The sequence below is a fragment of the Sphingopyxis italica genome, assembly GCF_011926545.1.
Lineage (GTDB): Bacteria > Pseudomonadota > Alphaproteobacteria > Sphingomonadales > Sphingomonadaceae > Sphingopyxis > Sphingopyxis italica.
The window spans coordinates 226,035-451,458 of the sequence record NZ_JAATIT010000003.1 but is presented as its reverse complement, the minus strand read 5'-3'; the positions used below and the strand labels follow the sequence as shown (position 1 = coordinate 451,458).

211 protein-coding genes, 1 tRNA gene and 1 pseudogene (1 of these 213 running past the window's edge) are annotated in these 225,424 nt (G+C 65.9%); 107 read left to right on the top strand and 106 right to left on the bottom strand.

The window, feature by feature from the left end:
• The 7 genes from GGR90_RS13390 to GGR90_RS19640 form a co-directional block, all read right to left on the bottom strand.
• Nucleotides 1-582, bottom strand: the 5' portion of a protein-coding gene (locus tag GGR90_RS13390; RefSeq protein ID WP_167921947.1) for a carboxymuconolactone decarboxylase family protein. The gene continues 15 nt to the left of window position 1, outside the view; 582 of the gene's 597 nt are visible here — the first part of the coding sequence; it begins with the start codon at nt 580-582; the stop codon falls past the left edge of the window.
• A gap of 1 nt (nt 583) precedes the next feature.
• The gene (locus GGR90_RS13385; RefSeq protein ID WP_167921946.1) at nt 584-1,765 is read right to left on the bottom strand and encodes an acetyl-CoA C-acyltransferase; all 1,182 of its coding nucleotides are present in this window, start codon (nt 1,763-1,765) and stop codon (nt 584-586) included.
• Nucleotides 1,766-1,816: 51 nt separating this feature from the next.
• A complete protein-coding gene (locus GGR90_RS13380; protein ID WP_167921945.1) occupies nt 1,817-2,275 on the bottom strand; it encodes a MaoC family dehydratase in 459 nt (152 codons plus the stop codon).
• Nucleotides 2,276-2,370: 95 nt separating this feature from the next.
• A complete protein-coding gene (locus GGR90_RS13375; protein WP_167921944.1) occupies nt 2,371-3,567 on the bottom strand; it encodes a mechanosensitive ion channel family protein in 1,197 nt (398 codons plus the stop codon).
• Nucleotides 3,568-3,599: 32 nt separating this feature from the next.
• Nucleotides 3,600-4,610, bottom strand: coding sequence for a DNA topoisomerase IB (locus GGR90_RS13370; protein ID WP_167921943.1), 1,011 nt, complete (start codon nt 4,608-4,610; stop codon nt 3,600-3,602).
• 38 nt (nt 4,611-4,648) lie between these two features.
• Nucleotides 4,649-6,031: a putative O-glycosylation ligase, exosortase A system-associated gene (locus GGR90_RS13365; protein WP_167921942.1), complete on the bottom strand. Its 1,383-nt coding sequence runs from the start codon at nt 6,029-6,031 to the stop codon at nt 4,649-4,651.
• Nucleotides 6,024-6,149: a hypothetical protein gene (locus tag GGR90_RS19640; protein WP_280740859.1), complete on the bottom strand. Its 126-nt coding sequence runs from the start codon at nt 6,147-6,149 to the stop codon at nt 6,024-6,026. Before GGR90_RS19640 ends, GGR90_RS13365 begins: the two co-directional genes overlap by 8 nt.
• Nucleotides 6,150-6,254: 105 nt before the next feature.
• Here GGR90_RS19640 and GGR90_RS13360 point away from each other — a divergent pair, with 105 nt between their 5' ends.
• Entirely contained in the window at nt 6,255-7,460 is a 1,206-nt protein-coding gene (locus GGR90_RS13360) for a TIGR04063 family PEP-CTERM/XrtA system glycosyltransferase (RefSeq protein ID WP_167921941.1), read from the top strand.
• Between the two features lie 58 nt (nt 7,461-7,518).
• A complete protein-coding gene (locus GGR90_RS13355; RefSeq protein WP_167921940.1) occupies nt 7,519-8,355 on the top strand; it encodes a hypothetical protein in 837 nt (278 codons plus the stop codon).
• On the opposite strand, the gene GGR90_RS13350 is transcribed toward GGR90_RS13355, so the two are convergent.
• Both GGR90_RS13350 and GGR90_RS13345 read right to left on the bottom strand, forming a co-directional pair.
• Nucleotides 8,352-8,678: a hypothetical protein gene (locus GGR90_RS13350; protein WP_245198658.1), complete on the bottom strand. Its 327-nt coding sequence runs from the start codon at nt 8,676-8,678 to the stop codon at nt 8,352-8,354. The genes GGR90_RS13355 and GGR90_RS13350 overlap by 4 nt on opposite strands.
• Nucleotides 8,675-8,938, bottom strand: coding sequence for a hypothetical protein (locus GGR90_RS13345; protein WP_167921559.1), 264 nt, complete (start codon nt 8,936-8,938; stop codon nt 8,675-8,677). The genes GGR90_RS13350 and GGR90_RS13345 overlap by 4 nt, the downstream gene beginning before the upstream one ends.
• A gap of 142 nt (nt 8,939-9,080) precedes the next feature.
• Between GGR90_RS13345 and GGR90_RS13340 the strand changes: the two genes are divergently transcribed.
• On the top strand, nt 9,081-9,749 hold the full coding sequence (locus GGR90_RS13340) for a LexA family transcriptional regulator (protein ID WP_167921939.1): 669 nt from the start codon (nt 9,081-9,083) through the stop codon (nt 9,747-9,749).
• Between the two features lie 41 nt (nt 9,750-9,790).
• Here GGR90_RS13340 and GGR90_RS13335 read toward each other — a convergent pair whose 3' ends face one another.
• A complete protein-coding gene (locus GGR90_RS13335; RefSeq protein ID WP_167921938.1) occupies nt 9,791-10,096 on the bottom strand; it encodes a hypothetical protein in 306 nt (101 codons plus the stop codon).
• A gap of 180 nt (nt 10,097-10,276) precedes the next feature.
• Between GGR90_RS13335 and GGR90_RS13330 the strand changes: the two genes are divergently transcribed.
• Together GGR90_RS13330 and aqpZ are read left to right on the top strand one after the other, a co-directional pair.
• Nucleotides 10,277-11,563, top strand: a complete 1,287-nt coding sequence (locus GGR90_RS13330; RefSeq protein WP_245198657.1) for a methyl-accepting chemotaxis protein — start codon at nt 10,277-10,279, stop codon at nt 11,561-11,563.
• Nucleotides 11,564-11,663: 100 nt separating this feature from the next.
• Nucleotides 11,664-12,389, top strand: coding sequence for an aquaporin Z (aqpZ, locus tag GGR90_RS13325; protein ID WP_167921937.1), 726 nt, complete (start codon nt 11,664-11,666; stop codon nt 12,387-12,389).
• 36 nt (nt 12,390-12,425) lie between these two features.
• On the opposite strand, the gene galU is transcribed toward aqpZ, so the two are convergent.
• The 6 genes from galU to GGR90_RS13295 all read right to left on the bottom strand — a co-directional run bounded on the left by galU (nt 12,426) and on the right by GGR90_RS13295 (nt 17,354).
• Nucleotides 12,426-13,289 carry a UTP--glucose-1-phosphate uridylyltransferase GalU gene (gene galU / locus GGR90_RS13320; protein ID WP_167921936.1) on the bottom strand — a complete coding sequence of 288 codons (864 nt, stop codon included), beginning with the start codon at nt 13,287-13,289 and terminating at the stop codon, nt 12,426-12,428.
• 62 nt (nt 13,290-13,351) lie between these two features.
• The gene (yfiB, locus tag GGR90_RS13315; protein ID WP_342449939.1) at nt 13,352-13,852 is read right to left on the bottom strand and encodes an outer membrane lipoprotein YfiB; all 501 of its coding nucleotides are present in this window, start codon (nt 13,850-13,852) and stop codon (nt 13,352-13,354) included.
• 16 nt (nt 13,853-13,868) lie between these two features.
• Entirely contained in the window at nt 13,869-15,095 is a 1,227-nt protein-coding gene (dgcN, locus tag GGR90_RS13310) for a diguanylate cyclase DgcN/YfiN (RefSeq protein WP_167921934.1), read from the bottom strand.
• On the bottom strand, nt 15,095-15,631 hold the full coding sequence (gene yfiR / locus GGR90_RS13305; protein WP_167921933.1) for a regulatory sequestration protein YfiR: 537 nt from the start codon (nt 15,629-15,631) through the stop codon (nt 15,095-15,097). The genes dgcN and yfiR overlap by 1 nt, the downstream gene beginning before the upstream one ends.
• A gap of 139 nt (nt 15,632-15,770) precedes the next feature.
• Nucleotides 15,771-16,307 (bottom strand): peptide-methionine (S)-S-oxide reductase MsrA, encoded by a 537-nt coding sequence (gene msrA, locus GGR90_RS13300; protein WP_167921932.1) that lies wholly within the window; start codon nt 16,305-16,307, stop codon nt 15,771-15,773.
• A gap of 57 nt (nt 16,308-16,364) precedes the next feature.
• Nucleotides 16,365-17,354: a M48 family metallopeptidase gene (locus GGR90_RS13295; protein ID WP_167921931.1), complete on the bottom strand. Its 990-nt coding sequence runs from the start codon at nt 17,352-17,354 to the stop codon at nt 16,365-16,367.
• A 102-nt stretch (nt 17,355-17,456) separates the two neighbouring features.
• Here GGR90_RS13295 and GGR90_RS13290 point away from each other — a divergent pair, with 102 nt between their 5' ends.
• The 4 genes from GGR90_RS13290 to rpsI all read left to right on the top strand — a co-directional run bounded on the left by GGR90_RS13290 (nt 17,457) and on the right by rpsI (nt 20,452).
• On the top strand, nt 17,457-18,506 hold the full coding sequence (locus tag GGR90_RS13290) for a COX15/CtaA family protein (protein WP_167921930.1): 1,050 nt from the start codon (nt 17,457-17,459) through the stop codon (nt 18,504-18,506).
• Nucleotides 18,506-19,309, top strand: coding sequence for an aminoglycoside phosphotransferase/kinase family protein (locus tag GGR90_RS13285; RefSeq protein ID WP_209023745.1), 804 nt, complete (start codon nt 18,506-18,508; stop codon nt 19,307-19,309). The genes GGR90_RS13290 and GGR90_RS13285 overlap by 1 nt, the downstream gene beginning before the upstream one ends.
• A gap of 166 nt (nt 19,310-19,475) precedes the next feature.
• Entirely contained in the window at nt 19,476-19,955 is a 480-nt protein-coding gene (gene rplM / locus GGR90_RS13280; protein ID WP_167921928.1) for a 50S ribosomal protein L13, read from the top strand.
• Nucleotides 19,955-20,452, top strand: coding sequence for a 30S ribosomal protein S9 (rpsI, locus tag GGR90_RS13275; protein WP_167921927.1), 498 nt, complete (start codon nt 19,955-19,957; stop codon nt 20,450-20,452). The genes rplM and rpsI overlap by 1 nt, the downstream gene beginning before the upstream one ends.
• 112 nt (nt 20,453-20,564) lie before the next feature.
• Here rpsI and GGR90_RS13270 read toward each other — a convergent pair whose 3' ends face one another.
• The 4 genes from GGR90_RS13270 to GGR90_RS13255 are packed head-to-tail and all read right to left on the bottom strand — an operon-like array spanning nt 20,565 to nt 24,417.
• Nucleotides 20,565-21,605, bottom strand: a complete 1,041-nt coding sequence (locus tag GGR90_RS13270; RefSeq protein WP_167921926.1) for a phosphotransferase — start codon at nt 21,603-21,605, stop codon at nt 20,565-20,567.
• The gene (locus GGR90_RS13265) at nt 21,602-22,696 is read right to left on the bottom strand and encodes an Rv3169 family protein (RefSeq protein ID WP_167921925.1); all 1,095 of its coding nucleotides are present in this window, start codon (nt 22,694-22,696) and stop codon (nt 21,602-21,604) included. The genes GGR90_RS13270 and GGR90_RS13265 overlap by 4 nt, the downstream gene beginning before the upstream one ends.
• A 45-nt stretch (nt 22,697-22,741) precedes the next feature.
• Complete coding sequence (locus GGR90_RS13260) at nt 22,742-23,590, bottom strand: metallophosphoesterase family protein (protein WP_167921924.1); 849 nt, start codon at nt 23,588-23,590, stop codon at nt 22,742-22,744.
• Nucleotides 23,587-24,417 (bottom strand): diacylglycerol/lipid kinase family protein, encoded by an 831-nt coding sequence (locus tag GGR90_RS13255; protein WP_167921923.1) that lies wholly within the window; start codon nt 24,415-24,417, stop codon nt 23,587-23,589. The genes GGR90_RS13260 and GGR90_RS13255 overlap by 4 nt, the downstream gene beginning before the upstream one ends.
• A gap of 227 nt (nt 24,418-24,644) precedes the next feature.
• On the opposite strand from GGR90_RS13255, the gene GGR90_RS13250 reads away from it, so the two are divergent.
• From GGR90_RS13250 to GGR90_RS13240, 3 genes are read left to right on the top strand one after another with little or no spacing between them, the layout of a single operon-like run.
• Nucleotides 24,645-25,568 carry an alpha/beta hydrolase gene (locus tag GGR90_RS13250; RefSeq protein WP_167921922.1) on the top strand — a complete coding sequence of 308 codons (924 nt, stop codon included), beginning with the start codon at nt 24,645-24,647 and terminating at the stop codon, nt 25,566-25,568.
• A complete protein-coding gene (locus GGR90_RS13245) occupies nt 25,565-26,359 on the top strand; it encodes a nucleotidyltransferase family protein (protein ID WP_167921921.1) in 795 nt (264 codons plus the stop codon). Before GGR90_RS13250 ends, GGR90_RS13245 begins: the two co-directional genes overlap by 4 nt.
• Entirely contained in the window at nt 26,356-27,120 is a 765-nt protein-coding gene (locus GGR90_RS13240) for a phosphocholine cytidylyltransferase family protein (protein ID WP_167921920.1), read from the top strand. The genes GGR90_RS13245 and GGR90_RS13240 overlap by 4 nt, the downstream gene beginning before the upstream one ends.
• On the opposite strand, the gene GGR90_RS13235 is transcribed toward GGR90_RS13240, so the two are convergent.
• The 5 genes from GGR90_RS13235 to GGR90_RS13215 are packed head-to-tail and all read right to left on the bottom strand — an operon-like array spanning nt 27,108 to nt 32,017.
• Nucleotides 27,108-27,536: an HIT family protein gene (locus tag GGR90_RS13235; RefSeq protein WP_167921919.1), complete on the bottom strand. Its 429-nt coding sequence runs from the start codon at nt 27,534-27,536 to the stop codon at nt 27,108-27,110. The two genes, GGR90_RS13240 and GGR90_RS13235, sit on opposite strands and share 13 nt — an antisense overlap.
• Nucleotides 27,533-28,630, bottom strand: coding sequence for a CDP-alcohol phosphatidyltransferase family protein (locus tag GGR90_RS13230; RefSeq protein WP_167921918.1), 1,098 nt, complete (start codon nt 28,628-28,630; stop codon nt 27,533-27,535). Before GGR90_RS13230 ends, GGR90_RS13235 begins: the two co-directional genes overlap by 4 nt.
• Entirely contained in the window at nt 28,627-29,766 is a 1,140-nt protein-coding gene (locus GGR90_RS13225; RefSeq protein ID WP_167921917.1) for a hypothetical protein, read from the bottom strand. Before GGR90_RS13225 ends, GGR90_RS13230 begins: the two co-directional genes overlap by 4 nt.
• A complete protein-coding gene (locus GGR90_RS13220) occupies nt 29,766-30,476 on the bottom strand; it encodes an HAD-IB family phosphatase (protein ID WP_167921916.1) in 711 nt (236 codons plus the stop codon). Before GGR90_RS13220 ends, GGR90_RS13225 begins: the two co-directional genes overlap by 1 nt.
• Complete coding sequence (locus GGR90_RS13215; protein WP_167921915.1) at nt 30,473-32,017, bottom strand: lipopolysaccharide biosynthesis protein; 1,545 nt, start codon at nt 32,015-32,017, stop codon at nt 30,473-30,475. The genes GGR90_RS13220 and GGR90_RS13215 overlap by 4 nt, the downstream gene beginning before the upstream one ends.
• 117 nt (nt 32,018-32,134) lie before the next feature.
• Here GGR90_RS13215 and GGR90_RS13210 point away from each other — a divergent pair, with 117 nt between their 5' ends.
• From GGR90_RS13210 to zapE, 3 genes are all read left to right on the top strand, one after another.
• Entirely contained in the window at nt 32,135-32,917 is a 783-nt protein-coding gene (locus tag GGR90_RS13210) for a succinate dehydrogenase iron-sulfur subunit (RefSeq protein ID WP_167921914.1), read from the top strand.
• Complete coding sequence (locus GGR90_RS13205; protein WP_167921913.1) at nt 32,914-33,405, top strand: hotdog domain-containing protein; 492 nt, start codon at nt 32,914-32,916, stop codon at nt 33,403-33,405. The genes GGR90_RS13210 and GGR90_RS13205 overlap by 4 nt, the downstream gene beginning before the upstream one ends.
• A 97-nt stretch (nt 33,406-33,502) precedes the next feature.
• Nucleotides 33,503-34,639 carry a cell division protein ZapE gene (gene zapE / locus GGR90_RS13200; RefSeq protein WP_167921912.1) on the top strand — a complete coding sequence of 379 codons (1,137 nt, stop codon included), beginning with the start codon at nt 33,503-33,505 and terminating at the stop codon, nt 34,637-34,639.
• Here the strand turns inward: zapE and GGR90_RS13195 are convergent.
• Complete coding sequence (locus GGR90_RS13195) at nt 34,592-35,635, bottom strand: polysaccharide deacetylase family protein (protein WP_381449410.1); 1,044 nt, start codon at nt 35,633-35,635, stop codon at nt 34,592-34,594. The genes zapE and GGR90_RS13195 overlap by 48 nt on opposite strands.
• 335 nt (nt 35,636-35,970) lie before the next feature.
• On the opposite strand from GGR90_RS13195, the gene mdh reads away from it, so the two are divergent.
• The 10 genes from mdh to GGR90_RS13145 all read left to right on the top strand — a co-directional run bounded on the left by mdh (nt 35,971) and on the right by GGR90_RS13145 (nt 48,430).
• Nucleotides 35,971-36,933: a malate dehydrogenase gene (mdh, locus tag GGR90_RS13190; RefSeq protein ID WP_167921910.1), complete on the top strand. Its 963-nt coding sequence runs from the start codon at nt 35,971-35,973 to the stop codon at nt 36,931-36,933.
• A complete protein-coding gene (locus GGR90_RS13185) occupies nt 36,933-37,208 on the top strand; it encodes a hypothetical protein (protein WP_167921909.1) in 276 nt (91 codons plus the stop codon). Before mdh ends, GGR90_RS13185 begins: the two co-directional genes overlap by 1 nt.
• A 43-nt stretch (nt 37,209-37,251) precedes the next feature.
• Nucleotides 37,252-38,142: a succinate--CoA ligase subunit alpha gene (sucD, locus tag GGR90_RS13180; protein ID WP_167921908.1), complete on the top strand. Its 891-nt coding sequence runs from the start codon at nt 37,252-37,254 to the stop codon at nt 38,140-38,142.
• 85 nt (nt 38,143-38,227) lie between these two features.
• Nucleotides 38,228-41,047 carry a 2-oxoglutarate dehydrogenase E1 component gene (locus tag GGR90_RS13175; protein WP_167921907.1) on the top strand — a complete coding sequence of 940 codons (2,820 nt, stop codon included), beginning with the start codon at nt 38,228-38,230 and terminating at the stop codon, nt 41,045-41,047.
• Nucleotides 41,048-41,167: 120 nt separating this feature from the next.
• On the top strand, nt 41,168-42,415 hold the full coding sequence (gene odhB, locus GGR90_RS13170; protein ID WP_167921906.1) for a 2-oxoglutarate dehydrogenase complex dihydrolipoyllysine-residue succinyltransferase: 1,248 nt from the start codon (nt 41,168-41,170) through the stop codon (nt 42,413-42,415).
• Nucleotides 42,416-42,527: 112 nt separating this feature from the next.
• Nucleotides 42,528-43,955, top strand: coding sequence for a dihydrolipoyl dehydrogenase (lpdA, locus tag GGR90_RS13165; RefSeq protein ID WP_167921905.1), 1,428 nt, complete (start codon nt 42,528-42,530; stop codon nt 43,953-43,955).
• A gap of 23 nt (nt 43,956-43,978) precedes the next feature.
• Nucleotides 43,979-45,316, top strand: a complete 1,338-nt coding sequence (locus GGR90_RS13160; RefSeq protein WP_209023744.1) for an amidohydrolase — start codon at nt 43,979-43,981, stop codon at nt 45,314-45,316.
• Nucleotides 45,317-45,325: 9 nt separating this feature from the next.
• Nucleotides 45,326-45,958 carry a trimeric intracellular cation channel family protein gene (locus tag GGR90_RS13155; protein ID WP_280740856.1) on the top strand — a complete coding sequence of 211 codons (633 nt, stop codon included), beginning with the start codon at nt 45,326-45,328 and terminating at the stop codon, nt 45,956-45,958.
• A gap of 214 nt (nt 45,959-46,172) precedes the next feature.
• The gene (locus GGR90_RS13150; protein ID WP_167921903.1) at nt 46,173-47,501 is read left to right on the top strand and encodes an oxygenase MpaB family protein; all 1,329 of its coding nucleotides are present in this window, start codon (nt 46,173-46,175) and stop codon (nt 47,499-47,501) included.
• 23 nt (nt 47,502-47,524) lie between these two features.
• A complete protein-coding gene (locus GGR90_RS13145) occupies nt 47,525-48,430 on the top strand; it encodes an alpha/beta fold hydrolase (RefSeq protein WP_167921902.1) in 906 nt (301 codons plus the stop codon).
• 107 nt (nt 48,431-48,537) lie between these two features.
• Here the strand turns inward: GGR90_RS13145 and GGR90_RS13140 are convergent.
• A tRNA-Leu gene (locus GGR90_RS13140) sits at nt 48,538-48,624 on the bottom strand.
• A 305-nt stretch (nt 48,625-48,929) separates the two neighbouring features.
• Here GGR90_RS13140 and GGR90_RS13135 point away from each other — a divergent pair.
• The 15 genes from GGR90_RS13135 (at nt 48,930) to GGR90_RS13065 (ending at nt 65,420) form a co-directional block, all read left to right on the top strand.
• Entirely contained in the window at nt 48,930-50,510 is a 1,581-nt protein-coding gene (locus GGR90_RS13135) for a hypothetical protein (RefSeq protein WP_167921901.1), read from the top strand.
• 100 nt (nt 50,511-50,610) lie between these two features.
• Nucleotides 50,611-53,304, top strand: coding sequence for a TonB-dependent receptor domain-containing protein (locus GGR90_RS13130; RefSeq protein WP_167921900.1), 2,694 nt, complete (start codon nt 50,611-50,613; stop codon nt 53,302-53,304).
• A 274-nt stretch (nt 53,305-53,578) separates the two neighbouring features.
• The gene (locus GGR90_RS13125) at nt 53,579-54,454 is read left to right on the top strand and encodes a type II secretion system protein N (RefSeq protein ID WP_167921899.1); all 876 of its coding nucleotides are present in this window, start codon (nt 53,579-53,581) and stop codon (nt 54,452-54,454) included.
• A gap of 5 nt (nt 54,455-54,459) precedes the next feature.
• A complete protein-coding gene (gene gspD, locus GGR90_RS13120) occupies nt 54,460-56,664 on the top strand; it encodes a type II secretion system secretin GspD (RefSeq protein ID WP_167921898.1) in 2,205 nt (734 codons plus the stop codon).
• On the top strand, nt 56,661-58,169 hold the full coding sequence (locus GGR90_RS13115; protein ID WP_167921897.1) for an ATPase, T2SS/T4P/T4SS family: 1,509 nt from the start codon (nt 56,661-56,663) through the stop codon (nt 58,167-58,169). Before gspD ends, GGR90_RS13115 begins: the two co-directional genes overlap by 4 nt.
• The gene (gene gspF / locus GGR90_RS13110; RefSeq protein WP_167921896.1) at nt 58,162-59,376 is read left to right on the top strand and encodes a type II secretion system inner membrane protein GspF; all 1,215 of its coding nucleotides are present in this window, start codon (nt 58,162-58,164) and stop codon (nt 59,374-59,376) included. The genes GGR90_RS13115 and gspF overlap by 8 nt, the downstream gene beginning before the upstream one ends.
• Nucleotides 59,377-59,408: 32 nt before the next feature.
• A complete protein-coding gene (gene gspG / locus GGR90_RS13105; RefSeq protein WP_167922145.1) occupies nt 59,409-59,885 on the top strand; it encodes a type II secretion system major pseudopilin GspG in 477 nt (158 codons plus the stop codon).
• Nucleotides 59,860-60,342 carry a GspH/FimT family pseudopilin gene (locus GGR90_RS13100; protein WP_167921895.1) on the top strand — a complete coding sequence of 161 codons (483 nt, stop codon included), beginning with the start codon at nt 59,860-59,862 and terminating at the stop codon, nt 60,340-60,342. Before gspG ends, GGR90_RS13100 begins: the two co-directional genes overlap by 26 nt.
• Nucleotides 60,332-60,697, top strand: coding sequence for a type II secretion system minor pseudopilin GspI (gene gspI, locus GGR90_RS13095; protein ID WP_342449938.1), 366 nt, complete (start codon nt 60,332-60,334; stop codon nt 60,695-60,697). Before GGR90_RS13100 ends, gspI begins: the two co-directional genes overlap by 11 nt.
• Nucleotides 60,694-61,308 carry a type II secretion system minor pseudopilin GspJ gene (gene gspJ, locus GGR90_RS13090; RefSeq protein ID WP_167921894.1) on the top strand — a complete coding sequence of 205 codons (615 nt, stop codon included), beginning with the start codon at nt 60,694-60,696 and terminating at the stop codon, nt 61,306-61,308. Before gspI ends, gspJ begins: the two co-directional genes overlap by 4 nt.
• Entirely contained in the window at nt 61,305-62,312 is a 1,008-nt protein-coding gene (gene gspK / locus GGR90_RS13085) for a type II secretion system minor pseudopilin GspK (RefSeq protein ID WP_167921893.1), read from the top strand. The genes gspJ and gspK overlap by 4 nt, the downstream gene beginning before the upstream one ends.
• Before the next feature lies 1 nt (nt 62,313).
• Nucleotides 62,314-63,459, top strand: coding sequence for a type II secretion system protein GspL (gspL, locus tag GGR90_RS13080; RefSeq protein ID WP_167921892.1), 1,146 nt, complete (start codon nt 62,314-62,316; stop codon nt 63,457-63,459).
• A complete protein-coding gene (gene gspM / locus GGR90_RS13075) occupies nt 63,456-63,938 on the top strand; it encodes a type II secretion system protein GspM (protein ID WP_167921891.1) in 483 nt (160 codons plus the stop codon). Before gspL ends, gspM begins: the two co-directional genes overlap by 4 nt.
• The gene (gene gspN, locus GGR90_RS13070; RefSeq protein ID WP_167921890.1) at nt 63,935-64,651 is read left to right on the top strand and encodes a type II secretion system protein N; all 717 of its coding nucleotides are present in this window, start codon (nt 63,935-63,937) and stop codon (nt 64,649-64,651) included. Before gspM ends, gspN begins: the two co-directional genes overlap by 4 nt.
• Before the next feature lie 31 nt (nt 64,652-64,682).
• The gene (locus GGR90_RS13065; protein WP_167922143.1) at nt 64,683-65,420 is read left to right on the top strand and encodes a prepilin peptidase; all 738 of its coding nucleotides are present in this window, start codon (nt 64,683-64,685) and stop codon (nt 65,418-65,420) included.
• A gap of 46 nt (nt 65,421-65,466) precedes the next feature.
• Here GGR90_RS13065 and pal read toward each other — a convergent pair whose 3' ends face one another.
• From pal to GGR90_RS12985, 16 genes are all read right to left on the bottom strand, one after another.
• On the bottom strand, nt 65,467-65,985 hold the full coding sequence (pal, locus tag GGR90_RS13060; RefSeq protein ID WP_209023743.1) for a peptidoglycan-associated lipoprotein Pal: 519 nt from the start codon (nt 65,983-65,985) through the stop codon (nt 65,467-65,469).
• A 103-nt stretch (nt 65,986-66,088) separates the two neighbouring features.
• Nucleotides 66,089-67,456, bottom strand: a complete 1,368-nt coding sequence (gene tolB / locus GGR90_RS13055) for a Tol-Pal system beta propeller repeat protein TolB (protein WP_167921889.1) — start codon at nt 67,454-67,456, stop codon at nt 66,089-66,091.
• A gap of 5 nt (nt 67,457-67,461) precedes the next feature.
• Nucleotides 67,462-68,283, bottom strand: coding sequence for a hypothetical protein (locus GGR90_RS13050; protein WP_167921888.1), 822 nt, complete (start codon nt 68,281-68,283; stop codon nt 67,462-67,464).
• A 9-nt stretch (nt 68,284-68,292) separates the two neighbouring features.
• Nucleotides 68,293-68,796: a protein TolR gene (gene tolR, locus GGR90_RS13045; RefSeq protein WP_167921887.1), complete on the bottom strand. Its 504-nt coding sequence runs from the start codon at nt 68,794-68,796 to the stop codon at nt 68,293-68,295.
• Nucleotides 68,796-69,494: a protein TolQ gene (tolQ, locus tag GGR90_RS13040; RefSeq protein WP_167921886.1), complete on the bottom strand. Its 699-nt coding sequence runs from the start codon at nt 69,492-69,494 to the stop codon at nt 68,796-68,798. Before tolQ ends, tolR begins: the two co-directional genes overlap by 1 nt.
• Nucleotides 69,488-69,982, bottom strand: a complete 495-nt coding sequence (locus GGR90_RS13035; protein WP_167921885.1) for a YbgC/FadM family acyl-CoA thioesterase — start codon at nt 69,980-69,982, stop codon at nt 69,488-69,490. The genes tolQ and GGR90_RS13035 overlap by 7 nt, the downstream gene beginning before the upstream one ends.
• A gap of 101 nt (nt 69,983-70,083) precedes the next feature.
• Complete coding sequence (gene ruvB / locus GGR90_RS13030) at nt 70,084-71,106, bottom strand: Holliday junction branch migration DNA helicase RuvB (protein WP_167921884.1); 1,023 nt, start codon at nt 71,104-71,106, stop codon at nt 70,084-70,086.
• Between the two features lie 37 nt (nt 71,107-71,143).
• On the bottom strand, nt 71,144-71,485 hold the full coding sequence (locus GGR90_RS13025; protein ID WP_167921883.1) for a hypothetical protein: 342 nt from the start codon (nt 71,483-71,485) through the stop codon (nt 71,144-71,146).
• A gap of 76 nt (nt 71,486-71,561) precedes the next feature.
• Nucleotides 71,562-71,972, bottom strand: coding sequence for a GFA family protein (locus GGR90_RS13020; protein ID WP_167921882.1), 411 nt, complete (start codon nt 71,970-71,972; stop codon nt 71,562-71,564).
• Nucleotides 71,969-72,568: a Holliday junction branch migration protein RuvA gene (gene ruvA / locus GGR90_RS13015; protein WP_167921881.1), complete on the bottom strand. Its 600-nt coding sequence runs from the start codon at nt 72,566-72,568 to the stop codon at nt 71,969-71,971. The genes GGR90_RS13020 and ruvA overlap by 4 nt, the downstream gene beginning before the upstream one ends.
• Nucleotides 72,569-72,681: 113 nt before the next feature.
• The gene (gene ruvC, locus GGR90_RS13010; protein ID WP_167921880.1) at nt 72,682-73,155 is read right to left on the bottom strand and encodes a crossover junction endodeoxyribonuclease RuvC; all 474 of its coding nucleotides are present in this window, start codon (nt 73,153-73,155) and stop codon (nt 72,682-72,684) included.
• Between the two features lie 96 nt (nt 73,156-73,251).
• Nucleotides 73,252-73,998, bottom strand: a complete 747-nt coding sequence (locus GGR90_RS13005; RefSeq protein ID WP_167921879.1) for a YebC/PmpR family DNA-binding transcriptional regulator — start codon at nt 73,996-73,998, stop codon at nt 73,252-73,254.
• Nucleotides 73,999-74,055: 57 nt separating this feature from the next.
• Nucleotides 74,056-74,547: an arsinothricin resistance N-acetyltransferase ArsN1 family B gene (locus tag GGR90_RS13000; RefSeq protein WP_167921878.1), complete on the bottom strand. Its 492-nt coding sequence runs from the start codon at nt 74,545-74,547 to the stop codon at nt 74,056-74,058.
• Nucleotides 74,544-74,864 carry a heavy metal-binding domain-containing protein gene (locus GGR90_RS12995; RefSeq protein WP_167921877.1) on the bottom strand — a complete coding sequence of 107 codons (321 nt, stop codon included), beginning with the start codon at nt 74,862-74,864 and terminating at the stop codon, nt 74,544-74,546. The genes GGR90_RS13000 and GGR90_RS12995 overlap by 4 nt, the downstream gene beginning before the upstream one ends.
• 32 nt (nt 74,865-74,896) lie before the next feature.
• Nucleotides 74,897-75,139, bottom strand: a complete 243-nt coding sequence (locus tag GGR90_RS12990) for a DUF2312 domain-containing protein (RefSeq protein WP_167921876.1) — start codon at nt 75,137-75,139, stop codon at nt 74,897-74,899.
• Between the two features lie 64 nt (nt 75,140-75,203).
• Nucleotides 75,204-75,524: a DUF1244 domain-containing protein gene (locus GGR90_RS12985; protein ID WP_167921875.1), complete on the bottom strand. Its 321-nt coding sequence runs from the start codon at nt 75,522-75,524 to the stop codon at nt 75,204-75,206.
• A 105-nt stretch (nt 75,525-75,629) separates the two neighbouring features.
• Here GGR90_RS12985 and pyk point away from each other — a divergent pair, with 105 nt between their 5' ends.
• The 6 genes from pyk to GGR90_RS12955 all read left to right on the top strand — a co-directional run bounded on the left by pyk (nt 75,630) and on the right by GGR90_RS12955 (nt 84,431).
• Nucleotides 75,630-77,084: a pyruvate kinase gene (pyk, locus tag GGR90_RS12980; RefSeq protein WP_167921874.1), complete on the top strand. Its 1,455-nt coding sequence runs from the start codon at nt 75,630-75,632 to the stop codon at nt 77,082-77,084.
• Between the two features lie 185 nt (nt 77,085-77,269).
• A complete protein-coding gene (locus GGR90_RS12975) occupies nt 77,270-78,043 on the top strand; it encodes an arginyltransferase (RefSeq protein ID WP_167921873.1) in 774 nt (257 codons plus the stop codon).
• Between the two features lie 234 nt (nt 78,044-78,277).
• Nucleotides 78,278-80,713, top strand: coding sequence for a cyclic nucleotide-binding domain-containing protein (locus GGR90_RS12970; protein WP_167921872.1), 2,436 nt, complete (start codon nt 78,278-78,280; stop codon nt 80,711-80,713).
• Complete coding sequence (locus tag GGR90_RS12965) at nt 80,713-81,594, top strand: hypothetical protein (RefSeq protein ID WP_167921871.1); 882 nt, start codon at nt 80,713-80,715, stop codon at nt 81,592-81,594. Before GGR90_RS12970 ends, GGR90_RS12965 begins: the two co-directional genes overlap by 1 nt.
• 10 nt (nt 81,595-81,604) lie before the next feature.
• On the top strand, nt 81,605-83,539 hold the full coding sequence (locus GGR90_RS12960; RefSeq protein WP_167921870.1) for a cytochrome c3 family protein: 1,935 nt from the start codon (nt 81,605-81,607) through the stop codon (nt 83,537-83,539).
• Between the two features lie 43 nt (nt 83,540-83,582).
• Complete coding sequence (locus GGR90_RS12955; protein WP_167921869.1) at nt 83,583-84,431, top strand: metallophosphoesterase; 849 nt, start codon at nt 83,583-83,585, stop codon at nt 84,429-84,431.
• A gap of 138 nt (nt 84,432-84,569) precedes the next feature.
• Here GGR90_RS12955 and GGR90_RS12950 read toward each other — a convergent pair whose 3' ends face one another.
• The 7 genes from GGR90_RS12950 to GGR90_RS12920 form a co-directional block, all read right to left on the bottom strand.
• Nucleotides 84,570-85,514 carry a D-2-hydroxyacid dehydrogenase gene (locus GGR90_RS12950; protein WP_167921868.1) on the bottom strand — a complete coding sequence of 315 codons (945 nt, stop codon included), beginning with the start codon at nt 85,512-85,514 and terminating at the stop codon, nt 84,570-84,572.
• A 49-nt stretch (nt 85,515-85,563) separates the two neighbouring features.
• On the bottom strand, nt 85,564-87,066 hold the full coding sequence (gene cysS / locus GGR90_RS12945; protein ID WP_167921867.1) for a cysteine--tRNA ligase: 1,503 nt from the start codon (nt 87,064-87,066) through the stop codon (nt 85,564-85,566).
• Nucleotides 87,067-87,115: 49 nt separating this feature from the next.
• Nucleotides 87,116-95,767, bottom strand: coding sequence for a beta strand repeat-containing protein (locus GGR90_RS12940; protein WP_167921866.1), 8,652 nt, complete (start codon nt 95,765-95,767; stop codon nt 87,116-87,118).
• A gap of 29 nt (nt 95,768-95,796) precedes the next feature.
• Nucleotides 95,797-97,617, bottom strand: a complete 1,821-nt coding sequence (locus GGR90_RS12935; protein ID WP_167921865.1) for a ShlB/FhaC/HecB family hemolysin secretion/activation protein — start codon at nt 97,615-97,617, stop codon at nt 95,797-95,799.
• Between the two features lie 175 nt (nt 97,618-97,792).
• Complete coding sequence (locus GGR90_RS12930; protein ID WP_167921864.1) at nt 97,793-98,545, bottom strand: hypothetical protein; 753 nt, start codon at nt 98,543-98,545, stop codon at nt 97,793-97,795.
• Nucleotides 98,532-100,622 carry an adenylate/guanylate cyclase domain-containing protein gene (locus GGR90_RS12925; RefSeq protein WP_167921863.1) on the bottom strand — a complete coding sequence of 697 codons (2,091 nt, stop codon included), beginning with the start codon at nt 100,620-100,622 and terminating at the stop codon, nt 98,532-98,534. The genes GGR90_RS12930 and GGR90_RS12925 overlap by 14 nt, the downstream gene beginning before the upstream one ends.
• Before the next feature lie 4 nt (nt 100,623-100,626).
• Nucleotides 100,627-103,716: a CHAT domain-containing protein gene (locus GGR90_RS12920; protein ID WP_167921862.1), complete on the bottom strand. Its 3,090-nt coding sequence runs from the start codon at nt 103,714-103,716 to the stop codon at nt 100,627-100,629.
• A gap of 210 nt (nt 103,717-103,926) precedes the next feature.
• On the opposite strand from GGR90_RS12920, the gene GGR90_RS12915 reads away from it, so the two are divergent.
• From GGR90_RS12915 to grxD, 3 genes are read left to right on the top strand one after another with little or no spacing between them, the layout of a single operon-like run.
• Nucleotides 103,927-104,253: a DUF1476 domain-containing protein gene (locus GGR90_RS12915; RefSeq protein WP_167921861.1), complete on the top strand. Its 327-nt coding sequence runs from the start codon at nt 103,927-103,929 to the stop codon at nt 104,251-104,253.
• A 10-nt stretch (nt 104,254-104,263) separates the two neighbouring features.
• Nucleotides 104,264-104,497 (top strand): BolA/IbaG family iron-sulfur metabolism protein, encoded by a 234-nt coding sequence (locus tag GGR90_RS12910; protein ID WP_167921860.1) that lies wholly within the window; start codon nt 104,264-104,266, stop codon nt 104,495-104,497.
• Nucleotides 104,498-104,546: 49 nt separating this feature from the next.
• On the top strand, nt 104,547-104,879 hold the full coding sequence (gene grxD, locus GGR90_RS12905; RefSeq protein WP_167921859.1) for a Grx4 family monothiol glutaredoxin: 333 nt from the start codon (nt 104,547-104,549) through the stop codon (nt 104,877-104,879).
• A gap of 264 nt (nt 104,880-105,143) precedes the next feature.
• Here the strand turns inward: grxD and GGR90_RS12900 are convergent, their stop codons facing one another.
• Nucleotides 105,144-105,593 carry a globin domain-containing protein gene (locus GGR90_RS12900; RefSeq protein WP_167921858.1) on the bottom strand — a complete coding sequence of 150 codons (450 nt, stop codon included), beginning with the start codon at nt 105,591-105,593 and terminating at the stop codon, nt 105,144-105,146.
• 48 nt (nt 105,594-105,641) lie between these two features.
• Nucleotides 105,642-106,040, bottom strand: a complete 399-nt coding sequence (locus GGR90_RS12895) for a globin domain-containing protein (RefSeq protein ID WP_167921857.1) — start codon at nt 106,038-106,040, stop codon at nt 105,642-105,644.
• A gap of 98 nt (nt 106,041-106,138) precedes the next feature.
• On the opposite strand from GGR90_RS12895, the gene GGR90_RS12890 reads away from it, so the two are divergent.
• The 13 genes from GGR90_RS12890 (at nt 106,139) to GGR90_RS12830 (ending at nt 120,866) form a co-directional block, all read left to right on the top strand.
• Entirely contained in the window at nt 106,139-106,573 is a 435-nt protein-coding gene (locus GGR90_RS12890) for an RrF2 family transcriptional regulator (protein ID WP_167921856.1), read from the top strand.
• A gap of 355 nt (nt 106,574-106,928) precedes the next feature.
• Nucleotides 106,929-107,297, top strand: coding sequence for a BlaI/MecI/CopY family transcriptional regulator (locus tag GGR90_RS12885; RefSeq protein ID WP_037555531.1), 369 nt, complete (start codon nt 106,929-106,931; stop codon nt 107,295-107,297).
• Nucleotides 107,294-108,970 (top strand): M56 family metallopeptidase, encoded by a 1,677-nt coding sequence (locus GGR90_RS12880; RefSeq protein ID WP_167921855.1) that lies wholly within the window; start codon nt 107,294-107,296, stop codon nt 108,968-108,970. Before GGR90_RS12885 ends, GGR90_RS12880 begins: the two co-directional genes overlap by 4 nt.
• Before the next feature lie 150 nt (nt 108,971-109,120).
• Nucleotides 109,121-110,041 carry an MBL fold metallo-hydrolase gene (locus GGR90_RS12875; protein WP_167921854.1) on the top strand — a complete coding sequence of 307 codons (921 nt, stop codon included), beginning with the start codon at nt 109,121-109,123 and terminating at the stop codon, nt 110,039-110,041.
• Nucleotides 110,038-110,652: a DUF4230 domain-containing protein gene (locus tag GGR90_RS12870; protein WP_167921853.1), complete on the top strand. Its 615-nt coding sequence runs from the start codon at nt 110,038-110,040 to the stop codon at nt 110,650-110,652. Before GGR90_RS12875 ends, GGR90_RS12870 begins: the two co-directional genes overlap by 4 nt.
• A gap of 64 nt (nt 110,653-110,716) precedes the next feature.
• Nucleotides 110,717-111,430, top strand: coding sequence for an adenylate cyclase (locus GGR90_RS12865; protein WP_167921852.1), 714 nt, complete (start codon nt 110,717-110,719; stop codon nt 111,428-111,430).
• A 67-nt stretch (nt 111,431-111,497) separates the two neighbouring features.
• Nucleotides 111,498-112,487 (top strand): quinolinate synthase NadA, encoded by a 990-nt coding sequence (gene nadA, locus GGR90_RS12860; RefSeq protein WP_167921851.1) that lies wholly within the window; start codon nt 111,498-111,500, stop codon nt 112,485-112,487.
• A 2-nt stretch (nt 112,488-112,489) separates the two neighbouring features.
• Nucleotides 112,490-112,774, top strand: a complete 285-nt coding sequence (locus tag GGR90_RS12855; RefSeq protein ID WP_167921850.1) for a hypothetical protein — start codon at nt 112,490-112,492, stop codon at nt 112,772-112,774.
• A gap of 1,136 nt (nt 112,775-113,910) precedes the next feature.
• A complete protein-coding gene (locus tag GGR90_RS12850; protein ID WP_167921849.1) occupies nt 113,911-114,174 on the top strand; it encodes a GlsB/YeaQ/YmgE family stress response membrane protein in 264 nt (87 codons plus the stop codon).
• A gap of 124 nt (nt 114,175-114,298) precedes the next feature.
• Nucleotides 114,299-114,571: a GlsB/YeaQ/YmgE family stress response membrane protein gene (locus tag GGR90_RS12845; RefSeq protein ID WP_167921848.1), complete on the top strand. Its 273-nt coding sequence runs from the start codon at nt 114,299-114,301 to the stop codon at nt 114,569-114,571.
• Nucleotides 114,572-114,866: 295 nt separating this feature from the next.
• Nucleotides 114,867-116,078 carry an efflux RND transporter periplasmic adaptor subunit gene (locus tag GGR90_RS12840; protein ID WP_167921847.1) on the top strand — a complete coding sequence of 404 codons (1,212 nt, stop codon included), beginning with the start codon at nt 114,867-114,869 and terminating at the stop codon, nt 116,076-116,078.
• Between the two features lie 35 nt (nt 116,079-116,113).
• Nucleotides 116,114-119,530, top strand: a complete 3,417-nt coding sequence (locus tag GGR90_RS12835) for an efflux RND transporter permease subunit (protein WP_167921846.1) — start codon at nt 116,114-116,116, stop codon at nt 119,528-119,530.
• Nucleotides 119,531-119,600: 70 nt separating this feature from the next.
• Entirely contained in the window at nt 119,601-120,866 is a 1,266-nt protein-coding gene (locus GGR90_RS12830) for a DUF445 domain-containing protein (RefSeq protein WP_167921845.1), read from the top strand.
• On the opposite strand, the gene GGR90_RS12825 is transcribed toward GGR90_RS12830, so the two are convergent.
• Nucleotides 120,863-121,654, bottom strand: coding sequence for a Rossmann-fold NAD(P)-binding domain-containing protein (locus tag GGR90_RS12825; RefSeq protein ID WP_167921844.1), 792 nt, complete (start codon nt 121,652-121,654; stop codon nt 120,863-120,865). The genes GGR90_RS12830 and GGR90_RS12825 overlap by 4 nt on opposite strands.
• Nucleotides 121,655-121,700: 46 nt before the next feature.
• Here GGR90_RS12825 and pepN point away from each other — a divergent pair, with 46 nt between their 5' ends.
• Nucleotides 121,701-124,298 carry an aminopeptidase N gene (gene pepN, locus GGR90_RS12820; protein WP_167921843.1) on the top strand — a complete coding sequence of 866 codons (2,598 nt, stop codon included), beginning with the start codon at nt 121,701-121,703 and terminating at the stop codon, nt 124,296-124,298.
• 2 nt (nt 124,299-124,300) lie between these two features.
• On the opposite strand, the gene GGR90_RS12815 is transcribed toward pepN, so the two are convergent.
• From GGR90_RS12815 to GGR90_RS12790, 6 genes are all read right to left on the bottom strand, one after another.
• Nucleotides 124,301-124,621: a DMT family transporter gene (locus GGR90_RS12815; protein WP_167921842.1), complete on the bottom strand. Its 321-nt coding sequence runs from the start codon at nt 124,619-124,621 to the stop codon at nt 124,301-124,303.
• 125 nt (nt 124,622-124,746) lie between these two features.
• Nucleotides 124,747-125,661 (bottom strand): alpha/beta fold hydrolase, encoded by a 915-nt coding sequence (locus GGR90_RS12810; protein ID WP_245198656.1) that lies wholly within the window; start codon nt 125,659-125,661, stop codon nt 124,747-124,749.
• Between the two features lie 102 nt (nt 125,662-125,763).
• Nucleotides 125,764-126,360, bottom strand: coding sequence for an ABC-type transport auxiliary lipoprotein family protein (locus tag GGR90_RS12805; RefSeq protein ID WP_245198655.1), 597 nt, complete (start codon nt 126,358-126,360; stop codon nt 125,764-125,766).
• A gap of 11 nt (nt 126,361-126,371) precedes the next feature.
• Nucleotides 126,372-127,313 (bottom strand): MlaD family protein, encoded by a 942-nt coding sequence (locus tag GGR90_RS12800; RefSeq protein ID WP_167921840.1) that lies wholly within the window; start codon nt 127,311-127,313, stop codon nt 126,372-126,374.
• Nucleotides 127,313-128,191: an ABC transporter ATP-binding protein gene (locus tag GGR90_RS12795; protein WP_167921839.1), complete on the bottom strand. Its 879-nt coding sequence runs from the start codon at nt 128,189-128,191 to the stop codon at nt 127,313-127,315. Before GGR90_RS12795 ends, GGR90_RS12800 begins: the two co-directional genes overlap by 1 nt.
• Complete coding sequence (locus GGR90_RS12790) at nt 128,191-129,297, bottom strand: ABC transporter permease (protein WP_167921838.1); 1,107 nt, start codon at nt 129,295-129,297, stop codon at nt 128,191-128,193. Before GGR90_RS12790 ends, GGR90_RS12795 begins: the two co-directional genes overlap by 1 nt.
• Before the next feature lie 102 nt (nt 129,298-129,399).
• Between GGR90_RS12790 and GGR90_RS12785 the strand changes: the two genes are divergently transcribed.
• Nucleotides 129,400-130,119, top strand: a complete 720-nt coding sequence (locus GGR90_RS12785) for an HAD family hydrolase (RefSeq protein WP_209023739.1) — start codon at nt 129,400-129,402, stop codon at nt 130,117-130,119.
• Between the two features lie 100 nt (nt 130,120-130,219).
• On the opposite strand, the gene GGR90_RS12780 is transcribed toward GGR90_RS12785, so the two are convergent.
• The 6 genes from GGR90_RS12780 to lgt all read right to left on the bottom strand — a co-directional run bounded on the left by GGR90_RS12780 (nt 130,220) and on the right by lgt (nt 136,310).
• Nucleotides 130,220-131,512, bottom strand: a complete 1,293-nt coding sequence (locus GGR90_RS12780) for a cystathionine gamma-synthase family protein (RefSeq protein WP_167921837.1) — start codon at nt 131,510-131,512, stop codon at nt 130,220-130,222.
• A 68-nt stretch (nt 131,513-131,580) separates the two neighbouring features.
• Nucleotides 131,581-132,987 carry an SLC13 family permease gene (locus GGR90_RS12775; protein ID WP_167921836.1) on the bottom strand — a complete coding sequence of 469 codons (1,407 nt, stop codon included), beginning with the start codon at nt 132,985-132,987 and terminating at the stop codon, nt 131,581-131,583.
• A 117-nt stretch (nt 132,988-133,104) separates the two neighbouring features.
• Nucleotides 133,105-133,866: a peptidoglycan editing factor PgeF gene (gene pgeF / locus GGR90_RS12770; protein ID WP_167921835.1), complete on the bottom strand. Its 762-nt coding sequence runs from the start codon at nt 133,864-133,866 to the stop codon at nt 133,105-133,107.
• On the bottom strand, nt 133,863-134,381 hold the full coding sequence (locus GGR90_RS12765; protein ID WP_167921834.1) for a GNAT family N-acetyltransferase: 519 nt from the start codon (nt 134,379-134,381) through the stop codon (nt 133,863-133,865). Before GGR90_RS12765 ends, pgeF begins: the two co-directional genes overlap by 4 nt.
• Nucleotides 134,378-135,364, bottom strand: a complete 987-nt coding sequence (locus GGR90_RS12760) for a class I SAM-dependent methyltransferase (protein WP_167921833.1) — start codon at nt 135,362-135,364, stop codon at nt 134,378-134,380. The genes GGR90_RS12765 and GGR90_RS12760 overlap by 4 nt, the downstream gene beginning before the upstream one ends.
• Nucleotides 135,365-135,434: 70 nt before the next feature.
• The gene (gene lgt, locus GGR90_RS12755) at nt 135,435-136,310 is read right to left on the bottom strand and encodes a prolipoprotein diacylglyceryl transferase (protein WP_167921832.1); all 876 of its coding nucleotides are present in this window, start codon (nt 136,308-136,310) and stop codon (nt 135,435-135,437) included.
• A gap of 77 nt (nt 136,311-136,387) precedes the next feature.
• On the opposite strand from lgt, the gene GGR90_RS12750 reads away from it, so the two are divergent.
• From GGR90_RS12750 to GGR90_RS12720, 7 genes are all read left to right on the top strand, one after another.
• On the top strand, nt 136,388-138,100 hold the full coding sequence (locus tag GGR90_RS12750) for a class I adenylate-forming enzyme family protein (protein ID WP_167921831.1): 1,713 nt from the start codon (nt 136,388-136,390) through the stop codon (nt 138,098-138,100).
• Nucleotides 138,101-138,130: 30 nt separating this feature from the next.
• Nucleotides 138,131-138,973: a cytochrome b/b6 domain-containing protein gene (locus tag GGR90_RS12745; RefSeq protein ID WP_167921830.1), complete on the top strand. Its 843-nt coding sequence runs from the start codon at nt 138,131-138,133 to the stop codon at nt 138,971-138,973.
• A complete protein-coding gene (locus tag GGR90_RS12740) occupies nt 138,970-139,749 on the top strand; it encodes a molybdopterin-dependent oxidoreductase (protein ID WP_342449936.1) in 780 nt (259 codons plus the stop codon). Before GGR90_RS12745 ends, GGR90_RS12740 begins: the two co-directional genes overlap by 4 nt.
• 38 nt (nt 139,750-139,787) lie before the next feature.
• Nucleotides 139,788-141,029: an SAM-dependent methyltransferase gene (locus tag GGR90_RS12735; protein WP_167921829.1), complete on the top strand. Its 1,242-nt coding sequence runs from the start codon at nt 139,788-139,790 to the stop codon at nt 141,027-141,029.
• 239 nt (nt 141,030-141,268) lie between these two features.
• Complete coding sequence (locus GGR90_RS12730; protein WP_167921828.1) at nt 141,269-142,486, top strand: argininosuccinate synthase; 1,218 nt, start codon at nt 141,269-141,271, stop codon at nt 142,484-142,486.
• Nucleotides 142,487-142,560: 74 nt separating this feature from the next.
• The gene (locus GGR90_RS12725; protein ID WP_167921827.1) at nt 142,561-143,571 is read left to right on the top strand and encodes a threonine aldolase family protein; all 1,011 of its coding nucleotides are present in this window, start codon (nt 142,561-142,563) and stop codon (nt 143,569-143,571) included.
• On the top strand, nt 143,568-144,527 hold the full coding sequence (locus GGR90_RS12720) for a DMT family transporter (protein ID WP_167921826.1): 960 nt from the start codon (nt 143,568-143,570) through the stop codon (nt 144,525-144,527). Before GGR90_RS12725 ends, GGR90_RS12720 begins: the two co-directional genes overlap by 4 nt.
• Before the next feature lie 96 nt (nt 144,528-144,623).
• Here the strand turns inward: GGR90_RS12720 and murA are convergent, their stop codons facing one another.
• Nucleotides 144,624-145,910 (bottom strand): UDP-N-acetylglucosamine 1-carboxyvinyltransferase, encoded by a 1,287-nt coding sequence (gene murA, locus GGR90_RS12715; RefSeq protein WP_167921825.1) that lies wholly within the window; start codon nt 145,908-145,910, stop codon nt 144,624-144,626.
• A 216-nt stretch (nt 145,911-146,126) separates the two neighbouring features.
• Here murA and GGR90_RS12710 point away from each other — a divergent pair, with 216 nt between their 5' ends.
• Both GGR90_RS12710 and GGR90_RS12705 read left to right on the top strand, forming a co-directional pair.
• The gene (locus GGR90_RS12710; RefSeq protein ID WP_167921824.1) at nt 146,127-147,143 is read left to right on the top strand and encodes a DUF3011 domain-containing protein; all 1,017 of its coding nucleotides are present in this window, start codon (nt 146,127-146,129) and stop codon (nt 147,141-147,143) included.
• Between the two features lie 486 nt (nt 147,144-147,629).
• Entirely contained in the window at nt 147,630-148,550 is a 921-nt protein-coding gene (locus GGR90_RS12705) for a DMT family transporter (protein WP_167921823.1), read from the top strand.
• Here the strand turns inward: GGR90_RS12705 and GGR90_RS12700 are convergent.
• Together GGR90_RS12700 and GGR90_RS12695 are read right to left on the bottom strand one after the other, a co-directional pair.
• A complete protein-coding gene (locus GGR90_RS12700; RefSeq protein ID WP_167921822.1) occupies nt 148,547-149,149 on the bottom strand; it encodes a 2-hydroxychromene-2-carboxylate isomerase in 603 nt (200 codons plus the stop codon). The genes GGR90_RS12705 and GGR90_RS12700 overlap by 4 nt on opposite strands.
• The gene (locus GGR90_RS12695; protein ID WP_167921821.1) at nt 149,143-149,874 is read right to left on the bottom strand and encodes an SDR family NAD(P)-dependent oxidoreductase; all 732 of its coding nucleotides are present in this window, start codon (nt 149,872-149,874) and stop codon (nt 149,143-149,145) included. The genes GGR90_RS12700 and GGR90_RS12695 overlap by 7 nt, the downstream gene beginning before the upstream one ends.
• 78 nt (nt 149,875-149,952) lie before the next feature.
• Between GGR90_RS12695 and GGR90_RS12690 the strand changes: the two genes are divergently transcribed.
• The gene (locus tag GGR90_RS12690) at nt 149,953-150,444 is read left to right on the top strand and encodes a winged helix-turn-helix transcriptional regulator (protein WP_167921820.1); all 492 of its coding nucleotides are present in this window, start codon (nt 149,953-149,955) and stop codon (nt 150,442-150,444) included.
• On the opposite strand, the gene clpS is transcribed toward GGR90_RS12690, so the two are convergent.
• Nucleotides 150,445-150,807 carry an ATP-dependent Clp protease adapter ClpS gene (gene clpS, locus GGR90_RS12685; RefSeq protein ID WP_381449594.1) on the bottom strand — a complete coding sequence of 121 codons (363 nt, stop codon included), beginning with the start codon at nt 150,805-150,807 and terminating at the stop codon, nt 150,445-150,447. It lies immediately after the preceding gene.
• 196 nt (nt 150,808-151,003) lie between these two features.
• Nucleotides 151,004-151,450: a phasin family protein gene (locus tag GGR90_RS19505; protein WP_245198653.1), complete on the bottom strand. Its 447-nt coding sequence runs from the start codon at nt 151,448-151,450 to the stop codon at nt 151,004-151,006.
• On the opposite strand from GGR90_RS19505, the gene GGR90_RS19500 reads away from it, so the two are divergent.
• The gene (locus GGR90_RS19500; protein WP_245198652.1) at nt 151,434-151,664 is read left to right on the top strand and encodes a hypothetical protein; all 231 of its coding nucleotides are present in this window, start codon (nt 151,434-151,436) and stop codon (nt 151,662-151,664) included. The two genes, GGR90_RS19505 and GGR90_RS19500, sit on opposite strands and share 17 nt — an antisense overlap.
• 214 nt (nt 151,665-151,878) lie before the next feature.
• Here the strand turns inward: GGR90_RS19500 and GGR90_RS12675 are convergent.
• Nucleotides 151,879-153,651 (bottom strand): annotated as a pseudogene (locus tag GGR90_RS12675) (PHA/PHB synthase family protein).
• Nucleotides 153,652-153,767: 116 nt separating this feature from the next.
• Between GGR90_RS12675 and GGR90_RS12670 the strand changes: the two are divergent.
• The 3 genes from GGR90_RS12670 to GGR90_RS12660 all read left to right on the top strand — a co-directional run bounded on the left by GGR90_RS12670 (nt 153,768) and on the right by GGR90_RS12660 (nt 156,913).
• On the top strand, nt 153,768-154,982 hold the full coding sequence (locus tag GGR90_RS12670) for an LL-diaminopimelate aminotransferase (protein ID WP_167921817.1): 1,215 nt from the start codon (nt 153,768-153,770) through the stop codon (nt 154,980-154,982).
• Entirely contained in the window at nt 154,979-155,464 is a 486-nt protein-coding gene (locus tag GGR90_RS12665; RefSeq protein WP_245198651.1) for a DUF2721 domain-containing protein, read from the top strand. Before GGR90_RS12670 ends, GGR90_RS12665 begins: the two co-directional genes overlap by 4 nt.
• 132 nt (nt 155,465-155,596) lie before the next feature.
• Nucleotides 155,597-156,913, top strand: coding sequence for a spinster family MFS transporter (locus GGR90_RS12660; protein WP_167921816.1), 1,317 nt, complete (start codon nt 155,597-155,599; stop codon nt 156,911-156,913).
• Here GGR90_RS12660 and GGR90_RS12655 read toward each other — a convergent pair.
• The gene (locus GGR90_RS12655; RefSeq protein WP_167921815.1) at nt 156,910-157,500 is read right to left on the bottom strand and encodes an NADPH-dependent FMN reductase; all 591 of its coding nucleotides are present in this window, start codon (nt 157,498-157,500) and stop codon (nt 156,910-156,912) included. The genes GGR90_RS12660 and GGR90_RS12655 overlap by 4 nt on opposite strands.
• Nucleotides 157,501-157,687: 187 nt before the next feature.
• Nucleotides 157,688-158,977 (bottom strand): adenylosuccinate synthase, encoded by a 1,290-nt coding sequence (locus tag GGR90_RS12650; protein WP_167921814.1) that lies wholly within the window; start codon nt 158,975-158,977, stop codon nt 157,688-157,690.
• 133 nt (nt 158,978-159,110) lie between these two features.
• On the opposite strand from GGR90_RS12650, the gene GGR90_RS12645 reads away from it, so the two are divergent.
• Complete coding sequence (locus tag GGR90_RS12645) at nt 159,111-159,488, top strand: DOPA 4,5-dioxygenase family protein (RefSeq protein ID WP_167921813.1); 378 nt, start codon at nt 159,111-159,113, stop codon at nt 159,486-159,488.
• Here the strand turns inward: GGR90_RS12645 and GGR90_RS12640 are convergent.
• The 3 genes from GGR90_RS12640 to GGR90_RS12630 form a co-directional block, all read right to left on the bottom strand.
• Nucleotides 159,485-160,597: an ATP phosphoribosyltransferase regulatory subunit gene (locus GGR90_RS12640; RefSeq protein ID WP_167921812.1), complete on the bottom strand. Its 1,113-nt coding sequence runs from the start codon at nt 160,595-160,597 to the stop codon at nt 159,485-159,487. The two genes, GGR90_RS12645 and GGR90_RS12640, sit on opposite strands and share 4 nt — an antisense overlap.
• A gap of 145 nt (nt 160,598-160,742) precedes the next feature.
• On the bottom strand, nt 160,743-162,329 hold the full coding sequence (serA, locus tag GGR90_RS12635; protein ID WP_167921811.1) for a phosphoglycerate dehydrogenase: 1,587 nt from the start codon (nt 162,327-162,329) through the stop codon (nt 160,743-160,745).
• A 106-nt stretch (nt 162,330-162,435) separates the two neighbouring features.
• Nucleotides 162,436-163,563 (bottom strand): phosphoserine transaminase, encoded by a 1,128-nt coding sequence (locus GGR90_RS12630; RefSeq protein WP_167921810.1) that lies wholly within the window; start codon nt 163,561-163,563, stop codon nt 162,436-162,438.
• A gap of 172 nt (nt 163,564-163,735) precedes the next feature.
• Here GGR90_RS12630 and GGR90_RS12625 point away from each other — a divergent pair, with 172 nt between their 5' ends.
• Both GGR90_RS12625 and GGR90_RS12620 read left to right on the top strand, forming a co-directional pair.
• Nucleotides 163,736-164,437 (top strand): extensin family protein, encoded by a 702-nt coding sequence (locus GGR90_RS12625; RefSeq protein WP_167922137.1) that lies wholly within the window; start codon nt 163,736-163,738, stop codon nt 164,435-164,437.
• Nucleotides 164,438-164,751: 314 nt separating this feature from the next.
• Nucleotides 164,752-165,624: an LOG family protein gene (locus GGR90_RS12620; protein ID WP_167921809.1), complete on the top strand. Its 873-nt coding sequence runs from the start codon at nt 164,752-164,754 to the stop codon at nt 165,622-165,624.
• A 137-nt stretch (nt 165,625-165,761) separates the two neighbouring features.
• On the opposite strand, the gene GGR90_RS12615 is transcribed toward GGR90_RS12620, so the two are convergent.
• Together GGR90_RS12615 and GGR90_RS12610 are read right to left on the bottom strand one after the other, a co-directional pair.
• Nucleotides 165,762-166,193: a c-type cytochrome gene (locus tag GGR90_RS12615; RefSeq protein WP_167921808.1), complete on the bottom strand. Its 432-nt coding sequence runs from the start codon at nt 166,191-166,193 to the stop codon at nt 165,762-165,764.
• The gene (locus GGR90_RS12610; RefSeq protein ID WP_167921807.1) at nt 166,193-166,849 is read right to left on the bottom strand and encodes a c-type cytochrome; all 657 of its coding nucleotides are present in this window, start codon (nt 166,847-166,849) and stop codon (nt 166,193-166,195) included. The genes GGR90_RS12615 and GGR90_RS12610 overlap by 1 nt, the downstream gene beginning before the upstream one ends.
• Nucleotides 166,850-167,035: 186 nt before the next feature.
• On the opposite strand from GGR90_RS12610, the gene GGR90_RS12605 reads away from it, so the two are divergent.
• Nucleotides 167,036-167,929 (top strand): prephenate dehydratase, encoded by an 894-nt coding sequence (locus GGR90_RS12605; protein ID WP_167921806.1) that lies wholly within the window; start codon nt 167,036-167,038, stop codon nt 167,927-167,929.
• Nucleotides 167,930-167,937: 8 nt separating this feature from the next.
• Here GGR90_RS12605 and GGR90_RS12600 read toward each other — a convergent pair whose 3' ends face one another.
• The 4 genes from GGR90_RS12600 to purT form a co-directional block, all read right to left on the bottom strand.
• Nucleotides 167,938-168,612 carry a CDP-alcohol phosphatidyltransferase family protein gene (locus tag GGR90_RS12600; protein ID WP_167921805.1) on the bottom strand — a complete coding sequence of 225 codons (675 nt, stop codon included), beginning with the start codon at nt 168,610-168,612 and terminating at the stop codon, nt 167,938-167,940.
• A 119-nt stretch (nt 168,613-168,731) separates the two neighbouring features.
• Nucleotides 168,732-169,232, bottom strand: coding sequence for a hypothetical protein (locus tag GGR90_RS12595; RefSeq protein ID WP_167921804.1), 501 nt, complete (start codon nt 169,230-169,232; stop codon nt 168,732-168,734).
• The gene (gene polA / locus GGR90_RS12590) at nt 169,229-172,039 is read right to left on the bottom strand and encodes a DNA polymerase I (protein ID WP_167921803.1); all 2,811 of its coding nucleotides are present in this window, start codon (nt 172,037-172,039) and stop codon (nt 169,229-169,231) included. Before polA ends, GGR90_RS12595 begins: the two co-directional genes overlap by 4 nt.
• 236 nt (nt 172,040-172,275) lie before the next feature.
• Nucleotides 172,276-173,457: a formate-dependent phosphoribosylglycinamide formyltransferase gene (purT, locus tag GGR90_RS12585; protein WP_167921802.1), complete on the bottom strand. Its 1,182-nt coding sequence runs from the start codon at nt 173,455-173,457 to the stop codon at nt 172,276-172,278.
• 144 nt (nt 173,458-173,601) lie between these two features.
• Between purT and GGR90_RS12580 the strand changes: the two genes are divergently transcribed.
• The 3 genes from GGR90_RS12580 to ahpF all read left to right on the top strand — a co-directional run bounded on the left by GGR90_RS12580 (nt 173,602) and on the right by ahpF (nt 176,296).
• Entirely contained in the window at nt 173,602-173,895 is a 294-nt protein-coding gene (locus GGR90_RS12580; protein ID WP_167921801.1) for a hypothetical protein, read from the top strand.
• A gap of 144 nt (nt 173,896-174,039) precedes the next feature.
• On the top strand, nt 174,040-174,603 hold the full coding sequence (gene ahpC, locus GGR90_RS12575; RefSeq protein WP_167921800.1) for an alkyl hydroperoxide reductase subunit C: 564 nt from the start codon (nt 174,040-174,042) through the stop codon (nt 174,601-174,603).
• Nucleotides 174,604-174,727: 124 nt separating this feature from the next.
• Complete coding sequence (gene ahpF, locus GGR90_RS12570) at nt 174,728-176,296, top strand: alkyl hydroperoxide reductase subunit F (protein WP_209023764.1); 1,569 nt, start codon at nt 174,728-174,730, stop codon at nt 176,294-176,296.
• A 15-nt stretch (nt 176,297-176,311) separates the two neighbouring features.
• On the opposite strand, the gene GGR90_RS12565 is transcribed toward ahpF, so the two are convergent.
• Entirely contained in the window at nt 176,312-176,794 is a 483-nt protein-coding gene (locus GGR90_RS12565) for a GFA family protein (protein WP_167921798.1), read from the bottom strand.
• A gap of 221 nt (nt 176,795-177,015) precedes the next feature.
• Here GGR90_RS12565 and GGR90_RS12560 point away from each other — a divergent pair, with 221 nt between their 5' ends.
• Together GGR90_RS12560 and GGR90_RS12555 are read left to right on the top strand one after the other, a co-directional pair.
• Nucleotides 177,016-178,203: an SGNH/GDSL hydrolase family protein gene (locus GGR90_RS12560; RefSeq protein ID WP_167921797.1), complete on the top strand. Its 1,188-nt coding sequence runs from the start codon at nt 177,016-177,018 to the stop codon at nt 178,201-178,203.
• A gap of 227 nt (nt 178,204-178,430) precedes the next feature.
• The gene (locus tag GGR90_RS12555) at nt 178,431-180,422 is read left to right on the top strand and encodes a TonB-dependent receptor domain-containing protein (RefSeq protein WP_167922136.1); all 1,992 of its coding nucleotides are present in this window, start codon (nt 178,431-178,433) and stop codon (nt 180,420-180,422) included.
• Between the two features lie 72 nt (nt 180,423-180,494).
• Here the strand turns inward: GGR90_RS12555 and GGR90_RS12550 are convergent, their stop codons facing one another.
• Nucleotides 180,495-181,298: a hypothetical protein gene (locus tag GGR90_RS12550; protein WP_209023738.1), complete on the bottom strand. Its 804-nt coding sequence runs from the start codon at nt 181,296-181,298 to the stop codon at nt 180,495-180,497.
• An 83-nt stretch (nt 181,299-181,381) separates the two neighbouring features.
• Nucleotides 181,382-182,968 (bottom strand): glutamine-hydrolyzing GMP synthase, encoded by a 1,587-nt coding sequence (guaA, locus tag GGR90_RS12545; protein WP_167921796.1) that lies wholly within the window; start codon nt 182,966-182,968, stop codon nt 181,382-181,384.
• A 193-nt stretch (nt 182,969-183,161) separates the two neighbouring features.
• Between guaA and GGR90_RS12540 the strand changes: the two genes are divergently transcribed.
• Complete coding sequence (locus GGR90_RS12540) at nt 183,162-185,687, top strand: TonB-dependent receptor plug domain-containing protein (protein WP_167921795.1); 2,526 nt, start codon at nt 183,162-183,164, stop codon at nt 185,685-185,687.
• Between the two features lie 61 nt (nt 185,688-185,748).
• Here the strand turns inward: GGR90_RS12540 and GGR90_RS12535 are convergent, their stop codons facing one another.
• The 5 genes from GGR90_RS12535 to cobT all read right to left on the bottom strand — a co-directional run bounded on the left by GGR90_RS12535 (nt 185,749) and on the right by cobT (nt 193,279).
• A complete protein-coding gene (locus GGR90_RS12535) occupies nt 185,749-186,798 on the bottom strand; it encodes a glycosyltransferase family 4 protein (RefSeq protein ID WP_167921794.1) in 1,050 nt (349 codons plus the stop codon).
• Nucleotides 186,795-187,667 (bottom strand): UDP-2,3-diacylglucosamine diphosphatase, encoded by an 873-nt coding sequence (locus GGR90_RS12530; protein WP_167921793.1) that lies wholly within the window; start codon nt 187,665-187,667, stop codon nt 186,795-186,797. Before GGR90_RS12530 ends, GGR90_RS12535 begins: the two co-directional genes overlap by 4 nt.
• Nucleotides 187,668-187,817: 150 nt before the next feature.
• Nucleotides 187,818-189,251, bottom strand: a complete 1,434-nt coding sequence (locus GGR90_RS12525; RefSeq protein ID WP_167921792.1) for an aldehyde dehydrogenase family protein — start codon at nt 189,249-189,251, stop codon at nt 187,818-187,820.
• A gap of 118 nt (nt 189,252-189,369) precedes the next feature.
• Nucleotides 189,370-191,016, bottom strand: coding sequence for an acetolactate synthase large subunit (locus GGR90_RS12520; protein ID WP_167921791.1), 1,647 nt, complete (start codon nt 191,014-191,016; stop codon nt 189,370-189,372).
• A gap of 439 nt (nt 191,017-191,455) precedes the next feature.
• Nucleotides 191,456-193,279: a cobaltochelatase subunit CobT gene (gene cobT, locus GGR90_RS12515; protein WP_167921790.1), complete on the bottom strand. Its 1,824-nt coding sequence runs from the start codon at nt 193,277-193,279 to the stop codon at nt 191,456-191,458.
• A gap of 221 nt (nt 193,280-193,500) precedes the next feature.
• Between cobT and GGR90_RS12510 the strand changes: the two genes are divergently transcribed.
• On the top strand, nt 193,501-194,694 hold the full coding sequence (locus tag GGR90_RS12510; protein ID WP_209023737.1) for an MFS transporter: 1,194 nt from the start codon (nt 193,501-193,503) through the stop codon (nt 194,692-194,694).
• The gene (locus GGR90_RS19635) at nt 194,691-194,822 is read left to right on the top strand and encodes a hypothetical protein (protein ID WP_280740853.1); all 132 of its coding nucleotides are present in this window, start codon (nt 194,691-194,693) and stop codon (nt 194,820-194,822) included. The genes GGR90_RS12510 and GGR90_RS19635 overlap by 4 nt, the downstream gene beginning before the upstream one ends.
• 3 nt (nt 194,823-194,825) lie before the next feature.
• On the opposite strand, the gene GGR90_RS12505 is transcribed toward GGR90_RS19635, so the two are convergent.
• From GGR90_RS12505 to GGR90_RS12490, 4 genes are all read right to left on the bottom strand, one after another.
• Nucleotides 194,826-196,025 carry an alpha/beta hydrolase gene (locus GGR90_RS12505; protein ID WP_167921788.1) on the bottom strand — a complete coding sequence of 400 codons (1,200 nt, stop codon included), beginning with the start codon at nt 196,023-196,025 and terminating at the stop codon, nt 194,826-194,828.
• The gene (gene cobS / locus GGR90_RS12500; RefSeq protein ID WP_167921787.1) at nt 196,022-197,011 is read right to left on the bottom strand and encodes a cobaltochelatase subunit CobS; all 990 of its coding nucleotides are present in this window, start codon (nt 197,009-197,011) and stop codon (nt 196,022-196,024) included. Before cobS ends, GGR90_RS12505 begins: the two co-directional genes overlap by 4 nt.
• A 199-nt stretch (nt 197,012-197,210) precedes the next feature.
• A complete protein-coding gene (locus tag GGR90_RS12495; protein WP_167921786.1) occupies nt 197,211-197,648 on the bottom strand; it encodes an ester cyclase in 438 nt (145 codons plus the stop codon).
• An 11-nt stretch (nt 197,649-197,659) separates the two neighbouring features.
• Nucleotides 197,660-198,253, bottom strand: a complete 594-nt coding sequence (locus GGR90_RS12490) for a J domain-containing protein (RefSeq protein WP_167921785.1) — start codon at nt 198,251-198,253, stop codon at nt 197,660-197,662.
• Between the two features lie 80 nt (nt 198,254-198,333).
• On the opposite strand from GGR90_RS12490, the gene GGR90_RS12485 reads away from it, so the two are divergent.
• The 5 genes from GGR90_RS12485 to GGR90_RS12465 all read left to right on the top strand — a co-directional run bounded on the left by GGR90_RS12485 (nt 198,334) and on the right by GGR90_RS12465 (nt 202,151).
• Nucleotides 198,334-198,612, top strand: coding sequence for a BolA family protein (locus GGR90_RS12485; protein ID WP_381449472.1), 279 nt, complete (start codon nt 198,334-198,336; stop codon nt 198,610-198,612).
• A 2-nt stretch (nt 198,613-198,614) separates the two neighbouring features.
• Nucleotides 198,615-198,983 (top strand): cupin domain-containing protein, encoded by a 369-nt coding sequence (locus GGR90_RS12480; protein ID WP_245198650.1) that lies wholly within the window; start codon nt 198,615-198,617, stop codon nt 198,981-198,983.
• Complete coding sequence (locus tag GGR90_RS12475) at nt 198,983-199,867, top strand: pirin family protein (RefSeq protein WP_167921782.1); 885 nt, start codon at nt 198,983-198,985, stop codon at nt 199,865-199,867. Before GGR90_RS12480 ends, GGR90_RS12475 begins: the two co-directional genes overlap by 1 nt.
• A gap of 351 nt (nt 199,868-200,218) precedes the next feature.
• The gene (locus GGR90_RS12470) at nt 200,219-201,142 is read left to right on the top strand and encodes an alpha/beta fold hydrolase (RefSeq protein WP_167921781.1); all 924 of its coding nucleotides are present in this window, start codon (nt 200,219-200,221) and stop codon (nt 201,140-201,142) included.
• A 226-nt stretch (nt 201,143-201,368) separates the two neighbouring features.
• Nucleotides 201,369-202,151 (top strand): AraC family transcriptional regulator, encoded by a 783-nt coding sequence (locus GGR90_RS12465; RefSeq protein ID WP_167921780.1) that lies wholly within the window; start codon nt 201,369-201,371, stop codon nt 202,149-202,151.
• A 9-nt stretch (nt 202,152-202,160) separates the two neighbouring features.
• Here the strand turns inward: GGR90_RS12465 and GGR90_RS12460 are convergent, their stop codons facing one another.
• Nucleotides 202,161-202,592: a hypothetical protein gene (locus GGR90_RS12460; protein ID WP_209023736.1), complete on the bottom strand. Its 432-nt coding sequence runs from the start codon at nt 202,590-202,592 to the stop codon at nt 202,161-202,163.
• Here GGR90_RS12460 and GGR90_RS12455 point away from each other — a divergent pair.
• Nucleotides 202,591-203,748: a serine hydrolase domain-containing protein gene (locus GGR90_RS12455; RefSeq protein WP_167921779.1), complete on the top strand. Its 1,158-nt coding sequence runs from the start codon at nt 202,591-202,593 to the stop codon at nt 203,746-203,748. The two genes, GGR90_RS12460 and GGR90_RS12455, sit on opposite strands and share 2 nt — an antisense overlap.
• Here GGR90_RS12455 and GGR90_RS12450 read toward each other — a convergent pair.
• A complete protein-coding gene (locus GGR90_RS12450) occupies nt 203,743-204,561 on the bottom strand; it encodes a PhzF family phenazine biosynthesis protein (RefSeq protein ID WP_167921778.1) in 819 nt (272 codons plus the stop codon). The genes GGR90_RS12455 and GGR90_RS12450 overlap by 6 nt on opposite strands.
• Nucleotides 204,558-205,136, bottom strand: a complete 579-nt coding sequence (pdxH, locus tag GGR90_RS12445) for a pyridoxamine 5'-phosphate oxidase (RefSeq protein WP_245198649.1) — start codon at nt 205,134-205,136, stop codon at nt 204,558-204,560. Before pdxH ends, GGR90_RS12450 begins: the two co-directional genes overlap by 4 nt.
• A 135-nt stretch (nt 205,137-205,271) precedes the next feature.
• On the opposite strand from pdxH, the gene GGR90_RS12440 reads away from it, so the two are divergent.
• The 8 genes from GGR90_RS12440 (at nt 205,272) to GGR90_RS12405 (ending at nt 214,158) form a co-directional block, all read left to right on the top strand.
• Nucleotides 205,272-206,189 carry a DnaJ C-terminal domain-containing protein gene (locus GGR90_RS12440; protein ID WP_167921776.1) on the top strand — a complete coding sequence of 306 codons (918 nt, stop codon included), beginning with the start codon at nt 205,272-205,274 and terminating at the stop codon, nt 206,187-206,189.
• A gap of 3 nt (nt 206,190-206,192) precedes the next feature.
• Entirely contained in the window at nt 206,193-207,263 is a 1,071-nt protein-coding gene (locus tag GGR90_RS12435; RefSeq protein WP_167921775.1) for a YhjD/YihY/BrkB family envelope integrity protein, read from the top strand.
• Nucleotides 207,260-208,087 (top strand): enoyl-ACP reductase FabI, encoded by an 828-nt coding sequence (gene fabI, locus GGR90_RS12430; protein ID WP_167921774.1) that lies wholly within the window; start codon nt 207,260-207,262, stop codon nt 208,085-208,087. The genes GGR90_RS12435 and fabI overlap by 4 nt, the downstream gene beginning before the upstream one ends.
• Nucleotides 208,087-208,461 (top strand): VOC family protein, encoded by a 375-nt coding sequence (locus GGR90_RS12425; RefSeq protein WP_167922133.1) that lies wholly within the window; start codon nt 208,087-208,089, stop codon nt 208,459-208,461. The genes fabI and GGR90_RS12425 overlap by 1 nt, the downstream gene beginning before the upstream one ends.
• Complete coding sequence (aroC, locus tag GGR90_RS12420; RefSeq protein WP_167921773.1) at nt 208,458-209,534, top strand: chorismate synthase; 1,077 nt, start codon at nt 208,458-208,460, stop codon at nt 209,532-209,534. The genes GGR90_RS12425 and aroC overlap by 4 nt, the downstream gene beginning before the upstream one ends.
• Before the next feature lie 4 nt (nt 209,535-209,538).
• Nucleotides 209,539-211,320 (top strand): SLC13 family permease, encoded by a 1,782-nt coding sequence (locus tag GGR90_RS12415; protein WP_381449597.1) that lies wholly within the window; start codon nt 209,539-209,541, stop codon nt 211,318-211,320.
• A 114-nt stretch (nt 211,321-211,434) separates the two neighbouring features.
• Nucleotides 211,435-212,778 (top strand): dicarboxylate/amino acid:cation symporter, encoded by a 1,344-nt coding sequence (locus tag GGR90_RS12410; RefSeq protein WP_167921771.1) that lies wholly within the window; start codon nt 211,435-211,437, stop codon nt 212,776-212,778.
• Between the two features lie 48 nt (nt 212,779-212,826).
• Complete coding sequence (locus GGR90_RS12405) at nt 212,827-214,158, top strand: dicarboxylate/amino acid:cation symporter (protein WP_167921770.1); 1,332 nt, start codon at nt 212,827-212,829, stop codon at nt 214,156-214,158.
• A gap of 3 nt (nt 214,159-214,161) precedes the next feature.
• Here GGR90_RS12405 and GGR90_RS12400 read toward each other — a convergent pair whose 3' ends face one another.
• Entirely contained in the window at nt 214,162-215,013 is an 852-nt protein-coding gene (locus GGR90_RS12400) for a hypothetical protein (protein WP_167921769.1), read from the bottom strand.
• A gap of 172 nt (nt 215,014-215,185) precedes the next feature.
• Between GGR90_RS12400 and GGR90_RS12395 the strand changes: the two genes are divergently transcribed.
• Nucleotides 215,186-216,592: a cytochrome P450 gene (locus GGR90_RS12395; RefSeq protein ID WP_167921768.1), complete on the top strand. Its 1,407-nt coding sequence runs from the start codon at nt 215,186-215,188 to the stop codon at nt 216,590-216,592.
• Between the two features lie 455 nt (nt 216,593-217,047).
• Here the strand turns inward: GGR90_RS12395 and GGR90_RS12385 are convergent, their stop codons facing one another.
• Both GGR90_RS12385 and GGR90_RS12380 read right to left on the bottom strand, forming a co-directional pair.
• Nucleotides 217,048-217,542 (bottom strand): PIN domain-containing protein, encoded by a 495-nt coding sequence (locus tag GGR90_RS12385; RefSeq protein WP_167921766.1) that lies wholly within the window; start codon nt 217,540-217,542, stop codon nt 217,048-217,050.
• Complete coding sequence (locus GGR90_RS12380; RefSeq protein ID WP_167921765.1) at nt 217,542-217,781, bottom strand: type II toxin-antitoxin system prevent-host-death family antitoxin; 240 nt, start codon at nt 217,779-217,781, stop codon at nt 217,542-217,544. Before GGR90_RS12380 ends, GGR90_RS12385 begins: the two co-directional genes overlap by 1 nt.
• Nucleotides 217,782-218,029: 248 nt before the next feature.
• Here GGR90_RS12380 and GGR90_RS12375 point away from each other — a divergent pair, with 248 nt between their 5' ends.
• The gene (locus GGR90_RS12375) at nt 218,030-219,418 is read left to right on the top strand and encodes a cation:proton antiporter (protein WP_167921764.1); all 1,389 of its coding nucleotides are present in this window, start codon (nt 218,030-218,032) and stop codon (nt 219,416-219,418) included.
• A gap of 118 nt (nt 219,419-219,536) precedes the next feature.
• Here the strand turns inward: GGR90_RS12375 and GGR90_RS12370 are convergent, their stop codons facing one another.
• A complete protein-coding gene (locus GGR90_RS12370; protein ID WP_167921763.1) occupies nt 219,537-221,081 on the bottom strand; it encodes a tryptophan halogenase family protein in 1,545 nt (514 codons plus the stop codon).
• Between the two features lie 68 nt (nt 221,082-221,149).
• On the opposite strand from GGR90_RS12370, the gene GGR90_RS12365 reads away from it, so the two are divergent.
• Nucleotides 221,150-221,866, top strand: a complete 717-nt coding sequence (locus tag GGR90_RS12365; protein ID WP_167921762.1) for an extensin-like domain-containing protein — start codon at nt 221,150-221,152, stop codon at nt 221,864-221,866.
• Here the strand turns inward: GGR90_RS12365 and mddA are convergent.
• From mddA to GGR90_RS12340, 5 genes are read right to left on the bottom strand one after another with little or no spacing between them, the layout of a single operon-like run.
• On the bottom strand, nt 221,863-222,597 hold the full coding sequence (mddA, locus tag GGR90_RS12360) for a methanethiol S-methyltransferase (protein WP_167921761.1): 735 nt from the start codon (nt 222,595-222,597) through the stop codon (nt 221,863-221,865). The two genes, GGR90_RS12365 and mddA, sit on opposite strands and share 4 nt — an antisense overlap.
• A 59-nt stretch (nt 222,598-222,656) precedes the next feature.
• Entirely contained in the window at nt 222,657-223,013 is a 357-nt protein-coding gene (locus tag GGR90_RS12355; RefSeq protein WP_209023735.1) for a HesB/IscA family protein, read from the bottom strand.
• Complete coding sequence (locus tag GGR90_RS12350) at nt 223,013-223,483, bottom strand: SUF system Fe-S cluster assembly protein (RefSeq protein ID WP_167921759.1); 471 nt, start codon at nt 223,481-223,483, stop codon at nt 223,013-223,015. The genes GGR90_RS12355 and GGR90_RS12350 overlap by 1 nt, the downstream gene beginning before the upstream one ends.
• The gene (locus GGR90_RS12345) at nt 223,480-224,682 is read right to left on the bottom strand and encodes an aminotransferase class V-fold PLP-dependent enzyme (RefSeq protein ID WP_167922132.1); all 1,203 of its coding nucleotides are present in this window, start codon (nt 224,680-224,682) and stop codon (nt 223,480-223,482) included. The genes GGR90_RS12350 and GGR90_RS12345 overlap by 4 nt, the downstream gene beginning before the upstream one ends.
• Before the next feature lie 44 nt (nt 224,683-224,726).
• The gene (locus GGR90_RS12340; RefSeq protein ID WP_167922131.1) at nt 224,727-225,404 is read right to left on the bottom strand and encodes a SufD family Fe-S cluster assembly protein; all 678 of its coding nucleotides are present in this window, start codon (nt 225,402-225,404) and stop codon (nt 224,727-224,729) included.
• Nucleotides 225,405-225,424: the final 20 nt, after the last annotated feature.

Below are 225,424 nucleotides of genomic sequence, written 5' to 3'. Positions count from 1 at the left end.
GGGGTCGACGGTCCAGCCGTCTTCGACCTGGATGCCAAAGCTGTTCAAAATCATCGATACCTGCGTGTACTGGCCGACGGTCATCACCAAGTCCATGCGCCCCTTGTCGCCGAGCGGCGCGAGCGCGGCCCAGGTCGTGTCGGTCACGAAATGGTCGGCTGTGAGTTCGTCGGTGGCGCGGAGCATCGCGCGGTCGAGGCCGCTCCAGTCCGCCGCATCGGCGCCGGCCTTGATGCGGGCGATCTCGTCTTCGGAAAGGCCGCAGTCGAGTCCGATGCGCTTGTGCTGCGTCCATTCGTAACCCGAGCGGCAGTTGTAGCCGGTGCGCAGGATGACGAGTTCGCGGTCGCGGGGCGAAAGTGCGCTCCGCTTCGAGAGGATATAATTGCCCCAGCCAAGGAAGGCGGTGAGCGCCTTGGGCGCATGGGCAAGGGTGCGGAAGATGTTGAGGATCTTGCCGCCCCCGACCTTGCCGCCCTGACCATTGGGGCCGGCGGCAAGGAAGGGTTCGAGCGCGGCGCGCTGGTCGGCATCGAGCCGGTCGAGATCGACCGGCTCGATGCGCGGTTTATTCAAACGCAAATCAGAAGACCTCGAACAGGCCCGCTGCGCCTTGGCCGCCACCGATGCACATGGTGACGACGGCATATTTGACGCTGCGGCGCTTGCCTTCGATCAGCGCGTGGCCGACGCAGCGCGCGCCGGTCATGCCGAACGGGTGGCCGATCGAGATCGAGCCGCCGTTGACGTTGAGCAGTTCGTTCGGAATGCCGAGCTTGTCGCGGCAATAAAGGACCTGCACCGCGAACGCTTCGTTGAGTTCCCAAAGGCCGATATCGTCCATCTTGAGCTCGAAGCGTTCGAGCAGCTTGGGGATCGCGAAGACGGGGCCGATGCCCATTTCGTCGGGCTCGGTGCCCGCGACCGCCATGCCGACATACCGGCCAAGCGGGGTCAGGCCGCGCTTTTCCGCAACCTTGGCTTCCATCACGACGCAGGCCGACGAACCGTCGGCGAGCTGGCTGGCGTTGCCTGCGGTGATCGTGTGGCCTTCGCCCATCACCGGCTTCAGGCTCGAAAGCCCTTCGAGCGTCGTGTCTGCGCGGTTGCATTCGTCGTGGTCGGCGACGACGTCCTTGAAGGTGACTTCCTTGGTTTCCTTGTTCACGACGGCCATGGTCGCATTGCACGCGACGATCTCGTCGGCGAACTTGCCCGCGGCTTGCGCGGCGGCGGTGCGCTGCTGCGACTGGAGCGAATATTCGTCCTGCGCTTCGCGGCTGATGTTGTAACGCTTCGCGACGACCTCGGCGGTGCCGATCATCGGCATATAGGTGTCCTTGTGCATCGCGATCAGCTCGGCGTCGGTCTCGATGAAGACCTTGCCGCTGCCGCTGACTTTCGAGATGCTCTCGATGCCGCCGGCGACCGCGATGTCCTGACGATCGACGATGATCTGCTTCGCGGCGGTCGCGATCGTCATCAGGCCCGACGAGCATTGGCGGTCGATCGACATGCCGGGAACGGTGACGGGCAGACCGGCGCGCAGCGCGATCAGCCGCGCGACGTTCATCGTCTGCGATCCCTGCTGCATCGCGGCGCCGAACAGCACGTCGTCGATTTCGCCGCCCTCCAGGCCGGCGCGCTCGACCGCGGCGCGGACCGCATGGGCGCCCAGCGTCGGAGCGAGGGTGTTGTTGAACGAACCGCGCCCCGCCTTGGTCAGCGGGGTGCGGGCGGTGGAAACGATGACGGCATCACGCATGATGAAATTCCTCTTCGTGGTTTGATCAGGTCTTTGCCGGGGAGGGCGTGGTCAGACGAAAAACTGGCTGATCCATTCGGCGATCAGGGCGGGTTTTTCCTCGCCCTCGATCTCGACCGAGACTTCATTGGTCTGTTGCCACTGGCCGGGGCGCTTTTCCTCGAGCTCGAGCAGCTTCACATGGCTGCGAACGCGCTTGCCCGAGCGGACGGGCGAGAGGAAGCGGACTTTGTTGCAGCCGTAATTGACGCCCATCTTGACGCCGCCGACCTTGGGGCCGTCAGTGCTCGCGCCGAGCAGCGGCATCAGGGAGAGGGTAAGGAAGCCGTGCGCGATCGTGCCGCCGAAGGGCGTCAGCTTGGCCTTTTCCTCGTCGACATGGATGAACTGATGGTCTCCCGTCGCGTCGGCGAATTTGTTGATCATATCCTGATCGACGAGCACCCAATCCGACGTGCCCAGATGCTCACCGACCTTGGCTTGCAGTTCCTGCGGCGTGATGGTGGCCATATCTCATCCCCTCGAATTGCTGGTTCGGGGCGCGTTCTAGGCCTCTCTTGCCGCATTGCACAAGGGCCAAGCCCCGCGACCGCGTCGCCGTAGCGTCAGCCCTTGGCGGGCTTCGGCGTCTTCATCGTCACGCTCTCGGCATAGGGCAGAATCATCGTGCCGTCGGGCGCCGCGGTAAAGGTGGTCTGGGTCGGATAGGCGAATTCATAACCCGCGCCCGCCAACGTCTCGAACAGACGGATCGCAACGTCGGTGCGCGCCGCGGTGACGACGTCATAATCGTCGCTGAACACGTCGAAGAGCAGCTCGAAATCGAGGCTCGAAGGACCGAAGGTCACGAAACTCGAACGGATGAACTCCTGCCCCGCCGCCTTGACCTGCTCCTCGAGCAGTGCGGGCAGGTCGCGCAGCATCGCGGGTGTCGTCTGATAGATCACCCCGATCATAAAGGTCACGCGGCGGCGATGAAGATGCGCGAAATTGGTGATTTCCTTCGCGAGCAGATTGGTGTTCGAAATGACGAGCAACTCGCCGTTGACCGAGCGCAGCCGCGTGCTCTTGAGCCCGATGCGCTCGACGGTCGCGGTGCTCGTATCATATTTGATCGTCTCGCCGACGCGGAACGGCCGGTCGAAGATGATCGAGAGCGACGCGAAGAGGTCGGAGAAGATGCCCTGCGCGGCAAGGCCGATCGCGATGCCGCCGATGCCGAGGCCGGCGACCAGCCCGGTGACGTTGACCCCCATATTGTCGAGGATGACGATGCCCGCGATCGCGAACAGCGCGACGCTGATCAGCAGGCGGATGATGCCCATCGCGTTCGACAGCGTTTCATTATGGCCTTCGGCGGCGCGGCGCTGGATCAGCCCGAGAACGATCTCGCGCACCCAGATCGCGCCTTGCAGCACCACCGCGACGGTGAAGACGAGCTGGACGATCTGCATGATCACCGCGGGAGGCTGCGCATAGCCCGCGACCAGACGGATCGCGATGATCGCGAGCACCAGGGACTTGGTCTTATGAATTACGCGCCCGGCAATGTGGGTCAGCGACATGTCGCCTTCGGCCGACTGCGCATGTTTGAGCGCGATGCGGCGGAGCAACGACAGCAGGAAATAGATGAAGAGGCCGACACCAATCGCGATGCCGATCTGCAGCCAGTGGGTGTTCACCCACGCGACGCTCATATCCCAATAGCGTTGCAGATCTTCGATCGGGTTGGTCGCCGCCGCCCTTGCGGGCGCGGCTTTTGGGGCGGCAGTGGTCGCGGCGGCGAGCAGGGAGAAGGTCATGCAGGGGTCCTTGGGGGTCCTCTAGAATCGGATCAGGCGGATCGCAGCAGCACCGCGGCGGCGGGCGCCTGCTCCAGATAGGTCAAAAATCCGCGTTCGTAACGCGAAAGATAGCGCGTCGCGCGCGGCATCGTCCCGACCGCCGCCGCAAAGTCCTCGCGCTCCTGCGCCGCCGCGATCATCGCGGGATGGACATAGGCCTTGCGCGCGATGGCGGGCGTGTTGCCGAGGCGGTCGGCGACATGCTCAAGCATCGCCTTCAGTGTCGGCGGCTCGGGCGCGTCGTAAAGGAAGGCAAAGGCCTCGACGCTTGCCGACCAGGTGCGGAAGTGTTTGGCGCTGAACTCGTCGCCCATCGCCTCGCGGATATAGGCGTTCACATCGTCCGATCCGACCGCGCAGAGGCTGTCCGCATCCTCATATTGGAAAAGCTTCTGCCCCGGCAGATCCTGCAGCCGGCGCACCAGCGTCGAAAGGCTGCGGTCGCTGATCGTTACGTCGCGTTTCGCGCCGCCCTTGGCGACATATTGCAGGCGCAACGTCTTGCCCGATGCTTTCGCGTGGCGCTGGCGCAGCGTCGTCGCGCCGAAGCTCTTGTTCGCGGCGACATATTGCTCGTTGCCGATGCGCAGCGCGGCGAGGTCGAGCAGGCGCACGACCGCGGCGACAACGCGTTCCGAGCACAGTGTCCGGCGGGCAAGGTCGTCGGCGAGACGCGCGCGGAGCAATGGCAGCGCGTGGCCGAAGGCGGCGCAGCGGTCATATTTGTCGGCCTCGCGCGCCATCCGGAAGTCGGGATGATAGCGATATTGCTTGCGCCCGCGCGCGTCATAGCCGGTCGCGAGGATATGGCCATTGGGCGCGGGGCAGAACCAGGCGTCCTCATACGCCGGGGGCAGCGCGATCGCGTTGAGGCGGTCGATTTCGTCGCGGTCGCGGATGATCTTGCCTTTGGCGTCGCGGTAACGCCAGCCGACCCCCGACCGTTCGCGACTGATCCCGGGCAGGCTGTCGTCGACATGGACAAGGCGGATTGCGGCCATTCCGCAATAGCGCGCCGGGCGGGCGGATGGTTCCGGGGTCAGGCGGGGTCGGCCACCGGATGCCGCGCCGGAACCTGCGCCGGGCGCGCGATCAGCGGGCGCCATCCCGCCTCCTGCTCGCGGCGGCGCACGTAGGTGGAAAGCCCCATTTCGAGCGCGAGCATCATGTAGATGAATGTCTGGAAGGCGATGCCGACGAACAGCGACCCGATCATATAGACGATATGGCCGTGCTGGAGCGCGGTCGCGAGCGGCGAGATCCATTGCTCCTCGGCGCGCCGCGTCTTGAGATAACGGCGGCGAAGTTGTTCCATCCTGAGCAGACCGACCGCGTGCAGCAGCAGCCATAGCGCGAGCCCCGGATAGCCCTGTTCGCCGAGCATCTCGAAATAGCTCGAATGATAGGCGCGCGAATGTTCCTCATAAACCGTCGGTTCGGCTTCTTGCGGGGCGTCGGGGTCATAGTCGCTGGCCGCTCTTTCGACGCGGACATGGTTCTGGATATAGGCATTGAAGCCGCCGCCCAACGGGTTTTCCTTCGCATATTCCCACGTCCACGCCCACACAGCGACGCGCGTCGATGCCGACTGGTCGGACTTGTAGCCCTGGATCGTTTCCATCCGCTCGGTAAAGCTTTGCGGCAGGAAGGGGATGGCCGCGAGCGCCAGTAGTCCCGCGCCCGCCATATAGAGGAAGCGATGCTTCACCGCGCGCAGCGACAGGATCGCGAGGATGACGAGGCAGACGAGCCCGGTGCGCGCCTGCGTGCCGACGGGGAGCAATGCGCAGGCGAAGACGAGCGCGAAGCAGAAGAGCGAGACGCGCCAGTCGGGCGGAAAAATCGTGCCATGCTTGCGATACCAAAGGATCAGCGGGATGATCGAAATGCCGACCGCCGACATGATCGATCCTTCGTAAAGACCGTAATTTTCATTGAGCAGCAATTGCAGCGAGCCATAGCCGCCGCCGCCCGCCGCGGTCTTGATCCCGCCCGCGATCGCGATCGCCGCCGCCGACAGCAACATGACGAGGGCCAGCGATTCGATCCGCAGCTTGGTCCGGAGCGTGAGCGGCAAAAAAATCGCCCAGACGAGCGCCTTCCAAACCCAGCTCCATTTGTCGGCCGCCTCGACCGGGAAGTCGGCGTTGACCGTCGTCATCCAGCAATAGAGGAGCAGCGCGATCAGCAGGAACTGCCGCCCCGACCATCGCATATCCTTTTTGTCGTCGACCGCGAGCCAGCCGACGATCGCCAGCCCGAAGACGATCAGCGAGATCGGGATCGAATTGATGAGGAAATAGCTGAGGAGTTGCGGCGCGACGATGTCGATATAGCAAAAGCACAGCACGAACAGGAACGGCTTGCGAAAGCCGAGCCCGATGAAGGCGAACAGAAAGGCGACGAAGGCGATGTCACGCATCGGGGCGGGCATCCGGTTCGGCAAGCTCGGCGTCGCGGCGCTGCTGCCATAGCATGCGCGGGCTCACTTCGCGGTCGAGATCGTCGCGATAGAGCAGGCGCCAAAGCGCGATCGCCATCAGCAGATGCGTCAGGCCAATGGAAAAATTGTCGACCATATAAGGCGTTGCCTAAGCTATTGGGGTTGACGCCGCGTTAAGCCTTGTCTGTCAAAGCCCCTCACGATGACCCGAATATTACACGTCCTCGATCATAGCCTGCCCGCGCACAGCGGCTACACCTTTCGCACGCGCGCCTTGATGAAGGCGCAGGCGGCAAAGGGGTGGGAGGTCGCGGGCGTCACCGGTGTGCGCCACCCTGAGCCGGGGGAGGATGGCGAAACGGTGGACGGGCTGACCTTTTACCGCACTCCGCCAATCGCGCCGGCGCGCGCGCCGCTCCGCGAATGGCGCGAAATCGGGGCTTTGGCGAAGCGGATCGAGGCGCTGGTGCGCGAATGGAAACCCGACCTTTTCCACGCGCATTCGCCGGTGCTGGACGGGCTCGCGGCACTGCGCGTCGGGAAAAAGCTCGGCATTCCGGTCCTCTATGAAATCCGCGCTTTCTGGGAGGATGCGGCGGTCGGCAACGGCACCGGGCGCGAAGGCAGCCTGCGCTACCGGCTGACCAAAGGGCTCGAAACCCATGCGGTCAAATCGGCCGATGCCGTTGCGGTGATCTGCGAAGGGCTGCGCGGCGACCTGATCGCGCGCGGCATCGATCCCGCCAAGATCATCGTGTCGCCCAACGGCGTCGACCTCGACCTGTTCGGCGACCCCCCGCCGCGCGACAACGCGCTGGGCGAAAGCCTGGCTCTGGCGGCCGACGATGTCGTGATCGGTTATATCGGCAGCTTCTATGACTATGAGGGGATCGACGATCTGATCGCGGCGATGCCCGCGCTCGTCGCCACGCAGCCCAAAGCGCGGCTGCTGCTCGTCGGCGGCGGGCCGATGGAGGCCGCGCTCAAGGCGCAGGCGGCGGCTTCGCCCGCCGCAGGCCATATCCATTTCGTCGGCCGCGTTCCGCACGGCGAGGTCGAGCGATATTATTCGCTGATCGACATCCTCGCCTATCCGCGCAAGAAGATGCGGCTGACCGACCTCGTCACGCCGCTCAAGCCGCTCGAGGCGATGGCGCAGGGCAAGCTGGTCGCGGCGTCCGACGTCGGCGGCCACCGCGAATTGATCGAGGACGGCGCGACGGGGACGCTGTTCGCGCCCGACGATCCGGCCGCGATCGCCGATGCGCTCGCGGGCTTGCTCGAAAACCGGGCGATGTGGCCCGAACGCCGGCGAACCGCACGTATTTTTGTCGAAAGCCATCGTAACTGGTCGTCAAACATTTTACGTTACGAGCCGGTTTACCAGCGATTGCTGCGCGGCGCTTGAGCGCGCCCTGCTTGACGTGAAACAGGACGGCCCGGCGGGCCGATGGATTTGGGACGATATGGAAGAAGCCAGCGAGAACCGGATCAAGGCCGTATCGGCCGCGCTGCTGCGCGCGCTTCAGCCCGCGATCCCGGCGGTGATCGGCGCTGCGGCGCTGACCTTCCTGTTCGCCGCGCTGATGCCCTTTTCGTGGGTCGCGGCGATCAGCTGGAATCTTTATCTCGATCGCCTGTCCGACCTGTTCGTCCCGCCGATCGGCAATGGCGGACGGCTCGCGCTCGCGCTCGGCATGTCGGCGGTCGCCGCCGCGATCGCGGGGCTCGTCGCGCTGCTGATCGCCAGGCCCGACGCCGCCGGCCTGACTTCGCTGCGCCATGTTTTCCGCCGGACGTCCGAAGAGGCGGACGATGACGAACCCGTTCTGACGCGGCGCCGCGTCGACCTGCATCCCGACGATCCCCCGCGGCCGCCGATCCGCGCGGGCCGCGATCTGCCGGCGGGCGGGCTCGGCGCGGTCGGAGCAGCGAGCGTTTACGAACCCGCCGAATTCGATCCGTGGCTCGGGGCGGCGGCGGTCGAAGCCCAGGAAGACCCCGAAGAAGAGCTCATGCTCGCCGACCTGGCCTCCGAAGAGGATTTCGGCGGCGACGCGCCCTGGTTGCAACCCGCCGAGATGACCTCGTCGTCCCCCTTGCCCGATCCTGCCGACAAATCGCTCGGCGCGATGGTCGCGCGGTTCGAAGCGGGGCTGACGCGCCGGCGCCAGGACGCGATCGCAAAGGCGGCGATCCCGTCGGCGACAGGTGTCGCAGCCGAAGACGAGCCGGAGGTCGATTTCGCGCTCGAAGCCGCGCTCTCCACCTTGCAGCGAATGACGCGCCAGACGGCCGGTTAATCCTCGACCGTCAATATCTCGATCCGCAACATCTGCGGGTCGCTTCCGCATTCGACTACGACATCGGCAACGATATGCCCGGGCAGCGTCCATTCGGCCGCACCGAGCTGGTCCTGCAGCGCACGCACTGTCGCCTTTGCGTCTCCCGCTGCCAACGCGCAGGGAAAGATGTGGCGCGCCCCGACGAAGCTCGCGCTTGCCCAGGGCCGGAAGGTCGAAGCGCCGGGTGTGAGGCCTTGCGGCAATTCGCGCGTCAGCAGGTGGCGCAGCCGCCGATGCGGGCAACCGGGGCGGGGCGCAAGGGCGGGGGACCAGCGCATCATGCTTCGCTCCCCGCATCGAGGCGCCAGAAAGCACGGGTTCGGCGGTCGCCGAGGGGCGCGACATGGCCGACGCGGCGGTCGGCGCGCCATTTGCTCATAAAATGCTCCACGCGGCCTATGATTTCGCGTCCCGGCTCGCGGCCACTGCGCAGGTCGCTGACGAAGCACGGGTCGCGCAACGCCGCCCGGCCGAACACGCTGGGTGGCATCGCCGATTCTTTCAAAAAGGCCTCGATCCGTTGCAACAGGCTGCGCTCCATCATGTTCTCCCTGACCGCGCTCAAATGACCGGACGACTCGTCCAATAGGATATTTCCTATCTGTTGGCAGTCGATTTCCTACTTGTCTAGGAAAAATCCGTTTGCTAAAGACGAAATAGGAAGGACCAGCCCCGCACGACCCATGGCCGATTTTGTTCAGAACCCCCGCGCCGCGCTCGATCGCCTCTTGGCCGACAAGGGCATCGATTATGCGCGCCTGTCGCAGGTGATCGGGCGCAACCCCGCCTATATTCAGCAATATATCAAGCGCGGCTCACCGCGGCGGCTGGCCGAGCAGGACCGTGCCCGCATCGCCGCCTATCTGGGGGTATCGGAAGCGATGCTCGGCGGGCCGGTGCAGCGTGTCGCGGCCCCGGCGCGCGTGCGCGGGCCGGGGATGATTCTCGTGCCAAAGCTCGCGATCGGCGCATCGGCGGGGGCGGGGGCGAGCATCGACGGCGAACCGGTCGAGGGCGAGGTCGCCTTCGATCCCAAATGGCTGCGCGACCTCGGTGCCGATCCGCGCGCGCTCAGCATCATTCGCGTCGAAGGCGATTCGATGGCGCCGACGCTCGACGACGGCGACGATATATTGGTCGACGGCGGCGATGCTGCGGCGCGGCTGCGCGACGGCATTTACGTGCTTCGCATGGACGATGTGCTGATGGTCAAGCGTATCGCGCGCGCGCCGGGACAGGGGCGCATTTCGGTGATCAGCGACAACCCGCATTATCGCAGCTGGGACGATTTGCCGATGGCGGCGATCCAACTCGTCGGCCGCGTCGTGTGGACGGGACGGCGGGTGCGTTGATCATCTTCGCCTGACGGCGAAGATCGGACGCTGCGGTCGATTCAGCGCGGCGCGGCCATCTCGGCTTCGATCTCATGCTCGAGCACCTCGGCGCGTCGGCATTGTTCCTCATTGCCGTCGCGGCATTTCTCGGCCGCCTTGTCGCGCTGGCGCGACAGCTTGCCGACGCGCTCCTCGCGCTTGCGCAACTCGCGGCCGCGATTGCGGTCGGATTCGTCCTGGCTGGTCGTCGACCAGTCGGCGACCTGGCCGACGGCTTTCACCGGCGCCGTCACCACCGTCTTTACCGCGCTGACGCAGCCGACGAGCAGGGGGGCGGCCAAGACCGCTATGACGAAAGCGCGCATTTCATTCTCCTGCCGATCAGGCGCCCCATCGCATAATCGCCGCGATCTGAACAGAATATTGCGACAGGGCGACGACGCGGCCCGCTCATGTGTCACATCACTGAAATAAATGGTTAAATTGCTGTTCACTCTCTGCCTCTACTCGACACGCGAACCGGGTCGCAGCTTGAAGAGGATCGAATGAACGCCATCGGACATGGTTTTACGCCGACGTCGGGCCACGCGTCCGCGATCGGCGCCGGCGCGCATATGTCCGAGGTCATCGACCTGTTCCGCCGCGATCCGCAATTGCGCGCGCTCGCGGTGGTCGATGGGGATGACCGCCCGATCGGCATCATTCGCGAGCAGCGCGTGCGCGAACTGCTTTTCTGCCCCTTCTGGTTTTCGCTGATGCAGAACCCGACGATCGGCGGGTCGATCGCCTCGATGGTCGAGCCGTGCGCGACCGCCGACGTCGCGCGATCGACGGCCGACCTGCTACGGATCGTCGCGCGGTCGCCGGGGCAACAGGAGCTGATTCTGGTGAACGCGGGCCGATTCGTCGAAACGCTCGACAGCGGCCAGCTTGCCAGGCTCGCGATGCTGCGCGAGGTCGAGCTGGCGCAGGAGAGCGCGGCGCGCGCGACGCATATCGACGACGCCGGACGACAGTTCCAGCACGACATCGCGGCGCTCACCGCGACGCTTTCCGAAACGGCGAAAAAGGTCGAGGCGGTCGCCGGCGCGCTGTCCGAACGCGCGCAGCAGACGGGCCGCGACGCGGTGACCGTTGCCGGGGCGACGGCGCAGACGCTGGCCGGGCTCCAGGACCTTGGCGACCGCGGCCATGCGCTGGCCGCGACCATGACCAGGATCGTCGACGACGGGTCGCGCGCCCGCGCCGTTCGCGGCGAGGCGCACGGCAAGATCAGGCAGGCCAGCGAACGCGCCACGGCGCTGAAGGCGGCGAGCCAGTCGATCGAGCAGATGCTCGCGCTGATCATCGATATGGCGAGCCGCACCAATATGCTCGCGCTCAACGCCGGGATCGAAGCGGCGCGCGCGGGCGATGCCGGTCGCGGTTTCGCCGTGGTCGCCTCCGAAGTGAAGACGCTGGCCAGCCAGACGCGCGGCGCCGCGAGTGACATCACCCAATACATCGACCGGATCCGCGACATTGTCGGGCAGGTTGCCGCGGGGTTCGACGAGGTCGAGCGGGCGATTGACGCCAACAACGGCTTTTCCGACGCGATCGACCGCGCGGTCGACGGCCAGAGCGCGACGACGCTGACGATCGCGAGCTATGTCGAGCAGGCCGTGTTCGCGGGGCGCGAGATCGACGTGCGCGTTCGCGAGATCGGCCATGGCGCGACGGCGGTGGGCGATGGCGCGCAGACGCTCGGCCGGCTGTCGGCGGGGCTCAGCGAGGCCGCGCAATCGCTGCACCAGCGCGCGCGGCACTTCGTCGAAGCGGTCGCCGCCGCTTGATTCCGCATGTTCGAACAAGTGCTTGCCCGATTCGGCAACGCTGATAGGATGACACTTGCGCCGGGGGCGTCTGAGGCCGCCGGCGGGGAGGAGGGTCAACATGACGAATATCCAAAAGGGTTTGGCCGAGTTCATCGGCACGTTCTGGCTCGTTTTCGGCGGCTGCGGCAGCGCGGTTCTCGCCGCCGCCTTTCCCGATGTCGGCATCGGATTGCTCGGCGTCGCGCTCGCTTTCGGTCTGACGGTCGTCACCATGGCTTATGCGATCGGTCATATTTCGGGCTGCCATCTCAACCCCGCGGTCACCGTCGGCCTGTGGGCGGGCGGACGTTTCGACGCGCGCGAGATTCCGCTCTACGTAATCGCGCAGGTGCTCGGCGCGATCGTCGCGGCGTTCCTGCTCTTCTATATCGCGAGCGGCAGTCCCGTTTATGACCTGGCCACCAATGGCCTTGCCGCGAACGGCTTCGGCGAGGGGTCGCCGGGCGGTTACGACATCTGGTCAGGCGTGCTGATCGAGGTTGTGCTGACCGCCTTCTTCGTCTGGATCATCATGGGATCGACCGACGGCCGCGCGCCCGCGGGGTTTGCGCCATTGGCGATCGGCCTTGCCTTGACGTTGATCCACCTCATCTCGATCCCGGTAACCAACACGTCGGTCAACCCGGCGCGCAGCACCGGCCCCGCGCTCGTCGTCGGCGGACTGGCGCTCCAGCAATTATGGCTGTTCTGGGTCGCGCCGCTGATCGGCGGCGTCGTCGGCGGCCTTCTCTACAAGACGCTTGGAGCCGATACCTTCCCGAAGCCGAATATCGAGGGCGAATAGTCGCCTCTCCGGCGGGGGCGTGCCGCCTCCGCCGGTCTATTTCAGCAGGTCGACCGCAAAGGCGCGGACCTCATCCGCCATATCGGGGCGTTCGAGCGCGACCGCCAGATTGGCCTGGATATAGCCCGCCTTCGACCCGCAATCGTAACGCGCGCCATCGAAGGTGACGGCGTGGAAGGGCTGGTTGCCGATCATCGTCGCCATCGCGTCGGTGAGCTGGATTTCGCCGCCGGCGCCCTTCTCCTGCCCTTCGAGCACGCGCATCACTTCGGGCTGGAGGATGTAGCGGCCGGAGATGATCAGGTTCGACGGCGCGGCGTCGACCGCCGGCTTTTCGACGAGCCCCGTCACCTCGGTCAATGCCCCGTCGCGCGCGCCGGGCGCGATCACGCCATAGGAGGACACCTGTTCGCGCGCCACTTCGAGAACGGAGATCAGATTGCCGCCGACCCGGGCATAGGCATCGACCATCTGCTTCATGCAGCCGGGCGAGCCGTGCATGAATTCATCGGGCAGGAAGATCGCGAAAGGCTCGTCGCCGACAATGTCGCGCGCGCACCAGATCGCGTGACCCAGCCCGAGCGGCTCCTGCTGGCGGACATAAGCGCAGGCGCCGGGACCCAGCCGCGTCGGTTCGAGCACTGATAAATCCTTGCCGCGCTCGGACATCGTTTTTTCGAGTTCGAAGGCGACGTCGAAATGATCCTCGATCGCGCTCTTGCCGCGCCCGGTGACGAAAATCATCTGCTCGATCCCCGCCTCGCGTGCCTCGTCGACCGCATATTGGATCAGCGGCCGGTCGACGACGGGCAGCATTTCCTTGGGGATCGCCTTGGTCGCGGGCAGGAAGCGCGTGCCGAGGCCGGCGACGGGAAAGACGGCTTTACGGATCGGTTTCATGGACGAAGGCCTAGCGGCGAACGCCCGCCAAGGAAAGGGCGGGGCACCGGTACGTGTGCGCCCTATTGCGGGGTGACGATCACGACCACGCGCCGGTTGTCCTGCCGGCCTTCGGGCGTCGTATTGCTCGACAGGGGCAGAGTTTCGCCGCGGCCGACGATCTGATCCGCGGTGAAGCGCATTCCGCCCGCCTGCATCGGGGTTGCGACCGCCTCCGCGCGCGCCTGCGACAGCCAAAGATTATAGGCCGATGTTCCGGTCGAATCACTATGTCCTTCGACCCGCGCGGTCGCAATCCCGACCGAAACGAGCTTGGCCGCGATATCGATGATCCGCTTTTGCTGATCGGCCGGGATGCTGCTCTGATCGGAGGGAAAGAGCAGCCGTTCGGGCATATTCAGTTCCCAGCCGGGCCCGGTATCGACGAACCCCTCCGACTGGAGCGTCGCGATCTGCGCCGCGCTGAAACCGCTGGCGGGCGGCGTGCTCTGGCACGCGGCGAGCAACACTGCCAAAACGGTGAGCGCGAAGAGGCGGATGGGGTGGGGGAAGGCGTAAGTCACGGCGTCTCTCCGTCGGTCATCGTGAACGGTTGGCCAATTTGTCGGCATACATTGCGGCGTCGGCGGCGGTGAGCAGCGCGGTCGGGTTGCTGCCGCTGTCGGGAAAGACCGCGACCCCGACGCTGACCGACGCGCGATAGGTTTGGCCGTCGGGCAAGGTGATGGGTTGCGACACGCAGGTCCTGATCCGGCTGGCAAGCTCCTCAGCGACCGCATCGGCGTCGAAGGGGTCGATGATGACGACGAATTCGTCGCCGCCGATGCGGGCGGCGAAATCATCCTTGCGCAGCGTTTCCTTGATGCACGCCGACAGCGCGACGAGCACGGCGTCGCCCGCGGCGTGGCCGAAATTGTCGTTGGCCGCCTTGAAATTATCGGCGTCGATGAACAGCAGCGCAAAGCGGCTGCCGCGCGCGGCAGCGGCGTCGATGCGCCGCGCGAGTTGATCGTCGAAGGCGGCGCGGTTCGGCATCGCGGTCAGCGGGTCGTGCGACGCGCGGTGGGCGAGCATCGCGCGTTCGCTTTCCATATGGCCCTGCCAGCCCTGCAATTCGTCGAGCAAGGCGTTGATGTCGCCGCCCAGCCGGTCGAGTTCGGCGATGCCGAGCGGTTGGACCCGCTTGTCGAAGCGGCGGTGCAGTCGCACGTCATGCGCGACCGTCGCGATTTCGTTCAAAGGTTTGACGAGCTCATATTCGAACCGCCGCGCGAGGAAAATCGTGCCGAACGCGGTGATGAGCAAGCAGGTCAGTCCGGCGAGCAGGCCGAGCCGGACATAGTCGATCAGCGTCGAACTGTCGCCCCATACCTCGATCGTCCCGATCATCGATCCGTTGCGCTCGACCGTCACCGCGAAGGGGCGGGGAAAAAAGATGCGGCTGAGCATCGGTGCCGGATCGGCGGTGGGCGAGGTCCACTCGGTCACCGGCCGGCCGACATCGTTGAGCACGCGCAGCCGCGCGATGCCGGGAATGCGCGTGAGCGGCTCGAGCCCTTCGCGCGCGGCGACCGGATCGTTGAATACCAGCGCCGGCTCGACGCCATAGGCGCCCAATTGGGCCGCCAGTTCCATATTGCGGTCGGCATAGCCGCGCAGCGCCGTCACCCCGGAGAGTAGGATCGTCAGCCCCGACAAGGCGACGGCGAACAGCGTGATCCCGAAATGGAAGCGCGACAGCAGCTTTTGCAGCGTCGTGCGCGCGCCGATGCGCGGGGCGGGGCGAGGCAGATCGGGTCCGCTCATCATGTCCCTCCCTGACCCGAACCGATGCGCAGCACGCGCGGATCGACCCGCAGTGGCCCGCGGCCGATCGCGTCGAGATTGACCGAGAAGCTGAGGCTCGCGGAACGACTGCTGAGGCAGAACATCGCGCCATAGATGCACGCCGCATCATCGTCGGTGATCGTCAGAACGGGCCGGCCGCGCACCCATGCGATCAATTGCCGCCGGTCGCCGACCGGCATCCGGCCGAGGAACAAGATGTCGCAGTCGGAGGTGACGCCGGCCGCGGTCATCGGGCGGACCGATATCGAACCCCGGCCCGGCGTGTCCGGCGCCATGCGGGGCGCGAGGCGCGGTGTCCCGACGACGCACATCTGCCTATTGGCGGCGGGCGACCCTTCGGGCCAGCGGGCATAGCTCGCGATGCCGCCGATCATCCGGTTGACCGCCCGCGTCATCCCGCCGGCGCTTTCCTCGACAGCCGACTGGCTTGCCGCCTGAACCGACATCTGCGGCGTCGTCACCAACGCGCCGATCAGAAACAGTGATGCCAGCACCGAGCCGTGACCCCCAACCGCGCTTCGGGGTCACCCTGCCCCAATGAAGAGGCGTCCGCTAGTCAAAACAATTGGAAAGTCAATGAAAAGTGACGTCATGCGGCCACATGTCAACGTGGCCGCATGCCTCGCGGCGCGTCTATGCGGTGCGCAGACGATCGCTGAAACCCTTGCGCAATTTGGCCAGCTTCGGGGGAATAACCGCCATGCAATAGGGGTTGCGCTGTCCTTCGCCGTCCCAATAGGCCTGGTGATAATCCTCGGCCGGATACCATTCGGACGCGCTTTCGATGGTCGTGACGATCGGCGCGGGCCAGTCGGCCGCGGCGCGCTGGATTCCGTCGCGCGCCGCGTCGGCCTGCGCGGCGTCGAGCGGGAAGATCGCGCTGCGATATTGGGTGCCGATGTCATTGCCCTGGCGATTGAGCTGCGTCGGATCGTGCGTCGCGAAAAAGACGTCGAGCAGATCGGCATAGGAAATGACCGAGGGGTCGAAGCTGATGCGGATCGCTTCGGCATGACCGGTGTCGCCGCCGCACACCTGCTTATAGGTCGGGTTCGCGGCATGACCTCCGATATAGCCGCTCTCGACGCCGTCGACGCCTTCGAGCGACTGGAACACGGCTTCGGTGCACCAGAAGCAGCCTCCGGCGAAAATGGCGGTTTCACGGGTCATGGCGTTGATCCTTGTCGGGGGAGAAGGGAATATCCCCAAAATAGGATACGCCGCCTCCTATTCCAAGGGCGGGGGCGCATTGATCAGCGGCGGGTGCAGCGGCCGGCCGAGCATGCGCGCCGCGGCGATGGTCGCGGCTTCGGCTTCGAGCGCCGCGACGCGGTCGCGCCACGAGGGATGGGTGCTCGCCTGGAACAGCGGCCGGCCCTTGCGCTGGCCGAAACGCGACCAGAAGCGCGCCGCGGCGGCGGGATCATAGCCCGCCCCGGCGAGCAGCCACACCGACAGCCGGTCGGCCTCGATCTCGGTTTGCTTGAACATGCGCGCGTTGCGGCCGAATTGCTTCGCCAGCCCGCGATCGACGCCCGCCGCGTCGAGCCGGGCGCGGTGGCGCAGGATATTGTGCGCCAGTTCGTGGGCGATCGCCGCCGCGAGTTCGGCGTCATCGGGCGAAAAATCGACGAGGCCTTGATTGACGAGTATCATGCGTCCGTCGGCGACCGCCCCCGGCTTCTCGTTCGCCTCGACGCGAAAGTCGCTGGCGCACCCGGGTTTGGGCAGGATGTCGACAGTGCGTCCCGCGCCCGTATCAAGCGTTAGCGGGGTATCGACGGGCCGCGCCGCGAGATAGGTTTCGATCGCGGTGATCCGCGCAAAGGGATGATTGCTCGCGCCGTCGGGGACGGGCGCTTCGCCGATCCCGGCGACGGGCGTGCCGACCCCGATTCCCGTCGATGCGGCCGGCGATGCCGGCGCCAGCGCGGCGATGAAGGCATGGGTCTGGTCGGCGGCGCCATAGACGCCGAGCGCCTCGGCGCGGCGGTCCGCGTCGTAAAGGCGCGGGTCGCCCCAGATCCAGCCGAACTGTGGTTGGCGTGCCGGGCACCAGGCGGCGTTTTCGGTCGTCAGGCGAAATCCGATCGCCGCCACGCGCGCTTCCGCCGCCGCCAACGCGGCATAGGGCGATGGCTCGGCGGGCGCCGCCATCGACGGCACGCCTATCGACAGCATCAGGACAGTCAGGATCGATCGGGCGCGGCGCGGCATCCCCGCCCCCTATCAAGACGCACCTGTCGCGACCATGAATTTCCCGGAGGGCCGGGCTTCGGAGCTCTTGCCTATCGTTCTGCAAGCGACGATAGGCGGGCGATGACGCAGATTTCCCCTTCGCCCGCGCCCGCCGCGCGCCAGCCCCGCCCCGCCGCGCTGGCGCGCTGGCTTTGGGCGGTCGCGCTGCTCGTGATCATCGTGGTCGCGGTCGGCGGCATCACCCGCCTGACCGAATCCGGGCTGTCGATCACCGAATGGCGCCCCGTTTCCGGCGTCATTCCGCCGCTGACCGAGGCCGGGTGGGTCGCGGAGTTCGAAAAATACAAACAGATTCCCGAATATCAGGCGATTAACCTCGGCATGACGATCGAGGGCTTCAAGGCGATCTTCTTCTGGGAATGGCTGCACCGCATCCTCGGGCGGCTGGTCGGCATGGCGCTCGTCGTCCCGCTGATCTGGTACGCGTGGCGCCGCGCCATCCCGGCGGGTTATGGCTGGCGCCTGTTCGCGCTCGCCGCGCTCGTCGGGCTGCAGGGCGCGATCGGCTGGTGGATGGTGGCTTCGGGCCTCGAATATCGCACCGACGTCAGCCATTTCCGCCTCGCGACGCATTTGCTGACCGCGCTGTTCCTGCTCGCCGGGCTCGTCTGGACGGCGCGCGACCTCGGCACGCTGGCCCGCAATTCCGCCGCCCGGCCGGCGCGGCTGACCGGTCCGGCGGTGGCCGTGATCGCGATCCTGTTCGTTCAGTTGCTGCTCGGCGCATGGGTCGCGGGGCTCAACGCCGGCTATGTCGCAAGCACATGGCCGCTGATGAACGATCATTTCGTGCCCGAGGGCATCGATTGGGCGGGCGGCGCATGGCTCGCGCTGACCAACGATCCCTTCCTCATTCATTTCCTCCATCGCTGGTGGTCGTGGATCGCGGCGCTCGCGTTGCTGCTCCTCGCGCGGACGCTGTCGCGGCGCGGCGCGGCGCGCGAGGCAGGGCTGCTCGCCCTGGTCATCGCGGCGCAGATGCTGCTCGGCATTTGGACCGTCGTGTCCGGGGTTTCGATGTGGGTGGCCGTGCTGCACCAGGTCGTCGGCGCGATCCTCGTCGCGACCGCGGCGGCATCGCTCCACCGGCTCGGCCGCGCCGACGCGTGATGCCGGCGGGCGCTCTCGGTGCCTTGCTGCTGCTGACCGCCTCGCCACTGGCGGTTCCCGCGTCGAGCGGTGCTCCGGCCGCCGCGACCGCCGAGGTTCGCTTTGCGCCACCGGTGGGCGTGCCGCTGCGCTATCGGGTAACGACGCGCCGTATCGGCCGTGACGGAAAGCTGATCGATTTCGCGCTCGTCTATGCGCTGCAATGGCAGCGGACCGGGCGGGGCTATCGGCTCGATTCGGTGCTCGAACGGATCGATTCGGGCGGGGAGCCCGGCGTGACGCGGATGCTGATGATGATGCTCGACCCGCTGGTCGGCGAAGAAATCTCCTATCTGGTTCCGCCCGACGGCAGCCGGATCGATATGGTCGACCCCGATCAATTGTGGGAACGGGTGACGGCGCGGATGGAGAAGGCGGGCGCCGAAGCGGACCGGCCCGAAGCCCGGCAGCTGGCGCAATTGATCGCCGCACTCCCCGCTGCCGAGCGCGACCGGCTGGCGGCCGCCGACATTCGCGCGCTGATCGCGCCGGCGAACGATGCGCTTCCCGCCATCGCGACACCTGATGATGGCGACGTGTCGATAGTCGACGACGGCGCCCGGCGGACGATCGCCATGGTCGAGCGCGATTCGGCGTCGGTCGCGGGAAAGGCGCAGCCGCTCGAAATCGCCAATCTGTGGACCATCGACACCGATACGGGGCTGGTCGTGCGTGAGCGCCGCCAGAGCTGGATCGTCACGGCCGACGGCGAAGGCCGCAGGCTGATCGAGGAGCGCGTGCGGGCGCTGGAACCGGCGCCTTGAGGGCAAAGGTATCATAATACCCGTCAGCAAAGCCGCGCTATGCTTGACTTTTCACTGGTCTGGCGCCATTGGCCCGCTCCGAAGCGCCGCTTCGTCCCGACGGGACAGGCGGCGCCCCTGTTTCGGGGCACTCATGCTCCGGTCCATATCTGTCAAGGAGCGTGCCATGAAGGCGCTGACCAAGACGACCCAGTCGGCGAACGCCGCGACGGTCGAAAAGAAATGGGTGCTGATCGACGCCGAGGGCCTCGTCGTGGGCCGCGTTGCGTCGATCATCGCCAACATCCTGCGCGGCAAGCACAAGCCGTCGTTCACCCCGCACGTCGATTGCGGTGACAATGTCATCGTCATCAACGCCGAAAAGGTGGCGTTCACCGGCAAGAAGCTGGAGGACAAGCGTTACTACAAGCACACCGGCTATGCCGGCGGCATCAAGGAAACGAGCCCCGCGAAGATCCTCGAAGGCCGTTTTCCCGAGCGCGTGCTCGAAAAGGCCGTCGAACGCATGATCCCGCGCGGTCCGCTCGGCCGCCAGCAGATGCGCAACCTGCGCATCTTCGCCGGCACCGACCATCCGCATGAAGGGCAGAGCCCCGAAGTGATCGACGTCGCGTCGATGAACCGCAAGAACAAGGTGGGTGCATAATGGCTGACGAACAGACCATGACCGATCTCAAGGATCTCGGCGGCGCCGTCGAAGGCACCGTCGCTCCCGCAGCCCCGGCTGCGCCGCTCCGCGAAAAGATCGTCGACAAGCAGGGCCGCGCCTATGCGACCGGCCGCCGCAAGGACGCCGTCGCCCGCGTGTGGGTCAAGCCCGGCACGGGCAAGATCACGATCAACGGTCGCGACCAGGAAGTCTATTTCGCGCGCCCGACGCTGCGCCTCGTCATCAACCAGCCCTTCGGCCTGACCGAGCGCGTTGGCCAGTATGACGTGATCGCGACCGTCAAGGGTGGCGGCCTGTCGGGCCAGGCGGGCGCCGTTCTGCACGGCATCGCGCAAGCCCTGACCCGCTTCGAACCGGCGCTTCGCGGCCCGGTCAAGGCGGCCGGCTTCCTGACCCGCGACAGCCGCGCGGTCGAGCGTAAGAAGTACGGCAAGGCCAAGGCCCGCCGCAGCTTCCAGTTCTCGAAGCGTTAAAGTTTTTCCGCCGACGGGCGGAGAAGGGAAGGGCGGTCCGGCAACGGGCCGCCCTTTTTCGTGGCTGCTTTGAGTGGATTTACGGTCCGCTACCGGCCGAAGATTCCCCCGGCTACAACAACTCCAGACTCCCCAGCATCAGCGCCTGTCGTGCGGGGCGCTCGGCCATTACCGCGAACATCTCGTCGCCGCGCGCCGTGCGCTCGACGCTCATCGACGCGAAGACCGCCATGAAATAGCCACTGAGCGCGCCGACCCGGTAATCGGTCCACAGCTCGGCTTCATCGGGCGCAACGCCCAACTGTCTGAGCGCGCCGATCCAATGGTCGAAGGCCGGCCGGTCGGCTGCCGCGCGCTCGACGGGATCGGCGATGCTGGTGCCGACAAGATAGGCGAGGTCGCTCGCGCCGCTGCCGCGTCCCAGCGTCTGCCAGTCGACGAGCCAGCAGCGGTCGCCGCCCGGGGCAAAGAGGATGTTGTCGATGCGCAGGTCGCCGTGAACGATCGTCCGCGCCGAGGGCGTGCGCGCCAGATAGGCGTCGAGCCGCTCGACGATTCCCGCGCCGAGGTCGAGCACCGCCGGGTCGAGCCGCGTCGCATAGCGTTCGCGAAAGCCGAGATAGAATTGCGGAAAGAGGTGGCGGACCAGGTCGCCATTGTCGCGAGAGAGCCAGGGCAAGATTTCGAGCCGCGGATCGTTCCAGAGCAGCGCGTGCAGGCCCGCCGCGGCTTCGATGCAGGGAAGGAGCCCGGCAAGCCCGGTGCCGGCGAGCTGGTCGCCCTGCCGCGCCGGCGCGAGGTCGGAGAGGAGCAGCACGAAATCGACGTCGTCATCGGCAATCTCGGCATGATAGCAACGCGGCGCGGCGACGCCGCTGCCCGCCGCAAGCTCGCGATACCAGCTGACTTCCTTGACATAGGTGCCGGTGAGCTTCGCGATGTTGCGGCTGGCCTCGTCGTGGCTCGGGCATTTGGCGACGACGCTGGCGGGCGCGTCGATGCCGTCCTCCCAATCGAGCGCCAGGCGGTAGCTGTCGCACATCTGCCCGGTGCCGACCTTGGCGGCGGTGAAGCCCTTCAGCCTTCCCGGCTGCCCGAGCACATCGCCGAGCCATGCCGCTGTCATCGCCTCGGGCGAGGTCGGAAAGCTCAATGCGCGGGGTCCATAAGGCCGGCAAGGCCGGTCGGCTCATGCGGGCCGACGAACAATTGTTCGAGCACGCCCATGCCGCGATGGACGCTGCCGCCGTCGGTCAGTTCGGCGGTCACGAGCGCCTGAACGTGCATCGCCAGCGGATTGCCCCAGCCGCGGTCGGTTTCGGGCAGGCTGTCATGCGCGACGGCAAGCTCCGGACCGTGGTCGAGCCCGTGCCCCCAGAGCGGATGCGTGTAGCCGAGCCCGCTCATCGCAAAGACCGGACCCGCCGGCGTCAAGGAAAGCCTTCGCTCGCCGCCCAAGCCGGTGGTCATCGCCGCAATCCGCCGCGATCCCGCTTGCCATTCGATGTCAAAGCTCGCGGCGTCGAAATGCCGCTCGGTCCCGCCATCGCCCACGACGACCGCGCGGCGGTTCCAGGCGTTGCCCGCGCCATCGTCGTTGCTGTGGAAGAAGAGTGAGCTCGCTTCGAAATTGCACGGCGTCCATAGCCAGAAGAACTGGCTGAAATTACCCTCGGGCGGCGGCTGCGGTTCGCTTGCGCCGACGGGACGCACGCCCCAGCTGCGATCGCGCGTCCCCGCCCAGTCGGCGGCGACATCGACGCGCTGCCCACCCACCGACAGCCAGCCCGACCAATGTCCGTTCTGCGTCATGCGCGTATAGTCCATGAACAGCCGTGTGCCGTTCCGCCGGATGAAACGCGGTTCCTCGATCGGAAAGTGGCGGCCGGAAAAGCGCAGCTCGCCCGCGAGGGGCCCGTCACCCGGCGCGACGCGCAGCGTGACGATTTCGAGCGGGACGTCGATCTCGAGCGCGATCGGTCCGATCGACAGGTCGAGCCGCTCGCCCCCCGACCGGCGGCTGGCGCGAAGATTGTGCTGCACGCCATCGGCAATGACGCAAAAGCTCGCGTCGATGATGCCCAACTGCGGATAAAATCCCATCGCGGCGGCGAAGAAGATCGATCCATCGGGCGAATAGCCGTTGAAGAAATAGCGGTCGTAAAAATTGCGGTCGGTCCCGGCGAACGCAACCGGCTCGCTGGTCTGATGCAACGGATAATCGTCACCTTTTGTCAGCATCATCCTCATTCCGTTTTTTGTTGCAACCTAACGGGAAGCGGCGCGGCGTCAATGCACCGGCGGATCGACCCTCGGCACCGCCGCGACGGGCGCCACCGGTTCGCCGGGTTCGCGCGGCGGCAGCGCGTCGGGCGGCACATCGTCGATCTGCATGTCGGGGGTCGGGACATGATCGAGATTGCGCACACGGACGTCGATCGCCGCGCCTTCGACGGTCAGGTCGTTGAAACTCGGCGGCGTCGAACGGATGCGCCGCGATAGCGTCCCCGCGCCGATCATGCGGATCGGGCCGGCCGCAGTCTCCTTCACCAGGTCGAAGGCATCGTGGACGTGCCCCGTAAGCACCGCCGCGACGCCGCGCTTCGCCAAGGCAGCGAGCGCGCGTTCGCCGCCGCGCGTCAGCGCGCGGCCCTTGGTGCCGGCCTCGACGAGAGGGTGATGCGCGGTGACCAGCACCGTCGTGCCGCGCGGGAGGGCATCGATCGCGGCGAGCGTCTTTTCCAGCGCCTGTCCCGTCACCCATCCCTTCGACCAGTCGAGCCGCCATTGCGCGCGCGCGGTGGTCTTCAGCGGCACCACGACGACGCCGGGCAGGTCGAGTTCGCGTTCGACCAGCCGTTCGATCCCGCGAATGCGGCGATAGGGGAAGAGGAAGCGTTCGACGGGGTTGAAATAGGGAAGGTCGTGATTGCCGACCTCGACGGTCACCGGCACGTCTAGCGCGCCGATCCAGTCGCACGCCGCGGCGAACTCGCGGCTTCGCGCGCGCATCGTGAGGTCGCCCGTGATCAGCACCGCATCGGGCCGCTCGGCGCGAACGCAATCGGTGAACCAGCCGAGCGCCGCGCGATCCTCGAGCCCGAAATGCAGGTCGCTGATATGGAAGAGCCGGGTCATGCCGTCGCGACGAAGTCCACTGCGCTCGTTCCCAGTCCGAAGCGCGCGGGCGAGGGCGTTTCGCCGAGCTCGCCGTCATATTCGAGGCTGATCGGCGCTTCGCTTTCAAGGATGATCGTTTCGCTGCTGACGATTTCCTCGCTCGGTCCTTCGCGAAAATCGCCGCCGAGCCAGGCGAGACCGTGGCGCAGCACGTCGGCGGTGCCTTCGGTCAATATGCCGTCGGCACGGATGCCGTGCGCCGTGGGGGTGAGGATGATCGCAGGATAGGCTTGGCCATGTCCCGCGACCGCGACGCCGGGGGCGTTCATCATTTCGTCGAGCGCGTCGGGCGCCGACCGGCTCGCTTCGATCAATCCGTCCTGCCGCATCGTTTCGCGCACCTCGGCCCACCGCGTCGCGGGGCCGGCGACGATCGTGATGAAGGCGTCGCCACCGTCGGACCGGATCATCGGGACCGGCTGCCGCCGGCCCTTGCCGTGCAGCGCGTCCGACAGGATTTCGGGCACCGGCCGGTCCCCGTGCAGCTCCTTCGACAGAAGGTTTAGCGTGCCGCCGGGCAGCGGCAGGACGGCGCCGTTCCAGCCCGCCGCCTTGGTCGCCGCGGCATTGATCGTCCCGTCGCCCGTCCAGACGAGCAGCAGGTCGATGCCTCGCCGCTCGAGTTCGGCGGCGTCAGGGATATCATCGTCGGGCAGCGCAAAAGTCGCGGCGAGCGGCGCGCCTGATGTGCGGCAGACCTCGGCAATCGCGCCCATAATGTCTTCGTCGTGACCGCCGCTTTTGCTGTTGCAGATCAGGGCGGGGCGGGAGAAATGATTGGCCATCACCCTTTTCTACGCGCGAGCGCCGAAAAGGTATCCATTGAATTTCGTCATCCCGGCGAAGGCCGGGATCTCTCCGGCGCGTCGAACCGCAAGGTCGAGATCCCGGCCTTCGCCGGGATGACGGATGGACGGATAAATGGCTGTGTCCGGTCATCCGCCGCTTGTTCGTCGTCCAGCGGCCCTGTAGGGCGCGGATGGATGGCGAGCCGGTTTCCAAAGGACAGCGATTGATCAAGATCCTCTTCGTGGTGCTGCTGCTCGTGCTGCTGTTCGGCGGCGGCGCAAAGATGATCGTCGCGGGCGGCGCGAAGTCGCTCAACATGGCGGACCGGCTGCTCGGGCAGGGCGACGGCGCGCGCTTGCTGATTGGCGATCAGCCCTATGGCAACGGGACGCGCCAGTCGCTCGACATCTGGGTGCCGGGCAACGCCAAGGAAGGCGATCGCCTCCCCGTGGTCGTCTTCTTCTATGGCGGCGGTTGGGACAGCGGCGAGCGTGGCAGTTACGGCTTCGCGGCGCGCGCGCTGGCGCGGCAGGGTTTCGTCGTCGTCATTCCCGATTACCGGACGGTTCCGAAAGCGCACTGGCCGGACTTTCTGGAGGACAGCGCGGCGGCGGTCGCCTGGACGCACGAGCATATCGGAACGTTGGGCGGCGATCCCGACCGGATCGCGCTGATGGGGCATTCGGCGGGCGCCTATAATGCCGTCATGCTCGCGCTCGACCCGCAATGGCTGCGGGCGGCGAAGAGCGATCCGTCGATCGTCCGCGGCGTCGCGGGCCTCGCCGGACCCTATGACTTCCTGCCGCTCGAAAAGGGCGGCCGCGCCGAAAAGGCGATGGGCAAGGTCCGGCCGATCGAGAAGACCCAGCCGATTCATTTCGCGCGCGGCGACGCCCCGCCGCTGTGGCTCGCGAGCGGCGATGAGGATGCGGTCGTGCGCCCGCGCAACAGCCAGAACCTCGCCGCCGCGATCGAACGCGCGGGCGGCGCCGCGACGTTGCGCATCTATCCGGGCATGGGCCATACCGGCATCGTGATGGCGCTCGCCGCGCCGTTTCGCGGGAAGGGGCCGGTGCTCGACGAGGCCACAGATTTCCTGCGCGGCGTGACCGGTCGCCGCATCGCTCCCGCCGAGGCGGTACGATGACCGCGCCGATCCCCGCGATCATCCTCGCGGGTAGCCGCCCGGGCCCCGATCCGCTGCTCACCGGCACCGGCGTCTCAACCAAGGCATTGCTGCCGATCGCAAGGCAGCCGATGCTCGTCCATGTCGTGACGGCGCTGCGCGCGGCGCCCGGGGTGGGCCCGATCACCATATTGGCGCAGAACAGTGCCGAGCTGGCGGCCGAGCCGGGATTGGCGGGGCTCGCCGACCTGCATTTTGCAGATGCGGGGCAGGGGATCAGCAGCTCGCTCGCCGCTGCCTTACCGCCGGGCGACGATCCGCTGCTCGTCACGACGGCCGACAATGTTCTGCTCACGCCAACGATGATCGCGGAGTTTCTGGGCGGCGCGGCGGACAGCGACGTCGCCGTCGCGATGGTCGAGCGCGATGTGCTGCTCGCGCGCTATCCCGAATCCAAACGCACCTGGCTGAAATTCCGCGGCGGCTGGTGGTCGGGCGCGAACATGTTCCGCCTGCGCGGGCGCCGCGTGCTGCCTTTGCTCGACTTTTGGGGGCGCATCGAGCGCGACCGCAAGAAGGGGCTCAAGATCGTCGCGGCCTTCGGGCCGTGGCTGCTCACCGGTGCGCTGCTTCGCCTCTTCACGATCCAGCAGGGCGTCGGGCGCGCCGGGCTGCGTTTCGGCCTCAAGGCGAAAGTCGTGCCGATGTCCGAACCCGAGGCGTGCATCGACGCCGACAAGCCCGCCGACATCGAACTGATCGAAGCGATATTTGCCGCGCGGCGCGAAGCGGCTATAGGGCAGCCCCTATGACCATCGACAAAGCCATCATCCTGTCGGCCGGGCAGGGCTCGCGCCTGCTGCCGCTGACCCGCGACATCCCCAAATGCCTGATCGAATTCAACGGCCGCAGCCTGATCAGCTGGCAGGTCGCGGCGCTCGTCGCGAACGGGATCAAGGACATCGTCGTCGTCACCGGCTTTCGCACCGAACGCGTCGAGGATCATGCGCTGCAGCTTTACCGCGACACCGGTGCGCGCATCCGTACGCTGTTCAACCCCTTCTTCCAGGTCGCCGACAATCTCGGCACCTGCTGGATCGCGCGCGAGGAGATGGACCGTAATTTCATCATCCTCAACGGCGACACCATCGTCTCGGACGAGATTGTCGCGAAGCTGATCGCGGGCGCGAACGAGCCGATCAACGTCACCGTCGACGTCAAGACCGACTATGACGACGACGATATGAAGGTGAACCGCGACCACGAAGGCCGCCTGCACCATATCGGCAAGCGGCTGCTGCCCCCCGACACCAACGCTGAATCGATCGGCATGCTCGCCTTCGTCGGCGACGGTCCGTCGATCTTCCGCAACCAGGTCGACCAGATGATGCGCACCCCCGACGGGGTCGAACGCTGGTATCTGCGCGCGATCGACATCATCGCGAAGGGCAACCGCGTCGGCACCGTGTCGATCGAAGGGCTCGAATGGCAGGAAGTCGACTTCCCGCAGGACGTCGAAGCCGCCGATGCGCTCACCGCGAAATGGGCCGCCGAAGGCCGCTACGCGAAATAGGGTTTGAGCCAGCCGACAAGCGCGGCTGTCTGTGCCTCATCCAGCTTTACGGCCTGCCCAAGATCGGGCTGCGCCGGCCAGCCGGCGTCGCCGATCGTCAGCCCTGCGCCCGAGCGTTCGCCGTCATAGCGCGGCAGGACGTGGAAATGGACGTTCGGGTCGACCATCATCAGCATCAGATAGTTGATCTTCGCATAGCCGACCGCCTGCGTCAGCGCCGCCTCGATCGCCGCCGTCGCGATTTTGAGTTCGGCATGCGCTTCGGCCGGCAAGTCGCCGAATGCCGTCGCGTCCGATTTCGCGGCAAGCACCAGCGCGCCGAGCGTCGGCTGCGCGGGGCGCAGCAGCACGACCCAATGCTCATATTCGGCGATCAGCGTCGCGGGATGGCCGAATTTTCCGATGGTTTCGTTCATGCTGCTTCCATCCAGCTGGTGATCGGGCGGCCCGAACGCTTGACGCCATAGGCCTGCACCAGCCGCACGGCATGGACGACCAGCGAGATCACCGTCCACCAGGCCACCGCGATCAGGCCGATGTCGGGGCGTCCGGCGAGCGTCGCGAAAAAGAGGATTGCGAAGTTCGGGTTGCGGCGCGCGGTGATCAGGCGAAAATCGCTGTCGAACTTCTGCCAGACATGGATGTCCATGCCGAAATCCTTGATGAACAGGCCCTCGATCACGCGCTGGAGCACATAGCCCGCGACCACCGCGACCATCACCCAGATGAAGGTCTGCGTCGACAGCGCGAGCCCCCACGCGCCGAGCCCGACGCCCCAGAAATACCACCAGAAGGGCGGATGGACCAAGTCGACGCCATGATCGGCGACATTGCCCCATTTCGACGAGGTGATCGTGCAGCGCGCGAGCTTTCCGTCGACCGTGTCGAGCACCATGAAGATGAAGGCTGCGAGCATCCCCGTCCAATAATGGCCATAGGCGAAGAGATAGGTCGCATAGACGCAAAGCGCCGCGCCGATCGCGGTGACCATGTTCGGCGTCATGCCGATGCTCGCGGCGCCGCGCGTCAGCCACAACGCGAGTTCGGGCCACAGATATTTGGTCAGCGCGTCGGTGACGCCCTTGTACGCACCGAAATAGCTCTTCCGCTCGATCGCGCGCCGCGTCGCAGGCGTCAGCCGCTGGATGAAGGGGCAGTCGAGCTTGCGGAGCTGGCGGTTGTAGATTTGCGGATTGTCCCGATAGTCGACGATGCTGAGCGCACCGCGATGCGGCGCGATATCCGCCGGGGTCATGCCGCCGGTCAGATGCGCCATCACCAGGTCGCCGCCATCCATCACCACCGTGCCGGGCAGCGTCACGATATGACGCAGCCACACCGGGTCGAAGACATAGTCGAGATTGACATAAAGCTGCACGCCCGACGCCTTTTCGGGCAGCCCTTCGGCGCGTGCGAGCCGCCGCAGCCGTTCGGCATTGGTCATGCCCCACAGCAGCGTCGGATTGTCGCCGATCGGCGTCAGGGCGGGGAGGGACTTGGCTTCGGTCATCCGCCGCTCTTATCCTGCCCGGCGTTCTTTGCAAGGAAGCCGAGGATCGCTTCGGCGCCGCGCCGCGCCGCGCCCGCCGGATCGCCGCCGATCGATTCGGCCAGCCGCTCGCGCTGGGCATCGGCATAAAGCGGATGGCGGGCGGGAGCTTGGTCCAGCGCCTGTGGCAATTCGGCAAGATCGTCGATGACGTCGCCGAGTGTCCAGAAAAGATAATCGAGATCGCCCTGCCAGTCGACCTGATGCGCGTTCAGGAAAATGCACGGGCGCGGGGTCGCGAGAAATTCATACACCTGGCTGCTCACATCGCCGAGGTAGATGTCGGCGCCGCTCGTATAGCTCATGTCGAACAGGCGGTCGGATGCGAAGTCGATCGTGACCTTGCCGGGGACCGCCAGCTTCGCCACCGCCGCGCGCTCGGCATCGCTCGCTTCGGCGAACAGGCGAACATGCGGCGCGACGACGAGATTGTAACGATCCTGGCCCGTAAACCAGGCGATGATGTCGCGGCCGCAGCGGTCCCACGACGACAGCTCACGCTTGAAATGCGGCGCGTAGAGGACCGTCGGCCTGCCGTTTGCGAACAGCGGTTCGCGCGCCGCCTGCAGCCGCGGCATCAGATCGAGCTTCACATAGCCGTTCACCGCATAATGGCCCGGCCGGATCGTCTTGGCGTCGAGCATCCGCTGTTCGCTCTTTTCACCCGCCACGAGCGCAAAATCGAAATGCCGGTCGCGCACGTCGAAGGTAATCGCGCGGTCGCCCGCGCCGTGCGGGGTGAAGATCAGCCGCGTCCCCTGCGACAGGAAATGCCGGATCGCGGTGGTCGTTCGTTCGGGCACGACGATCGCATCGAACTGCCGCAGGAAGGGCAGGGCATCGAGCAGCATCGGCAGGCGCGGATTGCGGAAGAGGCCCATGTCGCGGAGCCAGCGCGCCAGTCCTTTCTGGCCGAGCGGGGTGATATTCGGTGCGAAACCCGGATAGGCCAGCGCGACCTGCTCGACCATTCGTAAATGGTCCGCGCTCGCTACCGCGACGTCGATGACTTGCCCCGCGGCCGCCATCTCCGCCGCTAGGGGCAGCGCATGGAACACATGATGCGGCTCGCCGATGAAGAGGAACAGGATGCGCACTAGCGGACCTCCGCCACCGCCGCATCCTCGAAATCGGCGGCGCGCCAGCCATGCTTCGCGGCGAGCCGGGCATATTTGGCGCCGCGCCCGACCAGCCAGGCCTCACCGGCCAGCGCAAAGGTCGGCGCATCGCTGAAATGATCCGAATAGGCGCGGATATGCGTCGTGCCGTCTGGGGCGTTCGCCGCGAGCCATTCGCTGACGCGTTCCGCCTTTTCCGCGCCGTAGCAATTGGGCCCGTCGAGCAGGGGCAACCAGTTACCCGCCCCATCGCGCTGGTGGCGCGAGGCGACGATGGCGTCGAAGCCCAAGGCCTCGGCGATCGCACCCGCGTAGAATTCGGGAGCGGCGGTCGCCATCAGCAACCGATAGCCCTCGGCCCGGTCGCGGGCGATACACGCGGCGGCGCCCGGCGGGACGTCGCGCGGCACGCGCCACGCGGCGAAGGCTGCGGCAAGGGCTTCGGCCCGCGCCGGCGCGATGCTTTTGCCCAGCATCAGGCGGATGGCGGCGGGCTTGAACCGGTCGCGTCCGTAAAGGCGCAGCGCATGGCCGATCATCAGCCCGGCGAGCGCGGGCAGTAGCAGCAAGCGCCACGGCGCCTCGCGCCACGCCGCCCAGAGCAGGAACAGCGTGAAGGTCGGGATGCGCAGCACGGTCCGGTCGAGATCGTAAATTGCGACGCGGAGGGAGGATGGGGTGTCGGTCATGCGGTTTCGGGTTCGAACAGCCGGAGTTTGCGGCCGGTCTTGCCCAGCGACATGCGATCGGCGAGCGGCAGCGCGAAGCGCAGCGAAAGCCATATGGAAGCCATCGCGGTCAACAGGAGCAGCGGCAACGAAAACCCGTCGGGGAGGAGATCGACGAGCATGGCCACGGTGCCCGCGATGAGCGTGATCGCAATGCCGCGCAAGGCGACCTTCGGGAACTGCGCGTCGAACGGATGCAGTTTCTCGACGGTCGCAAGCTGGAGCATCGGAATCGCCGCCATGACGACGAGCCCGATCGCTGTTGCCAGCGTCACGCCGGTCAGCGGATCGAGATGGCCGACGATCAGCCAGCCCGACCCGATCGCAACCGCGACGCCGAAGATGCTGGCGGTGACCTGTTGGCGGAAGGCGGCGACAACTTGCAACACCGGCGCCGAAATGCCGAGCACCGCTTCGGCGGCGCGCGCGAACAGCAGGATGACCAGCGCCGCCTGCGCGGCTTGCGCCCCATGGCCGAACAGACCGAGCAGCGACGCGCTGCCCGCCGCGAGCACCGCGGCGAGCGGCAGCGCGATCGCCAGGATCAGCCGCGTCGCATAGGCATAGATGTCGGCGACCTGGCGCCGGTCCTCGCGCTCGGCGCTGGCGGCGAGCGGCGCCATCACATAGGCGAAGGCGATGCGCACGAGCTGGACGACGCTCGACAGCTTGCGCGCGATCGTGAACAGCGCTGCCGCCGCCGCGCCCGCCGCGCCGGGAAGCAGCATGTTGAGGATCAGCGCCGGCGCATCGCCGAACAGCCGTGCGATGATGTTCGAGGGCAGGATCGAAAGCCCCGCCAAAAAGGTGTTGCGCGCGGTCTCTCCCGCCCACGGCCCGCGCCACAGATCGGCGAAGCTGTAGTGGCGCGCGAGCAGGCGGACACTGAGCGCCGCGGTGATGCCAAGCGAACAGAGGTGCGCGATGAACAGTCCCTTGAGGCCGAGCCCGCCCGCGAAGAACAGCCCGGCGAACACGAGCCGCATCACCTGTTCCCACACGATACGCAGGCGGATTTCGGCACCGAACACCATGCGCGCGCGCAGCGCCGAGGTCGCGATCTCGACAAAGGCCCACAGCGGCAGCGCCCAGACGAAGATGCGGATGGCGGGGGTGACGAGATCGCGGTCCTTCGCCGCGACATTGAGCAACGGCCCGAGTTCGGCGGCGAACACGGCGACGAGCGCCGCGACGAGGATGCACGGGCCGACGCCGAAGACGATCGCCGTCCGCAGTGCCGCCGCGGCTTCGGCATTGCTGGCCGATTGCGGCACGGTGCGCTGCATCGCGCTCGTCATGCCGAGGTCGAAGATATTCTCGAGCAGGTTCACCGCCGCCCACAGCACGGCATAGAGGCCGTAACCCGCGAGGCCGAACATCAGGACGTAGAGCGGCTGCGCGACGATTTCGACGACCGCGCCCAGCCGCGCCAGCACGGTCGTGCCAAGCCCGCGCGCGACGCTGCGGCTGGTAACGGCGGGCTGGTCGGCGCTTTCGCTCATCGCAGTCGCCCTAGCGCCTCGTCCGCGCTGCTGCCAGCGGCTTTCGCGCGTTCACCCCCTTGCCGCCCACGGCAATCAGGTCTAGGCAGCGCGCGATTGCATAGGGAAGACCGCGATATGGCCCAATTTGTCCTGCCCAAGAACAGCCGCCCGCAAAAGACGGGCACGGTCCACAAGGCCGAGGGCGCGACCGCCGTCAAGAAATTCAAAGTCTATCGCTATGACCCCGACAAGGGGCAAAACCCGCATTTCGACACGTTCGAGATCGATACCGAAAAATGCGGCCCGATGGTGCTCGACGCGCTCATCAAGATGAAGAGCGAGCAGGATTCGTCGCTGACCTTCCGCCGCTCGTGCCGCGAAGGCATCTGCGGTAGCTGTTCGATGAACATGAACGGCAAGAACGGCCTCGCCTGCACCACTGCGATCGAGGATCTGAAGGGCGACATCACGATCACCCCGCTGCCGGCGATGGACGTGATCAAGGACCTCGTCCCCGACTTCACCCATTTCTATGCGCAATATGCGTCGATCGAGCCGTGGTTGAAGACCAAGACGACGACGCCGAGCGGCAAGGAGCGGCTCCAGTCGCCCGCCGAACGCGAGAAGCTCGACGGGCTTTACGAGTGCATCCTTTGCGCTTGCTGCTCGACGAGCTGCCCGAGCTATTGGTGGAACAGCGACAAGTTCCTCGGCCCCGCGATCCTGCTCCAGGCCTATCGCTGGCTCGCCGACAGCCGCGACGAGCTGACCGGCGAACGGCTCGACGAGCTGGAAGATCCCTTCCGCCTCTATCGCTGCCACACGATCATGAACTGCGCCAATGCGTGCCCCAAAGGCCTGAGCCCCGCGCGCGCGATCGCCGAGATCAAGAAGCTCGAGGCCGAGCGGCAGGTGTGAACGACGGGATCGAGGAGCCGAAGCGGCGCGAATATTTCAGCGCGGAGGCGCTGGATGGCGGCTGGATCAGCTGGGACCTCAAGGATTCGACGCGCTTCAATGCTTTCATCGAACCGCTGACGGTTCGTGCCGAGCCGCCGACGGCTGATGGCCGGCCCTGCGCGCGGGTGCGGATGATTCCGGAGCGCAAGCACAGCAATCTCGGCGACAATGTTCACGGTGCGGTGACGCTCGCGCTCGTCGACATCGCGCTGTTCGCGGCGTCGCATCAGTTCGGATCGCTCAACGCCGGCCATTCGGTGACGCTCGACCTGTCGACCCAGTTCGTGGGCGCCGGCCGCATCGGCGAGCCGCTCGACGCCGTGGTCGAACTGGTGCGCGAAACCGGCCGGCTGATCTTCCTGCGCGGGCTGGTCGTGCAGGGTGACAACCATATCGTGCTGAGCTTCGCGGGAACGATCCGCAAGGCGAGCAAGGACCGGGTATGACAGCGCGGCTCATAAATAGGGACAGTCCCTATTTAATGAGGAGACCGGGATTCGAGCGGCCTCGGCTTGTACGATTAAATAGGGACTGTCCCTATTTATGAGCGTTCTTTCCGCCTATGACGCGCTTGTCGCGGCGGGCGAGCTTCGCCCCGATCCCGAACAGCGCGCGGCCGCCGTGCGGCTCAGTCAGTTGCAATCCGAACTCGAAGCGGTGCCGAAGCGCGGCAGCCTGCTCTGGCGCCTGACCGGCCGCAAGCCCGAGGCGCTGCGCGGCGTCTATCTGTGGGGTGCGGTCGGGCGCGGCAAATCGATGCTGATGGACCTGTTCTACGACCAGCTCGCCATCCAGCGGAAGCGGCGCGTCCATTTCCACGCCTTCATGCTCGACGTCCATGCGCGGCTGCGCGAGGTGCGGAAGAGCGAGAGCGGCGATCCGATCCCGCTCGTTGCCGACGCGCTCGCCGAAAATACCCGCTGCCTCGCCTTCGACGAGATGGTGGTGAACAACAGCGCCGATGCGATGATCCTGTCGCGTCTGTTCACCGCGCTGATCGATCATGGCGTGACGATGGTCGCGACGTCGAACCGGCCGCCGAAGGATCTCTACAAGGATGGGCTCAACCGCGAGCATTTCCTGCCCTTCATCGCGCTCGCCGAGGAAAGGCTCGACGTGATGGGACTGAACGGCCCGACCGATTACCGCCGCGACCGGCTCGGTGACGGCGCGCGCTGGTTCGTTCCGGCCGACGATGCCGCGACCGCCGCGCTGTCGGCCGCCTTCTTTCGTCTCACCGACTATCCGCCCGAGGACCGCGCGCATGTGCCGAGCCTCGACCTCGATGTCGGCGGCGGGCGGACGCTGCACGTGCCGAAGGCGTTGAAAGGCGTCGCCGTCTTCTCGTTCAAGAAACTGTGCGGCGAGGCGCGCGGTGCCGCCGACTATCTCGCGGTCGCGCGGCATTTCCATAGCGTGATCCTGGTGGGCATCCCGCGGATGGGGCCCGAGAACCGCAACGAGGCGGCGCGCTTCGTCACGCTGATCGACGCGCTCTACGAATATAAGGTCAAGCTGCTCGCGAGCGCCGCGGCGGCGCCCGACCAGCTTTATGTCGCGGGCGACGGGGCGTTCGAATTCGAGCGGACGGCAAGCCGTCTCGCCGAAATGCAGTCGGACGATTACCTCGGTCTAGGCCATGGCCAACAGGATGCCGCCGGCGATCTTCCCCCAGCGTGACGTGTTGGCGGTGACATAGGCGAGACTGCGGACGTAACGCACTTCGTGGGCGAGGTGCCCCGCGGCCTGTTCGGCGGTGCGGCGGAGCGTCCGGAGCGGTCGCGGTTCGGGCGGCCTGATCGGCCCGGGCTGCGCCGGTGGCTCGGGCAGATCGGTGAAGCCGCCGCTGGTCACGCGGCGGTCGGCGGCGACCGCCTGGCATAGGGCCTCCATGCGCGCGATCGCCAGCCGGTTGGGGACCGCGCGATCGCGACTGAGCAGTTCGAAGCTGTGGCTGAAGGCCGAGAACTGGATCGCGCCGTTCGCCGCCGCATGATCGAGCGCGTCGCGCATTTCCTCTTCGGACATGGCGCAGAGCTGCGCCGGCCGAAAGCTGTTGGCGCGGTCCATCAGGCCGCTGACCGGCACTTCGCAGACGCCATGATGCAGGCGCATCCCGATGTTGCGGCGGTCGAGTCCGATGTCGCAGCCATGACCGACATGGGCGCCGTTGAAGCTGCTGTCATAATCGAAGCCCAGTGCCGCGAGCGCGCGCAGCGTATCGTCGTTGGCGCCGAAATTGCCGGCGCGAAAGGCGACCGGCTCGGGCGCCCCGGCGCGCATCAGCATGTCCGCCGCCAGCCCGATCAGCTTTTTCTGCGCCCCGAGCGGGAAGTCGCCGATGTTGCGCCCGGTCAGCCGCCCGACCGGGCTGAACCGCGCGAAGGCGAGCCATTCGGTGTGGATGTGGAGCTGCACCTCGTGACCGCGCGCGACGATGGGGGCGATGATGTCGCGGATGATCGACGGCCCGTGGACGAGCGCCGGCATCGGATCGACGAAGAACACGCCCTTGAGGCCGTATCTTTCCAGCATGTCCATCTGGAAATGGATGCCGAAATCGCCATCGCGGCAGCGGCCGAGGATCGAGCTTTCGAAATTGGTGCGCGCGTCGTGGCCCCGTTGATAGAGGCCGGCCGACAATTCGGTGTCGAAGCTGATGATCGCGCGCGTCACCATCGGCGCGTAACAAAGCGGGGATAAGGGAGGGTTAATCGGCCCCGGGGCGATAGCTTATGCGGACGACGCATTTTTGTTCCATCCTGCCGCGAACCCGTTGCGATCTTGTCCTATCACGCGCCAGCCTGTCACCCTGAACCCATATTTATGGGCCCTATTGGTATTGCGAACTATTATCAAAGAAAGGCGGTTTTTCGGCCTTTTGGCGGTTGTTTCGTTAAGGGAATCGGCGTAGGGGGTCGCCAGTCTTGGGACCGGAGCGGAGCTTTAGCCCGTGCTCCCGCCGGTCTGTGAACCAATGCCGGGCTTGCCACGAAGGAGTGCCGCGCACCATGGGACGCAAGAAGATCGCTTTGATCGGAGCCGGGAATATCGGCGGAACGCTGGCGCTGCTCGCCGCGCAGAAGGAACTCGGCGACGTCGTCCTGTTCGACGTGGTCGAAGGCGTGCCGCAGGGCAAGGCGCTCGACCTGTCGCAGGTTGGCCCGATCGCGGGCTTTGACGCGAAGATCACTGGCTCGAACGACTATGCCGACATTGCGGGCGCCGACGTCATCATTGTCACCGCCGGGGTCGCGCGCAAGCCGGGCATGAGCCGCGACGACCTGCTCGGTATCAACCTGAAGGTCATGAAGGCCGTCGGCGAAGGCATCAAGGCCAACGCCCCTGACGCCTTCGTCATCTGCATCACCAACCCACTCGACGCGATGGTGTGGGCGCTGCGCGAATTTTCGGGCCTGCCGCACAATAAGGTCGTCGGCATGGCCGGCGTGCTCGATTCGGCGCGCTTCAGCCACTTCATCGCCGATGAATTCGACGTGTCGGTGAAGGATGTGAACACCTTCGTGCTCGGCGGCCATGGCGACACGATGGTTCCCGTCGTCCGCTATTCGACGATCAACGGCATCCCCGTTCCCGATCTCGTCAAGATGGGCCTGTCGTCGCAGGACAAGATCGACGCGATCGTCAAGCGCACCCGCGGCGGCGGCGGCGAAATCGTCGCGCTGCTCGGCACCGGCTCGGCCTTCTATGCCCCGGCCGCGAGCGGCATTGCGATGGCCGAAGCCTATCTGGGCGACCAGAAGCGCATCCTGCCCTGCGCCGCCTATGTCGACGGCCAGTACGGCCTCGACGGCCTCTACGTCGGCGTGCCGGTGATGATCGGTGCTGGCGGGGTCGAAAAGATCGTCGAGATCGAACTCGACGACGCCGACAAGGCGGGCCTGCAGGTATCGGTCGACGCGGTCAAGGAACTGCTCGACGCCTGTAAGGCGCTGGATCCGTCGCTGGCGTGATGGATTTGGGCCAATGGGCGCTTATCGGTTGGGTAACGTCCGTTGGACTGTGTGCGTTTCTGGCATGTTTTAACTCAACTTCGTCCGGAAAGTCTGGGGTTGGCACGTGGCTGAAGGCAAACATTCCGGGCTTGGCTCTTGCTGCTCTTGGAGCAGTTTTTGCCGGAAAGCACGAGAGCATGCTCACGATATGGGCCATCGCTCTTTTGCCAGGTTTAATTGGCGGCAGTTTTGGACTCTTGATCGGCTGGCGTCTGGGTTCGGATCGCAAGTGACAAAATTTCGTCCGATAGTCGGACAACGAATGAAGGAAGAATGATGTCTATCCTTATCGACAAGAATACCAAGGTCATCACGCAAGGGATGACGGGTGCCACCGGAACCTTCCACACCGAACAGGCGCTCGCTTATGGCACACAGATGGTCGGCGGCGTGACGCCGGGCAAGGGCGGCACGACGCATATCGGCCTGCCGATGTTCAACACGGTCGAGGAAGCGAAGCATGCGACGGGCGCGACCGCGTCGGTCATCTATGTGCCGCCGCCGTTCGCCGCCGACTCGATCCTCGAGGCGATCGACGCCGAGGTCGAACTGATCGTCGCGATCACCGAAGGCATTCCCGTGCTCGACATGGTCAAGGTGAAGCGCGCCCTCAGCGGCTCGAAGTCGCGCCTGATCGGCCCCAACTGCCCCGGCGTGCTGACCCCCGACGAATGCAAGATCGGCATCATGCCCGGCAACATCTTTTCGAAGGGCAGCGTCGGCGTCGTCTCGCGCTCGGGCACGCTGACCTATGAAGCGGTGTTCCAGACCACGAACGTCGGCCTGGGCCAGACGACCGCGGTCGGCATCGGCGGCGATCCGGTGAACGGCACCAACTTCATCGACGTGCTCGAACTCTTCCTCGCCGATGACGCCACGAAGAGCATCATAATGATCGGCGAAATCGGCGGCGACGCCGAGGAGCAGGCGGCGCAGTTCCTGATCGACGAAGCGAAACGCGGCCGCAAGAAGCCGATGGCGGGCTTCATCGCGGGCCGCACCGCGCCTCCGGGCCGCCGCATGGGCCACGCCGGCGCGATCGTGTCGGGCGGCAAGGGCGATGCCGAAAGCAAGATCGCGGCGATGGAAGCCGCCGGCATCAAGGTGTCGGCGAGCCCGTCGGAACTCGGCACGACGCTCGCCGAAGTGCTGAAGGAACGCGTCTGACCGGACGGCTCGCCGGCGCCCTTTGCCGGCGGGCCTCCGCTCCCCATATGATGATACCTACCCCTTCCTCCCCCTGGAAAAGCAGATGAACCTCGAACGACAAAGCTTCGACATCGACGAGCCGCAGGCCGGCCCGAGCTGGGCGCCGAAGAACTGGCCCCGGATCGACAGCGACGACCTGACCGCCGCGCTCGACCCGCAGCAGATGCAGGTCGCGGTGAAGGCCGCCGCCGCCAAGGCGGGCGCCGCGCTCTCGAACGCCGAGGTCGAGCGCGCCGCCGACGATTCGATCCGCGCGATGATGCTGATCCGCACCTATCGCGTGCGCGGCCACCTCGCCGCGACGCTCGACCCGCTCGGCCTCAGCCAGCGCGAACTGCCCGCCGATCTGACGCCCGAATATCACGGCTTCGTCGGCGCCGATCAGGATCGGCCGGTGTATATCGGCGGAACGCTGGGGCTCGAAAAGGCGACGATCCGCGAGATCGTCGCGATCCTGCGCGCCAATTATTGCGGCCATGTCGGCCTGGAATATATGCACATTTCCGACGTCGAGGAGCGGCGTTTCCTGCAGGACCGGATGGAGGGCGCCGACAAGAGTGTCGAATTCACCCAGGAAGGCAAGCGCGCGATCCTGAGCAAGGTGATCGAGGCCGAGGAATGGGAGAAATTCCTCGCGCGCAAATATGTCGGCACCAAGCGTTTCGGGCTCGACGGCGGCGAGTCGATGATCCCCGCGATGGAATCGATCATCAAATATGGCGGCCAATATGGCGTGAAGGAAATCGTCTATGGCATGGCGCACCGCGGGCGGCTCAACATGCTCGCGAACGTGCTCGCCAAACCCTATCAGGTGATCTTCCACGAATTTTCGGGCGGCAGCGCGAACCCCGACGATGTCGGCGGTTCGGGCGACGTCAAATATCACCTCGGCACCTCGACCGACCGCGAGTTCGACGGCGTCTCGGTGCATATGTCGCTGGTTCCCAATCCCTCGCACCTCGAGGCGGTCGATCCGGTCGTGCTCGGCAAGGTGCGCGCGCAACAGGTGGTGCGCGACGACCTCGCCGAACATACGCAGGTGCTGCCGGTGCTGATCCACGGCGACGCCGCCTTCGCGGGGCAGGGGATCGTCTGGGAATGCCTCGGCTTCTCGGGCATCCGCGGCTACAACACCGGCGGCTGCATCCACTTCATCGTCAACAACCAGATCGGCTTCACGACCAGCCCGCAGTTCGCGCGCTCGTCGCCCTATCCGTCGGATGTCGCCAAGGGCGTTCAGGCGCCGATCCTGCACGTCAACGGCGACGATCCCGAAGCGGTGACCTTCGCGTGCAAGCTCGCGATCGACTTCCGCCAGCAATTCAAGCGCGACGTCGTGATCGACATGTGGTGCTATCGCCGCTTCGGCCACAACGAAGGCGACGAGCCGTCGTTCACCCAGCCGCTGATGTACGAACGCATCCGCAAGCATCCGCCGGTATCCCAGCTCTGCGCCGCGAAGCTGCAGGATGAGGGCGTGATCGACGCGGGCTGGGCCGACGCGCGCCGCGCCGAATTCACCGCGCGGCTCGAAGGCGACTTCGAGGCGGCGAAGACCTACAAGCCGAATAAGGCCGACTGGTTCGCCGGGCGCTGGTCGGGCCTCTATGCGCCGACCGAATCCGAACATGCGCGCCGCAATATCGCGACGGGCGTTTCGGAAAAGCTGTTCGACTCGATCGGCCGCACGATGACGACGATCCCCGCCGACGTCGAAGCCCACAAGACGCTGCGCCGCGTCATCGACGCGCGCGGCGCGATGTTCGCCGACAAGAAGGACGGTGAAGTGTTCGACTGGGCGACCGCCGAAAGCCTCGCCTTCGGCACCTTGCTGAGCGAAGGCTATCAGGTGCGCCTGTCGGGACAGGATTCGGGGCGTGGCACCTTCAGCCAGCGCCACGCCGTCTGGGTCGACCAGAAGACCGAAGCGAAATATATCCCGCTGACGACCGTGCCGCACGGCCGGTTCGAGGTGCTTGATAGCCCGCTCAGCGAATATGGCGTGCTCGGCTTCGAATATGGCTATGCGATGGCCGATCCGAAATCGCTGGTCCTGTGGGAAGCGCAGTTCGGCGATTTCGCCAACGGCGCGCAGATCATGATCGACCAGTTCATCGCCGCGGGCGAGGCCAAGTGGCTGCGCGCCAACGGCCTCGTGCTGCTGCTCCCGCACGGTTATGAAGGGCAGGGCCCCGAGCATAGCTCGGCGCGCCTCGAACGCTTCCTCCAGCTGTGCGCCGGCGACAATATCCAGGTGTGCAATATTTCGACCCCGTCGAACTATTTCCACGTCCTGCGCCGCCAGATGCTGCGCTCGTTCCGCAAGCCGCTGATCATCATGACGCCCAAGTCGCTGCTCCGCCACAAGCTGGCGGTGTCGCAGCGGTCGGACTTCATCGGCGAGGCGCATTTCCGTCGCATCATGTCGGATCGCACCCCGCCCGCCGACAAGGACGTCAAGCGCGTCGTCCTCTGTTCGGGCAAGGTCGGTTACGACCTGATGGAAGCGCGCGACGCCGCGGGCCTGACCGACACGACGGTGATCCGCATCGAGCAGCTCTATCCCTTCCCGGGTGAGGCGCTCGCGGTTCGCCTGAAGCGGATGCCGAAGCTCGAGGAGGTCGTCTGGGCGCAGGAAGAACCGCGCAACAACGGCGCCTGGTTCTTCGTCAATGAACTGATCGAGGAATCGCTGACCGAGGCGGGCCACAAAGGCATGCGCCCGCGCTATGCCGGCCGCGCCGCCGCGGCCTCGCCCGCGACCGGCCTGATGAGCCGCCACCAGACCGAACAGTCGGCGCTCGTCGCCGACGCGCTCGGCCTTTCGGTTCGCGCCGAAATACGGCGCACGAAGAATAAATGATGAGCGTACGCGCCATAAATAGGGACAGTCCCTGTTTATCGGTCGAGGTCGCCCAACAAACGCAACGATAATCTCGATAAATAGGGACTGTCCCTATTTATGGCTCCCAAGGAAGAAGCGATGAGCACCGAAGTCAAAGTCCCCACGCTGGGCGAAAGCGTCACCGAAGCGACGATCGGCGAATGGCTGAAGCAGCCCGGCGAAGCCGTCGCGCTCGACGAACCCATCGCGAGCCTCGAAACCGACAAGGTCGCGGTCGAAGTGCCGTCGCCCGTCGCCGGCGTGATGGGCCAGCAACTCGTCGCGGTGGGCGATACGGTCAACGTCGGCGCGGCGATCGCGACGATCGAGGCCGGCGGTACTGCAGCCGCCCCGGCGCCTGCCGCAGCCGCGCCCGCTCCCGCACCGGCCGCGAAGGCGGAAGCCGCCGCGCCGGCTCCCGCCACGACCGCCGCGCCGGCCGGTGAAAGCGTCGATACCGTCACCACCATGTCGCCCGCGGTGCGCCGCCTCGTGCTCGAACATGGCGTCGATCCGACGAAGATCCATGGCAGCGGCAAGGACGGCCGCCTGACCAAGGAAGACGTGCTCGCGGCCGCCAGCGCGGCGCCTGCCGCCGCCCCCGCACCGGCGGCTGCGCCTGCCCCTGCCGCGAGCGCCGCGCCGGGCCGTCAGGAAGAGCGCGTCAAGATGACGCGCATGCGCCAGACGATCGCCAAGCGCCTGAAGTCGGCGCAGGACACCGCGGCGATGCTGACGACGTTCAACGATGTCGACATGTCGGCGGTGATGGCGACGCGCGAAAAATACCGCGACAGCTTCGAAAAGAAGCATGGCGTGCGCCTCGGCTTTATGAGCTTCTTCACCAAGGCGGTCGCGCTCGCCGCGCATGACATCCCGTCGGTCAACGCGCGGATCGACGGCGACGAGATCGTCTATCACAATTATCTCGACGTCTCGGTCGCGGTCAGCGCCCCGAACGGCCTCGTCGTGCCGGTCGTGCGCAATGCCGACAGCATGTCGTTCGCCGACATCGAGAAGGCGATCGCCGACCTCGGCAAGCGCGCCAAGGACGGCACGCTGACGATGGACGACATGACCGGCGGCACCTTCACCATCTCGAACGGCGGCGTGTTCGGCGGTCTGATGTCGACCCCGATCATCAACCCGCCGCAGTCGGCGGTGCTCGGTCTCCATCGCATCGAGGATCGCCCCGTCGTGCGCGACGGCGAGATCGTGATCCGCCCGATGATGTATCTCGCGATGAGCTATGACCACCGCCTGGTCGATGGCCGCGAGGCGGTGACCTTCCTCAAGACGATCAAGGAAGCGATCGAGGACCCGACGCGCATCCTGATCGATCTTTAAAATATCCCACATCCGTTCGGGCTGAGCTTGTCGAAGCCCCGTTCTTCCCTTGAGAGCGACGGATTGAGAAAAGTACGGCCCTTCGACAAGCTCAGGGCGAACGGAGATTGAAATGTCGGACTTTGATTACGACGTCCTTGTCATCGGTGCCGGTCCCGGCGGCTATGTCGCGGCGATCCGCGCGGCGCAGCTGGGCCTCAAGACCGCGTGCGCCGAGGGGCGCGAGACGCTCGGAGGCACCTGCCTCAACGTCGGCTGCATCCCCTCGAAGGCGATGCTCCACGCGTCTGAATATTTCGAGGCGGCCGCGGGCGGCGCGATGGCGGCGATGGGCATCAAGGTGAAGCCCGAGCTCGACCTCGGCACCATGCACGGCCAGCGCAAGGATGCGGTGAAGGGCCTGACCGGCGGCATCGAATTTCTGTTCAAGAAGAACAAGATCGACTGGCTGAAGGGCTATGCCCAGTTCACCTCGAAAGATACCGTCGAAGTGGCGGGCAAGTCGGTGCGCGCCAAGAATATCATCATCGCGACCGGCTCGTCGGTGACCCCGCTTCCGGGCGTCGAGGTCGATAACGACAAGCAGATCATCGTCGATTCGACCGGCGCGCTCGAACTCGCCAAGGTTCCGGGCCATATGGTCGTCATCGGCGGCGGCGTGATCGGGCTCGAACTCGGCAGCGTGTGGCGCCGCCTCGGCGCCAAGGTCACCGTCGTCGAATATCTCGACCAGATCCTGCCCGGCATGGACGGCGACGTCCGCAAGGACGCGAACAAGATATTCAAGAAGCAGGGCATGGAATTCAAGCTCAAGACCAAGGTCACCAAGGCCGCGGTCGCCTCTGTAAAGGGTGGGGGCAAGAAGGCCGTGCTGACGCTCGAACCCGCGGCCGGCGGCGACGCCGAAACGCTCGAAGCCGATGTCGTGCTGGTGTCGATCGGCCGCCGTCCGAACACCGACGGCCTCGGCCTCGACAAGGCGGGCCTCGCGCTCAACCAGCGCGGCCAGATCGAAACCGACCATGATTTCTCGACGCAGGTTCCTGGCATCTGGGCGATCGGCGACGTCATCCCCGGCCCGATGCTCGCGCACAAGGCCGAGGATGAGGGCATCGCCTGCGCCGAGAATATTGCGGGACTGACCGGCATCGTGAACCACGACGTCATCCCGTCGGTTGTCTACACCTGGCCCGAAATTGCCGGCGTCGGCCTGACCGAAGAGCAGGCTATTGAGAAGGCGGGTGGGGAAAAGGGTGAGGTCAAGGTCGGCAAGTTCCCGATGATGGCGAACAGCCGCGCCAAGACCAACCACGAGCCCGATGGCTTCGTGAAGGTGATCGCGGATGCGAAGAGCGACCGCGTGCTGGGCGTATGGTGCATCGCGAGCGTCGCGGGCACGATGATCGCGCAGGCGGCGCAGGCGATGGAATTCGGCGCGACGTCTGAAGACATCGCCTACACCTGCCACGCGCATCCGACGCACAGCGAGGCGATCAAGGAAGCCGCGATGGCGGTGACGGGCAAGCCGATTCATATTTGACACGGAAAATGGGGGAGAGTGTGATGGCGAAGCATTGGCTGTGGGCAGCGGCTTCGCTGGCTCTTTCCCTCACCGCGACGGGCGCGCGGGCGGCGCCCGATCTCGATGCCGCGAATGCGCGGCTGACCACGCTGCTCGACAAGAATTATCCGGCGCTTGAGGCGCTCTACAAGGATTTGCACCAGCACCCCGAACTCGGGATGCAGGAGGTCCGCACGGCGGGCATCCTCGCACAGCATCTGCGGGCAGCGGGATTTACCGTCACCGAAAAGGTCGGCGGCACCGGCGTCGTCGGCCTACTCAAGAATGGCGAGGGTCCGACGATCCTCGTGCGCGCCGACATGGACGCTCTGCCGATGGAGGAGAAGACCGGGCTCGCCTGGGCCAGCAAGGCGCGCGCGACCTATGAGGGCAAGGATGTGCCGGTGATGCACGCGTGCGGACACGACACGCATGTCGCCTATCTGGTCGGCGTCGCGCAGGCGCTTTCCGCGATGCGCGATAACTGGTCGGGCACCGTCATGCTGATCGGCCAGCCCGCCGAAGAACCGCTCAGCGGCGCGCGCGCGATGCTCGACGACGGACTTTTCAAGCGATTCCCGAAGCCCGATTTCGGCTTTGCGGCGCATGTCACCAACCTTCCGGCGGGCGTCGTCGCGATCAAGGCGGGGCCGTCCTCATCGGCGTCGGACAGCTATGCGATCATTTTCCACGGACGCGGCGGACACGGCTCGATGCCCGCGGCGACGATCGACCCGATCCCGATCGCCGCGCGCTTCGTCACCGACACGCAGGTCGTGATCAGCCGCGAAAAGGACCCGGCGGCGTTCGGCGTGCTGACGATCGGCGCGATCAACGCGGGCAGCGCGCCCAACATCATTCCCGACAGCGCCGAGGTGAAGGTCAATCTGCGCTCGCAGTCGCCCGAGGTGCGCAAGCTGCTGCAGGACGGCACCGCGCGCGTCGCGAAGTCGGCGGCCGCGATGGGCGGGGCGCCCGAACCGACGATCCGTTACATTGGCGGCACCGGGGTGATGACGAACGACGAGGCGATGGCGAAGGCCGCGGTAACCGTTTTGACGCCGGTGTTCGGCAAGGGCTTGGCTTTTGCGCCGGTGAGCGCGACCCCGATGTCTGGAAGTGAGGATTTTTCGGAATTCGTCGATGCGGGCGTGCCATCGCTCTTCTTCGGGATCGGCGGTTATGATCCCGCGGTGCTCGCCGATCTCAAGGCGAAGGGCGAGCCCGCGCCGACCAATCATTCGCCCTTCTTCGCCCCAAAGGCCGAACCGGCAATCCGCAATGCGGTGACCGCGATCATGCTGTCGATCATCGGCGGCGTGCGCCCCGACGCGAAATAGGCTCCCGTTTTGTTCGAGCTCGACAATGCGCTGATCGTCCGGCTGCTCGACCTGGTCGGCATCGGTGTCTTCGCCTTATCGGGCGCGCTGATGGCGGTGCGCCTCCGCCAGACGCTGGTGACTGCGGCTTTTTTCGCGCTCGTCACCGGCGTCGGCGGCGGCAGCGTGCGCGACCTGCTCATCGGCGCGCCGGTCTTCTGGGTGCAGGACGGCGCGATCGCGGCGGTGTGCATCGCGATCGCGCTCGTCGTCTGGATCACGCCCGAACGCTGGTGGCAGGGGCAATTGCTCGAATGGGCCGATGCCGTCGGGCTCGCCGCCTATGCCGTGTTCGGGACGGCCAAGGCGCTGGCGTGGGGCGTTCCGCCCTTTCCCGCGCTGATGATGGGAGTGATCACCGGCTGCGTCGGCGGCACGATCCGCGATATCCTTGCCGGGGTGCCGTCGATCATCGTACGTCCCGAAATCTATGTCACCGCCGCGGCGCTCGCGTCGGGGCTGTTCCTGATCCTGCTCTGGCTCGGCGCCGGGACGCCGATCGCGGCGGTCACCGGGGCGGTCGCCGGTTTCATCCTGCGCGGCGCCGCGATCCGCTGGTCGCTCGCGCTTCCGACCTATCGCGATCGCAAGGCCGGGGGCTGAGGCGCTGGCTTTCGGGCGGGACCCGCCCTCCATAGCATCGTCACCCTGAACTTGTTTCAGGGTCCATGGCCTGCCGTTTCCTTCGGCGCTGCGCCCGATCGGCGGTCTGGCCATGGATGCTGAAACAAGTTCAGGGTGACGAGCATTGAAAGGCCGGTATCGACCCGCAACCGGCCCCCCTTGCCAAATCGCGAATCTGTGGCAGGTTCATCTTATGAACAGCGATGTCAGCACCATCGCCCGCCGGGTGCGGGATCAGGCGGAGGCCTTGCCCGAGCTGTTCGGCCGCTTCGATTTCGACAAGGCCCCCGAACGCTGGGCGCCCGAGGCCGATGCGGTGAGCGAACTCGGCCGCGTCCGCAGCATCGACCGTTCGGCCTATCTGGACGATCCCGAGCTGCTCGGCCGCATCCGCGAATATACGATGCTCGGCGACCGGACCGGCGATGCCTATGCGGCGCTGATGCCGCGCTACGGCTTTCAACGCACCGTCGCGATGCTCGTCGAGGCGTGCGACAAGGGGATCGAGGCGGTCGAGGACGCGCCCGCCGAACTGGTCGCGCTGATCCGCGAGATGGAGCAGAGGCCCGACTGGCTCGATATGGTGCTGGTCGAGGAGGGCGCCGCCTATGAGCGTAACGCCACGGCGAACCTGTCGCCCTTCCTGATCCGCGGCGCTTTCATCGCGACCTTCCTCAACAAATATTCGGCGCTGCCGATGGCGCTCACCGGCACGCTCGGCCAGGCGACCGCGGCGCGGCGGGTGAAGGAAACCGCGACATTCTTCGCCACCACCGCGCTCCCCGGCGCGCTCGATCGTTTCGGTCCGGGCTTCAAGGCGGCAGCGATGGTGCGGCTGATGCACTCGATGGTGCGCGTCAACGTGCTGTCGCGTCCGGGCATGTGGGACGCCGACACCTATGGCATGCCGATCCCGCAGCTCGACCAGATGCCCGCCGGGCTGATCCCCGTTTATTTCATGTCGCAGGAGGTGCTCGCCAAAGGTCGCACCCGCTTCACGCGGCTCGAACGCGGCCGCGTCGAGCTCGCGCGCTATCGCTGTTATCTGCTCGGGCTGCCCGAGGATCTGCTCGCCGACACGCCGCAGGAGATCGTCCGCATCTGGCGCACCCGCAGCGCGACCTTGCGCTACGAATATGACGATCAGGTCTGCGGCGGGCTGCTTCGCGCGACGATGGACGCCGAACTGTCGAAGGACCGCTCGCCCAAGGGGCAGGTCAAGCGCCGCCTCGAATATTCGGTCAGCCGCGTCTTCTTCGTGAAGGCCTTTCTGGCGGGCGACGAGGCGCGCGCGGCCGATGTCGGCGTGCCGGTGCGGCGCCGCGACCACCTCATCTATGGCGCGACGATGCTCGGCATCGCCGGGCGCATGGCCGCCTATCGCGTCGCCTCGCGCTTGCCGATCCTCCGCCATCTTGCCGACCGCCGCCTCGTGCATCGGATCGAACGCCAGCTGGCCGAATATGGCCGCGCCGAATTCACCTCCGACGCCGCGCATTACAAGCCCGCGACGGCGAGCTAGGCTTTTCGAACCAAAGGATTTTCATGCAGACCGAGCAGGCGACCGTCAACGGCATCAGCATCACCTATGAGGACAAGGGGCCGCGCGATGCGCCGGTGATCCTGCTGGTCATGGGCCTCGGCGGCCAATTGACGCTATGGCCCGACGAATTCGTCGATGGGCTGAACGAACGGGGCTTTCGCACCATCCGCTACGACAATCGCGACGTCGGCCTGTCGACACGCTTCGACGCTGCGGGCATCCCCAACGTGAAGTGGATGATCGTCAAATCGGTGATCGGGCTGCCGGTGCGCCCCGCCTATACGCTCGCCGATATGGCGGCCGACGGCATCGGCCTGCTCGATCATCTCGGCATCGACCGCGCGCATATCGTCGGCGTGTCGATGGGCGGCATGATTTCGCAGCATATCGCCGCGCGCTACCCCAAACGCGTGCTGTCGCTGACCTCTGTGATGTCGACCACGGGCAACCGCCGCCTGCCGCGTGCGCAGAAGGAGGCGATGCGTGTGCTCGCGAACCGGCCGATGAGCGGCGACAAGGAAGCACTCGTCGCTTATTCGGTGGGTGCCGCGCGGGTGATCGGCAGCCCCGGCTATCCGTCGGCCGAGGACCGGCTCCAGGCCCGCGTGCGCGCCGATTTCGAGCGCGGCTGGTATCCGCAGGGCGTCGCGCGCCAGATGGCGGCGATCGTCGCCGACGGCGACCGGCGTCCGATGCTGAAGAAAATCAAGGCGCCGACGCTCGTCATCCATGGCGAGGATGATCCGCTCGTGCCGCTGCCCGGCGGGCGCGATACCGCCGACAATATCGCGGGCGCGCGGCTGCTGACGATCCCCGGCATGGGGCACGACCTGCCGCTCGCGCTGGTCGATAGGTTGGCCGACGCTATTGCGGAGCATCTTGACGAAACAACAGCCATCGCGGCGTGACCTCTCTCCGCCTTGCGGGGGGGGGGCTCCACCTCATTATCAAGCACCGATGGCCCGCATCAAACTGCGCCAAAGGCCAGAAATTATCCAATGAAATCAATGGATAATGGTGCGGTCGAGAAGACTCGAACTTCCACGGCCTTTCGGCCACAACGACCTCAACGTTGCGCGTCTACCAGTTCCGCCACGACCGCACATCATGATGGTCCGGATCGGGTCCGGCACCAGGTAGGAGCGGGCGCCTAGCAAAGCTTGTCGAGCGATGCAAGCGAGCTTCGCCGCTTTTATTTTTGCGGGCGCGAACGCGTGCAGCCCCGCGTGGGCCTCCATGTCATCGAACCGACTCCAAAGAGTCACGCAAGTGTCACGGTTCTGGCGTCAGACCGTCATCGAATCACCCTAGTGGCGGCGTCACCGGGGGCGAGACATCAATGCTTTTCTTGTCCGCGGCGTGTTTTTCATCAGGGGCGCGCAGGCGCACACCGGGACGGAGATTTTCATGGCGGCTTTCGCACGCATTCGTTTGGTCATGCTCAGCGGCGTGGCCTGTTCCATTCTTGCGGCGTGCGGCGCCGATGGCGTCGCCTCGCCGGGCGAAGGCGTGATCGTCATTCCCGCGCCGACCCCGACGCCCACTCCGACCCCGACGCCGACGCCGACCCCCACGCCGACCGGCGTGACCCCGGCCGACGCCTGCCCGACCATTAACGGCGCCGACCAGCTCGCCGACCTTGGCACCATCTCGGGGCCGCAGGGCACCTGGCGCAACTGCGGCTTCCCCACGAAGTTCAACGCGACCACCGCAATCCCGAAGGTCGACGGCGTCATCTATTCGCTGCCCGGCCGCGTCGATGTCGGCACCGATCAGGGTCCGACCGAAGAGGCCGGCGATGCCGCCGACGTCACGCTGACGATCGATCCGGGCGTCACCATCTTCGCCTCGACCGGCACCGCTTTCCTCGCCGTCAACCGCGGTAACAAGATCGACGCCGTCGGCACCCCGACGCAGCCGATCGTCTTCACCGGCCGCGGCAACGTCGTCGGCTCGGCGACCGACAACACGTCGCAGCTGTGGGGCGGCGTCGTCCTGCTTGGCCGCGCGCCGATCACCGATTGCGACGCGGCGGGCGCGGTCCCCGGCACCAACGATTGCGAACGCGACACCGAAGGCGCGTCGAACGCGCTCTATGGCGGCGAAATCGAGGACGATGATTCGGGCCGGATGAGCTATGTCCAGATCCGCTATTCGGGTTTCAACCTGTCGCCCGACAGCGAATTGCAGGGGCTGACCCCGTCGGGCGTCGGTTCGGCGACCCGGTTCGATCATATCCAGATGCACAACAGCTCGGACGACGGCATGGAAGTGTTCGGCGGCCGCCCGAACTTCAAACATATGGTCGTCACCGGCGCCGAGGATGACAGCTTCGACACCGACGTCGGCTACAAGGGCAATATCCAATATGCGATCGCGGTGCAGCGCGCCGGTGGCGCGGTCGGCGACTCGATCATGGAAATCGACTCCGACGGCGATGAGAACGCGGTTCCGCGCCAGGAAGTGAATATCTCGAACTTCACCTTCATCCACCGCAACGCGGCGGCGGGCAACGGCGCCGCGATCCGCATCCGCGGCGGCGCCGACTACACCTTCGCCAACGGGCTGATCACCACCGGCGCCTCGTGCCTCCGCGTCGACAGCGCCACCACGGTCCAGCCGGCGAACCCGGCGCTCGACGAAAACGGTCCGCCGGTGTTCCAGTCGGTGTCGATGCAGTGCAACGACCGTCCGTTCCGCGGCTCGAACGGTCCCGACGATGCCGCGGTCCGCGCGATCTTCGAACTCGGCACGAACAACAGCTCGACCTACACGCCGAGCCTGACCGACCTGTTCGTCAACGGCGCGACCGAAACCGCGCTGACGGCGTTCGACGCGGCGACGCTCGACGGCTTCTTCGACACGACGGCCTATGTCGGCGCGGTCGCTGACGCCAACGACACCTGGTATGCGGGCTGGACCTGCAATTCCGCCACGGCGTCGTTCGGCGACACCAGCGGCAACTGCACCGACATCCCCGTCACCTGACGCGCCGACGTCCGATACCGGGGCGGGGCGCACCACCGGCGCGCCCCGCCCCCATTTCCATCCGCCATTAGGGCCCATCTGCCATTAGGGGTTTTCCAACATGACCAAGCGGTCGCTATTCGCCAGCTTCCTGCTCCTTTCGTCGGCGCTGGTGTCGCCCGCGGCGCTCGCCCAGACGGCCGAGCCCGATCCCGCGCCCGCCGAAACGCCGCCCGCCGACCCGGCTGACGATGGCGCGGCGGACGAAGAGGTCGATGTGTCGATCCCCGGCGGCGCCGACGCCGAAATCGTCGTCACCGGCCGCTTTACCCCCAATGTCGTTCGCGCGACCCCCGAAGTCGTGTCGGTCCTCTCCTCGGCCGACATCGCGCGCACCGGCGAAGGCGATATTTCGGGCGCGCTCCAGCGCGTGACCGGCCTCAGCGTCGCCGGCGGCGGCTTCGTCTATGTCCGCGGCCTCGGCGACCGTTACTCGCTCGCGCTGCTCAACGGTTCGCCGCTGCCCAGCCCCGAGCCGCTGAAGCGCGTCGTCCCGCTCGACATCTTTCCGACCAACGTCATCGATTCGACGCTGGTGCAGAAAAGCTATTCGGTCAATTTCCCCGGCGAATTCGGCGGCGGCGTCATCAACCTGACGACCAAGGCGATCCCGCGCGAAACCTTCCTGACCTTCTCGGGCGGCATTGGCTGGGACAGCGAGACGACGAACGAACTCGGCTATACCTATTATGGCAGCGACACCGACTGGACCGGCTTCGACGACGGCACGCGCGACGTCCCGCCGCTCCTGAAAGCCGCCTTCGCCAGCGGCAAGCCGATCCTCGAGGGTGCCGATTTCAGCCTCGCCGATCTGAAGGCGATCCAGATGGAGCTGGTCAATTCGGAGACGAGCCTGCTCCAGCAGAATAACCATATCCCGGTCAACTGGTCGGCGGGGATCACCGGCGGCACGACGATCCAGCTCCCCGACGGCGAGCTCGGCATCATCGCGACCGCGGGGATCAGCAACAAGTGGCGGACGCGCGATACGCTCCAGCAGACCTCGCTCGAAACCGACCTGTCGGGCGAGCCGCAGACCAATTTCAACCGCGTCGTCACCGACAACCGCATCGTCGTCAACGGCCTGCTCGGTTTCGGGCTCGAACTCGGCGATCACAAGTTCCGCTGGACCAACCTCTATATCCGCGACACGCTGAAACAGGCGCGCCTCGGGCTCGGCACCAACCGCAACCAGTCCGACCGCGACATCATGCAGCAGGACACGGCGTGGTACGAACGCCAGCTGATCAACAGCCAGCTCGTCGCCGAATTCGATTTCGACCGCATCCAGCTCGACCTGCGCGGCGGCTATGCCAATTCGCAGCGCGAGGCGCCCTACGAACGCAGCTTCACCTATGTGCGCACCAACCTGCCCACCGATATCGATCCCGTCGGCGACAAGTTCGTCAACGACCTCACCGGTGGCCGCGGTTCGGCGAGCATTTCCTTTTCGGATCTGAACGAGGATCTCTGGTCGGGCGGCGTCGACCTCTCCTACGAACTGGCGCCGCGCATCACCGCGACGGTCGGTTACGCCTACAGCGACACGCATCGCACTTCGGTGCGCCGCGACTTCCTGTTCCGCGCGCAGAATCTGCCGATCGAGGTCCAGCAATTGCGCCCCGACTATCTGCTCTCCGACGCGTCGATCCAGCTTTACGATATCCGGCTGCTCGAAACCTCGGCGCAGGACGGCGCGGCGGCGTTCGACGCCAATCTGACCACTCATGCGGGCTATGCGCAGCTCCAGGCCGAAGTCGTGCCGGGCGTCAACATCAACGCCGGCGTGCGTTATGAAGACGCCAAGCAGACCGTCGTCCCGGTCGATCTGTTCAACACCGGCTCGTCGGTGTTCGTGCCGACCGATCTCGACAATGCCTATTGGCTGCCGGCGGTGACGCTGACCTGGGAAATGGCGCCCGACATGCAGCTTCGCCTCAACGGGTCGAAGACGATCGCGCGGCCGCAGTTCCGCGAACTCGTCGCGCAGGTCTATCTCGATCCCGAATCGAACCGCCTCTATCGCGGCAACCCCTCGCTGACCGACAGCGAGCTGTGGAACGCCGAACTGCGCTACGAATGGTATTTCGACCGCGATCAGCGGTTCACGGTCGCGGGCTTCTATAAATCGATCGACAATCCGATCGAGGCCTATACGTCGGCGTCGGACAATCAGGTCAGCACCAGCTACGCCAATGCGCCCAAGGCGACGCTCTATGGCGCCGAGTTCGAGGTGCAGAAATATTTCCCGCTCGACACGCTGTCCGACGCGCCATTCTGGCAGAGCCGCCGGCTCGTCCTGATCGGCAACTACACCTATACCCAGTCGGACATTCAGGTCGGCGAGGACGATGTCACCTTCGTCAACGGCGTCGAGCGTCCGGCCGACATCTTCTTCTTCGACGGCTCGCCGCTGACCGGCCAGTCGGACCATCTGGTCAATTTCCAGATCGGGCTCGAGGATCAGGACCGGCTGTCGCAGCAGACGTTGATGCTGACCTATGCCAGCCCGCGCGTGACCAGCCGTGGTCCGTCGGGCCAGCCCGACCTCAAGGAAAAGCCCGGCATCCAGCTCGACTTCGTCGCGCGGCAGGGCATCAACCTCTTGAACAAGGAAATCGAGCTGAAGTTCGAGGCGCGCAACCTCACGGGGCGCAAATATGAAGAGCTCCAGACCTCGGGCGACAACAAGATCTATTTCAACCGTTACAAGCTGGGCCGCACCTTCTCGCTCAGCGCCTCGATTAAATTCTGAGCTATAAATCCTCCCTGCCGCGAAGCGGTGGGGAGGGGGACCGCCGCGAAGCGGTGGTGGAGGGGCTCTGGCGTCGCGCGCCGGCCCCTCCGTCAGCCCTGCGGGCTGCCACCTCCCCATGCCTACGGCACAGGGAGGATCATTACCCCCCCACCCACCGCACCGGACTCGCCCGGCTGACAAAAAACTGTAATCTTCCCGTCAACTGATTGTCACCAATCGTCCCTAGGCGATTCGTCATGCAGCCTTTCAGTTGGGGGACAGGGAAGAAACCATGGCAACGCTGATGTCCGGATCGGCCGTTCGGCTGCCGCGCGCGCTGCCTTCGTGGCTCCGCGTTCGCAGGCGGACCCCGCTCGAAATCTGGCCGCACCTGCTCGTCGGCCTGCTCGGCGCGCTCCTGATCTGGCAAGGCGTCCGCCTGTTCTGGACATTGCTCACCCCGCTGTCGCCGCTCGGTGCGTGGCAGCCGCAAACCGCCGTCATCGCATCGCCCGCCGAACGGCGCGCGCTCTTCACCAGCCTCGATCCCTTTTTTCGCGGCAATGTTCAGGGCCCCGCGACGGCAACCGTGACTTCGGCGGGGCTCACGCTGTTCGGGATCAACCTCAACGAAGCGACGGGCGGCGGCTCGGCGATCATCGCGGGCGAGGACGGGGTGCAGACGAGCTATGCCGTCGGCGACGAGATCGCGCCGGGACTGAAGCTCGCCGGCGTCGCGTTCGACCATGTGTTGCTCGATCGCGGCGGCGCGCGCGAAAGCCTGTTTCTCGACCAGAGCGGCGAGGCACCCGTCGCCAGTCCGGGAACCGCGCTGCCGGCGCCGACGCCCGAAATCGGCGCGGCCCCCTCGGGCGTCAGCGGCGACATGACCCCCGCCGCGATCAAGGCGGGCGTCGCCTTCGCCCCGCGCACCGAGGAGGGCCGCATCACCGGCATCGTTGTCCAGCCGCAGGGTGACGGGGCGACGTTCCGCGCGGCGGGCCTGCGCCCCGGCGACGTCATCCGCTCGGTCGGCGGCCGCCCGATCACCTCGGCCAGCGACGTTGCGGCGCTCGCCAATCAACTGGCCCCGGGCGCGCGCATCGCGCTCGAGGTCGAACGCGGCGCCAGCGTCGTTCCCGTCGCCATCTTCCTTTCAAAGAATTAGGTTCTATGCGTCTCAAACTGTCCCTGATGCTCGCCGCCGCGCTCGTTTCCGCCACCCCGGCACCCGCGGCCGCCCAATATACGCTCAACGTGCGCGATGCCGACATCCGCGCCTTCATCCAGGATGCGGCGCGGATCACCGGGCGCACCTTCGTCATCGACGGCCGCGTCAACGGCAAGGTGTCGGTTGTCACCGACCGGCCGCTGTCGCGCAGCGAATATTTCGAGATTTTCCTCGCGACTCTGCGCTCGAACGGTCTCGTCGCGGTGCCGGGGCCGAACGGCAGCTACCGTGTCCAGCCGATCGACGGCGCGGCCGCGCAGCCCGGCCGCATCGGCGCCCGCGGCGCGGCGCAGAACCAGTTCGTCACCGAAATCATCCGCCTTCGGCATATCGACGCGGTCGCGGCGGTCGAAACGCTGCGCCCGCTCGTCAGCCCGCAGGGCTCTCTCACCGCGAACCGCAACGCCAACAGCCTCGTCGTCGCCGACTTCGCCGACAATATCCGCCGCATCCGCGCCCTCGCCGCGAGCATCGACCGCGACAGCTCGACCAGCCAGATCGTCACGCTGAAAAATGCCGGCGCGCGCGAAATCGCCGCCGCGCTCCAGGCACTCGTTCCGGCGGCGGGGGAGGGCGCGCGCGCACCGGTCGCGATCGTCCCGATCGACAGCAGCAACGCGATTGCCTTGCGCGGCGATCAGGCGCTCGTCGCGCGTTTCGTCGCGATGGCGAACGATCTCGATGCGAAGGCGGCGGGCGGCACCGAACTGCGCGTCTACTGGCTCGAACATGCCAATGCCGAAACATTGCTCCCGACGCTCCAGCAGCTGATCGGCGGCGGCAGCGATCCGGTGCAAAGGGCGGGCCTGCCGCCGGCGTCCGCCTCGACCTCGTCCTCGAATGGCACCAGCACGCCGGCGCCCGCCGCCGCCGCACCCGCCGCGAGCTCGACCGGCGCCGGGGGCAGCGGCAGCATCTCGACCCGCGGCCCGGCCATCATCACGCGCTACGAAGGCGCGAACGCGATCATCGTCGCGGCGAATACCGAAGTGCAGCGGATGCTTGGCGAACTGATCCGCCAGCTCGACACGCGGCGCCAACAGGTGCTGGTCGAGGCGATCGTCGTCGAGATCGGCGATGATGCCGCCAAGAAACTCGGCGTCCAGTTCCTGCTCGGCGGCAAGAATATCCCGTTCGTCGCGACGAGCTACAGCAACGCCTCGCCCAATATCCTGACCTTGGGGGGCGCCTATGCCTCGACGCAGATCAGCGAGGAAACGACGACCACCGACGGCACCACCGTCGTGACCAAAACCTCGAGCGCGCTGGGCAACGCGTTTCAGGAAGCCGCGGCGGCGCAGCTCCTTTCGGCGACCGGCGGATTCGCTGGCTTCGCGGGCGACATCGGCAAGAACACGATCTTCGGCGCGATCATCAACGCGGTGAAATCGGACACGACGTCGAATCTGCTCGCGACCCCGCATATCGTCACGCTCGACAATCAGGCGGCGAAATTCCTCGTCGGACAGGAAGTGCCGATCACGACCGGCGAGGCGCTTTCCGACAATTTCGACAATGCCTTCCGCACCGTCCAGCGCGAAGAGGTCGGCATCAAACTCGACGTCACGCCGCAGGTCAATGGCGCGGGCGAGGTCAAGCTCTTTCTCCGCCAGGAAGTGTCGAGCGTCGCGGGGCCGGTCTCGTCGCGCAACAGCGACCTCATCATCAACAAAAGGTCGTTCGAAACCGTGCTGACCGTCGATGACGGCGAAATCCTCGCGATCGGCGGCCTGCTCAACGACGACGAGCGCAAGACGATCGAGCGTATCCCGCTGCTCAGCGATATTCCGTTGATCGGCGAACTGTTCAAATCGCGCAGCCGGACGCGGTCGAAGACCAACCTGATGGTCTTCATCCGCCCGACGATCCTCAAGAGCCGCGAAGACAATGCCGCGCTCACCGCGCGCCGCTATGGCTATATCCGCGACTTTCAGCTCCAGAGGAACCCCGATCAGGAGCCCGCGATCGACGCGCTGGTGCGCGACTATATGGGGGCGACGCCGCCGTCGCCGCCGACGCCCGCCGACGTCACCGTCGGCCCCGTCAACCTGCCCGCGCTGCGCGGGGAGGGCGGCAGCGTCACGCCCACCGACGTCCCGCCCTCGACGTCAGAGGCGCCGGCGCCGCCTGCCGGAGACACTCCGTGACCGACATCGAACCGGCGGCGCCTCCCCCGGCGCCGGTTGATATTCCCCCCGTGGATATTCCCTACGGCTTCGCGCGCGCGCACGGCGTCGTCATCGCGCCCGGCGAAAACGGCGTCTGGCTCGCGACCTTGCGTGAGGGCAGCGATCCCGCGGTGCTGATTGAGGTCAAACGCTATCTCGCGCAGCCGCTGCGCGTCGCGACCGCCGACGCCGCCGATTTCGACCGGCTGCTTTCGGATCATTATGCGGTCGACAGTTCGGCCGCCGCGATGGCGGGTTCGCTCGACGGCAGCGACCTCGACCTCGGCATCCCGAGCGCCGAGGATCTGCTCGACAGCGCCGACGACGCCCCCGCGATCCGCCTGATCAACGCGATCATCGCCGAAGCGGTGCGGCAAGGGGTCAGCGACATCCATATCGAGCCCTATGAAAGCGGACTCGTCGTGCGGATGCGTGCCGACGGCGTGCTGCGCGAACATCTCCGCATGCCGCCGCACGTGGCACCCGTCGTCGTCAGCCGCATCAAGGTGATGGCGCGGCTCGACATCGCCGAGCGCCGCGTGCCGCAGGACGGCCGCATCGGGCTGACGCTCGCGGGCAAGGCGGTCGACGTCCGCGTCTCGACCCTGCCGAGCCGCGCGGGCGAACGCGTCGTGATGCGTATTCTCGACAAGGATGCGGCGGGAATCGACTTCGACGTCCTCGGCCTGTCGGGCGAAGCCGACCGCATATTGCGTGAGGCGCTCGCCGAACCCAATGGCATCATCCTCGTCACCGGCCCGACCGGATCGGGCAAGACGACGACGCTCTATGCGGCGCTCAAACAGCTCAACGACGGCCAGCGCAACATCCTGACCGTCGAGGATCCGGTCGAATATGCCGTCGATGGTGTCGGGCAGACGCAGGTGAATGCCAAGGTCGGGCTCGATTTCGCGGCGGGGCTGCGCGCGATCCTGCGCCAGGACCCCGACGTCGTGATGGTCGGCGAAATCCGCGACCGCGAGACCGCCGACATCGCGGTGCAGGCCTCGCTCACCGGCCACCTCGTCCTCTCGACCGTCCACACCAATGATGCGGTCGGCGCGATCACCCGCCTTAAGGATTTGAAAGTAGAGCCTTTTCTTCTGACCTCCACCCTCCGCGCCGTCCTCGCCCAGCGCCTTGTGCGCAAACTTTGCGACAATTGCCGCGAACCCGTCCAGGCCGACAACAGCATCGCCGCGATGCTCGGGCTCGACATCGGCACCGTCATCTGGCGCCCCAAAGGCTGCGAGGCGTGCGGCGGCACCGGCTTCAAGGGCCGCATCGGCGTGTTCGAGGCGATCAAGGTCGACGAGACCGTCCGCCGCTACATCTACGCCGGCGGCGACGAATCGATGATCGTCAAGCACGCCTTCCTCAAATCGCCGACGCTCGCCTCGGCGGCGCGGTCGATGGTCGCGAAGGGGCTGACGACCGCCGAAGAAGCGATCCGCATCGCGCGGCGCGAGGACGTCGATGCCTGATTATCGCTATGTCGCGATCGATCCGCAGGGCCGCGAGCGCAAGGGGCGGCTGACCGCCGCCAACGACGCCGCCGCGCGCGCCGATCTGGTGCGGCGGAAGTTCCACATCGTCGCGGTCGAAGCGGCCGGAGCGAAGCCCGCCGGCCGCTCGCTGCTCGCATTCCGCAAGACCAAGCTCGGCAGCAAGGAACTGGCGCTCTTCACCCGCCAGCTCGCAACGCTCGCCGAAGTCGCGCCGCTCGAAGAGGCGCTGCGCACATTGACGCGCCAGAGCGAGGCCGAAAGCGCGCGCGCCGTGATCGGCGACGTCCATGCCGGCTTGCTCGAAGGCCGCCGCCTCGCCGACGCGATGGGTCGCCAGCCCGCCAGCTTTCCGCCGCTCTATCGCGCGATGGTCGCCGCGGGCGAAACGACGGGAAGCCTCACGACGATCCTCGCGCGCCTCGCCGACCTGCTCGAACGCCAGGCCGAAGTGCGCGGCAAGCTGATCGCGGCTCTCGCTTATCCGATCGTGCTGGCGGTCGTCGCGATCGGGGTTGTCGCGGCACTGATGATCTTCGTCGTCCCGCGCGTCGTCGAGCAATTCACCGACACCGGCCAGCAATTGCCTTTCCTGACCCGCGCGGTGATCGCCATCTCCAGCTTCGCCGCCAATTGGTGGTGGCTGATCGCGCTGCTGATCGCCGCCGCCGCGTTCGGCTGGACCGCCGCGCTACGCCGCCCGGCGTTCAAGGCACGGGTCGATGCCCGCCTTCTCCGCCTGCCGCTCCTTGGCCGCCTGCTCCGCGACCTTTATGCTGCGCGTTTCGCGCGGACGCTGTCGACGATGGTGTCGAGCCGTCTGCCGCTCGTCGAAGGGCTGAAACTGACCGTGCCCACGATCCGCAACGCCGCGCTCGCCGGCGCGACCGCCAATATCGTCGATCAGGTGCGCGCCGGCGGCGGCCTCTCGGCCGCGCTCCGCGACGCCGGCGTGTTCCCGCCGCTGCTCGTCTATATGACCGCCAGCGGCGAAAGCGCGGGGCGGCTGGAACAGATGCTCGAACGCGCGGCCGACTATCTCGAACGAGAATTCGACCGCTTTACGGCCGCGTCGATGGCGCTTCTCGAACCTGTCATAATTGTCGTTATGGGGTCATGCGTTGCCCTTATCATCCTCGCCATTCTGCTTCCGATCCTTCAGTTGCAGAACCTAGCCGGACTATGAAAATGTCGCTGATGCAGCTATTCCTTCACCTGATGTTCGATACGTCCTTTTCCGATCAGGGCCGCCCGTCCGTTCACCGCCGCCGCAAGAGAGACGAGCGCGGTTTCACCCTGACCGAACTGATGGTCGTCATCTTCATCATCGGCCTGCTCGCGACGGTGGTGATGATCAACGTCCTGCCGAGCCAGGACCGCGCGATGGTGACCAAGGCGAGGGCCGATATTTCGACGCTCGAAAATGCGCTCGAACAATATCGGCTCGACAATCTGGTCTATCCGGCCTCCACCGACGGGCTGAACGCGCTTACCACCGCGCCGCCTGCACTCGCCCAGCCCGAACGCTATCGCCGCGGCGGCTATATCAAGAAACTGCCCGCCGATCCGTGGGGGCGCCCCTATAATTATCAGGCACCGGGGCCGAACGGAAAGGCGTTCGACGTCTGGTCGCTCGGCGCCGATGGTGCCCCCGGCGGGACCGACGACAATGCGGATATTCGCAGCGACGCCTGAGGCGCGCCCGCGTCCTCGCGCCAACGGCTTCACCCTCGTCGAACTGATGGTCGTGCTCGCGATCATGGCGCTCGCCGCGACCGCGGTCGTGCTGACCATGCCGGGCGAGGAACGCACGGTGCGCAGCGAAGCCGACCGGCTGGCGGCACGCCTCGCCGCCGCGCGCGATGTCGCGGTGATCGAGGGACGCAGCGTCGCGGTCAATTTCGCGCCGTCGGGCTATGGGTTCGAACGGCGAATTGCGGGCGAATGGCAGCCGCTTCCGGGCCGCGCCTTCGAACAGCGGAGTTGGCCGGGTAACGTCCGTTTCGCGGCCGGTGACGGGCGCGGCGCCGCGCGCCTGCTCTTCGACCGCGTCGGCACCAGTCCGACGCCGCAAGCCGTCGTGCTCGCCGGCGGCGACGCGCGTGAGGTCGTGCGCGTTTCCGCGACCGGAGAGGTCAGCCGTGGGCGCTGAGCGCGAAGCCGGGTTCACGCTGCTTGAGATGCTGGTAGCACTCAGCGTCATCAGCATCGCCGCGCTCGCGCTCATCCGCCTCGACGCCTTTGCGGTTCGCACCGCGGGCGACCTCGATGAAAGCACGATGGCGGGCATCGTCGCGCAGAACCGCGCGGTCGAGCTGTGGACCGATCCCGCACCGCCGACGATCGGCAGCAGCGCGATCGGCGTCGCCAACGCCGGGCGCAACTGGCGCGTCGAACAGCGCGTCGCCAGAACCGCCGACGACGCGCTATTGCGCATCGATCTGCTCGTGCGGCCCGAAAGCGGGCGCGGGCAGGCGGCGCTGACGATCATCCGGCCGTCGCGATGAAAGGCGAACGCGGCTTCACCCTCGTCGAGATGCTTGTGGCGCTCTCCATCTTCGCGGCGATCGCCGCGATGGGGGTCGGCCTTTTGCGCAGCAGCGTCGATACGCAGGATGCGGTGCAGGAACGGCTGAAGGCGATGGGCGGCATCAACCGGCTGCGCGCGGTTATGGCGAACGATCTGGCGCAGGCCGTTCAGCGCCCGACGCGCGGCCCGGCAGGGGAAGCCGTTCCCGCCTTCATCGGGTCGTCGAACGGCTTTGCCTTCGTTCACGGCGGCGCGGGCGCGCTCGACGGCAGCTCGCGTCCGAATGTCGAGCGCGTCGGCTATGCGCTCGTCGGAGGCGAGTGGCGCCGGGCGATACAGCCGATGCTCGACGGAACCGCGCTCGGCGACGGCGACCGGCTGGTGGATGAGGTTGCGGCGGTCGCGGTGCGTTATCGCGACGAACGGGGCGATTGGAGCGAAAGCTGGACGTCGGAGCCGGGCGACCGGTTGCCGCGCGCGGTCGAGGTGCGGCTGACGCGCACCGGGCGCGAGCCGCTGACGATGGCGTTCCTGACCGCCCCGACGCTGTTGCCGCCGCCGCCCGTCGCCGGGGTGCCGGCGCCATGAAGCGCCAGAGCAGGGATGAACGCGGCGCGGCGCTGCTCAGCGTGTTGCTGCTCGTCGCGGTGATGGCGGTGATCGCCGCGACCGCGCTCGACCGCCTGACGCTGGCGACGCGCATCGCGGGAAGCGCGGCGACGGTCGATCAGGGACGCGCCTATACCTTTGCCGCCGAACAGATCGCGCTGCGCCGCGTCGCCGATCTCGTCGGGCGCGATCCTGCAAAGCTGACGCTGGCCGGCAATTGGCTGGGCCGCGATTTCACGCTGCCGCTGTCCGGCGGCGAGGGGCGGGCGAAGCTCAGCGATGCGAACAACTGCTTCAACCTCAACAGCCTGGTTGCCGAAACGGTGCCGGGACGGTTCAGCCAGCGGGCCGGCGCGATGCGCCAATTCGGCGAATTGATGACCTTGCTCGGGATCGACCCGGGCGAGGCGCAGGCGATCGCGGGCGCGGCGGCCGACTGGATCGACAGCGACAGCAATGAAGGGCGGCTGGGGGCGGAAGACAATGTCTATCGATCGATGCAAGGCGCCTATCTGCCCGCCAACCGCAAGATGGCCGATGTCAGCGAACTTCGCGCGGTGCGCGGGGTCACCCCGAAAATCTACGCGCGGCTCAGGCCCTGGCTCTGCGTGCTCCCTGTGACCGATCCGGTGAAGCTGAACGTCAACACGCTGGCGCCCGAACAGGCGCCGCTGGTCGCGATGCTGCTGCCCGGCGAGATCGGTATCGCCGACGCGCGGGCGGTGCTGGCGGCGCGCCCCGCTGGCGGCTATGGCAGCAGCGTACGATTCTGGGGGGCGCGTCCGTTCGCAGGACGCAAGCCGCCAAGTGATGTTGCCGAACAGGCGGGCGTGACCAGCCGCTGGCTCGCGCTGACGACGAATGTGACGATGGGGGACGGTTTCTTGACCGCAGTTTCGCTGATTGATGCCAATGGCGGGGCGCCGTCCGCCGGTATGGCGTCGCCGGTCATCGTGCGCCGCGATTGGGGCGAGAGCGACTGACATGGCTTGCACGCTGCTTCTCTGGCTGCCCTCGATGGCGGCGCTGGGCGAGGAAAATGCGCCGCATCCCGCGTGGCTGCGCATCGATGACGGGGTGATCGTCGATTCGGGGCAGGACGACGGCTGGGTCGGTGCGTGGGAGAAGCCGCAGGACGACAGCGCCGACGACCGGCTGGTCGCACTGGCGCCCGCGGCCGATGTGCCGCTGCGCTGGCTTCGTTATCCCGACGCCGCACCCGCGCAAGCCGCCGCCGCGGCGCGCATCGATGCGCTGAAGGATAGTCTTGGCGATGCGGCCTTGCTGCATGTCGTCACCGGTCAGCCGGCGGGGGAGGGGCAGGCCGTTCCGGTCGCGGTCACCACCCACGCCGCGATGGCCGCGTGGACCGACTGGCTGAAGGCGCGCGATCTGATGCCCGCCGCCATCCTTCCCGCTGCCGCCGCGGTGCCCCCACCCGAACCGGGCACGCTATGGACCGCCGACGTTGGCGGCGAGCAGATCGTGCGTAGCGCCGACCGCGCCTATCGCTCGGATCTCGAACTCGACGCGCTGATCGCGGGTAGCCATGACATCGCCCCGCTCGACCCCGACCGGATGCGCGAGGCACTGCTGCTGACCCTCGCCGCGCCGCCGCTCGACCTGCTCAGTGGTGGGTGGAAACCCAAGCGGAGTTGGGCGGCCGACCCGGCGCTGCTGCGGATGGCGAAGCGGCTGTTGGTCGCGCTTGTCGTCGTGAGCGTGCTGATCCCCATTATCTATGCGGTGCGGCTGACCTCCGACACGGGACGAGCCGATGAAGCGGTCGTGGCGATGGCGAAGAAGGCGGGGGTGACGGCAGGCGACGCCACCGCGGCCGAAGCCGAAATCGACCGCCGTCTTGCGGCCGCCGGCGGTGGGCCGCTTGCCTTCTCGGTCCCCGCTTCGGCGCTCTACGACGCGATGGGCGATGCGCCCGGCGTATCGCTCAAGACGCTGTCGCATCGCACCGACGGAACGCTGACGACGACGCTCGCCGCGCCGCGCGTCGAAGATATCAATCAAGTGCTGCTCGCGCTGCAGGCGCGCGGCTATCGCATTACCGCGCAGCCGATGGCGGGCAGCGACGGTCAGCAGATGGCCAATGTGACGATCCGGGCGGTGCCATGACCGACAAGTTCAAAAATTGGTGGAGCGGCCTGTCGCAACGCGAACGCTGGCTCGTCGGCGTTGCCGGTGCGCTCGCGCTTGGCGTGTTGGTCTGGGGTTTCGCCCGGCCGGCGGTCGCGGCGTTCATCGATCTCGAAAGCCGGCATCGTGCCGCGATCGAGCGCGAGGGCCGCGTCAAGGCCAAGGTGCAATTGCTCGGCCGGACCCCCGCGAAATCGGTTGCGGCGGCGGTCGATGCGGTCGCGATCGACCAATATCTTGCGCAATCGGCGGGCGAGATCGGGCTGACGCTCGACCGCAACGAGGCGCGGGGCGCGGGGAAGGCGACGATCGCCATTGCCGCTGCCAAGGCGCCGGTGCTGGTCGACTGGCTCGCTTCGCTCGAGGGGCAGGGCTTCGTTGTCGATCAATTGACCATCACCCCCGCCGCCGACGGCACCGTCGGGCTGACCGCGGAACTTCGGAAGGGCGGCCAATGATCGCGCGCAGACGGTGGATCATCGCCGGGGCAGTGCTCGCGCTGCTCCTCCTCCTTGCGACCTTTCCGATGCGGCTTGCGCTCGCCTGGTCGGGCGCAACCGATGCGGGCGTGACCGCGCGCGAGGTTCGCGGTTCCATATGGTCGGGCGAACTCGTCGAAGCGCGACTCGGCGCCTTGCCGCTCGGCACCGTGCGCGCGAGCCTTTCGCCGCTCGCGCTTCTCGGCGGGAGCGTCGAACTGGCTTTCTCGCGCACCGACGAACGGCTCGGGGCGCTGGCGGGACGCCTCTATGGCAGCGATCCGCGCGGCGTGTCCAATGTCAGCGGTACGACGTCGATGGCGGGCGGACTGGGCGCCGTCCCCGTGGACAGGATCAGCTTCGAAGGCGCGACGGTGCGCTTCGACGACGCGGGCAAATGCGTCGTCGCCGGTGGCCGGATCCGGCTCGTGGTCAGCGCGCCGATCGCGGGGCTCGATCTGTCGCGCGGCCTGTCGGGCCCGCTCAGCTGCGCGAACGGACGCGCGCAGGCGGCGCTCGCCAGCCAGTCGGGAATGGAACGGCTGACGCTGTCGTTCGACGGCAGCGGCGCCTATCGCGCGCAATTCGCGATCAATGTCGACCGCGACCCGGCTATGGCAGCGGCGCTCGCGGCACTGGGGTTCAAGGCGGGCTCGGGCGGGTTCGTGCTGGCGACCACGGGCCGCTTCTGACGTGAGCTTCCTCGATGCCTTGCCCTTCGGCATGGGCATCGCCCTTGCCGCGCTCGTGGGACTGATCCTCGGCAGCTTCATCGCGACGCTGGTGCTGCGCTGGCCCGCAGGCCGGTCGGTGCTGGGACGATCGCAGTGCGACGCGTGCGGACGGCCGCTCGGCGTGCTCGATCTCATCCCGTTGCTCTCGGCGCTCGCCGCGCGGGGGCGCTGCCGGACCTGCGGCGCACCGATCGATCGCTTTCATTCATTTGTCGAGGCGAGCTCGGCGCTGATCGGCATGATCGCGCTGGCCCTGATGCCCGGCACGGCGGGCTGGCTATGGGCGCTATTTGGCTGGTTACTGTTGCCGCTTTTGTTGCTCGACGCGCGGCATTTCTGGTTGCCCGACCGGCTCAGCGCGCTGCTGGCGGTCGCGGGACTGCTGTTCGCGGGGCCCCTGTTCGATGCTGCCCTGCTCGATCGCTGGATCGGCGCGATTGCGGGGGGGGCCGCGCTCGCGTTTCTGGCTTGGGCCTACCGGCGGACGCGCGGTGCCGACGGCATGGGCGGCGGCGACCCCAAGCTCGTCGCGGCGATCGGCTGCTGGACCGGGTGGCAGGCCTTGCCGCTGCTGCTGCTCCTCGCCAGCATCGGGGGGATCGGTTGGGCATTGTCCGTGCAGCGAAAAGGGGACCGGTCGCTCGCCGAGCGACGGGTCCCCTTCGGTGTCTTCCTCTGCGCCGCGGCGTTTGCCGCGGTGCCGATCTGGTGGGTTCTGTTCCCCTAACGTGGAGCGGGCCGGTGCCGCCTCCGCCGTCGGGCGGAGAAACGCCTTACTGGCCGATAACGACGGTCACCGCACGGCGGTTCTTGGCATAGGCTGCTTCGGTCGAGCCGAGTTCGGCCGGACGTTCCTTGCCATAGCTGATGACGTTGATGCGGCCCGGGTTGATGCCGAGCGATGCCAGATAATTTTTCGCGGCATTGGCGCGGCGTTCGCCGAGGGCGATATTGTAATCGCGGGTGCCGCGTTCGTCGGCGTGGCCTTCGAGCGTGACGCGGACCGCAGGGTTGCGCTGCAACCACTGCGCCTGGCTTTGCAAAGTCGCCTGATCCTGCGCATCGACGTTATACTGGTCATAATCGAAGAAAACGCGGTCGCCCTCCAGACCGACATTGGCGAGGAAATCTTCTTGCGAGCCCGGGATCACGCCGGTGCCGGTTCCGGCGCCCGGATCGGTTCCGGTGCCTTCGGGGGCGGGGGGCAGCGTGTCAGGAGCCTTTTTCGCGCAGGCGCCAACAGCAAGCATGGTGATCGCCGCGATCATCGCGGTGCTTTTCCGTATCGTCATGTTTTCTGTCCTCTTGTTGTTGTTGGGAAATCATTCTGCGGGCAAAAAGAACCGGCCGGACGCGATATTTGAACCCGAGCCGGGCGTTTTGGTTCCGCTTTGCTCAAGGCAGGACCGGACCCCAGCTCGGATCCGATCCGTCCTGCGGGGTCGGCAGGCGGCGCAGGTTCACCCCGGTCAGGTCGACCTGCCACAGGCTCGATTTGCCTTCGCGTCCGCGCGTGGTGCGGAAAAACTGGATGACGCGGCCGTTCGGCGACCAGGTCGGCGCTTCGTCCTGCCAGCTGTTGGTCAGCAAGCGCACGCCCCCGCCCGACGGGGTCATCACGCCGATGCGGAATTCGCCGCCGCCCATACGGGTAAAGGCGATGAGGTCGCCGCGCGGCGACCATTCGGGCGTCGCGGCGCGGCCGCCCCCAAAGCTGATCCGCTGCTGGTTCGACCCGTCGATGTTCATCACATAGATTTGCTGGCCGCCCGACCGGTCGCTTTCGAACACGATCTTCCTGCCGTCGGGAGAGAAGCTGCCGCCGACGTCGATCCCCGCCGTGGTCGTCAGCCGCACCGGCGTGCCGCCGTTCGCCGAGATGCGATAGATGTCGGTGTTGCCGTTCACGGCCATCGAATAGAGGATTTGGGTGCCGTCGGGCGACCAGCGCGGGGCGAAGGTGGCGTTGCTGCTTTCGGTTACCAGCTTCTGCGATCCCGCGGCGACGTCGTAGATGAAGACGCGGACGCGGTTGTTCAAATAGCTGACGTAGACGATCTTCTTGTAATCGGGTGAGAAGCGCGGGCTGATCGCAAGCGCCTGGCCGTTGGTGATGAAGCGGTGGTTGCCACCGTCCGAATCCATGATCGCGAGGCGCTTGATGCGATTCCCCTTGGGGCCGCTCTCGGCGATATAGGCGACGCGGCTGTCGAAGAAGGGCGCTTCGCCCGACAGGCGCGAATAGATGGCGTCGGCGCATTTGTGCGCGGCGCGGCGCCAGTCGGCGGGCTGAATTTCGAATCCCTTGCGCACCAGCTCGCTGCCGAGCGCGGTGTCGTAGAGATAACAGCCGACGATCAGGCTGCCGTTCGACCCGGCATCGACGAAGCCGTGGACGACATTTTCGGCGCCGCGCGCCTGCCATTCGGCGAAGCGCGGCGCCTGCACCTCGGCGCGGGTGATCGCGCGGACGCCGTTCGGGCCGATCGGCTCGTACAAGCCGCTGCGTTCGAGGTCGGCGGCGATGACTTCGGCGATCTGGCGGCCCAGACTGTCGGTGCGAAGCCCCGCGACGGTCTGTACCGACGCGGTGGCGAGCGGCGGGATGCCGATGACCGTGCGCTCCTGCGACAGCGTGCCCTCGATCGTCTCGCGCGGCGTGGTGGTCGGCGTGACCGCGGGCGGGGTCGGAGCGGTCTGAGCGAAGACCGGTGCGGTGGTCAGCAGTAGCGCGAGCGAAAGGCTGAGCGGACGGAGAAACATGTCTCTTACCTCTTGATGAAATCGAGCGTGTAATTCTGCCAGAAGCTGTAATTATCTTCGGGCAGATCGAAGGGGGCGGCGAGTTCCACCGCGCGTTTCGCGCATTCCTGATGGCGCGGAATCTGGAATTTATTGCTGTCGGTCTCGCCCGACGTGGTGACGCCGGTAAAGCCGGCGAGCGCACCCGACGGCGTCAGACGAAACTTCACGACGGTCTTGAGCTGGTCGACGTCGACCCCCGAAACGCGGCAGCCGTTCCAGCGCGGGAGGACCGCCGATTTGATGCTGACGTCGATCGAGCGGCGCACCTCGGCCGCCGTCGCCGCGGCGGGTGCGCCTTTGCTCGACGGTGATTTGGGCTGCGATTTCGAAAGGCCTTCGGCGATGCCGTCGAGCCGGCCGGTCGGGCGCGCGGGGCGGTCCTTGGCCGGCGGCGCCTTGGGCGCGGCCTTGGGCTGCGCCTTTTTCGCGGCAGGGCGCTGCTTCGGCGGCGCCTGTTTCGAGCGTGCTACCTGCTTGGGCGTCGGAGCGGGGGTCGGCCGCACCACGGGGTCGGGAAGCGGTGGTGCTGGCACCGGCTCGGGCGAGGTGATGTCGACGTCATCCTCTTCGCCCAGCCGTGCGGCGGGCGGGGTTTCGCTGATCACCGGCGCGGTCGATCGCACCGCGGTTTCGGCGATCAGGTCGACTTCCATCGGTGGATTGTCGAATCGGCGTTCGCCTGCGGTCCACTGGATCGACAGCAGGCCGATGATGACGACATGCGCCGCCACCGCGACAGCAAAGCCGCGTCCCTCATTCCCCCCGACTGCCCGTTGTTCGGCCATCGTCCTAACCTAGAGCCCCGTTTCTGAACCGTCGGTGACCGCTGTGGCGGCCGGCGCGGCGTTGGCGCCGGTGGTGACCAGCGAAATCCGCGTCAGGCCGGCGCGGTTGAGCTCGCCCATCACGCGCATCACGCGGCCGTAATCGAGCCCCTTGTCGGCGCGCAGCATGATCTGGCGCGGCCGATCCTCGCCCTCATTCGCGCGCGCGATCGCATCGAGCCGCGCCGGCAGCTCGGCTTCGGGCACCACCTCTTCGCCGATATAGAGCGTATCGTCGGCCCCGACCGACAGCTGGATCGGCTCCTGATCTTCGGTCTCGACCGGCTTTGCCCGGCTTTCGGGCAGGTCGATCGGTACCGCGGCGGTGAGCAGCGGCGCGGTGATCATGAAGATGATCAGCAGCACCAGCATCACGTCGACGAGCGGGGTGACGTTGATTTCGGCCATCGGCGCACGGCGCGCGCCGCGGCCGCGTCGGCCGCCGATGCCGCCCGAAGGTCCGGACATCGCCATCAGGCTTCGACCTCCAGTTCGCGGCTGAAGGTCGCGTGCAGTCCGTCGGCGAAGCGGCCGAGGCGCGATTCGAGCCGGTTCAGGCGCTGCGAAAAGCTGTTATAGGCGATGACGGCGGGAATCGCCGCGAACAGGCCGATCGCGGTCGCGAACAGCGCTTCGGCGATACCGGGGGCGACGACGGCGAGGCTGCTGTTATTTTCTGCCGCGATCGCGGTGAAGCTGCGCATGATGCCCCAGACGGTGCCGAACAGGCCGACGAAGGGCGCGACCGAACCGATCGTCGCCAGCGTCCCGATCTTTTCGGCGAGCCGATCGACTTCGCCCGCGACCGCGCTGTTCATCGCGATGCCTAGCCGCTCGCGCGTCCCGTCGCGATCGACGATCTTGCCCTTGGTCGAGCGACGCCATTCGCCGATCCCGGCGCTCAGCACCTTCGCGCTCGGCAGATCCTCGTCGCTATTCTTGTCGAAGAATTTGTCGATATTGTCGGCGCGCCAGAAATCACGCTCGAAGCGTTCGGACGCGCTCATCAGCTTGCTGACGCCGCGGCCGTGCGTGAAGATCACCATCCAGACATAGATCGACGCGAGCAGAAGGCCGATCATCACCGCCTTCACGATGATGTCCGCCTGGATGAACAGCGCGACGGGGGACAGGGTCGCCGCGTCGGCGGCCAGCGAGATATTGTCTAGCAAGGGAAAGTCTCTCCATTCATAATGGCGGTAAATCGATCGGCCCAACCCGCGGGCTGGCGGCGCGGCCGGCCCCCGGGCGACAGAAAGGCTGCGGTGACTTGCGCGTCGGTCAGTATCACGGGCGTCAATGTCTCGCCGCTTAACGTATCACTTCCGCGAAGGATGCGCTGCGCTATGATAACGCTCGCGCCGCGTACCGCCTCGACGGTGCTGACGACGAGCAGGTCGTCGTCGAGCTTCGCGGGGCTACGGTATTTGATGGCGAGGTCGGTGACCGCCCACGCGCCTTCGCCCACCTCCATCGCCGCGCGCTGGTCGATGCCGGCCAAGCGCAGCATGTCGGACCGCGCGCGTTCCATATAGCGCAGATAATTGGCGTGATAGACGATGCCGGACAGGTCGGTGTCCTCGAAATAGACGCGCGCCCGGAAATGATGCTCGGCCCCGACGAAGGCGCCGGGAACAAAGGGGGACGGGGCGTTTACCATTGTCCCGATCGATAGCCTCGCAACGACTCATCGCAAACCCCCCTTGAACATTTGGTCGCAGATCGGGGCCGGTTGGTGGAATGAAAGCCGCGGAAAATCGCCTATTTCGCCTGATCGAAAAGTCCGTCCTGCGAACCCGCGGGCGGGTTGAGGCCCAGATGCTTCCATGCACTGGCGTTGAGCATGCGTCCGCGCGCGGTTCGCGCGATCAACCCGGCCTGGAGCAGATAGGGTTCGATCACATCCTCGATCGTGTCGCGCGGTTCGCTGAGGCCCGCCGCGAGCGTTTCCACCCCGACCGGGCCGCCGCGATAGATGTCGGCGATCATGGTGAGGTAACGGCGATCCATCGCATCGAGGCCGAGCGCATCGACTTCGAGCCGGTTGAGCGCCGCGTCGGCCGCCTTCGCATCGACGATCGCGTGACCCGCAACCGTTGCGAAATCGCGAACGCGGCGGAGCAGCCGCCCGGCGATGCGCGGGGTGCCGCGCGCGCGGCGGGCGATTTCCAGCGCGCCGTCGGGCGCGATCGGCAGCGACAGCAGGCGCGCTGCACGCGAAATCACCTGTTCGAGTTCGGCGTGCGTATAGAAATTGAGCCGCACCGGGATGCCGAAGCGGTCGCGCAGCGGGGTCGTCAGCAGGCCTTGCCGCGTCGTCGCGCCGACGAGGGTGAATTTTGGCAGGTCGATCCGCACCGAACGCGCCGACGGCCCCTCGCCGATCATGATGTCGAGCGCGCGATCCTCCATCGCCGGATAGAGGATTTCCTCGACCGCGGGCGACAGCCGGTGAATCTCGTCGATGAACAGCACATCGCCGTCTTCCAGATTGGTGAGCAGCGCCGCGAGGTCGCCCGCCTTCGCGATCACCGGGCCGCTGGTCGACCGAAACCCGACGCCGAGTTCCTTGGCGACGATCTGCGCCAGCGTCGTCTTGCCGAGACCCGGGGGGCCATAGAAGAGCACATGATCGAGCGCGTCCGCCCGCGCCTTCGCCGCCTCGATAAAGATGCGCAGATTCTCGCGCGCCGCCGCCTGCCCGACGAATTCGGCGAGCGACCTCGGCCGCAACGCCGCGTCGGCGTCCTCGGGGGTGCGGATGGGGGTGGTCAGGTCGGTCACGCCGTCGCCTTATCCATAAATCTCGTCATGCCGCCAGCTAATCACTGCGCGGTCCCGGAATCGATGTACGAACGCGGGTCGTATCGCCGCCACAACCATAGCAAATGCGGGTCGGCCAGAAGGAATGTCGTGCGCTCTCCAACTCGAAGCCGCTGGGCGGTATTCGGTCGAAGACCGATTGCCCGCATTGGGGACATCCCTTCGACGCCAGGCGCCGCCCGAGATATTCGAAAAATTCCGATGTGTCGTATTCTGCACGGCGCCAGACCGGCCCGCTGTCGCCGATCAACCCGCCAACCACAAGACACACGAGAGCCAGCTGGAAGTCGATGCTATCGACCGGGCTGCCAACTGCATACAGGAATCCGACAATTATCATGGGGATGCCCAAAAGGCCCAACAGGCGCATGGCAAGCCAGACATAATATGGCGGGCGTACCGATGCGGTGGCCGGCTCAGTCATAATGTTCGACCCGCTCGCCGCTGATTGAAACCCAAGGTTCCTTGCGGTCCTCATACACCGAATAGCCGGGCACGAAGCCGTGTCCGGGCTCGAAATTGCCGAGCGGTATCGCATAGGCGTCATGATAGGGCCGCGCCCGGTACCAGACGCCCGAGCCGCAGGTGCCGCAGAAAAAGAAGTCGGCGGTATTGCCGCTGGCGCCGGTATATTGCCACATCTTCGCTTTCGCTTCGCCCTCGATGCGGACCTGTTCGGCCGGGAAGCGGACCTGCGCGGCAAAGGCGCTGCCGCTCTGTGCCTTGCATTCGCGGCAGTGGCAGGCCGACACGCGGATCGGCTCGCCGGTGCAGGCGATGCAGATCTGGCCGCAGCGACAGGTGGCGCGGCGGGTTAGGGTGGTCACTTCGCGGCTTTCTTGAGCGCGATGCGGACGAGTGCGTCAAGGCTGGCGCCCGCACCCAACTCCCCGTTCGCGGCCGCGACCGCGGCGCTCGCTTCGCCGGGTTTGAAGCCGAGGCCGGTGAGCGCGGCGACGGCGTCGCCGAGCGGGCCGGTGGTCGCGGACAGGGCTGGACCCGAACCCGCGATCCCTCCCAGCGCGCCGGCCTTGTCCTTCAACTCATGCGTGATCCGCTGCGCGAGCTTCGGCCCGACGCCGTTGGCGCGCGCGATCATCGCGCTGTCGCCGCTGGCGAGGGCGCGTTGCAGGTCGCCGATTTCGAGCGCCGAGAGGATCGCGAGCGCGACCTTCGCGCCGACGCCTTGCACGCTGGTGAGCAGGCGGAACCAGTCACGCTCCTCGGCCTTGGCAAAGCCAAGCAGGCGCAGGAAATCCTCGCCGACGAGCATTTCGGTGTGGATGACGACCTCGCCGCCGACCGGGCCGAGTGCGTCGAGCGTGCGCGCCGATGCCTCGACCAGATAACCGACGCCGCCGACGTCGATCACCGCATGGCCTGCGGTGCTGCTGTCGAGCCGTCCGGTGAGTTTGGCGATCATGCGGTTTCCAACATCCGTTCGGGCTGAGCTTATCGAAGCCCGGTCCTTCCCCTTTTGTTCTCCTTAAGAGAAGAACGGCCCTTCGACAAGCTCAGGGCGAACGGCGTGGGGATTTAGACCTTGGGCCGATGGTTCGCATGGCAGATCGCGACCGCGAGCGCATCGGCCGCGTCGGCACCCGCGACCTTTGCGCCGGGAAGCAGCACGCGCAGCATCGCCTGCACCTGTTCCTTCGCCGCGCCGCCGGTGCCTACGATCGCTTTCTTGACCAGCCGCGGCGCATATTCGGTGACCGCCAGCCCGCCGCGCGCGCAGCCAAGCAGGACAACGCCGCGCGCGTGCGCGAGCTTCAGCGTCGATTGCGGATTGTCGTTGACGAACACTTCCTCGACCGCCGCACATGCCGGTGCATGATCGGCGATCACCGCCGCCAGTACGGTGTCAAGATGGGCGAGCCGGTCGGGCAGGGAAGTCTTTGCGTCGGTCTTCACCTGCCCATTGGCGATATGGCTGATCCGGCTGCCCTCGACGCGGATGACGCCCCAGCCGGTGCAGGTCAGCGAGGGATCGAGGCCGAGGATGATCATATCGTTCCGTTCGTGTCGGGCGAAGTCGAGACACCTTGAAAGCATGCGCCGACGATGGGCATCTCGACTTCGCTCGATGCGAACGGGTTCTGGCTGTTAGCCAAGCTTTTCCATCACCGCGTCGGGGATTTCGTAATTGCCCCATACGGTCTGGACGTCGTCGTCGTCGTCGAGCGTATCGATCAGCTTGAACAGCGTTTGCGCGGTCGCTTCGTCGGCGACTTCGCTCTTCAGCGTCGGGCGCCAGGCGAGCTTTACGCCCTCGGCTTCGCCGAGCTTGGTTTCGAGCGCCTTGGCGACTTCGTGGAGGCTGTCGACGCTGGTCCAGATGTCGTGGCCGTCCTCGGACGATTCGACATCGTCGGCGCCGGCGTCGAGCGCGGCTTCAAACACTGTGTCGGCGTCACCCGCCTCGGCGGCGTAGCTGATCATGCCCAGGCGGTCGAAGCCATGCGAAACGCTGCCGCTGGTGCCGAGGTTGCCGCCATTCTTGCTGAACGCCGTGCGGACGTTGGTCGCGGTGCGGTTGCGGTTGTCGGTCAGTGCCTCGACGATCAGCGACACGCCGCCGGGGCCATAGCCTTCGTAGCGGATTTCCTCGTAATTATCGCCTTCGCCGCCCGCGGCCTTGTCGATCGAACGCTGGATATTATCCTTCGGCACCGACTGCGCCTTGGCGGCGTTGATCGCCGCACGCAGGCGCGCGTTCGCGTCGGGATCGGGCAGGCCCATTTTCGCCGCGACGGTGATTTCCCGCGAAAGCTTGGAAAACAGCGAGCTGCGCTTTTTGTCCTGCGCACCCTTGCGGTGCATGATGTTCTTGAATTTGCTATGGCCGGCCATGGCTCTCTTCTTTGCGGCTGGGAGGAACTGGAGGCGCGCTTACATCAGGACCTAATGTCAAAGCAACCGCTGCCACCACCCGACATCGCGCCAGCCGCCCATTTTCCAACCGACGTCGCGGTAGATTCCGATCGGAGCGAAGCCCATTGCCTCATGCAAGCCGATGCTGGCGTCATTCGGCAGGGCAATTCCGGCGAAGACGGCGTGGACATTGCGATCCTTCAGAATCGGAAACAGCGCCTCGTAAAGCTGCCGCCCAATTCCCGCCCGCGCGAAAGCCGCATCGAGGTTGATCGCGACATCCGCCGAGGTCGCATAGGCTTCGCGCGCGCGGTGAGGGGAGCCATAGGCATATCCCGCCATTTTGCCTTCGACCTCCGCGACCAGCCAGCCATGGCTGGTCCCGTAATCCGCTATCCGGCGCGCCATTTCCGCCGTACCAGGCGGATCGCGTTCGAAACTGACCCAGGTGTCCGTGACATAGGGTGCGTAAATCTCGGCACATCGCGCGGAATCGGCTGACGCCGCCGGGCGGATGTCGGCGCTCACCCCAGCGTCACCGCCGTTCCCGACGCGCTGACCATCAGCATCGAGCCGTTCTGGCCGAGCACTTCATAGTCGAGGTCGACGCCGACGACGGCATTGCCGCCGAGGCGCGCGGCTTCGGCTTCCATCTCCGCGATCGCTTCCTTGCGCGCGCGGGCGAGCACATCCTCATATTTCCCCGAGCGGCCGCCGACGATGTCGGTGATCGACGCGAACAAATCGCGGAACAGATTGGCGCCGACGATCACCTCGCCGGTGACGATGCCCAGATATTCGCGGACCGGACGGCCCTCGACATTATTGGTGGTGGTGCTGAACATCGTCACTCTCCTGATGCTTGTGCGGGTTGGCTTCAGTCGATTCCGAGCGCCGATTTATAGACGTCGAGAATCGCTTCCATTTCCTTGCGGTCGTGGACCGGCAATTTGCGAAGGCGCACGATCTGGCGCATGATTTTCGGGTCGTAACCCTGCGATTTCGATTCATTATAGGTGTCGCGGATATCGTCGGCGATGCCCTTCTTCTCTTCTTCCAGACGCTCGATGCGCTCGATGAAAAGACGCAGCTGGTCGTCGGACACGGTGGCTTCGCTCATTTTATACTCCGCTCAGATTGGATGATTGCGTGGCGAGAATCGCCTCGGCGTCCGATTAGCGGCGTCAGGGATTCTTGGCCATGCTTTCTTCCATCCGCGCGAGCTGTTCGGGAGTGGCCGCAACATGGAAGCGCGCTTTCCATTCGGCGGTCGGCATGCCGTGGACGATCGCGCGGCCGGTTTCCTTATCCATCTCGCCCGCTTCCGCGATCCAGTCGCCCAGACAGTTGCGGCAAAATCCCGCGAGGCCCATCAGGTCGATGTTCGCCGCGTCGCTGCGATGCCGGAGCAGGCGGACGAGGTGGCGGAACGCCGCGGCCGCGACGGCATCGTCGAGGCTGTCGAGGGCGTCGTTGCCGGTCGTCTGATCGTCGCTGCAGGACATGGTTTCTCCTTTGTATGATGAATAGCTATACGGTTGTTGCCTTGGCCGCATCAAGGCGGCATTGCCCTAGCGTCGCAGACCCCACCCCACGTCATCGGAGCATTTGTGGTTCAGAGCTTTACCCCCCGCCAGCGCAAGGTCCGCATCCTGGCGACCCTTGGCCCCGCCAGCGCCAATGCCGAGATGATCGCGCAGCTGCACCGCGCCGGTGCCGATGCCTTTCGCGTCAATATGAGCCACGGCGATCATGCCGGCCATGCGAAGGTGATCGCGGCGATCCGCGCGCTCGAAAAGGACACTGGGCGCCCGACGACGATCCTCGTCGATCTGCAGGGGCCGAAGCTGCGCGTCGGCACGTTCAAGGACGGCCCCGCCGAACTGGTGAAGGGCAAGCCCTTCATACTCGATGCCGACAAGACGCCGGGCGATGCGACGCGCGTCCACTTGCCGCACCCGGAATTGTTCGCGGCGGCCGAGCCCGATACCCGCCTGCTGATCGACGATGGCAAGCTGGTGCTGCGGGTAAAGAGCGTGGCGCCCGACCGGATCGAAACGATCGTCGAGGTCGGCGGCAAGATTTCGGATCGCAAGGGTGTCAATGTTCCCGACGTCGTCGTGCCGCTCGCCGCGCTGACCGAAAAGGACCGCAAGGACCTGGCCTTCGCGCTCGAACAGCATGTCGACTGGATCGCGCTGTCGTTCGTTCAGCGCCCCGAGGACGTCGCCGAGGCGCGGCGGCTGATCGGCGGCAAGGCGGCCTTGCTCGTGAAGTTCGAAAAGCCGTCGGGGGTGCAGCGGATCGAGGAAATCCTCGAACTCGCCGATGCGGCGATGGTCGCGCGCGGCGACCTCGGCGTCGAACTCCCCCCTGAGGCGGTGCCGCCGCTTCAGAAAAAGATCGTCGCGACCGCGCGGCGGATGGGCAAGCCCGTCGTCGTTGCGACGCAGATGCTCGAATCGATGATCGTCTCGCCGTCGCCGACGCGCGCCGAAGTCAGCGATGTTGCCACGGCGGTGTACGACGGGGCCGACGCGATCATGCTGTCGGCCGAAACCGCGGCGGGCGCGTGGCCGGTGGAAGCTGTCACGATGATGGACTCGATCGCGCGCTCGGTCGAAAGCGATCCCGACTATTACCGCCGCCTGCACTTCACCGAGACGGTGCCCGACGCGACGACCGCCGATGCGCTGGCCGAGGCCGCGGGCAGCATCATCGCGACGATCGCCGCCGATGCGATCATCTGTTTCACCGCGTCGGGTTCGACCGCGCGCCGCGTCGCGCGCGAACGGCCGGGCGCACCGCTGCTGGTGCTGACGCCGAAGAAGGAAGCCGCGCGGCGCATGGGATTGCTGTGGGGCGCGCATGCGGTGCCGACGAAGGATATCGGCAGCTTTGAAGAGATGATCGCCAAGGGCAAGCGCATGGCGCTGCGCCACGGCATCTGCAAGGCGGGCGCGAAGCTGGTGATGATGGCGGGGGTTCCGTTCGGCACGCCGGGGTCGACCAATGTGCTGCATGTGGCGACGCTGACTGGCGACGAGCTGCGCGGATACAGCTGATCCGATTCAAATCGGCACAAAAGCTACCGGACGATTCACAAAATTTTCGGCGTGATTCAGATCGGGACGCTTAAAAATGGTAAATGGACTTTGCACCATTGACGCCGCGCGGCATAGTTGGTGCAAGCAGCGCGTCGGACCCGCGTCGGGGGGCTCCGCATCGCAAGTCCGGAGGTTTTTTCCGCGTGTCCGCACCGTTTCGTTTTCCGCGCTTTTTCGTCACGAGTCCGGCGCCTTGTCCCTATCTGGCGGGCAAGACCGAACGCAAGGTGTTTACGGAACTCAGCGGTAATAGTGCGAACGAGCTGAACGATGCGCTCGGCCGCATCGGGTTCCGGCGCAGCCAGTCGGTCGCCTATCGCCCGAGCTGCGCCGATTGCTCGGCATGCGTATCGGTGCGCGTCTGCGCGAGCGAATTCGTCCCCAGCAATTCGCAGAAGCGCAATTTGCGCCGCAACGGCGACCTCGTCGCCACCGCGTGCAAGCCGTGGGCGACCGAGGAGCAATATGCGCTGCTCCGCTCCTATCTGGCCTCGCGCCATCCCGATGGCGGCATGGCCGACATGGACGAACAGGATTTCGCCGACATGGTCGAGCAGACCCCGGTCGACAGCTATATGATCGAATATCGCGAGCCCGCGGCGGATGGCGGCAAGGGGCGGCTCGTCGGCTGCTGCCTGACCGATCGGCAGGGCGACGGGCTATCGATGATCTACAGCTTCTTCGACGCGGGCCACCCGATGCGCGAAGGGCTCGGCACCTATATCATCGCCGACCATGTCCAGCGCGCGGCGAATGCCGGGCTGCCTTATGTCTATCTCGGTTACTGGATCGAAGGCTCGGCGCGCATGGCCTACAAGGCGCGCTTCCGCCCGCTCGAAAAGCTCGGCCCCGACGGCTGGTCGCGGTTCGAGCCGACGCAGTCCGAGCGTATCGCCGCGATATTCGAACTCGCCTGACCGCCCGCCTGTCGGACCATTTGCGAACGTCTCGCAGCAGCGGAAATCTCCGTCTCTTCCGGTTGACCTTTTCCCGCTTTCAAGGGCATAGCCTTGCACCCAGGACATAAGTCCGGGTCGCATCCGTAATTGCGTCGCTTGGGGGCAAGCGATTGGGGGGAATGGGATGCCCGTGCGCATATTTACCAGCAGCTTGATCGCGGCCGATCGCTTCGGCTGCGGACGCGCGCGCGCATGAGCGAGGCGGTCAAAGTCGCGATTATCGGTTCGGGGCCCGCGGGCCTCAGCGCCGCATCGCGCGCCGGCCAACTCGGGCTCAGCCATATCCTGCTCGAAAAGACCGACCATCTGTCGGACACCATCTTCAAATATCAGAAGGGCAAGCGCGTGCTCGCGACGCCCGAGCGGCTCGACCTCCGGTCCGACTGCCGCTTTGCCGAGGGCGCGCGCGAATCTATCCTTGGCAATTGGGACGAGGATGCCGCGAACAACAAGGTGAATGTCGCCCATTACACCGATGTTACCGAAGTGACGGGCCAGAAGGGCGCGTTCGTGATCAAGACCGCCAAGGGCGACATCTTTCACGCCGAGAATATCGTGCTGGCGATCGGCACGCAGGGCAATCCGAACCGGCTGCGCTGCGAAGGATATGACCTGCCGCACATCATCTATCAGGTCGACGATCCCGAGGATTTCAAGGACAGGCATATCACCGTCGTCGGATCGGGCGACGCGGGGATCGAGAATGCGCTCGGCGTCGCCGAGGAGGCGCTCGAAAACAGGGTGACGATCCTCAATCGGTCGAAGGATTTCGCGCGCGCCAAGGCGAAGAATGTCTCCGACATGATGGAGGCGGGCGAGAATGGCTTCATGTCGATCCGCACCGAGACGCAGCCGAAGAAGGTCGAGCCCGGCTGGCTGACGCTCGAAACCCCGAACGGCGACGAGAAGATCGCGTGCGACGTCATCGTCGCGCGGCTGGGGTCGGTCGCGCCGCGCGGCTTCGTCGAATCGATGGGGATCGAATTCACAGGCCCTGACCGCGAGGCCTTTCCCAAACTGTCGCCGACCTTTGAATCGACCGTCCCGGGCATCTTCGTGATCGGCGCGCTCGCGGGTTATCCGCTGATCAAGCATTGCATGAACCAGGGCTATGACGTCGTCGAGTTCATCAATGGCAATGCGGGGCTGACTCCGGCGGACGAGAAGGACCTGGCAGCGATTTTCGAGGATCTGCCGCAGCAGAAACCGGTCAGCGAATGGCTCGAATATCTGCGCACGCGCGTCAGCATCTTCGCCGATGTGTCGCCGCTGCAGATGCGCGAGTTCATGCTCGATTCGAAGGTCGCCTTTTATCGCGAGGGCGATGTCGTGTTCGAAAAGGGCGATCCGGGGTCGTCGCTCTTTGCGATCGCCGACGGTTTTGCCGAGGTCGAGGTCGGCCCCGGCATTGTGGTGCCGATCGAGCAGGGATCGATCTTCGGCGAGGTCGGGCTGATATCGGGCCGCAAACGCGGCGCGACGATCCGCGCGGGTGCGGACGGCATATTCGTCGAAGTGTCGCGCACCGCGGCGCTGAAGCTGATGGCATCGGTTCCGGGCGCCAAGCGCGCGATCAACCGCATCTCGCTCGAACGGCAATTGCTCCAGATCTTCAAGGGCGGGCTGACGGTGGAGGACCTCGGCCCCGTCGTCGATACCGCCGAGGTCGAGCGCGTTCCTGCGGGCAAGGTGGTGCTGACCGAAGGCGAACAGGGCGACGATGTCTATGTCATCCGGTCGGGGTCGATGATCGTCGAGAAGGATATTGGCGGCAAGCCGATCTTTCTCCGCTACCTTCCCGCAGGCAGTTTTTTCGGCGAAATGGGTGTGCTGAGCGGGCATCCTCGCAACGCCACGGTCAAGGCCGCGGTCGGCGCCGAGCTGATCAAGCTGACCGGCGAAAGCTTCCGCAAGATGCTCGCCGCGCGTCCGCAGGTGCGCGAGGCGACCGAAGCCGCGGTCGCCGAGCGCGCGGCGATGAACAGCTTTATCGAATCGCGCAAGGCCAGCTATTCGAGCGCGGTCGATCTTTATTCGGACACCGCGAGCTTCATCATGAAGGAGGGGCTGGGCGAGGCGACCGACGCGCTGCTGATCGACGAGAATCTGTGCGTCGGCTGCGACAATTGCGAAAAGGCGTGCGCCGACAGCCATGAAGGCCTGTCGCGGCTCGACCGCGAGGCGGGGAAGACCTTTGCCCATCTGCACGTTCCGACGAGCTGCCGCCACTGCGAGCATCCGCATTGTATGGCGGACTGCCCCCCGAACGTGATCCACCGCGGCCCCGATGGCGAAGTGTTCATGGAGCCGGGCTGCATCGGTTGCGGCAACTGCATGCGCAACTGTCCTTATGGCGTGATTCGCATGGAGGCTGCGCCGCCCGAGAAGCCGAGCTTGCTGCGCTGGCTGCTTACGGGTTTCGGCCCCGGTCCGGGCGAGCCTTCACCCAAATGGACCAAGAAAAAATTGGGCGACGAAAAGCCCAAGAAAATCGCGGTGAAGTGCGACATGTGCAAAGGCATTTCGGGTGGCCCCGCGTGCGTCCGCGCCTGTCCGACCGGCGCCGCGATCCGCGTCTCGCCCGAGGAATTTCTGTCGATCGCGCGGCTCGACGAGGACACCGACTGATGGCGACGCTTTTCCGGCGGCGTCGCAGCAAGGCGACCCAGACCGAGCGTGTTCGCGAGCGGCGGCACGAGGGTTTCCTGCGCTATGCGGGTTTCCGCTGGGCCAAGATTTCCGGCGGGCTGTGCCTGCTCATCATCCTGTCCTATGCGTTGGTCGACGTGACGCCGCGGCATAATGGCGGTAGCTGGTACGGCTATACGCTCGGCACGATCGGCGCGCTCCTGATCCTCTGGCTCACTGCACTCGGCTATCGCAAGCGCAAGATGACGAGCGACCACTGGTCGCTGAAAGCGTGGACCTCGGCGCATGTCTATCTGGGGCTCAGCCTGATCGTGATCGGCACTTGGCACACGGGCTTCCAGCTCGGCTGGAACGTCCACACGCTGGCGTGGGCGCTGATGATGCTGGTGATCCTGTCGGGGCTTTACGGCATCATCGTCTATGCGACATTGCCGCAGGCGCTGTCGAACAATCGCGAGCAGATGACGCAGATGCAGATGCTTGAGGCGATCCGCGCCTTCGACCGGCAGCTGCACAGCGCGGCGCAGCCGCTGACGCCCGAAGATACGGCACCGGTGCTTGCGGCGCTGGACGAAGATCCGTTCGCGGGTGGGATCGTCGCGCGGCTTCGCGGGCGCTATCCGAACTGTGCCACGGCGGCGGCGCTGCGCGCACTCAGCCTGCCCCGCAGCAGCGATGCCGCGGCGCGCGAGAAGGTCGTCGGACTGCTCAAGCAGAAGGAGGCGGCGCTTGCGCGGCTGCGCAAGCATCTGCGCATCCGCGGGCTGCTCGAAATCTGGCTCTATGCGCATGTGCCGCTGACCTTTGCTCTGATCGCGGCGCTGTCGGCGCACATCATCAGCGTCTTTTTCTATTGGTGAGGCGGGGAAGATGAGCTTCATCCTGCGTCGCATCTCGACGACCAAGACGGGCAAGCAGATCGTCCGCGACCAGACGCTGCCGGGCGATACGATCACGCTCGGCCGCGACGCCGGCAACACGATCCATATCGCCGATCTGGCGGTGAATCCGCATCACGCGACGATCAGCAGCGCCGATGGGCGCACTGTGCGCGTCGCGGCGCTGGAAGGGCTCGGCTTCGATTTCAACGGCCGCAACGTCGATGTCGCCGACATCGACAGTGCCGCCGGCGCCGAGCTGCGCTTCGGCGGCCACCGGCTGACGATCGCGCGCGAGGAGGAGAAGATCATCCTGCTCGTCGAGCGAATCGACGAATTGTCGCAATCGTCGAAGGACGTCGACGAGGCCAAGGCCTTTTCGCTCGCCGGGGTGATGCCCGGCAAGCGCATGGCGGCGTGGGCGTTCGGGCTGTTGATGCTGCTCGCCTTCCTGTTCGGGCCGATCTGGGCCTGGTACAGCTACCGGCAAGTGAACGAGCGCCCCGACGGCTATCATGCCGACAGCGCGTGGCTGTCGGGCCCGCTGTCGAGCGCGCACGCCAGCCTGAAGAAGGATTGCCAGTCGTGCCACGTCGAACCGTTCGTCGCGGTGACCGACAAGGCGTGCGTCGGATGTCATACCGGCGAGCACAAGGCGATGAGCATGGCGCACGCGAATGCGCCGGCCGCGATGCTGCTCGCCGCGCGGCATCCGCCGGGGGCGGGCGAAAAGATTCTCGCCGGCTTCGCCAAGACCTTCAACAAGCCGCAGGGGCGCTGCGTCGAGTGCCATACCGAGCATGAGGGCGCGGGGCCGATGGCGGCGACGCCGCAGAAGTTCTGCGCCGACTGCCATGACGGGATGCAGGGGCGGCTGAAGGCCGCGAGGCATCCGACGACGCTCGCCGACGCGGCCGATTTCGGCACGAGCCATCCCGAGTTCCGCCCGCTCGTGCGCTTGGCGCCCGGCGCGAAGCTGGTGCGCACGACGCTGGCCAAGGGGACGGTCGATTACAACGGCCTTAAATTCCCGCACGACACGCACCTGCGGGCGACCGGCGGCGTCGCGCGCATGGCGGCGAGCTTCCGCGGCCGTTACGATTTCGGCAAGAAGCTCGAATGCGCGAATTGTCACCGCGTCGAGGCCGACGGAGTGCGCGTCAAGCCGGTCGAGATGGAGCGCGACTGCGCGATGTGCCACAGCCTCGCCTTCGAGACGGTCGGCGGGGTGACGCGGACGCTGCGCCACGGCGAGCCCGACCAGGTCGTCGCCGATCTCACCGCTTATTACCGCTCGACCCCGCCGTCGCGGCCGCTGCAACTCGGCGGGATGCAGCGGCGGCGGCCGGGCGCCTATGCCGAGGGGCAGGTCTACAACATCTATTTCAACGAAGTCGCGGTGCGGCCGAGCCGCGCGCAGGATGCGGTGCGCGCGGTCTTTTCGAAGGGCGGCGCCTGCTATGAGTGCCACACGATCCTCGCGCCGAAGACGGGGAACGGATGGCGCGTGGCGGCGGTGAGCCAGACGTCGCGCTATCTGCAAAAGGGCTGGTTCGACCATGATGCGCACCGCGAAACGGCCTGCGCCGACTGCCATGTTGCCGCGCCCGCTTCCAAGGCGTCGACCGACCTGCTGGTGCCGGGGCTGCGCCAGTGCCGCGATTGCCATGTCGGTGAGGGCGGCGCGCGGCTGGTGAAGGTCGAAACCGCGACCGAATCGCCGTGCGCGATGTGCCACGAATATCATTCGGACGGCGGCAAACCATGGATGCCCAAGCGTCAGCGGAAGGTTAACAGCGCGGCAATCACAAATAAACGCCTATGGGCTATCGGAGGTGTGAGCGCGATCACAGGTTCGGGCGCGCGGGGGCTTTATGATGTGACGTGGCGCACACCTTCCTTGCACGGGGCAAGGCGGGGCGGATAGGTTTTGGGTCGCCGGACCAGACCGGCGGGAGCAGGGGACGGATATGCTGATCGCGCAGATCACCGATATCCATATCGGGTTCGATCCGGATAATCCGGCCGAATATAACCGCAAGCGCCTCGACGAGGTGCTCGACGTGCTGATCGAGGGCCCGAACCGGCCCGACCTGTTGCTCGCCACCGGCGACCTCACCGACCGCGGCGACGACGACAGCTATCGCCGGCTGGTCACCGCCTTTTCGCGCTGTCCCTTTCCGGTGTGGCCGAGCGTCGGCAACCATGATTTGCGCGCCAATTTCCATACGCGCTTTACGGGCTTCGACGACGGCAACGGTTTCGTGCAATACACGATCGAGCTGCCTGAACTGCGGCTGGTGACGATCGACACGCTCGAGGAAGGGCGCCACGGCGGCGCTTTCTGCGACCGGCGCGCGGCATGGCTCGACGCCGAGCTGGCGAAGGACCGGGCCAAGCCGACCTATATCGTGATGCACCATCCGCCGGTCGAAAGCGGAATCGAATGGATGAACACCGACCCCGGCGAGCCGTGGGTCGCGAGCTTCACCGACGTGGTGCGGCGGCACAGCCAAGTGCGCGGGCTGATCTGCGGGCATCTGCACCGCAGCGTCACGGTGGCGTGGGAGGGGCGCACGATCGCGATCTGTTCGTCGACCGCGCCGCAAGTGTCGCTCGACCTTCGCCCGATCGACGAGGATCATCCCGACGACCGCCCGATGATCGTCGCCGAGGATCCCGCCTATGCGCTCCACCGCTGGAACGGGCGTGAACTCGTCAGCTTCTACGACCATGCCGGCGCACACACGATGCTCGCCAAATATGACGAGCGGCTGCAGCCGCTGGTGCGCGAGCTGAAAGCCGAGCGGCCATCCTGAACCATTGCGCGTTTAACGCCACCCTCATCCGTTCGCCCTGAGCTTGTCGAAGGGCCGTTCTTGCCTTTGGCGCCGTCAAGGAAAGGACCGTGCTTCGACAAGCTCAGCACAAACGGATCATGTAAAATGCTCGTTGCGTTAATAACCCAACGTCAAATCCACCCGCGGCTCGACGGCTTCGCCATTTTTCCAGCGATCGAGATTTTCAAGGAATCGCTGCGCCGAGCGGACGAACATCTTGTCCTGCGCGCGGCCCGACAGGTGCATGGTGATATGCGCGTTGTCGAGGCTCCACAGTGGATGATCTTCGGGCAGCGGCTCGGGTGTCGTGACGTCGAGGAAGGCCGACGCGATCTGCTGCGTATCGAGCGCGGCGACGAGCGCATCCTGATCGACGACGCTGCCGCGCGCGATGTTGATGAGCGTCGCGGTCGGCTGCATCGCCGCGAGTTCGGCCGCGCCGATCATGCCGTCGGTTTCGGGAGTCGCGGGGACCGCAAGGATCACCCAGTCGAAATCGCCGAGCTGCGCGCGCCACTGGTCGGGGGTCAGCGTGTTCGGGCCGGGCGAGCGGCGCACCACGGTCACGTCGACCGCGAACGCCTTCAGCCTTTCCTCGATCAGCTTGCCGATCGCGCCGTATCCGAGCAGCAGCGCCTTCGACCCGAACAGCTCGACCTTGCCCGGCGAATCGATCAGCCATTCGCGGCGCTCCTGCGCGCGGACGACGTCGCGATAGCCTTTGGCGACGGTGAGCATGCCCATCACGACATATTCGGCGATGGTGATCGCGTTGATCCCCGCGCCATTGGTCACGACCGTGCCGCGCTGGGCCAGCAGATCGAGCGGCATGCCGTCGACCCCGGCGTAGATCGAGTTCAGCCATTTGAGCCCGGTCGCGGCGGTGATCACCGCGGCCATGTCCTTTTTGTCGTACATGTCGAACCAGCCGATTTCGGCCCGGGGCGCCAGTTCGAGCGCCTCTTCCTTCGACGCGAAGAAGCGCGGTTCGACCCAGTCGGGAAGGCGGTTTTCGACGAGCGGGCGGATCAGGCCCGACAGGACGGTGACGGTTTTCGACATTGAGCCTCTCTTCGGTTCCATTCTGCAACCGATCATGGCGGGCGAGAGGCTAGTTGTCGAGCCGCCACTCCCAGCCGAGCGGGTCGCCGTCCATCACCTCGACGCCCGCGGCGATGAGTTCGTCGCGCAGCGCGTCGGAGGCGGCGAAGTCCTTCGCGGCGCGAGCGTCCTTGCGGCGCACGAGGATCGCTTCGATTTCGTCTTCGGCGATCGTTGCGGCTTTGGGGCGGACGCGCAGGGCGGTGCGGTCGACCGTCAGCAGCTCGAGGCCGAGGACAGCGTCCATCGCCGCGAGCGCCGCCCGCTTCTGACCCGCGTCGATCTTCTTCAACGCGGCCGCCTCTTCGAGCAAGGTCAGCGCGACCGCGGTGTTGAGGTCATCGGACATCGCCGCGTCGAACTTCGCAAGCAGATCGGCGAGGCGGCGGTCGCTTGGTTCGGTCGCTTCGACGTCGCGCACCGGCGCGGCAGCCATCACCAACCGCTTCAGCCGCGTGAGTGCGGCGCCGAGACCTGCCCACGAAAATTCCAGTTCCGACCGATAATGCGCCTGCAAGCACATCACCCGGTAGGCGAGGGGATGATAGCCACGGTCGACGAGCAATTGGAGTCGAAGAAACTCGCCCGCCGACTTCGACATCTTGCCGCCGCGGTCGATCAGAAAATTATTGTGCATCCACAGCCGCGCCCCCGAATGTTCGGCGCAGTCGAGGCTGCCGCAGTCGCGATACGCCTGATTCTGGGCGATCTCGTTCGGATGGTGGATTTCGCGGTGGTCGATGCCGCCGGTGTGGATGTCGAACGGCATGCCGAGTTCGGCCTCGCCCATCACCGAACATTCGAGGTGCCAGCCAGGCGCGCCGCGGCCCCAAGGCGAATCCCATTCCATCTGACGCGTCTCGCCCAACGGAGTCTTGCGCCAGATAGCGAAATCGGCGGCGTGGCGCTTGCCATCGACCTCTTCGATCCGACCCTCGCCCTCGTCGGTCACGGCGCGGGCGAGCCGACCATAGTCGGCGACGGTCGAGACATCGAAATACAGCCCGCTGTCGAGTTCGTAGCAATGCTTGTCCGCGATGCGCTTTGCGAATTCGATCATGCGCGGGACGTAGTCGGTGGCAACGGTCCACTTCGCGGGACCGCGTACATTGAGCCAATCGAGGTCGCGCTTGAATTCGGCGGTATAGAAAGCGGCGATGTCCCACGCGGTCTTGCCCTGCTGCGCCGCCGCCTTTTCCATTTTGTCGTCGCCCGCATCGGCGTCCGACGTCAGATGGCCGACGTCGGTGATATTGATGATATGGCGCAGCGCATAACCCTTGAACGACAGGGTGCGGCCCAGCGTGTCGGCGAAGACATAAGCGCGCATATTGCCGATGTGCTGGTAGTTGTAGACCGTCGGTCCGCACGAATAGACGCGCGCCTCCGGCGGCTGAGCCGGATCGCCAGGAACGCCGGGGTGGACGGGCTCGAAGATTTCGAGGCTGCGCGTCAGGCTGTTGAACAGCTTGAGCGGCGAGGCGGAAATCCGGGGGGCGGGGGCGTCGGTCATGCCGCCGCCCATGCCTCGCCCCGATGCGATCCGTCAACCGAAACGCGGCTTATTGCGCGGGCGGCGTCCACAGATCGTCGTTGCCGGCGCCGGTCACCGGATCGTCGAGCAGCGGCGCGCCGGTCAGCGGGTCCACCTCGCGCATCGTGATCAGCGGTTGCGGCAGGGTGTTGCCTTCGCCCGCGCCATCCTCGTCGCCGTCGATCTCCTCGATGACGTCCTGCACCGGGAAATTATTGTCGACGTCGAGCGCGCCGGTGGCGCAGACGGTCGGGCTGGAGATGAGGCAGCCGTTGACGGTCGACCCGGGGTCATAGGCGCCGGCGACCGGCGCCGCGCCGCCGATGGTCAGAAGCTGGAGCGTATCGAGACCGGTCACTTGGCCGTTCGGACCCAATTGCACGCCGTTGACGACGATGCGCGACGGTCCTTCGGTCACGACGTCGAGCCCGCCGGCGCCGAAGGTCAGCCCGCGGCGCTGGGCGGTTTCGGTGCCCACCCCGCTATTCTGGACGTAGAAGCCGCCGACGACCTCGGCGCGGATGCTGCGCGCGAAGAGCGCGCCCTCGTCGAGCAGGATGCCGTCATTCTGTGCGAGCCGCGTGTTGATCGCGCTGGTCGAGGTCGCCGCGCCGACATCCGCGATCGCTTCCGCCGTGGCGACGATGACGTCGTCGGACACCAGGTTGAGCTGTCCCGCCGGATCGGTGCCGTTCACCAGCCGGACGCTGCCCTGACCCAGAATGACCTCGATCGCGTCGCCCGCGACGAGATTGAGCGCGTTGGCGTCGGTAAGGCCCATCAGTTCGACATTGCCGACCACGCGCATCTTGCCCGGCGTCCGGATCGTCAGCGCGCCGTTCGCACCGAGGTTCGATCCCGCCGCGCCGCCGGTCATGGTGAAGCCGTCGACGATCACGTCGGGCGGCGCCGCCGACCCGACCGATCCGCCCCCTGCGGCCTGCACCGCGGGCGCGACGATGTCGATCTGGCTGCCATAGAGGCGGGTCAGTTCGTCGGCGTCGATATGATAGCCCGCGACGCTGGTGCCCGACGCGCCGCCGACGAAGGTCTGGTTGTCGCTGTTGTTGTTCGCGATCGACAGTTGCTGCGTGACGCCCGCGGTGCCGACGCGGCCGGCCGGATCGATCGCGATATTCGCCGAGGCGAGCGCGATCGACTGGCCGGTGACGACGCCGGTGATGCCAAGCGAGGTCAGCGCGCTGGCGTCGAGGTCGCCCGCCACGGTCACGCTATCGAGGTCCAGGAACCCGCCCGAATTGGCGAGGATCGCATTGGCCGCGGTGAGCGTGCCGACGCTCATCCCTTCGCCTTGCGCGCCGAAGTCGGCTGTGCCCGCGACGTTGCCGTTCGCGATCGACAGGTCGCCGTTCGCGCGGACATAGGCGTCGCCGACGTCGGTGGTGAGCGTCGCAAAGGCCAGGCTGCCGCCGCCTTCGATACGGATCGCGCCGGCGCTGGCGTCGACGGGGCCGGCGGCGAGCAGGCTGCCGATCCGGATATCGCCGTCGCCGCTGTCGAGGCTGGCCGCGCCGAGTATATTGGCGTCATCCACGTCGATGCCGGTGGTGCCGGTCAGCGTGACATTCTGCCCTTCGACCGAAGTGAGGCCGATGGCGGTGTCCGCGGTCAGCGCAACGTCGCCGAGCGCGCGAACGCCGCCGCCCGCAATGCCCGCCGCCGAATTCACCACGACATCGCCGTCGGCGCTCAGCGTCGGAACGGCGGTGCCACCGGGATCGGTCAGCGCGGCGAGCGTGACGTCCTGTGCGTTGATGATGACGTTGCCGCCCGCCGCGACGATGCCGGAGAGGTTGGCGAGGCCCGCAGCATCGACGATGACGTCGCTGAATGCGTCGATACCCGCGAGCGTCGTGGCGCCGCCTTGGGTGCGGATGCTGCTGTCGCCGCCGGTCGTGCCGAGGCCGAGCGTCGTCGCGCCGTTGACGGCGATGGCGTTCGCGGCGCCCAGCAATATGTCGTCGCCCGCCGACAGCGCGGCGGCGTCGATCGCGCCGTTCGCCGACGCCATCACGATGTCGGCGCCGCTTCCATCGCCGACGCCGATCGTGAAGCTCGGGCTGCCGGATCCCGACGACAGGCCGAGGATATGCGTGTCGGCGCCCGCTCCGGTCGAGCTGACATTGACGGCGTCGATGTTGCCGGGCGTTTCGACGCTGATGTCGTCGCCCGCGCTCACGTCGGTCAGGCTGGCGGTCGTTCCGGCGAGCACGAGCATGTCCTCGCCCGCACTTCCGCCCACGATCGATGCGGCGCCCCCGGCACTGACGCCGAACATGCGCGCCGCGGAGCTGTCGGTCAGCGCCGCGTCGCCCGCGGCGACGACGAACAAATTGCCCTCGGCGACGCCGCCGTTGGCGTCGACATAGCCGCCGTTCGCCTGTGCCGAGGCGGCGATGTCGCCGTCGCTATTCAGAGAGATGTTGCCGCCCGCGACAAAATTGCCCGTCAGACCGTCGGCCGCGAAGATCGAGATCGTTCCCGCGACGTCGGCTCCGTTCACCGCAACCGTGCCGGCGGTTCCAAAGGCGAAGAAGGAGGCGTCGCCGGTCACCGCGCCGGTCAGCGCGATGCTGTCGGCGAACAGGGTGATGTCGCCGCCGGCGGCGATCGAGCCGCCGTCGATTCCGTCGGCAAACAGGTCGACCGTCAGACCGGCGTCGATATTATTGAAGGCGATCGATTGTCCCGAGACTTGAACGAAACCGCCCGCGCTCGAATTGCCGAGATCGACCGCGCCCGGCGAGGTGATATTGATATCGCCGCCGGTGATGATCGAATTGAGCCCGGTCGCGAAGCTGGCCGCGGTCGCGGTGAAATCATTGACGGCTTCGGCATGTTCGACGGTCGTCGCGCCGGTGCTGGTCAATATGATGTCGTCACCCGCCGACAGCGTGGTGGCGTCGATCGCGCCGTTCGCCGAGGCGATCGTGATGTCGGCGCCGCTTCCATCGCCGACGCCGATTGAGAAGGTCGGACTTCCCGAACCCGACGAGAAGCTGAGGACATGCGTATCGGCGCCCGCGCCGGTCGCGCTGACGTTGATCGCGTCGATGTTTCCGGACGCGTTGACGGTGAGGTCGTCACCCACGCTGACGTCGGTCAGGCTGGCGGTAGTCCCGGCGATAATGAGCATGTCCTCGCCCGCGGTGCCGCCATCGATCGATGCGGCGCCGCCGGCACTCACTCCGAACATCCGCGCTGCGGAGCTGTCGGTCAGCGCCGCGTCGCCCGCCGCGACGACGAACAGATTGCCTTCGGTGGCGAGACCGTTGCCGTCGACATAGCCGCCGTTCGCCTGCGCCGAGGCATCGATGTTGCCGTCCGAATTGAGGAAGATGTCGCCGCCCGCGACGAAGCTGCCCGAAAGATCGTCGGTCGAGAAGATGGAGATCGTGCCGGCGACGTCGGCGCTGTTCACCGACACAGCGCCGCCCGTGCCGAAGGCGAAGAAGGACGCGTCGCCCGTCACCGCGCCGGTCAGCGCGATGCTGTCGGCGAACAGGGTGATGTCGCCGCCGGCGGCAATCGAGCCGCCGTCGATTCCGTCGGCGAACAGGTCGACCGACAGGCCGGCGTCGATATTGTTGAAGGCGATCGATTGCCCCGAGACTTGAACGAAACCGCCCGCGCTCGAATTGCCGAGATCGACCGCGCCCGGCGAGGTGATATCGATATCGCCGCCGGTGATGATCGAATTGAGACCGGTCGCGAAGCTCGCGGCGTTCGCGGTGAAATCATTCACCGCTTCGGCATGTTCGACGGTCGTCGCGCCGGTGCTGGTCAGGCTGATGTCGTCACCCGTCAGCCCGTCGATGCCGATCGTCCCGGCGGTGGTCAGCGACAGCGCGCCGCCGGCGGCGATCAGGCTGTCCGGCGCGCCGCTGATGCTGTTCGGCGCCGTCGCGATCAGGCTGTCGCTCGCGCGGAGCGTGGGCGCCGCGCCTTCGCGCGCATCGTGGCGGATGTCGATCTGGTCGCCCGCGTCGATCGTCAGGATGCCATCGACGTCGACGATCCCGTTCGACCGGGCATGGACGCCGATCGAGCCGTCGGTGGTCAGCGTGACGTCGCCCTGGCTGGCGATCGTGCCGCCGGTTGGCGCGACGAAGATGCCCGCGAGCGCGGTATCGGTGTCGTTGTTGGTCGGCGCGGCGGTCCCGAACGCCTCGGCGGTGAGGCCCGCGAAGCTGATATTGCCGCCCGCGCGCAACTCGATGCGCCCCGCGAAATCGCCGTTCGCCGCGATGCTCGTCGGGCCAAGGTCGATCTGGCCGGGCCCCGAGGCGCCGACCACTGTTTCGATCACGACGCGCCCGCCGGTGGTCTGACCCAAATCGCCGAGGATGCCGTCCCGGCCGCCGCCCTGGCCGGTGCCGCCGCTGCCGCCTTCACCCGAAAGTCCGCTGGCGGTGATATCGACCGCTTCGCCGTTCGAGGTGATCGTGCCGCCGGTCGCGACGAGGCGGACGGTGCCGCCGGTTCCCGCGCCGCCGTCGCCGCCGCCTCCCGAGTCATTTCCTTCGCCGAAACTGCTGTCGCTGCCGAGCCCGCCCGCGCCGCCGTTGCCGGTGCTGGAGAGCGAGACGAGGTCACCCCCGTCGAGGCCGAGCGCGACGGTCCCGCCTTCGCTTGCGGCAATTTCGATCGTGCCGCCTTGCCCGTCGCCGCCATCGCCGCCATCGGGCGCGACCGCGAGGAAGGAGCCGAAGCCGAGCCCGCCCGCGCCGCCGTTGCCGCCGATGCCGCCCGAGACGAGATTGCTCTGCACAGCGGTAAGGCTCGCGCCCGCGCCGTCGGCGAGTATGCGCGAGGTGCCGCCCGTGCCGTTGCCGCCGCTGCCGCCCGCGCCGTCGCTGCCGTTGGCGCCATCGCCGCCGACCCCGGTCGAATCGATGGTGACCGCGAGGTCGCCCGCCTCGAAGCCGGTCACGATCGCCTGTGCGGTGCCGCCGAAGCCATCGCCGCCATCGCCGCCGACATTGTGGAAGCCGCCCGCGCCGCCCGAACCGAGCGCGACGCTGCTCGCCGTGCCGACGCCGTCGATCGCGGTTCCCAGCGCGATCGACGCGGTGCCGCCGCGGCCCGTGCCGCCCGTCCCGCCGACCCCGATGCCGGTGGCGGGACTGCCGCTGCTCGAGAAAAAGCTTTCGCCGCCGATGCCGCCGGTGCCCGACGCGTCGGCGGTCAGGCTGCTCGCGGTGGTGGTGCCGCCGCGCACATTGACCGTCGCTTCACCGCCGATGCCTTCGCCCGCGTTGCCCGCGTCGCCCGGTATCCCGCTGAAGAAGCTGTCGAACCGCCCGCCGTCGCCGCCGGCGCCGAGCGCGCTCGCGCGAATGACGCCGGTCTCGACGATGGCCGCGCCGTCGATGCTGATCGTCGCGGCGCCACCGCGGCCGACGCCGCCGGCGCCGCTCGCGACGATGTTGAGCGGGTCGAAATCATCGCCCCTGAAGCCGATGCCGCCCGTGCCGCCGGCCGAGGCCGTGATGTCGGCCGCGGTGATCGTGCCGCCCGACAGGTTGATCGCCGCGATGCCGCCGATGCCCGTTCCCGACACGCCTTGCACGGTGCCGCCGAAGCCGTCGGCGACGATGTTCATGTCGCTGATCGACACGGCTCCACCCGTCTGCGTGAAGGTCGCGGTGCCGCCGGTTCCCGTTGCGCTGCCCGCGCCGCCGCCGCCCACGCCGGTCGCCGACAGTTCGAGGACGCCGCCGGTGAGGGTGCCGCCTGCGATCTCCACCGTCATCGTGCCGCCCTGGCCGTTGCCGGCGGGAAGTTCCACGCCGGGCGGCGTTTCGCCGTCCGGCAGCGCCCGGCCGTCGGCCGATGCGAACAGGTCGCCGGCGTCGATGCGGCTGCTGTCCGACGCGTCGGCTTCGACGCGGATCAGGATCGCGCCGCCGGTGCCGGTCGGGTTGTTCGCGCCCGGCACCGCCGCGCCGCCCGAACTGCCGTCGGCGAACAAATTGGCCCCGACGCCGAGGTCGATCGTGCCGGCGTCGGCGATCAGCTGGATCGTGCCGCCCGTGGCTGCCGCGCCCGCCGCGCTGATGCCCGACGTGGCGCCGGCGTTGAAGCGGCTGTTCGCGTCGAGCGTGGCAACGAATAATCCGCCATTTTGCGCGAAGACGTCGATCGTTCCGCCCTGCGCCGTGCCCCCGGCGCCGGCCACATCGGCGGTGTTGCCGCTGACATCGACGTCATAGACCTCGGCGCGAATGGTGCCGCCGTCGGCGAGAAAATCGACGTCGCCGCCAATGCCGTTACCGGCGCTTTGCCGGATCGTGTCGGACATGCTGCCGCCCATCGCTTGCGCGGTGAGGCGGGCGCCGGTGCTGATCGTGCCCCCCGCGGTCGCGTTGACCGCGATATTGCCCCCCGTGCCCGTTCCGAAATTTTCACCGGTGGGGTTGAAGGGAAAGGGATTCATGCCGACGGCGAAAAGGTTGATCAAACCGCTGCTGTCGATGGTGGACCCGTTCGTCGCCGTCAATGTCACATTGTTCGCGCGCGCGTTGCCCGACTGCCCCGTCGTGCCGCTGGGGGTGGCGGCGGTTCCGGCGGCCGCGGACGCGTCGAGCACTATTTGGGTGAATTGCGCGTTGACGCCACCCTCGACGATCAAGCTGGCCGACCCTCCCAGCGCATCGCCGCCGGTGGTATTCTCGCTTCCGTCGGCGTTGCCGCCCTCGCCGATGGCGAAAACGCCGGCCGAGCCCAGCGAGATGGTCGATGCCGCATCGGCGTCGATCAGTATCCCGGCGGTGCCTCCCGTTCCGTCTCCACCATTCTGCGATTGGAAGAAACCGGCGTTTCCGCCGCCTTGGCCCGAGGCATCGACGAAGCTCTGCGTCGCCGACAGGGATGACCCCGCGCCCGACACCTGAATGCGCGCCGTGCCGCCGGTGCCATTGCCCGACTGGGTGAGGCCGATGCCGCCAATTCCCCGCGCGTCGAGCGAAAGCAGAGCGGCCGGCGTCACACTGCCACCATTGGAAACGGTGAGGGCCGCCGTGCCGCCCGTCCCGTCGCCATTGATGGCGGGCGGGGTGTTGGGGAAATTGAAATCGCCGCGCCCGAGCGCGTTTATGAAAATATTGCTGGCGGTCAGCGTGCTGCCCGCGTTGCTGACGGTGATGCTGGCGTTGCCGCCGCTGCCGTTGCCGCCGATGCCGTTTGTTCCGGTATCGGCGATGCCATTGGCTTCGACCACGACCACCGGCGCGCTGACGCTGCCGCCGGTGATCGTCAGGCTGGCCGTTCCGCCCTGGCTGTCTCCCCCGGTCGCGGCCTGCGGTTCGCCGTCCGCATATATTTCCAGGCTGGCGGCCGAGAGCGTGCCGCCCGAGACGTTGACGGCGGCGTTGCCCGCGATGCCGTTGGCGTCGACCGACTCGATGATCAGGCTGCCGTCGGCGCCGCCGCGCTGATTCGCCCCGATGGACAGGGTGGCGCTGGTGTCGCCGACGAAGATGCCGCTGCCCTCGACGAAAAACTGGCCCTCCGACGACAGCGGCGTGGGTGATCCCGGCAATTGCTGCGTCGGGCCGGCGGCAAAGGCGCCGCTGGCGCGCGCGATCGTGTTGCTGCGCAGCAGCGTATCGGCCGCCGTGATATTCGCCGCCGTCGCGTTGACGGGCGCCGCGGCGAGTTCGCCGCCGACGATATTATAGCCCGCCGACAGGCGCACCGCGCCGTCGGGATCGACCTCTGCCGACAGCGCGTCGTCATAGCCGATCGCCCCGCTGACCAGCATCGTCACCGCGTCATTCTTGGGAATGGCGACCATATAGATGCGGCTCTCGTTGCCATTGGCGTCGAGATGCGCCGGACCGGTGGTCGTGCCGCTGTGGGTGATGGCGTTGCCACCCTCCGCGCCGACGGTCACGTCGATGTCGAAGAGGCCGCCGTTGATGCGGATGTTCGCCTGCTCGGCGGCGACATAGGCCGCCGATCCGTCGACGCGGACGGCGCCCGCCTGCACGACGCGCGGCGCGACCAACGCGACATAGGAGCTGCCGGGGCTGCCGCCGATATCGGCGTTGATCGCGCCGTTGACGGTGATCGCCGACGTGCTGCCCGCGGCGCCATTGAAGCGGATCGTGCCGCCGGGGCCGAACAGGCCGCCGGTCGTGACGATGTCGTTCGTCGTGAGCAGCAGGCTGCCGACGTTGATCACGCCGCTCGCGCCGATCAGGATGCCACCGGCGTTGTAGAACCAGATATTGCCCCCGCGCGGGCCGCTGGTCGATCCCGTATATGAGTTGACCGTGCCGTTGAGCGCGATCTGGCGGCTGAGCGATCCGCCGCCGCCGTTCACGAAGCGATTGAGCACGGTATAGTCGCCGGTGCCGACGAAATTCCAGTTCTCGCCCGCGGGGAGCAGGTCGATCGCGCCGCCGGTCGGCGCCGTGTCGGTCGGCACCCAGTTGATGATGCTCTGTGCCCCATCGACATTCACCGTCGTCGAGTTGGCCCCGCCATCGTTACCGATCGAGCCGGTGCCCGAAGCGAAGCTGCCCGTGCCCGCCACCTGCGCCGAGGCCGGGCCGCCATAGGCGAGCGCGGCGATCCCGGCGGCGATCGCGCAACTGGTCAGCAGGCGCTGCCTGCCTTTGCGGACGGGCGAGAGAGTGGCGGTGGCACGCATGGCGGTCGTCCTCGATGCAAAAATCATGGTCAGCGCGCTCCCACGCCGAACTGGGTGGTCAGCGACACCAGCAGCCGTGGGTCGGGCCGCTCGGTGAGGAAACCGGCGCGGTTGAGTGGCACCGCCAGCGTGACGTCGAGCCGGCCGAGGTTGCCATAAGCGACGCGCACGCCGCCGCCGGCCGAATAAAGTTTCTGCGGATCGAGCCCGTCGAAGGCGGCATCCTCGTTCCACACCCAGGCGGCGTCGAAAAAGACGAAGGGCTGAAAGGCGAAGGCCTTCGTATTGGCGGGGATGAACGAGCCGTAGCGCGCTTCGAGCGCCACCGCGACGCCGCTGTCGCCGATCACGGTGCCGGGGTCGAAGCCGCGTCCGACGGTGAAATTGCCGCCCGAAAATTCCTCATAGGCGAGTAGCGGGTCGGCCGCCCATTGCGCGCGCGGCGCCGCCGACAGTGTGAACAGCCTTGCCGGGCGCCATTCGGCGAGGGCATTGGCGCGCAGCAGGAAGGCGTCGGGCTTGCCCTCGATCCGCGTCAGCGGCACCGCGCCGGGCAGGAAGCAGGCCGCACCGCCGGGACCGCAATCGTCGCTCGCGCCGAGGAAATCGAGACCGCGCCGCGCCTCGAACGAGGTGGCGAGTGACCAGCGCGGCTCGCCGGGATTATAGCCGCCGCGCCCGGCGATCGAGGCGGGGTCGATCCAGTTCGCGTCGGCGCGCAGGTTCAGGACGCGCAGCCGGTCCTTGTTGAGCGGGACGCCGGTCAGGCTGATGTCCTGATCGATGATGTCGAGCCCGCCGCCGATCGTCACGCGCCGGGCTTGCGTCAGCACGAGCGGATAAGACCCGAACAGGCTCACGATCTGCGTGTTCGACTTGATCGGCAGGCCGGTGAGATCGGGGCGCGTCCAGGCGTAGGTATAGCTGGCGCCGAGACGCAGCCCTTCGCCGCCGACGCGGAACTCGTGCGACGCCTGCACGACCTTCTGCTCGTCGAGATCGGGGGTCGCATAGAAGCTGACCGTGGTGAGATCGCCCATGCCGGTCAGGCCCGCGAAACGCGCGCGCGCATTGCCGCCCCAGCGGCCGACGTCGCGCGACCCGAAATTCTGCGCATTGAAATCGAAGGTCATGGGCGTTCGGCTGACGGTGACTTCGCCTACGACTTCGCCGGGAACGGCGCCGGGGCGCAGCGTCAGCCGCGCATCCATGCCCGGGATGTCGCGCGCCAGCAGCAGGTAGCGTTCGGCGTCGGCGATATTGAACACCGGTGCATCGTCGAGCCGCGAAAGATAGCGTTGCAGCAATTTTTCGTTCGCGCCGGCGTCGCCGCGCACCTCGATCCGCGCCATGCGCGCGGACAGGATGTCGAGCCGGACGATGCCGTCGCCGATCGTCTGCGGCGGCACACGAACCGCGGCGAGATAGCCTTGCGAGCGCAGGATCGTCGCGGCGCGGTCGCGAATCTCGCACACCGCGGAAATCGGCAACTCTTGGCCGACGCGATCGGACCAGCTTGGCGCGAGTAGCCCGTTGTCGATGCCTTCGACGCTCGAAAACTCGACTGCGCGCAATGTGAAGCGGATATGCGCGAATTCGGGACTGGCGAGCGGGCAGGGAGCGCGTTCGATGCCGTCGTCGATCGCGACGATCTGTTCACCGGGCTGCGCGGCGGGAGGCAGCGTCGGGCGCTGGATCTCCTCGCGCGTCGGGATCTGCGGTGTCGCTTGCGCCCACAGGGCGGCGGGCAGCGCCGCCGCGATCAATCCCGCCGAACCGGCCAATAGCCCGCGGATCGCCGCGTGCTTCGGCCTTTCGGTCCCAAATCCCACATCCCCCGACACGGCCATCACCACCCCTTGCGTTCCGGCGCACCGCGATCGCGGTGCGCCAATGTCATTGGCTCCGCCGGCGACCCGGCGAGACAAATTTCGACCCAAGGAAGGTTCCGCCACGCGACAGGCGGTATTTCCCGGGAATATATCAGATGGATAGGGCGCGTTCAATCGCTCTCCATCCGTTCACTCAACCCGCTTCCGACATCGTATCGACCAGGCGATTGAGCTGCGATGTGCAGCCCTTGGCCATCAGCATATCGACCGAAGCCTCGATCGTATCGGGGGCATTTTCCACGGCGGTGAAACGCACCGTCACCGGCTGCGCGAGCCCGCCGCCCGAGAGGCGATAGCCGGCGCCATATTGCACCGGCAGGATGTCGGTCGGCCATTTGCGGAAATTGGCGCCATCGACGATCGCGACGGTCGTCTTCTTGCCGCCGCTTTCGATCTCGAGCGCGGTATCGCCCTGCATATTGGGGCGCCACAGCATCAGCACCGCCGGATCGAGGACGCAAAAGGTCCCGCCCTCGCGATAGTCGAGCAGCCAGAGATTGGGCGCGCGAAGCTCGGCGGGGGTCGGTTCGTCGGGGCCGCGCGAAAATCCGCCGCGCGACCGCATCGTCGGCCCCTTGGCGAGCATCCGCGAGACATTGCCGCCGAGCGACTGGCTCGCCTGCACCGTGCTGGTGGCGCCGAAGGTGCCGGGCCCGGACAGGGTGCGCGTCTTGCCCGATTGCATCAGCACGATCCGGTCGCCCGCGACGAGGGTCAGCTTGTCGCTGGACTTGAGCCGCGCGCCGGTCGGATATTTGGCCGCCGACGGCCCGGTCGAGCGGACGACCATCGATTGCGCCGCGGCGGCGGTGACCATGGTCATGGCGGCGACGGCGGCTGCGGCGGTCAGGCCGAAACGGCGCATCCGGAAGTCAGGAAAGGACATAGCTTTCTCCCTCTTTGGTCTGGTTCAGGCGTTCGATCAGGAACAGGATGGATGCGTCCTGGGCGAATTCCGCGGCCAATGCTGTGGCGGCGGTCACATGGGCATTTTTATCGCCCGCCGCGTGCGCCGCGACAAGCGCGGCGATCCGGGCGCGCCGTTCCGGGACAAGATCGGGGCGCGGGGTGAAAAGGTCGACCGGCTGTGCGCGCCCGCGCAGCGTGACGCGGCCCATCGGAACGAGGTCGTCGCGGCCCGAGCGCGCGGCGGCTTCGGCCGAGATCAGCACGCCGGTCTTCAGGCTCTTGTTCGCCGCCTCGAGCCGCGAGGCGGTGTTCATGCTGTCGCCGAGCGCGGTATATTGGATGCGCCCTTCGCCGCCGAAATTGCCGACGATCGCGTCGCCGACATGCAGGCCGACGCGCGTCATCCCGATCGGCGGCACGTCCTCGGCGGCGAGGTCGATGCGGAATGTCTCGCCCGCTTCATACATCGCGAGCGCCGCGGCGGCCGCCCGCTCGCCATCGTCGGGGCGGCTGAGCGGCGCGCCCCAGAAGGCGACGACGGCGTCGCCGACGAACTTGTCGATCGTCCCGCCATGGTCGAGCACGATGTCGGAGAGGCGGTCGAGATATTCGTTGAGCAGCCGCGCGACGGTCTCCGGGGTCACCGCGTGGCTCAATTTGGTGAAGCCTTCGAGGTCGGTGAAGACGCAGAAGATGTTGCGCCGCTCGCCGTGCAGCGAGAGCTGGTCGGGGTCGCGCAAAATCTGCGCCGCGACGTCGGCGGGCAGATATTTGCCGAGCGCCGATTGCGCGAAGGCGCGCTGGCGCGACCCGACCGTGCGCGCCGCGGTGCCGACCGCGGCATAGCCGAACAGCCAGCCCACCGCCCAGCCGAAGGTCGGCAGCGTCGTCGTGTCGATGCCGCGTGCCTGCAACCAGAAGGGAAAGGCGATGAAGAAGGCCATTTGTCCGAGGAAAGCGAGTGCGACCCAGCGCGCGCGCAGGTCGATCAGGCTGGTGAGCCCGCCCGCGGCGACGATCAACACCGCGAGCGTCCAGAGCGCCGGCCCCGGAATCGGGCGCGGCCAGGCGTTGTCGAGTTGCTGCGCGAGCATATGCGCGTGAACCTCGAGCCCGATCATCGTTTCATGCTGGCCGGTGATCGCGTCGGGAAAGCGGCTGAGCGGCGTGTTGAATTGATCATTGTCGATGATGTCGCCGCCGATCAGCACATAGCGGCCCTTGACCAGCTCGGCGAAAGCGGCGCGCATCTGGTCATCCATCGGTATCGCAAAGGTGTCGATCGGGATGTTGGCGAACACCGGTTCCTCCTGCCCCGCCGCGGCGCGCGCGGGGACGAGGAAGCGGATGCCGCCCTGAAAATCGGCATAGGCCGGATCGACCGGCGCCAACGCATTCGCCATCAACGGCGGCAGATGCTTTGGCCGATAGGGCCATTCGCGGATCACATCGTCGTCGTCGGTGCGGAAGAGCACGCTCGTCGGCCTGGTCTTCGCGGTCGCGACATCGGCGATGAAGGCTTCGAGGAATTTCTGCTGCTCATAGAAGATGGTGTTCGGGTTGCTCGCCTGTTCGGCATAGGCGAGCCAGGTCGGCGTCCGCATCGCGCGGAGCTGCGCCTTCAGCACATCGTCGTCGGGGCGCGGCGAATCGAACGCGATATCGATGCCGATCGCCTTCGCGCCCATCTGGTCGAGATTGCCGAGCGCGTTCGCGAGCAAGGTCCGGTCGAGCGGCGAGCGGATGCCGGTGTTGAACAGCGTCTCGTCATTATAGGTGACGAGGGTGATGCGGCTGTCCTGTTCGGCCTTGGGCGCCATCAACGTCGCGCGCGCGTCGTAAAGCGCACGTTCGGCGGCGTTGATCAGCGGCAGCTGCCAGCTGAACCGGGCGATCAGGATCGCGGCGAGCAGGAAGACGATCGTCGCCGCCATCCGCGACGGACCGAGCTGCATGACCAGCCGGCGCACGCGCTTGCCAAGCGGCACCGCGGTGCGCTGGCTGTCCTGCGCGGGCGGGGGCTCGGCGGGGATGATGGTTTCGGGCGCGTTCATCGGATCAGCGGGCGGCGCGGCCGGCAGCCTCTCCCCTTCGGGCGGTGGCCGCGCCGCTGTGGAGCAGCGGCTGGCCGCCGTCGCCGATGATCGCGAAGCCCGCCCAATAATAGGGGTGCGAGGTCTGCTGGTCGTCCATCAGCCGCATCTGCGTGGCGCCCAGCGCATCGGCGATGCTCGTCCCTTCGTCGGCCGCGAACAGGCCGCCGATCAGCCGCTGGGTCGCGTCGAAATCGTCGGGCGCGGGCCAGTGGCTCGCGATCACCGAGCGGCCGCCGGCGCCGATGAAGCTGCGCACCAGCCCGTCGAGTGCGCTGCCGCCGCCCGAAAGCCCCGCCTCGCGCGTCGCCGCGACGCTCGCCGCGCCGGCGGTATCGCAGGCGGAGAGGATGACGAGATCGGCGTCGATCCGGAGGTCGAAGATTTCCTGGAAGGTCAGGAGGCCGTCCGAATCCCCGCCGCCGAACGAGGTGACGAGCGCGGGGCGCGCGGGGCATGCGGGGTTCGGTGCGGTGACGAGGCCGTGCGTCGCGAAATGGATGATGCGATAGTCGGCTAGGTCGGCGCGGTTCTTGACCGCCGTGTCGGTGAAGGCGCCCCCCGTGAGCAGCGTCCCGGCCGCGCGGCCCACGGCATTGCGCGCCGTGACCAGTTCGTCGGCCGAGATCGGGCGGCCCCATTGCGCGACGTCCCACAGGCAGTCGCCATCGACGCTGCCGCCCGCCGCGCCGCGGGTGCCAGTGGACGGCAAGCGGCCTTCGACCGGCAGATTCTCGCCGAGCCCGAAATATTGATGGCTCGCCTTCGAGGGCGGTGCCTGCCGCGCGTTGCGAAAGCCGAGTGTCGATACCGCGGTGCTCGGGCGGCTCGTGCGGCCGAGCCAGGCGATCCGGCGCATGTCGAACGGGTCGGCGTCGGGGTCGAGCAGCCGCCGTTCATAATCGGCGAGCCCCGTATCGGCGGTGATCAGCAGATTGATCGGCAGCCGCAGCATCGCGCCGTCGGGTTCGAAGATCAGATGCGGCACCGACGGGAGCTTCGCTGCGACCGGGCCGAAAAGCTGGCCGTAAAGCTTGTAGGACGTCGCGGCATCGAAGGGATAGGTGAGGCGGCGGCCATTTTCGACGATAGAGATCGTCGAGCGGATCGTATCGACCGCTTGATCGAGGTCCGACGCGGCGATGTCTGATTTCCAGAGTTGTGCGCCGTCTGGTTCGATCAGCATCGCATAGACGCTCTCGCCGACGACGAGCATCTTCAGATAGGCTTCGCCGGGGCGCAGAACCTGCTGCAGTTCGGCCAGATCGAGCTTGCCCGACGCGACGACGCGATATTGCGGAAAGGCCGACAGCTGGATGATCGTTTCGGACTGCTGGAATGTCAGATTGTCGAGCTGGGTCCCGATGTCGGCGCGCTGCGCGCCCACCTCCGGCGAATCGGGGAGTTGCGCGAGGCGGGCGGCTTCGATCCGTGCGCGTTCGATGTCGCGGTTCAGCGTCGTCGCCTGGCGGAACAGCCGCGCGCCGTCGTCGCTGCCGCTCGACAATTCGCGCGCCAGCACCGCCTGCGTGTCGGCGACGCCGGGACGGATCTGAAGCTGGCTGGCGACGAAGAATTCGCCGACCGCAGCGGGGTTCGTCGCCGCGCGGTTCGCCAGCAGCCGGTAATAGGGCGCCATGACATTCGCCATTCCCGCGGTCGAACGCTGCGAGTTCGCGAGCGCGGTGACGACCTCGCGATAGATGCCGATCGCCTTCTCGTCCTGCGCGTGGCGGGTGAGGAAGGACGCATAGCGCGCGCGCGCCGAAGCGAGCGCGGTGGTTTCGGGATATTCGGCCGCGAGCAGGTCGACCGATTGGGTGAAGCGCGTGTCGGCGCTGCCAAGGTCGCCGACCGCTTCCTCGGCCAATGCGAGTTCACCGAGCATCTGTGACCGCAGGCGAACGATCGAGGTCACGCGACCCTGACGCACGGCAAGCGCGTCGCCGAGCCCCTTCAATTGCGCGGATTTTGCCGCCTCGGCGTTGCCGCGGAGCCGTTCGACGGTGCCGAGCAGGTGGACCGCCTGCGCGTCGATGATCTGCGCGCGCTCGATCGGGGTCAGCCGCTCGCGGTCGTTCGCCTGCCGGATAACGCGGGCGTTGTCGCCGCTGTTGACGCCGGCGACGATTTCGGGGGTCAGCGTCACCGCGTCGCCCGCGACCGTCACGCCGGTGGCGATCGGCGCGATCGGCGCCTGAAGCAGCGCCGCCGCGCGGTCGTAATCGCGCTGGTTGAGCGCGTTGATCGCGCGGAAGTTGCGGCGGAGGCGCAGCTGGACCGGGTCGCCGGTCGGAATGGCCTCAACCTCGGCGAACAGGCGCTCGGCTTCGGCGAATTCGCCGAGGTTCGAGCGTTGCAGCGCGCGGTTCAGCGTGAATTCGGTGGGATCGATTCCGGCGGCCGCCTGTTCGCCCTCCGCGCGGCGCGACAGTGCCTCGAAAAATTCGGCGGCCTCGGCATAATCGCCGCTATGGTTGCGGCGATATCCCTCGGCCAGCGCCTTGTCGAGATCGATCGACCCCGCGAGCGTGCGTGCGAAACCGTCATTGTCGCCGACCGAAATCGTCGCGACCTTGATCACGCCGGGGGCGACCCGGCGCTGGCGCACCGATTCGAGCGCGATCCTGAGCGCGTCGTCATAGGCGGCAAAGCCTTCGACGCTATAGCTCGTATCGCCATCGGCTTCGATCCGCGTCGTCCACGCGACATTGCTGTCGCCGACCGTGCAGGCGCCATCGGCCGCGCAGGCGATCGTGCCGGCGCGGGCGCGTTCGATCCGCGCGCGCGCCGCGTCGGCGTCGGCGCGCAACACGCGCACCGTTCCCACGGGCTGGCCGGCATCGCGGCAGATGATCGTCCAGGCGCGGTCGAACATGCCCTCGATCACGCGGTCGCGGACGGTGGCCTGCACCTCGCACAGCGAGCCGCCCTCGCCGCCGATCGCGAAACTGTCGCGAAGCGTCGGGTCGCCTCCCTGCGCCAGCGCGGCTCCCGGCGCGGCCAAGGCCAGCGCGGCCAGAAACGGCGCCAAATGCGAACGTCGAGCGGTCATCACCTAATCCCCCAAACACAAGCGCGAAGGCACCGTGCCGACGCGATGTCGGCAAGGCGCAATCTTCATTGCTGCGGTACGACCCATTCCCTTGGGGATGAACCCTAAACCCTTCGTAAGCGAAAGGGAAGTGATCTGCCGCACAGGCGGCTTGCGCCGCCGGGACAGGCCACCTATCTGCGAAGAGAGATTCATTCGGACGAGGACAAGATGAGCGCATTCGACGATCGGGAACGGGCTTTCGAGACGAAATTCGCACGCGACCAGGAGGTGCAATTCCGGATCACCGCGCGCCGCAACCGGCTGCTCGGCGAATGGGCGGCCGAGCGCATGGGGCTGACCCCCGAGGAAACCGACGCCTATGCCAAGGCGGTCGTGCAGGCCGATTTCGAGGAAGCGGGCGACGAGGACGTCATCCGCAAGCTCGCGGGCGATCTGACCGCGGCGAGCGTCGAGATCAGCGACGCCGAAATCCGCGCGGCGCTGAACGACAAGGCAGTCGAAGCGCGCCGCCAGTTCATCGACAGCCAGAACTGAGGCGATCGGCATGGGCATGCGCGAGGACGATCTGCGGGCGATGATCGTCGCGGCCTTTCCCGATGCCGAGGTGACGATCACCGACCTCGCCGGCGACAACGACCATTATGCGGCGCACGTCGTCAGCGCATCCTTTCAGGGGATGACCCGCGTCGCGCGGCACAAGGCGGTCTATGCAGCCTTGGGAGGACGCATGGGCGGTGAACTTCATGCCTTGCAATTGACGACCGCCATCCCCTCATAAGGGTTAGATGATTTGCCGGCGCGATGGCGCGCCTGCCCGGAGACCGACAATGACCGACCCCACCACCCACGACCGCATCGCCACGCTGGTCGCCGACAACCCCGTGCTGCTCTTTATGAAGGGCACGCCGCTCTTTCCCCAGTGCGGGTTTTCCTCGCGCGCGATCGCGATGCTCGACCGCCTCGGCGTCGAATATGAAACCGTCGATGTGTTGCAGGACATGGAAGTCCGTCAGGGCATCAAGGAATTTTCGGACTGGCCGACGATCCCGCAGCTTTATGTGAAGGGCGAATTCGTCGGCGGCAGCGACATTATGATGGAGATGTGGGAAGCGGGCGAACTGCACACGCTGATGAACGGCATCCCGACGCGCGCCGAATAAGGGGGTGCATTCGCGGCTTGAAAAACCCGCCGGCGCTGATGTGCCGGCGGGTTTTGTTTGTCGGCTTTGGGGTGGATTGACGATATTGGCTTATTCGTCATCCCGGCGAAGCCTGTCCTGAGCGTCTGCAAGGCAGTCGAAGGGGCCGGGATCTCGCCGGTGCGTAAAACCGTTAGGGTGAGATCCCGGCCTTCGCCGGGATGACGATGAAAAGGATGGCCGCAACCCACCGCTTCCGGTCGTTGCCGCCGCCCCGGAGCGGGGTTAGGCCGCCTCGGCATCCTCATATGCCTGCGCCTCCGCGCCAATCAGAATGTCGGCGAGCATCCAATAGGCCTCGCCCCACGCCGCGAGCACCTCGTCGGTCGCGACCTCTTCGCCCAGCACGTCGCGGATCGCGGGGAGCAGGGCGTTGGCGACGTGCGGATAATGTTCGGGCCGGACGCCGGTTTCGATATGGCGGCTCACCATGCGCGAGACCGCCGGACCGAGGTTCTGGAGCCTGTCGATATTCTTCGCATAGGCGAGAATCGCCGCTGCGAGGCGCTTCGGCTGTTCGCCGCTCGTCTGCGCAGCGCGGTCGAACATCGCTGCGATCTCCTCGTTTTGGAACAGCCGGGCGTACATCGCCGTGGTGATCGCGAGGCCGTGCTTTTCGAGTGCCGGGGCGGTGGCCTTGACGATTTCCATCGCGTGGGCGGAAGCGGTGCGCATGTTTTTGGATTCCTGTTCGGGAGGGGAGATAAAAAAGGGTGGGGTGGTTCAGGCGGCGCGGCGGCCGGTGGGGTCGTCGAGACGAAAGAAGAGCGCGAGTTGCAGGCTTTCGGCGATGCGCGCGGCTTTGGCTTGCAGCGCGGCGGCCGCGTCGGGCGCCATCAGTTCATCGGTCGTCGCGGTCCAGAGCGCGAGCCAGCGGTCGAACATTGCGGGGGTGATGCGCGCCTTGTGTTTCAGATGCTCGGCCACCGGGCTGCCCTTGTAGCGGCCGGTCGTCAGCATCACCGACGACCAGAAGGCGACGAGTTTTTCGAGATGCGCGGGCCAGTCTTCGACTGCTTCGTTGAACAGCGGGCCGATTTCGGGGTCGGCCCGCACCCGGGCGTAAAAGGCCGGAATCAGGTGCTCCAGCGCGGCTTCGTCGATGTGATCGTGGGGGTTCACGACTCGCTCCAATCATGTATTTGATGCGCATGTATTGCTGTGATTTGAAACATGCAACAAAAATACATATATGGTCGAAGCGGATTTGAAGGATTGCGATGCGCCTGACGCGCTACACCGATTATGCGATGCGCGTGCTCCTCTATGTGGGGGCGCAGGATGACGCGCGCCTCAGCGCGATCTCGGAAATTTCGCGCGCCTATGGCGTATCGCAGAACCATTTGATGAAGGTGGTCAACGATCTGGTGAACGCGGGCTATCTGGAGAGCGTGCGCGGCCGCTTCGGCGGCGTCCGGCTCGCGCGACCGGCAGCCGAGATCAACGTCGGCGCGGTGGTGCGCCATACCGAGGAGGGCTTCGAGCTCGTCGATTGCGGCGGCTGCATCGTCGCGCCCGCGTGCGGACTGACGGGCGCGCTCGCCGAGGCACTTACAGCCTTCATGCAGGTGCTCGATGGCTACAGCCTCGACGATCTGCTGAAAAAGCGACGCGATTTTGCCGCGCTGTTCGGCGTTCCCGAAATTTCGAGCTGAAAAGCATCCGGGGGGCGGGGCCGTTCGGCCGCTCCGCCCCCCGTCCGCATCGGGGGCAAGTGGGGTTTTCCCGGGTGGGGGCAGGGGGCATCAGGGACCAGACTGATACCCCCCACCGCTCCAGTTGAGCGGAACACTCGGGAACAAATGATATTATACAAATGCCATGCCAGTTTGCGGTGCTCACGGATTTTTGAGCGGGACGCTGGTTAGCGATTTCTTACCTGCGGCCGAGTGTGTCAAATTTTCCGACAGATGACGGACAAATGGACATCCGCTTCGTTCAGCAAGCGTTCAGCCCTTTGACTACATTTGTAGTCGCATCAGATCGACAGTGCCAATGGGAGGGGTCCGCATGGCAGAACGAGCAAGCGAGTCGGAGATGCAGGTTCTGTCGGCGCTGTGGGACAAAGCCCCGCAGACCGCCGCCGACCTGACCCGGCGCATCGGCACGATCAACGGCTGGACGCAGGCGACGGTGAAGACGCTGCTCGCGCGGCTGGTCCAGAAAGGCGCGGTAACGGCCGAGGCCGACGGCCGGCGTTATCTCTATAGTCCCGCGATCGAGCGCGCCGATGCCGTCGGCGAGGAATCGCAGCGTTTCGTCGACCGCCTGTTCGGCGGCCGTGTCAGCCCGTTGATCGCGCATCTCGCCGACCGCGAGGCGCTCTCCGACACCGACATCGCCGAGATCGAAGCACTCTTGAAGAAGCTCAAGTCGTGAGCGCCGCGACGCTGATGCAGGCGTGGAGCGACACGATGTTCACCACCGCGCTCCTCGTCCTCGCGGTGCTGCTGATCCGCAAGCCCTTCGCCCGCCATTTCGGCGCGCGGCTGACCTATTCGCTATGGCTGATCCCGGCGCTGCGCCTCATCCTGCCGCCGCTGCCCCTTGCCGACCCGGTCACGCCTCAGGTGGCTGCGACATCGCCCGAAACGACGGTTATTCATTGGACCGTGGGACCGCAGGCGGTGGACGCGGGCTCTTCGGCGCTGTCCTATTCCTGGGGGCCGTTTGACCTGATGTCGCTTGCGTTCGGTGCATGGGTTGCCGGGATGATCGCGGTGCTGGTTGCCGCGCTGGTGGCGGATCGCCGTTTTCGCCAAGCCGTCCTCGAAGAAGCGGTCGAGCTCGAGCCGATCGGCTCGATCCGGCTGGTGATGACCGACGCGATTGACGGCCCGGTCGCATTCGGCCTGTGGCGGCGATTTGTCGCGGTGCCGCATGATTTCTTCGCGCGCTACGTCGCCGAGGAGCGCGCGCTCGCGATCGATCACGAACTGGCGCATCACCGCCACGGCGATTTGTGGGCCAATGCCGCGGCGCTCGTGATGCTGGCGTCGCAATGGTTCAATCCGTTCGCGTGGCGCGCGATCCGCGCCTTTCGTTTCGATCAGGAGGCGGCGTGCGACGCGCGCGTGCTGACGATGGCCGACCAGAATATGCGCGCCGCCCGCGCCGCCCGCTACGCCACCGCGATCGTCAAGGCGGCGGTGGGCCCGCGCCTGTCGCTCGCCGCGCCGATGGCGGTGCACGACAATCTGCAGGAGAGGCTGACGATGTTGACGCGGCAGGATATTTCGAAAAAGCGCGGCCTTGCCGGCCGCTTGCTCGTCGGCGGCGCGACGCTGGCGGTGCTCGGGGCGACCGCGACGCTCGTTCCCTCGGGAATCGTCATGGCGAAGGCGCAGACCGCCGATGTCCCGGCGCCGCCCGCCCCTCCCGAAGCGCCGCTGTCCCCCGAAGCGCCCGACGCTCCGGATGTCATGGTTTTCACCGAGCACAACGACGATGTCACGACCGACGATAGGGGCACGACGCGCGACGTGCATCGCATCGTGATCCGCGAGGAGGCGGCGAATGAGAAGGCGCCCGCGGCGATGTCCGCGCGGGTCGACGGCAAGGATCAGGCGCGCCGCATCGAAATCCGCACCCCCGGCAGCCTGTCGCGCGACGATGTGCTCGCGACGCTCAAGGAACAGGGCATTTCGCACAAGCGCGCCGAGGCGATCGCCGACCGGCTGGAAGCGAAGCGCAGCGAGCGGATCCGTACCGTCATGGCGCCAATGCCCCCGATGCCGCCCATCCCCCCGATAGCGCACGGCGCTTGGACGACGGACGGCAAGACGCGGGTCATCAGCAAATGCGGCGACGGCAGGCCGGCGGCGCCGGTCGTCAATCGCGAAGAGGCCGACGGCGACAAGCGCAGCAGCGTCTATATGTTCGCGTGCGGCGACACGGCAGAGAGCCGGGCGGCTCGCCTGTCGGCGCTCAAGAAGACGCGCGAGTCCTTCGCCAAAAGCAAATGGGCCCAGACGATGTCGGAGGACATGCGCGCCAAGGTCGCCGCCGACCTCGACAAGGCGATGGCCGATATGGAGAAATCGGGCCACTAGCCCGACTACTGGCTTCGACGCTGGCCTCCGCTCCCCGGTGGGGCCGGCGCAGGGGCGGGGAAAGGGGGCGGCGATGTCGCCCCCTTTTTTGCAGCCTCTTTTTGAGGCCTATCCCTTTTCCTTCGCGGCGCGCGATGCCACATGATGGGCATGAGCGAAGAAAAGCCCTGGCCCGACAGCATCCGCGCCGGCGAGTGCGAGCAGCACGAGCCGCTCGTGCGCCGCGTGCTCGCGCCGAACCCGTCGCCCTACACCTTCACCGGCACCCAGACGTGGATTGTCGGGGCGGGCCGCGACGTCGCGGTGATCGATCCGGGTCCGACCGGGTCGGGCATGAGCATCGGCGATCCCGCCGACATCAACGGCGTGGGGCACGTCGATGCGATATTGCGCGCCGTTGAGGGCCAGCGTGTCGCCGCGATCCTCTGCACCCACACGCACCGCGATCATTCGCCCGCCGCCGCGCCGCTCAAGGAAGCGACGGGCGCGCCGATCATCGGCTGCGCGCCGCTGGCGCTGTCCGACGACGGTCCGCGTGCCGATTCGGCGTTCGACCCCGATTATGCGCCCGACCGCGTCCTCGCCGACGGCGAACGGATTTCGGGCGACGGCTGGACGATCGAGGCGGTCGCGACGCCGGGGCATACGTCGAACCATCTCTGTTTCGCACTTGTCGAGACGGGGGCGCTGTTCACCGGCGATCATGTCATGGCCTGGTCGACCAGCGTCGTCAGCCCGCCCGATGGCGACATGGCGGCCTATATGGCGAGCCTGTCGAAACTCTATGACCGCGAGGACCGCGTCTATTATCCGGCGCACGGCCCCGCGGTGACCAAGCCGCGGCAACTGGTGCGCGGCATGCTCGGCCATCGCAAGCAGCGCGAGCGGCAGATATTGCGGGAACTCGAAAAGGGGACAAGCGTCATCCCCGAGATGGTGAAACAAATGTACAAGGGGCTCGACCCGCGGTTGACGGGCGCCGCCGGCCGCTCGGTGCTCGCGCATCTCATCGATCTCGAAAATCGCGGCCGCGTCGCGCGCGATGCCGAAAGCTGGAGGCTGGTGGCATGAACAAGGGCCCGTTCCGCGCTGCGCTCGTCGCGATCCTTGCGCTCGCGCTGTTCTTCGGCTGGCGCGCGTGGCAGGACTGGCAGCGCGGCTATGACCCCGAAACCGTAGTCGCCGCTAGCCTCCAGGGATTGCAGGAACAGAATGTCCTCGTGCCCTTCACCGCGCGCTATGTCGCGGTGGTGACCTCGACGCAGAGCCGGCTAGGGTTCAGCGCGAAAAAAACGCTGATCATGCCGGGCACGGTCCGTTATGAGCTCGACCTCGGCAAGCTGAAGCAGTCGGACCTCGACTGGGACGCGGCGACCAGCGCGCTGACCGTCACCCTGCCGCCGCTGCGGCTTGCGGGTCCCGAGATCGACATCGATGCGATCAGCGAATATCGCGACGGCGAGATTTTGCTGACGCTGACCGATGCCGAAAAGACGCTCGACGCCGCCAACCGCAAGCGCGCGCAGGAGGAACTGATCAAGCAGGCGAAGGGCACGACGCCGATGCGCCTCGCGCAAGGTGCGGCGCGCACCGCGATCGAGCAGAGCTTCGCCATGCCGCTGAAGGCCGCGGGTATCGACGCCAAGGTGACCGCGCGCTTCGCCAACGCATCGACTGGGTAAAAACCCGGCTTTCGCGCTTTTGCCGCTACGCTATTCTCCCGCCGGGTCGGGCAGGGGAATGGGCATGGCTACAGCTGCAGGGGGCGCCGCGCGCGCCGAGCTTTTCTGGCACCGGATGGCGATCGGCCTCGCGGTCTTCATCGTATTCGGTTTCCTGCAATTCGCGCTGCGGGGCTTCGTCGATCCGGTCGCGGCGCCCTTTTGGGTGCATGTCCACGGGGTGGCGATGCTCGCGTGGCTCGCGCTGCTGATCGCGCAGCCGGCGCTGGTGACGCGTGATAATCTGGCGCGGCACCGTCAACTCGGACGGATCGGCGGGTTGCTGGCGATCTTCATCACCGGCCTTGGCATCTTTACCGGCGTCGCGTCGCTCGTACTGAACCGTTTCCCGCCCTTTTTCACGCCGCCCTATTTTCTCGCGCTGACCGTGACCGAGTCGCTGGTCTTCGGCGCGATGGTCGCGTGGGCGATCCGGCGGCGCCGCGCGACCGACTGGCACCGGCGGCTGATGATCGGGGCGACCATCGTGATCCTCGAACCCGCGCTGGGGCGGCTGCTTCCGATGCCTCTGATGATCGGCTGGTCGGACATTCCGGTCGGGCTGGTGCAGCTCGGCGTCGTCGGCATCATCGCGCTCTACGACCGCCGCACGCTCGGCAGGGTGCATCCGGCGACGCAAGCGGTCGCGGCGGTTGTCATCGCGGTGCGGCTCACCATCTATCTTTTGTCGATGACGCCTCCCGTCATCGCGCTCGCGGAGCGGCTCGCCGGCGGTTGACCGCGTTGCCCTGTCGCGGGTCGCGGTGTAGGGGGGGCGCCAAGGCTAAGCCATATAAGGAAATGCCATGACTGCTCCCATCCGCGAGAATCTCTCGGGCCTCGACCTGCGCGCCGAAATCGAGCGCCTCCGCAAGGAACGCAACGCCGTCATCCTCGCGCATTATTACCAGAAGCCCGAAATTCAGGACCTCGCCGATTTCGTCGGCGATTCGCTCGAGCTGTCGCGCAAGGCGGCGGAGACCGACGCCGACGTCATCGCCTTTTGCGGCGTCAAATTCATGGCCGAGACCGCGAAGATCCTGAGCCCCGAAAAGATCGTGGTTCTGCCCGACATGGACGCGGGATGCAGCCTCGAGGACAGCTGTCCGCCCGAACAGTTCAAGCGCTTCCGCGAAGCGCATCCCGATCATATCGCGCTGACCTACATCAACTGCTCGGCGGCGGTGAAGGCGCTCAGCGACGTCATCGTCACCTCGTCGAGCGCCGAAACGATCATCAGCCAGATCCCCGAGAGCCAGAAGATCATCTTCGGCCCCGACCGCCATCTCGGCGGCTATCTCAACCGCAAGTTCGGCCGCGAGATGCTGCTGTGGCCCGGCGTGTGCATCGTCCACGAGGCGTTCAGCGAGACCGAGCTTCTGAAGCTGAAGGCGCAGCACCCGGGCGCGCCGGTCGCGGCGCACCCCGAATGCCCGCCGCATATCGTCGACCATGCCGATTATGTCGGCTCGACGAGCGGCATATTGCAGTTCGCGAAGAATTTTCCCGGCGACACGCTGATCGTCGCGACCGAGCCGCACATCATTCACCAGATGGAGCTCGCGCTGCCCGAAAAGAATTTCATCGGCGCTCCCGGCGCCGACGGCAACTGCAACTGCAACATCTGCCCCTATATGGCGCTCAACACGATGGAGAAGCTCTACCTCGCGCTCCGCGACCTCCAGCCGAGGATCGAGATGGACGAAGAGCTTCGCCTCGCCGCGCGCAAAAGCCTCGACCGGATGCTCGACATGGCGTCGGGGACGGTGGGCAAGGGCGATCTGGGCCGGGCGTGAAAATGCCAGAAGAAGCGAAAAGTAACCAAGAGTTGGTTACGACCGATCTATTCGTGCTGAACGATCGCGATCTGCGAACGCACATCAATGCGCTGCAGGCCGAACGAAACCGTCTCAAAGCATCGGTGGTGCCTTCCGTAGCCGAGTGTAACACACTCATCGCACTTGCTCATGCGGAGTTGTCCGCACGCTCGACCGACAGGTTAGCAAAAAGGGCGCTCGGGGTTTCGGTGGTAGCTGTTGTCTTGTCGGTTGCTGGGGTGTTGGCTCAGATTTTCATCGGCTGACCGAGTCGTCTGGAGGTCGCAGCAATATCAGTCGATTCGCGACTCGATGGTCGGCGTGAATCGCGCGCTGCCGAATCCGAAAATGCTGCGCCACTGTTACAAAAATGCCGCGGCGAATCCGCTTGTTGCTAATGCCGGAGTTATCCACAAGTGCGGGCCGTTTCCGGGGGCTTTTCGTGCATTTTTTGTTGGCGGCCCGAACGCTTCGTGTCAGCTTCCAATCATCGGACGACAGAGACGTCGGACCACCGGGACATCAAGGGTAGTTGCAAGACTAGCCGGAAGAGAACGGACGGACCTACGAGGAAATCGACCGGTAGCCTGATCACGGAACGTAGCGATTCCCACGAGTTGATACGGACCCGATCGGGTACAGGAAATGCAGTCCATCGCTTGGAGGGCGACCGCTTCGGCGGACGCAAGAAGAGATGATGAAGGGCTTTCCAGGTGCGGCCGGCCCCCGAAAGGGGGCCGACCAAACCGTCGCCGGATTGCTCCCGGCGGGCGCCGTGACGCATCGTTTTGCGGGCCGCTGATCGCGAGAGAAGCGGACCGGGATGAGGTGGAACGGAGCCAGCAGGGCAAAACCGGATAGTGGGGGTTGGCAGCGATGCCGGCCCCCATTTCGTTTGCGCCCGGCCGTATTGCGGCAGTGGCCGCATTGACCCCTGGAATCTATCATTCTTGATTAGATCGTCATCCCGGCGAAGCCTGTCCTGAGCGCCTGCAAGGCAGTCGAAGGGGCCGGGATCTCACCGGTGCGTCAGGTTGAGAGGGTGAGATCCCGGCCTCCGCCGGGATGACGAGATACGGTCCGACGGGACCATGCTCCAACGCCGCGTTCACGCCTTCTGTCTACCCGCCCCTCCTCCCTCGCCGCAATTAATTTTGCGCCAGTGACTTTCGTCACACCAGCGTCAAACTGCGCTGCTTAGGGCGATATTGCGACCCGGAGACGTTCCCGATCAGGAACCGATCCCCCTTTTCCCGGCCGCGCCTGAAAGGGCCGGCCGGGAACCTTTCGATCCCCGACCGCATTGTCCCCTTATCGCTGAAGCGATGTCCGGGCACGACCGGGCGTTTCGATAATCGCCGGCCGCCGACGCGTGCCCGGCCGATTCAGGGAAGGGAAAATCATGGGTTTGATCATCACATTGATCGTCGGCGGCATCATCGGCTGGCTGGCGAGCATCGTCATGCGCACCGACGCGCAACAGGGCATCCTCCTGAACGTCGTCGTCGGCATCGTCGGCGCGTTTCTTGGCAATTTCCTCGGCAGTTTCTTCGGCATGGGCGCCAGCCTCGACACCTTCAGCCCGATCGGCCTGCTCTGGGCCTTCATCGGCGCGGTCGTGCTGCTCGGGATCATCAATCTGATCCGGCGCGGCAGCGTCCGCTGACCGGCATGGCGGCGGGCGGTCATAATCCGCCGCCGCCATTCCGCTAGGCGATTTCAGATATTTGGGTTACCAATGACAGGCCTGCAGGGTCAGGCGGCAACAACGATCGTAGGGGGTCAATATGATGGATTTCATTATCGCAATCATTATGGGCGGCGTTATCGGCTGGCTAGCGAGCATCGTGATGCGCACCGACGCTCAGCAAGGCATCTTCCTCAACATTATCGTCGGCTGCGTGGGCTCGTTTCTGGGTCGATTCCTGTTCGGCCTGTTCGGCGTTGGCGGAGGCCGGTTGCGTGACAACGCATTTGATCCCATGACACTTCTGGCCGCTTTTGTCGGTGCCGTCGTTCTGCTCGCCATCGTCAACCTGGTACGCCGCGGCCGCGTTCGCTGACGGTGTTGCAATAGTGGCCGGTCCCGGCGGGACCGGCGCGAAGAAAAGGGCGGCCGCCTTAAGGGTGGGCCGCCCTTTTTCATGCCCGCAACCACTGGAAATCGCGTGAGAACGCGGCTATGGCGCGCGATCCGGGGCTTCGGGGGGACGGCGAAGTTTCGCCTCTTGCCAGTGGTGATTTAATTAGGTAATACACCTCGACAGAGGATTGATCCTGTTGTGCGGGGTCGAAGGGGGCAGGCGCGCTCGCGCCTTCCGCATCATAATGCCGCGCAAGGCAGGGAGGATTTTCGGCGTGAACTACGAGCGGAAAGTGGATGTGATGGACAGCCTGGCGGGCACGCAAAGCTTTTATGAAGACGCCGACGACAGCCGGCGCAAGCGGACGCGGCTGATCGTCGCGGTGGTGCTGATCGCACTCGCGCTGGCGGCGGCGTGGTACGCCTTCAGCGCCAGCAAGGGCGGCGCGGCCGGAGCCGATGGCGCGGCGGCGAGCGGCGAAGGCGCGGCGAGCATCCCCAGCATCACCGTCGTCGTTCCCGGCCGCCAGTCGGTCGAAGCGACGATCGCGACCAACGGCACGATCGCGGCGCGCCGCGAAATGCCCGTCGGCGTCGCGGGTGAAGGCGGCGAGGTCGTGCGCGTGCTCGTCGAGCCCGGCCAGTGGGTCGATGCCGGACAGCCGCTCGCGATCATCGATCGCTCGGTCCAGGCGCAGCAGGCCGCTAGCCTCGCGGCCTCGATCCGCGTCGCGCAGGCCGATGCGAAGCTGGCGCAGGCCGAGCTCGAACGCGCGGAGGCGCTGGTGTCGCGCGGCTTCATTTCCAAGGCCGACATGGATCGCAAGCGCGCGACCCGCGATGCCGCCAACGCACGCGTCCGCGTCGCGCAGGCGCAATATGCCGAAGCGACCGCGCGCAACGACCGCCTCAACATCATCGCCCCCGCGGCGGGGCTGGTGCTGACCCGCGATGTCGAGGTCGGCCAGATCGTCGGGGCGGGCAGCGGCATATTGTTCCGCATGGCGCGCGGCGGCGAGATGGAGATGCTGGCCGAGATGGCCGAGGCGGATCTGCAACGCGTGCGCGTCGGCACACGCGCGACAGTGAACCCGGTCGGCACCGATGTGCAGATCGCCGGGCAGGTGTGGCAGGTGGCGCCGGTGATCGATCCCAACACCCGGCAGGGCATGGTCCGCATCGCGGTTCCGTACAGCAAGGCGCTGCGTCCCGGCGGCTTCGCCAATGCCGAACTGGTGGCGGGCACGGCGCAGGCGCCGATGCTTCCCGAAAGTGCGGTCCAGAGCGGCCCCGAAGGCAATTATGTGCTGATCGTCGATGACAAGAATCTGATCCAGCGCCGCCCGGTCAAGGTCGGCACGGTCACCGACGACGGCGTGTCGATCGCCTCGGGCCTCACCGGCAACGAACGTGTCGTCGTGCTGGCCGGCGCCTTCCTCAACGTCGGCGACAAGGTCAAGCCCGTGGTGCAGAAATCGTCGCAGTAATTTCCGGACCGCACGCGCATAAAGGCGTTTGAATCATGAGCTTTCGCAACATCTCCGCCTGGTGCATCCGCAATCCGGTGCCGCCGGTCGTCATGTTCGTCCTGTTGCTGCTGGCGGGTATCGTCAGCTTCAACCGGATGGACGTGAACGACCAGCCGGACATCGAATTCCCCGCGGTGCAGGTCATCGTGGCTCAGCCCGGCGCGGCGCCGACCGAGCTCGAGACGCAGGTGACGCAGCGCGTCGAGGCGGCGATCCGCGGGGTCAGCGGCGTCGACGAAATGTCCTCCTATGTCAGCGAGGGCAACAGCCGCACCTTTGTCCAGTTCGCGATCGGCACGCCGATCGACCGCGCCTATAATGACGTCAACCAGGCGATTCAGCAGATCCGCAGCGACCTGCCCGACGGCATCCTCGAACCGCAGGTCGTGCGGGTCGACATCGCGGGCGGTCCGATCACCTATTTTGCGGTCGAGGCGTCGGACATGACGCTCGAGCAATTGTCGTGGTTCGTCGACAATAATGTCGCGAAGGAATTGCTGTCGATCCCGGGGATGAGCCAGGTCAGCCGGTCGGGCGGCGTCGACCGCGAGATCCGCGTCATCCTCGATCCCGCGCGCATGCAAAGCTATGGCCTGACCGCGAGCCAGGTGAACCAGCAGCTGCGGCAGGTGAACGTCAACGCCGCGGGCGGGCGCACTGAAATCGCGGGCAGCGAACAGGCGGTGCGCGTGCTCGGCAACGCGGAAAATGCTTTCCAGCTCGGCGAAATGCGCCTCTCGATCGGCGACGGCCGCACCATCCGCCTCGCCGACATCGCGAGGGTCACCGACGGTTATGCCGAACAGCGCAACCTTGCGAAGATTCGCGGGCGCCAGGTGCTGAGCTTCTCGATCGAAAAGGCGAAGGGCGCGTCCGACGTCACCGTCCATGACGAGACGATGAAGAAGCTCGAGCAGATCAAGAAGAACAACCCGAAGGTCGACTTCAAGATCCTGTTCACGCGCACCGAATATACCAAGGAGCAATATCGCAGCTCGATGCTCGCGATGATCGAGGGCGCGGTGCTCGCGGTCGTCGTCGTATTCCTGTTCCTGCGCGACTGGCGCGCGACGCTGATCAGCGCGCTCGCCATTCCCCTGTCGGCGATCCCGACCTTCTGGTTCATGGACATGATGGGCTTTTCGCTGAACAGCCTGTCGCTGCTCGCATTGAGCCTCGTCGCCGGGGTGCTTGTCGATGACGCGATCGTCGAGATCGAGAATATCGTCCGGCATATGCGAATGGGCAAGACCGCCTATCAGGCGTCGATCGACGCCGCCGACGAAATCGGCCTCGCGGTCGTCGCGACGACGATGTCGATCGTCGCGGTGTTCCTGCCGGTCGCGCTGATGCCGGGCATCTCGGGCCAGTTCTTCATCCAGTTCGGCCTGACCGTCGTGTTCGCGGTGCTCGTCAGTCTGGCGGTCGCGCGCATGATCACCCCGATGATCGCGGCCTATTTCCTGGCGGCGCAGGGCGAGCAGGACCATGCTGCGGGGCCGTGGGTCGACCGCTATGAAAAGCTGCTCGCCTGGACACTCGACAGCAGCAAGCAGCAGGCGAAGAAGGCCAGTTATGACGCGGTGCCGACGAAGCTCGCCTATCTCGGTGTGCCGCTCGTCCTCGCCGGCCTCTACATCCTCTTCTCGATCTACAGCTATTTCCAGCCGGTTCCGACGGGACAGGAGGGGCCGAATCCGGCGATACACTTCCTGTTGCTGACCCCGTTCATGGCGATCGTCACCTTTCTGGCGACCAGCCTGATCGCGATCCTGCTCGGCGCGCTCGCCTATGCGGTGGGGATGCGCCAATGGGCCTTCACCCATTGGGCGGCTTTCATGGTCCGGCGCGCCCATGCACGCCTGTTCGACCATCGGGTGTGGATCGTCGGCATCGGCTTCCTCGCCTTCGCGTCGAGCATCATTCTGTTCATGGTCCTGCCGCAGCAGTTTCAGCCGACGATCAACAGCGACTACAGCCAGGTGAAGTATGAACTGCCGCCGGGTTCGACGCTGGAGCAAAGCGAGAATATCGTCCGGCAGATCGGGGAAATCCTTGATAACAACCCGGTCGTTGAAACCGCATTCTACGACGTCGAAGTCGGGGGCGGGAACGCCTTCATCACGCTCAAGAAAGACCGTCCGACCACCAGTGTCGAGTGGGAACGCAGCCTGCAACCGAAACTTGCGGCCATCCCCGACGCGCGCGTGACGTTCCAGAGTCAGTCGGGCGGTTTTTCGGGCCGCGACATCACGATGGTCATCGGCGGCGATGATCCGGTCGCGCTCGAAAAACATGCGCGCCTGATCGTCGACCAGATGAGCAAGCTCAAGGAAGTGCGCGCGCCGCGGATCGAGGGCGACATTCCGCGCCCCGAAATCATCGTCAACCCGCGCATGGATCTCGCCGCCGAACTCGGCGTGACGACCCAGGCGCTCAGCCAGACGATCCGCATCGCGACGCTGGGCGATATCGATCAGAACGCCGCCAAATTCTCGCTGTCCGACCGCCAGATCCCGATCCGCGTCCTCCTGTCCGAAGATTCGCGCCGCAGCCTCGCGACGATCGAGAATCTGCCGGTGCCGACCTCGCGCGGGACCACCGTGCCGCTGAAATCGGTGGCGGAGATCGGCTTCGGCGCCGGGCCGACCGAGTTGCGCCGCTATAACCAGACGCGGCGCATCGTGATCGGCGCCGACCTCGCCCCCGGGCTCGTCACCGGCGACGCGCAGCAAAAGATCGACGCGCTGCCCGCAGTCAAGAACATGCCGCAGGGGATACGCAAAGTGGTTCAGGGCGACCAGAAATGGCAGGCCGAACTGATCAACAACTTCATCATCGCGGTGGTGTCGGGGCTGATGCTCGTCTTTTCGACGCTGGTGCTGCTGTATCGCCGCTTCCTCTCGCCGCTGGTCAATATGTCGTCGCTGCTGCTCGCGCCGCTCGGCGGCCTGCTCGGCCTGGCAGTCACCGGCATGGAAATCTCGATGCCCGTCTATATCGGCCTGTTGATGCTGCTCGGCATCGTCGCGAAAAACTCGATCCTGCTCGTCGATTTCGCGATCGAGGAAATGGATCATGGCGTCAGCAAGATGGACGCGCTGCTCGACGCGGGGCGCAAGCGCGCGCAGCCGATCGTGATGACCACGGTCGCGATGGTCGCGGGGATGGTGCCGACCGCGCTGTCGCTGTCGGGCGACGGGGCATGGCGCGCGCCGATGGGCGTCGTCGTGATCGGCGGGCTGATCTTGTCGACGCTGCTGACGCTGCTGATCGTCCCTGCGGGCTTCAGCCTCGCCGACAGTATCGAAAAGCGTCTTGGCCGCTTCTTCTCGAGCAACCTGCTGACCTATCGGAAGGGCGACGACACCAAGCCGCACGGAGAGCCGGCGCCGCATCCGGCGGAATGATGCGGATCGGCCGGCGCGGTAAGCATCTGCGCCGGTTGCAACCTTTGCGGCATTTCGCCATTTGGTTCGCATGACCGACCGCATGCTCGCCCGGCCGATTGGCGTCGCCATTCCGGCGAGAGGATCGAATATCCGCGTCGTCGCGACGGGAATGCTCGTCGTCATGGCGATCATCTTCGTCGGCGCAAAATATTTTCAGGACGTCCATCCCGCGATCGGCTTCGTCCGCGCCTTTGCCGAAGCGGCGATGGTCGGCGGGCTCGCCGACTGGTTCGCGGTCACCGCGCTGTTCCGCCACCCGATGGGGCTGCCGATCCCGCATACGGCCATCGTGCCGCGCAACAAGAACCGCATCGGCGACACGCTCGCGCGCTTCCTGCTCACCAATTTCCTGCTGCCGCGCCTGATCGCGCGCAAGATGCAGACGGTCGACGTCGCAGGCGCGGTCGGCAAATTCCTGTCCGAACCGGGCGAGGGCGGCGGACGGCTGCGGCTTGGCGCCTCGCGGATCATCGCCGACGGGCTCGGCGCGCTCGACCAGCAAAGGTTGGGCGGCATGGTCAAGTCGGCGATCGCCGATCGCTTGCGCGAGCTCGACGTCGCGCCGCTGCTCGGGCAGGCACTCCAGGCCGCGCTCGCCGAGGGACGGCATCAACCGCTATTGGATGCGATGGTCAAATGGGGGTCGAAGACGCTCGAACTCAACGAGCATCTGATCCACCAGATGGTGCATGACAACAGCAATGCGATCGTGCGCTTCACCGGGCTCGACGAAAGCATTTCGAACCGCATCGTCGCGGGGCTGGCGAAGCTGCTCAGCGAAATGGCGGTCGACGAGACGCACCCGCTGCGCATCCGCGTCGAGGAAGGGCTCGCCAAGATGGCGCTCGACCTGCAGCACGACCCCGAGGTCAAGGCGAAGGTCGCCAAGGTCCGCGACGAACTACTCGAGAATAAGGCGGTCAAACGCTGGCTCGACGGCCTGTGGGAGCAGGGGCGCAGCGCATTGCTCAAGGCGGCGCGCAACCCCGACACGATGCTCGCGGGCCGGATCGGCGAACTCGTCACCCAATTCGGCGCGATGCTTGGCGACGACGCGGGCATCAAGCGCACGCTCAACCGCTATGCGCGCCGCGCCGTCGTCGGCATCGTCGACAGCTATGGCGAGACCGCGCTGAAGCTGGTGTCGGACACGATCCGCGGCTGGGACGCGAAGACGATCACCGACCGGCTGGAAAATGCCGTCGGCGACGACCTGCAATATATCCGCATCAACGGCACGCTGGTCGGCGGGCTGGTGGGGGTGCTGATCCACACGGTGGATGTTTTGATCTAGTCGCTCGCGGCGAGGCCTTCGCGAAACGTCGGATAGCGCGGCTTCCAGCCGAGCAGGCGTTTCGCTTTGCCGTTCGCGACGCGGCGGTTCTCGGCGTAGAAGGCGCGCGCGGCGGGCGACAGACCGGCGTCGTCGAGCGTCTGGAGCGGCGGCAACGCCGCGCCGAGCATCGCGCAGCCCCATTCGACGAGGCGATTCTGGTGGCAGGGTTCGTCGTCGGCAAGGTTGTAAACCCCCGCCGGGCCCCGGAACGACGCGATCACGCCGCGCGCGATATCGTCGACATGGATGCGGCTGAAAACCTGGTCGGGCAGGTTGATCCGGTGCGCGCGACCTTCGCGGATGCGATCGAGGATAGAGCGCCCGGGACCATAAATGCCGGGCAGGCGAAAGACGCGAACATCGCCGCGTAGCGCCGACCAGGCCGCATCGGCCGCGTTGCGATCCGCGCGGCGACCCTTGACCCGCGCGCTTTCGTCGACCCATGCGCCGCCCGCATCGCCATAGACGCCGGTCGACGAAAGATAGCCGGTCCATGTGGCCGGCGCGAGGGCGATGGCGTCGCCATAGCGCGCGAGCACGGGGTCACCGCCTTCGAACGGCGGGACCGACGAGAGGATATGCGTGGCGCCCCGCAAGGCCGCGAGCACCGCGCGCTCGTCGGTGAAGGCGATGCTGCCCGCACGCCCGTCGGTTGTCGTTCCCGCGACGTCCCATCCGCGCGCGCGCAGCCGCCCGGCGAGGTGGCTCGCGGCATAGCCCATTCCGAAAATCAGCATCCGTGCCATCGCGCGCCTTATTGCGCGTCGGCGGCGTCCTGCCTAGATCGATTGGATGACCGACCTTTCCTCCACGCCCGCCATCCCCGTCACCATCCACCGCGGCGATTATCGCCCGCCCGAATGGCAGGTTCCCGACATCGCGCTCGATTTCGCGCTGGGGATCGACGAAACGAAGGTCGCGGCGGCGCTGTCGGTCGTGCGTCAAGCGGATGCGCCGGCGCCGCTGGTGCTGCGCGGCGACGGGCTGACCCCCGCCGCGGTGCGCGTCGACGGCGAAGTGTGGAACGACTGGCATATGGATGGCGGCGACCTGATCGTCGATCTGGGCGAGCGCACGGCGGCGACGGTCGAAATCGAGACCGTGATCAATCCGGCGGCGAACACCCAATTGATGGGCCTCTATGCGTCGAACGGCATGCTCTGCACCCAATGCGAGGCGGAGGGCTTTCGCCGCATCACCTTCCACCCCGACCGGCCCGACGTGCTCAGCCGTTACAGGGTGCGCATGGAAGGCGACAAGGCGGCGTTCCCGATCCTGCTGTCGAACGGCAATTGCATCGAGCGGGGCGAGGAAGGGAGCGATCATTGGGCGCTTTGGGAAGACCCGTGGCCGAAGCCCTCTTATCTTTTCGCGCTCGTCGCGGGCGATCTCGTCGTCAACAAGGACAGCTTCACGACGATGTCGGGGCGCAAGGTCGACCTCGGCATCTGGGTGCGCGAGGGCGACCTCGATCGCACCGGGCACGCGATGGACGCGCTCAAGAACAGCATGAAATGGGACGAGGCGGTCTATGGCCGCGAATATGACCTCGACCTGTTCAACATCGTCGCGGTCGGCGATTTCAACATGGGGGCGATGGAGAATAAGGGGCTCAACATCTTCAACACCCGCTACATCCTCGCCGATCCCGACACCGCGACCGACCTCGATTATGACGGGGTCGAAGGCGTCGTCGCGCACGAATATTTTCACAATTGGTCGGGCAACCGCGTCACCTGCCGCGACTGGTTCCAATTGTCGCTGAAGGAAGGCTTCACCGTCTTTCGCGACCAGAGCTTTTCGGCCGACATGGGATCGCCGCCGGTCAAAAGGATCGAGGATGTCCGGCTTCTTCGCGCGGCGCAATTTCCGGAGGATGCCGGGCCGCTCGCGCACCCGATCCGCCCCGACAGTTTTCAGGAAATCTCGAACTTCTACACCGCGACCATCTACAACAAGGGCGCCGAGATCATCCGCATGATGGCGACGATGGTCGGCCCCGAACGTTTCCGCAAAGGCACCGACCTCTATTTCGAGCGCCACGATGGCGAGGCGGCGACGTGCGAGGATTTCGTCCGCGCGATCGAGGATGGTGCGGACATCGACCTCGCCCAATTCCGCCTGTGGTATGGGCAGGCGGGCACGCCGCGCATTACCGCGCGGATCGGCACCGACGCGGCGACCGGCGAGCGCACGCTGCATCTGGCACAGCTCGTCCCGCCGACGCCGGGGCAGCCCGACAAGGCGCCAATGCAGATCCCGCTGCGCATCAAGGCTTTCGATCTGGATGGCGGTCATGGGGCGGAGGAAGAACGGCTTGTTCTGCTCGACCGCGCCGAAATGGCGGTGCCGCTGGGGCGCTATCGCAGCCGACCGATGCTTTCGATCAATCGCGGCTTTTCGGCGCCGGTGATTGTCGATTTCGCGCGCGAAGAGGACGAGCTCGCCTGGCTTGCGGCGCACGACGACGATCCGTTCGCCCGCTATGAAGCCTTGCAGCAATTGATGCTCGACACGCTCGTCGCCGCGGTGTCGGGCAAGGGCGGCGGCAGCGGCGCGGTGATCGAAGCCGTGGCGCAGACGCTCGCGGGCCGCACCGGCGATCCCGCCTTCGTCGCCGAAGCGGTGCTGCTTCCGAGCGAAGCCTTTATCGGCGACCAGATGGTGACGGTCGATCCCGATGCGATCCGCCGCGAGCGGCTGGCGTTGCAGGGTGCGATCGGCGCCGCGCTCGAAGCGGAATGGCGTGGGGTCCTGTCGGGCGATGCGCCCGCGGCGACGGACCTGTCGCGCGGTGCGAAGGGCGGCCGCCGCCTGCGCGGCGTGGCGCTCGCCTATCTCGCGGCGGCGGGTCTCGACGATGCCGCGGCACTGGCTTTCCGTATCTTCTCCGACGCCGACGGAATGACCGAGCGGCAGGCGGCGCTCGCGACGCTCGCGCATGGCGACAGCGAAGAGCGCGCGCACGCGCTCGACATCTTCTATCAACGCTATCGCGACAATCCGCTGGTGCTCGACAAATGGTTCCAGGTGCAGGCCTGGTCGCTGCGGCCCGATACCGTCGATGCGGTGAAGGAGCTGGCGCGGCATCCCGATTTCACGCTGGCGAATCCCAACCGTGTGCGATCGCTCTATGGCGCGCTGACCGGCAATCAGGCGGCGTTCCACCGTGCTGACGGCGCGGGCTACCGGCTGATCGCCGACCTCGTCATCGCGCTCGATCCGAAGAACCCGCAGACCGCGGCGAAGATGATCCCGCCGCTCGGTCGCTGGAAACGGTTCGACGAGGGTCGGCAGGCGCTGATGCGCGCCGAGCTGGAGCGCATCCTCGCGCAGCGCGGGCTGTCGCGCGACGTCACCGAGCAGGCGTCGAAGAGCCTGGCCGGCTAGCGTCAGGCGGGGGCGAAGAGCTTCGTCCCCGCGACGCCGATGACGATGAGCGCCATGAAGCCGAGCTGGACCCCATTCACCTTCTCGCCGAACAGGATGATGCCGCCGATGATCACGCCGATCGCGCCGAGCCCGGTCCAGATCGCATAGGCGGTGCCGGCCGAAATCTCGCGCATCGCGAAGGCGAGCAGCGCCATGTTCAGGAAGCTCAGTGAAATCGGAACGAGCGACGCCTGCCACGATCCGATCGTCGCGGCCCATTTCAGGCTGAGCGCCCAGACGATTTCGGTGAACACGGCGATTGCCAGGATGAACCATCCCATATCATTTCCTTCGAATGCGGGCTCGAAGGAAAGGGCGCAGCCGGAAACCCGAAAGAGGCTGCGCGCATCGGACAGAAACGTCGTGGGCGCGCCCCTAGGTCAGCCTGAGCGCGGTGGCAAGTGGCTTACGTGTTCGCAAGCAAGGCGAGCAGTTCGGCGTTCAGCCGCTCGACATGCGTCAGCGGCAGGCCGTGCGGCGCGCCTTCATAGACGCTGAGCGTCGCTTGCGGCAGCAACGCCGCGGTCGCCCTTGCCGTCAGCGCGAGCGGCGCCGAGGCATCGCGGTCGCCGTGAATGATCCGCGTCGGAACGTTGATTTTCCGCACATCGGCCCGGAAGTCGGTCGTGAAATTCGCCTGCGCCAGCTGCGCCGCCGCGAGCAGCGAGGTCGACATCATCATCGCCTGTCCCCATGCCACCATCGCGGCCGAGGTTTCGGGAATGAAGAAGGGCTTGGTGTTGGCGGCGATCCACGCCGGGAAGTCGCGCGCGAGCAGGTCGGCGCCCGCCGCGAGCATTGCGGGATCGATGCCGCCGGGATTGTCGGCGCGCTTCATCAGGCAGGGCGTGATCGTGCCGACGAGCACGACGCGTGCGACGCCGCGGCCGCCGTGCCGGGCGAAATAGCGCGCGACCTCGGTGCCGCCCATCGAATGCGCTACGATGGTCACGCCGTCGAGCTTCAATCCGTCGATCACCGCCGCCAGATCGTCGGCGAGCGTGTCATGGTCATAGCCGCGCCCCGGGTCGGCCGAGCGGCCGTGCCCGCGCCGGTCATAGGCGATGGCGCGATAGCCCTGGCGCGCGAGCGCGAGCATCTGATAGCCCCAGAAATCGGACGGCAATGCCCAGCCCGCGAGGAACAGCACCGGCCGGCCGGTACCCCAATCGCGGACGAACAGCGGCGTCCCGTCCTTCGCCGCGACGAAGCTTTCGGCCGGCCGCTTTGCCGCCGGGATCGCGGCGCGAGCGCGTGTCGGCGCGAACAAGGCGCTCGCTGCGGCAACGCCCGTCCATGCCATGATTTCGCGTCTGTGCATCCGTCCCTCCTGTCGATGTGATGGAGGAAAGATACAGCGGTGATGAAGGCTAAGCGATTACGTCATAGGTAATCGAAACGGATATGGCTGAGGGAAAGATTCCTATCCGCCGAGCCATCCCGCGACGTCCACTGCGACCTTGTTCGCGGCGCGAGTCAGCGCCTCGCCGACAGGCTTGGCCTCAACCTTGCCATCGATCGCCTCGCGCACCTCGAACCGGCGCTGGGTGACCGTCTTGCCCCCCGCCGACACGAGCATCGCCTGATAAGCGACGACCACCTCGTTCGACCGCGCATCGACACCGAATTCCATGAGCTGCCCCGCGAGCTGTTCGCCCGGTGCGGTCAGATATTGCCCCTCGTCGAGCACGACGCGCGACGTGCGCGCGGCGACGGTCTCGGACACCAGCCGCTGGAACAGGCGCGATGGCGCCTCGACCCATTGCGCATCCTTCACATAGGTCACGCTCGCATCGTCCTGTTGCACCGGGATGCGCGTCGTACGCAGCTTTTGCGGTGCGGTCGGGATCAGGATCGTCAGCGTCGCCGCCTCGGTCGCGGTCCGCGCAGCGCCCGCCTGCGGCTCGGCCTCGGGATCGAGCGTCAGCAGGAAGGGGGGCGTCTTGCCGCCGAGCCCGATGCAGCCCGACAGCGTCGCGGCCGCGACAGCGGCGATGAGCGGGGCGCGAAATCTACGCATCATGGGCATCCTCATTCCTTGTAATCGGGCAGCTTGCTGCCGCCGAGCAGCGCGCCGGCGCCCTGCTGGTCGAGCTTGTCGGTCAGGCTCGACAGCGAGGTGGAGGTGCGGCGCAGGTCGCGGATCAGCGCATTGGCTTCGGGGATCGTCGTTTCGCTGAACGTCTTGAGGCCGGGCCGCGCATCGGCGATCGCGCCCTCGAGCGTCTTCATCGATTCATTCGCCGATTTCATCGTGTCGCGAAGGTTCGCCATCGCGGGGTCGACGTTGCGGTCGATAGTGCCTTGCGCCGATGCGGCGAGATTGCCGATCTGCTCGGCGGCGTTGCCGGTCTGCTGGATCGCGATGCGCGTGTCGGCGAGCGCCTTTTCGATCGCCGGGCCGTTTCGCGCGAGGATCGCGGTCGATGCCTCGACATTGTTGAGGATGCCGCGAATGCTCGCCTGGTTCTCGTCATCGACAAGTTCGGCAAGCCGTTCGGTCAGCGTCGACAGGCGCTGGAGCAGCTGCGGCGCGGTGTTGAGCAGTTCGCCGAGACCGCCGACACGCGTCGGAATCACCGGTCTGCCGGCGGGGCCCTTGTCGGTGATCGGCGGCGCGTCCTTGACCGCGCCGTCGAGCGATATCTGCGACACGCCGGTAAAGCCGACGCCTTCGAGCGCGGCGGTTGTGCCCTGGAGCACCGGGACGCCTTCGTTCACCTCGATGCGCACGCGGACGAACTGCGGATCGTCGGGCCAGAGCGCGATCTCGCGCACCTGTCCCGACGGCACGCCGGAGAATTGCACTTGCGCACCTTTGTTCAGTCCATCGACCGACTGTTTGAAAAATATATCATATTCGCGCTTCGTGCCGCCGCTGTCGTTGGCAAGCCAGACGATGAACACCGCGAGCGCCGCGGTGAAAAGGAGGACGAAGGCGCCGACGAGGACATTGTTCGAGCGTGTTTCCATCAGCTGTTCCTATCGCCGCCAAAGACGGGGTGTTTTGCGGTTTGGTTCCCGCCCGCGGCAGCACGGCCGCGCGGCCCGTTGAAATAATCCTGTATCCACGGATGCTCGGTGGCAAGCAGTTCGGGAATGGTGCCGACCGCGATCACCTTCTTTTCCGCCAGCACCGCGACGCGGTCGCAGGTGGCATAAAGCGTGTCGAGATCGTGGGTGATGAGGAAGACGGTGAGACCCATCGTATCGGCGAGCTCGCGGATCAACTCGTCGAACTTGGCGGCGCCGATCGGGTCGAGGCCCGCGGTCGGCTCGTCGAGGAAGAGCAGCGCGGGGTCGAGCGCGAGCGCGCGCGCGAGGCCGGCGCGCTTCACCATTCCGCCCGACAGCTCGGCCGGAAATTTTGGCCCGGCATCGGGCGGCAGGCCGACCATTTCGACCTTGTAGGCCGCGATCTCGTCGAGCAGATTCGTGTCGAGGCGCGGATAATATTCGCGCAGCGGGACCTGAATATTCTCTGCGACGCTCAGCGTCGAGAACAGCGCGCCGCCCTGGAACATCACGCCCCAGCGCCGGCGCAGGTCGCGCGATTCCTCTTCATCGGCGATCGTATCGAGCGTCTTGCCATAGACTTCGATTTCGCCCTCGGCCGGCGTCTGCAGTCCGATGATCGATCGCATCAACACCGACTTGCCCGTGCCCGACCCGCCGACGACGCCGAGAATCTCGCCCGAGCGCACGTCGAGGCTGAGATCTTCATGGACCACCGCATCGCCGAACTGGTTTTTCAGCCCGCGGATACAGATGGCGCGTTCGAACTTTTCGGGCCGCACCGCGTCGGCGGCGGCCAGCTCCTCGCGGATTTCGATATCGGTCTCGTCGGCCATCAATTCCACCCGAGCGTCGAAAAGAAGACGGCGAACATGGCGTCGAGAACGATGACGAGGAAAATCGCGGCGACCACGGCCGAGGTCGTGCGCTGCCCGACCTCTTCGGCGTTCTGACGCACCTGCATCCCCTCATAGCATCCGGTGACACCGATCAATATGCCGAACACCGGCGCCTTGATCAGCATGATCCAGAAATCGGTCATCGGGATGATTTCGCGCAGGCGCTGAATGTAAGTGAGCGGCGGAATGTCGAGCCCGACCCAGCAGAAGAGGCCGCCGCCCGCGATCGCGCACAGGCTGGCGTAAAAGCCGAGCAGCGGCATGGTGATCGTCGACGCGGCGACGCGCGGCAGCACGATCGCCTCCATCGGAGAGACCCCGATGGTGCGCATCGCATCGACCTCTTCGGTCAGCTTCATCGTACCGATCTGCGCGGCAAAGGCCGATCCCGAGCGGCCCGCGACCATGATCGCGGTCATCAGCAGGCCGAGCTCGCGGATCGAAGCGCGGCCGACGAGGTTGATCGTGAACACCTCGAGCCCGAATTGTTCGAGCTGCACCGCCCCCTGCTGCGCGATGACGATGCCGATCAGAAAACTCATCAGCCCGATGATGGGCAGCGCATCGACGCCGACGGTCTGGAAACGCGTCACGATGGCGTTCCAGCGGAGGCGGCGGCGCGCGCGAATCTGGGTGCCGAGCGCGACGATCATCGCGCCGAAAAAACCGACGATGCCGAGCAATTCATTCCAGACCGCGGCGCTCGCATCGCCGACCTGTTCGAGCATCCGCATCCACGCCGGTCGGCGGTCGCGGTGGACGCGATACTCGCTCTTGTCGCTGGCGAGCGCGTCGAGCAGCCGCTCGGCCTCGGCGCTTGCGCCGACGACTTTCGAGCCATGTTCCTTGGCGGCGCGCGTCACGATCCACGCGCCGACCGTGTCGATGCGGTCGATCGCCGACAGGTCCAGCGTCGCGATCGGGCCGAGCGCGTCGAGCCGCGCCGGCACATCGCCCAGCCGGGCGAGCGTCAGCCGGCCTGTGAAGCGGACTTCGGCGCCATCGGCACCGTCGCTATGTTCGAAATCCGCCCTGGCCACCATCGTGCGGCCGACATTGTCTTATTTGGCCCATCACGGCAAGCAAATCCATGGCCCTGCTTGCCGGGTCTTGGCCGCCACGCGGGACCATATTATGGGGGAGGGATGGAAGACCCGCTGGCCGTGCCGATCCCCGACTATGCGCATCGCGTCGCGATGTACGACATGGACCGGACGATAACGCGTTCAGGGACTTACAGCGGTTTCCTCATCCATGTTGCGCGCCGGCGCCAGCAATGGCGGCTGCTCTTCCTGCCGCTCGTCGGGCTGGCGGGTGTGGCTTATTCGCTACGCCTGATCGACCGGTCGCGGCTGAAGGCGATCAACCTGCGTCTCTTGGTGGGAAAACGCTTTCGCCGCGCCGAGATCGCGCCGCTCGCCGAAAGCTATGCCGACAAGGTCGTCGCACGGGGTCTGCATCCGGCGGCGCTCGACCAGATCGCCGCCGATCGCGAGGCGGGATACCGGCTGCTGCTCGCGACCGCCTCTTTCCACCTCTATGTCGACGCGATCGCGCGGCGATTGGGGATCGACGATGTGCTCGCGACGCGGCTCGACGAGCCCGACGGCGCCGATCATATCCACGCGCGCCTCGCCGGCGACAATTGTTATGGCGACGCGAAATTCGCTCGGATTTCGGACTGGCTCGCGGCGAATGACATCACGCGCGACGCGGCGCATGTGCGCGCCTATTCGGACCATGTCTCCGACCATCCGATGCTGCGCTTCGCCGACGAGGCGGTCGCGACGACGCCGTCGCGGGGGCTGAAGAAGCTCGCTCCGCAAATGGGGTGGCGGGTGGTGGATTGGCGGGCGCGCAAATAGGAAGTTTAAAGCTTCGTCATTGCGAGCGAAGCGAAACAATCCAGAGCGGTTTACGCTACTCTGGATTGCCGCGTTGCTTCGTTCCTCGCAATGACGATTTTTAAACCGCGTCCAGCGCCTGCGCGAAATCGGCGATCAGATCGTCGGGGTCCTCGATGCCGACCGACACGCGCACGAGATTGTTGGTGATACCCAGTGCCTTCTTGCGTTCGTCGGGGACCGAAAGGTGCGTCATCGCCGCGGGATGGCTCGCCAGCGTCTCGGTGCCGCCGAGGCTGACCGCGAGCTTCGCGATCTTGAGCGCGTCGAGGAAGCGGAAACTCTCCTCCTCGCCGCCCTTGATGAAGAGGGAGAAGGTCGAACCGGCGCCGGTGCAGTGGCGGTCGAAAATATCCTTCTGGCGCGGATCGGCGATGAAACCCAGATAGCCCAGCCCCTCGACCTTGGGATGGTCGCGGAGGAAGGTGCAGACCTTCAGCGCATTTTCGCCGGCGCGGCTCATGCGGAGTTCGAGCGTTTCGAGGCTGCGCAGCAGCATCCATGCGGTGTTGGGGTCGCAGATCGTGCCGATCGTGTTGCGCATCGGGCGGATGACGTTGAGCAAGTGCTGGTCGCCCGACACACCGCCCGCCACGAGGTCCGAGTGGCCGCCGGCATATTTGGTGAGGCTGTAGACGACGAGTTCGGCGCCCTGGCGAAGCGGCTTCTGCCACAGCGGGCCGAGGAAAGTGTTGTCGATCGCGATCGCGGGCTTTTGTTCGCCGGTGAAGGCCGCGTCGCGCGCGCCGCGAACGGCCTCGACGTCGACGAGCGCGTTGGTCGGGTTCGCCGGGCTTTCCAGATAGACGAGCGCGACCTTGCCGCCCTTTTCGTCGGCGAGCGCCTGCGCGCGTCCAAGAATCGCGTCGATTTCCTCGCGTGTCGCGCCGGCGGGGAAGTCGACGAAGCTGACGCCGAAGCGCGACAATATGCGTGCGATCAGCGTTTCGGTCGCGGCATAGAGCGGCCCCGAATGGACGATCACGTCATTCTGGCCGACGAGCGCGAGGAGCAGGGTGGCGATCGCCGACATGCCGCTCGAAAAGACGAGGCTGTCGTCGGCGCCGTCCCAGACCGCGAGACGGTCCTCGAGGATTTCCTGGTTCGGGCCGTTGAAACGCGAATAGACGAGGCCGTCGGCCGGCCCTTCGCGCTTGCCGGTGATATGTTCGAAGAAACGCTTGCCGGCGGCGGCGCTTTCGAAGGCGAAGGTCGAGGTCAGGAAGATCGGCGGCTTCAGCGAGCCTTCGGAGAGCACAGGGTCATAGCCCAGTCCCATCATCAGCGTGGCGGGGCTGAGTTCCTTGTCGCCGATCTTCTTGGTATTTGTCTTGGGTTTGCCGCGCATGGCCATGGGATGCTCCTGATGATGTTGCCGTCCTTATAGCGCGCCAAGTTTCGTTTGAAACTATATTGCGCGGTTCATCCGATCATGGCGATGGCCCAGATCACCCCGATCAGCAACGGAACGCCGATGATGTCGAGCGCGAGCCCCGCCTTCAAGATGCGCGGCAGCGCGATATGCCCGGTCGCCCAGGCGAGCGCGTTCGGGCCGGTGCCCGACGGCAGCATGAAGCCCCAGCTCGCCGCCATCGCGACAGGAAGCGCGAGCAGGATCGGGTCGACCCCCGTCGCGGCGATCAGCGCCGCGAGCACGGGCATGATCCCGCTCGCGGTCGCGACATTGCTCGCGAATTCGGTGATCAATATGGTGAGCGCGACAATCGTCGCCGCGAGCAGGATCGTCGGCACGCTGCCGAGCGGCGCCAGCACCGCGCCGAGCCAGGCCGCGAGGCCGCTCGCGGTGATCGCGGCGGCGAGCGCGAGCCCGCCCCCGAACATCATGATGACGCCCCACGGCGCGCGGTCGGCCTCTTTCCAGAGGAGGAGCGGCCGGCCGGTGCCGTCGGGGAGGATGAAGAGCAGCAGGCTGCCCGCGACGGCGATCGTGCCGTCGGTCAGCGCGCCTTTCGGCAGCATCGGTTCGAACCATGGCTGCACGATCCATGCGGTAAGAACAAGGAGGAAGATCGGCACGACGCGGCGCTCTGCGGTCGACCATATCGCCTGATTGCCGAGCGCGGCCGCCGCCGCGGTGCCGTCGAAGGGATGGTCGGCAAGTCGCTGGACACGCCCGAGAATTGCCATCGCGATCGGGACCGACAGCAGCACGATCGGCACGCCATAAATCGCCCAGTCGAGGAAGGAGATGTTGAGGCCCAGGGCCTTTTCGATCAGCCCCGCGGCGATCGCATTGGTCGGGCTGCCGACGAGCGTTCCGAGCCCGCCGAGCGAGGCGGCGAAGGCGATGCCCATCATCACCGCCCCCGCGAACCCGTCCGTCTCGCCGTCGCGTACCCCGCCGGCGCGGACGACCGCGAGCGCGATCGGGATCATAATCAGCGTGGTCGAGGTGTTCGAGATGAACATGCTGAGCAATGCGGTCGCGACCATGAAGGCGAAGAGGAGGCCCGATGCCGTCGGCGAGGCGCGCTTGAGCAGCGCGAGGGCGAGCCGCCGGTGCAACCCGACGCGCTCGATCGCAAGCGCGAGGAAGGCGCCGCCGAGGATCAGGAAGAGGATCGGCGAATAATATTCCTTGGCGATCGCGTTGGCATTCATCACGCCGAAGGCGGGCACGGTGAGGAAGGGGAGGAGCGCCGTGACGGTGAGCGGCAGCGCCTCGGTCATCCACCAGATCGCCATCAACACGGTCAGCGCGGCGACGCGCCATGCGGTGAGCTCCATCCCAGCGGGCGCGGGAGCCAGGAGCATGAAGACGAAGACCAGCAATCCCCCGACCAGCCCGAACCAGCGCGTGCGCGTCATCCTTCCCCCATTTCTTTTCCCAATCCGTCATCCCGGCGAAGGCCGGGATCTCAACCTCGCGTAATATCGCACCGGCGAGATCCCGGCCTTCGCCGGGATGACGGGAGGAATAAGCTGCTACCTCAGCCCGATCACCGACAATTGGCGGCCATAGGTGTCTTCCCCTTTATGGCACGCGCGGCGATAGCTGAAATAATCTTGGGGCAAGGCATAGGTGTCCTGCCCGCCGATGGCAATTCGCATGACGCCGGCCGCGGCGAGGCGCGCGGCGACATAGGCGGCAATGTCGAACATCGCATGACCGGGCTTGCCGGCGGCGAAGAAGCGTTCGTTGGCGGGATCGTCGGCGAGGAAATGCTGCACGAAGCCGTCGTCGACCTCGTAGGAGGCACGGGCGATGCACGGACCGATCGCGGCGCCGATATGGGCGCGGCTGGCGCCGAGGCTTTCCATCGTGTCCAGCGCCCTGTCGGTGACCCCGGCGAGCGCGCCCTTCCAGCCCGCGTGCGCGGCGCCGACGACGCCGGCTTCGCGGTCGGCGAAGAGCACGGGGACGCAGTCGGCGGTCAGGATGCCAAGCAGGATGCCGGGCGTGCGCGTCGCGAGCGCGTCGGCTTCGGGCCGCGCGGCGAGATCACTGGTCTCGTCGACGATGACGCAGCGATTGCCGTGCACCTGATAAAGCCCGGCGAGCGCCGCGCCGGGCAGCACGGCCTCCGCGACGCGCCGCCGGTTCTCGGCGATCAGCGCCGGATCGTCGCCCGACCCGAGCCCGCAATTGAGTGACGCGAGATCGCCCGCCGACACGCCGCCGCTGCGCCCGAAAAATCCGTGCGCGACGCCATCCAGCGCCGGCGCGGTGACGAAGGGCGCGGTCACAGATCGAGCCTGAAGAAGCGATCCTCGTCGATGTGGTTGCCGACGCGGAACGCGTTGCGGCCTACGTCATAAAAGCCATAGCGGCGATAGAAGGCCTGCGCGCGATCATTCTCGGTGAAGACGGTGAGATAGAGGATCGACGCGCGTTCGCGCGCCCAGGCGATGCCCCGGTCCATCAGCGCCGCCGCGATCCCCGTCCCCTTGGCGGCCTCGGCGACATAGAGCTGGTGGAGTTCGACCGCGCTGTCAGTGAGCTGGTCCGCGGGAAGCTCGAAATCGACGGGCCCCATCTTGATATAGCCGAGGATCGCGCCCGCGCCGTCGCGGACAAGCCCGATGTCATAATCGTCGCTCGCGATCTGCGCGCGGACGCGGTCGGGCGGGTTCCATTCGGCGAGGAAGATGGAAAGGTCGGCCGGGTCATAGATATGACCGAAGGTGTGCGTGAAGGAGCCGTTGGCGAAAGCGGCGATCGCCTCGGCATCGGCGGGCTTTGCCCATTGGATGAGAGTCATGCGGCGTCTCCTGTAAATCCTGCGGGCGCGGGCCAGCCCGGCGCGGTGAAGGCCATCACCTTGAACAAATCGCCCATCGCGTGCTGTTCGACGAGCCGGTTACGCTGACCCTGCAATTCGTCGGCGCGGTCGGGGGCGGCGGCGGTCAGCGATTGGAGGCGGGCGTCGATGCCGAGCCGTCGCAGCCAGTCGCCCTGCATCGCGAGCGGGGTTGCGATGACGCCTGCACCTTGTGCAACATCGGCGAGCGCGGTGAAGTCGACATGCGCGGTCAGGTCGACCTCGCCCGGATCGGTGAAGGGATCGGCGAAGCGGTGCGCCCTGACCGCTTGCAGCGTGTCGCCCGCCGCGGGGCCTCTATAGCCATAATCGATCGCGAGCATCGCGCCGCCCTGCCGCGCGAGGCGAAAGGCGCAACGCTGCATGATCGCCGCCGCTACCGGCGCGGTTTCGACGATCGTGCCTTCGGGCTGGTCGCGCAGCGGAGCGGGCACGGCGTCATCGGCCGGAATGTCGCCTGCAGCCGACCCCAGCCCGCCGTCGATACGCTCGACCATAAGCTCGCGCCAGCCGCCGGTCGTGCGGACATATTGGTGGATCGGCAGCGCGTCGAAAAATTCGTTGGCGACGATGAGTAAGGGCGTGTCGTCGGGCAGCGCGTCGATCTCGTCATGGTGTTCGGCGGCAGGCAGGCGGGCAAGCTGCGCCGCGCGCAGCGTCGGGCTCGTCTCGACCAGATGGACCCCCTGCGGCGCGCAGTCGAAGCGCGCCATGACGCGCAGCGCATCGGCGGCGAGCGTGCCGCGCCCCGGACCCAGCTCGACATAGCGGAAGGCGGGGCGGCCGGCACGCGACCACAGGTCGGCGATCCAGATGCCGATCATCTCGCCGAACATCTGGCTGATCTCGGGCGCGGTAATGAAATCGCCCGCGGCGCCGAGCGGGTCGCGCGTCGCGTAATAATGCGCGTTCGCGGCGGCCATATAGTCGGCGACCGTCGCCGGCCGCGCCGCCGCGATTTCGCTTATGAGCTGGTCAGGGCTTGGAGGGCCGTCACGCAACGCTGTCGAGTCCGGCGACCGGTTCGACCCGCTGGCGGCGCCCCTTCGCGGTCGCCACGAGCCAGACGCCGGCGAGCAGCATCGGGATGGTGAGCGTCTGCCCCATCGTCAGCCCCCACGACAAGGTCCCGAGCTGGACGTCGGGCTCGCGCACGAATTCGATCGCGAAACGGCTGAGGCCATAGATGATCGCCGCCAGGCCGAACAGGAATCCGGGCTTGTAGCGCGCGTCGGTGCGCCAGAAGAAGAAGGCGAGGATCGCCATCATCAGCAGGCCTTCGAGCCCCGCTTCATAAAGCTGGCTCGGGTGGCGCGGGTCCATCGTGCCGCTGTTCGGAAAGATGATCGCCCACGGCACGGTGGTCGCGCGGCCCCACAGCTCGCCGTTCACGAAATTGGCGAGGCGGCCGAAGAAGAGGCCGAAGGGGACGACGCACGCGATATAGTCGCAAAAGCGCAGGAAACTGAGCTTGTCCTTCTTCGTCACATACCAGATCGCGACGAGCACGCCGATCACCCCGCCGTGCAGCGACATGCCGCCATCCCATAATTTGAAGATTTCGAGCGGCTTCTGGAGATAGTTGCCGAGGTTATAGAAAAGCACATAGCCGAGCCGCCCGCCGAGGATGATTCCGAGCATGGCATAGAAGATCATGTCGTCGGCGTGGCGCCGTGCCATCGGTGCGCCGGGCTGCGCGATCAGCTTCAAAAGATACCAGTAGCCGATGAAAATCCCGGCGAGATAGGCCAGCGCATACCAGCGAATGGGAAGGCCGAAGACGCTGAACGCGATCTCGCTGTTCGGTCCCATCAATTCCTGAAAGTTCACATATTGCGTTGCTTCGGCTAAGGTTGCAAAAAGAAACATATTGTCGCGCTGTCCTTCCCCAGGAGAGGCCTCCCCATAAGGGGTAAGGCGAGCGAGACCAAGAGGAGAGATGAAACATGCCATCAGCGCTCGATTTGCGCCTGGACGCCGCCTATAATCTGATCACCGGTCCGGGCGGACCGATCCAGGTCGGGTCCGTCGAACGCTTCGGCCGCCAGCTGCCCTTCATCACCAACGCGCCGACCAACCTTGCCGACTATGTCGCCTTTTTCGCCGCGCAGCACGGCGATGCGATCTTTCTGGTCGAAGGCGACGAACGGCTGTCGTTCAAACAGGTCTATATGGCGGCTCGGCAGGTCGCGGCGGGGCTGGTCGACGGCTTCGGCGTCCAGCGCGGCGATCGCGTCGGCCTCGCGATGCGCAACGCCAATGCGTGGTGCGTTTCCTATCTCGGCATTTTGATGGCGGGGGGCTGCGCCACCCTGCTCAACGGCTGGTGGCAGGGCGGCGAACTGGCCGCGGGGATCGAGGATGCCGAAGCGAAGCTGGTCATCGCCGACGTCCAGCGCGCGGCGCGGCTCGCCGAACCGGACGTGCGGCATGGCGCGAAAATGGTGACGCTCGACATCGGGCAGCCGATCGAGCGGGCAATCGCGCCGATCACGAGCGCGGGCGGCAGCGCCGAAACCGTGCTGCCCGTCCTGACCGGGCAGGACCTCGCGACGATCCTCTTCACCTCGGGTTCGACCGGCCAGTCGAAGGGCGCCTATTCGCGCCACGAAGCGGTGTGCCAGGCGATCTTCAACTATATCACGCAGACCGCGACCATGGTTCACCTCTTGACCGAGGATGGGCAGATGTCGGACATTCAGCCCGCAACCCTGATCTGCACTCCGCTGTTCCACGTCACCGCCGAAATCCCCGTGTTCCTCCAGAGTTTGGCGTTGGGGCGCAAACTCGTGCTGATGCCGAAATGGAATGCCGAGGCGGCGATGCAGCTGATCCAGGACGAAAAATGCAATTATTTCGTCGGCGTGCCGCTGATGAGCTATGAGATACTGACCAACCCGAACCGCAAGAATTACGACCTGTCGACGTGCAGGAGCTATGCCGGCGGCGGCGCGCCGCGTCCGCCCGAGCATGTGAAGCGATTGTCGGAGGAGATGGGCGACGCCAAGCCTTTGCTCGGCTATGGCCTCACCGAAACCAACGCCGTCGGTTGCGGCATCATCAACGAAAATTATCTTGCGAAGCCGCTGTCGACGGGGCCGGCGTCGAAGCCGCTCGTCGATCTCGCGATCCTCGACGACAATGGCGGCGAAGTGGCGCAGGGCGGCGTGGGTGAGGTGTGCATCCGGTCGGTGTGCAACTTCGAGGGCTATTGGAACAATGAGGCGGCGACCAAGGCGGCCTTCTTCGACAATGGTTATTTCCGCTCGGGCGATCTCGGCTATCTCGACGAGGACGGCTATCTGTTCATCGTCGACCGCAAGAAGGACATCATCATCCGCGGCGGCGAGAATATCAGCTGCCAGGAGGTCGAAGCGGCGATCTACGAACATCCCGACGCGAATGAATGCGCGGTGTTCGGGCTTCCCGACGAGCGGCTCGGCGAGTGCGTCGGCGCGGTGGTGTGGATGAAGCCCGGCAGCAGCGTGACCGCCGACGATCTGGTCGCCTTCCTCGGCGCGCGGCTCGCACCCTATAAGGTGCCGTGCCAGATCTGGATGTCGAACGACGCGCTGCCCAAGCTCGGCAGCGAAAAGATCGACAAGGTCAGCTTGCGGAGCCACTATCGCGGCGAATATGCGGGGGAGGTCGCCGCGTAACCGATTGAAGGAAAGGAGCGAACCGGGACTATGGCCGAGGCTGAAACTCCCGTCGCTCCCGAAAAGCCGGAGCCGGTGCGCGTCTATCGCCACCGGCTGCCGGTGCGGATCTGGCACTGGATCAATGCGCTCACGCTGCTCATCCTGCTGATGAGCGGCCTGATGATCTTCAACGCGCACCCGCGGCTTTATTGGGGCGAATATGGCGCCAATTTCGATCGCGCCTGGCTGGTGATCGGTTCGACGGCGGACACAGGCTATTTGCGCGTCGGCAACTGGCGAATCGATACGACCGGCGTGCTCGGGCGATGGACCGATGCGCAAGGGGCGACAAAGACCTGGGCCTTTCCGGGCTGGGCGACGATTCCGACGAGCTACAGCCTTGCCGACGGGCGGCGCTGGCATTTGCTTTTCGCGTGGCTTCTGTCGGTCGGGCTGGCGCTCTATATGCTCTGGACGCTGCTTGGCGGGCATTTGCGCAAGGATCTGCACGTCCGCCGCGCCGAATGGTCGCCGCGCCATATCTGGCACGATGCGAAGGATCATGCGCGGCTGCGGTTCCCGAAAGGCGAAGCCGCGGCGCGCTACGGCATCCTGCAAAAGCTAAGCTATATCGGCGTCATCTTCGTCGCGCTGCCGCTGATGATCGCGACGGGGCTCACCATGTCTCCCGGAATGAACGCGGCCTGGCCGTGGCTGCTCGACCTGTTCGGCGGGCGCCAGTCGGCGCGCTCGATCCATTTCATCACTGCCTGGGCGCTCGTCGCCTTCTTTCTCGTCCACATCGCGATGGTCCTGCTGGCGGGGCCGGCGAACGAGATTCGGTCGATGGTCACCGGCTGGTTCCGCTTGCCGCAGGAGCGCGAGACGTGAGCGACATCATCCTCCCGCGCCGCGAATTGATCGCGCGCGCCGGCGGGCTGGTCGCCGCTGCGGGTGCGCTGCCGCTGCTCGCGGGCTGCGACGTGATCAACGACGCGCCCGCGGTGCGTAAAATCTTGTCGATGGGCGAGGAAATGAACCGCGCGAGCCAGCGCGCGCTGATCGACCGGAATGCCCTTGCGCGCGAATTCAGCCGCGCCGACCTGTCGCCCTATTTTCGCCCCAACGGCACGCGTCTGCCCGCCGGGGCGGATTATGCTGCGCATGCTGCGAGCGGCTTTGCCGAATGGCGCGTCAAGGTCTCCGGGCTCGTCGCGCGGCCGCTGTCGCTGTCGCTGGCCGACATCCGCGCGATGGAACAGCGCACGCAGATCACGCGCCACGACTGCGTCGAGGGCTGGAGCGCGATCGGGCAGTGGACGGGGGTGCAGCTCGACCGGATTCTCGAAGCGGCGGGGGTGAGGGACGGCGCGCGCTATATCGTCTTCCGGTGCGCCGACCGGATCGGCGACGCGCTTTATTATGAAAGCTGCGACATGATCGACGCGCGCCATCCTCAGACGATCCTCGCCTGGGCACTGAACGGCGCGGTGCTGCCGATCGCCAATGGCGCGCCGCTGCGCCTGCGCATCGAGCGGCAGCTGGGCTACAAGCACGCCAAATATGTGAACGCGATCGAGGCGGTCGCCAGCCTCGACGGAATCGGCGCGGGCAAGGGCGGCTATTGGGAGGATCGCGTCGATTATGAATGGTATGCGGGCATCTGATCGCAACCTTTTCGCGCGCTGATTGTTCCGTCCGTAAAATGTCGATCTTGCGTCCGTTTCTCTCCCGGATCATTCGTCAGGGGCGGCTCACCGTCGTCGCACCCGATGGTGCGCGCGAGGAGTTTGGGCGGCCGGCGCCGGGTTTCCCCGAAGTCACCATCCGCTTTACCAGCCGCAGGGGGATGCGCCGCATCCTCCTCGACCCGCGCCTCGGCGCCGCCGAGACGTTCATGGATGGCGAGATGGAGTTGGTCGAAGGCGACATCATGGAGCTTGTCGGCCTCATCCGCATGAACGCGCCATGGGATCGCGGCGCGAAGCTGCTCGACAAGACGTGGCTGGCGCGGCGCGCCGAATGGGTGAAGACGCGGATCGGCTCGATCAACCGCCAGCGCCGGGCGCGCGCCAACGTCAAGCATCATTACGACATCGGCAACACCCTCTACCGCCTCTTCCTCGACGACGACATGCAATATAGCTGTGCCTGGTGGCCGCGCCCGGACATGACGCTCGAGGAAGCGCAGGCCGCAAAAAAGGCGCATATCGCGGCGAAGCTCGCGCTCGCCTCGGGGCAGCGGGTGCTCGACATCGGCTGCGGCTGGGGCGGGATGGCGATCACGCTCGCCAAGCTTGAGAAGGTCGAAGTGCTGGGTATCACCTTGTCCGATGAGCAACTCGCGCTCGCGCGCCAGCGCGCCGAGGCGGCGGGGGTCGCCGACCGGGTGACATTCGAGCTGATCGACTATCGCGACCTTGCCGCGCGCGAGGCGGGGCGGTTCGACCGCATCGTGTCGGTCGGCATGTTCGAGCATGTCGGCGCGCCCAATTTCGAGACCTTCTTTCGCGCCGTCGCGAACCTGATGACCGCCGACGGCGTGTTGCTGCTCCACACGATCGGCCGCTTCGGGGGGCCGGGATCGACCGACGCCTTCACGCGCAAATATATCTTTCCCGGCGGCTATATCCCGGCATTGAGCGAGACGCTGGCCGCGAGCGAGAAGAGCCGGCTGATTGTGACGGACGTGGAAACGCTGCGGCTGCATTATGCGCTGACGCTGCGCCAATGGTATGCGCGCACGCTCGCGCACGAGGCGGAGATTGCGGCGATGATGGGCGATCGCTTCTTTCGCATGTGGTGCTTCTACCTCGCCGGCGCGACGTCGGCTTTTGAAAGCGGCGGGATGGGCAATTACCAGATCCAGTTCGCGCGCAGCCGCCACGCGCTGCCGCTGACGCGCGGCTATATGGTTGAAGCCGAGGGGGACTATGCGGCGCGGTGACCGTCGCGGTTCCGGTCCCGTGGCGATTCCCTCTGTCCTACAAAATCACCGTGGGTTACCACGGCAGAATCGAATGCGCCGCCGCGTCCTCCCGCACCCGCTCCGCAAGGCGGCGGGTATTATTATACCGAAGGGGAATGACAAGTTTGACAACTTCCGCCGGTTCGACGCCAGCCGTTGCACCGCGCGGGCGAGCCTGATAGGCGCCCCCGCGTCGTTTCCCGCCAGAAGGTGCAGCCATGTCCGATTCCATCAAGCGCGTCGTCCTCGCCTATTCGGGCGGCCTCGATACCAGCGTCATCCTGAAGTGGCTGCAGGTCACCTATGGCTGCGAGGTCGTGACCTTCACCGCCGACCTGGGGCAGGGCGAGGAACTCGAACCGGCGCGCGCCAAGGCCGAGCTGATGGGGATCAAACCCGAGCATATCTATATCGACGATCTGCGCGAGGAATTCGTCCGCGATTTCGTCTTCCCGATGATGCGCGCCAATGCGCGCTATGAGGGCGATTATCTGCTCGGCACCTCGATCGCGCGCCCGCTGATTTCGAAGCGGCTCGTCGAAATCGCCAAGGAAACCGGCGCCGACGCGGTCGCGCACGGTGCGACGGGCAAAGGCAACGATCAGGTGCGCTTCGAGCTTTCCGCCTATGCGCTCAACCCCGACATCAAGGTCATCGCACCGTGGCGCGAATGGGACCTGGCGAGCCGCACCGCGCTGATCGACTTCGCCGAGAAGAACCAGATTCCGGTACCCAAAGACAAGCGCGGCGAGAGCCCGTTTTCGACCGACGCCAATCTTCTCCACACCTCGTCGGAGGGCAAGGTGCTCGAGGATCCGTGGGAAGAGACCCCCGACTATGTCTATTCGCGCACGGTGAACCCCGAGGATGCGCCCGACACGCCCGAATATATCATAATCGATTTCGAGCGCGGCGACGGTGTCGCGCTGAACGGTCAGGCGATGTCGCCCGCCACTTTGTTGGCGGCGCTCAACGACCTCGGCCGCAAGCATGGCATCGGCCGCCTCGACCTCGTCGAGAACCGCTTCGTCGGCATGAAGTCGCGCGGCATGTACGAGACGCCCGGCGGCGAAATCTACGCCCGCGCCCACCGCGGCATCGAAAGCATCACGCTCGACCGCGGCGCGGCGCACCTGAAAGACGAGCTGATGCCGAAATATGCCGAGCTCATCTACAACGGCTTCTGGTTCGCGCCCGAGCGCGAGATGCTGCAGGCCGCGATCGACCACAGCCAGGCGAACGTCACCGGCACCGTCCGGCTCAAGCTCTATAAGGGCAACGCGAGCGTCGTCGGCCGCAAGTCGCCCCTCAGCCTCTACAGCGAACGCCATGTGACGTTCGAGGACGATGCCGGCGCCTATGACCAGAAGGATGCGGCGGGCTTTATCAAGCTCAATGCCTTGCGTTTGAAATTGCTCGCGAAACAGGGCCAGTAAGCCGGATCGCGCCGGTGGAGCGCGGCGAAAAGGAAGGGTTAGCAAGCGATGGCGACCTGCGCTAAGCGCGATTGATGACCGCGACCCGATTTTTTTCCGACAATGCCGCGACCGTCCATCCGGCGGTGATGGAGGCGTTGGCCGCCGCCAACCGGGTCGATACGGCCTATGACGGCGACGCGCTCAGCCAGTCGCTCGACGCGGCTTTTTCCGAACTGTTCGAAACCGAGTGCGAGGTCGTCTGGATCCCCACCGGCACCGCCGCGAACAGTATTATCCTCGCGCATTTCGTTCGGCCTTGGCAGGGAATCCTTTGTTATGAGGAGGCGCATATCGAGGTCGACGAATGCGGCGCGCCGACCTTCTATTCGGGCGGCGCGAAGCTGATGCCGCTGCCGGGGCGCGGCGCCAAGATCGACGCCGCCGCGCTGAAGGCGCGGATCGCGGGAATCCGGCAGGACGTGCATCAGGTGCAGCCGGCGGCGGTCAGCATCACCAACGCGACCGAATATGGCCTCGCATGGCGCGCGGACGAGATCGGCGAGATCGGCGAGATCGCGAAGGGCAAGGGGCTGAAGCTCCACATGGATGGCGCGCGCTTCGCCAATGCCGTCGCCTTTCTCGGCTGCACCCCGGCTGACGTCACATGGCGCGTCGGGGTCGATGCGCTGTCGTTCGGTTTCACCAAGAACGGCGCGATGATGGCCGAGGCGATCGTCTTTTTCGGTGGCAGCGGCGGCGCCGGGGTGCGCGAACTCAAAAAGCGCGGCGGCCATTTGCTGAGCAAGGGGCGCTTTGTCGCGGCGCAAATCCGCGCGATGCTGAACGACGATCTGTGGCTCGCCAACGCGCGCGCCGCCAATGCCGGTGCGGCAAAGCTGGCGGCGGCGTGCGGCGGCCGGCTGATGTATCCGGTCGAGGCGAACGAACTGTTCGTGCGACTGACCGCGGAAGAGGCGGCGAAGCTGCGTAGCGCCGGGTTCGACTTCTACGACTGGGGCGAGGGCGCCGCGCGCCTCGTCGTCAGTTGGGATCAGGACGCGGACGCGGTCGCGCCGCTGGCCGCCGCGATCGGCTCGCTATGAACGGCGAGCAGCCGACGCTGCTCAGCCCGCGCGTCCTGCTTCCCTTCGCGCTGGTGACGCTGATCTGGGGGTCGACCTGGATCGTCATCAAGGGGCAGCTCGGCGTCGTTCCGCCGAGCTGGTCGGTGACCTATCGCTTCGCGGTCGCGGCGATCGCGATGTTCCTGTTTGCCGCGATGCGGCGCGAGCGGATGGGAATCGAGCCACGCGCGATGGCGTTCGCGGCGGTGCTTGGGATTGCCCAGTTCGCGCTCAACTTCAACTTTGTCTACCGCGCCGAGCAGCACATCACCTCGGGCCTCGTCGCCGTGCTGTTCGCGTTGCTGATCGTGCCCAATACGCTGCTCGGGCGTGCCTTCCTCAAGACGCCGCTCGAGCGGCGCTTCCTCGCCGGGGCGGGCATCGCGATCGTCGGCGTCGGGCTGATGATCCTGCACGAATATCGCGCCGCGGCGCTCGGCGCGGATGAAGTGCTGCTCGGTACCGCGCTCACGCTCGCCGGGGTGATCAGCGCATCGACCGCCAATGTCATGCAGGGAACGGGCATCGCGCGCGCGCAGTCGATGGTGGTGATGATCGCCTGGGCGATGGCCTTCGGCGCGCTCGCCGACGGCAGCTATGCGTGGATCACTACCGGTCCGCCGGTGATCGAGCCGACCGCGGTCTATCTGGGCGGCGTGCTCTACCTCGGCATCATCGCGAGTGCGGTGACCTTTCCGCTCTATTTCAACGTCATCCGCGCGGTCGGGCCGGGACAGGCGGCCTGGTCGAGCGTGCTGATCCCGATCATCGCGATGGGCTTTTCGACCGCGTTCGAGGGCTATCGCTGGGCGACGCTGTCGATCGCTGGCGGCGTAGTTACGCTGATCGGACTGGTGATCGCGGTCGCCAAGCGGCCCGAGCGGCCCTCGGTGAGCGGCAATATGGTGTCGGTGCCGGTCGACGCGCAGGAGTAGCATTGCCGCCTGTGTCCTATACCGACGGCTATCTGAAGCTGCTGGGCGACTGGATCAAGGGCAGCGCAAGCGACACATATGGCCGCGCGGAGCGGCTTACCCCGCGCTGATCCGCTCGATGTCGGCGCCGACGGCCTGGAGCTTCTCCTCGAGCCGCTCGTAACCGCGGTCGAGGTGATAGACGCGGTTGACCTCGGTCGTCCCCTCGGCGGCGAGACCGGCGATGATCAGGCTCATCGAGGCGCGCAGGTCGGTCGCCATGACCGGCGCGCCGATCAGCTTGTCGACCCCGCGCACGACCGCGCTGCGGCCGCGCACGTCGATGTCGCACCCCATGCGCGCCAACTCAGGAACGTGCATGTAGCGGTTCTCGAAGATCGTCTCGGTGAACAGCGATGCGCCCTTGCCGAGCGTCGCCATCGCCATGAACTGCGCCTGCATGTCGGTCGCGAAGCCCGGATAGGGTGCGGTCGACAGGGTGACGGGTTCGGCGCGGCCCGACATGGCGACGCGGATGCCGGCCTTGGTTTCCTCGACCGTCGCGCCCGCTTCGCGGAGCGCGGCGAGCGTCGCGTCCATCTCGTCCGCCTTGGCGCCAACCAGCTCGACGTCGCCTTGTGTGATCACCGCGGCGCAGGCATAGCTGCCCGCCTCGATACGGTCGGCCATGACGCGGTAGGTTGCGCCGTGCAGCCGGTCGACACCCTCGATCGTAAGCGTTTCGGTGCCGATGCCGTCGATATGCGCGCCCATCGCGACGAGGCAGTTGCACAGATCGACGATCTCGGGCTCGCGCGCGGCGTTTTCGAGCACGCAGGTGCCTTTGGCGAGCACGGCCGCCATCAGAGCATTTTCGGTCGCGCCGACCGACACCACCGGAAAGGTGAACTTGCCGCCAGGGAGGCGTCCGCCGCCGGGCGCGCTCGCCTTCACATAGCCCGAGGCGAGCTCGATCTCGGCGCCGAACGCCTCGAGCGCTTTGAGGTGAAGGTCGATCGGGCGGTTGCCGATCGCGCAGCCGCCGGGCAGCGACACCGTCGCCTCGCCCGCGCGCGCGAGCAGCGGGCCGAGCACGAGGATCGACGCGCGCATCTTGCGCACGATGTCATAGGGAGCGACGGTCGAGGTCAGCGTCGTCGTCCGCGCGGTCATCACGCGGCCGAAATCCTCGGGCCGCGAACCCTCGATCGTCGTCGAGCAGCCGAGCTGGTTGAGCAGATGGCCGAAACCGTCGACGTCGGCGAGGCGCGGCAGGTTGCGGAGCGTCAGCGGCTCATCGGTGAGCAGCGCGCAAGGCAGCAGGGTGAGCGCCGCATTCTTGGCACCGCTGATGGGAATCCGGCCCTTTAGTCGCTGGCCGCCGCGAATGACGATCTGATCCATCGGCTGTCTTTAGCGCATGCGCGGGGCCGCGCAAGCGGACTGGCCATGTCGGCGATCGCCGCCGCCGGAGGGCGCCGCGAGGATGGTTAAGTTGCCGTATGAGCGAACGGCTTTCCTCATGGCTTTCCCATCGAAAATGTGAAACTATTCGTGCCCATATTGGGCCTCGACAATCGCAGCGTTTACGTAAAACGACTTTTCACAGGGGAGAAGGTCATGCGGAATAATGTCGTCACGGTCGTGACTACGGCCACTTTGATTGCCAGCCAACTTGCCGTGCCCGCGATGCCGCAGGCCACGACATTACCCTATCCGCCGCCGGGCGGTCCACAGATTCAGCCGCCGCGCCCTGGTTATGGCGACGGCTTTGCCGGAACGATCCGCTGCGAATCGCGAAACAACAAGCTCAAGCGCTGCAACGTCCGCACGGACAATCGCGTCGAATTGGCGCGCGTCATCGGCGGGCGCTGTTCGAAAGGGCGCGACTGGGGCTTCACCGCGACGCAGATATGGGTGTCGGGCGGCTGCCGCGCCGAATTCCGCTATGGCTATGCCAATAATGGCGGCTATCCGGTGCCGCTGCCGCAGCCGGTCGACGATTATGCGGGAACGATCCGCTGCGAGTCGCGCAGCAACCGCTATCAGCAATGCAATGTCGCCACGAAAGACCGCGTCGAGCTGGTGCGCCGGCTCGGCGGGCGCTGCAACGCGGGGCGGCAATGGGGCTATACCGCGAACTATGTCTGGGTGAACAACGGGTGCCGTGCCGACTTCGGCTATGGCTATCGCAACGTCCGGCCGCCCGAAAAGGACAAGGACAAGGGGCCGAGCACCGGCCTGATCATCGGCGGTATCGTCGTCGCGGGCGGGCTGCTCGCGCTGCTCGCGAGCCAGAGCAAGAAGAAGAAGGCCGAAGCGGGGGAGCCGGTTCAGGACGGCACGGCAACGCCGACCTATCCTGCGGGCCCCCCGGCGACGCTGAGCGCCAATCTTTCGGCCTTGCCGAGCGCGGCGCGGCCATCGGTGCAGAATTGCATGAACGATGCGGCGCGCCAGATCGGGGTGACCGGCGGCACACGGCTGTCATACGACCGGCTGGTCCACCTCGAGCAGGGCAATGGCGGCTGGCGCATCCGCGCGGCGATGACCGCGACCTATCCCGACGGTGCGCGTGCGATGGAGATGTACTGCCGCGCGACGCCGACGCAGATCATCCAGCTCGACTTCAGTTAGGGTTTGGTCGGCCTTTTCGTCGGGAGCCGGTGGCGTATCTGTTGCACGATGGCGGTTCCGGGGTGGAGAGTTGTCGTTAAAATCCTCCCTGCGGCGAAGCCGTGGGGAGGGGGAGCGAGCGGGAAAAGGAACGCGCGGGGCGCGTTGCTTCCCGCGAGGCGCCGTAGGCGATGGTGGAGGGGCAGCGACGTCGCGTCATAGCCCCTCCGTCAGCGCTCCGCGCTGCCACCTCCTCATGGCTTCGCCACAGGGAGGATCAAGGCCGGTAGCGGACATTTCCACGTTCCGTTCGTGTCGAGCGAAGTCGAGACACCCATCGACGTAGCGCCTAGCTCGATGGGCATCTCGACTTCGCTCGATGCGAACGGATATTTAAGGCGCAACGGCAGCAACCGGCCGAAACCCGTCGCTCCATCCCGATTGCATCTTTCGGTCAAGCCGTGGAAGGGAAGAGCATCTGGCGACGTGAACGGGATTCGGCACGGAATGACGAGAAATGAGGGCCCGCTCGCGGCGATCTGGTCGCGGGCCTATCCGCTGCTGACGGTGACGGCGCTGTTCTGGGCGGGCAATTCGATCGTCGGGCGGGCGGCACGCGATCTGGTGCCGCCCGCGGCTCTGTCCTTCTGGCGTTGGACGTTTGCGCTTTTGCTGCTGCTCCCGCTCGCCTGGCCGCATCTGAAACGCGACTGGCCCGTCCTGCGCGCGAACTGGCCGATCGTCGCGCTGCTCGGTGCGCTGGCAATCGGATCGTTCAATATCCTCCTTTACACCGGCCTGCAGAGCACGACCGCGCTCAACTCGATGCTGATCCAGTCGGCGCTGCCGGCGCTCGTGCTCGTCGTCGGCGCATTGGTGATGGGCGACAGGACGAGCGCACGGCAGATCGCGGGCGTGCTCATCTCGCTCGCCGGGGTGCTGGCGATCATCGCGCGCGGCGATCCCGCGATGCTATGGGGACTCCGGCTCAATATCGGCGATGCGATCATCGGCGGCGCGGTATTGCTGTGGGCGCTTTATTCGGTGCTGCTGCGACGGCGGCCGGTGGTGCATCCGCTAAGCTTTCTCGCGGCGTCGATGGTGGTGGGGATAGCGGTGATCGCGCCCGTCTATGCGCATGAGCTCTGGTCGGGACGGCTGATCGTTCCGGTGGCGGGCAGCGCGCTCGCGATCGCCTATGTCTCGATCTTCCCGTCCTTCCTCGCCTATCTCTTCTTCAATCGCGGGGTCGAACTGATCGGGTCGGCGGCGACCGGGCAATATATGAATGTGATGCCGCTGATGGGCGCAGGGCTGGCGATGCTGTTCCTCGGCGAGGCGCTGCACATGTTTCATGTTGCCGGGCTGGCGCTGATCGTCGCCGGAATTCTCGTTGCGGGACGTGCGCCGCCCGCGGCGCAAGCTTAGGCGAGCGCTTCCTCGACCTGCGCGAGACGGTCCTTGCCAAAGAACATCTCACCGCCGACGAAGAAGGTCGGGATGCCGAACACCCTGCGCGCGACCGCCGCTTCGGTGTTTTGGGCCAGCTTCGCCTTGATCGCGGGCTCCTGCGTGCGCGCGAGCAACGCCGGACCGTCGAAGCCGTTCGCCGACAGGAAAGTCGCGATCACCTCCGGATCGTCCATCTTCAGGCCTTCCTCCCACATCGCGCGGTTCACCACGTCGACATAATCGTCGAGATTGCCTTCGTCCTCGGCGACGATCGCGCCGCGCATGATCGTCAGCGTGTTGACGGGGAAATGTGGATTAATGCGGAATTTGACGAGCTCATGCTTCGCGATGAAGCGGCGCATTTCAAGATTCTCATACGCGAGCTTCGCGGGCGCATCGGCATATTGGACCATCGGCGCCTTGTTGCCTGTCGCCTTGAAGATGCCGCCGAGCAGGCACGGGGTGATGACCAGATCGGCGCCGGTTCGATCGAGGAGTTCGGGGAGCGCCTTCATGCAAAGATAGGCGTTGGGGCTGCCGAAATCGAAAATGAGTTCGAGCGTTTTGGTCACCATTTTTCTCCCCACGGGCGAAGGTCGAGTTCGTGCGTCCACGCGCTTTTGGGCTGATTGTGGAGCATCACATAATTGGCGGCAATGGCCCCGGGGTTCAGGATCAGGTCCTGCGCCTTGGCGTTATCGAAATCGGGATGGCGGCCCTTGATGAATTCGGTGTCGATCGCGCCGTCGATCACCGTGTGCGCGACGTGAATGCCCTGCGGTCCGAGTTCGCGCGCCATCGACTGGGCGAGCATGCGGAGCGCGCCCTTCGCGCCCGCGAAAGCCGCAAAGCCCGATCCACCGCGCAAGGACGCCGTGGCGCCGGTGAAGATGATCGTGCCGCGGCCGCGTGGGCTCATGCGCTTCGCCGCCTCGCGGCCCATCAGGAAACCGCCGAGGCAGGCCATTTCCCAAACCTTTGTGTAAACGCGCACCGTCGTCTCGGCGATCGGGAAGTTCACATTGGCGCCGATATTGAACACCGCGACCTCGACCGCGCCGACCTCGGCCTCGATCTGGTCGAACAGTGCGATCATCGCCTCTTCGTCGCGGGCGTCGGCGGGGAAGGCGCGCGCCTTGTGCCCCTCGTCGCGGATCGACTGCGCGAGCGCTTCGAGTTGCTCGGCGTTTCGTGTCCGGCGGTTGACGCAGGCCGTGAGGCCTTCCGCGGCAAAGACGCGCGCGATGGCGCCGCCGGTGGCGTCGCCGGCTCCGATGATGACGGCTGCGGGATTGGGCATGAGCGACTCTCCTCTTGCGCATCATAGTAACTATGATAATCATAGTGACAAGAGAAAAGACGACAGGAAGGTTTGAATTTGCCCAAACGCGCGGATCTATCGGACACATTCTGCCCCGTCGGCCGCTCGGCCGAACTGCTCGGCGACCGTGCGGTACTTCTGATCCTGCGCGACCTGTTTTTCGGGCGGCGACGGTTCGAGGAGATCGCGGCGAACACTGGGCTCGGTCCGCAGATCGTGTCTGCGCGGCTAAAGCTGCTGGTCGAGCAAGGCGTGATCGAACGCCACGCCTATCGGGAGCGCCCGCCGCGCTACGAATATCGCCTGACCGCAAAGGGCAAGGATCTGTTCGACGTCCTCTATGCGATGCGCAACTGGGCCGAACGCTGGGCCTATGAAGAGGGCGAGACGGGGTCCGGGCCGGCCATGCGCTATACTCATCGCGCTTGCGGCGCCGATGTCGGCACGTCGACCGTCTGCCCCGGCTGCGGCGAGCCGCTGCGCTATGGCGACCTGAGAGGGGAGCCCTCGGCGGCGCTCAAAGCCGAGCAGGCGGCAAAGGCTGGCTGATCAGGCTTTTTCCAGCGTGCATTGCAGCGGATGCTGGTTCTGCCGCGCGGCGTCCATCACCTGATTCACCTTGGTCTCGGCGACCTCGTAACTGAACACGCCGCACACGCCGACGCCCTGCTGGTGAACGTGCAGCATCACCTGCGTCGCCTGTTCGATGTCCATGTTGAAGAAACGCTGGAGCACCATCACGACGAATTCCATCGGCGTATAATCGTCGTTGAGCAGCAGCACCTTGTACATCGAGGGCTTTTTGGCCTTCGCGCGGGTACGCGTCGCGATGCCGACGCCGGGCGTGCCGGGTGTGCCTTCGTCCTTGTCCGCCATGGCGCGGACCGGCTGGATGGTCGAAACTGGAAACATCATGGGCAGGAATATCGCAAGCCGCGGCCGAAGCGCAAGGGGCGCGCGCGCTGATTTTAACCTCTTGTTCGCCAGCTGGCCGGCGCCAAAAAACAAGAACCGCCCGCTTCTGAAAAGAAGCGAGCGGCCTTGGGGTGTCGGCGCAGGCGGGGAGGGAGGGGGAGGGTGCCCGCGCCAACGAGGGAAGTGAAGTCGCTTAGGCGGCCTTCATCTTCGAGGTGATGACCGAAACGCGGTTCGAGATCGGCGCGAAGCTGTCGTTCGTCAGCTTGACGACGAGTTCGCTGGTCTTCGAGGTCTGCGCAACGGCGGCGTCGAACGCCTTCTTGCTGTTTTCGGCATAGAGTTTGAAGAAGTCGGCCGGGGTCTTGACGGCGGTATAGCCCTTCAGCGCGGCGGTCGTGTCTTCGAAGCTCTTGCGAGCATAGGTCACGCCTTCCTGGCCAAGCGTTTCGATGCCCTTGGCAGCGATCTTGCCCGATTCGACGAGGGCTTCGACGTTCGCCTTGTTGAATTCGACGGCTTCCTCAGCGAACTTGCTGGTCTTGCTCATCGCCTCCTTCGCCTTCGCGTTGAAATCGGCGGTCAGGGCTTCGGTGCGGGTCTTCGCTTCGTCGGCGAACTTCTTGACGGTGTCGTTCATGGTCTTGAATCCTTTGGTGGCGGCAGCGACCGGCTTCGGCGCGGCCTTAAGGGGCTTTGATGCAATTTTCACAGTCGCCTTCTTGGGAGCGACCTTCTTGGCAACCGCCTTGGGAGCAGCAGCCTTCTTCGCGGCCGGCTTGGCTTTTGCCTTCACCGTCTTGATCTTTGCAGGGGCCGGTTCGGCCTTCGCTACGGCCGGAGCAGCAGCTTGAACAGGCGCGGCGGGAGTCGCCACCGGCTTGGCCGGGGTTTCCAGCGTCGCGGCTTCAAAAGCCTTTTCGGCACTATCCATCTTGGTAGCCATCGGTGGTACTCCTCTATGTTGCAGTGCACAATATAGGAGCGGCGCGGCGATTTCAAGGATATTTTTGTGCAGTGCACAAAATTCTTGTCGCTACGCCCCGAAAGCAGAATATTCGCTAGATATTACCGCTGTTTGACATAACGGCCTGGGGCGTCTTCGATGGCCTTTTTGGCACCTTCTCCGGGTATGCGCGCGCCTTTGGCTGCGGTTTTTGCGTCATCCTGCTGCGAAATCCAGCCAATCCAGTGCGGCCACCAGCTGCCCTTGGTTTCGCCCGCGCCCGCAACAAACTCATCGAGCGTCGCGGCCTGATTGTCGCCGGTCCAATATTGATATTTGCCCGCCGCGGGCGGGTTGACCACGCCGGCGATGTGCCCCGAACCCGCGAGGACGAAGGTCTTGGGCCCCGACAGATGATCCATTAGCCGCCAGACGCTGGCGAGCGGCGCGATATGATCCTCGCGGCCCGCCTGGATATAGGCGGGGGTCTCGATCTTCTTGAGGTCGATCGGCGTCCCCATCACCGTCAGGCTGTTCGGGATCACCATGCGATTGTCGCGATAGAGGTCGACCAGATATTGCCGGTGCCACTTCGCGGGCAGGTTCGTCGTATCGCCGTTCCAATAAAGGAGGTCGAAGGGCGGATAGTCGTTGCCAAGCAGATAATTGCTGACGACATAATTCCAGATAAGGTCGCGTCCGCGCAAGCTGTTGAAGGTCGCGGCCATATAGCGCCCATCGAGGAAGCCGCCCGCCGACAGCTGCTGGAGCAAGGTCAGATAGCTTTCGTCGACGAACATCTTGAGGTCGCCCGCCAGTTCGAAATCGACCTGCGCGGTAAAGAAGGTCACCGACCGGACCTTGTCGGCCTCGCCGCGCGCAGCGAGCATCGCCAGCGTCGCGGCAAGCGTGGTGCCCGCGACGCAATAGCCGATCGTGTGGACGTGCGGCACGTCAAGAAGCTCGCGCACCGTGTCGATCGCATCGACCTGCGCCGCGATATAATCGTCCCACACGACCTCGCTCATCGACGCGTCGGCCGACTTCCACGACACCATGAAGACGCTGAGCCCCTGTTCGACCGCCCAGGCCACGAAGCTTTTCGCGGGGTTCAAATCGAGGATGTAGAAGCGATTGATCTACGGCGGGAAGATGACGAGCGGGACCGTGAAAACCTGCTTCGTCGTCGGCGCATAATGGATCAGCTGATAAAGATCGGTCTCGTGGATCACCTTGCCTGGCGTCATCGCGATATTCACGCCGACCTCGAACGCGTCGGGATCGACGTGCGAGAGCTGCCCGCGCGACAGGTCGCTCAGCATATGCTTCAAACCCTTGAGCAGGCTTTCGCCGCGCGTTTCGACCGCGCGCTTGATTACTTCGGGATTGGTGAGCGCGAGGTTCGAAGGCGAGAGCGCGTCGGTCATGTTCTTCGCGGCGAACTCCATCTTCGCGCGTGCATGTTCGTCGAGCCCCTGCATCGTGCGGGTCGTTGTGAGCAATTGCTCGGCGAGCAGGCCATAGGTCTGGCGGATCAGTGCGAAGGCGGGGTTTGTAGTCCAGTCGGGATCGGCGAACCGCTTGTCCTTCGGCGCATCGGCGTCCGGCGTGAAGGAGGGCTGGACCGTCGCGAGCGAGGTCCAGAAGGCCACACCCTGTTCCCACATCTTCGACGATTGTTCAGCCCAGAGCTGGGTCGTCGGATTCTGCAGCCAGCTTGCAGGGTCGAACAGGCTCGCGGCGGCGCTGTTGCCCTCGTTCGCCTGACCCAGCGCATATTCGAACATCATCTGCTGCGCGCGGCCCATGACGCTGGCCCAATGCTGCAGATCATCGGGCGACGGCATGAAGGGATTCGGCGTTTCGGTCGTGTCGTCCTTACCCGTATCGCTCATGCTCGTTCCTGCTGGTCAGTGCGGATATAATGCCTATAACAAGCCGCGATGCGGCTGGCGAGACCGCCGCGCGCGTCAATTCAACAGTTAACGCAAAGGAGTTGTTCTAGTTTCCCATGTCCGAAGATGAATTCTATCGCATCAAGCGCCTGCCGCCCTACGTCATCGCTGAAGTGAATGCGATGCGTGCGGCCGCCCGCGCCGCGGGAGAGGACATCATCGACCTGGGGATGGGCAACCCCGACCTGCCGCCGCCCGCGCATGTGATCGAAAAGCTCTGCGAAGTCGCGATGAAGCCCGACGCGCACGGTTATTCGCAGTCGAAGGGCATTCCGGGGCTTCGCCGCGCGCAGGCCAATTATTACGGGCGCCGCTTCAACGTCGAGCTCGACCCCGAAACCGAGGTTGTCGTGACGATGGGGTCGAAGGAGGGGCTTGCGAGCCTCGCGACCGCGATCACCGGCCCCGGCGACGTCGTGCTCGCGCCGAACCCGAGCTATCCGATCCATACCTTCGGCTTCATCATCGCCGGGGCGACCATCCGCAGCGTGCCGACGACGCCCGACGAGAATTACTGGCGCGCGCTCGACCGCGCCATGGCCTTCACCGTCCCGCGCCCGTCGATCCTGGTGGTCAATTATCCGTCGAACCCGACCGCCGAAGCCGTTGATCTCGCCTTCTACGAACGGCTCGTGGCCTGGGCGAAGGAGAATAAGGTCTGGGTGCTCTCGGACCTCGCTTACTCGGAGCTTTATTACGACGGCAACCCGACGCCCTCGATCCTGCAGGTGCCGGGTGCGAAGGATGTCGCGGTTGAATTCACCTCGATGTCGAAAACCTATTCGATGGCGGGCTGGCGTATGGGCTTCGCGGTCGGCAACACAAGGCTGATCGCGGCGATGACGCGGGTGAAGTCCTATCTCGATTATGGCGCCTTCACCCCGATCCAGGCCGCGGCCTGCGCGGCGCTCAACGGCCCGCAGGACATCGTCGCGAAGAACCGCGAGCTGTATCAGAAGCGCCGCGACGTGATGGTCGAAAGCTTCGGCCGCGCCGGATGGGATATTCCGAGCCCGCCGGCGTCGATGTTCGCCTGGGCGCCGCTGCCCCCCGCGCTCAGGGAGATGGGCAGCCTCGAATTTTCCAAGCAGCTTTTGACCCACGCCAAGGTCGCGGTCGCGCCGGGCGTCGGCTATGGCGAGGACGGCGAAGGCTATGTCCGCATCGCAATGGTCGAGAATGAGCAGCGCATCCGGCAGGCGGCGCGCAACGTCCGCAAATTCCTTGCGATGCACGGCGTCAATACGCCGTCGGTCGCAGCCGGGGGATGATGGGCCTCGACGCCGGCGCGATTGCGCAGACGATCCAGCTGTCGGTCACGCCAGTATTCCTGCTGGTCGCGACCGGCAGCTTGCTCAACGTCATTGCGGGGCGCCTCGCGCGCGTCGTCGACCGGTCGCGCAACCTGATGGAACGCTGGGCCGACACCGAAGGCGTCGAGCATGAGCGCATCGTCGCCGAACTGCGCATCGCCGACCGGCGGATGAGGATCATCAACAATTCGATCCTCTCGGCCGTGGCGTGTGGCATCGTCGTCTGCCTGCTCGTCGCGTTGCTGTTCACCCAGGCCTTTACCGGCATCAATCTGGGCGTCGCGGCGTCGTGGGCCTTTGCGGCGGCGATGCTGTTGCTGCTCGTCTCGCTGATCCTCTTTCTCGTCGAGGTCCGCCTCGCGGTGCGCGCGATCCACGTCCCGATGGAATTGCTCGAACTGGAGGACAAGGACTGGAAGCGGCGTCGCGACCGGCGCTGACCGGCCAAAAATTTTTTCCGCGCGCTGTGCGGCGGTCGCCGTAACGGCAATTGCGAGCGGGTATTTCCGGCGCGCCGCAAGGACGTTGACACCGGTCCCTCCGGTCTGCTCCGATGGCGGCGGGAGAGATAAATGACTGATAAGGCCGCTCCGACCCCGGGTATCGCTTCGCCGTCAGCCGATGGCGTTTCCGCACAGACGCGGACGATGCTGTGGATCCTGCTGATCGTCTATATCTTCAATTTCCTCGACCGGCAGATCGTCAATATCCTCGCCGAACCGATCAAGGCCGATCTCGGACTTTCGGATACCCAGCTCGGACTGCTCGCCGGCCCGGCCTTCGCGGTCTTCTATGCGCTGCTCGGTATCCCGATCGCGCGTTACGCCGACAAGGACGGGACGAACCGCGTCCGGCTGATCGCGCTAGCACTCACAATATGGTCGGCGATGACCGCGGTGTGCGGGCTGGCGCAGAATTTCGTGCAATTGCTCTTTGCGCGCATCGGCGTCGGGGTGGGCGAGGCGGGGTGTACGCCTGCGGCGCACTCGCTGATCGCCGACAGCGTGACGCCCGAAAAACGCTCGTCGGCGATCGCCTTCTACGGGCTCGGCGTGCCGATCGGCTCGCTGCTCGGGTTGATCATCGGCGGGATCGTCAACGATCTTTATGGCTGGCGTATCGCGCTGATGCTCGTCGGGGCCCCCGGATTGCTGCTGGCGCTCGTGGTGCTGTTCGTGATGCGCGAACCGCGGCATAGCCGCACGGTCGAAGCCGCGGCGACCGCCGCGGCGGTGACCCCGCTCTCAACGGGCGAAGCGATGCGCGAAATCTTCGCCTCGCGCGCGTTCGTCTATATATTGATCGCGTCGTCGGTGGTCGCTTTCCTCGGTTACGGCAAGGCGCTGTGGACGATCAGCTTCTTCATCCGCAGCCACGGGCTGTCGACCACCGAAGCGGGGCTGTCGATGGCGGTCGTGCTGGGGCTGGCGGGGGTGTTCGGCACCTGGCTCGGCGGCAAGGTCGCCGACAAGTTCGGGCCGCGCGACAAGAAGCACATATTGACCTTGCCCGCCTATGGCATGGCGCTCGCGGCACCGGTGCTGTTCCTCGGCTATCATATGGATAATTGGGTGGTCGCCGTAGCGCTGCTGATCGTGCCGACCATCCTCAACTCGGCCTATTACGGACCGGCCTATGGCTGTGTGCAGGGACTGGTGCGGCCGCAAGCGCGCGCGGTCGCGGCCTCGATCATGCTGTTCGGACAGAATCTGATCGGCCTCGGTTTCGGGCCGTTCCTGTTCGGCGTCCTGTCGGACGCGCTGGCGCCTACCTATGGGCAGGAAAGCGTGCGTTACGTCCTCTATGGCGCGGCGTGGCTCGGCCTCATCCCCGCCTTCTTCTTCTGGCGCGCCAGCCTGCGGCTCGGCCGCGAGCTGAAATCGGGTTAATAGGGCGGATCGACCTTGGCGCGCTGCGCCTTTGCGGCGTCGATCCACCAATTGAGATCCTCGGCGAAGCGCGGAAACAGCCGTTCGAGCTGCTTGCCCTCGTCACCCGCTGGCCGGCCTTCGGCATCGAAGGTTTTGCCGATGCGCGCGACCGGCAGGATCGACGAGATCACCGCCATGCCCATTTCGCCCAAAATGTCGCGCCATCCCATCATCGCGCGCACCCCGGCGAAGGACCCCGCCGAGTAACAGGCGATCGCGGCGGGGCGCCAGAACCATTCCTCGAGGAAATGGTCGGTGAGGTTCTTGAGCCCCGGCTGCGGCCCCCAATTATATTCGCCGGTCACGAACAGAAAGCCGTCGGCCGCGCGGAGCTTGCCTGCAAGCTCCTCCATCGCCGCGGGCGCTTCGCCCTTTGGATACTCTTTGTACATGCGGTCGAGCATCGGCAGGTCGACAGCCTTCGCGTCGATGAGTTCGGCGCGGTCGCCGCGCGCATCGATGGCGTCGACGAGCCAGCGCGCGAGCTTGATGCCCTGCCGGTCGCGGCGATAGCTGCCGTAGAAGACGAGGATATGGCGCGGCATGGGCTCACCTTGGAATGGATTGGGGGTCGCGAGCACCTTACGCCTTAGGTTGCCCGATGTCAGCCGCCCGGCACGCGGCCGATGCGTCGCCTCGTCCACAGTCAACTCCGCGGCGAATGGCAGTTCAGCGACGAGCCGTCGGCTTGCGTCCGGTCGCCGCCTCCATGCGACGACCGGCGCTTTGGGCTCAGTCGCTGAACGGGTCGCGGATCAGGATCGTGTCCTCGCGCTCGGGGCTGGTCGATACGAGCGCGATCGGGGTTTCGATCAATTCCTGCACGCGCTGGATATATTTGATCGCCTGCGCGGGCAGGTCGGCATAGCTGCGCGCGCCGGCGGTCGATTCGTGCCAGCCGTCCATTTCCTCGTAGATCGGCTCGACCTCGGCCTGATCGGCCGAATGCGCCGGGAAATAGTCGAGGATTTTCCCGCGAAGGCGATAGCCGGTGCAGATGCGGATCGTGTCGAAGCCGTCGAGCACGTCGAGCTTGGTGAGCGCGATGCCGGTGACGCCCGATACTGCGCAGCTCTGCCGCACAAGCACCGCGTCGAACCAGCCGCAGCGACGCTTGCGTCCCGTGACGGTGCCGAATTCATGCCCGCGCTCGCCGAGCTTCTGGCCGGTCGCATCCTCGAGCTCGGTCGGGAAGGGGCCGCTGCCGACGCGCGTCGTATAGGCCTTGGCAATGCCGAGCACGAAGCCGACCGCCGACGGGCCGAGGCCCGAACCGCTCGCCGCGGTGCCGCTCACCGTGTTCGAACTGGTGACGAAGGGATAGGTGCCGTGGTCGATGTCGAGCAGCACGCCCTGCGCGCCTTCGAACAGGATGCGCGCGCCGGCCTTGCGGACCTTTTTCAGGCGCTTCCACACCGGCTGCGCATATTCGAGCACATAGTCGGCGATTTCGGAGAGGTCGGCGATCAGGCGCTCGCGGTCGATCGGCGGCTCGCCGAACCCGGCGCGCAGCGCGTCGTGGTGCGCGGTCAGGCGGTCGAGCTGGGGTTCGAGCTTGTCGAGGTGGGCGAGGTCGCAAACACGGATCGCGCGGCGGCCGACCTTGTCCTCATAGGCGGGGCCGATACCGCGGCCGGTGGTGCCGATCTTGCCCGCGCCCGCGGCGGTCTCGCGCAGCGCGTCGAGGTCGCGGTGAAACGGCAGGATCAGCGCGCAATTGTCGGCGATCGCGAAATTCTCGGGATTGATGGCGACACCCTGGCCGCGCAGCTTGGTAATCTCGTCGCGCAGCGCCCACGGGTCGAGGACGACGCCGTTGCCGATGATCGACAGCGTGCCGGTGACGATGCCCGAGGGGAGCAGCGATAGCTTGTAGACCTGCTCGCCGACGACGAGCGTATGGCCGGCATTGTGACCGCCCTGGAAACGGACCACGGCGTCGGCGCGGCTGGCGAGCCAGTCGACGATCTTGCCCTTGCCCTCGTCGCCCCATTGCGACCCGATGACGGTAACATTTGCCATGATGCTGTCCTGCTGTGCGGGGTCATCCTGACCCGGCGCGGCCTTAGCGGATTTGGCCGTAGAGGCAAGGGCAGTGGCATGGTTGCGCCGCTCTTTTTGGCGGAGTAGCGAGGCGGACGGAAGGATGTCCGCGATGATCGAACCCAATGCCCCCTATCATGCCCATATCTATTTCGACGATGCCGAGCGCGCCGCCGCTACCGAATTGCGCGAAGGGTTCGGGCGCGACGCGGAGATCCTGTTCGTTGGTGATATGACCGACGGCGCCGCGGGGCCACACCCTATCGCGCAATACGAGGTGCATTTCCTCGGTGCTGCGGTTCCCGCGATCGTTGCGATGATCGAGGCGACGGGACTTCGCGCGCTGGTCCATCCGCTGACCGACAACGATCTCGCCGATCATACGACGCGGGCACACTGGATCGGTGAGCCGGTCGAACTCGATGTGACCGTGCTCGATCCGCCCGGCGTCAATCAGGGCATTCCGCGCTTTGGGGTATCGGACTATTAAGCTTCGACCGGTCCGTCAGGACCGAGAATGAACCCGCAACCGAGCGCCCGCGCATCGTCGCTTTCGGACAGCGCCGTGACCGTCTGCCAATCGTCGGCACGCAGGCTCGCCGCGAGCGCCGGGTCGTGGCCGAGCGGCAGGAAGATGCGGCGGTCGGCGTCATTTTCTGCGCCAAGTCCGGCGTCGATCAGCGGATCGGGATAGAGCGAGAAGCCGACGGCCGATTCTTCCTGTTCGCCGACGGGAATCGAGTAGCCGCCGCCGCGGCCGACCGCGTCGCCTTGTCCGGGCACGAAGATCTGAAAACCGAACCAGCTTTGATAGGCGAAACCGTGACGCTCGGTCGGATCGAGCGTCAGCGTCACGCGCTCGCGAACCGGCGCGGCGATCGCTTCGAGTGCGTCGATGCGCGCGGTGAGGACGCCGCTGGTGTCGAACGCACGCAGATCCGCAATCGCTTGATCGAACGGCCCCGTGGCGCGGAGCAGCGGCAGATAGGCCTCGGCGCCGAGCCGCGTGAGCGCGCCCGCATCCTTGGCGTCGAGTTCGTCGCGCAATTGCTGGATATCGGCATCGACCGGAAGCGGGCCGTTCGCGAGGAGGTCGACGACGTCGGGCAGGGTGAAGTCGATGGTCACCGGGCCGATCCCTGCCGCTTCCAGCGCGTCAATCGCGACGGTGACGATCTCGCGCGCCGCGGCGACGCTGTCGCTACCGATCAGCTCGGCACCGACCTGCAGCATCTCGCGCGCGGGGCGAAGCTGGCTCGCGCGCAGTTTGACGACCTGACCGGCATAGCAGAGGCGGAGCGGGCGGGGCGCTTTCGCGAGCAGCGACGTGGCGATGCGGCCGACCTGCCGCGTGATGTCGGGGCGCAGCGCGAGGGTGCGCTGCGACACCGGGTCGGTGAATCGGAGCAGGTCGCGGGTCGAGCGGTCGTCATCGCCGCCGAGCGTCTCGCGAAACTCCGCGAGCGGCGGCGAGACGCGGCCATAGCCATGCGCACGCATCGCATCGACCAGCGCGCGCGTAACGCGCGACGCGGCCTCCGCCTGGCGGGGGAGGCGGTCGCGGAGGCCTTCGGGCAGCAGGGCAGGGGCCTTGGTCATGGGTGCGGCCTTAGAACGGCGGAGGGCGGAGTCAATAACTCCCCTCCCACTTGTGGGAGGGGTCGGGGGGAGGGCCTGTTAATTCAAGCCCGCCCTCGACATGCCCTCCCCTAACCCCTCCCGCAAGCGGGAGGGGGACTTAAGGTCAGAACTTCAAACCCTTCACCGTCTTCACGCCGGGAAGCTGGCAAAGCTGCCACAGAAGCGGTTCGGGCATCGGCGAATCGAGCGACAACAGCAGCACCGCTTCGCCGCCGGCATCGCGGCGGCCGAGGTGGAAGGTGCCGATGTTGAGCCCCGCTTCGCCGAGCGCGGTGCCGATGCGGCCGATGAAGCCCGGCGCGTCCTCGTTGACGATGTAGAGCATATGACCGTCGAGGTCGGCCTCGACCTTGATCCCGAACATTTCGACCAGGCGCGGGTCGCCGTTGCTGAACAGCGTGCCCGCGACCGAGCGATCACCCTGTTCGGTGGCGACGGTGACGCGGACGAGCGTGTGGTAATCGCCGTCGCGGTCGTGGCGCACTTCGCGCACGTCGAGCCCGCGTTCGCGCGCGAGATGCGGCGCGTTGACCATGTTCACGCTGTCCGAATAGCGGCGCATCAGGCCGGTCAGCACCGCGGCGGTGATCGGCTTGAGGTTGAGTTCGGCGGCGGCGCCCTCGACCTCGACCGAGATCGTCGTGAGATTGTCGTGCGCGAGCTGGCCGACGAGGCTGCCGAGCTTTTCGGCGAGGCTCATATAGGGGCGCAGCTTCGGCGCCTCCTCAGCCGACAGGCTCGGGACGTTGAGCGCGTTGGTGATGCCGCCGGTGAGCAGGTAATCCGACAGCTGTTCGGCCACCTGGATCGCGACATTGACCTGCGCTTCGTCGGTCGACGCGCCGAGGTGCGGCGTGCAGATGAAGTTAGGGGCGCCGAACAGCGGGTGATCAGCCGCCGGCGGTTCCTGCGCGAAAACATCGAGCGCCGCGCCCGCGACATGGCCCGATTTCAGCGCGGCTTCGAGCGCCGCTTCGTCGATCAGCCCGCCGCGCGCGCAGTTGATGATGCGCACGCCCTTCTTGGCCTTCGCCAGATTTTCCTTCGACAGGATGTTGCGCGTCTGGTCGGTCAGCGGCGTATGCAGCGTGATGAAATCGGCCTTGGCGAGCAAGGTATCGAGATCGGCCTTTTCGACGCCGAGTTCGATCGCGCGCTCGGGGGTCAGGAAGGGATCGAAGGCGACGACCTTCATGCGCAGGCCCAGCGCGCGCTCGGCGACGATGCTGCCAATATTGCCGCAGCCGATCAGGCCGAGCGTCTTCGAGGTCAGCTCGACGCCCATGAAATCATTCTTCGGCCATTTGCCCGCCTGGGTTCCCGTGTTGGCTTCAGGAATCTGGCGCGCGAGGGCGAACATCATCGCGATGGCATGTTCGGCGGTGGTGATGCTGTTGCCGAAGGGCGTATTCATCACGATGACACCCTTCTTCGACGCTTCGGGAATGTCGACATTGTCGACGCCGATCCCGGCGCGGCCGACGACTTTCAGGTTCGTCGCGGCGGCGAGCACGTCGGCGGTGACCTTGGTGGCCGAGCGGATCGCGAGGCCGTCATAGTCGCCGATCATCGCGATCAGCTCGTCCTTGGTCTTGCCGGTGATGACATCGACGTCGATGCCGCGTTCCTTGAAGATCGCTTCGGCTTTGGGGTCCATCTTGTCGCTGATGAGGACTTTGGGTTGGGTCATTTCGATATTCCTTTAACCTCGTCATTCCCGCGAAAGCGGGAACCCAGTGTGGGGTCAGCCCAAGCACGCTCTGGGTCCCCGCTTTCGCGGGGATGACGAAAAAATGTTACGCGGAGAGGCTTGCGTAGGCCCAGTCGAGCCACGGGCCGAGCGCTTCGATGTCGGCGGTGTCGACGGTCGCGCCGCACCAGATGCGCAGGCCCGGAGGCGCGTCGCGATAGCCCGCGATGTCGTAAGCCGCGCCTTCCTTTTCGAGCAGCCCGGCGAACTTCTTGATGAAATCCGCATCGGCGCCCGCGACCGACAGGCAGACCGAGGTCTTCGAGCGGCTCGCCGGATCGGCGGCGAGATGGCTCAGCCACGCGCGGTCTTCGACGATCTTGTCGAGCGCCGCCGCATTGGCGTCGCTGCGCGCCTTCAGGCCGTCGAGGCCGCCCAGGGATTTCGCCCATTCGAGCGCGAAGATCGCATCCTCGACCGCGAGCATCGACGGGGTGTTGATCGTCTCGCCCTTGAACACGCCTTCAGAAAGCGCGCCCTTGCTGACGAGGCGGAACACCTTCGGCAGCGGCCAGGCGGGGGTGTAGGTTTCGAGCCGTTCGACCGCGCGCGGGCCGAGGATCAGCACGCCATGGCCGCCTTCGCCGCCGAGCACTTTCTGCCAGCTGAAAGTCGCGACGTCGATCTTGTCCCACGGCAGGTCGTAGGCGAACACCGCGCTGGTCGCGTCGGCGAAGCTCAGGCCCTCGCGGTCGGCGGCGATCCAGTCGCCGTTCGGGACGCGGACGCCGCTGGTGGTGCCGTTCCAGGTGAAGAGCACGTCGTTCGACCAGTCGACCTGGCCGAGGTCGGGAAGCTGGCCGTAATCGGCGCGGATGACGGTGGGGTCGAGCTTGAGCTGCTTCGCGGCATCGGTGACCCAGCCCTCGCCGAAGCTCTCCCAGGCGAGCGTCGTCACGGGGCGCGCGCCGAGCATGGTCCACATCGCCATCTCGAAGGCGCCGGTGTCCGAGCCCGGAACGATGCCGATGCGGTGCGTATCGGGCAGCTGCAGCATCTCGCGCATCAGGTCGATGCAGAGCTGCAGGCGCGTCTTGCCGATCTTGGCGCGGTGCGACCGGCCGAGCGATTCGGTTTGGAGCTTTTCGGGGAACCAGACCGGCGGCTTCGCGCAAGGTCCGGAAGAGAAAAACGGGCGCGCGGGGCGCAACTGTGGCGTAAGCACTTCACTCATCATAGTCTCTCCTTGCAGAGAGCTCGCGCGGCGTTGGGACCGCGTGGCCCGGCGCCGCGTTTAGGGATGCGGCGCGGGCTGTCAAATAAATTGCACGGGCCGCGCGAAATTTTCGACGAGTGGAGAAAATGGTATACAGCTTGTTAACCATTTCGTCGGTAATTTGACGGCCATGCCGATCCCGACCTTCTTGAAGCCCCGGATCCTGATCGCCGCCAGCGCGGCGTTCGCGCTTTCCGCCTGTTTCGGAGCGCCCGAGGCGATGAAGAACGGTGGCGGGAAACGGACGTCGGCGAGCAAGCCGAGCCGCCCGCAAGCGGTCGGCACCCCGTCCTTCACCAGCGCCGAAGCGCAGCAATGCGCCTTCGACCTCAAGCAGGCCGGGGTTCGCTTCACGCCGCTTTCCAACCAGGATCATGGCGGCGGCTGCACCTCGATCGATTCGGTGAAGCTGCTCGACGTCGGTGTGCCGGTGTCGGGGATCGGCGCGATGACTTGCCCGCTCGCGAAAAATTTCGCGGCTTGGGCGCAATATGCGGTGAAGCCCGCGGCGCGGAAATATTTCGGGACCGAGGTCGTGAAAATCGAAACCTACGGCACCTACAGCTGTCGCAACATCTATGGCGGCCGCTCGGGCCGGCTGTCGCAGCACGCCTATTCGAACGCGATCGACGTTTCGGGCTTCGTGCTCGCCGACGGACGCCGCATCATGCTCGATGGTGGATGGGATGGCGACAAGCCTTCGCAGGATTTTCTGCGCGCGCTGCACAAATCGGGCTGCCGCCGTTTCGGCACCGTGCTCGGTCCCGATTACAACGCGGCCCACTATAATCATTTCCACTTCGACATGAGCGGCAACGGCTACTGCCGTTGAAGCCCGTCCGTCTTGGCAAAGTCATGCGGACCGGCTAGCCGTCAAGGGGTCAGGACCTGTACTTTGCACGGCTGAGGTTTGAGCCGATTTTGTTCAGTGCAGGGAGGCGGGCCGATGACATATGTCGATATTCCAAGGCTCGCCGACGCGGCAATGGACAAAATCGGCCAAATCCCGCAGGGACATCAAAATGGCTTCGATAACGGGCCAAAATTCCCTTGGACATAGAACCACTATGCCCGGCCGGAATTTTGGCCCGTTATCTTCGCCATTTTGATGCCTCAACCGTGCAAAGTACAGGTCCTGACCCCCACATGGCAGAAGATAAACAACCCCATCGTTCGCGTTTCCACAAGGCCAAGGATGACGCGCAGTTCGCCAAGCAGGCGACCACCACCCCGCAGACGGCGCACCCCGCTTACAAGCTTGCGTTTCAGGACAAGGACTTCCTGCTGCGCGAGGATCTGCGCCCCGTCCGGTTCCAGCTCGAACTGCTCAAGCCCGAATTGCTGCTCGACGAAGCCGGGATCGAATCGACGCTGGTCATTTACGGTTCGGCGCGCATTCCCGAACCGTCACAGGCCGATATGCTCGAGACGGCGGCGACCGACGACGCGCAGCGCAACATCGCCCGTCGGCTGAAGGCGAAGGCGAAATATTATGACGAGGCGCGCGCGCTGGCGCGGCTGGCGAGCCAATATCCCTGCGACGACAAGGGCTGCCGCCATTTCGTCGTCTGCTCGGGCGGCGGGCCATCGATCATGGAGGCGGCGAACCGCGGCGCCGACGACGAGGGCCGCGAATCGATCGGGCTCAACATCGTGTTGCCGCACGAACAGGCGCCGAACCGTTTCGTCACCCCGTCGCTGAGCTTCCAGTTCCACTATTTCGCGCTGCGCAAGATGCACTTCCTGCTTCGTGCGCGCGCGGTGTGCGTCTTTCCGGGCGGTTTCGGAACGTTCGACGAGATGTTCGAGCTGTTGACGCTGATCCAGACGGGCAAGATCAAGCCGATCCCGATCGTGCTGTTCGGCAAGGAGTTCTGGCAGCGCGTGGTCAATTTCGAGGCGCTGGTCGAAGAGGGCGTGGTCAGCGCGCGCGACCTTGATCTCTTCCGGTTCGTCGAGACCGCTGATGAGGCGTGGAAGATCGTCACGGATTTCTACGCGAACATCGAGGAGCATTGATTTTACGTCGCCCCCGCGAAGGAGTGAAGGGTCGGATTGTCCCCCGGACAATCCTTGGGCATGCCGGGGGCATGCCCAACCCTTAACTGGCCGCTGGAGCCTCTGATCCGGCGGCCCCGCCTTCGCGGGGGCGACGGTTACTTGGACTGCGCTTCCAGATAGAGGATCAGCGCCTTGCGATCGGTGGCGTCGATCACCCCGGCAAATGCCATGCGCGTTCCGGGGACATCCTTCATCGGCGCCTTGAGATAGGCGTCGAGCGCGGCTTCGTCCCAGACGCCGCCCTTCGCCTTCATCGCGCCCGAATAGGAAAAGTCCGGCTTTGACGCGACGGGGGCGCTGACAACGCCGTGCAGATTGGGGCCGATGCCGTTGGATCCGCCTTTTTCGACGGTGTGGCACGCGACGCAGCGCCGGAAGACCTGTTCGCCCATCGCCGCGGTCGGTGCGATAGCCGGGGTTTCGACCGCCGCTTCGCCGCTCGCGGCCGCGTCGTCGGCGGGGGCTTCGCTCTTGCCGCAGCCGGCGAGCGCCAGTGCGCCCGCCAGCAGCACGGGCGCGAGCCGCATTATTTCTTGGCTTCGGCCGGGACGGGCGCGGCGGCGTCGGCAGCCGGAGCGGCTTCGCCCTCGGCCGCCGGGGCGGCAGCGGCTGCGTCGCCTTCCGCCGGAGCGGCGGCGGCGTCCTCCGCCGCAGGTAGGACTTCGGCGGCGGGCAGCGGCAGGTTCGAACCCTGGCTGTTCAGATAGACGATCAGGTTCGCGCGGTCCTCGGGGCTGCCGAGGCCCGCGAACGACATTTTGGTGCCCGGAGCATATTTGCGCGGGCTCTTCACCCATTCGTCCATGCCGGCGAAGTCCCAATTGCCCGCAACGCCCTTCAGCGCCGCCGAATAGGCGAAGCCGGGAACATGGCCGTGCGGCTTGCCGAGCGCGCCCCACAGATTCGGGCCGATGCCGTTGGCGCCGCCCTGGTTGATCGTGTGGCACGCGGCGCATTTCGCGAACACCGCCTCGCCCTTCGCCGGATCGGCAGCGGCGAGCAGGTTGGGAAGCGGTACGGCCGATTCGCCGCCACCGGCGCCGGCTTCGGCGTCTTCGATCGGATAACCGGGCTTTTCGGGGGCGTGGCTGGCGAACAACATCTGCGACCCGATCGTCAGGCCCAGTGCGCAAATGCCGGCGAACAGCACCCAGCCAGCAATAGTATTGTTGCGATCGTCCATGCTCTAGCAGCCCCGTTAGCTGGCGCCCGCTTGCCGGGCGCATCTTTGATTTGGAGGCTCCCTTAAAGGTGCGGCGACGGCGGCGCAAGGGGATGAAATCGCCCGCAGAGCCAAAGGCGGAAGGCCCGGTTGCGCGCGGCAGGCGAGACGGCTATGCGCCGCGGCTCCACCCTGGGAAGGCAATCGATGGGCAGCTATTCGGCTTCGGCGCAGCATCTGGTCGACGAAATGCGGGCGGTGGCGCTCGCCGAGCCGGCGCGCGGACTGGCGTTTCAGGGCGCGCCGGGCGCGAACAGCGACCTCGCCGCGCGCGAATATGACCCGAACTCGCTGCCGATGCCCTGCTATGCGTTCGAGGATGCGATCGACGCCGTGCGCGAAGGCCGCGTCGACCGCGCGATCATCCCGATCGAGAACAGCCTGCACGGCCGCGTCGCCGACATCCACTTCCTGCTCCCCGAATCGGGCCTGTCGATCGTCGGCGAGCATTTCCTGCCGATCCGCTACGGCCTGATGAGCCGCGATCTTGGACCGGTGACGCGCGCGATGAGCCACGAGCAGGCGCTGGGGCAATGCCGCCACTGGCTGCGCGCCAATAATATCGCGCCGGTCGCACATAGCGATACCGCCGGCGCGGCGGCGTGGGTCGCCGACAGCGACGAGGTCGGGCTCGCCGCGCTCGCCCCGCCGCACGCGGCCGAGCTTTATGGCCTGACGCTGCACGGCACCGGGATGGAGGACGCCGACCATAATATGACGCGTTTCGTGGTGCTGGCGCGCGAGCCGCTTGCCGATGTGGCGGCGATCCCGGGGCCGCTGATGACGACCTTCATGTTCGAGGTGAAGAATATTCCCGCCGCGCTCTACAAGGCGCTCGGCGGCTTCGCGACCAACGGCGTCAACATGACCAAGCTCGAAAGCTATCAGACCGGCGACAGCTTCGCGGCGACCAAATTTTATGCCGACATTGTCGGGGCGCCCGGCGACGAACGGATCGACCGCGCGCTCGACGAACTCGATTTCCAGACCAAATCGCTGCGCTTGCTTGGCACCTACGCGCAGGCGCGCGTGCGTCCCTGACCGCGCCGCTACCCCCCGCGGCGGCGGAGCATCCGTGCGGTCGCCGACGTCTGGACGATGAAGAGCGTCACGAGGATGCTCGAAACGACGAGCGCGAACAGGTCGAAGGGCGAGAAATTGGTACCTTTTATGTCGGCGCCGCCGACGATCGGCATCGCGACGGTCATCGCCATCAGCATCAGCCGCAGCTCGGTCGGCCCGCCCGCCATATAGGACAGGCGGAATTCGCCGAGGATCTTCGCCGAAATGAAGGTGTGGATCGACAGCAGGAAATAGCCGATCACCCCCATCAGCGCGACGTCGAGCCGCATATAGGGGCTCATGCCGATCGCGCTGATCATCAGCAGCGTTGCGATCGCATCGACGCTATGGTCGACGAAATAGCCGTAATTCGGGCGTTCGATACCGCGCCAGCGCGCAAGGCTGCCGTCGAGCGAATCGCCGAACCAGTTGACGATATAGCCGACGAGCGACAGACCGAGCCATTCGCTGTCGAACCAGCTGAGCAGATAGCCCGCCGCGACGAGCACCGCGCCGGCGAACCCCAACGTGGTGAGCTGGTCGGGCGTGACCCACGCGGGAAGGCGCGCGCAGAGCCAGTTGAGTAGGCGGCGCTCGCTGCGCGCGAGGATATTCTGCTGGATGCGGACCGGCGCCTTGGCGACGGGTTCGAACTTGCTCATGTGGACCCTTTACTGCCGGCTGTCACAAAGGTGCCGGCCGCATGTCATCGGGCCGTCATAGAGGCAAAGTCGTGCGGGCGAAAGGGTGGCACTGTCGGTGCGGCGTGCCTTCGCGCCGGTCAATCGCGCCAGGGCCCGATTTCTCCGACCTCGCCGATCGTGCGGAAACGCACCGCGCCATCGACCCACGCCACCTCCCACATCGGCGCGGGGCGGGCCCATTCGCCGACTACGAACAGCGGCAGCCGGTTCGCCTTCACGAAGGCCAGATCGTCGGCGGTCGGGCCGGGAACGACGGTTTCGGAACGCTGGTGGAAGCGGACGACGACGAGCGTGCCGGTGGGCGGCGCGGGAAGCGACTGGCGCGAGGGGAAGCCCATGCTCGCCGCTATGACCGGATAGCCCTTGTCGTCGCGGCGGATCAGCAACACCTTGTCGGCGGTCGCATAATGCCCCTCGACCGGCCGCCCCGCGACCTTGCGTCCCGCGATCGCGATAAATTCGCGCAGGTCGGTGTCGGCGATCGGCGACGGGCTTGCTGGCGTGGAGACGGCGGTCTCCGGGGGCACGGCGGCGGGTTCGGCGGCGAGCGCCGCGACGAACAACAGCGCGGCGATCAATGCGCTTCGCCCCAGCTCTTGCCCGTACCGACCTCGACCTCCAGCGGGACCGACAGCTTGAGCGCCGGCTCGGCTGCGCCTGCCATCACCGACCGGATGACCTCGCCAGCGGCCGCGGCCTTGTCCTCGGGCGCCTCGAACACCAGTTCGTCGTGAACCTGCAGCAGCATCCGGACGTCGGAAAGCCCGGCATCCGCCAATGCCTTCGGCATCCGCGCCATCGCGCGCTTGATCAGGTCGGCGCTGGTGCCCTGGATCGGGGCGTTGATCGCGGCGCGCTCGCTGCCCGCGCGCTCGTTCTGGTTCGCCGCCTTGATGCGCGGGAACCAGGTTTTTCGGCCGAACAGCGTTTCGGTATAGCCCTTAGCGCGCACATTCTCGAGCGTGTCGGCGATATAGTCCGAAATGCCGGGGAAGCGTTCGAAATAGCGCGCGATCAGCGCCTGCGCCTCGTCGGGCGTCACTTCGAGCCGGCCGGCGAGGCCCCAGCGCGAAATGCCGTAGAGGATCGAGAAATTGACCGTTTTCGCCTTGCCGCGCGTGTCGCGGTTGACCTCGCCGAACAGCTCGATCGCGGTCGCCGCGTGGATATCCTGACCCTGCGCGAAGGCTTCCTTGAGTTCCGGTACGTCGGCCATATGCGCCGCGAGCCGCAGTTCGATCTGGCTATAGTCGGCGGCGACGAGAACATGGCCGGGCGCCGCGATAAAGGCGTCGCGGATCTGGCGGCCGGTCTCGGTGCGGATCGGGATATTTTGGAGGTTGGGGTCGGTCGACGACAGCCGGCCGGTCTGCGCGCCGACGAGGCTGTAGCTCGTGTGGACGCGCCCGGTGGTCGCGTTGATCTGTTGTTGCAGCGCGTCGGTATAGGTCGACTTCAGTTTGGCAAGCTGGCGCCATTCGAGGATTTTGCGCGCGATCGGCACCCCGTCGCGTTCGAGGCGTTCGAGCTCGTTCTGGTCGGTCGACCAGTCACCCGACTTGCCCTTGCGCCCGCCCTTGAGGCCGAGCCTGTCAAACAATATTTCGCCGAGCTGCTTGGGACTGCCGATCGCGAAGGGCTGACCCGCGAGGCCGTGGATTTCGCCTTCGATGCGCAGCATCTCGTTTGCGAATTCGCCCGACAGCCGCGCCAGATAGTCGCGGTTGACCATGATGCCGGCGCGCTCCATCGCCTCGACGATCGATGCAAGCGGGCGATCGACCATTTCATAGACGCGCGTCCCGCCCTCGATCGGCAGCCGCAGCTTGAGCAGCTTCCACAGCCGCCACGCGACCTCGGCATCTTCGGCGGCATATTGCGTCGCACGGTCGAGCGGGACTTCGGCGAAGCTGATCTGCGACTTGCCCGTGCCGCACACCTCCTTGAACGAGATGCAGACATGGTCGAGGTGGAGCTTCGCGAGTTCGTCGAGGCCGTGCTGATGCTTGCCCGCGTCGAGCGCGAAGCTCATCACCAGCGTATCGTCATAGGGCGCGATGGTGACGCCGTGCTGCGCGAGCACGCCGATGTCATATTTGAGGTTATGGCCGACCTTGAGCACCGCCTCGTCGGCGAAGAGCGCGTGGAGGCGTCCGATCGCGTCGGCGAGCGGCACCTGCTCGGGCTTTTCGGCGAACATGTCGGTTCCGCCGTGCCCGAGCGGGATATAGCAGGCGCGGCCAGGCGCGGTCGCCATGCTGACGCCGACGAGGGTGCCCGTGACGCTGTCGAGGCTCGCGGTCTCGGTATCGATCGCGACGACATGCGCGGCGCGCGCTTCCTCGACCCAGCGGTCGAGCGCCTCGATCGTCGTCACCGTCTCGTAAAGCGCGCGGTCGATGGCGGGCATTGGCGGCAGGGTGGGGGTCGAGGGCCCCGTGGCGGACGCCACCGGGACAGTGCTCGCACGCGGCAGGGTCGGGGGACCGCCCGGCGTGCCGCCGAGGTCGAGCTTCGCCGAAAGCGAACGAAAGCCATGCTCGTCGAGGAAGCTCTTGAGCGGCAGCGGCGGAATCGCGCCGAGCTTCAGCGCGTCCAGCGCATCGGGCAGCGGGCAATCGCGCTTCAGGTCGACGAGGATGCGCGACAATTCGGCCATCGCGCGATGCTCGATCAGATTGTCGCGCAGCTTCGACACCTTCATCGTTTCCGCGCCGTCGAGTGCGGCGGTGAGGTTGCCATATTCCTGGATCAGCTTGGTCGCGGTCTTGGGCCCGACGCCGCGCACGCCGGGGACATTGTCGACGCTGTCGCCCATCAGCGCGAGCACGTCGCCGACGAGGTCGGGGGTGACGCCGAACTTTTCGTTCACCGCTTCGAGCCCGAGGCGGACATTCTTCATCGTGTCGAGCATGTCGACCTGCGGTCCTTCGGCGGGCTCGCGGATCAGCTGCATCAGATCCTTGTCGCTGCTGACGATCGTAACGTCCCAGCCTTCGCGCACGGCGGCTTCGGCGTAGCTCGCGATCAAGTCGTCGGCCTCGAAGCCTTCCATCTCGATGCACGGCAGCGAGAAGGCGCGCGTCGCGTCGCGGATCAGCGGGAATTGCGGGCGAAGATCCTCGGGCGGCTCGGGGCGGTTCGCCTTATACTGATCGTAGATCTCGTTGCGGAACGAGTGGCTCGAATGGTCGAGGATGACGGCAAGGTGCGTCGGCCCGTCGGCGTCGTGCAGATCCTTCGCGAGCTTCCACAGCATCGTCGTATAGCCATAGACAGCGCCGACGGGCACGCCGTTCGGGTTCGTCAGCGGCGGCAGGCGGTGATAGGCGCGGAAGATGTAGCTGGAGCCATCGACCAGATAGAGATGATTCTTCTCGGACATGGCGCGGGGTGTAGCAGCGGAGGCGCGGGCGGCCTAGCTATGTCCGTGCGAGACGTTGCAGTTGCGGATGGCTGCTTTGGGGTGGGGAGCTGTCATTCCCAACATTCGTCATTCCCGCGAAAGCGGGAACCCGGTTTGGGATCAGCCTACGCAGGCTCTGGGTTCCCGCTTTCGCGGGGATGACGAAGGAAAAGGTGGGCTGGTTTCGGCCGAAAACGCCGCTCGGTGAGGCGAGTTTATCCCCGGTAGTCGATCGACAATTTCGCCGCGGCCGCCGCCGCAACCACGCGCGCCTCGTCGGTTGTGCCTTCCGTGACGCGGGCGAGCGCGATGCCCATGCGGCGCCAGGGCCGCGTGACCGGCTTGCCGAAAATGCGAACATCGACATGGGCGTTCGCGTTCGGCGGAACCAGTGCATCGGCGAGGCCGGTGATGGTGAAGTCCGCCGCGTCGCGGTCGGCGAGCAGTACCGCGTTGGCGCTCGCGTGCGGCACGGTCATAGCGGGGATCGGCAGACCGAGAATCGCGCGGGCGTGGAGATCGAATTCGGACAGCGATTGCGAGACCAGCGTCACCATCCCTGTATCGTGTGGACGCGGCGAGAGTTCGGAGAATATGACGTCGTCGCCCTTTACAAAAAATTCGACCCCGAAGATGCCGTGGCCGCCAAGCGCATCGACGACCTTGGTCGCCATGTCCTGTGCACTCGCCAGTGCCGCGTCCGACATCGCCGCAGGCTGCCAGCTTTCGCGATAGTCGCCGCGTTCCTGCCGGTGACCGATCGGCGGGCAGAAGGCGACGCCGTCCTTGTGCCGCACGGTGAGCAAGGTGATCTCGTAATCGAAGTCGACGAACGCCTCGGCGATGACGCGCAGCCGGTCGCCGCGCATCCCGGCGGCGGCATAATCCCACGCCGCGTCGATGCCGGCGGCGTCCTTCACCGTGCTCTGGCCCTTGCCCGACGAGGACATCACCGGCTTCACGACCAGCGGGAAGCCGATGCGCGCTGTGGCGGCGCGCAATTCCTCACGCGTCTCGGCATATTCGAAGGCCGAGGTGGCGAGCCCGAGTTCGCTCGCGGCGAGGTCGCGGATCGCGTCGCGGTTCATCGTGAGCTGCGCCGCACGCGCCGAAGGGACGACATGAAAACCCTCGGCCTCGACTTCAGCGAGAATTTCGGTGCGGATCGCCTCGACTTCGGGGACGACATGATCGGGGCGATGCTTTTCGATCGCGGCGCGCAGCGCCTCGCCGTCGAGCATCGAAAAAACCTCATATTCGTCCGCGACCTGCATCGCCGGAGCAGCGGCGTAACTGTCGCAGGCGATGACATGGCAGCCGAGACGCTTCGCCGAAATCACGAATTCGCGGCCAAGCTCGCCCGAGCCGAGGAGGAGGATCTTTGCGGTGGGGGTCATGTGGCGCTCCGTTGCCCGTCCGAACATGGTCCGCGTCTACGGTGGGACCCGCGTTTTTGCCAGCGACCAAATGGCGTCGTGCGCGGCCCGATTCTGTGATAGCTTCCGCTCAACCACCCTGGTGAATGCTGCGGGAGGGCTATGATGACCGACGATTGGCGAGTGGATGATCTGGCGCTGTGCATCAGTCGGCACGAGCGTTACCCGCCCGAGGTTCGCCCGGGCGCCGTCTTCACGGTGCGCGCGGTGCTGGCGGAGATGCCCGACCTGACCGGAGGGCAGCCGGGCACCGGCCTGAAGTTCAAGGATGTGCCCGATCTCGGTCCGCGCGCCGCCTATTGCGCTCGCCGGTTCCGCAAGATCACGCCGGGTATGCCCGACGATTTCGATACGGAGGTGATCGATCTTCTGGCCGGGGCGAAGGATATCTGCCGATAATTTGCCGTTTCACGCGAACGCGGCTTTTAATCGATTAAACCGATGAGTGTGCCCGAAAAATTGGGGTTGAGTGCGCGCGCCAGTCCGCATAGCTGGCCCCTGCAAATCATTTTGCAGTGCAGCAAACAAAGGAAACACTCTCCCATGGGTATCATCGGAAGCTCGATCAAGCCGTTCAACGCCACCTCGTATTATCAGGGCAAGTTCGTGCCCGTCACGGACGCCGATGTTGCGGGCAAGTGGGCGGTTTTCTTTTTCTATCCGGCCGACTTCACCTTCGTCTGCCCGACCGAGCTCGAAGACCTCGCCGATCAGTATGCGACGCTTCAGGGCCTCGGCGTCGAAGTCTATTCGGTGTCGACCGACACGCATTTCAGCCACAAGGCATGGCACGACAGCTCGCCGGCGATCGGCAAGATCAACTATCACATGCTGGGCGACCAGAACCACGTCCTCGCCAACAACTTCGGCGTGCTGCGTGAAGATTCGGGTCTCGCCGACCGCGCGACCTTCGTCGTCGATCCCGACGGCGTGATCCAGGTGATGGAAATCACCAGCGAAGGCGTCGGCCGCAACGCCGAGGAACTGGTCCGCAAGATCAAGGCCGCGGTCTATGTCCGCGCTAACCCCGGCCAGGTCTGCCCGGCGAAGTGGGAAGAAGGCGCCGAAACGCTCGCGCCCTCGATCGAACTCGTCGGCAAGATCTAAGCCGACCGATTTGCAGGACCGGGCGAGCGGTGCTCGCCCGGTCCTCGCATCCCTAAAAACAAGAATTCTGACGCCGTTCCCGCGGCGAACCGTTGCTCCTGTCCGAAAGGCTCTCCCCATGCCGATGCTCGACGCCAACACGACCGCCCAGCTCAAATCCTATCTGGGCAATCTCCGCCGCCCGATCGAGCTGGTCGCGAGCCTCGACGCCTCGCCCAAGTCGGCCGAGATGCGTGCGCTGGTCGAGGAAGTCGCGGCGCAGTCGGACCTCGTCACCGCGCGTTTCGATGGCGACGATGCGCGGAGGCCCTCTTTCGCGATCCGCGCCGATGAGGGCCGCGCCGAAGCCGTGTTCGCAGGCCTGCCGATGGGGCATGAATTCACCTCGCTGATCCTCGCTTTGCTCCACGTCGGCGGGCATCCGCCGAAGGAAGAGGCCGAGCTGCTCGACGCGGTGCGGGGGCTTGCCAAAGACGATGGGGACGACTTCGTCTTCGAAACCTTCTTTTCGCTGTCGTGCCAGAATTGCCCCGACGTCGTGCAGGCGCTCAACATCATGGCCGCGCTGAATCCCAATATCCGCCACACTGCGATCGACGGCGCGCTGTTCCAGGACGAGGTCGAGCGGCGTCAGGTGATGGCGGTCCCCGCGGTATTCCTCAACGGCGAACCCTTCGGCCAGGGCCGCATGGACCTCGCGCAGATCGTCGCGAAGCTCGATACCGGCGCCGTCGCGCGCGCGGCCGAAAAGATCGCAGCGAAGGAGCCGTTCGACGTGCTCGTCGTCGGCGGCGGACCCGGTGGCGCGGCGGCCGCTATTTACGCGGCGCGCAAGGGCATCCGCACCGGCATCGTCGCCGAACGCTTCGGCGGGCAGGTGCTCGACACGCTGGGGATCGAGAATTTCATCTCGATCCAGCACACCGAGGGCCCGAAGCTGGCGGCGCAACTCGAGGCGCATGTGAAGGATTATGAGGTCGACGTGATGAACGTGCAGGAAGCCGCCGAGCTGATCCCGGGCGGCGCCACAGGCCTGCACGAAGTGAAGCTGAAAAGCGGCGCGAGCGTCAAGGGCAAGACGGTGATCCTGTCGACCGGTGCGCGCTGGCGTCAGATGGGCGTCCCCGGCGAGGCCGAGTATCGCAACAAGGGCGTCGCCTATTGCCCGCACTGCGACGGCCCGCTGTTCAAGGGCAAGCGCGTCGCGGTGATCGGCGGCGGCAATTCGGGCGTCGAGGCGGCGATCGACCTCGCGGGGCTGGTCGCGCATGTGACGTTGATCGAGTTCGATAGTCAGCTTCGCGCGGACGCGGTTCTGCAGACGAAATTGCGCAGCCTGCCGAACGTCACGATCATCACCTCGGCGCTCACCATCGAGGTGCTCGGCAATGGCGAGAAGGTCGTCGGCCTGCGCTATCGCGACCGCAACAAGGATGACGAGCATCTCGTCGAACTCGAAGGTATCTTCGTCCAGATCGGCCTCATCCCGAACACCGAATGGCTCGGCGATGTGCTGGCATTGAGCGATCGCGGCGAGATCGAGGTCGATGCGCGCGGCGCGACGAGCCAGCCGGGCATCTTTGCCGCGGGCGACGTCACGACGGTGCCCTACAAGCAGATCGTCATCGCGATGGGCGAAGGCTCGAAGGCGTCGCTTTCGGCCTTCGACCATCTGATCCGCTCGGGCGGCTGACGCGCTCCGCGCGCCTCAGCGCGGCCATGCCTCGGTGTCGTGATCGGGATGCTGGTGGTTGCTCGCCTTGATCGCGCCGACGAGCTCGCTCATCGTCTCCTCGGTCGTTCCCTCGCCCTTGATCGGCAAATCTTCGAACAGCGACAGCTGGCCTTCGAGACCGAACTGGACCTGCGGCGGGAAGAGCGACGGATCGTCGAACGAACCGGTGGTCAGGTTGATATGTTTGCTCTCGAAATAATCATAGGCGAGCGGCGTCCCGCAGTCCCGGCAGAAGCCGCGCGCCGCCTTGTCCGAGCTGTTGAACCAGGCCGGCGTGCCGCGCGTCCAGCCGATCGCATCGCGCGGCACCCCGATCAGCGCGATGAAGAAATTACCCGCCGCCTTCTGGCACATGCGGCAATGGCAGATATGCGACGTGTCGAGCACCGCGCTGACGTGGTAGCGCACCGCGCCGCACTGACAGCCGCCCGAGGCCTGGGTTTCGATCCTGTCCATGACGCCTTGCTATCACAAGGCGGGGCGCGCTCACAATGCGCGCGCGGGGAAGCGGTGCGCGGCGGCGATACGCCGCGCACTGATCTTGGGGCTTGTCGCGGAATTTTATCATATATATCATCTCGGTTTATGGTGCAGGCGACAATCGGCCCACGCCGCATCCTGCCGTGTCCGAGTGGCGCCAAATCGGGAAAAATATCCTGCGAACATGGGAGTGCAGAATGCGTCGCCTTTGGAAACCCTTTGTCGCTGCCGGCGCCCTGCTGCTGGTCGCGGCCGCCCCGGCGAAAGGGGAATGGACGCCCGCCTGGTCCGCGAGCATGTGGGAAGCCGCGAACGAGAAGCAGGAAGTAGCGATCGAGAACGCTACGGTACGGTTTGCGGTTCGCGTTGGCGCCGAGGGCGGCGCCATTCGGCTTCGCTTGTCCCATGAATATGGCGGCAAACCGCTTACTATCGGAGCGGCCAGCGTCGGGCGACCGGGCGAAAACGCCGTTCCCGTTCGCTTCGGCGGCCGGCCCACGGTGCGGGTGCCGGCTGGAGAAACCCTGATCAGCGATGCGGCAGAACTGCGGGTCGATGCGTTCGATGTGATCGAAATTTCGATCTATCTTCCAGGCTCCGTGGAACTGGACACGGTACATGGCGCCTCCGGCGACAAGACCTTGATATCGGCACCCGGCAATTTCACGCGGACCCCCTTTGCCGCCGTGCGCACGTCCGACCACCGGCCCTTGCTCGCCGGCGTCGATGTGTTGGGCAAGGCGGCACGACCGGTGATCGTGGCGTTCGGCGATTCCATCACCGACAATACGGGATGCGCGATCGATGCCGTGCCGATCTGCCGGTGGGGCGATGTCCTCGGCCGCCGGTTGGCACGGGTCGGCAAGCCCCATGTGGTCGTGACGCAGGCGATTTCAGGCAATCGGGTTGTTTCGCACGGGGCGGGGCCGAGCGCCGTGGAACGATTCGATCGCGACGTTCTGGCGTTGCCGGGCGTCACCCATGTCGTGATCCTCGAGGGGGTCAACGACATCGGCAGTTCGGGCCGGCGCCGACCGGACGGGACGACGGCGCCGACCATATCCTATGAGCAACTGATCGACGGCTATCAAAAGCTTGTCGCAAGCGCGCACCGGCGCGGCATCAAGGCGATCGGCATGACCATATTGCCGTTCGAGGGCGCCAATTATCACACCGACGCGGGCGAGGCGATGCGCATGCGGGTCAACGACTGGATCCGGACCTCGGGGACGTTCGACGCCGTCGTCGACATGGAGAAGTTCGTCGCCGACCCCTCCAATCCCAAGCGTTTGGACCCCGCGCTGCAGCGCGGGGACAATCTTCACCCCGACGGGCGCGGCCAAACGCGGATAGGCGAAGCGGTCCCGCTGGACATTTTCGAGTGACGTGAGGGCGGCCGCGCGCCGCGAAGGCGCGCGGGGAAGAAGACACATGCAAGAAAAGCCCTTGGCGGGGTTGTGATATGAGATAACGTCTCATATACGGCCGGCGTCCAGATACGAAAGGGGTTTTTGTGAAGTTTCGAGCTCTCCTCCTGTCCGCCGCGATTCCGGCGGCGGTTCCCCATATCGCCTTCGCGGTCGAATCGACGCCGCCCGCCAAACCCGCAACCATGCCCGATACGGGCTTCATGCAGGCGGGCAGCACCGCCGATCCCGAGATCGTCGTCTCGGCCAATGTCCTCGGACTCCGCGTCGACGAGACCGCGACGCCGGTGATTACATTGATGGGCGAGGAACTGGTCCATCGCCGGCAAGCAACGCTCGGCGACACGCTCGCCGGGCAGCCCGGCATCCACTTCGACAATTTCGGCGGCGGCGCGAGTCGGCCGGTGATTCGCGGCCAAACCGCCCCGCGCGTCCAGGCGCTCTCCGATGGCGCCAGCGTCCGCGACGCGTCGGCGATCTCGCCCGACCATGCGGTGACGACCGAGCCGCTGCTGCTGCGCGGGATCGAGGTGCTGCGCGGTCCTTCGGCGCTGCTCTATGGCGGCAGCGCGATCGGCGGCGCGATCAATCTTCTCGACGACAAGGTGCCGACCTCGATCCCCGACGGCGGTATCGCGGGCACGGTCGAGGGGCGCCTCGGCACCGCGGACGACGAGCGATCGCTGGTCGGCGGGATCACGATCGGCGGGCAGGGGCTCGCGTTGCGGGTCGAGGGCGTCCACCGGTCGTCGAACGATTACCGCGTGCCGAAGGGCTTTGGCGAACGCCATGTCGACGGGTCGTACAACGACACGTCGACCTTCACCGTCGGCGGTTCCTGGGTCGGCAGCGGCGGCTATCTCGGCGTCGCCTACACGCGCCAGCGCAGCGAATATGGTCTGCCGGGGCACAGCCACGACTATGAAGGCTGCCATCCGCACGGCAGCAGTTTGCACTGCGGCGGGCACGGGCACGACGACGAGGATCACGATCACGACCATGATCACGACCACGAGCATGAGGAAGTGCCGTTCGTCAAACTGCGCAGCGAGCGGTTCGACATCCGCAGCGAATATGAAGATCCGCTTCCCGGGTTCGAGAAGGTGCGTTTCCGGCTGTCGTTCACCGATTACGAGCATGACGAGATCGAGCATGACGAGGTCGCGACGACCTTCAGCAACAAGGCGCACGAGCTTCGCTTCGAACTGGCGCACAAGCCGATCGGTCCCTTGCGCGGCGCGTTCGGGGTCCAGCATTCGGAAAGCCGGTTCAGCGCGGTCGGCGAAGAGGCGTTCCTGCCCGAAAGCGAGACGCGCAATACCGCACTGTTCCTGATGGAGACGCTCGCGGCCGGCCCCGTCCGCCTCGAACTCGCGGCGCGGCAGGAATGGCAGCGGATCGAGACGACGCTGAACCGCGAAATCAGCCACAAGCCCTTCTCGGTCTCGGGCGCGGCGATCTGGGACATCGGCGGTGACTATTCGCTCGCGCTGTCGCTCGCGCGGTCGCAGCGCGCGCCCAATGTGCAGGAGCTTTATGCGCGCGGTATCCATCTCGCCACGAACACCTATGAACTCGGCACCGCGACGCTCGGCAAGGAAACCGGCAAGTCGATCGACCTGACCTTTCGCAAGACAAAGGGCGCGACGACCTTAACGATCGGCGCCTATCATCAGGATTTCGACGACTATATCTTCGCGAACACGCTCGACCAGTTCGAGGATTTCCGGCTCATCCGCTACACCGCCGCCGACGCGACCTTCACCGGCGTCGATGGCGAGGTGCGGCATGATTTCGGCACCGTCGGCGTGTCGCTGTTCGGCGACTATGTGCGGGCCAAGTTCAAGGGCGATCTCGGCAATCTACCGCGCATTCCTGCCGGTCGTCTCGGCGCCCGCGCCGACGGACGATGGGGACCGCTGTCGGGCGACGTCGAATATTATCATGTCTTCGAACAGGACCGGATCGCGGCGTTCGAAACGCGGACGGCCGGTTATGACATGCTCAATGCGACGCTCGCCTACAAACTCGACCTCGGGCCGAAGGCCGATGCCGAATTGTTCGTGCGCGCGACCAATCTGACGAACGAACTCGCGTATAACCACGCATCCTTCATCAAGAACGCGTCGCCGCTGCGCGGACGGAACTTCGTTTTCGGGCTGCGCACCAGCTTCTAGGACCAAAGGGGACGGCTGGAAGGAGGGGCAGTTGGTCCCGCGCCCCTCCTTCCGCCGATCATTCGGTGCCGGTCAGGCGGGTTCGGCCGCCAATATATAGTCGAAGCCGTGGCGCAGTCCGTCCTCGCGCGCGACATGCGCGAGCGCCTCGGCACGCAGCGCCTCGCCGCGCGCGGCGAGGGCGTACGCGAGGCCGTGATCCGCGATCTTCGCGAGACGCGGCGCGCACATATCGATCTGACTGTCGACGAAACGCTCCTTGTAACGGTTGGCAAACCGCTTGGCGGCGATGACACGGTAGCCCGACGCTTCGAGATGATCGACCGTCCATTGCGCCGGATATTCACGGTAGGGCTGTTCGCCCGCGAGAAGCAGGCAAGCGTCGCGGAAGCGCCCGATTTCCCGGACGAGGCGGCCCGCTTCGCTATCGGGCTCGCCGGTCACATAGGGCTCCAGCCCGACGACATAGAGCCGCCGCCCGACGAGCGGACGCAGCCGCGCGAACAGCCGGTGCTGGAAATAGGGCGCGAAACCGTCGATCGCGCCAAGCAGATAGTCCGCAAGCACCGTGTCATATCGCTCGCCTGCCAGCAGCGCGGGATCGGCCCAATTGCCGACGACGACGCGGTCGGCCGCGCGGCGCTTTGCCGCGATCGCATCGGCGGCTTGCGCGGCATGGGCTTCGGCGCCGCTCACCGCGGTCCATCGCTCGGTCGCGAGCGAGGCGGCCCAGCCGATCGAATGCGTGCCGGTGCCCGCGTCGAGGAAGACACCCCAGGGGAGGTCGCCGTGGAGCCTTTCGATTTCGCGGAAGAGACTGGAAACGGCCGGGCGATTAGAGGAGCTTGTCTGCATCGGAATGATATAGAGTATCATTACTCCCCATCAAACAGCTTTCCCTCTTTCCGAAACCCGACCGTCCTTGGGCGTGCCTGAGATCGCCCTTTTTGCCTCGCCGATCATTCCCACTCGATCGTGCCCGGGGGCTTCGACGTATAGTCGTAGACCACGCGATTGATGCCCTGCACCTCGTTGATGATGCGCGTCGCGCAGCGGCTGAGGAAGCTCGCGTCGAAGGGATAGATGTCGGCTGTCATGCCGTCGGTTGAGGTGACGGCGCGGAGCGCGCAGACATGGTCGTATGTGCGGCCGTCGCCCATCACGCCGACGGTCTTGACGGGGAGCAGCACCGCGAACGCTTGCCAGATCGCGTCGTAGAGGCCTGCATTGCGGATCTCCTCGAGATAGACCGCGTCGGCCTTGCGCAATATGTCGCAGCGTTCCTTGCTGACTTCGCCCGGGATGCGGATCGCGAGGCCGGGGCCGGGGAAGGGGTGGCGGCCGACGAAGACGTCGGGAAGGCCGAGTTCCTTGCCGAGCAGGCGGACCTCGTCCTTGAACAGCTCGCGCAAGGGTTCGACGAGCTTCATGTTCATGCGTTCGGGCAGGCCGCCGACATTGTGGTGGCTCTTGATCGTCACGCTCGGGCCGCCGGTGAAGGAAACCGATTCGATCACGTCGGGATAGAGCGTACCCTGCGCGAGGAAATCGGCGCCGCCGATCTTCTTCGCTTCCTCCTCGAACACATTGATGAATTCGGCGCCGATGAACTTGCGCTTCTTTTCGGGGTCGGTGACGCCTTTGAGGCCCGCCATGAAACGTTCCTCGGCGTCCACCACGACGAGCGGGATGTTGTAATGGTCGCGGAACAGCCGCTCGACCTGCTCGCGCTCGTTCATGCGGAGAAGGCCGTGGTCGACGAAGACGCAGGTGAGCTGCTCGCCGATCGCCTCGTGGATCAGCACCGCGGCGACCGCGCTGTCGACCCCGCCCGACAGGCCGCAGAGCACGCGCTGGTCGCCGACCTGCGCGCGAATCTCGGCAATTTTCGTGGCGCGGAACTCGGCCATCGTCCATTCGCCACTGCAGCCGCAGACGTGGCGGACGAAATTGGCGATCAGCTTGGCGCCGTCGGGGGTGTGGACGACTTCGGGGTGGAACTGCGTGCCGTAATAGCGGCGCTCGTCGTCGGCGATCAGCGCGAAGGGCGCACCGTCGCTGATCGCGACGATCCGGAAACCGGGGGCGAAGGCGGTGACGCGGTCGCCGTGGCTCATCCACACCTGATGGCGCTCGCCGACCTCCCACAGCCCGTCGAAGAGGACGCAGGGTTCGGTGACGGTCAGGAAGGCGCGGCCGAATTCGCCATCGCGTTCGCCATCGGCGCCGCCGGGTTCGACCTGCCCGCCGAGCTGCTGGGTCATCACCTGCTGGCCGTAGCATATGCCGAGGATGGGAAGGCCGCTGTCAAACACCGATTGCGGCGCGCGCGGGCTGCCGGTCGCGGGCACCGATGCGGGGGAACCCGAGAGGATCACGCCCTTGGGCTTCATCCGTTCGAGCGCGGCTTCGGCGGCGCTGAACGGGACGATCTCGCTATAGACGCCGGCTTCGCGGACGCGGCGGGCGATGAGCTGGGTGACCTGCGACCCAAAGTCGATGATCAGGATGGATTCGGGCGGTAAGGAAGAGTCGGGAGTCGGCATGGCTGGCCGATAAGGGCATGGGGCCATGCTGTCCAGCGGTCGATATGGGTCGCCCGTCGAACGGGCATGGCCTCGACACATTGTTGCGACAATTGCGGGACATAAGTGAACGTCGGACAAAGCGCGGCGTCAGGAGGCGTTAAGCCCCGTCATGCCAAGAAAAACCAAGACAAAAAAACAAAGGCTCTCCCCCATGAATATTATCCGCCTGCCTATTTCCGCGCGTGCCGCGCTCCTTGCGGCCGGGGCTTCGTTGGCGCTGCCGGCGATGGCAGCGGCTCCGATCGGACCCGCCGCGGCCTCCGCGGTCGCCGAGCAGCCCGCCGAGGCGGCCCCTCCGGCATCCGCCGACAATGAATCGGAGGAGGACGAATATAGCGAGGACGAGATCATCGTCACGGCGCCGCGCCTCGCGGGCCAGCTCGCCACCGACATCAGGGCGGAGGCCGAACTCGATGAGGCGGCGATCGCCAGCTATGGCGCCTCGTCGATCGAGGAGTTGCTCGACGCGCTCGAACCGCAGACGCGCTCGGGCCGCGGGCGCGGCGGACGGCCGGTCATCCTCGTCAACGGACGGCGCATTTCGGGCTTCGGCGCGGTGCGCAACATCCCGCCCGAAGCGATCGCCAAGGTCGAGATTTTCCCCGAGGAAGTCGCGCTCGAATATGGCTATGCCGCGACCGAGCGCGTCGTCAATTTCGTGCTCAAGCCCGACTTCCGCCAGATTTCGGTCGAGGCGGAGGCGGGCATTCCGACGCAGGGGGGGCAGTTCAAGAACGAACTCGAACCCGCTTTCATGGCGATCGGCGACAATGGCCGGCTCAACCTCAACGCCAGCTGGGAGCATCAGACGATGCTGCTCGAAAGCGAGCGCGACCTCGTTTACGACGACCCCGTCCTCGCCGCCGGCGCGCCCGCGCGCAGTCTGGCTCCCGCGAGCGACCAATATGTCATCGACGGCACGCTGGTGCGCAACATCGACAAGGTCACCGAGGCCTCGGTCAGCCTGCGTTTCGACCAGAACGACAGCCTGTCGCTGCTCGGCCCGCGGAACGGCAACCCCGACGATCCCCGTCGCCGCGACAGCCGTTCGCAGAACTGGACCAGCTCGGCGAGCGTCAATGGCATGCTCGGCGACTGGCGCTGGTCGGTGACCGGCAATTATGCCGACGCCGATCAGCGCACCTTCACCGAACAGGAAAGCGGCACGCGCGACCGGTTCGACAGCAGCCAGCAGAGCTTTGGCACCAAAGCCAATATTTCGGGCAGCGTCGTCGAGGGTTGGGCGGGCCCGATCCGCTCCTCGATCACCGGCGGTTATAGCGGGCAGCGTTTCGACAGCCGAACCGAGCGCGGCCTCGACATCGTCACGACCGAGCTGGCGCGCGACACGCCGAGCGTCTTCGGCTCGCTCACCGTGCCGCTGCTCGATCCCGAATATGATATCGGTAATATCGGCCGCCTGTCATTGACGCTGAATGCTCAGGCGGAACGACCGAGCGACTTTTCGGCGCTGACGAGCTGGGGCGCGACGTTGAACTGGGGCGTCACCGACAATCTGTCGCTGCTCACGAGCTTTTCCAGCGACGAAGCGGCGCCCAGCATGACCCAGCTCGGCGCAGCGCCGCTTCGGACCGAGGGTGTCACCTATTACGACTTCCGGACCGGCCAGACGGTGCTGATCGACACGATCAGCGGCGGCAATCCGTTCCTGCTCGCCGAGCAGCGCCGCGACCTCAAGGTCGGGCTCAACTGGGAGGTGCCGATGGTCGAGGGGCTCCGCTTCTCGATCAATTACAACCGCAACCAGAGCAACGACACGGCGAACAATTTTCCGCTGCTGACCCCGGAGATCGAAGCGGCCTTTCCCGACCGGGTGATCCGCGACGACGACGGAACCTTGCTCGCGATCGACCAGCGTCCGGTCAATTTCGAGCGCGCAACCAATTCGCAGATTCGCTGGGGCTTCAATTTCGGCAAGAGCTTCGGCCAGAGCGAAGCGGGCTCGGGCGGCGGCCGTGGGCGCGGCGAAGGCGGCCGCTCGGGTGCCGGCGACCGTCCCCGGCGCGATGCGGACGCGGCGGCGCCGCGTGAAGGCGGCGAGGCTGCCACACCGCCCCCCGCCGCCGAAGGACAGCGTCCACCCGCCGAGGCAGGCGAGCAGCGCCGCGGACGTGGCGGCGGAGGCTTCCGTGGCCGCGGCGGCGGGCGCGGCGGCATGTTCGGCGGCCGGCAGCAGCAGGGTGGGCGCTGGCAGGTGTCGCTCTACCACACGATCAAGCTGACCGACAAAATACTGATCGGCCCGGGCGTTCCCGAACTCGACCTGTTGAACGGATCGGCGACGGGCAGCGGCGGCGGCACCAATCGTCACCTCCTCGAACTCGACGGCGGCCTTTTCTACAAGGGCTTCGGGACGCGGGTCAGCGCCAAATATGACAGCGGCAGCCGCATCGTCGGCGGTGCCAACGGCGATCTGAAGTTCCACGATCTCGCGACGTTCAACCTGCGCTTCTTCGCCGATTTCAACCAGATGCCGAAGCTGACCGACGACCTGCCCTTCCTGAAAGGATCGCGCCTGCGCCTGTCGGTCAACAATCTGTTCGACGCACAGCGCAAGGTGACCGACGCGAGCGGGGTTGTGCCGCTGAACTATCAGCCGGGTTATACCGATCCGCTCGGTCGCTATGTCGAACTGGAGTGGCGCAAGGCGTTTTAGGCCGGGGAGGGATGACGAGGAAAGGAAGGGCGGCTTCCGCCGGCTTCCTGCCGTCCGCCACCTAGGCGAGCCGCGGCACGGCGGCTGCGGCGTCGACCGTGGGTTCCGTCGGCAGGAATGTCAGCGCCTTCACGAACTGCGCGGTGCAATTGGGCCAGCTATAGCGTGCGCCGAGCGCCGCGGCGTCATCCCGGTCGCACGTCAGCGCGGCGTCGATCGCGCGGCCGAGGTCCTCGTCGAGCGCGCCGGCTCCCTCGCGCACGATGTCGCCGGGGCCGGGCACTGGATAGGCTGCGACAGGAGTCCCGCAACTCAGCGCCTCGATCACCACCAATCCGAAGGTGTCGGTGCGGCTGGGAAAGACGAATATGTCGGCGCCCGAATAGGCCGCGGCGAGCATTTCGCCGCCGAGCTTGCCGACGAACAGGACATCGGGATGTCGTGCCTTGAACTGGGCGAGTGCGGGACCATCGCCGACAATGACCTTGGTGCCGGGCCGATCGCAGTCGAGGAAGGCCCCGATATTCTTCTCGACCGCGACGCGGCCGACATAAAGCTGGATCGGCCGTGCCAGCCCGGCATAGGCTGGATGCGGCGCGCGGTCCGGACGGAACAGCGCATGATCGACGCCGCGCTCCCACATCATCGTCTGGCCGAGGCCCTGATCGGCGAGTTCGCGCGCGAGGCTGCGCGTCGCGACCATGATGTGCCGCGCGGGGCGGTGGAACCAGCGGATGAAGCGCCAGACGAACGCGGGCGAAATGGGCAGCCGCGCCGCGACATATTCGGGGAAGCGCGTGTGATAGGCGGTCGTGAACGGAAAGCCGTTCCGAAGACACCAGCGCCGCGCGGCGAGCCCGAGCGGACCTTCGGTCGAAATATGGATCGCCTGCGGGGCAAAGGCGCGGATACGGCGCCCGACCGCGCGCCGCCCGGCGAAGGCGAGGCGAATCTCGGGATAGGAGGGGCAGGGGGTCGATCGAAAGAGGTCGGGCGAGATAACGCCGACGTCATGCCCTGCGGCGCGCAACTCGCCGATCGTCGCCTGCAACGTGCGGACGACGCCGTTGACCTGCGGCTCCCACGCGTCGGTGACGATCAATATCCTCATGCGGCGGCCGGCAGCGCGAGCTTCGTCGGGGCGCTCCGCGCCGCGACCTCTTCGGCCCAGTGGAGGATTTCCATCGTCCCGTCGTGATGCTCGACGAGCGCGGTGCAGCCTTCGACCCAGTCGCCGTCGTTATAATATTCGGTGCCCTCTATCTCGCGCATCTCGGCGCTGTGGATGTGCCCGCACACGACGCCATCGACCCCGCGCGAGCGCGCCGCGTGGGCGACGACTTCTTCATAGCGCCCGATGAACTGGACCGCGTTCTTCACCTTGTGCTTGGCGACCATCGACAGCGACCAATAGGGCAGGCCGAACGCGCTGCGGATGCGGTTCACGACCACATTGCACTTCATCAGCGCGGTGTAGGCGGCGTCGCCGACGAAGGCGAGCCAGCGGTGCGCGAGCATCACCGCGTCGAATTCGTCGCCATGGACGACGAGCAATTTGCGGCCGTCGGCGGTCTCGTGGATCGCCTCGCGGCGAATCTCGACGCCACCGAAATCGAAGCCGTCGAAGGGCTTGCACATTTCGTCGTGGTTGCCCGGGACGTAGACGACGCGCGTGCCGCGCTTCGCGCGCTTGAGCACGCGCCAGACGACGTCATTATGCTCGGGCGGCCAGAAATGGCGCTTCTTGAGCCGCCAGCCGTCGATGATGTCGCCGACGAGGTAAAGCGTCTCGCAATCGACATGGTCGAAAAAGTCGATCAGCATCGCGGCGTTGCAGCCGCGCGTGCCAAGGTGGATGTCGCTGACCCACACCGCGCGATAGCTGCGCCGCTCGCCGATCACGCGTTCGGGGATATGCGGGTCGGTGGTGAAGGGATCGGGAAACCGGGCGGGGATCGGCAGGGTCGAAATCGAGGCCATGTCGTGCTCCGTAAACAGCTTTGGCTGCCCACGGCCTAGACAGGAGTTTTGTTACAACGGGCGATTCAAACTCGCGACAGTTTGAAGAAAGTTTGAAGGCGCTTTGGTGACGTTGCCTATTTGACACATATCCGGTTAACTATGATCCAATCAGGTTCGCCGAATCACCAAATTCCTGATTTCGCTCATATCTTCCATGGCAAAGCGGATGCCTTCGCGGCCGAGGCCGCTGTCCTTGACCCCGCCATAGGGCATATTGTCGACGCGGTAGGAGGAGACGTCGTTGACGACGATGCCTCCGACGTCGAGATGGTCCCAAGCATCGAGCACTTTGTGGATGTCGCGCGTGAAGAGCCCGGCTTGCAGTCCGAATTTGCTGTCGTTGACCTCGGCAAGCGCTTGATCCCAGTCGGTGAATTTCGAGAGGATCGCGACCGGGCCGAACGCTTCCTCGCGATAGGCCCTGGCGCCGCGGTCCACCTCTTCGAGCAAGGTCGCTTCGAGCATCGCACCCTCGCGCTTGCCGCCGACGAGCAGCTTCGCGCCATTCGCGACCGCTTCCGCGATCCACCCATCCAGCCGTGCGGCCTCCTTTTCGGAGATCATCGGGCCGATGAAGGTTTTGCGGTCCTTGGGATCGCCCGCGACCAGCGTCTTCGTTTTTTCGACGAGCATGGCACGGAATTTGTCGTAAATATCGGCGTGGATGATGATCCGCTGGACCCCGATGCACGACTGGCCCGACTGATAGAAAGCGCCGAAGATGATGCGCGCGAGCGCATGGTCGAGGTCGGCGTCCTTGTCGACGATCACCGCCGCGTTGCCGCCTAGTTCGAGCACGACCTTCTTCTTGCCCGCCTTCGCCTTCAAATCCCAGCCGACGCCAGGCGAACCGGTGAAGCTGAGCAGCTTCAGCCGTTCATCGGTGGTGAACAGGTCGGCACCGGCGCGGGTCGCGGGCAGGATGCTGAACGCGCCCTCGGGCAAGATGTCGCATTCGGCGAGCACCTCGCCCATGATGATCGCGCCGAGCGGCGTCAGCGACGCGGGCTTCATCACGAACGGACAGCCGATCGCGATCGCGGGCGCGATCTTGTGCGCGGCGAGGTTGAGGGGGAAGTTGAACGGCGAGATGAAGCTGCACGGCCCGATCGGCACGCGCTTCCACATCCCCATATAGCCTTTCGCGCGCGCCGAAATGTCGAGCGGCTGGACCTCGCCATAATTGCGCGTCGCTTCCTCGGCGGCGATGCGGAAGGTGTCGATCAGGCGCGTGACCTCGCCCTCGCTGTCGGCGATCGGTTTGCCCGCCTCGACGCACAGCGCATAAGCGAGTTCGTCGAAACGCTCTTGGAAACGGGTCACGCAATGGGTGAGCACATCGCGCTTCTCGAAACTCGCCAGCCGCGCCATCGGCTCGGCGGCGCGCACGGCGCCTGCGATCGCTTCGTCGATGACGTCGGGGGTCGCGAGCGCGGTCCGGAACGCGACCTCGCCCGTGAACTTGTCGATCACATCGAGGTCGGTGTTCGGCTGCACCGCCTTGTTGTTGAGGTAGAGCGGATAGACGTCTTTGAGTTTCACAACTATTCTCCAACACTCTCAAACATTGTCATCCCCGCATGAACTGCGATCCTTGTCCATTCCGCTCCTGGTCCCCGCTTTCGCGGGGATGACAAGAAAAACCGGTCGCGGAATATCTCTACAACTCCTTCGACAATCTCTTGATGTCGTTGTTCAAAATTTGGTCATTTTCCGAATAGTCGACCGGGCAATCGATCAGATGCACACCCGGAGTATCGCGCGTGTGCGCCAGAAGTTCCTTCAAATGCGCCGCGCTCTCGACGCGGTGACCGTGTGCGCCATAGCTTTCGGCATATTTGACGAAATCGGGGTTGCCATAGGTCAGCCCCCAATCCTTGAAGCCCATGTTCGCCTGTTTCCAGCGGATCATGCCATAGCTGTTGTCGTTGAGGATCAGCACGGTGATGTTGAGCCCGAGGCGCACCGCGGTCTCCATCTCCTGGCTGTTCATCATAAAGCCGCCGTCGCCGCAGATCGCCATGACCTTGCGCCCCGGATAGACCATCGCCGACATCATCGCCGACGGCAGGCCCGCGCCCATCGTCGCGAGCGCATTGTCGAGCAGCACGGTGTTCGGGCGATAGGCGGTATAGCCGCGCGCGAACCATATCTTGTAGACGCCATTGTCGAGGCAGATGATCCCGTCGTCGGGCATCGCGTCGCGGATTTGCTGCACCGCATAAGGCGGGAAGATCGGGAAGCGCTCATCCTTGGCGAGCGGCGCGGTATGCGCGACCTCGCCCTGGCGATAGGCGAGCAGGTGATCGAACTTCCACCCGCTGTTGGGAACGATATCCTCCTTCATCTGCCACACGGCATTGGCGATGTCGCCGATCACCTCGATATTCGGGAAATAGACGGGATCGACCTCGGCGGTCTTGTTCGACATATGGATCACGGTCGGCCCGCCGCGCTGCATGAAGAAGGGCGGTTTCTCGATCACGTCATGGCCGAGGTTGACGATACAGTCCGACGCCTCGACCGCGCGATGGACGAAATCACCCGATGACAGCGCCGCGCAGCCCAAAAATTTCGGATGCCGCTCGTCGATCACGCCCTTGCCGAGTTGCGTCGTGAGAAACGGAATTCCGGTCTTTTCGATGAACTGCAACAGCATGCGGCCGGTCATCGTGCGATTGGCGCCGGCGCCGATGACGAGCACGGGCGAGGTCGCTTCCTCAAGCGCCTTCACTGCCTCGCGGATCGACTTCACATCGGCGGTCGGCCGACGCGAATGGCTGCGCTTCAGCGGCGTCGAATCGGTATGCTCGTCGGCGATATCCTCGGGCAGCTCGATATGGACGGCCCCGGGCTTTTCCTCCTCGGCGAGGCGGAACGCCTCGCGCACGCGGCTCGGGATATTGTCCGACGACGCCATCTGGTGCGTATATTTGGTGATCGGCCCCATCATCGCGACGACGTCGAGGATCTGGAAGCGGCCCTGCTTCGACTTCTTGATCGGCTTTTGCCCGGTGATCATCATCATCGGCATCCCGCCAAGCTGGGCGTAAGCGGCGGCGGTGACGAAGTTGGTCGCGCCGGGCCCCAGTGTCGCGAGGCAGACGCCGGTCTTGCCCGTGTGGCGGCCATAGGTGGCGGCCATGAACCCCGCGCCCTGTTCGTGGCGCGTCAGGATCAGCTTGATCGTCTTCGAGCGCGACAGGCTGTCGAGAAAATCGAGATTTTCTTCGCCCGGAACGCCGAAAATATATTCGACGCCTTCTTCCTCCAGGCATTCGATGAACAGGTCGGATGCTTTTTTCATGCTACAGTCGCCCCCTCAGCCGCGCACCACACCGGTGCGGCTCCACGTCATGCCGGCGACCCTTCAGCATATATCCGTTGCAGCGGCGCTCGTCATAGGCCGCGAGTCCCTGCTGCACGAGGAGAGTTTGTAACGGGAGGGGAAGGGGTTGTCACGCGGAGCCAAGTTGTCAAACTTGTCATTCCCCTCGGGTATAATAATACCCGTCGCAGCGACGGCGGTGCCGCGAGGATGGCCCTGCGGCCGCGGGGAGTGAGGGCCGCGATGGCGGTCATCCGATAGCTTAAAGCATGGCGATATTTTGTAGGAAAGCGGTTTTCATGCGGCGCTGACTTGGGGTTCTTTGCGCCTGTTATCGCAATAGCCGCTATTCCAATGACGGAATGGATCGATTCAAGATCATCCCGCTCTCGATCGTCCCCGCCGCGGGGAAGATGCGTCAATCCACGTCGAACAGCCCCGCCAACTGCTCGACCATCGTGCCGCCCAATTGCTCGGCGTCCATGATCGTCACCGCGCGGCTGTAGTATCGCGTCACGTCGTGGCCGATGCCGATCGCGCATAGCTCGACCGGCGAGCGGTTCTCGATCCAGTCGATCACCTGGCGCAGATGCTGGTCGAGATAGGCGCCGTGGTTGACCGACAGCGTGCTGTCGTCGACCGGCGCGCCGTCGCTGATCACCATCAGGATGCGGCGTTCCTCGGGGCGGCTGATGATCCGCTGATGCGCCCACATCAGCGCCTCGCCGTCGATATTTTCCTTGAGCAGCCCCTCGCGCATCATCAGGCCGAGCGACTTGCGCGCGCGGCGATAGGGTTCGTCCGCGGGCTTGTAGATGATGTGCCGGAGGTCGTTGAGGCGGCCGGGGTGCGCGGGGCGGCCGGCGGCGAGCCAGTCCTCGCGGCTCTGCCCGCCCTTCCACGTCCGCGTCGTGAAGCCGAGGATTTCGGTTTTCACACCGCAGCGTTCGAGCGTGCGCGCGAGGATGTCGGCGCTGATCGCGGCGATGCTGATCGGCCGCCCGCGCATCGATCCCGAATTGTCGATCAGCAAGGTGACGACGGTGTCGCGAAAGTCGGTATCGCGCTCGATCTTGTAGGAGAGCGACTGGCCGGGCGAGACGATGACGCGCGCGAGCCGCGCCGCGTCGAGCTGGCCTTCCTCCTGATCGAAATCCCACGCGCGGTTCTGCTGCGCCATCAGGCGGCGCTGGAGCCGGTTCGCGAGCTTGGTCACCGCGCCTTGCAGATGCGCCATCTGCTGGTCGAGATAGGCGCGCAGCCGCGTCAGCTCGTCGGCATCGCACAGCTCGGTGGCGAGGATGATCTCGTCATGCTTTTCGGTGAAGCGCAGATAGTTGAAATCGGGAATGTCGCTCGGCAGGCGGTTGGGCCGCACGGGCAGCATGCCTTCGTCGCCTTCGCCGCCCATTTCGGGCTCGCCGTCGGCTTCCATTTCCTGCGCGTCGGGATCGCTGTCGCCATCGTCGGCCTGGTCGCCCGCCATTTCGGCGCGCGCATCGACCTGACTCTCGCCGGCGCCGCCGTCTTCGCTTTCCTGCTCTTCCTGGCTTTCTTCGGCCTCGGTCTCGTCCTGCTCGCCGCCGTCTTCGGCGCCTTCTTCCAGCGGCTCGTCGCTGTGGATGAGGTCGAGGTGACGGAGCGCGAGCTTCGCGGTATCGGCGAAGGCGGCCTGATCGTCGAGCAGCATCGACAGCGCGGTCAAGTCTCCGCCCGCTTCGCCCGTGATCCACTCACGCACCAGCGACAGGCCGGTCTCGGTCCCCTGCGGCGCCTGCTCGCCGGTCAGTGCCTCGCGCAGCATCAGCTCGAGCGCGCTCGAAATCGGTACATCCTCGCGATTTTGCGCGCGGCTGATCGGGTCGCTGCGCATCCGCATCTGGAGGCTCGCCGCCAGATTGCCGCGCATCCCGTCCATATGGCGCGCGCCCAATGCCTCGATCCGCGCGCGCTCCATCGCGTCGAACGCCGCGGCGGCGATCGGTTCGGCAGGGCGCGCCGCGGTGTGCAATTTCTCACTGTGGTGCTTCATGCGCAAAGCATAGGAGTCGGCAAAGCCGCGCGCTTCGGCGACCTGGTCGGCGGGCAGGGTGCGCGACGGGGTCGGCACCTTGATCGCCTTGCCGACCTGCGCGGGCGCGTCGGCGGTAAAGCCGACCTCGACCTCGGCATCGCGCGTCACCGCGCGCGCGACGCTCGACAGCGCGGCCTTGAAATCGTCGAGGGGAGAGGAAGCGGACATCGAGTCGGCTCTAACCAGCTTTTCGGAATGAAGAAAGGGCTACTCCAATCGTCACCCCGGACTTGATCCGGGGCCTGCCTTCTTCCGCGTCAAGACAGGCGGATCCCGGGTCAAGCCCGGGATGACGAAGGAGGCGTAGGGGCCGCGATAGCCAAGCTCGCTTGACGCAAACGGGCGCGAGGCGCATCGGCACGAGTATGAGCTCCCCCGCCCTCTCCCCCATGAAACGTCCGTGGATCGTCATCGCCTGCGCGGCCTTCATCGTCACGCTGGCGATGGGCGTGCGCCAGTCGTTCGGGTTGTTCCTTCCGCAGATGAGCGTCGATATCGGGATCAGCCGTTCCGACTTCGGGCTCGCGATGGCGCTCCAGAATCTGCTCTTCGGGCTCGTCCAGCCGTTCGTCGGCGCGATCGCCGACAAGCATGGCGCGGGGCGCGTCGTGCTGGCGGGCGCGCTGCTCTATGCGCTCGGGCTGATCGGCGCCGCCTTGGCAACCGATGCGATCGGGCTGCATATCAGCTTCGGTATTTTCATCGGCATGGCGCAGTCGGCGACGACCTTCGTCGTCGTGCTCGGCGCGGTCGGGCGCGTCGTCAGCGCCGAAAAACGCAGCGGCGCTTTCGGCATCGTCACCGCGGGCGGCTCGCTCGGCCAGTTCCTCGTCGTGCCGCTCGCGTCGATGCTGCTTGGCGACGTCGGCTATCACCAGACGCTCTGGATAATGGCCGGGCTCGTCGCGCTGTGCGGTCTGCTCGCGATCGGTGTTGCGGGGCGCACCGACACGCCCGGGACACTGCAGGCCGAGGAGCAGAGCGCGCGCGAGGCGCTCCGTGAAGCCTCGGTGCATCGCGGCTACTGGCTGCTCAACGCGGGCTTCTTCGTCTGCGGCTTCCATATCGCCTTCATCGCGACGCATCTCCCCGCCTATCTCGACGACAAGGGGCTGGGGATCGAGATCGGCGCGCAGGTGCTGGCGCTCGTCGGTCTGTTCAACATCCTCGGTTCGTACGTCTTTGGCCGCGCCGGCGACCTGCTGCGTCAGAAATATGTGCTGTCGGCGCTCTATACCGCGCGCTCGGCGGTGATCGCGCTGTTCCTGTTCGTGCCGCTCAGCCACGCGAGCGCGCTGGTATTCGCAGGCGCGATGGGGTTCCTGTGGCTCGGCACCGTGCCGCTGACCAGCGGCATCGTCGGCCGCATCTTCGGCATTCGCTATCTCTCGATGCTCTATGGCATCGTGTTTTTGAGCCATCAGCTCGGCAGCTTTTTCGGCGCATGGATGGCGGGGCTGATCTTCGACGCGACGGGCAGCTATAATATCGCCTGGGGCTTCTCGATCGCGCTCGGGCTGTTCGCGGGGCTCGTCCACTTGCCGATCGCCGACGCGCCGGTCAAACGGCTGCAACCCGCATGAGGCTCGCGCGGCAGGACTGGATCGCGCTCGCGCTTTTCGTCTTGATCGCGCTCGGCGGGCTGTGGCTCTGGACCGGCGAGGGGCCGGTCGTCTGGCTTGCCAACTTCGCGATCATGTGCGGCTTTTAGTCGCTATTCGGGCGCTTCGACCTCGGGCGTCCGGTGGCAGGTCGCATCGTCGCCATCCTTGGGCAATGCCGGATCGGGCAGCAGCCGGAAGACATGCGCCCATTGGGTCGCGACGCGCTCGGGCCGCGTCCGCTTGTTCGCGACGACGTCGATAAAATCGCGGCAAGCGACCGCGCTGCGCAGGAAATTGCTGTGCCCCGTCGATCCGCGCGACACGTCGGTCGTGTCGATCACGGTCAGACCCGGGCGCGATGCCGGATAACAGCGCTCGGGTAGTCCCTGGGCTTTCAACTCGGCCGCCTTGAACGGGTTGAAGCAATAGGGGGAGCCGAGCCGCGGATAGCCGTGGATCGCGCGCGACGCGGCGAGCGCCTTGTCGGCGCGCGAGACATAGGCGGTGATCCGGCGATTGTTGGCGACGCGCCGCGCGGACAACACTTCTTCCTCGATATCGCGCTCGAACGTCTCGCGGTCGATGTCGGGGGAGGCGAGGATGATGTTCGAAATGTTGCTGCTGTCGGCGCGGGTCGACGTGCGGTCGACATAAGCGACGGCGGGAACGACCAACCGCGCGCCGAGCGAGTGCGAGACGAGGACAATCTCCTTGACCCAGTCTTGTTCGGCGAGCGATTTCAGGAAATCGCGGAAATTGCGGACGTCGTGATACATGTTGGTTTCATCGACGACATAGCTCAAAATCTTGCCCTGCGACGGCCAGCTATATTCGATGATCGGACCGTCGAAACCGGTCATGCGCGCGATCTGCGCGGCGTCCTTCGACGTCGTGTTGAAATTCTCGCGATAGCCATGGACGTAGAGCAGCACGCGTCCTTGTCGGCGGTCGGTCTCGGCCTGCAGCGCGCGCCACCAGTCCGCCGGCGCCTGGAAGGCGAGGGGGGTGAGGAATTTCTCCTTCTTGCCGACCTCGACGTCGCGTGGCGCGTTGAAGCGGCCATAGCGGATGCGGTCGCCGCGGTGATGCAGTAGCTCGATTTCCGGGGCCCGGCAATCGGGCAGGCGGCTCGTCGCAAAGAAAAAGGGCAGCGCTTCGCCGTCGACGACCGCGCCCGGCTGCGGGGTGCAGCGCGGGTCGACGACATAGTCGGCGTGGCGGATCTCGCCATAATCGACCGCCGCGATGCTGCACCCCGACAGCGTCAGTGCGGCGCAGGACGCCACCGCCAGGTGGCGCAGCTGCCTCACTTGCCGATCACGCTCTCGGGCAGGTCTTCACCGAACACGCGCTGATAATATTCGGCGACGATCATCCGCTCGGCCTCGTCGCACTTGTTGAGGAAGGTCAGGCGGAAGGCGAAGCCGATATTCCCGAAGATCGCGGTGTTCTGCGCCCAGCTGATCACCGTGCGCGGCGACATGACGGTCGAAATGTCGCCATTGATGAACCCTTGGCGCGTCAAATCCGCGACCTTCACCATATTGGCGACGGTGGTATCGTCGGTATCGGGCACCTTGGCGAGAATGATCGCGCTCTCGGTCGCGGCGGGGAGATAGTTCAGCGTGACGACGATGTTCCAGCGGTCCATCTGGCCCTGGTTGATCTGCTGCGTCCCGTGATAAAGCCCGCTCGTGTCGCCAAGACCGACGGTGTTCGCGGTCGAGAAGAGGCGGAAATGCGGGTTCGGGCGGATCACGCGGTTCTGGTCGAGCAGGGTCAGCTTGCCCTCGGTTTCGAGCACGCGCTGGATCACGAACATCACGTCGGGGCGGCCCGCGTCATATTCGTCGAAGACCAATGCCGTCGGCGTCTGCAGCGCCCAGGGGAGCAGGCCTTCGCGAAATTCGGTGACCTGCTGGCCATCGCGCAGCACGATCGCGTCGCGGCCGACGAGGTCGATACGGCTGATATGCGCGTCGAGGTTGACGCGGATGCACGGCCATTTGAGCCGCGCGGCCACCTGTTCGATGTGCGTCGACTTGCCGGTGCCGTGATAGCCCTGCACCATCACGCGGCGGTTGTATTTGAAGCCGGCGAGGATCGCGAGCGTCGTGTCGCCGTCGAAGACATAGGCGGGATCGAGGTCGGGAACGCGCTCGTCGGCCTCGCTGAACGCCGGGACCTTCATGTCGATGTCGACCCCGAACAGCTCGCGCGCATCGACCTCGACATCGGGCGCCGCAAGCAGCGTCGAGCCGTGGTGATCGGGAAGGCTGTTCGGAATATCGGTCATCGTTGGCGTCCATTCATTTTCGTCATGCTGAACTTGTTTCAGCATCCATGGCCCGGGCTCTCGTTTGACGGCGCGCCAGCGGAAAGGTCGGGCCATGGACCCTGAAACAAGTTCAGGGTGACGGGGAAGAGGAGTCGGCCGTATTCCCGCCGACTGTCCGAGCGCGGTATCGCCGTCCGTTTCGCCTTGCAACGCCTTTTCAGAAGAGTCCGAGCGCCTTCATCACCGCCGACTGGTCGTAATAGGGACGCTCGCAGACGATCTTGTCGCTGCCGGGGCCGAATTCGAAGCTTGCGGCCATGCGGATGCGGAACGTCTTGCCGGTCGGCTCGATCGTGCGGAGTCCGAGCTTCAACGGGCCGGTGTGCGTGCCGGTCAGCCAGAATTCGACGAGCACCGTGTTCGTCGCGGCGTCGGCGGCGATCGCGATCACCTCGTTCGCCTGATCGGGAAAGGGCTCGCGCGAGGTAGCGAAATAGGATCGCACCGCCGCCTCGCCGTCGAAGATCGTGCCGGGGCCCATCAGCTCGTAACGCGGATGGTCGAAGGTCGCGAGGACGCCGTCCCAATCGTGCGTGATCTCGAGCGCCATATGGCGGCGCACCACCTCGATCCGTGCTTCGTCCAGGTCGGTCATCGTGCCTCTCCTTATGCGAACGCCTTGCTCTTTCTCAACAACTGATAGGCCTCGACTACCGCACCCAGCCGCGTTTCGAAACTGCGATCGCCGCCATTGCGGTCGGGATGATATTTGCGGACCAGTTCGCTGTAGCGGCGGCGCAGCGCCGCGCGATCGGCGCCGGCGGAAAGGCCGAGCAACTGCATCGCATCATGTTCCTCGCGCGACAGGCGGGGATTGGCCGCCTCGCGCCGCGCTTCGTCCATCCGCTGCCGGAAGCGCGCGCCGAGTGCGTCGATCGGATCCTTGAAATCGGCCCAGCGCGGCGGCAGGTCGGCGCTGCCCGCGGCGCGGAAGGCGCGGCTTTCGGTTTCCCAGCCGCCGGTGGGCGACTGCGCCGCCATGATCTGGTCGGCGCTCATCCCTTCGAAGAAATTATAGCCCGCGTTGAATTCGCGCACATGATCGAGGCACAGCCAGCGATAAGGCGGCGGCCCGTCGGGCGAGCGATGGGAGGAAACGGGGGCGCGAAACTCGCCGGGCTCGCGGCAGCCGGGTGCGGCGCAGCGTTCCTCGCGCGGGACGCGGCCGTGGAATCGGGCGGGACGGGCGGAAGACGGCAAAACGGGCTTTCGGAATCGAGCGTGTGATTGATCTTTGGGGGGCCTTATAATTTGGCGATGGAGAGCTTATGGTCAACCCCATGAGCAACAAAGGCCCCGTGCAGCAAGAGATGGAAAGCCTGCTCGCCGCAGCCTTTCCCGACGCGAATTTCACCCTGAGCAACGACAGCGCGAGCCATCACGGCCATATGGGCGACGACGGCAGCGGCGAGTCGCATTTCAGCCTGGCCATAGAATGGGCAGGCTTCGCCGGAATGAACCGCGTCGCGCGCCAGCGAGTAGTGAACAAGGCGCTCGGCGATCTGCCCGGCCAGCGCGTCCACGCGCTCGCGATCCGCGCGACCGCGCCGGGCGAATGACGATGCCGGACAAGGTCAACCTCGCCGAAGCCTTCGCGACCTTCCACGATCACTGGAACCCGCGCGTCGCGGGCGACATCAACGATTTCCAGGTCAAGCTGGTGAAGTTCGCCGGCAAGTTCGACTGGCACCATCATGTCAACGAGGACGAATTGTTCCTCGTTGTCGCCGGCCGGATGAAGATGGCGTTTCAGGGCCGCGACGTGATCGTCGAGCCCGGCGAGTTCATCATCGTCCCGCGCGGCACCGAACATTGCCCCGAGGCGCTGGACGGCGAATGCCAGGTGCTGCTGCTCGAACCGAATTCGACGCGCAACACCGGCAATGTCGAAACCGAAAAGACAAAGAAAACATTGGAAAGGCTCGTTTGATGTTCGACATCATCACCCCCTCGACCCACGATCTCGGCGCCTTCGAAGTGCGCCGCACCTTGCCGAACAAGGCGCGGACGATGGTTGGCCCCTTCATTTTCGTCGACCAGTTCGGCCCCGCGCATTTCGACATCGGCCGCGGCATGGACGTGCGCCCGCATCCGCATATAAACCTGTCGACCCTGACCTATTTGTTCGAGGGCGCGATCGACCATCGCGACAGCCTTGGCACCTTCGCGACGATCCGCCCCGGCGCGTGCAATTTGATGACCGCGGGCAGCGGCATCGTCCATTCGGAGCGCACCCCCGCCGCCGAGCGTGCGACCGGATCGGGCATCTCGGGAATGCAGACCTGGCTCGCTTTGCCCGACGGCAAGGAAGAGATCGACGCCGCGTTCGAACATGTCGCGAAGGACGATCTGCCGCTGGTCGAGGATAATGGCGTGTCGGCGCGCGTCATCATGGGCAGCCTGTGGGACGCGACCTCGCCGATCACCCAGCATGCCGCGACGATCTATGCCGATATATTGATGAACGCCGGCGCGACGATCCCGATCGACGCCGAGGCCGACGAGCGCGCGGTGCTCGTCGCACTGGGCGACGCGAGCCTCGATGGCGAGGCGCTCGATCGTTACAGCCTCTATATATTGAAGCCCGGGCAGGCGATGACGCTGCGCGCCGAAACCGACGCGCGCGTGATGTTGCTCGGCGGCGAGGCGTTCACGACGCCGCGCCATGTGTGGTGGAATTTCGTCAGCTCGTCGCGCGACCGCATCAACGAGGCGAAGGCGGAGTGGAAGGAACGCAAATTCCCGCTGGTTCCCGGTGACAGTGAGGAATTCATCCCGATCCCCGAAGTGCCGAAGACGGTAAGCTATCCCTGAAGGCGGCGTGTGGGCCGGAAGCGGCCATAGCCGTTCCTGAATCCGTTCGCATCGAGCGAAGTCGAGATGCCCATCGGGCAAGGCGCTACGTCGATGGGTGTCTCGACTTCGCTCGACACGAACGGAACATGAGGATGACCGCAAACACCGGTTGCGGCCGTCGCCCCGAGCGGTTGCGGTCTATTTGAGTTCCCTTAGGGGACCTATGTCCGCTCCCCACCCCCAAGCAGAAGTTTCTCTCTGTCTTGACCTCGCTTATGATGCGCCGGGGCGGTGTCCACTTGCCAGCCCGGCCAATCCCCGCCAGATTGGTTTCGAAAAGAAACCAATGAAGCCCGAGGGAGCAATTCGATGATCGGCGATTTCGAACAGCAGCGCGTCAAGCTTTCGACCGGGGTCGAACTCGACGTCGTCGACATGGGCCCCAAAGATGCCCCCGTGCTGATCTTCCTCCACGGCTTCCCCGAATCGCACCGCACGTGGCGTCATCAACTGCCGCATTTCGCGGACCGCTTCCGCTGCATCGCTCCCGATCAGCGCGGCTATCGCGGGTCGTCGAAGCCGCAGGATGTCGAGTCTTACACCCCCGACAAGCTGATCGCCGACATCTTCGCGCTCGCCGACGCGCTGGGCGCCGGTGAATTCACGATCGTCGGGCACGACTGGGGCGGGGCGATCGCGTGGGGCGTCGCGCTCGGCGGCCAGCCGGGCGGGCTGCATCCCGCATGGGCCGGCCGCGTCACCCGCGCGGTGATCGCCAACGCGCCGCATCCCGGCATCTTCCAGCGGCTGCTCGCGACCAACGAGGATCAGCGCGCGGCAAGCCAGTATATCCGCACCTTCCGCGATCCCGCGAGCGATGCGATCATCGAGGAACATGGCATTGCCGGCATTCTCGCCCACGCCTTTGCCGGGCGCGTGCCGAGCGGCGGGTTGCAGCCCGCCGACGAGATCGGCCGGTTGCTGAAGGACTGGGAGGATCGCGACGCCTGCCGCGCGATGATCAACTGGTATCGCGGTTCGACGATCGACGTGCCCGCGATGGACGAGCCCTATACCGAGCCGCCCGCGATTCCCTTTCCGAAACTCGCCATCCCGACGCTGGTGATCTGGGCGCTCGACGATGTCGCGCTGCCGCCGTGCAACCTCGACGGCATGGAGGATCTGGTTCCCGATGTGACGATCGTCCAGGTTCCGGATTGCGGTCATTTCGTACCCTGGGATGCGCCCGACGCGGTCAATCGCGCGATGGATGCCTTCCTCGTCCAAGGTTGAGGTAACCGCTTCTATTGATCGTGAAAAAGTGGCGGACGGCGATCGCGCCGTCCGCCTTCGGGGGGGTCTGTGTCCGCGTGTTTTGGGGCACGCGTCTATAGTCTTGCCCGCACTATATTTGTCTCGGCTGCGATTGGGGCCGAGGAATTTGGATGGGGCGATTTAACCATATTATTGGGGAATATAGCAGGCTTTCACATTCTCCCATTCTTGCCATACTTCGGGCATGGAAGTGGGAGGACTCAGGGTCGCCTCGATCACTGACCGGATCGATGGCCCTTCGAACTGGACGATCCAACGCGATGTCCATGCGCTGATCCTTTACGAGGCGGGCGGCTATCACTGGCTCGAAACCTGGCTGGGGGACATGCGGACTTCGCTCGGCGATCCGCTGCCGGGCGAGATGTGGCTGGTGCCCGCGGGGCTTGTCTATCGCGCCGCTGCGAAGGGGGGCGCGGTCCGCTATAGCGAGGTCGAGATTCCGGTGCCGCTGCTGTCGATCGCGCTCGACACGCGCGCGCTTGCGGCGCACCACGATCTCGCGCTCGCGGCGCTCGTTCGGGCGGTCGCGGCGGGCGACGCCTCGGCCGCCGATCCGCTGATCGCGATCCTCGCGAGGACGCTCGATCATATGGTCGGGCGAGCCGAATCCCTCGCCCTGACCCGGCGAATCAACGACTTGATGACCTTCATTCAGGCGCGACTCGAAACGCCGCTGACCGTCGAAGATATGGCGGCCGAGGCGGGCATGTCGGTAAACAGCCTGATCGTCCATTTCGCCCGCGCGACCGGGCGCACGCCCGCGCAATATGTGCTGCGTCAGCGGCTGCGCCGCGCCTGCTGGTTCCTGATGAACCGCCCGCTGTCGATCGCCGAAATCGCCTTTGCCACCGGATTTTCGAGCCATGCGCATCTGTGCGCGCTCTTCCGGAGCAAGATCGGCATGTCGCCGGGCGAGTGGCGCCGCCGACACTGGTCGGCGATCGTGCCGGTGGACGAGAAGGAGTAGAGCGGGACTCTAATTATCCGGCTGCATCAGGCAACCGCTCGCACCGGCGTAGCGCGCGCTGCGCGACGCGAGCAGCGGGACGCTGCCGGTGACCGTCTTCATCGCCGAATCTTCGCTCAGCGACACCATCTCCATCCCGGGCTCGAAATCGCTCTGACAGCTTTCGAGACTACGGCCCTGGACATAGCGGCACGAACAGCCGACGCGTGCGGCATAGGCGGACCCCAGTTCGGCCTGTGCCTTGAACGACGGGAATTTCCAGATCGCGAAGATGGCGATCAGCACTGCGGCGATGATCGCCCACGGCAGGCAGCCGCCCCGGCGGCCCGGCTTCTTCCGCGATGGCGTCGCATCCGCCGGTGGCGCGGCGGACGAGGGGACGGCTGGCGGCGTCTCGCCCGTTGAAGCGCCGGTCGGATTGATGTTATTCACTTGGTCCATGATCACGAAAAAACGGCTTCTGGCAAGTGCCGCCCTCGCGATGCTGGGGGCGTGGACGCTGACTCAAGCGGCGGGGCAGGGGATGATGGCGCCCGCGTCGCCGGCGCCGAAGTTCGGGGCGTCGCTCGACGACGTCGAGGTGGCCGCGACGCCGCGCGCGCTGCCCGCCTTGCCCGCCGCGATCAGGACGCGCGCCGACGCGCTGTTCACCGACGCCGACGATGTCGGGCAGACGCGCGCGCTGCTCATGCTACGCGACGGCGAGCTGATTTACGAACGCTATGGCGCGGGTTTCGGCCCCGATACCAAGCTGATCAGCTGGTCTATGGCGAAAAGCATCACCGCGGTGCTCACCGGCTTCCTCGTCGCCGACGGACAATTGTCGCTCGACGGGCCGGCCCCCGTGGCGGCGTGGCAGCGCAGCGGCGATCCGCGCGGCGCGATCACGCTGCGCAATCTGCTGCACATGTCCTCGGGGCTCGAACATGTCGAAAATGGCGATCCGATCTGGCAGGGCGATACGGTCGCGATGTTGTTCGGCGACGGGGCGGGGGACATGGCGGGATTCGCCGAGGCCAAGCCCGCGGCGGCACAGCCGGACGAGGTCTTCAACTATAGCTCGGCGACCAGCGTCATCCTGTCGGACATCGTCGCCGACACGCTGACGCCGTCGCCGAATCCCGAGGCGCGGCGCGATGCGGTGCGCGACTTCATCGGCGGACGGCTGATCGAGCCGCTCGGCATGGCCAGCCTGACCCCCGAGTTCGACGCGAAGGGCACGATGATCGGTGGGTCGATCATGCACGCGACCGCGCGCGATTATGCGAAGTTCGGCGAATTTTTGCGCAATCGCGGCGTCGTCAACGGCCAGCGGCTGCTCCCCGAAACCTGGCTGCGCTTCATGCTGACGCCGTCGAGGAATGATGCGGGCTATGGCGGGCATATCTGGCTGAACCGCAAGCGTCCCGCCGGCGTCACGCCGGCTTTATGGCCCGATCGCGGTCCGAACGACCTCTTCGCCTGCATCGGCCACCAGGGGCAATATATCATCGTCTCGCCGTCGCAGCGGGTGACGATCGTGCGGCTCGGCGTCACCCGCGACGACCAGTTTCCCGCGCTGCGCGGGCATCTCGCCGATCTCACCGAAAGCTTATAGCAGAAAATCGCCCACCAAGGTCGTGACGCAAGTGCCGGTCAGTTCGACCATGTCGCCGTCGAGGCGGCAGCCGAGATGGCCGCCGCGCGCGCTCGCCTGATAGGCGGCGAAGGCGTCGCGGCCGAGGCGAGTCGTCCAATAGGGCGTCAAAACGCTGTGCGCCGATCCGGTCACCGGATCTTCCGGAATGCCGGCACCGGGCGCGAAAGCGCGGCTGACGACGTCGGCGCCAGACGGGTCGTCCGCGCCCGGCGCGGTCGCGATATAGAGGACGTCGCCCTCGCTGAGAGCGGCGAGGTCGGGTGCCAGTGCGCGAACCTCTTCGGCGCCATGGTAGACGATCAGCGCATAGCCGCCCTCGTGCCACAGCGTTTCGACGACATCGCCGCCCATCGCGCGCGCGATCTCGGACAGAGGCTTGGCCTCCGCCCGATAAGCGGGCAGCTTCATGCGATAGCCTTCGTCATCGCCGTCACGCCTGACCTGCAAGATGCCCGCCTTGCGGGTGCGAAAGCGCATTTCGCTCCGCCACTGCGCCGCCGACAACAGGACATGCCCGCTCGCCAGCGTCGCATGGCCGCAGAGCGCCACCTCGAGCGTCGGGGTGAACCAGCGCAGCTCATAATCCGCCTCGTCGCTCTCGTCGGGCACGAGAAAGGCGGTTTCGGCGAGATTATTCTCGGCCGCGATCGCTTGCAGGGTCGCGTCGTCGAGCCATTCCTCGAGCGGCATCACCGCGGCGGGATTGCCCGTAAAGGCGCGGTCGGCAAAGGCGTCGACCTGCGTGATCGGAAGGCGGCGGGCCGCGCTCATGGATATAGAAATCCTTTCGTCCAGCTATCGCCGGCGCGCCGGAACAATGTGCGTTCGTGCAGCCGGTGCGCCCGGTCCTGCCAGAATTCGATAGCCGAAGGATTAACGCGCCAGCCCGACCAGCGCGGCGGGCGCGGCACGTCCTGTCCCTCGAAGCGCGCCTGCATGTCGGCGAAGCGCGTCTCGAACGTCTCGCGGCTGTCCAGCGGGCGCGACTGGTCGCTCGCCCAGGCGCCGAGCTGGCTGTCGCGACTGCGCGTCGCGAAATAGGCATCGGCGGTGGCTTCCTCGACCGGCGACACCGGCCCCTCGATGCGGATCTGGCGGCGTAGCGACTTCCAGTGAAAAAGCAGCGCGACATGCGGGTTCGCCGCGAGTTCGCCGCCCTTGCGGCTGTCGAGGTTGGTATAGAAGACGAAGCCGTCGGGGCCATGGCCCTTCAAAAGCACCATGCGCAGCGACGGCCGTCCGTCCGGCGTCGTCGTGGCGAGCGCCATCGCGTTGGCGTCGTTGGGTTCGCTGGCGCGCGCTTCGGCGAACCAGCCATCGAACAGCGCAAAGGGATCATCCGTCATGCGCGGGGTCATAATGCGCCCCGCCCTCGCGGTCGAGCGCGATATATGTGGAACTTGACCGCGCCCCGGCACATTACCACATGGCGCGCGCAATGGGCCTTCACGCCCAGTCACTTATCGGGCTACAGGAGCAAAATGGCCGATCCCTATTCCACCCTGGGCGTTGCGAAGACTGCAAGCGAAGCGGAAATCAAGTCCGCCTATCGCAAGCTCGCCAAGGAATTGCATCCCGACAAGAACAAGGACAATCCCAAGGCGTCGGAGAAATTCTCCGACGTGACCAAGGCGTATGACCTCCTGTCCGACAAGACCAAGCGCGCGCAATATGACCGCGGCGAGATCGACGGCGACGGCAATCCCGCCATGCCCTTCGGCTATGGCGGGGGAGGCGGCGGTTTTCGCGGCGATCCTCGAACGCAGGGTGGTTTCGGCAACGACGGCGCCGACTTCGGCGACATTTTCGAAGGGCTGTTCGGTGGCCGCGGCGGCGGCGGGCCGTTCGGCGGGTTCGGCGGACGCAGCGCGCCGCCGCAAAAGGGCGCCAATGTCGCCTATCGCCTGTCGGTCTCGTTCATCGACGCCGCGACGCAGGCGCCGCAGCGCATCACGCTGGCGGATGGGGGCACGATCGACCTGAAACTCCCCGCCGGGGTCGAGACGGGAACGCAGATGCGCCTCGCTGGCAAGGGGCAGGCGGGTCCGGGCGGCACCGGCGACGGCATCGTCACGATCACGGTCAAGGACCATCCCTTCTACGAGCGCGAGGGCGCCAACATCCGCCTCGACCTGCCCGTCACGCTGAACGAGGCGGTCAAGGGGGCGAAGATCAAGGTACCGACCGTCGACGGCCCGGTGATGCTGTCGATCCCCGCAGGTTCCTCGTCGGGCAAGGTGATGCGCCTGAAAGGAAAGGGCTTCAGCCAGAAAAGCGGCGGGCGCGGCGACCAGCTCGTGCGGCTGATGGTCGATCTGCCCGCCGACGACGAGGCGCTGATCAAGCTGCTCAGCGAATGGACCGATCCGCGCAACGTGCGGGCGGAACTCGGCGTGTGATGCGTGGCTGATACCCACGATAAAAAGATCGCCGCCGCGCTCGAGCGCGAGGTCGCCGACGAGGTCGGCAAGGAATTCCTGGCCGAGGGTCATTCGCCGCATTCGCCCGAAGCACGCGCCGAACGCGCCAAGCGCGTTCATTTGCGCGCGCGCGCCGAGGGACTTATCGAGCGCGGGCGCGAACAGCTCGGCCCCGGCACGCGCGCCTATCATGTCGTTCGCCGCGTCATCGTCGGCACCTATACCGACGGCTTTATCCACGCGGGCAATCTCGCCTATCTCGCGCTGATCGCGCTCTTCCCCTTCTTCATCCTGCTCGCCGCCGCGCTGTCGATCTTCGGCGGCAGCGCCGGCGGCGAACGCGCGGTCGAGGCGGTGTTCTCGACCATGCCGCCGACCGTCGCGAAGGCGCTGTCGGGTCCGATCCGCGAGGTGATGACCGCGCGCACCGGCATCTTCCTGTGGCTCGGCGCGCTCGTCGCACTGTGGACGGTGGGCAGCTTGATCGAAACCGTTCGCGACATCCTGCGCCGCGCCTATGGCACGCATTTTTCGAAGGGCTTTTTCCATTACCGGCTGCTGTCGATCGGCATCATCACCGGCGCGGTCGTGCTGATGCTGCTGTCGTTCAGCATGCAGGTGCTGATCGTCGGCATCGAACAATTCGTCACCCGCTTCCTGCCCGAACAATATCAGGCGTGGGGGGTGGTGCTGATCTCGCGCGGGGTGTCGGGCGCGGGGCTGTTCCTCGCCATCTACATGCTCTTTTACAGCCTCACCCCCTCCAAATACCGGCGGCTCAAAAAATGCCCGAAATGGCCGGGCGCGCTGTTCACGACTTCGTGGTGGATCGGCGTCACTCTCGCGCTGCCGCCGCTGCTCGCCAGCCTGCTCAGCTATGACGCAACCTATGGCAGTCTTGCGGGTGTGATGGTCGCGCTTTTCTTTTTCTACCTCGTCGGATTGGGTATGGTGATGGGCGCCGAACTCAATGCCGCGCTCGTCGAGGTTGAGGATTTGGGCCACGACGCTATTGGGCGCGTCGACGACGTGACTGCCGGAGAAAATATATGACGGGTCTTATGCAGGGCAAGCGCGGGCTGATTATGGGCCTCGCCAACGATAAATCGCTTGCCTGGGGCATTGCGAAGGCGCTGCACGGCGCGGGCGCCGAGCTCGCGATTTCGTATCAGGGCGATGTGATGCTCAAGCGCGTGAAGCCGCTCGCCGACGAGCTTGGCTGCGATTTCCTGATCGATTGCGACGTCGCCGACATGGACAATCTGGATGCGGCTTTTGCGACGCTTGGCGCGCGCTGGCCGACGATCGACTTCGTGGTCCACGCGATCGGCTATACCAACAAGGAGGCGCTGCGCGGCCATTATGCCGATGTGACGCTCGACGACTTCCTGATGACGATGAACATCAGCGTCTACAGCTTCACCGCGGTCGCCAGGCGCGCGGCGGCGATGATGACGCCCTTCGACCCCGAAACGGGCGGGGGCGGCGGTTCGCTGCTGACCTTGAGCTATTATGGCGCCGAAAAGGTCATTCCGCATTACAACGTCATGGGCGTCGCCAAATCGGCGCTCGAAACCAGCGTCAAATATCTCGCCAACGATTACGGCCCGCAGGGGGTGCGTGTGAACGCGATCTCGGCGGGCCCGATCAAGACGCTGGCGGCATCGGGAATCGGAGATTTCCGCCTGATCCTCAAGTGGAACGAGCATAATGCCCCGCTGCGCCGCAACGTCACGATCGACGATGTGGGCGGTTCGGCGCTCTATCTTTTGAGCGACCTCGCGAGCGGGGTGACGGGCGAAACGCATCACGTCGACGCGGGTTACCACACCGTCGGCATGAAACAGGAAGACGCCCCGGACATCGCGCTGGTGTGATGGTCGATCTGGCCATCGATCATGTCCAGATCGCCATTCCCGTCGGCGGCGAAGATGCGGCGCGGGGCTTTTATGGCGAGTTGCTCGGTCTGACCGAGCTGCCCAAGCCGCCGGAGATGGCGGGGCGCGGGGGCTGCTGGTTCCAACTCGGCGCGCAGCAATTGCACGTCGGGGTCGACGCCGATTTTCGCGCCGCAAAGAAAGCCCATGTTGCGCTGGCGACCGACGAGTTAGCAGCACTGCGACACCGTATCGAAGCCGCCGGTAATGCCACCAAAGATGACAGTCCGGTTGATGGGCGCTATCGTTTTTTTGCCGAAGACCCTTTCGGCAACCGGATCGAATTTATGGACAGGGTGGCGCGGGGCATATGAGTTTCAACAGCTTCGGACGCATCCTTCGCTTCACGACCTGGGGCGAAAGCCACGGCCCCGCGCTCGGTGCGGTCATCGATGGCTGTCCGCCGCGGCTGTCGCTCTCCGAAGCCGATATTCAGCCTTTTCTCGACAAACGCCGTCCCGGCCAGTCGCGCCACACGACGCAGCGACAAGAGCCCGACCAGGTGCGCATTCTCTCGGGCATCTTCGAGGGCAAGACGACGGGCACGCCGATCAGCCTGATGATCGAGAATGTCGACCAGCGGTCGAAGGATTATGGCGAGATCGCGCAGGCCTATCGCCCTGGCCACGCCGATTATGCCTATGACGCCAAATATGGCATCCGCGACTATCGCGGCGGCGGCCGGTCGAGCGCGCGCGAGACCGCGGCGCGCGTCGCGGCGGGCGGGGTCGCGCGGCTCGTGATCCCCGAGGTGCAGATTCACGCCTGGGTCGCCGAAATCGGCGGCGATGCGATCGACCCTGCGAACTTCGACCTTGAAGAGATTGATCGCAATCCTTTTTTCTGTCCCGACCCCGCCGCGGCACAGCGCTGGGAAGGGCTGATGGACGCCGCGCGCAAGGCGGGGAGCTCGCTGGGCGCGGTCATCGAATGCGCCGCGAGCGGGGTTCCCGCCGGCTGGGGGGCACCCATCTATGCCAAGCTCGACAGCGACCTTGCCGCCGCGATGATGGGCATCAACGCGGTCAAGGGCGTCGAGATCGGCGCGGGCTTCCACGCGGCGCGCCTGCGCGGCGAGGAAAATGCCGATCCGATGCGCCCGGCGACCGACGGCAGCAACCGTCCCGATTTCCTGTCGAACAACGCCGGCGGCATCGCGGGCGGCATCTCGACCGGCCAGCCCGTCGTCGTGCGTGTCGCGTTCAAGCCGACGAGCTCGATCCTGACTCCCGTCCCGACGGTCAACAAGGCGGGCGAGGCGACCGACATCGTCACCAAGGGCCGCCACGATCCGTGCGTGGGCATTCGCGGCGCGCCGGTGGTCGAGGCGATGATGGCGCTCGTCCTCGCCGATCATAAATTGCTTCACCGCGCGCAATGCGGCTGACATGATCGACGCGCTGCGGGCCTTCATCGAAGCGCACCAGGCCGCCCTGTCGCTGATCATTCTCGCCGCGATGTTCGTCGGCTTCCTGATGGAGCGGCTGCCCGCGACCGTCATCGCGATCCTCGGCGCCTGCACCTATCTCGCGCTCGGTATCCTCGACGCCGACGGCCTCTATTCGGTCTTTTCCAACTCGGCGCCGATCGTCATCGGCGCGATGTTCGTGCTGTCGGGCGCGCTCATCCGCACCGGCGTGATCCAGCGCGTCGCCGACGCGATCATGAAGCGCGCGGAAAAGCACCCGCGGCTCGCCATCGTCGAAGTTTTGGTCGGCGCGCTCGTCGCCTCGGCGTTCCTCAACAACACGCCGGTCGTCGTCGTGCTGATCCCGATCATGTTGAAGCTTTCCGAGGTGACGGGGGTCAGCGCGAAAAAGCTGCTGATGCCGCTGTCGATCGCCGCGGTGCTCGGCGGCACGCTGACCTTGATCGGAACCTCGACCAACCTCGTCGTCGATGGCATCGTGCGTCAGGCGGGGATGGAGCGTTTCGGCATTTTCGAAATCACCCCCATCGGCCTCGTCACCGCCGCGTCGGGGATGATCGGCCTTGCGCTGATGTGGTGGCTCCTGCCGTCGGACAAGTCCATGACAGGGCCTGCGGGGACGCACGACGCGCACCAATATCTGACCGAACTGGTGCTGGACGAGGATGACGATCTGGTCGGTATGACGGTCGAGGCGTTCCGCGACCTGCCGCGTTCTGGCCGCATCGTCGGCGTGCGCCGCGGCTCGGCCGTCGTGCGCGGCGGCGACCTTGAACATTGGACGCTCGCGGCGGGCGACCGGCTGATCGTCCGCGTCGACGGGGCAACGTTGATGACCTGGCGCGAGCAGGGCCGGTTTCGGCTCGGCATCGGTTCCGGCGAGCCGGCCGAGGGCGACATGGTCGTCGAAACGATGATCGCGTCGAACCATCCGGCGATCGGCCAGCGGCTGGCCGACATACCCTTTCTGCAGAAAGTCCGTGCGCGCGTCATCGGCCTCGATCGTCCGGCGCACGAGCCCGGCCCCGATCTTGCGAGCATCCGCATCCGTCCCGCCGATCGCCTGCTCGTCGCCGGTGGGCCGCGCGAGGTCGAGGCACTGCGCGACAATCCGCACCTGATCGGTGCCGACCTCGCCAAGGTCCGCGCATTCCGGCGCGGCAAGGCGTGGATCGCGATCCTGTGCATGATCGCGGTCGTCGCGCTCGCAGCATTCGATATCCTGTCGATCGGCGTCGCCGCGATCATCGCGATCGGCGTGATCCTCGTGACGCGCTGCATCGACAGCGAAGAGGCGTGGGGCACGATCGACGGCGACGTGCTGATCCTGATCTTCGCGATGCTCGCGGTCGGGCTCGCGCTCGAACAGAGCGGCGCGGTCGCGATGATGGTCGGCTGGGTCGAACCCTTGCTGGTCGGGCAGCCGATGTGGGTGCTCATCTTTGGCATCTACTTCTTCGCGCTCATCCTCTCCGAACTGCTCAGCAACAATGCGGTCGCGGCGCTGATGACGCCGGTGACGCTGGCGATCGCCGCGCAGCTGGGGGTCGATCCGCGGCCGCTGGTGATCGCGCTGATGATCGGCGCTTCGGCCTGTTTCGCGACCCCGATCGGCTATCAGACCAACACGATCGTTTATGCCGCGGGCGATTATCGCTTCGTCGATTTCGTAAAGATCGGGGTGCCGCTCAACATCATCACCGGGGTTTCGACCTGTTTCGCGATCTCCTTCTTCATAACCTGACGGCATAGCGGGGCGAACCGCCAGCCCCTTGACGCTGCGGCCCGCGGCGGGTCAAAGGGGCGAAGAATCCGGCCGGTCACGGCGCGCCAATAATGAATTTCGGGGGACGGCCGCATGGACCGCAAGCTTACATTGTATATTCTCGCGGGCATGGTGCTCGGGATTGTGGTGGGATACGCGGTCCGCGTCACGGTGCCCGCCGACAGCCAGGCGTTCGAATATTGGCTGCGCAGCTTCGGCACGCTCGCCACCATCTTCCTCAACCTCATCAAGATGCTGGTCGCGCCGCTGATCCTGGGCACGCTCGTCGCGGGCATCGCGCATATGGGCGACAGCTCGGCGCTCGGCCGCATCGGCACGCGCGCGATCGCCTGGTTCATCATCGCCAGCCTGATCTCGATCACTCTCGGCCTCGTCATGGTCAACCTGCTCCAGCCGGGCGTCGGGATCGACATGGCCGTCTCCGCCCAGTCGGTGGGTGAGGTCAAGAAGCTCGATATGTTCGAGTTCATTGAACATATTTTCCCGAAGAACGTCATCGCGGCGATGGCGGAGAATAATGTTCTCCAGATCCTCGTCTTCGCGCTCTTCGCCGGCGTCGGACTGACCGCGCTCGGCGAAAAGGGCCGGCCGCTGGTGCGCGGTGCCGAAGCTCTCGCCGAACTGATGCTGCAGATCACCGGCTATGTCATGCGTCTCGCGCCGCTTGCGGTGTTCGGTGCGCTGGCCAAGGTGGTCGCGCAAAATGGTCTCGGCATTCTTGCCACCTATGCCGAACTGCTGGTCGAATTCTATATCGCGCTCGTCCTGCTGTGGGTCTTGCTGCTCGCCGCTGGTGCGATCTTCCTGCGCCGGCGCATCTTCCAGCTGATCCGTTACATCCGCGAACCGCTGCTGATCGCTTTTTCGACCGCCTCGTCCGAAGCCGCGATGCCGAAGCTCTTCGAACAGCTCGACCGTTTCGGCGTGCCGCGCCGCATTTCAGGTTTCGTCCTGCCGCTCGGCTACAGCTTCAACCTCGATGGCTCGATGATGTACGCGAGCTTCGCGACGATCTTCATCGCGCAGGCCTATGGCATCGAACTGTCGATCGGCACGCAGATCCTGATCCTCCTGACTTTGATGGTGTCGTCGAAGGGAATCGCCGCGGTGCCGCGCGCCAGCCTCGTCGTCATCACCGCGACGCTCGCGATGTTCGACCTGCCGGTCGAGGGCGTCGCACTCGTCTTCGCGATCGACCATTTTCTCGACATGGGCCGCACCGCGACCAACGTCGTCGGCAATGCGGTGGCGACCAGCGTCATCACCAAATGGGAAGGCATGCTCGAAGTGCCCGAACCCGCCGACACCGAACGCCCGCACGCACCGGCGCATACACCGCATCATGGAACCCGCGGGCTCGATCTTCGTGATAGTGATGCGGCGGGGGACAATAAGCCGGCGGCCGATACCGCGTAACGCACGGGGCTGCCGGCCGCCTGATGGGGGCGAGCAAGGAGCTGAGACATGGCCGAAGCGGTCGCAATCGACGAGGCCGGACGCGACGAAGCGCGCGCGCGGCGGCTGCGCTGGCGAATGCTCATCGGCTTCCTCGCCGGTCTCGTCATCGGGCTTGCCGTTCACTATGGCGCGCCGGGCGCGGCGTGGGTCGAAACGGTCACCACCTATGTAACGGGGCCGCTGGGGCAGATTTTCCTGCGCCTGCTCTTCATGCTCGTCATCCCGCTGCTTGTCTCGGCGCTGATCGTCGGGGTCGCCGAGATGGGGGAGATGCGCGCGCTGAAATCGGTCGGGCTGCGCACGCTCGTCTATACGATCGCCGTGTCGACGATTTCGGTCGTCATCAGCCTTCTCGTCGTCAACCTGATCCAGCCGGGCGCCGGGGTCGATCCCGCGCTGGCGCGCTCGCTGATGGCCGAAGGCGCCGCGGGGGCGCAGGCGATCGCCGATCGCGCGGGGGAATCGAAATCGGGAATGGACGCGGTCGTGGCGATCGTCCCCGATAATATCTTCGCCGCGATGGGCGCGAACGACGTGCTCGCGGTGATGTTCTTCGCGCTCTTCTTCGGCATCGGGCTGATGCTGGTCAGCACCCCGCGCACCGAAACCCTGAAGACCGCGATCGAAGGGATTTTCGAGGTGGTGATGAAGCTGATCGGCCTCGTCATCCAGCTCGCGCCGATCGCCGTCTTCTGCTTCATGTTCAACCTCGCCGCGCAGTTCGGCTGGGACCTGATCATCCGCCTGTCGGCGTTCGTCGGGGTCGTGCTGCTCGCGCTCGCGCTCCAGATGTTCGTCGTCTTCCCGCTACTGCTCAAAACGCTCGCGCGAAAATCGCCCGTCGCTTTTTTCCGCGAGACGCAGGAGGCCTTCGTCATGGCCTTCGCGACCGCCTCGTCGAACGCGACGCTCCCGACCGCGCTGCGCGTCGCGCACGACCGTCTGCGCCTGCCCGACAAGGTCGCGCGCTTCGTGCTGACCATCGGGGCGACGGCGAACCAGAACGGCACCGCGATGTTCGAGGGGGTGACCGTGATCTTCCTCGCGCAATTCTTCGGCATCGACCTGACGCTTCAGCAACAGATCGTCGTGATGCTCGTCTGTATCCTCGGCGGGATCGGGACAGCGGGGGTGCCCGCGGGGTCGCTGCCTGTGATCGCGCTGATTCTCGCCTCGGTCGGCGTGCCGCCTGAAGGGATCGGGCTGATCCTCGGCGTCGACCGTTTCCTCGACATGTGCCGCACGACGCTCAACGTGATCGGCGATCTCGTCGCGGCGACGGTGGTGTCGGCGGGGGTGAAGGACGGGACGCCGGCAAGGGCCGCACCGCCAAACTGACCCTCACTTGGGGCGGGTCTTGTTCGCCCGGTCGGTGTGCCCGCGGCCGGACGGCCCAACGGCGCGCGGCGCGGGTGCGCTGCGCACCGCCGGCGCCGGACGTGGGCCGCGGTCGGGCCGCGCCGACGGAGCGGGGCGCCCGGGTGAGGAGGTGTCGCGCCCCGGACGCGGACGACCCGCGCCGGGACCGCGGTCGGGGCGTCCAGGATTGCCCGCTACCGGCGGCCTGTCCGGACGCCCCGGCCGCGTGCCGCGCGGGCCATCGTTGTCGCGGTCGCCGCGGTTCCAGCCCCCTGGGCGGCCCGGACGGCCATCGCCCGGTCGCCCGTCGCGGTCGCCGTGATTCCAGCCGGGGCGACCCGGATTGCCCGTTGCCGGGGGCTTGCCCGGCCGGCCCGGCCGGGTACCGCGCGGACCGTCATCGTCGCGATCGCCGCGATGCCAGCCACCGGGACGGCCTGGCTTCCAGTCCTTGCGCCCGCCATGATGTTTCCACCAGGCGCGGCGTCCGCCCCAATAGTTGAGGTAGCGATCACGCAGCGGATAGCGGTTGCGGTAATTGTCGAACATCCACATGCCATAGCCGGGATAATAATAATCGTCGTACCAGCCGCCGCCAAAGCCGATGTTGACGAAACCGCTGCCATAATCCGACGCGTCGTAACAGTCGTAGCCATAGCCGTCGTCATAGGCATAGCCGTCATAGTCGTAATAGGCGTCGCCATAGCGCGCGGCGCAATCGCCGCCCGACGCATAGCTCGCGCCATAGACGTCGCCATAATAGCAGCCGCCGAGCGTCGTCGCGGCGAGCGCGCCGAGCGCGATGGAAAGGGGACGCTTCAAACTCTTCGCCATGGGCTTTGTCCTTTGGGGTCCAACGGTTGCGACCCGTCATTCGATCAGCAAATTGCGCGAGTCGAGTTGAATTTGCGGTGAATGGTGTTCCGCGACCGGAAAGGGCTTACTTGCATCAATGTCAGTAGTTGGTTACGCCTAGTGCCCGAACATATTGGACGAGGATCGACCGATGAACGCGCCGACGAATATCCAGCCTGCCCACAGCCAGTGGTCCGAAAAGCGTTTCGGGCCGGAAACACGGCACTGGCTGCCGCGCAATCCCGATCAGGCGCTCGATCATATTCCGGGCGAGGATGGCATGCCCATCATCGGCAACACGCTCGAACAGCTTGGCGATTATCGCGGCTTCACCGACCGCATGGTTGCCAAATATGGCCGCGTCTATCGCAACAACAGCTTCGGCGGGCGCAGCGTCGCGCTCCACGGGCCGGAGGCGAACGAGTTGATCATGTTCGACCGCGAAAAGATCTTCTCGTCCGAACAGGGCTGGGGGCCGGTGCTCAACCTGCTCTTCCCGCGCGGGCTGATGCTGATGGATTTCGAAAAGCACCGCGCCGATCGCAAAGTGCTGTCGGTCGCGTTCAAGCCCGAACCGATGCGCCACTATGCCGATTCGCTGAACGAGGGGATCAAGGGCCGCATCGGCCAGTGGAGCGGCAAGACCTTCAAATTCTATCCCGCGATCAAGGAACTGACGCTCGATCTCGCCGCGACCAGCTTCCTCGGCATCCCGTGGGGGCCCGAAGCCGACAAGGTCAACAAGGCGTTCGTCGACATGGTGCAGGCGTCGATCGGCGTCGTGCGCGTGCCCTTGCCCTTCACCGCGATGGGCCGCGGCGCCAAAGGACGCGCCTATCTGGTCGACTATTTCGGCGAGATGGTGCCCGAACGGCGCGAAGGCAGCGGTGAGGACATGTTCAGCCAGATCTGCCGCACGCGCGACGACAACGGCGATTATATGAGCGTCGAGGCGATCGTCGACCATATGAACTTCCTGATGATGGCGGCGCACGACACGATCACCAGCTCGATCACCACGCTCGTCTGGGAACTCGCGCGCCATCCCGAATGGCAGGACAAGCTGCGCGAGGAGATGCTGAGCGTCGCGCCGGCGGGCGAGGGGGTCGGGCACAATAGCCTCGGCCAGCTCGAAATGACCGAATGGGCGTTCAAGGAAGCATTGCGGCTCGTGCCTCCGGTGCCGAGCTTTCCGCGCCGGGCGCTCAAGGATTTCGAATATGGCGGCTACCGCATCCCCGCCGGCACCTCGGTCGGCGTCAGCCCCGCCTATACGCATATGATGGAGGAGCATTGGCCCGAGCCCGCAAAGTTCGACCCGATGCGCTTTTCGCCCGAAGTCGCGCGCGAGCGGCACAAATATGCCTGGGTGCCCTTCGGCGGCGGCGCGCACATGTGCCTCGGGCTGCACTTCGCTTACATGCAGGCGAAGATATTCTTCCATCATGTCATCACGACGCACCGGATCGTCGTGGCGGAAGGCTATGCGCCCGAATGGCAGGTGCTGCCGATCCCGCGGCCGAAGGACGGGCTGACGGTGAGCTTCGTGCCGCTGTAGCTGGATGGAGTGTTGGCTTTGGGGTGGTTAGCGGACCCTGCAGAGTTTACCATCTTGTTACTTGTATCTGCCATCACCGAACCATGATTGGCACGCAGGCACCCAAGGGCTTCGGCCTCCTCTTCGTAATTGTGGGCATCCCACTGATCCTCTGGAACGCGTCAGGCACTAACAGTGAGCTTGAGGCGCTAGACGCTTCGGGTAGCACTGAAAGCGCACGCATCGAGGCATGCGAAGCGAAGGCGGTTAAGCTTGAACCCAACTCGTCGGCGCGCCGCCAACTGTGCGGCTGCATTGTCAAGAAAGCTTCTGAGCGCGGGGCCTTCAAGGATTATGGTGCTTACGATGAGGGTTTACTTGAACCTATAGTCGGCGAGTGCATGCGCGGAGGCTGATGTCCGCAATCGGTCGCTAGCTGCGCTTTGGCCGTCCCGGTGAGACAGGCCGCCCAATCATCACCCCCGAATAAACAGGTTCCGGATCCACGGCGACCGACCGCGCGTTGCCTCGCGCCAGTCGCCATCGTCGCCGGCATCGGGCGTGGCACGGCTGGGATCGAGCAGCTTGGCTCGCGTGCCGCGAAAGGCCGACGCGCGATAGGTGACCAGCGTCAGCCCATGTTCGAGCGCGGTTGCGGCGAGCAGCGCATCGCGATCGTGATCGAGCGCCAACGCCGCCCGGCGACGCACAACCGCGAGATCGACCGGCAGCACGCGCCCCTCGAACGCTGGCAGCACTTGCCCGTCGATCCAGTCGCGCCACGCCGCGCCCGCCGCCTTGCCCTGCTTCGCGGCCCGCGCGGCGGCATTCTCCAGCTCGACGAGCGACAGCGCCGACAGGAACATCGACTGCCGCGACGTCCGCTGTGCCCATCCGGCGAGCGCGGCGCCATCGCCATCGGCCCGGGCGTGGCGCAGATCGAACAGGATCTCGGCGTCGAGCAGAAACATCAGCCGCGCCCGTCCAGTGCCTTGCGCAGAAGCGAAGGGGCGAGCGCGGCCTCGCCGGGCGGCGCGGCGAGCAGCTGAGCCATATTCTCGCGCTCGCCGCTCAGCTGCCGCCATGCGTCGATGCTGATCAGGACGTGGGTGGGGCGCCCGCGGTCGGTGACGAACACCGGCTCGACCAGCGCGAATCGCTTGGCGCGGCTGACGTCCTGATTGAGTTCGCGGCTCGTGACGCGCTTCATCATCCCCCTCCTCGCGTGCAAAATCATGGCATATTGTGATCGTTCACATGTAGGTATGTTACTACACTGTGGCGACCCGGCAACAAAAATGACAACGACCTGGAAAATCGACAGAAGCGGGCGCGCCCAATCGCGTTTCCACCGTTGCGCCGACGAAGCTTTCATGCCTCCTGATGCCGGGAACAGGCGCACAGCGGCTCCATTCAGATCGCGGGCGCTCCGGTGGGAGAGGGAAATTGGTATCAAATATGTTCGATGAGCTGCTCCGCGCGATCGGCGATGTCCTCGGTGCGCACGGGCCCGCGGTCAATTCGGCGGCGAGCTATACGCCGGCCGACTTCAGCATCCATTTTTTCCTCCAGATCGCGGTGATCCTGCTCGTCTGCCGCGCCGTCGGCTGGGCCGCGAAGAAATTCCTCGGCCAGCCGCAGGTCGTCGGCGAAATGATCGCCGGCGTGCTTATCGGGCCCTCGCTCTTCGGCCTCTTCTTCCCCGAATTTCAGGCGGCGCTTTTCCCGAAGGAAACGCGCAGCATCCTCTATGTCTGCGCCCAGGTCGGTGTGGGCCTGTACATGTTTCTCGTCGGCACCACGCTCCGCCTCGATCATTTCCAGTCGAAGGCGAAGAGCGCGATGGGCGTATCGGCGGCGGGCATTATCGCGCCCTTCCTGTTCGCCGCGCTGATCACGCCTTTTCTGCTCGACGTTCCCGGCCTCTTCACCGAGGGGCTCAGCCAGGGCAGCGCGACCTTGTTCATGGGCGCGTGCATCGCGCTCACCGCCTTTCCGATGCTCGCACGCATCATCAACGAGCGCGGCTTGGCGGACACCGCGCTGGGCACGCTGACGTTGACCGCGGGCGCATTCGACGATGCCGCATCGTGGTGCGTGCTGGCGATCGTGCTCGCGACCTTCGGCGGCGGCCCCGGCGTCGCGCTGATCGCGATCGTCGGCGGGCTCGGCTTCGCTCTGTTCATGTTCTTCATCGGGCGCCGGCTGCTGCTGCCGCTCGGCCGCATCGTCGAGGAGCGCGGCGAAATGAGCGACACGATGCTGTCGATCATACTGATACTCTTCGCGCTCTGCGCCTTCGTCATGGACGCGGCGGGAATCCACGCGGTGTTCGGCGGCTTCATCCTCGGCGCCTGTATGCCGCGTGGCAAGCTGACCGAGGAAATCAAGCGCAAGATCAGCCCGATCACGATCCTGCTCGTCCCGGTCTTCTTCACTTACTCGGGGCTCAATACCCGGCTCGACACGGTGAACAGCCTGATGCTGCTCGCGCTCGCGCTCGGCATATTGCTCGTCTCGATCGCGGCGAAGTTCGGCGCCTGCTGGCTCGCGGCGCGCCTCGCGGGCGAGGACAACCGGACCGCGATGGGCATCGGCGCGCTGATGAACGCGCGCGGGCTGATGGAGCTGATCATCATCAACATCGGGCTGCAAAAGGGGATCATCGGCCCGACGCTCTTTTCGATGATGGTGCTGATGGCGATCATCACCACGGTGATGGCGGGGCCGTTGTTCGAGATCGTCTATGGCCGCAAGGCGCGCGAGACGGGCGAACTCGGCCAGCTCGGCATCGACGGGCCCGAGGCGCCGCGGGGCGACGGCCAGCTGGCGGCGAAACCCGCCTGACAAGCTCCCCGCGCTGTAACTATGCCCCAATCGTCATCCCGGCGCAGGCCGGGATCTCGCCTCCGCATCCTGACGCACCGTGGAGATCCCGGCCTACGCCGGGATGACGAACGGGGTGTCAGGCGTAAGCGCCACCCGCGTTGATCTGGTCGATCATCGCGCGGTGCGCGGGCAGTTCGCTCGCCGCGCGGTCGCCAAAACTCCTGATCCGGGCAAAGATGCGTTCGGCCTCGGCCACGTCGGGGAAATCCTCGCGCACCGGCGACAGGTCGGTGTGAAACCCCATGCCATAGAGGATATATTGGTAGTTGAAGGGCGCGAAGCTTTCGAGGTCGAGGATGAAATCGAAGCGGCTCGGCGGGCGATAGCGCCATTCCTCCAGCAATTGCTTCAGCCGGTCGGGGATCGACGCCGGATCGCCATTGTCGCGCCAAAAACCTTCGCCGCGCCGGCTCAGGCAATAATGCAGCTTCAGGAAGTTGATGATATTGTCGTAGCGCGCCGCCATCAGCTCGTTGAACCGCCGCGCCGGCGCGCCGACCGGGCCGTTCAGCGGGAACATCTCGGCGATCATCGCCGCCGCGGTCTCGATCATCACGAGCCCCGTCGATTCGAGCGGTTCGAGGAAGCCCCCCGACAGCCCGACCGCGACGCAATTCTTCACCCATGACGCGGGGCGATACCCCGCCTCGAACGGGATCGAGCGGACATTGACGTCGTGGCTGCGCCCGCCGGTATAGCCCGCCAATATCTCCGCGGCGCGCGCGTCGCTCAGATGATCGCTCGAATAGACGCAGCCGATGCCGCGCGCGCCGGCGAGGCCGATGTCCCACGTCCACCCCGCCTCGTGCGCCGCGGCGATCGTATAGCTTTCGATCGGCACGTCGGGGCGGTCGTAGGGCAGCTTGCACGCGAGCGCGCGGTCGGTGAACAGCTGGTGCTTGACCCCCCGGAACGGCGATTGCAGCGCGCCGCCGATCAGTTCGGCGCGGAAACCCGAACAGTCGATATAGAGGTCGGCGGTCAGCGTCCCATGCTCGGCGGTGATGACATGATCGATCGCGCCCGTCTCGGCATTCAGTCCGACGCCCGTCAGCGTCCCGCCGAGATGCGCGACCCCCATCGCGCTCGCCTGCGCCGACAGGATTTCGGCGAGCCGCGCGGCGTCGAAATGATAAGCATAGTTCAGCGGCCCCGTGAACTCGCCTTCGCCCGGGCGCTTGGGCGCGCGCTGCGCCTCGGCGACGCGGTTCTGGATCGTCATCGCCTCGGCGAACGGCCGCCGCGTCGCCTCATTCTGAAGCAGCCAATAGGCGACGAGGCTGTGTCCGTCGCCGTGGAATGGCGGCTCGAAAGGATGGAGATAATGGCTCGACCGGCCGGCTTCGGGGGTGTGCACCCAATCGTCGAACCGAATGCCCTGCTTGAAGGTCGCCGACGTCGCGCGCACGAACGCGCTTTCGTCGATGCCGATGAACCGCAGCGTATCGCGGATAGTCGGAAAGGCGCCTTCGCCGACGCCGATGCTGCCGATCTCGTCCGACGCCAGCAGCGTGATCGACAGGCGCGGGTTGCGCGGCAGGTCGAAAAAGCGCGCGAGATAGGCGGCGGTCAGCCAACCCGCGGTGCCGCCGCCGACGATCAGGATCGAACGTTTCGCCATTGGGAACCTATCGAGCCGCAAAATGCTTTCGCCAAGCGGTAATTTGCGGCACCGGTAAGGCGAAACCCATGAAGACTCTCCGCCCCTATCTGATCTGGTTCGCCGTCGCGGTGCTGCTGACGATCGGCGCGATCTTCGCCATGCGGTGGGCGCGCGACCATCCCGAGCATTTCTCCGGCGCGCGCTTCGAACTCGCGCATCCACAGGGATGGGCGACGCATGGCAAGCTGGTTGCACTCGCCGGCGACGATGCCGCCTGTTTTGCCGCCTTCGACCGCGCCGACGCCGGCTATCTGCGGCGGCCGCCGGTCGGCAACGGGATATGCCGCGCGAGCCAGCGCATGATCCTGACGGGCAACAAATTCGTGCCGACGATGCGGCCCGCGGGTGCGGCACCCGGCTGCGCGGTGACCGCGGCGATGGTTCTGTGGGACCGCGATGTCGTCCAGCCGCTCGCGGCGAAACATTTCGGGCAAAAGGTGGTCGAGCTTGAAAATCTCGGCAGCTATAATTGCCGCAAGATCGCGGGGCGCGAAGCGCAGAGCGAGCATTCGACCGCCAATGCGATCGACATCTCGGCCTTCATCCTCGCCGACGGGACGCGCGTCACGCTGATCAATGACTGGGAGCCCGGCGACCGGCGCAGCGAATTCCTCCACGCGGTGCGCGACGAGACGTGCGGCCTGTTCAGCACAGTGCTGTCACCCGACCATAATGCGGCGCACGCCAATCATTTCCACTTCGACATGGCGGCGCGCACGGCGGGCTGGACGGTCTGCCGCTAGCGGCGACCGATACGCGGAATGAGCATGCCGACCCGCCTGCGATAGCCGGCATAGGCCTCCCCGAAGATATCGAGCAGGTCGCGCTCCTCGAGCCGGATCGCGATCAGCATATAGAGCGAAAAGCCGGCCGCGAGCAGCAAATGCCCCACGGTCATCGCGGGCGTCGCCCAAAAGGCGAGGAAGAACCCGGCATAGAGCGGGTGACGGACGAACCGGTAGAAGAGCGGCTGGCGCAGCACCGGCGGCGCGGCCGCCCTCTCGCGCAATGCGAACCATGCCTGCTGCAGCCCGAACAGTTCGAAATGGTTGATCAGGAAGGTGCTGACGAGAACGATCAGCCAGCCGAGCCCGAATAGCGCCCACAGAACCGCCGCGCCGACGGGATTGGTCACCGTCCAGACGGGCGTCGCCCATTCGTGCCAGAACAGCATCAATATGATCAGCACCCCGCTTGCGAACAGCACATAGGTGCTGCGCTCGATCGGCGCGGGGACGATGCGCGTCCACGCCGCCTTGAACCCCGGCCGCGCCATCGCGCTATGCTGGACGCCGAACAGTGCGATCAGCGCGACATCGATCAGCAGGGTGCGCCCGGGCGGCGCGTCGCGTGCGAAATCGACGGTCGGCTGGGCGAAAGGAAAGTTGCCGACGAAGGCGATAAGGTAAAGGAATGTCGCGAAGAATATCGCGTAGCACAGGGCCGCATAGGCCAGATAGAAGGCACGAACCATGGTGCTGCCCCTTCATTTCGAGAGAGCATCATAGCATGTTTTTCGCCGAAAAGCGCGCTTTAGACGGTGAAACTTTCGCCGCAGCCGCACGCGCCCTTGGCGTTCGGGTTCTCGAAGACGAAGCCCGCGGCGAAATCATCCTCGACCCAGTCCATCATGCTGCCGATCAGGTAGAGCACCGACGCGCCGTCGATGTAGAAGACGCCGCCGGGCGTCTCGATCTTCTCGTCGAATTTCTGCTCCTCGGTGACGTAATCGACCGAATAGGCGAGCCCCGAACAGCCGCGGCGCGGGGTCGACAGGCGGACGCCGATCGCACCCTCGGGCGCCTCCGCCATCAGCTTGGCGATGCGGGCTTCGGCATTTGGCGTCAGGGCGACGGCGGCCGGACGCGCGCGGGTTTTCGTTTCGGTCATCACAGCATCCCCAGTTCGAGCCGCGCTTCGTCGCTCATATTCTGCGGCGACCAAGGCGGATCCCAGACGAGATTGACCTCGGCATCGCCGACGCCCGGAACCGCGCCGACGCGCAGTTCAACCTCGGCGGGCATCGATTCCGCGACCGGGCAATGCGGCGTCGTCAGCGTCATCGTGACGAGCGCGTGGCCATCGTTGATCTCGACATTATAGATCAGACCAAGATCATAGATATTTACCGGGATTTCCGGGTCGTAAATATCCTTCAGCGCGTTGATCACGGCTTCATAGAGGTCGCCGCCGACGCTGTGCGGGTCGACCGCAGCGGGCTTGGCGGCCAGAAAGCCTTCCAGATAGTCGCGCTTGCGCTCCAACTTCTCGGGTGCGCTTTCCACGTCCTCGACGCGCGCCTTCGGCGGTGCCTCGACGCTTTCGACTTCCTCGACCTTGATCATGCGGTCCTCGCTCATCCGAAAATCCTCTCGACGCGGGCGAGGCCATCGATCAGCGCCGCCACATCGTCGTCATTGCTGTAAACGCCAAAACTCGCGCGCGCGGTCGCGGCGACACCCAGATGCTCCATCAGCGGCTGTGCGCAATGGTGCCCGGCGCGGATCGCGACCCCGCTTTCATCCAAGATAGTGCCGATGTCGTGCGGATGAACCCCCGCCATCGCAAAACTCACGATTCCGGCGCTGTTTTCGGGGCCAAAGAGCGTGATGCTGTTCTTGCGCGCGAGTTGTTCGCGCACGCTGCCGACCAGCGCGCATTCATGCGCGTGGATCGCATCGATCCCGATCGCTTCGACATAATCGACCGCCGCCGCGAGCCCGATCGCCTCGACGATCGCGGGGGTGCCCGCCTCGAAGCGGGTGGGCGCGGGGGCGTAGGTCGTCTTGGCAAAGGTCACGCGGTCGATCATCGACCCGCCGCCCTGCCACGGCGGCAGCGTATCGAGCTTGTCGCTCCACAGCACGCCGACGCCGGTGGGGCCGTAGAGCTTGTGGCCCGAGAAGACATAATAGTCGCAGCCAAGCGCCGCGACGTCGACGGGGAGCCGCGGCACCGCCTGACAGCCGTCGACCAGCAACTCGGCCCCAACGCGGTGCGCGAGTTCGGCGGCGCGCGCGACGTCGAGCGGGCTGCCGAGGACGTTCGACACATGCGCGAAGGCGACCATATTATGTTCGGGTGTCAGCAATTTCTCGGCGGCATCGAGGTCGATGCAGCCGTCCGCCGTCAGCGGACACACATCGACCTGCCAGCCCGCTAGCTGCCAGGGAACGATATTGCTGTGGTGCTCGAGCACCGACAGCAGCACGCGGCCCTTCTTCGGGTGCGAATAGGCGACAAGGTTGATCGCCTCGGTCGCCCCGCGCACGAACGCGATCTGCTCTTCCTTCGCGCCGATAAAGCCCGCAATCCGCCGCCGCGCGGCCTCATAGGCGAGCGTCATATCGGCCGAGCGCGCATAGACGCCGCGATGCACGGTCGCATAGTTGCGGCCCATCGCGTTCACCGTCGCGTCGATCACCGCCTGCGGCTTCTGTGCGGTCGCGGCGGTGTCGAGATAATGCCAGCCGGGGGTCAGGCCGGGGAACTGACCTCTAATCCCGTTCGTGTCGAGCGAAGTCGAGACACCCCGAAGGCGCGCATTGCCGATGGGCATCTCGACTTCGCTCGATGCGAACGGAGAGGAGGGGTTGGGATTGCTCACACCAACTCTCCCAGCTTCGCCAGCGCGAGCGCCTGCAAAGCTTCCGCATCCTCGGCGCCTTCAAACACCCCGGCGACGAACGCCTGCAACATCAGCTTCTTCGCCTCGCTCGGCGGTAATCCGCGCGATTGCAGATAATAAAGCGCCATCGCATCGAGCTCGCCGATCGCGCAGCCGTGCGCGCACTTCACATCGTCGGCGAAGATTTCGAGTTCGGGCTTGGCGTTGGCGGTCGCGCTGCGGTCGAGCAGCATCGCCTTCACATCCTGCTCGCTGTCGGTCTGCTGCGCATCGCGCGCAACCGCGACCTTGCCGAGATAGGTGCCGGTCGCCGTCCCGCCGAGAACCGATCGCACGACCTGCCGCGATGTCGCGCCGGGTTCGGCGTGGGTGACGGTGGTGACGATCTCGAGATTCTGCTCGCCCCCGCCGATCTGCGCCGCACCGAGGGCGAAGTCGGCGCCTTCGTGCAGCGTGACGTTCAGTTCGATGCGGCCATAGGCGCCGCCGATGTTGAGGATATGCAGCGACGCGGTCGCGCCCTTGCCGACGCTCATGTCGATCTGCCGGATCGCGCCTTCATCCTGAATGATCGCGCGTTTGAAGTCGCCGCCCGCGGGCACGACGATGCTCTCGGGCGCTGGCAAGGGCCAGAGGCGCGTCAGCGCCTCCATATCGCTATAGCGCCAGGCCT

Excerpts from the sequence above, each read along its gene's own strand:
- GGR90_RS13385 (WP_167921946.1), bottom strand. The coding sequence starts at position 1,765 with ATGCGTGATGCCGTCATCGTTTCCACCGCCCGCACCCCGCTGACCAAG.
- GGR90_RS13380 (WP_167921945.1), bottom strand. The coding sequence starts at position 2,275 with ATGGCCACCATCACGCCGCAGGAACTGCAAGCCAAGGTCGGTGAGCAT.
- GGR90_RS13375 (WP_167921944.1), bottom strand. The coding sequence starts at position 3,567 with ATGACCTTCTCCCTGCTCGCCGCCGCGACCACTGCCGCCCCAAAAGCC.
- GGR90_RS13370 (WP_167921943.1), bottom strand. The coding sequence starts at position 4,610 with ATGGCCGCAATCCGCCTTGTCCATGTCGACGACAGCCTGCCCGGGATC.
- GGR90_RS13365 (WP_167921942.1), bottom strand. The coding sequence starts at position 6,031 with ATGCGTGACATCGCCTTCGTCGCCTTTCTGTTCGCCTTCATCGGGCTC.
- GGR90_RS19640 (WP_280740859.1), bottom strand. The coding sequence starts at position 6,149 with ATGGCGATCGCGCTTTGGCGCCTGCTCTATCGCGACGATCTCGACCGC.
- GGR90_RS13360 (WP_167921941.1), top strand. The coding sequence starts at position 6,255 with ATGACCCGAATATTACACGTCCTCGATCATAGCCTGCCCGCGCACAGC.
- GGR90_RS13355 (WP_167921940.1), top strand. The coding sequence starts at position 7,519 with ATGGAAGAAGCCAGCGAGAACCGGATCAAGGCCGTATCGGCCGCGCTG.
- GGR90_RS13350 (WP_245198658.1), bottom strand. The coding sequence starts at position 8,678 with ATGATGCGCTGGTCCCCCGCCCTTGCGCCCCGCCCCGGTTGCCCGCAT.
- GGR90_RS13345 (WP_167921559.1), bottom strand. The coding sequence starts at position 8,938 with ATGGAGCGCAGCCTGTTGCAACGGATCGAGGCCTTTTTGAAAGAATCG.
- GGR90_RS13340 (WP_167921939.1), top strand. The coding sequence starts at position 9,081 with ATGGCCGATTTTGTTCAGAACCCCCGCGCCGCGCTCGATCGCCTCTTG.
- GGR90_RS13335 (WP_167921938.1), bottom strand. The coding sequence starts at position 10,096 with ATGCGCGCTTTCGTCATAGCGGTCTTGGCCGCCCCCCTGCTCGTCGGC.
- GGR90_RS13330 (WP_245198657.1), top strand. The coding sequence starts at position 10,277 with ATGAACGCCATCGGACATGGTTTTACGCCGACGTCGGGCCACGCGTCC.
- aqpZ (WP_167921937.1), top strand. The coding sequence starts at position 11,664 with ATGACGAATATCCAAAAGGGTTTGGCCGAGTTCATCGGCACGTTCTGG.
- galU (WP_167921936.1), bottom strand. The coding sequence starts at position 13,289 with ATGAAACCGATCCGTAAAGCCGTCTTTCCCGTCGCCGGCCTCGGCACG.
- dgcN (WP_167921934.1), bottom strand. The coding sequence starts at position 15,095 with ATGAGCGGACCCGATCTGCCTCGCCCCGCCCCGCGCATCGGCGCGCGC.
- msrA (WP_167921932.1), bottom strand. The coding sequence starts at position 16,307 with ATGACCCGTGAAACCGCCATTTTCGCCGGAGGCTGCTTCTGGTGCACC.
- GGR90_RS13295 (WP_167921931.1), bottom strand. The coding sequence starts at position 17,354 with ATGCCGCGCCGCGCCCGATCGATCCTGACTGTCCTGATGCTGTCGATA.
- GGR90_RS13290 (WP_167921930.1), top strand. The coding sequence starts at position 17,457 with ATGACGCAGATTTCCCCTTCGCCCGCGCCCGCCGCGCGCCAGCCCCGC.
- GGR90_RS13285 (WP_209023745.1), top strand. The coding sequence starts at position 18,506 with ATGCCGGCGGGCGCTCTCGGTGCCTTGCTGCTGCTGACCGCCTCGCCA.
- rplM (WP_167921928.1), top strand. The coding sequence starts at position 19,476 with ATGAAGGCGCTGACCAAGACGACCCAGTCGGCGAACGCCGCGACGGTC.
- rpsI (WP_167921927.1), top strand. The coding sequence starts at position 19,955 with ATGGCTGACGAACAGACCATGACCGATCTCAAGGATCTCGGCGGCGCC.
- GGR90_RS13265 (WP_167921925.1), bottom strand. The coding sequence starts at position 22,696 with ATGATGCTGACAAAAGGTGACGATTATCCGTTGCATCAGACCAGCGAG.
- GGR90_RS13260 (WP_167921924.1), bottom strand. The coding sequence starts at position 23,590 with ATGACCCGGCTCTTCCATATCAGCGACCTGCATTTCGGGCTCGAGGAT.
- GGR90_RS13255 (WP_167921923.1), bottom strand. The coding sequence starts at position 24,417 with ATGGCCAATCATTTCTCCCGCCCCGCCCTGATCTGCAACAGCAAAAGC.
- GGR90_RS13245 (WP_167921921.1), top strand. The coding sequence starts at position 25,565 with ATGACCGCGCCGATCCCCGCGATCATCCTCGCGGGTAGCCGCCCGGGC.
- GGR90_RS13240 (WP_167921920.1), top strand. The coding sequence starts at position 26,356 with ATGACCATCGACAAAGCCATCATCCTGTCGGCCGGGCAGGGCTCGCGC.
- GGR90_RS13235 (WP_167921919.1), bottom strand. The coding sequence starts at position 27,536 with ATGAACGAAACCATCGGAAAATTCGGCCATCCCGCGACGCTGATCGCC.
- GGR90_RS13230 (WP_167921918.1), bottom strand. The coding sequence starts at position 28,630 with ATGACCGAAGCCAAGTCCCTCCCCGCCCTGACGCCGATCGGCGACAAT.
- GGR90_RS13220 (WP_167921916.1), bottom strand. The coding sequence starts at position 30,476 with ATGACCGACACCCCATCCTCCCTCCGCGTCGCAATTTACGATCTCGAC.
- GGR90_RS13215 (WP_167921915.1), bottom strand. The coding sequence starts at position 32,017 with ATGAGCGAAAGCGCCGACCAGCCCGCCGTTACCAGCCGCAGCGTCGCG.
- GGR90_RS13210 (WP_167921914.1), top strand. The coding sequence starts at position 32,135 with ATGGCCCAATTTGTCCTGCCCAAGAACAGCCGCCCGCAAAAGACGGGC.
- zapE (WP_167921912.1), top strand. The coding sequence starts at position 33,503 with ATGAGCGTTCTTTCCGCCTATGACGCGCTTGTCGCGGCGGGCGAGCTT.
- mdh (WP_167921910.1), top strand. The coding sequence starts at position 35,971 with ATGGGACGCAAGAAGATCGCTTTGATCGGAGCCGGGAATATCGGCGGA.
- GGR90_RS13185 (WP_167921909.1), top strand. The coding sequence starts at position 36,933 with ATGGATTTGGGCCAATGGGCGCTTATCGGTTGGGTAACGTCCGTTGGA.
- sucD (WP_167921908.1), top strand. The coding sequence starts at position 37,252 with ATGTCTATCCTTATCGACAAGAATACCAAGGTCATCACGCAAGGGATG.
- GGR90_RS13175 (WP_167921907.1), top strand. The coding sequence starts at position 38,228 with ATGAACCTCGAACGACAAAGCTTCGACATCGACGAGCCGCAGGCCGGC.
- odhB (WP_167921906.1), top strand. The coding sequence starts at position 41,168 with ATGAGCACCGAAGTCAAAGTCCCCACGCTGGGCGAAAGCGTCACCGAA.
- lpdA (WP_167921905.1), top strand. The coding sequence starts at position 42,528 with ATGTCGGACTTTGATTACGACGTCCTTGTCATCGGTGCCGGTCCCGGC.
- GGR90_RS13160 (WP_209023744.1), top strand. The coding sequence starts at position 43,979 with ATGGCGAAGCATTGGCTGTGGGCAGCGGCTTCGCTGGCTCTTTCCCTC.
- GGR90_RS13150 (WP_167921903.1), top strand. The coding sequence starts at position 46,173 with ATGAACAGCGATGTCAGCACCATCGCCCGCCGGGTGCGGGATCAGGCG.
- GGR90_RS13145 (WP_167921902.1), top strand. The coding sequence starts at position 47,525 with ATGCAGACCGAGCAGGCGACCGTCAACGGCATCAGCATCACCTATGAG.
- GGR90_RS13135 (WP_167921901.1), top strand. The coding sequence starts at position 48,930 with ATGGCGGCTTTCGCACGCATTCGTTTGGTCATGCTCAGCGGCGTGGCC.
- GGR90_RS13130 (WP_167921900.1), top strand. The coding sequence starts at position 50,611 with ATGACCAAGCGGTCGCTATTCGCCAGCTTCCTGCTCCTTTCGTCGGCG.
- GGR90_RS13125 (WP_167921899.1), top strand. The coding sequence starts at position 53,579 with ATGGCAACGCTGATGTCCGGATCGGCCGTTCGGCTGCCGCGCGCGCTG.
- gspD (WP_167921898.1), top strand. The coding sequence starts at position 54,460 with ATGCGTCTCAAACTGTCCCTGATGCTCGCCGCCGCGCTCGTTTCCGCC.
- gspF (WP_167921896.1), top strand. The coding sequence starts at position 58,162 with ATGCCTGATTATCGCTATGTCGCGATCGATCCGCAGGGCCGCGAGCGC.
- gspG (WP_167922145.1), top strand. The coding sequence starts at position 59,409 with ATGTTCGATACGTCCTTTTCCGATCAGGGCCGCCCGTCCGTTCACCGC.
- GGR90_RS13100 (WP_167921895.1), top strand. The coding sequence starts at position 59,860 with ATGCGGATATTCGCAGCGACGCCTGAGGCGCGCCCGCGTCCTCGCGCC.
- gspJ (WP_167921894.1), top strand. The coding sequence starts at position 60,694 with ATGAAAGGCGAACGCGGCTTCACCCTCGTCGAGATGCTTGTGGCGCTC.
- gspK (WP_167921893.1), top strand. The coding sequence starts at position 61,305 with ATGAAGCGCCAGAGCAGGGATGAACGCGGCGCGGCGCTGCTCAGCGTG.
- gspL (WP_167921892.1), top strand. The coding sequence starts at position 62,314 with ATGGCTTGCACGCTGCTTCTCTGGCTGCCCTCGATGGCGGCGCTGGGC.
- gspM (WP_167921891.1), top strand. The coding sequence starts at position 63,456 with ATGACCGACAAGTTCAAAAATTGGTGGAGCGGCCTGTCGCAACGCGAA.
- gspN (WP_167921890.1), top strand. The coding sequence starts at position 63,935 with ATGATCGCGCGCAGACGGTGGATCATCGCCGGGGCAGTGCTCGCGCTG.
- GGR90_RS13065 (WP_167922143.1), top strand. The coding sequence starts at position 64,683 with ATGGGCATCGCCCTTGCCGCGCTCGTGGGACTGATCCTCGGCAGCTTC.
- pal (WP_209023743.1), bottom strand. The coding sequence starts at position 65,985 with ATGACGATACGGAAAAGCACCGCGATGATCGCGGCGATCACCATGCTT.
- tolB (WP_167921889.1), bottom strand. The coding sequence starts at position 67,456 with ATGTTTCTCCGTCCGCTCAGCCTTTCGCTCGCGCTACTGCTGACCACC.
- GGR90_RS13050 (WP_167921888.1), bottom strand. The coding sequence starts at position 68,283 with ATGGCCGAACAACGGGCAGTCGGGGGGAATGAGGGACGCGGCTTTGCT.
- tolR (WP_167921887.1), bottom strand. The coding sequence starts at position 68,796 with ATGGCGATGTCCGGACCTTCGGGCGGCATCGGCGGCCGACGCGGCCGC.
- GGR90_RS13035 (WP_167921885.1), bottom strand. The coding sequence starts at position 69,982 with ATGGTAAACGCCCCGTCCCCCTTTGTTCCCGGCGCCTTCGTCGGGGCC.
- GGR90_RS13025 (WP_167921883.1), bottom strand. The coding sequence starts at position 71,485 with ATGATAATTGTCGGATTCCTGTATGCAGTTGGCAGCCCGGTCGATAGC.
- ruvA (WP_167921881.1), bottom strand. The coding sequence starts at position 72,568 with ATGATCGCCAAACTCACCGGACGGCTCGACAGCAGCACCGCAGGCCAT.
- ruvC (WP_167921880.1), bottom strand. The coding sequence starts at position 73,155 with ATGATCATCCTCGGCCTCGATCCCTCGCTGACCTGCACCGGCTGGGGC.
- GGR90_RS13005 (WP_167921879.1), bottom strand. The coding sequence starts at position 73,998 with ATGGCCGGCCATAGCAAATTCAAGAACATCATGCACCGCAAGGGTGCG.
- GGR90_RS12995 (WP_167921877.1), bottom strand. The coding sequence starts at position 74,864 with ATGTTCAGCACCACCACCAATAATGTCGAGGGCCGTCCGGTCCGCGAA.
- GGR90_RS12990 (WP_167921876.1), bottom strand. The coding sequence starts at position 75,139 with ATGAGCGAAGCCACCGTGTCCGACGACCAGCTGCGTCTTTTCATCGAG.
- GGR90_RS12985 (WP_167921875.1), bottom strand. The coding sequence starts at position 75,524 with ATGTCCTGCAGCGACGATCAGACGACCGGCAACGACGCCCTCGACAGC.
- GGR90_RS12970 (WP_167921872.1), top strand. The coding sequence starts at position 78,278 with ATGAGCGAGGCGGTCAAAGTCGCGATTATCGGTTCGGGGCCCGCGGGC.
- GGR90_RS12965 (WP_167921871.1), top strand. The coding sequence starts at position 80,713 with ATGGCGACGCTTTTCCGGCGGCGTCGCAGCAAGGCGACCCAGACCGAG.
- GGR90_RS12960 (WP_167921870.1), top strand. The coding sequence starts at position 81,605 with ATGAGCTTCATCCTGCGTCGCATCTCGACGACCAAGACGGGCAAGCAG.
- GGR90_RS12955 (WP_167921869.1), top strand. The coding sequence starts at position 83,583 with ATGCTGATCGCGCAGATCACCGATATCCATATCGGGTTCGATCCGGAT.
- GGR90_RS12950 (WP_167921868.1), bottom strand. The coding sequence starts at position 85,514 with ATGTCGAAAACCGTCACCGTCCTGTCGGGCCTGATCCGCCCGCTCGTC.
- cysS (WP_167921867.1), bottom strand. The coding sequence starts at position 87,066 with ATGACCGACGCCCCCGCCCCCCGGATTTCCGCCTCGCCGCTCAAGCTG.
- GGR90_RS12940 (WP_167921866.1), bottom strand. The coding sequence starts at position 95,767 with ATGCGTGCCACCGCCACTCTCTCGCCCGTCCGCAAAGGCAGGCAGCGC.
- GGR90_RS12935 (WP_167921865.1), bottom strand. The coding sequence starts at position 97,617 with ATGGCCGTGTCGGGGGATGTGGGATTTGGGACCGAAAGGCCGAAGCAC.
- GGR90_RS12930 (WP_167921864.1), bottom strand. The coding sequence starts at position 98,545 with ATGTCCTTTCCTGACTTCCGGATGCGCCGTTTCGGCCTGACCGCCGCA.
- GGR90_RS12925 (WP_167921863.1), bottom strand. The coding sequence starts at position 100,622 with ATGAACGCGCCCGAAACCATCATCCCCGCCGAGCCCCCGCCCGCGCAG.
- GGR90_RS12920 (WP_167921862.1), bottom strand. The coding sequence starts at position 103,716 with ATGACCGCTCGACGTTCGCATTTGGCGCCGTTTCTGGCCGCGCTGGCC.
- GGR90_RS12915 (WP_167921861.1), top strand. The coding sequence starts at position 103,927 with ATGAGCGCATTCGACGATCGGGAACGGGCTTTCGAGACGAAATTCGCA.
- GGR90_RS12910 (WP_167921860.1), top strand. The coding sequence starts at position 104,264 with ATGGGCATGCGCGAGGACGATCTGCGGGCGATGATCGTCGCGGCCTTT.
- grxD (WP_167921859.1), top strand. The coding sequence starts at position 104,547 with ATGACCGACCCCACCACCCACGACCGCATCGCCACGCTGGTCGCCGAC.
- GGR90_RS12900 (WP_167921858.1), bottom strand. The coding sequence starts at position 105,593 with ATGCGCACCGCTTCCGCCCACGCGATGGAAATCGTCAAGGCCACCGCC.
- GGR90_RS12890 (WP_167921856.1), top strand. The coding sequence starts at position 106,139 with ATGCGCCTGACGCGCTACACCGATTATGCGATGCGCGTGCTCCTCTAT.
- GGR90_RS12885 (WP_037555531.1), top strand. The coding sequence starts at position 106,929 with ATGGCAGAACGAGCAAGCGAGTCGGAGATGCAGGTTCTGTCGGCGCTG.
- GGR90_RS12875 (WP_167921854.1), top strand. The coding sequence starts at position 109,121 with ATGAGCGAAGAAAAGCCCTGGCCCGACAGCATCCGCGCCGGCGAGTGC.
- GGR90_RS12870 (WP_167921853.1), top strand. The coding sequence starts at position 110,038 with ATGAACAAGGGCCCGTTCCGCGCTGCGCTCGTCGCGATCCTTGCGCTC.
- GGR90_RS12865 (WP_167921852.1), top strand. The coding sequence starts at position 110,717 with ATGGCTACAGCTGCAGGGGGCGCCGCGCGCGCCGAGCTTTTCTGGCAC.
- nadA (WP_167921851.1), top strand. The coding sequence starts at position 111,498 with ATGACTGCTCCCATCCGCGAGAATCTCTCGGGCCTCGACCTGCGCGCC.
- GGR90_RS12855 (WP_167921850.1), top strand. The coding sequence starts at position 112,490 with ATGCCAGAAGAAGCGAAAAGTAACCAAGAGTTGGTTACGACCGATCTA.
- GGR90_RS12850 (WP_167921849.1), top strand. The coding sequence starts at position 113,911 with ATGGGTTTGATCATCACATTGATCGTCGGCGGCATCATCGGCTGGCTG.
- GGR90_RS12845 (WP_167921848.1), top strand. The coding sequence starts at position 114,299 with ATGGATTTCATTATCGCAATCATTATGGGCGGCGTTATCGGCTGGCTA.
- GGR90_RS12835 (WP_167921846.1), top strand. The coding sequence starts at position 116,114 with ATGAGCTTTCGCAACATCTCCGCCTGGTGCATCCGCAATCCGGTGCCG.
- GGR90_RS12830 (WP_167921845.1), top strand. The coding sequence starts at position 119,601 with ATGACCGACCGCATGCTCGCCCGGCCGATTGGCGTCGCCATTCCGGCG.
- GGR90_RS12825 (WP_167921844.1), bottom strand. The coding sequence starts at position 121,654 with ATGGCACGGATGCTGATTTTCGGAATGGGCTATGCCGCGAGCCACCTC.
- pepN (WP_167921843.1), top strand. The coding sequence starts at position 121,701 with ATGACCGACCTTTCCTCCACGCCCGCCATCCCCGTCACCATCCACCGC.
- GGR90_RS12815 (WP_167921842.1), bottom strand. The coding sequence starts at position 124,621 with ATGGGATGGTTCATCCTGGCAATCGCCGTGTTCACCGAAATCGTCTGG.
- GGR90_RS12810 (WP_245198656.1), bottom strand. The coding sequence starts at position 125,661 with ATGCACAGACGCGAAATCATGGCATGGACGGGCGTTGCCGCAGCGAGC.
- GGR90_RS12805 (WP_245198655.1), bottom strand. The coding sequence starts at position 126,360 with ATGCGTAGATTTCGCGCCCCGCTCATCGCCGCTGTCGCGGCCGCGACG.
- GGR90_RS12800 (WP_167921840.1), bottom strand. The coding sequence starts at position 127,313 with ATGGAAACACGCTCGAACAATGTCCTCGTCGGCGCCTTCGTCCTCCTT.
- GGR90_RS12795 (WP_167921839.1), bottom strand. The coding sequence starts at position 128,191 with ATGGCCGACGAGACCGATATCGAAATCCGCGAGGAGCTGGCCGCCGCC.
- GGR90_RS12790 (WP_167921838.1), bottom strand. The coding sequence starts at position 129,297 with ATGGTGGCCAGGGCGGATTTCGAACATAGCGACGGTGCCGATGGCGCC.
- GGR90_RS12785 (WP_209023739.1), top strand. The coding sequence starts at position 129,400 with ATGGAAGACCCGCTGGCCGTGCCGATCCCCGACTATGCGCATCGCGTC.
- GGR90_RS12780 (WP_167921837.1), bottom strand. The coding sequence starts at position 131,512 with ATGGCCATGCGCGGCAAACCCAAGACAAATACCAAGAAGATCGGCGAC.
- GGR90_RS12775 (WP_167921836.1), bottom strand. The coding sequence starts at position 132,987 with ATGACGCGCACGCGCTGGTTCGGGCTGGTCGGGGGATTGCTGGTCTTC.
- GGR90_RS12765 (WP_167921834.1), bottom strand. The coding sequence starts at position 134,381 with ATGACTCTCATCCAATGGGCAAAGCCCGCCGATGCCGAGGCGATCGCC.
- GGR90_RS12760 (WP_167921833.1), bottom strand. The coding sequence starts at position 135,364 with ATGGCCGCCGCGAACGCGCATTATTACGCGACGCGCGACCCGCTCGGC.
- lgt (WP_167921832.1), bottom strand. The coding sequence starts at position 136,310 with ATGTTTCTTTTTGCAACCTTAGCCGAAGCAACGCAATATGTGAACTTT.
- GGR90_RS12750 (WP_167921831.1), top strand. The coding sequence starts at position 136,388 with ATGCCATCAGCGCTCGATTTGCGCCTGGACGCCGCCTATAATCTGATC.
- GGR90_RS12745 (WP_167921830.1), top strand. The coding sequence starts at position 138,131 with ATGGCCGAGGCTGAAACTCCCGTCGCTCCCGAAAAGCCGGAGCCGGTG.
- GGR90_RS12735 (WP_167921829.1), top strand. The coding sequence starts at position 139,788 with ATGTCGATCTTGCGTCCGTTTCTCTCCCGGATCATTCGTCAGGGGCGG.
- GGR90_RS12730 (WP_167921828.1), top strand. The coding sequence starts at position 141,269 with ATGTCCGATTCCATCAAGCGCGTCGTCCTCGCCTATTCGGGCGGCCTC.
- GGR90_RS12725 (WP_167921827.1), top strand. The coding sequence starts at position 142,561 with ATGACCGCGACCCGATTTTTTTCCGACAATGCCGCGACCGTCCATCCG.
- GGR90_RS12720 (WP_167921826.1), top strand. The coding sequence starts at position 143,568 with ATGAACGGCGAGCAGCCGACGCTGCTCAGCCCGCGCGTCCTGCTTCCC.
- murA (WP_167921825.1), bottom strand. The coding sequence starts at position 145,910 with ATGGATCAGATCGTCATTCGCGGCGGCCAGCGACTAAAGGGCCGGATT.
- GGR90_RS12710 (WP_167921824.1), top strand. The coding sequence starts at position 146,127 with ATGCGGAATAATGTCGTCACGGTCGTGACTACGGCCACTTTGATTGCC.
- GGR90_RS12705 (WP_167921823.1), top strand. The coding sequence starts at position 147,630 with ATGACGAGAAATGAGGGCCCGCTCGCGGCGATCTGGTCGCGGGCCTAT.
- GGR90_RS12700 (WP_167921822.1), bottom strand. The coding sequence starts at position 149,149 with ATGGTGACCAAAACGCTCGAACTCATTTTCGATTTCGGCAGCCCCAAC.
- GGR90_RS12695 (WP_167921821.1), bottom strand. The coding sequence starts at position 149,874 with ATGCCCAATCCCGCAGCCGTCATCATCGGAGCCGGCGACGCCACCGGC.
- clpS (WP_381449594.1), bottom strand. The coding sequence starts at position 150,807 with ATGTTTCCAGTTTCGACCATCCAGCCGGTCCGCGCCATGGCGGACAAG.
- GGR90_RS19505 (WP_245198653.1), bottom strand. The coding sequence starts at position 151,450 with ATGAACGACACCGTCAAGAAGTTCGCCGACGAAGCGAAGACCCGCACC.
- GGR90_RS12670 (WP_167921817.1), top strand. The coding sequence starts at position 153,768 with ATGTCCGAAGATGAATTCTATCGCATCAAGCGCCTGCCGCCCTACGTC.
- GGR90_RS12665 (WP_245198651.1), top strand. The coding sequence starts at position 154,979 with ATGATGGGCCTCGACGCCGGCGCGATTGCGCAGACGATCCAGCTGTCG.
- GGR90_RS12660 (WP_167921816.1), top strand. The coding sequence starts at position 155,597 with ATGACTGATAAGGCCGCTCCGACCCCGGGTATCGCTTCGCCGTCAGCC.
- GGR90_RS12655 (WP_167921815.1), bottom strand. The coding sequence starts at position 157,500 with ATGCCGCGCCATATCCTCGTCTTCTACGGCAGCTATCGCCGCGACCGG.
- GGR90_RS12650 (WP_167921814.1), bottom strand. The coding sequence starts at position 158,977 with ATGGCAAATGTTACCGTCATCGGGTCGCAATGGGGCGACGAGGGCAAG.
- GGR90_RS12645 (WP_167921813.1), top strand. The coding sequence starts at position 159,111 with ATGATCGAACCCAATGCCCCCTATCATGCCCATATCTATTTCGACGAT.
- GGR90_RS12640 (WP_167921812.1), bottom strand. The coding sequence starts at position 160,597 with ATGACCAAGGCCCCTGCCCTGCTGCCCGAAGGCCTCCGCGACCGCCTC.
- serA (WP_167921811.1), bottom strand. The coding sequence starts at position 162,329 with ATGACCCAACCCAAAGTCCTCATCAGCGACAAGATGGACCCCAAAGCC.
- GGR90_RS12630 (WP_167921810.1), bottom strand. The coding sequence starts at position 163,563 with ATGAGTGAAGTGCTTACGCCACAGTTGCGCCCCGCGCGCCCGTTTTTC.
- GGR90_RS12625 (WP_167922137.1), top strand. The coding sequence starts at position 163,736 with ATGCCGATCCCGACCTTCTTGAAGCCCCGGATCCTGATCGCCGCCAGC.
- GGR90_RS12620 (WP_167921809.1), top strand. The coding sequence starts at position 164,752 with ATGGCAGAAGATAAACAACCCCATCGTTCGCGTTTCCACAAGGCCAAG.
- GGR90_RS12615 (WP_167921808.1), bottom strand. The coding sequence starts at position 166,193 with ATGCGGCTCGCGCCCGTGCTGCTGGCGGGCGCACTGGCGCTCGCCGGC.
- GGR90_RS12610 (WP_167921807.1), bottom strand. The coding sequence starts at position 166,849 with ATGGACGATCGCAACAATACTATTGCTGGCTGGGTGCTGTTCGCCGGC.
- GGR90_RS12605 (WP_167921806.1), top strand. The coding sequence starts at position 167,036 with ATGGGCAGCTATTCGGCTTCGGCGCAGCATCTGGTCGACGAAATGCGG.
- GGR90_RS12600 (WP_167921805.1), bottom strand. The coding sequence starts at position 168,612 with ATGAGCAAGTTCGAACCCGTCGCCAAGGCGCCGGTCCGCATCCAGCAG.
- polA (WP_167921803.1), bottom strand. The coding sequence starts at position 172,039 with ATGTCCGAGAAGAATCATCTCTATCTGGTCGATGGCTCCAGCTACATC.
- purT (WP_167921802.1), bottom strand. The coding sequence starts at position 173,457 with ATGACCCCCACCGCAAAGATCCTCCTCCTCGGCTCGGGCGAGCTTGGC.
- GGR90_RS12580 (WP_167921801.1), top strand. The coding sequence starts at position 173,602 with ATGACCGACGATTGGCGAGTGGATGATCTGGCGCTGTGCATCAGTCGG.
- ahpC (WP_167921800.1), top strand. The coding sequence starts at position 174,040 with ATGGGTATCATCGGAAGCTCGATCAAGCCGTTCAACGCCACCTCGTAT.
- ahpF (WP_209023764.1), top strand. The coding sequence starts at position 174,728 with ATGCTCGACGCCAACACGACCGCCCAGCTCAAATCCTATCTGGGCAAT.
- GGR90_RS12565 (WP_167921798.1), bottom strand. The coding sequence starts at position 176,794 with ATGGACAGGATCGAAACCCAGGCCTCGGGCGGCTGTCAGTGCGGCGCG.
- GGR90_RS12560 (WP_167921797.1), top strand. The coding sequence starts at position 177,016 with ATGCGTCGCCTTTGGAAACCCTTTGTCGCTGCCGGCGCCCTGCTGCTG.
- GGR90_RS12555 (WP_167922136.1), top strand. The coding sequence starts at position 178,431 with ATGCCCGATACGGGCTTCATGCAGGCGGGCAGCACCGCCGATCCCGAG.
- GGR90_RS12550 (WP_209023738.1), bottom strand. The coding sequence starts at position 181,298 with ATGATACTCTATATCATTCCGATGCAGACAAGCTCCTCTAATCGCCCG.
- guaA (WP_167921796.1), bottom strand. The coding sequence starts at position 182,968 with ATGCCGACTCCCGACTCTTCCTTACCGCCCGAATCCATCCTGATCATC.
- GGR90_RS12540 (WP_167921795.1), top strand. The coding sequence starts at position 183,162 with ATGAATATTATCCGCCTGCCTATTTCCGCGCGTGCCGCGCTCCTTGCG.
- GGR90_RS12535 (WP_167921794.1), bottom strand. The coding sequence starts at position 186,798 with ATGAGGATATTGATCGTCACCGACGCGTGGGAGCCGCAGGTCAACGGC.
- GGR90_RS12530 (WP_167921793.1), bottom strand. The coding sequence starts at position 187,667 with ATGGCCTCGATTTCGACCCTGCCGATCCCCGCCCGGTTTCCCGATCCC.
- GGR90_RS12520 (WP_167921791.1), bottom strand. The coding sequence starts at position 191,016 with ATGAAAAAAGCATCCGACCTGTTCATCGAATGCCTGGAGGAAGAAGGC.
- cobT (WP_167921790.1), bottom strand. The coding sequence starts at position 193,279 with ATGTCCGCTTCCTCTCCCCTCGACGATTTCAAGGCCGCGCTGTCGAGC.
- GGR90_RS12510 (WP_209023737.1), top strand. The coding sequence starts at position 193,501 with ATGAAACGTCCGTGGATCGTCATCGCCTGCGCGGCCTTCATCGTCACG.
- GGR90_RS19635 (WP_280740853.1), top strand. The coding sequence starts at position 194,691 with ATGAGGCTCGCGCGGCAGGACTGGATCGCGCTCGCGCTTTTCGTCTTG.
- cobS (WP_167921787.1), bottom strand. The coding sequence starts at position 197,011 with ATGACCGATATTCCGAACAGCCTTCCCGATCACCACGGCTCGACGCTG.
- GGR90_RS12495 (WP_167921786.1), bottom strand. The coding sequence starts at position 197,648 with ATGACCGACCTGGACGAAGCACGGATCGAGGTGGTGCGCCGCCATATG.
- GGR90_RS12485 (WP_381449472.1), top strand. The coding sequence starts at position 198,334 with ATGAGCAACAAAGGCCCCGTGCAGCAAGAGATGGAAAGCCTGCTCGCC.
- GGR90_RS12480 (WP_245198650.1), top strand. The coding sequence starts at position 198,615 with ATGCCGGACAAGGTCAACCTCGCCGAAGCCTTCGCGACCTTCCACGAT.
- GGR90_RS12475 (WP_167921782.1), top strand. The coding sequence starts at position 198,983 with ATGTTCGACATCATCACCCCCTCGACCCACGATCTCGGCGCCTTCGAA.
- GGR90_RS12470 (WP_167921781.1), top strand. The coding sequence starts at position 200,219 with ATGATCGGCGATTTCGAACAGCAGCGCGTCAAGCTTTCGACCGGGGTC.
- GGR90_RS12465 (WP_167921780.1), top strand. The coding sequence starts at position 201,369 with ATGGAAGTGGGAGGACTCAGGGTCGCCTCGATCACTGACCGGATCGAT.
- GGR90_RS12455 (WP_167921779.1), top strand. The coding sequence starts at position 202,591 with ATGATCACGAAAAAACGGCTTCTGGCAAGTGCCGCCCTCGCGATGCTG.
- GGR90_RS12460 (WP_209023736.1), bottom strand. The coding sequence starts at position 202,592 with ATGGACCAAGTGAATAACATCAATCCGACCGGCGCTTCAACGGGCGAG.
- GGR90_RS12450 (WP_167921778.1), bottom strand. The coding sequence starts at position 204,561 with ATGAGCGCGGCCCGCCGCCTTCCGATCACGCAGGTCGACGCCTTTGCC.
- pdxH (WP_245198649.1), bottom strand. The coding sequence starts at position 205,136 with ATGACGGATGATCCCTTTGCGCTGTTCGATGGCTGGTTCGCCGAAGCG.
- GGR90_RS12440 (WP_167921776.1), top strand. The coding sequence starts at position 205,272 with ATGGCCGATCCCTATTCCACCCTGGGCGTTGCGAAGACTGCAAGCGAA.
- fabI (WP_167921774.1), top strand. The coding sequence starts at position 207,260 with ATGACGGGTCTTATGCAGGGCAAGCGCGGGCTGATTATGGGCCTCGCC.
- GGR90_RS12425 (WP_167922133.1), top strand. The coding sequence starts at position 208,087 with ATGGTCGATCTGGCCATCGATCATGTCCAGATCGCCATTCCCGTCGGC.
- aroC (WP_167921773.1), top strand. The coding sequence starts at position 208,458 with ATGAGTTTCAACAGCTTCGGACGCATCCTTCGCTTCACGACCTGGGGC.
- GGR90_RS12410 (WP_167921771.1), top strand. The coding sequence starts at position 211,435 with ATGGACCGCAAGCTTACATTGTATATTCTCGCGGGCATGGTGCTCGGG.
- GGR90_RS12405 (WP_167921770.1), top strand. The coding sequence starts at position 212,827 with ATGGCCGAAGCGGTCGCAATCGACGAGGCCGGACGCGACGAAGCGCGC.
- GGR90_RS12400 (WP_167921769.1), bottom strand. The coding sequence starts at position 215,013 with ATGGCGAAGAGTTTGAAGCGTCCCCTTTCCATCGCGCTCGGCGCGCTC.
- GGR90_RS12395 (WP_167921768.1), top strand. The coding sequence starts at position 215,186 with ATGAACGCGCCGACGAATATCCAGCCTGCCCACAGCCAGTGGTCCGAA.
- GGR90_RS12385 (WP_167921766.1), bottom strand. The coding sequence starts at position 217,542 with ATGTTTCTGCTCGACGCCGAGATCCTGTTCGATCTGCGCCACGCCCGG.
- GGR90_RS12380 (WP_167921765.1), bottom strand. The coding sequence starts at position 217,781 with ATGAAGCGCGTCACGAGCCGCGAACTCAATCAGGACGTCAGCCGCGCC.
- GGR90_RS12375 (WP_167921764.1), top strand. The coding sequence starts at position 218,030 with ATGTTCGATGAGCTGCTCCGCGCGATCGGCGATGTCCTCGGTGCGCAC.
- GGR90_RS12370 (WP_167921763.1), bottom strand. The coding sequence starts at position 221,081 with ATGGCGAAACGTTCGATCCTGATCGTCGGCGGCGGCACCGCGGGTTGG.
- GGR90_RS12365 (WP_167921762.1), top strand. The coding sequence starts at position 221,150 with ATGAAGACTCTCCGCCCCTATCTGATCTGGTTCGCCGTCGCGGTGCTG.
- mddA (WP_167921761.1), bottom strand. The coding sequence starts at position 222,597 with ATGGTTCGTGCCTTCTATCTGGCCTATGCGGCCCTGTGCTACGCGATA.
- GGR90_RS12355 (WP_209023735.1), bottom strand. The coding sequence starts at position 223,013 with ATGACCGAAACGAAAACCCGCGCGCGTCCGGCCGCCGTCGCCCTGACG.
- GGR90_RS12350 (WP_167921759.1), bottom strand. The coding sequence starts at position 223,483 with ATGAGCGAGGACCGCATGATCAAGGTCGAGGAAGTCGAAAGCGTCGAG.
- GGR90_RS12345 (WP_167922132.1), bottom strand. The coding sequence starts at position 224,682 with ATGCCCATCGGCAATGCGCGCCTTCGGGGTGTCTCGACTTCGCTCGAC.
- GGR90_RS12340 (WP_167922131.1), bottom strand. The coding sequence starts at position 225,404 with ATGGAGGCGCTGACGCGCCTCTGGCCCTTGCCAGCGCCCGAGAGCATC.